Origin of the sequence: Marivirga arenosa, assembly GCF_030503895.2 — a bacterium.
Lineage (GTDB): Bacteria > Bacteroidota > Bacteroidia > Cytophagales > Cyclobacteriaceae > Marivirga > Marivirga arenosa.
Genome location: NZ_CP129970.2, coordinates 3,308,430 through 3,539,115, shown reverse-complemented (window position 1 = coordinate 3,539,115; position 230,686 = coordinate 3,308,430). Strand labels below are relative to the sequence as shown.

The window sequence follows — 230,686 nt, the reverse complement described above, 5'->3', positions numbered from 1 at the left end:
AAAACAGCCCTTAATATTCTACCAGAAAGGTCAATATCGTTTGGGAATCCTAGTTCTTCCGCAATCTCTTTAAGAATGCTATTGGCGGTTTGAGTATACTTTTCAAATTTCATCTCCGTAGCTTTTTATTATATACTAATATAAAAAGCTTACCCTCTAAAAACTCTAATATAGATTAGTAATATAGATGATATATGTCATGATATATAATTGAATTACAAAGCGTTAATTCTGTAAATCTGTATAGAAGATTTTCAAAATTCTAACTCAATATTTCTAACTTCTGACTTAAGACTTCTAAATCTCCCCTTCCATAAGAGCATTAACGAGTCGTTGAGCAGCTGTAGCTACTGCCTTTTCTTCCGCTTGTTGCGTGATTTTTAATCTATCTTCTTCTAGCTTTTTCTTTTCCTTTTCTAATACTTCGTTTAGCTCTTTGTTCTTCTCTTCAACCGCTAAACGTACTTTATAACTATTAAAGCCTGCTAATTCTTGAAGAAATGCCCAGTAATCAGCTCTTTCCTGACAAGATAAAATCCAAACATAGGGAACTGCAGCTTTGAATAATTCATGATTATCATCAGCCAAATATATAAATGGTATCTTCTCAAATCGGTCTTTCAAGTCCATTTCCAAAAATTCAGAAACAGGAATTAATTGGTCTGTTTCAAATTCAGCTGGAATTATCATTAATTCTTTTACTTTTTCAGGAAATATTGCTTTATAATCTGCATAAGTAAAGTTCATTTCAATATTTTGAACCTCATCATCCTCAGATCTGATGCTTATGCTATAAGAAGGCCATAAATTTGTCGGTTGGATATTAGATGTAATAGAAAACCTTCTGCCCCATTCGCTAAATTTTATAGGATCGTATTGAACCATCGGAAAGTATCTCCCTGCATTGGCTGCATTGGCTAAAAGTGTTCTGCTTAGGGTAGTCATTCTCACGTTAGAAGGAACACTGATATGGATTAAAGAAGGTGCATATGAACCTAAAGCTTTTTTAACCCCTTCGTATAGAAGTGCAGGTTCTGCTATTGTACTTTGGAATGTAAAAATATTTCTTTGGGCAATGGCTAAAGCGGCTATTTCTTGTCGAAATTTATAAGATGAATCTACCCATTTAAGCTGTGGGTTAGGTTCTGATACTAATTCTTGATTGATAATCACCACATTAACGGGGTGATTAACCGCCATCATTTTTCCGAATGATGTTAAATGGTTGTTAAGATATTTTTGATCAGTAATGCAAAGAATAGGAACAAATAATCTTAATTCATCCTCTTGTAAATGATGCCAATCAAAATGTTCGAAATAATCATCATGAAACTCTTCTTCGTATTCATCTTCAATTTCTAATTGAGCCATTTTAAAGGCCTTCATTAAAATTGTAAAGGACCTTATTTCATGCTTAAATAAATCTTCGGTTAACTCAAATGCATTTGTTTTAGCCTCAATTGTTCTGACACCTTTAAATAGTAAATTCTTTTCTATTACAGTCTTCAGCGCTTTTTCATAAACCACTATTCCATGTTGTTTTTCAATAAAGTTGTTAAACTTTTGTAAATCATTTAGAATGGATTTTAAGCGTTGAATTCTACTTTTTGATAAGTCAGATTTGGCCGATTTCGGTAACAAATCCACCATTTTTTCAAATGCTATCATCTCAGCGGCAAAACCATAATTTTCTTTTAATTTTAGTATCTGACTACTCTTGCTGTCAACATCTAAAATAGTTTTTAATACTTCTATTACTCTTTTTACATCTTCTTTAAATTTCTTTCTATTTTGTATTTGATAGCTAGACATAATAAAATCTAGCATAAACAAAGGCATGTTTTCTTCCTCTTCTAAAATGATCTCTTTGTGATTTTCAATGATCTTATAGGGATAAGCGGATTCTTTCTGTATAACATCCTGTAAAGCAGCATGATAAGTTTTAGAGTTCAGCTCTTCATCATTTTTTTCAGCTGTACGATAAAAATGCCTTAAATCCTTCCAAAAGTCTTTCATTTCCTGCTCAGGAGCAGTGCTAGTCTTTTTTAAATGGAAAGAATTTTCATGAACTGTATTTTCTATGTTTTCCATTTTAATTCATTTATATCGCATATTTATCCATCAATGTATTGATAGCTTCGGTTTTATCCTCGGCTGAAATTCCCATATTATGGGCACCGTATTCATCATATCTAGTGGCTTCTTTATTTTGATAAAATAACCCAATTGGTGTGGTATCTTTTGTTGTTTCTACTAATTCTCTTGCTTTAATTAAATTCGAAGGATCATGTTCTTTTAAATTATGAAACTTTTGAGTCGCTTTACTATCGATAACAATTCCATTTTCGTGTTGTAAAAGCGTTATGGCATTGGGATCTTTTACAACTGGTTCATAACTGTCCTTCATCCATATTGGGCAGCGTTGAACGATTCGTACAAATGCTAAACCTGGATGATCATATGCTTTTTTAAGGGTAGCATATAAGTGTGCAGGTTTCCAGTCTACTGTTTGGGCTACAAAAGAGACATTAGAGAAGCCCAAGGTAGATTGAATTGGATGAATAGGTGGCAACACTGATCCTCTCGGATGGGTATTGGTATGAATACCTAATGGACTTGTAGGAGATGTTTGTTTTTTAGTGAGACCATATATTGAATTATCAAAAAGCAAAACGACCATTTTCATATTGTATCGAATTGCATGCACCCAATGCCCTGCCCCTATTGAACAGCAATCTCCATCACCGGTGATAACAAAGACATTCAAATCTGGCCTTCTAAACTTTATTCCACCAGCAACAGGAAGAGCTCTACCGTGTAATCCATGGAAGCCATAGGTTTTCATATAATGTGGAAATCTACTACTACATCCTATTCCTGATACAAAAACAGTTTTTTCGGGTGGAAGCTGTTCATCTCTGCAAAGTTGTTGAACATTGTGTAAAATAGTATGAGCTCCGCAGCCGGAACACCATCTTGCCTTGCTGCTTTCATAATCTTCTATTCCCAGCAGTTCGTCATTGGCAAAACTTAAGTCACAGAAATCTGGTTTAATACTTATCATTTTCTAGTCCATTAAAGTTTGTCCGAGCTCTTGCTCTATTCTTTCCAATATGCGGATGGGACTCATCGGTTGACCATACACATTGCTGTAGCAATCCACATCAATAAGTGTTTGCGCTCTTAAATACCATGCTAATTGAGCATAGCGCCTGTTATCTTCAGTAATCAAAGGCTGTCCTACAGTGTCACTATAATTAATTTCTACTGTCATCACCTTTTTGAAATTCTTGAATATTTCTTTGATACCCGGTTCCATTGGGCTCAAAAACCGTAAATGGATACTGCTAACTTTTGCACCATTTTTTCTTGCCATGTCAACGGCTTCCTCAATTGCTCCTCTAGTTGAACCCCAACCTACTAATAGCAAATTACCTTTTTCATCACCATGAATTTCAGGTGGTTTTAAAGTATTGCCTAAGGCAGCAAGTTTTCTACTTCTACTTTCAGCTCCCCTTTGATTTACATCTGGCTGATAAGCCACATGACTTTCTTCATCATGAGCCAGTCCAGTTAGGGTATACATCCCTCCTTTTTGGCCTGGAATAGGTCTTTTACTAATACCTGTGTTAGGATCCCAATCATAGGCTCTAAGTCCTTCTTTCCATTTACTTTGATCTAATGGTCCAGGAAACCATTCAGGATTCACTTTTGGTCGAGGAAAGGGTTGAACACCAGTTGCTAAATTTGCATCAGTCAGCACAAATACCGGTGATCTGAAAGTTTCAGCTATTTTCCTAGCTAATATGATATAATGGAAGCATTCTTCAATAGTAGATGGAGCAAGTACTATTTTAGGGGCATCCCCTGCTGCCCCATACAATACGGCTAATAAATCTCCTTGCTCCACTTTTGTAGGCAAACCGGTAGAAGGTCCACCACGCTGAACATCAATAATGACTAATGGTATTTCAGCCATTACTGCCAGTCCAATGAATTCAGTTTTTAAGGCTATACCTGGCCCTGATGTAATCGTAACCGCTGTTTTACCCCCAAATGATGCTCCTACTGCAAAACCTATCGCTGCAATTTCATCCTCGGCTTGATGAATGATACCACCTGCATTTTCTAAGGCGGCTGCCATAGCATGAGTAGCTGATGTAGCCGGTGTAATAGGATACATTGAACAAACTTCAATTCCAGCTGACATAACTCCTAAACTCAAGGCTTCATTACCATTCATTACTACATAGTCTCCTTGTCGCTTTTTGGTCGGTATTGTGAAATGCATAGGTAGATTATCCTTCGCATATTCATAGCCAGCATGTAAAAGATCTAGGTTGTTTTGGATAATCTCATCTCCTTTTTTAGAAAATATAGCTTTGATTTGTTCTTCGGCAAGTTTTAAATCTCTATCATAAATATTACTCAATAGACCTAAAACCCACATGTTTTTACCTTTTCGTGCATCACTGACATGTTTTAGGCATTCCTTTTCCATAGGAATTTCAATGATATTATAGCCCAGCTCAGTAAATTCTTTAATAGATTGCTCGTATGCTTCTTTTGTTTCTTCGGTATGAGTAGCCCATTTATTTTCAATCAATAAATAAGTACCAGGTTTATAGGCTTGTTGCTTAATTCTTCCATATAATACTTGTTCATTTAGAGCCACTACCATATCAGCATGGCCTCCCATATTGGTGATTTTATCAGTGCCCATCCGCACTCTAATTCCAGAGGCTCCTTCTCTAGAACGGGCAGGTGGTCGAATTTCAGAAGGAATAATTTCAACTGTCCATACGCCATTTCCCATCTTAGCGGAGATAATACCTAAACTTTGACCGCACTTTTGAGCTCCTTCACCGGAATCGCTTACAATTTCAATGATGGCCTCTTTTATTTCCTTCCTTTCCATTCCGATGGTTTCAGAATGTATACTTTCTGAGGTAGTTTCCATGATAAACGCTTTGAATATGACTAATTAAGACAGATTTTATTTAAATTATACTGATAAAGATCAGCACTTTTAGCGATAGAAGTCAGCCATTTTATGAATAGCCCATTTCACGCTCTCCTTTTCGTATAATCTTTTTACTATTCTTTCCTTTTACAGCTCCTAGTTGATTATCTAACCATAATATGGCACCTGTTGGGCATCTTTGAATTGGATCCATATTTTGTTGATCAATAGAATAATCAATAACAGGTAAGTTATTTCTCATGGTAATTAAATCCAGAGGAGCATCCATGGCACATCGCCCACAAGCAGTGCAGGCAACTTGGCAATCCTCTAAGATTTCATCCCCCTTTTCCAGATTTTTACATGCGACCCATAGATGATGGCTAATAGGTTCAATTGAAAATAGATCTTTAGGGCAAGCAATTACACAATCGCCACATGCAGTACATTTAGCGGTATTAACTACCGGCAAACCATGTTCATCCATGTGAATTGCATCAAAATCACAAGCCTTTTCACAATCTCCTAATCCTAAACAGCCCCATGAACAAGCTTTTCCACCACCCGAAATTAAAGTGGCAGCTTGACAACTATCAATCCCTTCATACTGAGCCTTATTTCGAGCCACATTGGTTCCCCCAGCGCAAGCTAAACGAGCGACCTTTTTTTCTTCATCCCCAACTGAGATTCCTAAGTAATCACCTATCGCACTTCGACCTTCATCAGAACTTACTGTACATTTTCCTGGAAGAACATCACCTTTCACTAAAGCTTCAGCAAAAGGTCTGCAACCCGGATAACCACATGCACCACAATTGGCTTTAGGCAACATAGTTTCCACTTGGTCAATTCGAGGATCTTCATATACGTACAGTTTCTTATTGGCTATCACCAACATTACTGCAAGAAATAGAGTTAATCCTCCTATTGCGATTACGGCAATTATAACGCCCATTTTTAACTTCTTAATAAATTAACTCAATCCATTTCTTACCTGCTTTCAGTTCTGCTTTTCTAGCTTTCCATTTTTCTTCAGAACCCACTACCTTTGCAAATGCTTTATCTAATCCTTCTTTCACTTTTTTATGACCCGCTATATAGATGTAGGTATTCAAATGTGATAGCATTTCTATAATCTCCTCAGAACGTTCCTCAATAGATTGATCAATCACAACGGGATCGTGCCATAATGGTCTCGGGCTGTAGGCATGAATAGCTTTAAAAGTATCCTCATTGTAATAGTTAGTAAGATCATCATCCTCTTCATTCTGATAGAGTAGTTCCAATCCAGTTTTGGCACCGTAAAACAATAATATACGGCCGCGCCAATCTTTCACATTATGATAAATATGTTTAATAAAAGCTCTGAATGGCGCTATTCCAGTGCCCATTCCTATTAGAATTAGATTCGCATTTTTATCTTCAGGTATTTCAAATGGTAATTCATAAGGACCTGTAATGATAATTTTGTCACCTGCTTTTCTATCACATAAATAGTTCGAAACAATACCGTTATATAATTCACCACTGAAGGCATCAATATAATTGCACCTTTTCACCAATAAGGTGATAATTGTTTTATCAATATCCTTTTCAGGAATATCGGCAACGCTGTATAAACGGTGATTCAATGTATTCCCAAAATCATCATGCTTTTCAACTAATACACCAAAACTTTGATCTATTTTGCAGTCAAAACTTGGATCTTGAACTTCTAAAGTGAGTTCTCTAACTTCTTCTGCATCAGGAGGGCTTAACCTTCTTGTTTTTAATACCTTAGCATAGTATTGCTTCCTGATATCATAATCTGATAAATGTGCCATGTCTTTATCATTTTAATTTTTCACGCTCTTTTTCTTGAGCTTACAAACTGTACCGCATCCACAACTGCCGCAAGAAGATCTTCCAGCCAGGACATCGGCATCTTGATGCTCACCTTTGAATGTTTTACCCCATAAATATTGTATGAGAGCCCAAAGGATCATTAAACCCGCAATGGCGAGTACCGCTATCGAATATTTTAATATCATCTCTTCATTTTATTTTCCTCCTAAACCTGAGAAACCCATAAATACCAGTGATAATATACCTGCTACTATAAGGGTTAAAACAGTTCCTCTGATGACCTTAGGTACATCAGCTAAATCTAATTGCTCTCTTAGTCCTGAGATTAAAATAAGTGCGAGCGTAAAACCCGCACCAGCACCTAATGCATAGACTACACTTTGTAATAAGTCATAGCCTTTATTGGTTTGAAATAGTGCCAGCCCCAAAATGGCGCAATTGGTTGTAATCAAGGGTAGGAAAATACCTAATGCCTTGAAAAGGGCTGGGCTTAATTTTTTTACTAACATTTCTACAAGTTGTACCGTAGAAGCAATTACCACTATGTAGCTTATTAATTGTAAGAAAGGAGCATCAATAGCTATTAAAAAGGCATGAATTGCATATGCTGAAACTGAGCTAATTAACATCACAAAAGTAACGGCAGCTCCCATCTTGGTAGAGGTTTCAATTTTACCAGAAACTCCTAAGAAAGGGCAAATACCTAAGAAATAGGCCAACACAAAGTTATTAACTAAACTTGCGCTAATGAATATTTGGGAAAGGCTTTCTGAATTCATGACTCTGCTCTTTTTTGTTTATAGATATTGAATACTAAAAGCCATGCAGCTAAAGTGAAAAAGCCACCAGCCGGTAATACCATGATCACCCAATCTTGAAAACCTTCAGGAAAAAGAGTGATTCCGAAAAAGGAGCCATTTCCTAAGATTTCTCTTACTGCTCCCAAGCTGAATAATGCAATAGTAAATCCTATTCCCATGCCTAATGCATCCATAATAGATTTACCTACCGTGTTTTTAGAAGCAAAGGCTTCTGCTCTGCTCAATATCAAGCAGTTAACTACTATTAATGAAATAAATGCTCCCAAACTTTTGTGTAATTCTACGCTTATAGCCTGAATGCTATAGTCTACTATGGTTACAAAAGTGGCTATGATTAAAATATAGGAGGCTATCCTGACTTGCTTTGGAATAAAATTACGAAGTAAGGATACCAATACATTAGACATCAGTAATACAAAAGCAGTTGCTAGTCCCATTGCGACTGCATTAGCAGCAGTATTTGAAACTGCAAGAACAGGACACATTCCCAATACTTGAACAAAAACTGGGTTTTCCTTCCATAAGCCCTTTATAAACTCATCTGTAGAAGTGGGTACTTTCTTTAATAGCTCATTATTACTGTTGAGATTGCTCATTTCTATACTTTTTAAAAACAGATTGATTTTTATAAATGATTGGAATCCATTTTTGAGTACTTTTTCCAATTATATCCCCTATGGCTCTTGAGGAAATTGTTGCACCTGTAATACCATCAATCTCCCACTCGTTTACTTTCTCCCCTTTCTTTACTGTGACTATCTTATTTTGAATTGCTGATTTCGCTTCATTAAGGCTAGCATCCAATGCCTCAAAATTTGATAAGAAACTCGGATCTTTTTCTATTTTATCTCCTAGGCCAGGAGTCTCTTTACTTTCTAATACATAAAAACCTATTATCTTTTGATTATCAATACTATAACCATATAGAACTCTAATGACATCAGCATAACCTTGACCTGAGGCAACGATTGCAAGTCCTATCAATTCTCCATTTTCATCATATCCAGCGTAAACTAAATTTTGATCTCCTTTTGAAGCTATATCAAATGAGGACTTATTATAAGAAAAGGCCTGTGTTTGAGTACTTCCTGGAAGAACTTTAAAGATTGCTTCCTGTAAAGCTTTTTCCTTTAGGTCTGCTATTCTTGCCAGCGTACCCTCATAAGTTAATACAATTAAAAGACCACAAAGTATTCCAATCAAAGCCATTGCTTTAATCATTTTAAAACTATTAGTGGGTGCTATTTGAGTAGTTTCTTTCATGATTTTGCAGATGAAGTTCCATATACTCTATTTTGTATAAGTCGGTCAATATGAGGCGATAATGCATTCCCAAATAAAATGGCATACATAACACCCTCTGGTAAACCACCCCATATTCTTATAATTACAATCATACTTCCGATGATTACACCATATACGATTACACCTAGGGTAGTAATGGGTGAGGCCACCATATCAGAAGCCATAAATACCGCCCCTAACATTAAGCCGCCAGAAAATAACATAAAACCTGGTGATGGATATAGTTCTGGATTAATTGAGTAGAGAATTCCACTAAAAATAAATACCGTTAGCAGTATAGAAATCGGAATTTTCCAATTCATGAAGTTTCTGATTACTAAGTAGAGTCCACCTATAAGTATTAAAACAGCACTAGTTTCTCCTGCTGAACCGCTGACTAGCCCCATAGCTAAATCGCTTGTATCAGTAACTACACCATCAAATTTGAAGGCAGAAAGGGGCGTTGCTCCAGAAGTACCGTCCACAACGGGCATCATAAATGGTATAGCCCAGATTGAAGAATTAACGGATGTAAATCGATCAATTGAAAAAGCATCTTGCCAGGTGGTTATAGCAACAGGAAAGGCAGCTTGTAGTACTGCTCGCCCCACTAATGCAGGATTAAATACATTATATCCTAAACCACCAAAAAGAAACTTACCCATTGCAATAGCAATTACTCCTCCTAAAAAGGTCATCCATAATGGAAATATTGGGGGTAAAGTTAAACCAAGTAGTAAACCAGTAATTACTGCTGACCAGTCACTTATGGTACTTGCTTTATTTGAAAGCTTGCTGAGAACATGTTCGGTTAAAACAGCTGAAAATACAGCCGTTAGTATAACAAGAGCTGCATTCCAACCAAAAGCATATACTGAATAGAATGATAAAGGTAGCAAAGCATAGACTACATTTCTCATAATTACCTCAACACTAGTGCCTTGAGCAAGATGGGGTGAAGTGCTAATATGAAGACTTTGCTTTTTCATGATTTCACATTTTGTTTTCGAATGATCGATTTTGAAAGTCTGAAATATTGTACTAATGGGATATGGGAAGGACAAACATAAGAGCATGAACCACACTCAAAGCAATCCATCAAATGATATTCAGCTGCCATTTTATCGTAGGATTCAAATTTGGCTAATAATCCTAGTTTTGATGGATTAAGTGACAAAGGACAAGCATCTACACATGCTCCACATTTAATACATGGATAAACCTTATTATTTGAGTTTATTTCTTTGCTGGTAAAAACCACTACTGCTGAGGTTCCTTTAACAATGGAAATGTCGAGATTAGCGACAGCCATTCCCATCATGGGACCTCCCATATACACTTCACTCATATTTTCATCTACTCCTACTCGATCTAGCAAAAACCGTAATGGAGTTCCGATTGGCACAAGATAATTTCCCTTATTTTTTACACCAGGACCTGTAACTGTAATTACTCTTTCTTGAATTCCTCTACCATGTGGTAATAGCCTTCCGATTTCTGCTGTAGTGGCAACATTTACTACTACAGCATTAACCTCAATTGGTAAGCCGCCCGAAGGAACTTCTTTTCCAAGTAGTGCGGTGATCAACATTTTTTCAGCTCCTTGTGGGTATTTCACTGGTACAACTTTTACTGAAATAGGAATATCCTTTGGTAGCTTTGCTGATAGGTAATCCGCAGCATCTTGCTTGTTGGCTTCAATTCCAATGATACATTTTTTGGCTTGAGTTGCTTTCATTAAATACCTGATTCCCATAAAGATATCCTGATCTTGCTCAAGCATAACCCGATGATCTGTTGTGAGATAAGGTTCACATTCAATCCCATTGATAATTAGGGTATCGCAATGTTTTCCTTCAGGAATCTTGATTTTTGCATGAGTTGGAAATGCTGCGCCACCTAAGCCTACTATTCCAGCTTGTTGAATCCCTTTTATGATCTCATCTACGCTTGCACTTTCTAAATCAACAGCTTCACCTTCTATAATTTCTTGAGTTGATGAAGGAAAGCTTTCGAGATAGATGCCGGGTGTCATTTTTCCTGAAAGTGTAGGAACATTAGCGATTTTCTTAACAGTGCCACTTACAGGTGAATGTAAAGGCACTGAAAGAAAACCATCTGATTCAGCTAATAACTGACCTCTTACTACCTCTTGTCCTTCACGCACCACTATTTTCCCAGCTTTACCAATGTGTTGAGATAAAGGCAAGATTAATAAGGGTGCAAAGGAAAATTGTCTTCTTGGCAATCCTTTGGTTTCATCCTTATTTTCTGGTGGATGAATTCCATGCTTAAAGGTATTTTGAGTTAGTAGCATGATTATGATTAATTATACTTTTCACCTCTTGTAATCCATTTATCGATATCCTTAGCGTCCTTATTTTTTGGTAAGCCAGGATGAATCACCTGAGCCGTACATTTTTCAGCAGCAACCACTAAATCCGAATATGGGCCTCCATTAGGATCTTTGATGTAGGCTTTCTTATCTTCATTGTAGGCAAAAATCTTTGGATTTAAATTGATACATTCATCACAGGATGTACACTCATCGCTTTCAAGCCAAGGTTCCATGCTGGCGTCTTGCTGCGGAATTGACTCTTCTTCTTTTTGTGCAGTTTCAGTTTTAGGTTCTTCCTTTACTGCTACAGCAGTCTGTTGCTCATGAACATTAGATTGATTTAATTCAACTGATTCAGTAACTGCAATTGGTTTTATACTGGGATCAATTTTGACATCCCCATTACCTGAGGCTAGTTGCATCAATTTTTGAGTGATTTTCTGAACTACTTCAGATCTGATTTTACTTTCAAGATCAACTTCAGAAGTAGTATCCATTTTAGCTTCATAATCTGATAAATCACGTAGCATTATCCAGAAATCTCTTCTTTCCTCGCAAGATTCTACTATGGTTTTATCTACCAATACTCTGCTCAGCTGATTATTACGATCTACAGCCCATATGTATGGAAATTTATCTTCTCTGTCTGATTTTTCTAGATTTAAGAAATCAGAAAGCATAAGCATTTTATCATTCCAGCTATTTCTTGGAGCGTTTCTAAAATGCTTTCTAAAACGAGCTTCAGTAATTGCAAAATCTGCGAAAGTCATCGGTACTTCCATTGATTTCTGAATCCCATTTTCCTCATATTTCAATTCATATGAAGGCCAATCTTGATCAATAGCTGGGTTTCCTTTGAGATCTAGTGCTTCTTCTACTTTCACTCCCAAATCAGGATTATATTTGAAGAGTGGATAAGCTCTAGACTCAACAGCTAATTTAGCTTGATGTACGCCCATATCATCTGCCACACCATGTTCTGGCTGACAGGTAGTATAAAGATTGAACAGAGCTGGTCTTTTGGTGCTTAATCCATCTATAAAACCTTCAATCATATGACTTGTATTGGCAAGGCTAGATTGCATCACATAAGTATTTCTATGTGCCATTGCGATAAGTCCTATTTCTTTTCTAGGCTCTGGTTTACCTTTCCATACTTTACCGTATTGAGCCATGTCAGATACTTGACCAATAAAGCCTGATGTACATGCTTGACCACCAGTATTTGAATATACCTGAGTATCGACAGTGATGACTTTAATTGGTTTTCCTGATGCCATCATTCTAGAAAGGTTTTGAAAACCTATATCATACATGGCACCATCACCACCTAATGCTACAACTGGGGGGCAAAGCAGCCACTCTTCATCTGTAAATTGATGCCAATTAAAATAGGTGAAGAAGTCTTTATTATCCTCTGGATCATATTTTCCAGCTAATTCTAATTCAGCTTTTCTTATGGCTACAAATCCTTCTGCCATTTTTGCCATATGTCCTTCAAAAATACCCATTGCCATAGAGGTAGAATCCTGAAATAAATGATTAGCCCAAGGGAATGGATATGGATTATATGGATAGGTACTTCCCCAAACAGAAGTACATCCTGTAGCATTGGTCATCCCCATTGATGATCTTCCTTTACCGGTATTGCCTTCTGTATATTTCCATCTCAATCTTTTTAATTGCGATAACAAATGGGTGGTTTCAGCTAGCCAGTCCTGGTCGATTGGTATGCTTCCATTTTCGGCTTCTAATTTTGAAGCAATAACAGACATGCTAAGATCTGTATCATTAGAATCCTTTAAAATTCTTTCTATCGCTTCAGTATCATTAATATTTACCGTTTCAATTAGTTTAGCTTGAATGCGTTGTTCTAACTTTTCAATTAATTCATCAAGTTTTGCAATGTGTTTTTTGATGCGTGGCTGCATCAATGATTCTACTGTTGCTATAAATAAATGGACTACGGATTTCTCTGAACAACCTAAGCAGGCTCCATCTCCGCTTGAAAAACTTGAATAGGCTTCCTTATTAAGCAACAAGGTTTCTAAAGGACCAATTTTAGCCTCCAGGTCATCAATTCGATTGTATTTCTCTGGTGTATTGGGTAAATCATTCCATAGATCCCAATTCTTTCTTAAGTTAGCTACTGATTCCTCTGTTTGAGTTACTGCTTTCAAAGCATCATCATCACAAACCTGAATACACTCATTACAACCTTTACATGCATTTGGATTAATCGTGATACTGAATAATCCACCGCTATTAGGTGATTTCTTTTCGTTTAAATGATAATATGGTCGAGTAAGTGCAAATTGAAAATCACCCAATTCTTCTTTAAACCAACCTAATTCTTGCACAAGATCAGTTTCTTCTTTATGATCCTCTATCATTTGTGCTATCGCATCATGTAAATAATTATTTACAGTGGCACCATTTGATGCACTATTAAATCTGGCTCTAATCTTTCCTTCCATGCTGCGTACTGCTTTCTGAAGGTGTTTTACATTATCGTGCTCTTTCTTAACTCTCTTTACTACAGTATCTAGAACATCTTTTAAGTCACTCACTAAGCCTGGTATAGCAGTATCAGGACATGCAGTATAACATTTACCACAAGCAGTACAGTTGTTTGCATTCCACTCAGGGTGAGTAAAACGTATTCCTGTCATATCTCTGAAGTTTGAGGATGCAGCAGGCATCAAACTCAATCCAATAAATGGATCGGTAAGATTATCGCTACCCATACCTTGAGCATAGAAATTACCGGTTTGTTCCCAGAATCGATGGATATCACTTAGTTTAGATTTACTCTTTGGAGTGTCTTTTAACATAATCGGTAATGGTACACCAACTTCAGCTTTCGATTTATTGCCTGAACCATTTTGAACAACTTTTTCAGTGATTTCATGAACCTCTGTAAAGCCTCTTTTTACCACTCTCATATTATCATCCACCACTCTTTGTCCTTTGCTACCAAATTTGGATTGCAATTGATCTTCAATTGCTTTTAACAGCTGTTTATCATTAAGTCCTGCTGACTCCATTAGAGGAGAAGCTGCAAAGAATGCTCCCTGAAAGGCTATTCCTTGCATACGTAACTGTAGTTCAGGATCAGTAGCTTCTTCTCTTGCGATCTTAAATCCGTCTATATAGAAAATTCGAATATCATTCTTTACAATAAGTTTTTGATATTGCTTAGGAATAGAATTCCATACTTCTTCCGGATTGTTTTTATCACTTTGAATAATAAAACACCCCCCTTTTTTGAGTCCAGCTAGTGCATTTGTATGCTTGAATACATTTGGATCAGGAGACAACACTACATCTACAAAATAGAATTCACTATTCATTCTAATAGGTTCTGGTGCGGCTGCTAAATAGTAGGTTGTAGGTTGTCCTTTTTTCTCTGATCCATATTTAGGGTTTGCTTTAATATCATATCCTAAGAGGTCATACAAGGTCATCGCTAAGTTTTTACCAGTAGTAATGGCGCCCCAACCTCCTACCGAATGAAAACGGACTGTTGTAGCTCCTTTTGGCATAAGGTTAGGATTTTCAGAACCATGCACAGCTAATTCTTTTACTTTAGGATATGCAGCTTCTATGGTTTCTTGATATTCCCTTTGTTTTGGCGTGAAAGGATTTTCGTGTATAAAGTCTATTGATAGATAGAATTGCTTTTTATGCTTACCATCAGGTAACATATTCTCAACTGCTCCAATAATTCCTTCTGCTTGTAAATCACGGCTTCCCATACCAAATGAACCTGAATAAATTTTTGGAGCATCTTTAGGTTGATAGGATTCTAAATCTGGATAGGATTTATCATCCTTCGAAATTCCGTTCTCTAAACATTTTGAGATAACGGCTCTTAATTCACGTGCAATGGGAAGATCCTCAGCAAGAGGTTGATCTAGTCTTTCCAAGACCACCACTCCTTTTTTACCTTTAATGTATTTCGACAACAAATCAGCCGGGAACGGACGGAACATAACCAAATCTAATACACCTACTTTTAGTTTTCTCGTTTTTCTTAAGTAGTCAGCTACTACTTCAGCACTTGAAACTACACTCCCCTGACCTAATATTAAGTAGTCTGCATCCTCTACTTTATAAGTCATGACTCTTTGATATTGTCTGTGAGTTAGTTCTGCATATTCTTTAAATGCTCTATCACTTAGCTCTTTTATATGATCAAAAAAGAATGGCCTTTGAGCTGCCACACTCTGCATATAGGAGTCCTGGTTTTGAACAATTCCCGCCATAACTGGATTATCAACATCCCATAATTCAGGAATTCTTCGTCTTTGTTCTCCATAAATAATTCTTTGAGCTGGAGTTGGAGTGTCAATTATATCGTCTGGTCTTCCTAGATATTCTTTAATGAGCTCACGTTCAGGTACTTTTAGGCTTTCAATTAAGTGAGTAGTTAAGAACCCATCTTGAGCAATAATTCCGGGTGTAAGTGCTAATTCAGCAATGCGGTGAGCAATTACATTCAAATCCGCAACATGCTGGGCATTTTTAGCAAACATTTGAAAGAAGCCTGTATCATCAACAGCATGGTAATCGTCATGACCCGCATGCACATTTAATGTTGATTTAGTCATGGCTCTTGCACCAATGTTCAACACATAAGTAAGACGCTTGCCTACTGCTGCATATAAAGATTCATGCATATAGGCAATCCCTTGTCCGGAAGAGAAATTAGCTGCTCTTTGACCCGTCATAGAAAGACCAGCCGTTACAGCTGCTGCAGCATGCTCACCTTCTGGTTCTATAAAGATTAAGGGTTTATCAGATATATTTAAGTGACCTTTGGCTGCTTCTTCTGCCCAATATTCCCCCATTTGGGTTGAGGGTGTGATTGGATACGCCCCGGCAGCATCTGACGACTCACGCTCACAACTAATGGCAGCAGAGTTGCCATCCATAGCAGCAGGGATTCCAGGATATTTAGCTTTGATATTCTTACTCATGACTTTAAATTTTAGATATTAATGACTAGCCATAATCATGTTCTTGGTTCTTTTAGCCATGGCTACAAAGCTGTTAGCTGTATCCATATTCATCCACACATCCTCGCTTTGAATAGGGTGATACATAGGTGCTAAATGAAGTTCATTGAAATTAGGATCAATATTGCGGCAGGCAGTTAATAAATCTTTTATTGGAGTAGCTTCTTTAAATTCTTCACCATGCTTGGTTAAATAACTACCTAAATAATTTATAACTGCTCGATATGCATTCTGACAAACGCTGTAAGGCACAACATCCTCTTCTGGTTTGTATAATTCGTTCTCGGCTTTCGATAGTAATTCGTCCGCTTTTTCTAGTCTGGTTTTTAATAGCTCTTCCATGATTTTAGGTAGTTTTATTATGCTAATAAATCTACAAAAGGCTATTAAGGTAAATACTGACATAAGTCAGTAAATAGGTTGATCTTTGTCGGAAGGCTTGTTTATTTCAATTATTTAGGTTTTAGCTAAATAAGATTGGTTATCTATATTGATTAATCAGAGATGAAATTAAAAAGTCTGTATGCTTTGCTTCCCAAAAGCTTTACATACAGACTTGCTTATATATAGATTGATTGGCTTTTAAATTTATTTATACATCTGAGCTATCCGGTTCAAGGCTTTCATGTCTTTAATGATTATATAATGATCATGTAAATCTACCAGATTCTCCGATTTAAATTCAGAAAGTAAACGGATAGAAGTTTCTTTAGCCGTTCCAATTAATTTAGCCAAATCAGCCCTACTTAATGTAATTTCGGAGTTATTATCCTTAGCATAAATAGTATTAAGTTCTAATAGCATTGCTGCAAGTCTTCCTCTGACAGGTTCGTATGCTGAAGAAACTAGCTTGTCTTCAACTTTATTGAGACTATTACATAAATCTTGTACCAAAAAATTCATCAATGCAGGATCATTGTCAACTACTTTTTTAAAATCTTCTCCGCTAACATATAAGATGTCAGCATCCTTAAGAACTTCTGTATATTCATGAAATCTATGGTCATTTAGAAGGGCTTCATGACCTATGAAATCTCCTTTTGATAAGATTTTAATGATTTGTTCCTTACCGTCTACACCAAACTTACTTACTTTAATTTCACCAGAATCAATCATGTAAAATCCTCTCGCAATATTGCCAACATTAAACAAAATTTGTCCTTTGTTGAATTTTAATTCTTCCGCGTATTGAATAAGAGAGTTTAAAGGGGAATTAAAACTATTATGTGTAATCTTAAACAACTCATTATCAATAGATAAATGGGGTATTACATCATTTTTCATCTCTATGGTATTTTATTGGGATTATGATATAAAAATACCATATCTATTAATTAGATGATAGACGTAAAAAGCTGAATTCTATCTAGGTGAAAACACCTAGAGCATAAGAATTAAAGAGTATGCGTTAAAGCATACTTGACTAATCCTGCAGTATTTTTCGCATTAAGTTTCTGAAGTAGGTTTCTTCTATGACTATCCACCGTTCTAGGGCTCAAGAACAGTTTTTTTGCTATTTCAGTATTGGTAAATTCCGCGGCTATTAAGGTTAAAACCTCTTTTTCCCTTTTTGTTAAATGAATAAAAGACGTTGATTTGCTATTCTCTTTTGTATTATTTTTCGAGGTAAAATGATGGGCTAATTTCACAGAAGATTCCTTATCAAAATAACTTTTTCCTTTTGCAACACTGCAAACAGCTTGAATTAATTCTTTCTTTTCTGTTGTTTTTAGGATATAACCTAATGCTCCCGCCTCTAACATACTTACAATATAGGGTTCATCATCATGGATGGATAAAGCCAATACATTCAATTTCGGAAAATGTTTTTTAAGATATCTAGTCGTTTCTACTCCATCCATTTCAGGCATTGATATATCCATTATAACCACCTTTATTTTTGATGCATTTTCCTGCATGGAAGTAATAGCTTCTTTTCCATTAGCAGCTTCTCCTATTATGTTAATATTTTCATTATCACTTAATAATGCACGGATACCATTCCTAACAATTTGGTGGTCATCTACTAAAAATACATTAACTTGATTTTTATTAATCATCAGTGATAAGCCCTTATTTATAATCTAATACGACTTTTTCAAATTACGGTTTGTTCCATCAAAATCTTATCTGTTATAGGCAGAGATGCCATTATTATGACACCTTTTCCTTTGGATGATTCAATGGTAATATCTCCATTCATTGAATCAATTCTTGCTTTTATATTTTGAATTCCCATTCCTTCAGAGTTACCAAGATGAAGGTTAGTGTTAAAACCTATACCGTTATCTTGATAAATAATTTGAATGAATTCTTCAATTTTTTGGATTTGGATACTTATTGAATCAGCCTCGGCATGTTTGATGGTATTTTGAATTAGCTCTTGTAAAATACGATATATATTTAGCGCATACATTTGATCTAAACTTTTACTTAAACCGTCTGATTGATAATTGACCATAATATTATTGGTCTCAGTTGTTCTTTCAATTAAATCATTTAAAGCTTTCTCTAAGCCGTGATTAATAATAATCGATGGCATTAAATCATGTGAAATAGCTCGTATTTCTGAAATAGTATTGAGTACTAAATTTAGTCCCTCGTCAAATGCTTTTTGATTGCTTTCAGGAAGTGTATAGATGGCCTCTCTTATTGATTTTAAATTCATAGATACTGCAGAGAGTGTCTGAATCACGCCATCGTGTAATTCCATAGCCACTCTTTTTCTTTCTTTTTCGGTAGCTAATAAAACTATATTATTTTGTGACTTCTTCAATGCTTCTTGTTCTGTAATATCAATTCCAGAGCTTAAAGTACCTGTTATTTTATCTTTCTGATTTTTTATTACAGTATTGTGCCACTGAATTAGCCTTTTTTCACCTGATTTCGATTCAATAGAAGAGGTCACAATTTTAGTATCACTAATTCTACCATTTATTAATTCATTAAATAGTAGCTTTATTCTGGGTCTATCATGATCCGAAATGAAAGTATTAAACCAATTTAGGCCTACGGCTTCATCTTGAGAAACTCCTAAAATAAGGCATCCTTCATCATTTATTAATTGAATATTGCCTTTTTGATCAAGTTCAAGAAATATGGTTTTCGAGAGCTTTAGAAATAGTTTTGCTCTATCAGCATACTTTTGCATATTAATTTCAGCAAGCCTTTTATCTGTTACATTGGTAAGTTGAGCTATTGAATAAACTTCTCCATCATCTTCAAAACTATTTAGGCCAATTTTTAACCATATTGGTTTACCATCCTTTCTTATGCCTTCAAATTCTAAATTATGATGCCTAGGCCTGGGAATTGGATTTTTAATGTAGGATTTTCTTTTTTGGTCATGACTTCCTATAAAAGCTTTTGGAATGAGGATATCTAGTGGTTTATTTAATAATTCACCTGATTCATAACCGAAGATTTTCTCAAGACTTTCATTTACCCATAGAATTGTTCCCCCTTGACTCACAACAATTATACCTTCATCTATATATTGGTATATTAGTTTACAATAGGCAGTATTAGACAACATTTTTTACTTTCATTTGAATATTATTAAATTTCAGTAATATTCTTTACAAAAGTTATAAGGGCAATCATTTGACAATATGATATAAATCATTGTTTGTACACTATCCAGTCAATGCAAATTTTACTCTAAACCAACTGAAATTTAGATTTTTAACACTACAATGATTAAAGTCATTTTAGCCTTTGACTGCTATCATTTCAAATAAGCTCGGAAAGTTGTTCCTTTATTGTATCAAATAACTAAATGTTTAATGCAATGACACTTGTAATGAAAAAACCATCACTCATGTCCCGTACATCAACATTATTTAATGATTTATTTGATGATGTACGTCTTCCTTCTTTGGATTTGGATAATGGATTTAGTCGTTTGCCTTCGGCTAATGTAATCGAAAACGATAAGGCATTCACTGTGGAACTGGCTGCACCAGGTATGAAAAAAAGTGATTTTGATGTGAATGTAGACAATGGATATCTCACTATTAGTAGCGAAAAAGAAGATGAAGTAGAAGAAAAGAAAGAAAACTACACTCGTCATGAATTTAGCTACAATAGCTTTTCAAGATCATTTTTATTACCAGATACTATTGATGCTGAAAAGATAAAAGCAAAATATGAAGATGGTATCTTAAAACTTTCAGTACCTAAAAAACAAGAAGCAATCAAAAATCATAAAAAAACAATCGCTATAGATTGAAAATGATTGTTTTTAGTTTTCGATTAAACCCTACCTTCTAAGGCATGTAAATTCAAGGACATATTAAGCCAAAGAGGTAGGGTTTATTGTGTATACTTTTTAAAATTTTAATCTAATTCAGAAATGTATTGATTCAATAAATCCAGATATAGCTTTATTTCTTCTACAGCTTTATCCATTTTATCTGAATTTGCCTTTTGGGCTTCCATTGCACTTACCTTGGCCCTTACATTAGCATGATAGGCTTTATAATAAATGAATAATTGCGATTCCTGATTACTATGAATTATTTCTTCTAGCTTATTATAACAAACCATAAAGTATTGGCTTAATTCATGATGATTATAAGCTTCCAAATCCATACAGAAAAAAGCTAATTCGTTTAATATATCTAAATGTCGGAATGATGGATTGAATTCAATACAATCAAAAATAATAGGTTCGTCTAATAAGAAAATGTTTTTTGAATGTAAATCACCATGACAATCTTTAATTAACCCTAATTCGGAACGTAACTTAATTATGGCCTCATATTGCTTTAAGAACTGATCTGATTTATGAATACTATTTTTAATTATGTTTTTGTATTTGATACCTAAAGACTCTTTTACGAAGTTTGATATTTCATCTATATCATTGAATTTTGATTTTAAATCTAAGGGTTGAATATCATATATCGTTTCAGTTTTATCATGGAATTCTTTTAGTGTTTTGGCAATTTGATCTATTTGCTCCAAACTCACTTTATTAGACCGAAGTAATTTATCCATTCTTTTATCAGGATTCATTTTCTTCATCATTACTGCATAATCTATCGTATTTTCAGATTCTTGTAATGAGATTTCGAACTTTCCATTATTATCATGAATATATACCACACTTTGATAAATATCTTTTGCTAACCTTCTGTTTAGAACGACTTCTTTATGGCAATAAAATTCTCTTTTTTGAGGGGTTGAAAAGTCAAGAAAATCGAATTTGACAGGTTTTTTAATTTTATAAACAATTTCATCACAAAGAATTACCCATGAAATGTGCGTTTCCAATAACTCAACAAATTTGTATGCTGATGGAAATTTTCCATTTTTTACTAAATGTTCTATTTGAGAACGATTCATAACTGCTATTTATCATTTATAAAATCAATAGCCTTTTTTATCATATCATCCATATTAAAATTGGTCGATTTTAAACTTAAATACTCATGCGTATTGATGGGCTCAAAATCTTCTTTTATTTTTAGATAAACATTATAATCAGCTTCACTATGCTCTCTTTTTTCACTTAATCTACCTTTGACCACATCTTCATCTGCTGTTATTTCAATCCAATTCAATTTAATATTTAAGTCATTTGATAATTTCAAGAAGGCTTCTCTTATTCTTTTTTTGTAAAAAGTGCCGTCTAAAACTAAATCCTTTTTGCAATGGGCGTAATTATACATTTCATTGATCAAATGCTTATATACATCCGTTTTGTTATGTTCATTGTAATCGAAATGCTCATACTTTTCATTGCGAATGATATCTGTATTAAGATATTTCGCTTTTAGTTTTTGAGCTAAAGTTTTGGCGAAAAAGCTTTTTCCAACTCCCGGAAGTCCGAAAACAATAATAATCATATCTTTACATACTATTTAATTATATAGCCAATACCAAAAGAATAAAAAAATACATTATTTAACTCTTCCTCATAAACAGTCTCCCCGTCCGCTGTAACAGTTGAAGCATTTACAGGAATAAAGAATTTTGCTGTAGCATTTATCCGCCAGTTCTTCAATCTATAGGTTGCTGAATTACTAAATTCATAATCTAAAACTTGAAATTTAGAAGCTTCTTCCAAAGTAACTGATTCTTGAACATTATTTACATTATTAATATTCCCATTAGCTCCTTTTCCCTTTGTAAAACCACCCCCTAGCGTCATTTTTGAATTTCGTGTATTGTAGTATTCATTATAATAATTTTGAGTAGCGGCATTAGTGTAAAAAGAAGGGGTAATTAATAATTTAGAATCAAATAGATAAAATATTCTAAACACTTCAATTCCTGTAAAAACGTCCATATTGTCGCTCATACCTAAACTTAAATCAGTATTTATTTCAAACCAGTAGAAGTCATACCCTAAATAAGCATCTAAAAAACCAAATAATGAAGAGGGCACTGCATAACTTTCTTGATTGAAAAAGTAAGCACTCAAGCCTATACCACCATATAAATTTTTTGATGTAGCATCATAGCCTAATGACACTATAGAGAGATCTATTCTATTTTGATCGGCTGTAGTAAGATAAGATAAAGATCCTCTGGTATAGAATCCACTTTTATGGTAATAACTAATCGATGGGGATAAATAAGGAGCAGCTAAAGAATCTGTACGACCCATAAAAACATAATCGCTACTGTATTTTAAATTGATTTTGACATAAGACTTTTCTACTGAAGTTTCATTTTGTGAGATTAGTGGAAAGACCATTAATACAAAAAGCAATATGAGAAGGGTCTTTTTCATCTTTTTTAATTGAATTTATAGTTTTAAATCATTGCAGGCTTATAAAATAAATTTGAATTTGAAATACCTCCATTCCTCTATAATAAAATTTATATCAAGAGAAATGGAGGTGTTAGTTCATTTATGAATGGTATTAGGATAGTCTATTATTAAATGTTTTTACCATTGCCTTTTCCACCCCCTTTTCTTTCTTTGGTTCCCTTTTCTTGATTTTTATTTCTTTCTTTCACTCTCATATCTCTTTCTCTTTGTCGTTTAATTTGTTTTTCAAAATGTTCACGATTACGGTACTTTTTACCAAGCATATCAAGACATTCACCATCTCTTAGCTGTTTCATTTCCCTATTCTGTAATTGGTAAGTACCGTTAGGATTTATTACAGTACCGTTTTCAAGTCTTACTTGATTTTGAAGCATTAATTGCTCCCCATTCTTAAATTGATACATTTTACCATCTTTGAGGGTATAATGATCATGGACTCTATCTTGATTTCTATCACGATCTTGATCCTGTGCAAATGCGGTGCCTATCAAGAATAACATTGATATGAACACCAGAGCTAATTTTTTCATAACCTTTTTGTTTAAAATCTTAATTAAAATTAGTACTTAAATCACTAGTTTGAAATGATTCAAATGCAGCTTACAGATGATTTTGATCATCTTTAGAATGGGTCAAGAATAACGAAATATAAAATTAATACTGAAATGTTATTAATTATCTCGACCTCGCTTTGTTGATGTACTTCTGGAGCGTGAGCTTGGGATTGATGCCCCACTTCGAGAAGGAATTGATCTCTGCCATGTTCTCTGATGTATGTCTCTAGCTCGATTGAAAGTATTGGATCGAATTGCTGATGAACGTCTTATTGTAGTTTGTGTACGTATCGTTCTGATGGTTTCATTATCTTTTATGATTCTGGTTTGACCTGATAAATAGCGATAACGATTACTATTTTGGTTTAAGAACTGTTCTCTTGTTACTACTCTATTAGGTTTACGTTCTATTCTTCTCTGATAATCTTGCTCAAATCTTCCATATTCTCTAATCTTTTCGATTCTTATTCTATCATTGTCTTCTTCTAAAATAGAATTTGGAATTCTGCTCCTAGAGCTAGTTCTCCAGTGCTCAACGGATCGATCCAAACTATTGCTAGTTGAACTTCTTGAGATACGAGATCGATAATATCTAATGATGTAATTCGATAAATAAGGATAACGGTAATAATGAGTGGGAAAATTAAAATACCAGTAGAAATAGTAATATGAAGGCAAGCCTAGTATTACGATTGATTGCTCTGGTCCGTAATAATAACCCCAATGGTACCAATAGGGATATCTATACCAGTAAACATTTGGAAACCATATAGGATAACCATACCAATAAGGATATGGATAATAATTGTATTCTATATTCACATCTTCAGTTTTTTCAATCTCCTTATTCTGTTCTTCCTCTGGAGTTAAAGCGTTAGGATACAATGGATCATAATTTTCATATATTTCTTCTTCAGAACGAAAAGATTGAGAAGCTTCTTCAAATTCAACTAAAGCTTGAGGATCTTCTTCTAATCCTTTTTTCCAATCATCTATATCTTTTTGGTGCTTTTGTGCTACCTCTAATTTCATATCCTCTAGTTGGGAAAGCACTAATGCAGGATTTCTCTGATATTCATTCCCTACTAATACTGCGGCATCAAGATTATCTACTATAATATGTAGTACTTCAGGAAACATAAGTAATAGCTTAACCTTTTCTTCTGTATCATCATCATATTGTTTCAATAGTACCTCTAAGGTCTGGTTTACTTCTTGATCTATTTGATTTATGCTTACTAATTTATCATATTGCCCAACCCCTATTTCCATTGAAATATCATTGATTTCTTCAGGATAAGAGGCTGTTATATCTTTAAGTTCTATTTTACTTTTAGGGCCTCCTTCAACTAAATCTTCCACCAAACCAGGATACCTCAAGAGTTCCCATAAATTCTTTTGAACTTCTTCTGTTTCAGTAGAAATAATTTCCTGAAAAGCTTCTTGACTTTTTTCTTGAATTAAACCTAGTTTTACTATTAATTCAGGATGTGTGGATAATTCTAATATTGCCGCTCTTATATCATTTGGATATAAAGCAAGAGCTTCTAATTCTTCATTATTGTTAAAAACTTCGTTTAGATTGAATTCTGTTTTCTCATCTTGAGCGTATAGTTTAAGCTTATCAATTGTTATGAAGAAGACTATTAAAAAAGTGAGAAAGTAACGCATGGTTTTGAGTATTTAACATTATAAAAGTTATGTGAAAGTAGAGCTTTTATATTTTCTGCTTTTAAATCGATCTTTATCTAAAAATAAATTCGAAATTTTATTAGCCATTAACGTTTGTAAGTTTGCACCTTCATAATCAAAAACATCAGCTTTCAACAAACAAAGTGTATAGGCTAATTTGGAAAGTCGCCATGCTTTTGACAACACTCCATTCTTATCGACATAGTAAATTTTGATATGGAAATTTAGGTCCTCACCTGCTAAGTATAAAATCTGCTGTGTTTTTTCAATTGCTGAGTGTATTTGATCTTTATGCTTTAATCCTAAGGATTGTAATTCCTGAGAATCATAGTTGAGTTCATTTTCTCTAAGCACCTTAATGTATGCCTCAATTTTATCAATAACTGATTGATAATTATGATAAATAACTAATTCCATTGCAGCAGATTAATAACATTTAATGAACAGCGCTAATAAGTTTTTTGACCTTTTCATTCCCTAGAATTTTTTCAGTGATTTTAAACACATCTGTTTTGATATGTTTAAAAATATGAGAAAAGGCTTCAACTCTTCTTCCCAACTTCTCTTTTTCAGAATTAAGTCTTTTGTAAAACATTTGATCATCTTTAGTCAAATTGGTTTTTACACCATGCATAAAGTCCTCAACATCTTTGATTAAATCCTTGCCAATATTTTCTAATTTACTTAGTCGAAGGACTATATCTTGAGTTTCATCTAGATATTCTTCGCTAATTAAAAAAGTAAAGTATTTATTGATGAGCGTACTCATAAACTTGTGTTCTATTATATAAAACTCAATATCTGATTTCCAATTCTCGGCCTCAATGTAGTATTGTGAATAGACCTCTAAGCTTTCAGTGTTTCTAACAAAATCCATGACCTTAACATTTAATTTTAACTTTTTTTCCTACCAATGGTAATACCTTTGGTATATTCAAAAATCAAAATTTAAAGAGTTATTTCCTATGTCATGAATCAATGTGAAGGATGATGTAAATCATCAAGTTTTTACAGTTTTCATGATAATTGAAGTGATGGAAATAGCGAATAAGTATCCTATTATAGCTCCAGATAATATTATGCCCCATTCCTTTAAACCAATTGGGATTAAATAGAAAAAGCTATTTAGAGGGGAGTATATTAATGCTACATGAAGCACTAATGAAATGATTAATCCCATCACTAACCATTTATTGGCGAACCAACCTATTTTTTCTTGGTAACGAATAGCACCTATTCTTACAAACTCAAAAACTACAACACCTGTAATTAAAGTAGTTCGAGCCCTTTCTATTCCCATTGGTAAAACAAATATGAATACTATAATTAATAAAGCGGCCATTTTAATACCTATACTAACTATTAGCCATGCCGTTTTTTTATCGATTATAGGTTCATTAAGCTTTCTTGGTGCCTCTTTCATAACATCTTCTGCTGATGGATCCACCCCTAATGCTAAGGCTACTAAACCATCTGTTAAAAGGTTAATCCATAATAATTGAACTGGATATAAAAGAGGTTCGTCTAAGGAAAAAAAGACCGTGGCAGTAAAGATAATTCCAACTTCAGCTAAGTTGCAGGTTAATAAATAGTTAATAAACTTGCGAATATTATAGAAAATGGTTCTTCCTTGCTTTATGGCGTTTGTGATAGTACTAAAATTATCATCTAATAAAATAATATCACTTGCTTGTTTGGCTACCTCGGTTCCTTTTTTACCCATTGCAATACCTATAGCTGCTTTCTTTATTGCTAAAGCATCATTAACGCCATCACCCGTCATAGCAACTGTATTTTTTTCCTCTAATAATTCAAGTAATCTTAGTTTATGGAAAGGGGTTGTTCTGGCAAATATATTAGTTTGGTCATTAAGGGCTTTATTTAATTGCTCATCGGACATTTCATCAATGTCGGTTCCTTCTAATACATGATTTGAGTCTAAGCCTACTTCTTTCGCGATTGCTGCCGCTGTAATAGGATTATCACCCGTTATCATAATCACCCTGATACCTGCGGTCTTACAATCTGAAATAGCATCATAAACCTCTGGTCTTGGTGGATCTATCATGGCTTGTAATCCTAACCAAACCATATCTTTTTCTGCATCAGATGAATGTGTGATATTCTCTTTAAAAGCAAATCCTAATACTCTTAGTGCTTTTTTGGCAAAATCTTTATTTTGTTGATTTATTTCCTGCTTGATTGATTCAGTAAGCTTTTCAATTTTACCATTTAGCATGATAAAACTACATTTTTCTATTAATACTTCAGGTGCACCTTTTGAAAATGCGAAAGATTTTTGACTTTCATCTTCAACCACTACCGACATCATTTTACGCTTTGAGCTAAATGATATTTCCTGTGTTTTGGAAAAAGAGTTCTCGAAATTTTCATCTAAATGTTTAGCTGAATATTTCTTTAAAGCAATTTCCGTTTGGCTTCCAAAATATTTTTGTTGTCCGAATTCATCTTTGGATACACTTGCATTATTACAAGTATAAGCACATTTCATGAGCATTTTACCTTCCTCACTTTCCTGAGGTTTAAAACTATTTTTACTCACCTCATGTACTGTATTATTGAAATATAAATGAGTGATGGTCATCTCATTTTTTGTAAGGGTACCCGTTTTATCAGTACATATAATATTGACTGCCCCTATTGATTCTACTTTAGTTAATTTTCTAATAAGAGCATTTCTTTTCGCCATTATTTTAGAGCCAACTGCCAATGCAAGTACAACCACAGCAGGCAATCCCTCAGGAATTGCTGCAACCGCTAAAGAAATGGCTGTCAATAATGAATCATATAAACCAAATTTCTGAATACCAATTAAAGTAATTATTACAGTAATAATTAAGGCGGTTATTGATAGTTTTTTACTTAAAGAATTTAATTCAATTTGAAAAGATGATTTTTCACGTTTAAGACTTTCAAGCTTATCCGCTACTTTTCCAATTTGAGTTTTCATTCCTGTAGCTTTTACCAAAGCAGTGGCCTTTCCTCCTAAAACATAGGTATTCATGAAAGCTAAATCACCTTCCTTTTTCTTAACTGAATTTGATTCACCTGTCAATACAGATTCATCCACTTCTAATTGAAAAGCTTCAAGAATTTCAACATCAGCGGTTATCATATCACCTGATTCAATTACAAGAATATCCTCTGGCACAATTTCCGATGAATCGATTTCTTCTTCCTTTCCATTTCTTATTACCCTCGAATTTGGCGATGCAAGATTTTGAAGTGCTTCAATCGTTTTTTCAGCATTATAGTCCTGAACAAACCCCATTATTCCCGAAAGCAAAACAATGACTAAAATTAAAATTGTATCCACTAATTTTGATTCTTGATCAGGTAAAAACCCTACTGAAAAAGATATAATAGCAGCTACAATTAGAATAATGATTAATGGGGATTTAAACTGACTTAAAAAGATTTTAATGGGACTAATTTTGTGAGCCCTAGCCAACACATTTGGACCATATTCCTTTAACTTTTGATGAATTTGATGATCATTTAAGCCTTTGTGTTGCTGGTTCATTTAACTTTCAATTAACATTAGATTATTCTCTTTCTTAATTTAAGTATTTATTTCTGATTCAAACTCTTTCCTTTCTCAAAAGCATCTTGATCTAAATCCTTTTTAGTACCTAATAAAATAGAAATCGCTCTCAATTCTTTTACTTGATCGGCTATTAATTTTAAGATCGCTATTAATGGCAAAAACAATATCATTCCCATTGCGCCCCATATAATTCCTCCTGCTACAATAACAATAAGGGTTACCAAAGCATTTATTTTCAATTTTTGGCTTACCTCCAATGGAAAAATAACATTAGCCTCAAGAATTTGTACAATAGTAAAAACGACTATTACTCCTATCGGATAAAAGATAGAATTGAATTTAATCCACGAAATGGCCATAGGAAGTAAGGCTCCCACTGTGATTCCTACATAGGGTATAAAAGTGAGAATAGAGGCTATGAATCCAAAGAAAATTGGATTTGGGATACCAATTAGGAATAGGCCAAGACTATTTAAAACACCTACAATCAAATACACCACTATCATTCCTTTTATAAAATTATAATAAGTAACAATTACATCAGGTAGTATTTTTTCAATGTATTTTTTAGCGGCTACAGGAAAGATCTCATACAAAAATGCTACTAAAACTTCTCTGTACATTAATATAAGAGCCGAGAATATCGGGATTATGATAAAAAGAACTAATGAGATTGATGAATTATAAAGAGTGGAAGGAATCTCAGGAATCAAATGAACACTGATATAATCCGTTATACTTCCAATTAAGCCTAATTCAGGATCAATGAATTTCTGAAGCTTAGAACTACTGATATTCGTATCTAATTCGTTTAATAAAAGTACTAATTTTTCATTTATCTGCGGCCACTCTTCCATGAATTTTGAAAATTGATAAATCAACAATCCAATAAAAGACAGGCTAATGAGAAAGAATACGCTTAATCCAATTAGGATTGAGACTATTCTAGGTATTTTATGATTTTCGAGCCAACGACAAAATGGATAGAGTATGAAGCTAATAAGTAATCCTGTAGTTAAAGGAATGAATAATGAGCGACCTAAATAGAGAATTATAGATATAAAAAACACGTATTGAAAGAAATTCAACCATTGTACTTTCCTATTCTGTGCTAAGGTTTTCATTTTTATCCTAATTTAAAGTATCAAAATTTCACCTAACCATTTAAACCTTTAGATTAATTAATATAAATGAATTGGTTATTTTGACATCATTAAAAGTAGGCTTATAAAAATTGAAAAACACTGACTTACATCAGAATTAAAAATGAATATTATCAATTTGTAATGTCGCTATCAAACAAACCATGAGATTTAAATAATAGAAAATATAGCTGGCTATTTAAGATACTTTCAGATTTGTTTCTTCTTGAAAATGCCATGCTTATACTGTCTACATCTTTCAATATTTGAAATTTTAATTCATCATTGAATTCTTCCGGATGATTTAGAAAATACCGTTTAAAATCAAAAAAAGCTGATTCCTTGTCATAATTCCCTGTAAATAATTGATTTAGTTTATTAAATATGATCTCTTCGCTATTTTTAATTTTATTATCATTTGACCAATGTTCATCTACCAATGCCTTAATGCGCAATTTTTCATTTTTATTCACATTATTATCCACTACAACCATCGAATAAAAAATGGACGCCAATGATTCATAAAATTCTTTAGTATGTGTAATAACCTCTGCCATCTTATTGATTTTAATATAAAAATAATGACTTATGATTACTCAAACCATGATGGCGGTCAGTGGAAAATGAAATATTTATCACTCTAATAAATGAATGATTTAGTTACAATCTAAATCAATCCAATACTTAATCTTTATCATAAGCTATTAAGCACACAATCATGATGACAAATGATCTCTATCATTGATAAAAAGGCCATACTGAGCCAATTTTGATTCAAATAATGGGGGAGAAATGAAAACGATAACACTCATATTATTTAACCTTTTGATTATAAGCACTCTAAATGCTCAGGGTGATAGCTTATTAATTCAAAAATTAAAAGCAGCAGTTCTATTAAAACAAGACACCCCTAAAAATGTGGAAGAAATTGATCAATTAGAAATTGAAATCAATGAATTAATAGTGAATGAAACCATGACCAAAGCCGGTAATGATTTTCATGAACTGTTTTATAGTAAATGGGTATGGCCAGATCAATCAAACCAAGCATTTATCATTGTAATTAAAGAAAAACCTCTCAGAGGTAATATGACACAAATCAGTATTAAAGTAAATGATATGCTGATTTTTGAAATGCCCCTTCAAGCAAGATATGATTATTTAGAATCAATTGCTGAAATAGCCAGAGAAAGAACGCAAGGTTTTATAAATAACTATAGAGAGATCCTTAAATCATTAGAAGGAGAAGACATTAAAGGAAGTGGAATATTTTAAAATCAATGATCATGAAAAAGCTAATTGCAATACTATTTATTTTATTCGGAGCAATGAACATGGGTCTATCACAAGATTTTGTTTATAAACCAATAAATCCGGCTTTTGGTGGTGATACATTTAATTATCAATGGCTGCTAAGCTCTGCATCAGAACAGAATGATTTTAAGGAGGAATCAGACATACCTTCATTTCAACAAGATCCTTTATCTGACTTCGAAAACAGCATAAATCGTCAAATTCTTTCTCAACTATCTAGAGAACTTGTTAGTAATCTTTTTGGTGAGGAAGGTATACAGGATGGAACATTTGAAATAGGAAGCTTTCAAATTGAGATTTTATCAAGCATTGAAGGTATTAATATTACAATTTTTGATACTACAGATGGAGCAGAAACACAGATTATAGTACCCTACTATTAAATTATAGATAATGAAAACTATACATCTCACATATTATTTATTAATAACATCGATGCTTATATTTTCTGCATGTACGAATTATTTGTATGAGCCAATGCGAGTAAAAGAAGCTAGACTTGGTGCTGAAACTCAACATTATAAAGAATTAACTAAGCTTCCAGAACCTAAAGAAAAAATTGTAGCTGCGGTATATAAATTTAGAGATCAGACTGGCCAATATAAAGAATCTCAAACTGGTGCAAGTTGGTCCACTGCGGTAACCCAAGGTGCTACTTCTATCCTACTGAGAGCAATGGAGGAATCCGGATGGTTTATTCCAATAGAAAGAGAGGGTTTGTCCAATCTATTAAACGAAAGAAAGATTATTCGCTCAAGTAGGGCAAACTATACTGATCAAAAAGACCAGCTATTACCCCCACTGATTTTTGCAGGTATTATCATTGAAGGGGGAATAGTATCTTATGATAGCAATATCAAAACCGGTGGTGCAGGGGTCAGATATTTTGGTACTGGCAGTTCAGGTGAGTATAGAGAAGATAGAGTTACCATATATTTAAGAGCAGTTTCTACAAGCACCGGTAGAATATTAAAAACTATCTATACTTCGAAAACTATCCTTTCTCAACAAATAGATGTAGGGGTATTTAGATTCGTAAGTTTAAGAAGATTGTTAGAAGCTGAGATGGGTTATACCTATAATGAACCAGGCGAGATGGCTGTAAAAGAAGCAATTGAAAAAGCAGTTATAGGATTAATAATTGAAGGTATAGAGGAAAGTTTATGGCAGCTTTTGGATGAATCTGAACTTCAGTCAGCTGTTATAACTGAATATAAAAATGAACGAAATGAAAACACTAATATCGATGCTTTCGGTATTAATACACAAAATAGAAGAGCAACATTTGGAGTAGGACTAAATGCAACTGCTCGCTCCTACCAAGGTGATTATGTTAAAGCTAAACCTTTTGCTGGTGGGGAACTGAATTTAGAATACTCTTCTAATTCCCGATTTACTTTGATGTCAAGTATTGGAGCGCATGAAATAGGTGCTAAAGATGCATTCACTACTACTGTTGGATATGCAGACATTGGATTAAAATATAAACTTCTGAACTACCATATTACAACACCCTACTTATACGTAGGTGCCGGTACGGTAAAAGAGCTTAAAAATGATTTCGATAATGATATTAAGTATTGGGAATACTTCTATCCCCATGCCAAAATAGAATTAGGTATAGAGCATTTAATCACTAATAAATTAGGGATACAAGCTTCTGTAAATTACAAACATATACTTACTGATAATTTGGATGGCTTAGAAGTTGGAAAGTTTGATGACTTTATATGGGGTGTAAATGTAGGGATTACTAAATATTTTTCCATCAATAAAAAGCCTAAAGAAGTAAAGCAAAAAATGGGTGAATTGAGGGAAGACAACAATAATAACTTATGGAGTAGAATAATTAATGAAAAAAGTACTAAGAGTAATAAGCAAAAATAAAAGTATTGAAATTCCCCAAAATATTTGAAAAAGGGATTTGTAATTGCTGGTATTGCAAGTCTGTTTCATCAGGTATTTTAATAATAGATGTTTAATTTTTAAAAAAAGAACGATGAAAAAGTTAATCAGTATAATAGCCGTATTTATGTTTATCGGCTTTTATTCAATCGCACAGAATACCAGTGATGTGTATCAATCTGGTGAAGCAAACGGGGCAGTTGTGATGCAAGCAGGTGCATTAAACTATAACTTCTCAGATCAACAAGGAGAAGGAAATAATGTTTTTGTTGGTCAAATGGGTGAAGCAAATCAAGCATTTAAAACCCAAAGAGGAACTCTAAACATGGGAATGTCTGAACAAGGTGGTATTGGTAATTTGGGAACACAAGACCAACACGGCAATGGAAATTCAGCTTTATCAATTCAATTTATGAATGACAATGTTTCTGAACAAATTCAACGTGGAAAGTTGGGTCAAGCAACAGTCAATCAAATGGGATTCGAAAACTATGCTTATCAATATCAACAAGGAAACAGCAATAATGCAAGCATTATGCAAATGAGAGAAGGCAATGAAGCTTTTCAAGAACAACTTCATAGAGAAAATGTAGCAAACGCATTCCAATCAGGCGTTGGCAATCTTTCTGAACAATTCCAATCAGGAATTATGAATGTTGCTGATGTGGAACAATGGGGAGATGAAAATTATGCTTCACAAACCCAAGGTAATGATGATGGTGAAGGCTTAGGTGAAGGTGAAAACGATCACCCACACTCAGCTGAATATAATTATGCAAACGTTCTTCAAAATGGTAGTGGAAACAGTTCTATTCAGTACCAATTAGGAGAATCTAATGAAGCTTGGAGTGTTCAAGATGGTAGATCAAACAGTTCTTGGCAAGAACAAAATGGTTTTGAAAACTATTCAATGACTATCCAAGAAGGTACTATGAACAGATCTGAAGTTTTCCAATTTAATGCAGGACACAATTCATTTGTAAACCAAGCAGGAAATGGTAACTCAGCATTCGTAACTCAATTCTAAACTTGAAAAAATACTTTCGCTCCAAGGGCGAAAGTATTTTTAATAACAGTTAAAAAAAAGGAAATGAAAAATCTATTTGTCATAGCAACTATAGCATTATTGCTTTATAACCCAATCTCTATGGTTAAAGCTCAAAATAATGATAATGCTATCGACATAGAACAAATTAATATTGAAAATGAACAACAAAATGCTCTAAATAATGAAGTGTCATTACTTCAATTAGGGGACGAAAATAATGCTTACATCAAGCAAGTCGGACTTCATACAACCACTGTTAATCAGCAAGGATTAAATAACTCAATGTATGTTTTACAAAATGGTTTAAATGGACAATTTGCGCTAAGCCAAACAGGGAGTATGAATAATTACTATGGAGAACTTAATGGTGATTTTATAGAAGTCTATATTACTCAAGATGGGAATTATAATACAGTACAACAACAGATCTCTAGCAATTTTGCGAAAAGTAATATTGTGCAAGATGGTCAATATAATAGTGTTATACACACTTCTACTGCTACAGATTCCCCTGAATTGAATATTCAGCAAAGAGGAAATAATATGCAATTGATCATTAGATCATATTAACTAAAAAGCCGGAATATAATTTCGGCTTTTTTATCTACTATCGTCATGGAACGAATTTCAATAAGATATCTAGCAATAGTTTTGATTCTTATTCTTAACCTAAGTTCTTGTACTGAAGATGTGGTCACTCCTATTTTAACTGGTACAATAAGTGGAGTATCCATTAATAAAACTACAAATGCGCCTGTTGAGAATGTAGAAATAAACACTCTTCCTGCTACCAATGAAGTTTACACAAATGATTTAGGAGAATTTATCATAGAAAATATACCGATCGGTGAATATACGGTATATGCTAATGCCTTTGGTTTTGAGAATGAAAACATTAAAATAAATGTTACTAATAATGAAGTTACCGATGTAACTCTTAAATTAAACATTGCAAATCGAATTGCCTCAATCCCCATAAACCCTATTCCTCAAAATAATGCTATTGATCAAGCCCTTACGTTAAATCTTATTTGGTCAATATCAGATCAAGGAGAACAAGAAAATCTAAAATACCAGATTCTATTATATGAAGATGATGACAATCATATATTTCAACAAGTAGATGATTATACAGATACTACACTAACGGTAGAAGACTTAAATTATAATTCGAATTACTTTTGGCAAGTCAACGTGATTAGCTCAACAGGCAATATTACAAAAGGTGATATTTGGAGTTTTTCTACTGTAGTATTCCCTGATAATCGTTTTCTATTCACTTCTAACCGTGAAGGAGATTATAATATTTATTCATCAGACTTAGAGGGTGGGAAATTGACCCAAATAACTGAAAACAATGATTTTGAACTAAAACCATTGTATTCAAATAATAGAGATTTAATTGCTTATTCATCTAATGCAGAAGTCGACTATCATATTTATTTGATGAATAAGGATGGCAGCAACTCAAAAAAAGTAACTAACATTCCGATAGCAGGATTCCACAATCAAGGTATAGCTTTTTGTTGGTCACCTGATAATGGAAAATTGCTGTATAGTCATTACGAAAAATTATACACAATCAACCGAAATGGAACGGGTTTAAATCAAATAGCCACAGCTCCTAATGGCAAGCATTTTAGAAGTTCAGACTGGACCTCAGTAAACGATAAAATTGTAGTTGAAACTATTGGTTCTACCATCTATGAATCTGAAATATACTTAATGAATAGCGATGGTTCTGACACTATCCGCTTAGTAGATGATTTACCTGGAATTATCCAAAACCCAAGCTTCTCAATAGATGGCAAGGAAGTATTGTATACACAGGATATTTCAGGCTATGAATCCGCTAATGGAAGACAATTAAACGCCCATATCTTTAAAATAAATATTGAAACTAAGGAAATTACAGATCTATCAAATAATAAACCCAATGGAACCAATGATTTGCAAGCAAGATTTTCACCTGATGGTGCCAGTATAATATTCATGAATACATCAAATGATGGTTCAGGATTAAAATCTATTTGGAAGATGGATACCAATGGCACTAATAGAACTTTATTATTTGAAGATGCTGAAATGCCTAATTGGCAATAGAAATCAACTTTAAACCATTATTTATAACAATAAACAATAGAATTATGAAAACTATAGCGGCACTTAAAGACTTATTTATCGAACAGGGAAAAGAATTGTATAATTCTCAAGAACAGGAAATCAATATTCTGACAAAATTTAGAAAATCCATTAATTCAGAGGATTTACGAGAAATAATTCGTCAGTATATCAAACAGGTTTGGAGACAGCAAGGTCGATTGGAAAATGCATTTGATGATTATGGAATCGAACTGGAAAGTGAACACAGCGAACCATTCGGTGCATTAATTAACAAAAGAAACCAATGGATTAATAAAATAGCTGATACACGATTGAAGGATATAGAAATTGTGAATGCTATACAGCATTTTAACCATTTCAAAATAGCGGGTTATATTGCTATGGTTAGTTATGCAAATGAATTGGAAGATTCTAGTGCTAACAGATTGTTTAGTATTTCTCTGGAAGAAGAACGAAAAATGGATCGTAAAATGACTAAACTTACAAAGCAGTTAAATCATGAAATTCTCTCCCCTTCTTCAACCTAATCACTCGAATTGTAAGAGATTAAAAGGATTGGTTTAATACTAAAAATTTTAATCTCTTTTTTTGATGATTTAGATATAACTCATTTTTTAGTAACCTCTTTTTTCAAAATGATGCGAGCATCTGCTACAATGGCGTCATTCTCAAGAGCAAATACCGGGTTTAAATCTAAGGATTCAATCTCTGGAAAATCATTAACTATATTGGAGACTTTTAAAAGTAGATTAACAAGCGCTTCTTTATTAATAGGTTTAATACCACGATAGCCTTCCATTATTTCCTTAGCTCTTATTGATTCTATTAACTCGTAAGCTTTAACTTTTGTGAGTGGTGACATTGCTAATTTAATATCCTTTAATATTTCAACATAGGTTCCACCTAAACCAAACATTATAAAATGGCCAAAACCTTCATGAAATTTACTACCAATAATAAATTCAATTCCTTTTTTAATTTGTGATTGTATCAGTACCCCTTCCACCCTTTTAGAATTAAAGCTCTCATGTAAGCGATTATAGGCTTCAATCAATTCAGTTTTAGTATTAATATTAAGGATTACACCTCCTTGATCAAATTTGTGGAGAACACCTTTGACTATGATTTTAGCAACCACTGGATACCCGATTTTATCCGCTAAAGAAATGGCTTCACCAATATGCTTGGTCACATAATGAGGGGCCAAGGTAACCCCATATTCTTTGAGTATACTATAACTTTCAACTTCATTCAAGTATTCTTGATTATGGTGCTTAGCTTTATCGAATAATTTTTTTAGATGATTATATTTTCTGTTAATTAACTTTGTGTTTTGAACTAGTGCGTCCTCGAACTTATAATTAGCAAATCTTACATAATTAGAAAAGGCATTTATGGCTTGTTCTGGAAATTCATAGTTGGGTAAATCATAGGCATCAAAAATAGTGAACAATTCCTCATTGATAGAAGGAAACACAGCGGCAAGTGTAATTTGATTTTTTCTAGCTTTAGCTACCAAATCTAGTATTGAATTCAAAATTTGGGCTCTATTCGTCATAAATTGAGGAGTACAAATCATCAACAACAAATCAAAGCTATTTATATCAAGAAGGGTCTTTAATGTATGACTATACCGTTCTGCCCCTGCATCTCCTAATATATCTACGGGATTAGCAGTTGAGGCTGCATTAGGTAACTCTTTTTGAAGAATGTCTTGCTCAGGTTTCATTAATTTTATAGCCACTAAGCTTGTATCCTTAGTGGCATCCATTGCCATAATTCCTAATCCACCTGCATTAGTCAATACTAATAATTTATTACCTTTTGGCTTGGGTTGATTCGCAATAAGCAAAGCAGTTGTAAATAATTCTTCAATGGAATCTACTCTAAGTACACCACAATCATCAAGAAACTGACTAACAATATTATCTTCGCCAGTTAATGCGCCTGTATGGGAAAGTGCTGCTTTAATACCACTTTCAGTTCTTCCTGATTTTAATATAATAATGGGTTTTAACTGCTGTTGATTTTTTGATTGAATTATCTCCTTAAATCTAATACCATCTGAAAAACTTTCTAGATATAACAATATCACTTTAGTTTCTTCATCATCAATTAAATAATTCAATAGATCATTTTCATTTATAGCTGTTTTATTACCAATTGTTACAAATTTACTGAATCCAATATCTTGCCTCGCTGCATATTCCAAAGCATGTATACCGATGGCACCACTTTGTGAAACAAAAGCTATGTTGCCTTTCTTAGGAGCAACACGAGCAAAGGTTGCATTCATATTAATAGTTGGTTGAGTATTGATAACTCCCAAGCAATTCGGACCAATTACAAATAATTCGTAAGCGTAAACTACTTCAACTAATTTTTCTTCTAATACTTTAGCTCCAATTGATGTGCTTTCCTTAAAGCCAGCAGTAATGATTATAAAGGTTTTGATTCCTTTTTTGTAAGCTTGATTTAGTATATCTGGAACCCTTACGGCATCAACTGCAATAATAGCTAAATCAACATTATTATTTATTTGCTCTACACTTGAATAAGCTTTCAACCCTAAAATTGAGTTTGTATTTGGGTTTACAGGATAAATTTTCCCAGTAAACCCTCCATCAAGTAAATTTTTTAGTAAAGCATAGCCTACTTTATCGGTATGAGTTGATGCCCCAATAACTGCAATAGATTTTGGATTGAATAATTGATCAAAATATTTATTATCAAATCGCATCTATTTGTTGGTTAATCATAGATTCAGCATGATTAATACTTTTTATCCCTTTAATCAAAGCATCGGGGTTAAAGGATATGCTGTCGATCCCATTTTTAACTAAAAAATAAGTGAAATCTGAAGAATCACTAGCAGCCTGACCACATAATCCAATTTTAGTGCCTGTATTTTTTGCACTAGTAATAGCTTCCTTAATAAGTTTTTTAACTGCTTCATTTTCAGCATCAAACATAGATTGCAACGCTTCAGAATCTCTATCTATTCCTAATGTTAATTGTGTTAAATCATTTGATCCAATGGAAAATCCATCAAAATATTCAGCAAATTTTTCCGCAAGTATAACATTACTAGGTATTTCTACCATCATATATAATTCCAATCCATTAACCCCTCTTTTAAGACCATATTTGGCCATAATATCCACTACTTTTTTAGCTTCATCTAAGGTTCTACAAAAAGGGATCATCAATTTAACATTTGTAAATCCCATCTCTTCTCTTACAATTCTCATGGATTCACATTCTAATTTGAATCCGTCTTTGTAACCCTCACTATAATATCTTGAAGCGCCTCTCCAGCCTATCATCGGGTTTTGCTCCTCTGTTTCAAATTCCTTACCGCCTAATAAATTTGCATATTCATTCGTTTTGAAATCGCTCATTCTTACGATTACATCTTTAGGGTAAAAGGCAGCCGCAATAGTTCCTACAGCTTGAGATAATTTCTCTGTGAAATAATCCTCTTTGTTAGGATAGGCAAAGGTTAATTCTTCTATTTCAGCTTTGGCTTTCTTATCCTTTAAGTTTTTAAAATGTGCTAATGCCATAGGATGAACCTTTATGCTATTATTTATTACAAACTCTAATCTCATTAGTCCTACTCCATTATTGGGTAGAAATGATAGTTTGAAGGCTTGATCAGGATCAGCCAGAATAAACATGACTTCTGTTTGGGGTAGTTTTATTTCTCTGGTATCAATTTCTGTGCTTTCCCAGTCTAATTTCCCTTCATAAATAGTTCCTTTTTTTCCATCTGCACAGCTTACGGTAATCTCTTGTCCATCTTTTATTAATTTTGTAGCTCCATGAGCGCCAACTACAGCTACAGCTCCAGTTTCACGAGCTACTATAGCTGCATGACTTGTCCGACCTCCTGTATTGGTAACAATAGCCGCTGCCCTTTTAAGAATAGGGTCCCAATCTGGATTGGTTAAATTTGTTACCAGTATTTCCCCTTCATTCAATTTGTCAATTTCAGCCGGACTTTGTAGAATTTTTGCTTTCCCAGCTGCAATTTTCCCTCCTACATTCCGGCCTTCTACAATAATTTTGCTTTTTGACTTTAGTTTATAATCAAAGAATTGAAACTTCGATCGTAAAGAATGAACTGTTTCAGCTCTTGCCTGAACAATATATAATTGTTGGTTTATTCCATCCTTTGCCCATTCAATATCCATAGGCTTTTGATAATGTTCTTCAATTTGAATGGTCCATTTTGCGAGTTTTTCTAGTTCGGTATCAGTTAATACATATTGTTTTTGTTTTTCTTTAGCTGTCTTGAGGTTGATAGTTTTTGTTTTATATGTGAATTTCTTATTCTCATCTTTAGCAGCATAGGTCATGGTTTTTTCTTTTTGCCCTAAATGCTTAAAAAGAATAGCTTTCTTACCTGCTTTGATAGCTGGTTTATAAAGACAAAAATCATCTGGAGAAACTGTGCCTTTTACTACATTTTCACCTAAGCCCCATGCTCCAGTTATATTCACAACTTTATCAAAACCCGTTTCTGTATCTAAACTGAAACAAACCCCTGCAGAACCAAGATCTGATCGTACCATTTTTTGTACACCAATTGAAAGGGCTACATCCATATGATTAAATCCATTATCCTCTCTGTATTTAATAGCTCTATTTGTAAATAAAGAAGCATAACACGCATTACAAGCAGCTAACAATTCTTGCTCTGATTCAATATTTAAATAGCTTTCTTGTTGCCCGGCAAAACTAGCTTCTGGTAAATCTTCAGCTGTTGCACTGCTTCTTACTGCTAATTGTAGTGAATCGGGATAATTTGATTTTAAAGATTGATAAGCTTCAATGATTTGATTTATTAAATCAGTTGGTAATTTAGCTTTACCTAATAATTTCCTACACTTCTCTCCAATTTCAGCAAGGTTTTTAAATCCTTTAGTATCTAATTCACTTAGGGTAGATTTTAATTTATCTCTTATATTATTAGAATCTAATACATCCCAATAGGCTTCAGCCGATATCGCAAAACCATCAGGAACATTTATTCCTTTTGACACTAATTCCTTATACAACTCACCTAGGGAAGCATTCTTACCGCCTACTCTTCCTAAATCGGAAAGAGAAAGCTCTTTAAAGGGATATATGAACTGATTCATGATTTAAAATTATGATTCAAAGAATGTATTCTTGCTCTAGCTATCTGGTAATTCTAGGCTAGAAAAATTACCATTTTACTGGAACGTTAATTAATAATCTCTTCAGATTAATTTGCTACATAAAGCTAGGAAATAGCATTTTGATAATTGATGACTGGGGTTTTCTGAAAGGATGATTTATATCATATAACTGATGCTAAAATTTACTCCTCAATTAAAACAAAGAGTGGGAAATTATTCCTGGTCGAAACAACTTCCCACTCATTTTGCAGTTGCAAAATATCAAGTTACCGTTATTTTGGCTACTTCTTTTCATTTCTAATAAAAATTGAAATCAAAAGAATTTATCAAAACAGAAGATATCTTATCCCAAACTCATTACTGAAATGATTTCAAAGAATATTTCAATTTTGATAAGGCCTATCGCCTGCCTTTTATCTCTTACTTGATATTATAAAGATACTAAGCCTATAAAAATTTACCAATGAGGAAAATTATAAGCATTGATGATATTGGTCATTGATATGTTAAACCAAAACCAAATTCGTATAATGGGTTTTCACTATCATAAGGAACATCCGTCAGCTGATTTTCAACAGTCTCCATTGAAGAAGGTAATTCAAAAGGTAGCTTTCCTTGAGGCTTAGCTTTCCCGAAAATCACTTTACAAACATTTTCGTCACTAGCACCATAATCAGCAATAAGTGCTTTTGATTTCTCTGATAATTCAGGAATTACAGCTGGTCTATCAAGATATAGATCTACCACTGTAGGTACTGTTTCCATTAACTCTATCAATCTAGCCTTTTCTTCTCCTTTAAAATTTAGGTCCCCGTGGTGAAAAGATTGAGCAAAAGGATTTTTAGTATCAACCGGATACCAAGGAGTATTTAATCTTACTATAGCGAAATCTGCTTCATTGGGCTCAGTCACTACTTTTGCATATTTTGAAACAATTGCGCTATCCATTCCCTCCAAATATACCTTCAATTCATTTTCTTTTAATGGCAATACATCCTCATCATTCTTAAGAAGAGTCATCGCCATTTGTTGTGTAGCATCCCCTAATTCAACATATTCTTTTTTCATCAATCGCTCCCCTACTTTCGCTTCGTCCACAAAAGGATTATCAAATAGGCCTAATTGGAATTTTTGTTTTAGTAAACGTTTTATTGAGATATCTAATCTCTCTTCCGATAATTGTCCTGATTTCACTAACTTAACCACAACTTCTGGTCTATTTTCACCACCGAATTGATCACAACCTACTTCAATAACCTTTAAAACTTTATCTGTTACAGCTAAATCTTCCACACCCCATGCTCTGGCTGACCATATTACATCTGGTCCCATTGGTGTATCAGTTAACAATCCCCAATCTGTACAAACAACTCCATCATAGTTGTATTTATTCCTCAATAAATCAGTGATGATAGCTTTATTAAACGCCATAGCAACATTTTCATCTGTTTGATCTATAGGAACGCCATAATACGGCATAATGGAAGCAGTATTAGCTTCGAAAGCTGCTTCAAATGGAATTAAATGATAGTCAAAATTATCACCAGGATATATTTGACCTTTTTGGAAAGAAAAATGAGGATCTAATCCTTCCTTTTGGGGACCACCACCAGGAAAGTGTTTTGTCATACAAGCCACACTATTTTCCGATAAGGTCTCTCCTTGCATACCCTTAATGTACGCTTTCACCATTTTAGCCGTCAATTCTGCATCTTCTCCAAATGTCCCGCTTATTCTAGCCCATCTAGGTTCAGTTGCTAAATCGATTTGAGGATGTAAAGCTAATCTTAAACCAACAGCGTTATATTCTTTCCTGACTATCTCTGCAAACTCCTTTACAATAGAGTCATTCCCAATTGCCGCCAAACCTAATGTTTCACAAAACTGTGTAAACCCACTTGCTTCCATTGAGAAAATAGAATTACTAAAATGGTGTCTAGGATCAGAAGCAATCGTAACAGGAATACCTAGTCTTGAATTTTCGGCATACTGCTGCAAATTATTATACCAGATTGCCATAATTTGGGGATCAGATGGAATACTCCATACATTAAAATGGTTCAGTTTACCTTTATCAATATTATTTTTAGCCGTTGGGTATCTTGCTCCAGGTCCTGTAGCATCCGGGTCTTTATCCAAGCTACCATCTTCATTAACAGCAACTCCAGGTATAAATAGCATTCCAGCCTTTTCTTCAACTGTCATTTGAGCGATTAAATCCTCTATCCTTTTCTCTATCGGAGCATTAACATCCTCATATACATCAAGCTTGTTGTTTTTATTAAGATCACGGAAAATAACTCCATTTACTTCTGCTTTTAGAGCAGTTTTCTTTAGAACGACTTCATCAAGTTGATTTTCCTGATTTGAGCTGTCCTGATTTGTTTGGCAATTAATTAGGAAAATTGATCCTAAGATGAGGATAATGTAATTAAGAATTTTCATTAAGATAAATATATGTTTTATGTATTAAGTTATTAATTTAAAGTTCATTTATTGCATATAAAATCCTTTTTTGGTGCAATTTCTGTTCTTATGGTCGAATTGATAATTCAAACAATGATAAATATTTATTTTGATTGATATTTTATTAAATAAATCATCACCAAATCAAGACAAATCATCGTATATAGTATTAATTACATTATTTGTTGATAGAATGATAAAGATCGATATAAAATATAAAAACGTACTTTTGGAAGTACTAGAAGATAAAATGTACAAATTGTCTCTCGAATTAGATGAGCTAAAAGGTGGTCCTTTGGATTCGAAGAGAAAAGAACTTGATAATAAGCAGAAAGAAATTGAAGAGCTCCAACATATTATTTCCAGTGCATAAGGGTAATAAAATAGGTATGAATTAACCTACCCTACTCTCTGAATATAAATCATAAGCCGCTACCAGAGATTCTCTTCCTGTTGAATTCTCATAACGTTCAAATCGATTGATATTTTCTCTTTCTTCTACATAAACCGGATTATATGCATCATCATAATTATCCCAGATAATGAGCATATACTTATAACCAATTTTACTTTCACGACCATTTTCAAGCCATTGTTCAAATATCTCTTCTTCTAAGGGTTTAGGAAAAGCTGCTCCGTCAAACATTAGGTTTTTCTAATTAATTATATCCAAAATTAGCAGCTATAATCGAACAATCTATGTTAGCGACCAAAAAGATTTCTAGATCTAATTATGATTAAGACTTCCCAGATATTCAAGCGTATTGCTTCCTTTACCATCTGTGGGTAAAATAACTGTAAAAGTGGTTAAACCATCCTGGGTATTTTCATAATAAACTTTGCCGTTTAGCAATTCAGCTGATTTTTGTACAATATATAATCCTAATCCATTTCCATCAGAATATTCACTTCCCACATGGAACATTTCGAAAAGTTTAGGTTCAATATTTTTATCCACACCTACTCCATTATCAGAGACTTTTATTTTTAAAGCGTTATCCTCTAATTGAATATTTAATTCAACTCTTGGCTGTTGATTATTATCTACCCATGAAAAATATAATGCGTTTTCTATCAAATGGTAAATACTTACTTCAACTAATTTTGAAATACTCAATACATTTTTAGGAACATCGATCTGAAGATTAAAATCAATATTCCTCTCCTTAATTATTTCCTGAAAGGAATCCATAATTCTTTTAACGATATCAGAGATAATAATTTCTTCAAATTGACCCGGTTGATGGATTTCACTTACTGTACTTAGTTTTTTAAGTAGTTTATCCATTCTATTATTGGTTTTGAATAATAGATTAGTCAATTCGACATTATTTGTTTCCCTGTTAATCAGATTACTTATGCCAGCGATGGAACTTAAAGGGGCTCTTAAATCGTGAGATGCTTTATACAATACTGTATCAAGTTCTTTAAAGGTTTTGTTCAGAAGATATGTACGTTCTGAAACTATATTTTCTAAATTTTCATTAGTCAATTTAACTACTTTATTAGCTTCTATTAGAGCCTGTTTCTGCTTTTTAAGACGAGCTCTGAAATAGAAAAGTAATATGATGAGCAACGAAAAAATAAAGACGACACCAAAGGTGATTAATAGACGCTCTTGGTATAGTTTCTTTTCTTTTAACCTTTCTTTTTCACTTTCGGTTAGTTTTGATTCTAATTCTTGAAGATCAAAAAACCTTCTTTTTAATTCGGTTATAACGGTTAAGTAGGAATTTAAATTTTCATTAAACTCATCTTTATTTTCTTTCAGCAAAATTTCTAAAGCTTCGATCTCCGATAACAAGGATTCTTTTGATTCCTCTGTCATATTTTCAAATCCAACATTAAGTTTATCCCTTACAATTTGAATCTTATCCTCTAAAATGATTCTCTTCCGAGACATTTCTTTATTATCACTTCTAGCTTGCTCCAATAGTATATCGATATCTTCCTGCACAATGGTCGAATCAGAGATTTCATTAAGCAGCTCATTAGTAGTGTTTGAAGAACCATTATTCATTCTACTCAATAACTCATTGAATTTGCTATCAAGCCGTGCTTGTGTACGAGTATCAATCTCAGACTTTCTTATTGTATTTAATAAATTATAAAATGATATTAAGTTTGATAAGGTATCTATACTTTGACTTGAAATCTGTTCCGAAGCTTGAGAAATTCTAACATTATTTTCCGGTATCGGAGAATCATCCTTACTATTTGCTATCTCTACCTTTTTTATGGTAAGTATTGGAGTTTCTAAATTTCTAAAGCTAATGATATCAAAATTTTTAATAACGAATTGATTTTTAGATGCAATTCGTTCATTTAATCCTAAGGGAATGGTTACATATCCATCCTGATCAGTTTGCTTAGTTATGGACTTTTTACCGTTATATGTAATATTTAGATCTACTAAAATATTATCATTTACATCAATTACCTTAATTTTTTTATCTATGTAGCTTTTTTTCCTGATTATTACTTCAAGTGTACCTTTGCTAAGATTCCATGAAGCTACTTCTAATAATTCATCTTTCAGTTTAATTGATTTAATCGGGATTTCATCTGAAGGTAAATTGATAAAAATAACAGCTTTCTCATTAAGGTCGGTAAAATCCCTATTATTAATGGAAATGCTTAAATTCGGATACGGCTGAAGGCTTTCTGTGAATGTTTTTACTTGTATTACCTGAGTATTTTGAGCCAGAAGACTATAAGAATTTGAAAAGAGAATTACTAAAAATAAAATTAGAAAAGCTTTGGGGAGGATATAGATTTTATGGTCATCAATTAATTTATTCTGCATTTCTTGGAATTGTATTTTTGAAATCATCATTCACCACAACTATTTCGTAACTTAAATCCTGTTTCGCAAACTTTGGTACTTCAAAACTTACCAGACCATCTAAATCATTACCAATTATTCTGATCTTGAACCTACTGTAGAAAGGTACTCTCAATTTAAAATTACCTTTTGAATCAGTACTTGTAGTTGCAACTACCACATTTTTGGTTAAATCGATTAACTCCATTTTTACATTAGGTAATGTCTCTAATTCGGTTGAGTCCATCCAATTATGCTCAATAAATTTAACATTACCTTCTACTGACATAGGGTAGCTTTGTAAATCGAGTGCAAATTCATATATATCATAATCAAATCCTTTATTTTTTCTGTTTGAACTTAGAAATCCCTCCTGTCCCAAGCTGTCAATTGTAAAGGATATTTCATCAAAATTTGAATTGATAGGATAACCTAGGTTTTCAATTTCTTTCATTCCGTTTTGATTTGTTTTATACCTATATATATCAAAGCCACCTAAGCCGGAATGCCCATTTGATGAAAAATATAAAGTTGAGCCCTGAAGATACGGGAAACGCTCGTCACGCTCAGTATTAACCTCATTTCCAATATTAACAGGCTTAGTCCAGCCCTTTTCATTTTTTTCAGATTGATAAAGGTCTTTTCCCCCAAAGCTATCTTTAAAATTAGCACTAAATATCAATTTCTTTCCATCTTCACTGATCCACACCTCTGAAATATCAAAGTTTGAGTTATTGAATTGGAAAGCATTTGTCATTTTCCATTTACCTTTAATTTTATCAGCAAAATATAATTGAAGAGGAAAATTTCCCGCATTATTTTTTTGATTTGCGGAAGCAGTATAAGCCATTGAATTCCCATTATTGTATAGACTTATGGAGCTAATATGAAATGGAGTATTTAAATGGCCACCGATTGTTTTTTGGTCTTCGTAATTAAGAGCAACAATTGAAAATGGATCTGCATAGGTTCTATTCTGCTTTAAGGTATAGAACCCGGCATTTTCTTTTACATCAATTTTCTTAAAAAGACTTACCGAAGGACTGTTTGAAATATACATTACCTCATTAGTTGCAGATTTTAGCATTTGTAATTCACTATAATTAGTATTGATATTAGAGAAATGCGTAATATTCTTTGAGGAATCCTCATACAAATACGACAAATTATTAAGTCTCCATATCCTTTCACTATATAATTCATTATTAGGTCTATTTTCCAAACATAATTTATAATACTCAAGAGCATTTACAATATCCCCTGTTATCATTAATGCTTCAGCATAATAGTAATAATCATCTATAGGGAATTCCTGTTTCTTTTTTTCAAAGGACTTATAAAACTGGACAGCTTTCTGGTATTGATAAGTAAAATAATAGCTTCTAGCTAATCGTAATTCTATATTTTCAGGAGCACCTTTCTGTTTATTAATTACTTCATATATCTCTAATGCCTTTTGATAATTACCTGCTATAAAAGCTTTATCCGCATCTTGAACAGAATATTTAAATGCTGAAAATACCGATTCTTGTGCATGAATAGTAGTAATGCATAAAAGAGAAAATAGGATACCCAATAAAGAAATATATAGTTTCGTATTGGTAATAAAAGTTTTTCTTTTAGCCTTCATCATTGAGGAGAATTGACATTATCATAGCTGAACTTAAAAATATATCGCAACATTATTTCATTTGAAGCCTGAGATAAATTACTAACCGTTCCAATAGGCATATCATAAGCATAGGCAAGTTGAAATTGAGGCGATACATTAAACTTTAATAAAAAATCAACTGATTCTTCCTTTCGATAGGAAACCCCAGCAGATAGCACCTCTTTGTAGGAAGTTAAAAAGTTAATATCATAACTTAGGGATGTGCCTGAAAAGCATTTGATCAAAAAACCAGGGCTTAATTTAAAGTTATTCCCTAAAGGAATATGTACTTGACTAAAAATTAAATGGTTTAGATTGATGGGATCTAATGTTATGGAATCATTAATGTTAATGCTGCGATTAATTATAGAAGGAATTGAATAACCCGTTTCAAGGTATTTACTTCGATAATAAAAGCCAAAACCTGCGTTAAAGTCTGTACCAGAAAAACTATCATCATTTACCGAGGGGTCTGGATTACTATTTTGTATTGACTGATAATTAGAATTCACATTCAGCATTCCCGCTTTTAATCCAAATGAAAGTATTTTGTCTTTTCCAACCTTTAAATGGTAAGCGAAATTACTCGCTATTGTAACATTTGAATGAACTCCAATACTTTCTCTGTGGATCATTAATCCAGTTCCTAAATGAGGATTTTTGAAAAGTGTGTGAGCTGACAAGGTTTGAGACTGTGGTGCTCCTTCCAATCCTGTCCATTGGTCTCTATGCAATAAGGAAATGCTCAAGGCTTCGCTTGCCCCCGCATAAGCAGGATTTATAAGAGATCCATCATACATATATTGAGTATACTGTACGCCCTGTTGTGCATTAGCATACATACTAGCCCAAATGCTTATTATGATCATAATAAGTATTGATCTATTATATACTACATTGTTATTTAAATTCATAATAAATTTCTTAGAATGAAACTTTAGATAATGATCATAAACACATCACCTTAAAATTTCAATAAAGCCTTTTTCATTTAAAACATTTTCATTGTTTCGAACTGTGATAAAAAAATAATAAGTACCTCTAGCTACAAGATCACCATTTCTATTTCGTCCATCCCATACGGTTTCATGATTATTATAACCCCTCACTGAATATATCTCAGTCCCCCATCTATCCACAATGACCACTTGATTATCAGGAAATTTTTCTATGCCTTCTATAATCCATGTGTCATTTTGATTATCGCCATTTGGGCTAATGATCTGACTAATTTCAATTTGTAATTCTGCTGGCTCAACTGTTACGTTAAATGAGCAATTTATAGGTTCACTATCTTCTCTTTCAAAGGAATAAACTACTTCAGTGGTTCCTAATTCAAATAGATCACCAGGTTTAAAATTTGATTCAATAGAAATTTCAGAGCATTCAGAAGCTTGAATAGAAGGCTCGGTCCAATCCACATTGGCAGTTCCTTGATCATTATCAGCCTGAATAATAATATCATCTGGACAGTTTTCTATTATCAACTCAGAATCATCTATTACATTGATTGAAAAACTACAAATACTACTATTACCATTTGTATCTGTAAACGTATATTCAACAGTGGTTACACCCAATGGAAAAGTCGCTCCTGGTTCATAATTAGAATCAAAGGTGATACTAGAGCAATAGTCCGATGCAGTGGGTTCAGTCCATTCCACTGTAGCATCACAAGTACTTGCAGCACTAATCACTATATCTTCAGGACAGTCTTCAATTACAGGCGGATTCTGATCGACAACTTCAACCGTAAAAGAACATAAAGCTGTTGCACCATTTACATCAGTTGCCGTATATTCAATTAAGTTGGTTCCCAATGGTAATACATCTCCTACATTAAAATTACTGCTGATAGTCAGATTAGTACAATCATTAAAGATTGGAGTTTCCCAATTGGCTATTCCATTACAATTCTCATTAATATTTATAACTCTATTGGCAGGGCAAAAGGCAACAGTAGGGTTAGAATTGTCTTCTACTATAACATTAAAACTACAACTACTAGTGTTTCCTGCTTGATCCGTTGCTGAGTAAATAACTTCAGTTGTTCCTACAAGAAATAAATCACCAGAATTATAATTACTTCCAATATTAAATTCAGTGCTACAATTATCAGATAAAGTAGGTTCAGTCCATTCTACAATTGCTCCACAATTCTGATTTGCTGTAATTATAATGTCATTTACACAAGCAGCAAAAACTGGTGCAGACCTATCTTCTACTATCACATTAAAACTACAACTAATTGAGTTCCCTGCTTTATCAATTGCAGAATATGTAACTAATGTAGTTCCTAATGGAAAAACATCTCCAGACTGATGAGAAGAACTTATGGTTAGATTTGCATCACAGTTATCAGTAAATACTGGTGAAGACCATGTTGCTGTTGCTGTACAATTGGCATTGCTACTGATTACTATATCCTGAGGACAATTATTAACTACCGCTGCAGTATTATCTTCGACAAATACTGAAAAATTTGAGGTACTTTGATTACCTGCTTCATCTGTTGCCGTAACGGTTACAACGGTTTCTCCTAAAGAAAATATATCACCTGAACTAGGAGAAGTATCCGCTGTAATTGAGCTGCTGCAATTATCCGAAATAATGATGGGATCCCAGCTTACAATCGCTTGACATCCATCACCAGAAGTAGAAACTGTTATATCATTGAGTGGCTCAATGCTTGGAGCAGTATCATCAATAACTGTTACTTGAAAACTACAATCAATACTATTTCCTGCATCATCTTCAGCAGTATAGGTAACTGTAGTTGAACCTAACAAAAAGGCCTCACCAGGATTATGATTTGATGTAATGCTAAGATCATTATCACAGTTATCATCGAAAGTGGGTAAACTCCATCTTGCAACCGCAGAGCAATCGCCATCAGCAGATACTGTTATATCTCCAGGACAACTTAAAACTGTGGGTGAAGTATTGTCTTCCACTATAACATTAAAACTCGCATTTGCGACATTTCCTGCATCATCTATAGCCGTATAATTTATGGCAGTAGTTCCCAATATAAAAGAAGTTCCAGAATTGATATTACTTGAAATATCGACATTTGAATCACAATTATCAGAAGCCGTTACGCCAGGCCAAGTTGCAATAGCAGTACAATTTCCCTCTGCCACAACACGGATTTCAGTGGGTAAATTGTTAAAAGTTGGTGGACTATTATCTTCTACTGTAACATTAAAGGAACACTGAGCAGTATTACCCCCCTCATCAGTAGCAGTATAAGTAACAGTTGTAGTTCCCAAAGGAAATACATCACCAGGATTAAAATTAGAAGTTAAATTAGGAGAAGAATCACAATTATCACTAGCAACAGGTAAGCTCCAATTCCCTGTAGCTTCACAATTTTGATTTGCATCAATTGTTATATCGTTAGGGCAGCTAGTAAATGAAGGGTCTACATTATCATTGACCGTCACAGTAAAGGATGCTTCATCATCAGGAAAAAAGCCAGCCCGAGTAGCAGTATAAGTTACAGTAGTAGTCCCAATAGGAAAAGAAACTCCAGAGGGTATATTGGAAGAAACACTGATCCCACAATTTGATGGTTCGCCCCAAAATACTTGAGTATTACAACCACTGGAAATATCTATGGTCTGATTGTTTGGCAGATCAAAGAATTTATATTTAACAGTAACATCAAAGCTACAACTGGATTGCACGTCATTATTATTAGTAAAGGTATAGGTAACTGTGGTGATGCCTACTTGGAAATCATCACCAGGGTTATGGGATTTGGTAACTGATTTAATCCCACTAGGGTCGGTTGCGGTTGGTTCAGTCCAGCTTACTGGGACAGAACATGAATTAACTATTTGTGTTTCCTTATCTGGAGGACAATCAGAAATCGTGGGAGCAACTTTACTAAATGAGATATTCGCGTCAAATATTGGATATAACGTTTTTTCATTTCCTCCATAAATATCAACACTATGAAGACTAAAATAAATTAAGAAAAATATGGGTATTTTTATATTTACACGCACTATGAGAGCAATTAAAATATTTTCATGTTCAAATTATTATAAAAAGTAATTTATGTAAAAGTGATTTAATAAAAAACAAAATTAGATTTTATTTAAACCTAAGGTAGACAAAGGATATAGAAGCCAAAGTGATAAGACTAGACTATTATTTTAAGCTTCCAAATAATAGTTGTACATAGAATCTAGGTTTTATTAGTTCTTTCTTTAAATCCACATTATCGAGCATTGAAGTTAATAAGGTCCTGACGGATGAATTAGAGTTAGCTTTTTTTACTACAAAATTGAACAATTTAGGATATTTTAAAAGTTTCTGCATTGATCTGCTTATACGTAGTTCATTACGCATTTTATGTTCAATGATCTGATCATATTTATGGAGGTATTTAGAATCAAAACGATTTTTGTAAAAAGCTTCCTCAACTACTTCAGCAGCTATTCTCCCACTTCTGATAGCATTTCCAATGCCTTCTCCAGTAAATGGGTCTATCAAACTAGCTGCATCGCCTAATAATAAAAATTGTCTGCCCGAAATAGCTCTTTTCTTAGATCCTATTGGTAATCCAAATCCTTTTATGTCTTCAATTGGCTCAGCATTTTTAAAACGATCCTTTAGATTGGGATGATTATGAATCAAGTCGTATAAAATACTTTTTAAATTTAGCTGTCTTTTACTAACCTCACTTGATAACATACCTAAACCAACATTTGCTTGTCCATTTGGCAATGGAAACACCCAAAAATAACCTGGTAATAATTCTTTATAGAAATGTAATTCAATGTGATTTTGATCATTAAAACCATTCACATTTTTATAGTATTGCCTTAAACCTGCACAATAATGCTCTTTTTCAACTTTAATATTTCCTAAATATTTATTTACTACTGAATACGCTCCATCAGCTCCAATAATCAGCTTAGATGTAAAAGTGTGTAGCTTACTTTCTAACTTTACCAAATCTGATTCATATTCAATCTTTTCTATTTTTTCATTTACGAATAGTTCTACATTAGCTTGGTCTTTAATCTGATCAAACATAAATTGATCAAAATCAACGCGTTTTGAAATATATCCTGCTGCTTCATCAAAATTAGGATTAGTGAAGGGAATATCTAGTTTTTGTCCGTTGGGTGCAAAAAAACTAACGCCTTGTGATGGAAGTTTTTGATTGAATTTTTTAAATGAATCAACTAAAGTTGGATCCATCCGATCTAGCTGATTTACTACATCAGCACTCAATGCGTCACCGCATATTTTATCCCTAGGAAATGTGGCTTTATCAATTACTGCAATACGTAATTTTGTATGTCTTAACTGATAAGCGCAGGTACAGCCAGCTGGACCTGCGCCTACTATAATTAAATCAAAGTGATGATTCGCCATATATGGCTAAATATAACTAGAATCGGTATTTTAATCCAAAGTTTGGACTTATATATGTCCCTTGATGACGAATATTAGCTTTTTTAACGGGTTCATTCATATACTGATATTCAATATCTACTTTTTCCAAGTCCTTAAAACCACGATTGTATGAAATAGTGGTGTACAAACTAAACTTTTTACTAAGGTTAAATTGTAAGCCTAAATCAGATGAAACAGTGAAGAAAATACTATTATAAGAAGTATAAGAAGACCTTCTGGAGTATAGCGGCTCCCCATTTCTAGTTCCGCCTCCTTCTCCATAACCTCCAGTTGAAGTTGTGCCAATTCTAGTAGGATCAGTAACACTTAACTGAACACCGACACTAGCTGTACCTGACAACCAATTTCCGATTAAAGGGACCACTGCCCGAGTTCTCAAAGGTATATGATAATAAGCATTAGAACTTTCTGACATTGTTCTTACATCATCAAAATTTAAACCATAACCTATTTTTACAGGGCGAGTTGCTATTCCAGTTTCAAGACTAAAAACTGGGTTAAATTGATAACCTAAAAGAAATGTTGTACCTGGGATATCAATTGCATGCATGTTAGGGGTACTAACTGCGGTACCTTCATCCTTTATCAGATACTGATCTTGAATAAAATTCGCCTCTACTCCAATATAAAACTTGGATTGCGAAAAAACATTAGTAGAAAAAATAAGTAATGCTAGGGTAATAAATCAGCTTGATAATTTCATAAATAAAATAGTTTTTTAACACTAACTATTTAGTTTACTATTTATTTCAAATTAGGCGATAAAATATAGTTGGAAGGTAAAATTAATCAATAATTGGAATAGAAGCTTTAAATTCAGTTTCTCTCTCAAGCTCTGAATAATTAAGGTTTATATCTCCATTTAATTTATTGGTAATGATTTTACAAATATAAAGACCTAAACCTGGTCCTTTAGGCAATTCTGAGCCTACATAGAATAAATCAAAAATATTTTGGATTTGATCTTTTTTAATTCCAATACCGTTATCCTTTACACTTATTATTAAATTATGATCGACCATATCAAATTTAACCTTAACCCACTTTTGTAGCTTTAACGGATCTTGAAATCTAACTGCATTACCTATTAAGTTCTTTAATATTAAATGCAATAAAGATGGGTCGATTTTTACAGGCTTTGCTAAATTATTCTCAATATCAATATCAATTATATCTAAGTTTTCTTCACCTGATAATCTGTCAAAAACAGTATCTAGAATTAATTGAATATCAATAGGTTGTGGGCTAATAGGCCGAGCACTTATTTCATATACATTACTCAATCTTCTTAGCATATTATCCATATGGTTAGCAGAATGATTTAAATGATCTAAGTGAGTAGATATGTCATTATTCTGCTCATATTCCATTTGAATTAATTGACTTAAGCCTTTAAAGCGTGCTATAGGGCCCCTTAAGTCATGCGCTGATTTATAAATAAATTCATCTAATTCTTTATTCTTTTCAATCAATAACTGATTTGATTTAGATAATTCAATTGTTCTTTCCTGAACTTGCTGATCTAAATTTCTTGCTATTGATAATAATTTCTTATTCTGGGTTTGAATAATTCTTTTTGCCTGTTCTAATTTTGTTCTTTCACGATCAATTACCTCGTTCTGTGATTGTATTTCCTCTAGAGCTTCAGTAAGATCTTTATTTTTAGTTACTAAATCTTGTTGGGCTGTTTCTATTTCTTCCTTTTGCTCAGAAATAAGTGCTAAAGCTTCTTTATAATCGGTGTTTTGAGCTACTAATTGATTATGCTTTTCTTCTAAGGTTCTGGTTCTTTCTTTTACTAATACCTCTAAATAATCATTATGTCTTCTAATCCTTTTAGAACCTGCATCCATAAAGCTAAAAGCAATACCCACAATGCCTAAACTTAGTAAGCCGAAAGATAAAGCTCTAACTATATTACTTAACTCATCAGGATTCAACTCAAAAAAGTATGTAAGAATCCCTAACTCTTCTGAGCTTATATTATTAGTACCGGATGCCTCTATAGGTTGAGCAACAACCAAAAGCAAAAAGCTAATAAGGGTTAATACAATTGAATAGTTGAAATAATTTCTCACAAACACCTGTCTTGATATAATACTATTAAAGATAAAAAGTTTAATAGTTTTTAATTATTTATAAAACACTTTAATTATCAGTGATTTACGTTTCTAATATTGAAGTTTCAATTTAATCAAAAATAATAATCAAAAACAAGAAATTATTATATAAAAAAATAAATATGCTTTACATAAAGGAGGGAAAATTATGCCATAGCACACTTAAGTAATAGCGTATTGCATTGAAAATAAGAAAGTTACGACCGTATATAAATTAAAAAGCCTGCAAATAAATTATTTACAGGCCTTTAAATATTTCATGTAAGAAATGACTTATATATTAATAATTATTTTCCAAACGGATTAAAACCGGCTAAACCTCTTTTACTACCACTCATTTTATTCATGGTCTTCATCATCTTTCTCATATCCTTGAATTGCTTCAATAGGTTATTAATCTCTTGTACTGATGTACCACTACCCGATGCAATTCTTTTCTTTCTACTCGCATTCATTAATTCAGGATTTGTTCTTTCCTCTTTCGTCATTGAGCGAATAATGGCTTCGACTGGCTTGAACGCATCATCATCTATGTCAAGATCTTTGATTTGTTTACCCATTCCAGGTAACATCCCTAAAAGATCTTTAACATTACCCATCTTCTTAATTTGTTGTAGCTGAGATAAGAAGTCCTCAAAGTCAAATTGATTCTTACGGATCTTTTTGGATAATCGATTAGTCTCTTCCTGATCAAAAGTTTCTTGTGCTTTCTCAACTAATGAAACCACATCCCCCATGCCCAATATTCTTTGGGCCATCCTGTCAGGATAGAATAGGTCAATGGCATCCATTTTTTCTCCACTACTTACAAATTTGATTGGCTTTTCAACTACGTTACGAATGGATAGAGCAGCACCACCTCTTGTATCACCATCTAATTTGGTTAAAACAACGCCATCAAAATCTAATTGCTCATTAAAGGTCTTAGCCGTATTAACAGCATCTTGACCAGTCATGGAGTCAACTACAAATAATGTTTCTGAAGGATTAAGCTCTTTCTTTAAGCTTGAAATCTCTTTCATCATTTGCTCATCGACAGCTAATCGACCAGCAGTATCGACTACGACTATACTTTTACCATTTTCTTTGGCATATTTAATTGCATTATTAGCAATTTTAACTGCGTCCTTATTTTCAGGCTCAGCATAAACTTCTACTCCAATTTGCTCTCCTAACACCTTTAACTGGTCAATAGCGGCAGGTCTGTATATATCACAAGCAGCTAAAAGCACTTGCTTTCCTTGTTTCTTTAATCTATTAGCTAATTTTCCTGAGAAGGTTGTTTTACCTGATCCTTGAAGACCTGAGATTAAAATAGTGGCAGGAGAACCTTCTACATTAATATCCTCCTGTTTCTCCCCCATCATTTTGGCTAACTCTTCTTGAGTAATTTTAACCAATAACTGACCTGGAGATACTGAAATAAGTACATCACGACCTAATGCTTCTTCCTTAATTTTATCCGTAACTTCTTTTGCTACTTTGAAGTTAACATCGGCATCTACCAATGCTCTTCTGATTTCTTTTACGGTAGTAGCAACGTTAACTTCCGTAATTTGCCCCTGACCTTTCAGGGTTTTAAAAGCGCGATCTAACTTATAACTGAGATTATCAAACATATCTTATAGGATGAAATTTTGGGCAAAAGTAATGAATTTATCGTACTAATCCGAAGAAATTCTATTTTTGAATTATAGTGAATTACAGTATTGTTCTATTGCTGCAATTGCTTCTTTGTCTTTATTTTTGGCTGCTTTTTGATAAGCTGCACAAGCCTTATCTACTTGATCATTAAGCCTAAGTGCTTCTCCATAGTAAAAATTGGTAGAAGGTAAGTCATTATTTTTATTTAAAGCATTTTCAAACTGGCGTATTGCATCTTCTATTTCTCCCTTTTTTAAAGCCAAAATCCCAAGATTCCTGTAGACATACGGATTTTTCTCATCGATCACAATACTCCTTCTCAAATCAGTATACGCTTTATCATAATTGTCCAAAAAGGTATAAATATATCCCCTATTATTAAGGAAATAAGGTTGACCTGCTTCTATTTCCAAAGCTTTATTCACTGACACTAAAGCTTGATCAAATTGTTTGTTTTCAGATTGAATTAAGGCAAGTAAGTTCCAGGCGTTTGCTTCTTTCGGATTTATCTCTAATGCTTTATTAATTGCAGTAATAGCAGATTCATAATCCTTTTTGTAATAATGAACTGCCGCTTTATTAGTGTATATTTCTGAATTTGAAGAATCTAATTCCAAAGCCTTATTAAAAGATAATTCTGCTTCATCATACTTTTTTAAGCCTACTAATGCTAATCCTTTAGCTAGATGAGCAAATGCAGAATCTTGATATGAGTCCAAAACTGGTTCTAAGTCATCAAGAGCTCTATAAAATTCTCCTGTCTGATAGAAGGCATTACTCCGATTAAAATAGGCTCTTGTGTAATCAGGTTTATATTGTAATGCTTTTCCATAAGCCTGAATGGCTTCATAAGGATGACCGTCCTGATAATGCGCAATTCCTTTAGCATTCCAGGCAGCAGCATTTTCATCGTTTAATTCTATAGCACTTTCAAAATAACCCAGGGCTTGTTTAGTTTGACCCTTATCAAGTGATTGATAGCCTTTTTGAATAAGGGTTTGCTGTCTTTGTTCCTTAGTAGAACATGAGATAGCTATTCCTGAAACAATAAATACAAGAGTTAGATATTTAATAAGATGTATTTTCATAATTAATGAATCTGTCTTTGCTAAAACTTTATCCAAAAGGAACCTGTTTCATTTTTATTCCTAACTCTTTTTGAATGTTTTTGATTTGGACCATTTCATTTTTGGTACAAAGCGCCATACTTATACCCGTTTTTCCCGCTCTTGCAGTTCTACCACTTCTATGTATATAATAATCTAATTGCTTCGGAATCTCATAATGTACTACGTAAGCAAGATTAGCAACATCAATACCTCTTGCCGCAACATCGGTAGCAATTAATAAATCAAGCTTTTTACTTTTGAATGATCGCAATTCCTTATCACGATCTTTTTGATGCATATCTCCTTCAAGAATACCAACCGCTAATTTTCTAGATTTGAGTTTTTCAAATAAGGATCTAGCTGAATTTTTAGTATTACAGAAAATTATACCTCTCTCCTTTTTCTGAGTTTTCAGGAAATAGTCTAACACCATAAACTTTTCATCTGTGTCACAAGGCACATATTGGTGTAATATTTTTTCATTAACCAATTCATTACCCGATGCTTTTAATTGCTTAGCATTAGGATCAAGGTATTGTTTGATGATATATTTAATATCGGTAGGAATAGTAGCAGAAAACAGCCAAATATCTTTTTGGTGTTTCATAGTATTTAAAATGAATTCCAAATCCTTTTTAAAACCCATGCTTAACATTTCATCTGCTTCATCTAATACCATCAGCTTAGCTTGACGAATATCAACCGCTTTTCTTCTAATTAAATCTGCTAATCTACCGGGAGTTGCGACTAAGATATGCGTAGGCCTTCTTAAGTTTTGAATTTGCTTTTCAATCTTCTCTCCACCAAATACAACCTCAGTAAAAACCTTCTCTGAATATTTTGTGAACTTGAAGATTTGCTGCTTGATTTGCTGAGCTAATTCTCTTGTGGGTGAAAGAATTACAGCTTGTATTTTATTATCTTTGGTATTAATTCTTTCTAATATTGGTAATCCGAAAGCTGCTGTTTTACCCGTTCCAGTCTGTGCCTGAGCAATTAAATCACCTGAATTCTGCATTAGATGACCAATAACTAGCTCTTGAATTTTAGTCGGTTGATTAATATTAAGCTCTGTTAATCCTTTTATTAGATCTTTAGAGATTCCTAATTCCTTAAATGTCATAATGAATTGTAATATTATTTATTACGCTTTTTAAATGATTTTCTTTTGTTAAAACCACCAGGTTTTCTCTTTCTGGCATTTTCTTGATATTCCGGCCCTTGCCCAATTTGATTAGGCAAGCTATTTGTTTTCAAAACAGATTTTTCTATTAAGGATTCAATTCTATTGAATTTTTCCATATCCGCTTCGTTAATGAAAGTTATAGCCTCCCCTTTCGTAGCAGCTCTAGCAGTTCTTCCAATTCTATGAACGTAATCTTCTGGATCACCCGGAACATCATAGTTGATCACTAAGCTTATATTTTCTACATCAATACCTCTTGAAATGATGTCTGTTCCAATTAATACTTGCACCTTTTTTGAACGAAAATCACGCATGATAACTTCTCGTTCTGATTGATCCAGATCACTTGAAAAGGCTTTCATTTTCATTCCTATATCTTTCAATTCTCTTTCTAAAGCTTTTACCTTATCCTTTTTGCTAGCAAAAATAATTGCTGTTTCATATAATCCTGAGCCCAACAGAAACTTTGAAAGTGGGATTTTCTGATCATCATATGTCAAAAATGCTTTTTGAGAAATACCTGCTGCCGGCTTAGAAATCGATAATGTGATTTCTTCTGGATTATTCAAAATTGCACCCGCAAGTTTTTTGATTTTAGGAGGCATGGTAGCCGAGAATAATAAGGTTTGCCTTTCTGTAGGTAATTGCTTGATAATTCTCATGATATCATCATAAAACCCCATATCCAACATTCTGTCCGCTTCATCAAGAATTAAATGTTGTACATTATCAAGTTGGGTTTTATTTGAATTTAATAAGGCAATCAATCTACCTGGGGTTGCAACCAGTATATCTACTCCCGCTCGAATAGCTTTTTTCTGTTGCTCCCATGCAGCACCATCACCACCTCCATAAATAGCAATACTGCTTGCGTGTGTAAAGTATGAAAAGCCCTCAATTTGCTGATCTATTTGCTGTACAAGTTCTCTGGTAGGGGCAATTATAACCGTATTTACTCCTTTTGTTTCAATTCCTGAAGCGATTTTATGTAGTATGGGCAAAACAAAAGCTGCAGTTTTACCAGTTCCTGTTTGAGCACAAGCAATTAAATCTTTACCTTCTAAAATTTTAGGAATTGCTTCTGTTTGAATAGGTGTTGCTTTTTTGAAGCCCATCATCTCAAGGCCTTCACTTAAAGTAGGGTGAAAATTTAATTGATTAAATTCCAATTTAATTGCTTTTATAGATTTGAAATTACAGAAACTGTATCAAAGGTAATGAATAGCAGTGACATATAAAGAAAGAATGTTTTATATTGGCTTATGAAGTACTACTTTCTGCTTCCTCAGATTTCTTTACTAAATCTCTTATTATCAAATCTAGATCAAGAGAACTCTTACGTAAAGAACTAATAATATGATTGTTATCTGCTTTTGTTCCCTCATCATACTTTTCAAGATAATCCAATAATCCTAAAATTCTAGCTAAAGGTGCTCGTACTTCATGACTTTGTATCCATGCAATTTCCTTTAGCTTTTCATTTTGTAATTGAATTGATTGTATATACTTTTTTCTTGCGGAAACATCTCTGATAATCCCTTGTATTTGTTTTGAAGCTGTTATTTTACAATTTATTTCAACAGGAATTTCAGTGCCATCTGATTTTTTTAAACTACCTTCTTGTAATGTATTTCCTTTTTCATGAATCAATTCTGTGATCTTGGAATGTTTTTCATTTGAAAGAATTATAATATCATTAAGGTTATATTCTTTAATCTGCTTTTCATTTAAACCAGTCATTTCAATTCCTTTGTTATTCAATTCAATTAAATTTCCATTTTCATCAGAAAGGAAAATAGTATCTGAAGCTTGTGAAACTAGTCCTCGATACTTTTGCTCGCTTTTTTCTAGTCTTTGGGCTGATAATACCCTTTCTGTTACTTCCCGAATTACTGCTAACACTTTTTCAGAATTAATTGAGATATACCTTCCTTCAAAGAATTTTCTATCTTCCTTAAAATCTAAATAATATGAATGTTCAATTACTTCACTTGTCTTTAAAGCTTTTAATATACAAGCATGGGTTTCCTTTGCAAACCCTTTATCAAATAATTCATATGCAGTTTTGCCTATGAAATCTTTAGGTTTGTATAATAGAAACTCAGTTTTATAGGCATGGAAATCTAAATAAGTGGCTTGTTCATCATAAATAAAAATAATGTCTGGTATAGCCTGAACCATTGATTGGAGATAAGCATTATTCTCTTCAATTTCTTTCGTTTTCTCATTCAATAAAGCCTCCAGTTTTTCAGGCCTTTTAAGTATTTGATAAGCATGTTGTGAACTACCTGCCGTTGAAAAAATGCCCAAAATGATTAAAATAGAAAGTATAATATATACTATAGATTCACTTTGATAATTTGCAGTTATTTTCCATCCTGACTCTGCAAAAGTATAATCTAGACTTAAATCGCTAGCCCCACTCCTATTTGTAAAATATTCTTCTTTACCAGTGTTTGGATTTATTTTAGATAATTCGAAAATAAAATTATCGAATTCAGACTTTCGTATTCCAGATGCTTCTAGAAAATCATCCATACGGATTAAAACAGCAGAAAATCCCCAAAATTTCTGATTATGAAAAATTGGTAATCTAGCAATAATTCCTTGCCCTCCTTGTTTAAAGCTTAACGGACCAGCATAATAAATCTCTTTTTCGTCAATAGCCCTTTGAGCTTCTATTTGAGTACTTTGATTTTCAAGAATATCATACCCCAGAACAGACTTATGTCTTTCAAAAGGATAAACATATTGAATTTCGCCTTTTCTAAGAATTTGAACACCAAAAATATACGGGTGTTGTTGCATTATTTCTTTAGCAACAAAGTCAAAATTCTTAACTGTATCTTGAACAGGATCAATTGTTAAGCCTACTGAAAATGCCGCCAAATTACTGTTCGTCATAATTTTACGGATATTTTCTTTTACAAAATTCAATTCTAACTGCAGCTGTTGAATTTTCTGTTTTTGATAATACTGATAGCTTAAAATAATAGTAATAGAAAACACTATTGCTGTAGCCAACCCCACTGAAAATGCAAAAAAGAAAGGTTTATTTAGTCTACTATTCATTTATTATTGATTGGTTCAGTTTTTATTACCCCCCTTTATATACAATATATCTAAATATATTAACATAAAAAAAGAGCTTTAAGAATAATCCTAAAGCTCTTCTCTATACTTTTAGATAATTACTTATACAGCATCAGATAAACTTGTAAAAGTAAAGTCTCTGATCTTCATAACCGGAATTAAACTTCCGTTTATTCTTTGTTGTTGTCCTAATTCTTCAAGATTGTTTAACATAATAATAGGGCTCTCATTAAATCTCATGTTTTTAATAGGATGTTTAATTTTGCCATTTTCGATATAGAAGGTTCCATCACGAGTTAAACCTGTATAAAGTAAAGTTTGCGGATCAACGGTACGAATATACCATAAACGAGTAACTAAAATACCTCGTTTAGTACTTTTAATTAAATCCTCTGTAGAAGCATCACCCCCTACCATTATACCATTTGCTGGACCTGGCACTGGCTTAACTCCTTTTTTATCAGCCCAGTAACGGCTGTATGACATATTCTTTACTACACCATTTTCTATCCAGCTGGTTCTTTCTCTTGGTAATCCATCACCATTCCATGCATTAGCGGGTACTCTTTCATTGAAAGGATCAGAATAAATATTCACTCTTTCATCCACAAGCTTCTCTCCTAATTTAGTTCCTCCCCCTTGCTTTGAAAGAAAACTTCTTCCTTCATCTGCTTGTCTGGCTCCCATGTTAAACAACATATTGCCAAGTAATTGAACAGATGCAGCAGGTTCTAAAATCACAGTATATTTACCAGGCTCAATTGCCTTAGCATTTCTACTCATGATAGACTTTTCTAGTGCAACAGCTGAAGCTTCTTCGCCATTGAATTGGTTAACATCATTAAAATCACGAGTAACCCAACCTGAACCGGTACCATCATTAGTACGCATAGTAACAGTGAACTCAAGTTCAGATTCTTGCGAATAAGCAAATAAACCTTTAGAATTCATAATACTCGAAAAACCAGAAGTATCTTCTAAATAACCAGCAGCTGTTACATCTTTAGCTTTGGCTGGTTCAATACTTTTCTTTGCTAATTCAGCTCGGTACTCTGGAGTGATGTCTGCAGTACTTTTATAAAAAGTTTTTGACTCTTTATAATCTTGTGGACCTAAAGGTTCCATAAACTCAGGATTCTCCGGAGCTAATTTCGCTAACTCTTCCGCTCTCTTCACTACTTTTCTTAATGATTCATCATCAAATTCATTAATAGTGGAAGATGCAGATTTTTTACCAAAGTTTGCCGTAACTCCTAAACTTACGTCATCATTATAACCACTTGTTGTAACTGTATTCCTTGCATATCTAATATTACCTCTTCCACTTCCAGAGAGGCTTGCTTCTAAGCTATCAGCAGTAGAAAAGCTCATTACTTTTTCTAAAATCTGCTTTGCTTCTTGTTTTGATAATATTGCCATTTTTTAATGTTTTTAAATTTTAGCAAATAGCTAATTGAGACTATGCTCATTAACCAAACATAGAATTAAATATTTCTTGCAGTATTAATTACATTAACACCATTGAATCGGGTAGTCGCACTTCCGTGAGAGACCGAACTGATCTGAGAAGGCTGCCCTTTTCCATCAAAGAATGATCCGAAAGTTTTATAATCACTTTCATCACATATTTTTGTACAAGAATTCCAGAATTCCTGAGTATTAGATTGGTAAGCCACATCATTTACTGGCCCTTTTATTTTTCCATCTTCAATTTCGAAAAATAATGTGCCGCCAAACTGGAAGTTATAGCGCTGCTGGTCAATTGAATACGATCCTCTACCTACTATATAAATTCCTTTTTCAACATCCTTAATCATATCATCAGGACTATACTTTTCTTTTCCTGGAGATAAAGACACATTCGGCATTCTTTGGAACTGAACATCATTCCAGCTTTGAGAATAGCAACAACCATGAGACTCATCTTCATTTATAATATGAGCTTGATCTCTGATCGCTTGGTAATTCACTAAAACTCCATCCTTAATAAGATCCCACTTTTTAGTTTTTACTCCTTCATCATCATATCCAACAGCACCTAAGGAACCTTGTTGAGTTTTATCAGCAAAAACATTTACGATATCGCTACCATATTTAAAATCTTTACTTCTCCATTTGTCAAGAGTTGCGAAACTTGTACCAGCATAGTTTGCTTCATAACCTAATACCCTATCTAGTTCAGTGGCATGACCAATACTTTCATGAATGGTTAAGCCTAAATGATTTGGATCTAATACTAGATCATATTTCCCAGCTTTAATTGAATCTGCTTTAAGCATTTCTTTAGCTTGCTTACCTGCCAAACCAGCATCTTTGATCATATCATAGCGATCATAGAAATGTAGCGTTCCACCAGGTCCTTCTTTCATACTCTCTGGTCTAGGATCCATATACTCAAAACCCATTCCCATAGGAGAACTTAATGCTTGGCGAGATTTATATTTTCCAGTATCTGGGTCAATAGCAGTTACATTAAAATTAGGCCATATTCGGTGTACATCTTGATCAATATATGAACCTTCAGTACTAGCGAAATATTTTTGTTCATTTATTAAAAATAAGGCGCTATTTACATAATTAGCCCCATTATTTATTGCTTCTGCATTAGCCGATAATAGTAAATCTACTTTTTCTTGTAGTGGAACTGCTACCGCATTTTTTTCAAGCGGTGTTTTCCAGCTTACCTCACCATGAGATTGGACAGGTGCTAATTTGACAGGCTCAGTCTGAATTTTGGCATTTGCTTTAGCGATGGCTGTTGCTTGCTCTGCTGCTTTTTTAATTCCTTCATCACTAACATCAGAGGTTGAGGCAAATCCCCAAGTCCCATTAGCGATAACTCTAATACCAACACCAAAAGATTCCGTATTTACGGCATTTTGCAATTTGTCTTCTCTGGTGAATATGTACTGGTTCAGGTACCTTCCGATTCGAACATCAGCATAAGAAGCACCGTTCGCTTTTGCTGAATTAAGTCCAATATCTGCTAATCTTTTCTTTTGTAATACATCTAATGGGCTTTCCAGAAGTCGATCAACATCAACAGCATTACCAATTAATGGTACAGTTAACATTGCCCCTCCTATACCCATTCCAGCTAGTTGTAAAAACTCTCTTCTCTTCATTTGGTTATTATTAAAAATGAATTGATTTATTTTGTAATAATAATATCCTTTTTATTTCATTATTTCACTACTACAAAAGGATAAACGGTAATACAAAAACATAAGCGGATAAGCTTTGGAAAAAGAGATAGAACGCAAAATTATACATGTTGATATGGATGCTTTTTATGCATCTGTTGAACAAATGGACAACCCTAAATTGAAGTGTAAACCAATTGCTGTGGGCGGAAACAGCCAACGGGGTGTTGTAGCAGCTGCTAGCTATGAGGCTCGTAAATATGGAGTACATTCCGCAATGCCGTCTAAAATTGCAGCTTCAAAATGTAGATCCTTAATATTTGTAAAAGCTAGATTTGATCGATATAAGCAATTAAGTCAACAAATTAGGGAGATATTTTACAGGTACACTGATTTAGTAGAGCCACTTTCACTAGATGAAGCATATTTAGATGTAACTGAAAATAAAAAAGGAATTTCAACTGCCACTGATATTGCTATTGAAATAAAAGAAGCGATAAAGAAAGAAATAGGTTTGACAGCTTCAGCTGGAGTATCAATTAATAAATTCTTAGCTAAAATTGCTTCAGATTATAGAAAACCTGATGGATTGTTTGTTATAAAGCCACATCAGGTAGTACCTTTTATCGAAGAATTACCTATCGAGAAGTTTTTTGGGGTAGGTAAAAAGACTGCTGAAAAAATGCATGAACTTCAAATTAAAACAGGTGCTGATTTAAAAGCTAAGTCCTTAAAAGAACTTATTAAGCATTTTGGTAAGCAAGGACGCTATTTTTATTCCGTAAGTCGTGGAGAAGATTACAGGAGGGTAAATCCTAATCGGATAAGAAAATCTGTTGGGGCTGAAAATACCTTTTCTGAAAGTTTGCAATCAAAAGAAGAGATAATAGAAGCTTTGCAAACTATAGCTGAAAAATGCTGGAATCGTTATAAACAGACCAAAGCACAAGCACATACAGTCACTTTAAAGGTAAAGTTTGATGATTTTAAACAGATTACAAGAAGTAAAACCTTAGAAGAAATCATTGAGTCTGCTGTAGTATTTGATAAAGCATTAGCCGAACTGGTAGACTCATTTAATATGGAAAACAAAGTTAGATTAGTAGGATGCTCTCTTTCTAATTTTGAAGTAGAAAACCCAATTGATTCACATGGTCAGTTAACGCTAAGATTTTAAAGAAAAGGAGATTATATAAATATTATCACTTTAATTTATCAGTAAATAATCTTTTTATTTTATCGAGTTTAGGCTTTATAACAAAAGTACAATACGGCATTTCAACATTTCTATTATAAAAATCTTGGTGTGCAGTTTCTGCTGGGTAAAAAGCTTCAAAGGCTTTGATTTCCGTAACTATGGGATCATCAAAAATCCCAGATTGGTCTAATTGCAATTTCATTTCTTGAGCTATTTCGGCCTGTTTTGAATTATGCGTCAGAATTATCGAACGATAATGTTCTCCCACATCAGCTCCTTGTCTATTTAAGGTTGTGGGATCATGTACTTGCCAAAACACCTCTAATATTTCCTGATAACTAATAATGCTTGGATCAAAAGTAATATTTGCTACTTCGGCATGACCAGTTCTTCCTTGTACCACTTCTCTGTAGGGTGGATTTTTAATATGCCCTCCGGAAAAACCCGACTCAACTTTTTGAACCCCCTTAAGTTTTCTTAAAACTGCGTCAATACACCAAAAACATCCAGCTCCAAGCGTTGCTTTTTCTAAATCTTGAGAGGAATGACTCATAAATTAAATATTTCTAGTTTTTGTAGAGATAAAAAAAAGGCTATCCACTAGGATAACCTTAATTATATGATTTTGTTATACTAATTAGTTTTGACCTTCTGAATTTTCAGCTTTAATAGCATCAGCCTTATCCATCATCTCTTCTGCCTTTGCATTCTCACCCAACTGAGTGTAAACAGTTTGCAATGTTTCAATTACTGCTAATTCTTTAGGAGAAATTTCTAATGCTTTCTCAAAATATGGCTTAGACTTTTTCAAATATTCTTTCGCTTTATTCTCAAGCTTTTTACCTTCTTTTTTATAAGTCTGTAAATCCATGTCTCTAGCTTCAGCTAATAAGTCTGCAGCTTTATTGTAGTAATAAACTGCATAGTTATAGTTGGCATCTAAATAATCTGGATTTATTTCGATTGCTTTTAAATATGCCGCTTCAGCTTTTTCTGGTTGCTCTAATTGCTCATATAAATAACCTAAATTAAAATATAAATTAGCATTATTTGGTTCTTTTTCGATAGCATCATTTATTCTATCTTTAGCAATGTCAACTTGACCAGATTCAATTAATAAATTAATTTCTTGTTTCTGAAATTGATCATTTTCAGGAAAAACCTCTTTAGCCATTCTAGTTACTTCTAAAGCTTTTTCAATATCTTCATTAGCATATCTCTCAATTGAAATGATACTGCCATAGATATCTTCAGATTTGTAATCCAAATCTAAAAGTCTGTAATAATACTTAAGAGCTGTTTTGTTATCTTTCATTTGTTGTGCAGAGATACCAGCATAAAGTGTAGCGGTAGTATCCTCTGGTAATACTAATAAAGCTCTTTTAAAGGCATCAACAGCACCTTCAAAGTTTTGAGCTGAATAAGCATTTGATCCTTCATTAATGAATCCTCCCCAAAGCTCTTGAACTTTAAGATCCGTTAAAGTAAAGTACTTATCACCTTCACTTACCATATCGAAAACTTTATTGTAGCTCTTTGTAGCCTCTTTTACCAAATTTTCATCATAACCTTCTTTATTCAATTTCGCCTGATATATTGTCCCTCTTACATACCATGTCTTAGGATCATCCATTGTTTTCTCATGTTCTGAGGCTTCATTAATTAATTCTATTGCTTCCTGAAACTCTCCATTTTCTAAAGCATTTTCTGCTTTACGAACATTCGAATTCTGCGCAAACGCCTGACCTATCACTAAAAAAAAGGCGAAAAATAATGCGAGTTTTTTCATTTCTATACTTTTTATTTTACAATTAATACTTACTTATACTTGTTTATTCTATTTATGATTCACTTTGATCCGACTGATTTGTATTTTCTCCTTCTTCAGTTGCCTCTGTCTCTTCTTCTATATCATCAATCTTTTCAACTTTTTCTACGGATGAAATACTGTCAGTTTCACTAACCTTTATAAGCTTAACACCTTGTGTGGCTCTTCCCATAACTCTTAAGCTTTCTACCGCTAATCGTATTGTTATACCTGATTTATTAATAATCATTAAATCATCAGTGTCAATTACTTCTTTAATAGCAACAAGCTCACCAGTTTTTTCGGTAACATTTAGTGTTTTCACACCTTTACCACCACGCTTGGTAATTCTGTAATCATCAATATCTGACCGCTTACCATAACCTTTTTCAGAAACAACCAATAAATTAGCATTTTCTCGGGTTATAGCAACCATTTCTACAACTATATCAGAATCATCTTTTAAGGTAATTCCTCGAACTCCGGCTGCGGTTCTACCCATTGGTCTAACATTACTTTCGTGGAAGCGAATTGCCCTTCCAGAACGAGCCGCAATTATAATATCATTATCGCCATTTGTCAATTTAACATTGAGTAATCTATCACCTTCTTTAATAGAGATGGCATTAATACCATTAGCTCTAGGTCTTGAATACGCTTCTAAAGTAGTTTTCTTGATGGTACCTTGCTGAGTACACATCACCAAATAATTATTGTTGATGTAATCTTCATCATCAAGGTTTTCAACGTTTATTACAGCCCTAACAGAATCATCTGATTCTATATTAATTAAGTTCTGTATTGCTCTTCCTTTAGAAGTTTTAGAACCTTCAGGTAATCTGTATACTTTTATCCAGAATACTTTTCCCAATTCTGTGAATATAAGCAGGTAATTATGTGTTTTAGCGACAAATAATAGTTCAGTAAAATCATCATCTTTACTTCCTGCTCCTTTTGAACCTACACCACCTCTACCTTGAGTTTTATATTCATTTAATAAGGTTCTCTTTATATATCCTTGATGTGATAAGGTGATAACCACATCTTCATTAGGGATCATATCCTCATCAGTGAATTCCTCAGCACTATGGATGATTTCAGTCCTTCTTTCATCACCATATTTGTCCTGCATTTCTTGCATTTCATCTTTGATGATGTTCATTCTTAAACCTTCATCAGCAAGCACCGATTCCAAGTATTCTATTAATTTCTTGATCTCTTCATATTCCTTAACAATTTTTTCTCTTTCAAGACCTGTTAGTCTTTGGAGTCTCATGTCAAGTATAGCTTTCGCTTGAATTTCAGATAATTCAAACTTCTCCATTAATCCTGTTCTAGCTATTTCAGGATCTCTAGATTCACGGATTAATTTTATGACCTCGTCAAGATTATCAAGGGCAATTAAGTATCCTTCTAAAATATGCGCTCTTTTTTGAGCCTCATCTAATTCGTATTGTGTTCTTCTAACGATTACCTCATGTCTATGATCAACATAATGCTTAATCATATCCTTCAGGTTAAGCGTTTCAGGACGACCTTTAACTAAGGCTACATTGTTAACGCTAAATGAAGTTTGAAGCTGAGTATATTTATATAAATTATTTAAAACAACGTTAGGAATAGCATCTTTACGTATCTCATATACGATTCTCAATCCATTTCTATCAGATTCGTCTCTTATATCGGAAATACCTTCAATTTTCTTTTCATTCACTAAGCCAGCAGTTTTTTCAATCATGCTAGCTTTGTTTACCAAATAAGGAATTTCAGTAACGATGATTCGCTCACGTCCATTTTTAAGCACTTCTATCTCAGCTTTAGCACGCATTACGATACGTCCTCTACCTGTTTCAAATGCAGCCTTAACTCCTTGATAACCATATATTGCAGCGCCTGTTGGGAAATCAGGAGCTGAAATATGTTCCATTAATTCGGGTATCGTAATATCGTTATTATCGATGTAAGCATGAATTCCATTTACTACCTCAGTTAAGTTATGAGGAGCCATATTGGTTGCCATACCCACTGCAATACCTGAAGCACCATTTAATAGAAGATTAGGAACCTTAGCTGGTAATACGGTAGGCTCTTTTAAAGAATCATCGAAGTTGAATTGATAGTCAACAGTATTTTTATTAATATCTGTTAACATTTCTTCCGCTATCCGTTGAAGCCTAGCCTCTGTATAACGCATTGCTGCAGGAGAATCACCATCAATGGATCCAAAATTTCCTTGACCATCCACCATTTGATAGCGAAGTGACCATGGTTGAGCCATACGAACCATGGTATCATAAACAGCAGAATCACCATGCGGGTGATACTTACCTAAAACCTCTCCTACGATTCTGGCTGACTTTTTATAGGGTCTATTATGAGCAAGCCCCAACTCTTGCATTCCGAAAAGAATTCTTCTGTGTACGGGTTTTAATCCGTCTCTAACATCAGGTAAAGCCCTTGAAATAATTACCGACATTGAATAATCAATGTAGGCACCTCTCATTTCATCCTCTATATTAATTGGGATGATTTTTTCATTTTCTCCTTCAGCCATAGATTTGTTTACTGTCTAAAAATAAATAAAGTGCAATTTAAGGATTTTTATTAAGCGGTGACAAAAATAATCATTTCATTTGCGTTTTAAAAAGGGAAATGCCTCTCTTTTTTCATTCAAATTATACGGATAATTCTCACCTACTTTTGGATTCTGCCATTTGTAAATTGGCTGTCCTCTGAATTTTTTAGAACCATGACGGTGTTCTTTTTGTGCTTCGCAATTTCCTATTGGACAATCTTTGAATAGCGGAAAACTGATTCTTACACCCAATTGAAACTGTAAATTCCACATTTTTGTATTAATGGATTCACCTGAAGGCATAAAGGTGTTAATAGATTTAAAATCAACAGAAGGTCTCATAACCAATCGGAAATATTCAGAAAAATTCTTTTCAATTGGTAAACTAACATTCCAATAATTACTTAAGCTTACAAGGCCAGCAGGAAACACATTATTTGATAATCTGAAGATACCATACTCAATATCAGCAAAATAGGAAAAATCCCAAAAGTCGTAGTATCGAACACCGGCAGTCAAATAATACTTTTTAGTGTAGAATCTGGAATAATCCGATTCATAGTTAGATATGTAATCAGGAAATCCTTTCAGCGCTAAATTAGCTTTTGAATTTATTTCAAATGTAGCACCCGCACCTACTCTAAACCTATTGTAATTAAAGTGGATTTTAAGATGTATAGGAATTGCATTTCCTCCCCCGACTAGTCTTTGTTCTAAACTATCGATTATATAAGTTCCATTAGAATCAGACTCCAATTCGGTAGTTTGAAAACGAATAGCTGATGATGTATCTAATGAATCAACAATTTGTGGTTGGTTAATCCAATTTGATAATCCAATTTGATTTCCTGAGGAATCTTGACCTAGCAAATATAAACCATTATTATTACTAAAAAGTCTGTAAGTATCGAGATTTTGTCGGTATCGAGTTGAACCATAGCCCACGGCTACTTCCGCAGAAAAGTGATTAAGAACTTTTCTTAAAAAGTTCGCATCAATATTCTTATCATTAGGAGGTGGCCCCCAGGGATTAAAAACCTGCCCTAAAGTTGGCTTAATGCTAATAAAAGCCAATAATAGAATAAAGAATGTGAAATATTTTATATTAAATCGGTTTCTCCCCAACGATTGATAATTTTAGTTGTACAAAAGTACAAAAATTATGCTAAAGCAAGTAATACATCTATTTTACCTCAAACGAGTCAACAAAATTATTAAATAATTCAACTTCCTCTAAGCCTGTTTGAGCCCCAATATTTTTTATTTTATCCCATTCAATTTTTCGGATTTTCCCTGGATTTAAAATATCCTCATCTCTTTCAAGAAATAATGATGATATAAAACGAATTAAGATGTAAGGCGCACGCATTACTCTTATCTTATAAGGAGTCTCTACCTCATTTGCTTTTTGCAAAGTTTTTTCCTCAAATAATATATTAAATATGTTTTTAATAGCAGTATAAAATGAAGCTTCCCAGTCTTTAAAATTTTTAATTAAAAACTTCATGCAATCTGCAACAGGGTCTTTTGATAGAAAAAAGCCCCCTTTAGATAATTTTCTAGCCTTTTTTTGCAGTGACATCTCTTCTTTGAAACTTATATTATCATTAGCCATTGCTATCCCAACAGCTGGACTTAATAATATTAATGAAAGAAAATCATGATTGCTGATCTCAAAGTATGGCGCGACTTTTTCAATGAAATCTTTTTTCAAGTCTTCCACAATCTTGTCAATGGATTTATCTTCTATAATAACTGCTATTTCTGCTTCAGTAAACATACTTATTTTGGTTTATAAAAGTTAAAATACATTAAATAATTGCAGAATACAATATTTATAGATAAAGCATAAAAATTATTAGATAGATATTATAAAAATGATTCTTGACTATTTTTTAACAGCGCTTCATGATCATTTTGAAGACTTTTATATAATTCAGGAGTCAAATAATCAAAAACCCATTTTCTGCTATAGGAATCTTTAGAATTTACATTATACACATATTCTAATTCAGTTAATTTTTTGTCCTTTTTACTCCAAATTAAAATCAAATGATCAGGTTTATTTTTTAATTCAAACACCCATTTTTGCAGATCATTGTTCAACTCTTGGAAGCTTATATTAGAAGAATTGTCTTTTATGTTAAATAATACTTCTGGGTTTATAAGCAATGGACTATGCAAACTGTCAGTTAAAATATCCGAATCAGAGTACTTAAATTGAAAACTTGATAAATTATATAACCAGTTCTTACCAGTATAAATAGTTTGCAAAAAATTATTTATTTCAGATTCAGATTTGCCGAAATAAGCATTGGAAATACCACTATAAGAATTACGATTTAAATCAACTATACCAAATAGTTTTTCAGCATACTGATCCTGAATTTTATACTGACTATATTCTACTTGATAGTAAAACTGCTTTTGGTTAACGAGTGAATCGTATATTTTAACCAAACCCTTATCATCAGGCTCAGAACATGAAATTCCAAAAATCAAAAGGCCAATAAATAAAATCCCTCTATGCATAAGTTATTAAGATTGGAAAATAATACAAACGCTTAATCTTTCATTGTATTACTAATCGCCAACAATACAATATTCTCAATTTACAAATAATTAAAAATATCGAAAAATATAAAAACTCTAATATGATTGGGGCGTTTACTTTTTGAAATAAAAATTTAGTTATGAACTCATTTGAATTTAAAAATCCTACTAAGATAATTTTTGGAGAAGGTGAAATAAAAAAGCTTTCTGATAATATACCTGCGAATAGCCATATTTTACTAGCATATGGAGGTGGAAGCATTAAGAAAAATGGCATTTATGATCAGGTAATTGAAGCTACTAAAGATTTTAAGGTTACTGAATTTTCTGGTATAGAGCCTAACCCACATTTTGAAACCTTAATGAAGGCAGTTGAAATCATACGTAATGAAAAAATTGATTTCATTTTAGCTGTTGGTGGTGGATCCGTGATCGATGGATGTAAATTCTTATCTGCAGCAACTTTTTATGATGGAGATGAATGGGATTTAGTGGCAAAAGGTCTCGCACGAAAACAAGAAAAAGTTTTACCGTTTGGTACAGTTTTAACTTTACCTGCTACAGGATCTGAAATGAATTCCGGATCAGTGGTGACGAAAGCTTCTACACAGGAGAAAAGAACTTTTGGAGGGCCACAATATTTCCCGGTTTTCTCAATTTGTGATCCTACCGTGATAAAATCTTTACCAAAACGACAAATAGCAAACGGAGTAGTAGATGCTTTCACTCATACTTTAGAGCAATATCTTACTTACAAACATGATGCTATTTTGCAGGACAGAATAGCGGAAGGTATTTTACAAACATTAATTGAGATTGGTCCTAAGGTTATGGAGGATCCAGCGGATTATAAAGCAGCATCTAATTTCATGTGGTCAGCCACAATGGCATTAAATGGAATACTTAGATTAGGAGTTCCTACAGACTGGGCTACTCATATGATAGCTCATGAGTTAACTGCTCTGCATGGAATTGATCACGCTAGAACATTAGCCATTATTGCTCCAAATCTTTACAAGAAATTGTTTGACGATAAAAAGGAGAAATTAGTGCAATATGGTAAAAGAGTATGGGGGTTAAGTGGTGAATCTGAAATTGAAATAGCCGAAAAAGCTATTGAAATGACCGTCTCTTTTTTCCAATCTCTTGGAATAGATACCAAACTTTCTGATTACACATCACAGTATGAAGCAACTCCTCAAACTGTGTATGATAGATTTAAGGAAAGAAAATGGTTAGGTTTGGGTGAGAGACAAAAAGTAGGTCCAGAAATAGCGAAAGAAATAGTTGAAATGAGTATTTAAGCAGCTTATCCTGAGCATTTCCTTAGGCCACAGAGTCTTTGAATTTTTCAAAATGGGAATGCTCAGTTTCTACTTTTTTCACTTTATCTACAATTACTTGATCAGTTTCCAGCTTTAACCTGATTTCTTTAATAGTGATATCTAAAAGCTTAACTTCATTAGTTAACTTATTTATTAACAATTCTTTTTCCTCAACTTCTTTACTGTATTCCATTAAATTACATAAACCAAGCATTGTGGCTACAGGAGCTCTTAATTGATGTCCATTTATAAAAGTGTATTCGGCCAACTTTTCATTTTTTCTCTCTAATTCCTTAGTCCTTTCATGCACCTTTTCTTCCAAGTGATTATTAAGCGATTGTAAAGTATCATTTAAGGATTTTAATTCTTCTGATTGCGCTAATATTTCCTTCTGTTGTATGGTTACCTTTTTATTAATTAGCTGCATAGTTTTAGAAAATGTATAACTAATATAAGCAGTAGAAAGAAAATGAATAATAGCATAACTCAATGCCAGATGAATCATAATATCTGGTGTATTTTCCTGAAAACTAAAACCTACGAAAGGCATTGTGAAGAGATAACCAGTTGGAATCAACAGTATTCTATGAAGTTTATGGAATCCTCTTGCAGCAACATAATTACAGATAATCCCTAAACTAAAAATTACAGTTGGAATGTAGGGTAAATGGATAAGACCTATAATCCATCCAATAAAAAAGAAATCAAATAAATTTTGACGAATTCCAATTCCCTTATCATTATTATTTTTAACATAATAATGAAATAATAAATAAGGTAATACAACAGCAACTACAGCTGTAAAAATATGCAATGAATTAAAACTATTGTTGGATATATGTAAGTATAGGAATAAATAAATAGCTAAAAATATATATCCTGCATATCGAAAAAGCAAAGAAGCTCTCCCGAAATAATCACAATCATTCCAAATATTTTTTAAAATAAGCATTATAACATCTTAATTTATGTAGTGGGATAGTATCAACCAATTGAAAATTGTATTATTTCATAAAAAATTCACTTATTCAACATTGAATACATTAATATATTATTATTTTAATATTCATAAAAAATATAAACTGTGTTAATATTTCAAACATAATAATGAAATGACTAGTTTATGAGTTTTAATTCACTCTAGCTCCCGAAATAATACGGTGGTTATACGTAAATACTGAATGCCAAAAATCCATAAAGATCACAAGTTTTTTGATTTTTCCGACTATGGAAGAATGCCTGCAATTTTCATGGCAACTGTAATAAAAAACACTAATATAACTCCTATTCATGTTACTATTGGGTTCGGAATTATTGGAGTGTTATCTGCTTACGCCATATATTTAGAAACCTTTGCTATAGCTGCTGTTGGTTTAATTCTAAAGTCTATTGTTGATGCAATGGATGGGGAGTTAGCAAGGATAAAGATGACCCCCTCTTACTCAGGAAGATATCTAGATTCTATATTTGACAGTTTGCTGAATCTATTATTTATATTTGTAATAGCTATTGTAACAAATCAAGCTTTTTCAATCGCTGTTTTATCCTATGTATGTATTCAGTTTCAAGGAACACTTTATAATTATTATTATGTAATACTAAGACATAATTCTGTAGGCGGTGATACTACAAGTCAGATATTTGAAATGGAACCACCAAAAGCATTTCCAATTGAAAGTCAAAAGTCAGTGAATATTTTATTTAAAACTTTTAAAATTCTTTATCTCCCTTTTGACAGCTTGATGTATGCACTAGATTCGAAAGCTTCAAAAAGCAAAAGGTTTCCTAATTGGTTTATGACTATGATTTCCCTTTATGGTTTAGGATTTCAATTAATGCTAATGGCTATTTTATTAGTATTAGGTATGATCAACTTAATTTTACCATTCTTTATATATTATACTGCACTTACAATTCCATTTTTATTATTGAGAAAATTGGCTCTAAAATAAAAAAGCCTCTTTGCGTTAGCAAAGAGGCTTGAATTATATCAGTTAAAAAGTATTATTTAACTGAATCAACTACGCTTTTGAAAGCTTCTGGATGATTCATAGCTAAATCAGCTAATACTTTTCTATTTAATTCTATTCCTTTTTTGTTTGCAGCTCCCATAAACTGAGAGTAAGACATACCGTGCTGTCTAGCACCAGCATTAATTCTTTGAATCCATAATTTTCTGAATTCTCTTTTCTTTTGTTTCCTATCTCTGTAGGCATACAACCAACCTTTTTCAACAGCATTTTTTGCTACTGTCCAAACGTTTTTCTTTCTACCCCAGTAGCCTTTAGCATACTTAAGGATTTTCTTTCTTCTAGCTCTTGAAGCTACGTGATTTACTGATCTTGGCATAAATTTTAATTTTTTGGAAATTGGTGATCAACTTGTATTGACTCTTGATAAAACCAAATATCCCGGTTTAACATTGAACCTTCGTTCTTTTTGTAATTTTGCGAAATATTAAAGGTTAAGCATATCTTTTACTCTTCCTTCATCAGACTTATGTACAAGTCCCATGTCAGTTAAGCGTCTTTTCTGCTTAGTTTCCTTTTTGGTTAAAATGTGACTTTTGAAAGCGTGTTTTCTTTTAATTTTACCGCTTCCAGTCAATTTAAACCTTTTTTTCGCGCCTGATTTTGTTTTTACTTTAGGCATTTATCTATTTATTTAAATTGGTTACTTATTTAGCTTGCTTAGCAGCAATGAAAAGAGTCATTCTTTTACCCTCTAACTTAGGCATTTGTTCCACTTTTCCGTACTCTTCTAATTCAGAAGCAAAACGCAATAATAAAAGCTCACCTCTATCTTTAAATACAATGGTTCTTCCTACGAAGTGTACATAAGCTTTAACTTTTGCACCATCTTTAAGGAATTTTTTAGCATGATTTAACTTAAATTCAAAATCATGATCGTCAGTGTTAGGCCCAAACCGTATCTCTTTGATCACCGTTTTTTGGGCTTTAGCTTTTATCTCTTTTTGCTTTTTCTTCTGTTCGTATTTAAACTTTGAATAGTCTATAATTTTACAAACAGGAGGGTCAGCTTTAGGAGATATTTCTACTAAGTCTAGCCCTTGCTCTTCAGCCATTCTTAGTGCTTCACCAATTGTATAGACGTCAACTTTTACATTATCACCAACTACACGAACCTCTCTAGCTCTAATTTTACTATTTACCTTGTAAGGTTCTTCCTCCCTACCTCTAGGTCTGTAGCTGCCTTTTTTTCGCATTTTACTAATATTAACCTCCTTTTTTTAATTTACAATGTGCAAATATCGTGATAAAAATTGGATTACAAAATTACAATCCAATTTCTAACCTTTAATTATTATTTATTTTCTATACTATCTGTAATCTTTTGATTAAAAAAAGATTTAAAATCTTCTAAACTCATAGATCCTTGATCTCCTTCACCATGTTTCCTAATCGACACTTTCCCTTCATTAGCTTCTTGTTCACCTACTATTAACATGTATGGAATCTTTTTGACTTCTGCATCTCTAATCTTTCTTCCGATTTTCTCATCTCTATGATCAATAAAACCAGTGATGTCATTCGCCTCTAATTCAGAATATACTTTATTGGCGTACTCAGCATATTTCTCAGAAATAGGGAGTATTGCAACTTGCTCAGGTGATAACCATAATGGGAAATTACCCGCACAGTGTTCTATCAATACGGCTACAAACCTTTCCATACTACCAAATGGTGCTCTATGGATCATTACCGGTCTGTGTTTACTATTATCTGCACCAACGTATTCTAATTCGAATCGTTCAGGCAAATTATAATCTACCTGTATAGTTCCTAATTGCCAACTTCTTCCCAAGGCATCTTTCACCATGAAATCAAGCTTAGGGCCATAGAATGCAGCCTCTCCTGTTTCAACTACTGTTTTCAACCCTTTTTCTTCTGCTGCTTCAATAATTGCTTTTTCAGCTTTATCCCAAACTTCATCTCCCCCTATATATTTCTCCTTATTATCAGGGTCCCTTAATGAAACCTGAGTAACGAAATCTTCAAAGCCTAAAGAATTGAATACGAATAGCACTAAATCAATTACTTTAATGAACTCCTCTTTAACCTGATCTGGTCTACAGAATATATGTGCGTCATCTTGAGTAAAACTTCTTACTCTTGTTAACCCATGAAGCTCACCACTTTGCTCATATCTATAAACAGTCCCAAACTCAGCCAACCGAACAGGAAGTTCTTTATAACTTCTTGGTTTTGTTTTATAGATTTCACAATGATGCGGACAGTTCATTGGTTTTAATAAATATTCCTCATCGCTTTCATGGTCATCGTCAGATGGAGCAGCTATCGGCTGGAAAGAATCTTTTCCATATTTTTCATAATGACCAGAAGTGATGTATAATTTTTTATTACCAATGTGAGGAGTGATTACAGCTTGGTAACCTGCTTTGATCTGAGCTTTCTTTAAGAAATTTTCTAATCGATCCCTCAACATAGTACCTTTAGGAAGCCACAATGGCAACCCCATCCCTACTTTTTCAGAAAAGGCAAACAATTCCATTTCTTTACCAAGCTTTCTATGGTCACGCTTTTTAGCTTCTTCTAAAAGTGTTAAATATTCTTTAAGCTCTTTTTGCTTAGGAAATGTGATACCATAGATTCTAGTAAGCTGTTTCCTCTTTTCATCTCCTCTCCAGTATGCACCTGCTATATTTAATAACTTAACTGCTTTGATATAGCCAGTATGAGGTATATGAGGCCCTCTACATAAATCAGTGAAATTACCTTGTTGATAGAACGTAATTTCGCCATCATTTAAGCCATCAATTAGTTCTAGTTTATACTCATCACCTTTTTCTTGATAGTATTCAACCGCATCTTTCTTAGAAATCTCAGAACGTTTAAATTCATTTTTTTGACGAGCCAACTCAAGCATTTTCTGCTCAATTTTTTCAAGCTCCTCTCCTTCTAAGACTTTATCACCAAAATCCACATCATAATAAAAACCATTTGCTATGGGTGGTCCAATACCAAATTTGATTCCAGGATAAAGTTCTTCCAGTGCCTCCGCTAATAAGTGAGCAGAAGAGTGCCAAAATGTATTTTGTCCCTCAGGGTCATTCCATGTCAATAATTGGACATGTGAATCTTCATTAATCTCACGTGAAGAATCCCAAACCTGACCATTAACTTTAGTTGACAATACATTTCGCGCTAAGCCTTCACTTATGCTTAAAGCAATCTCATGTCCTGTAATTCCTTTATCAAATTCTTTTACTGTGCCATCAGGCAAAGTGATATTTATTTTTTGACTCATTATATCTTAATTCTTGAAATACCTAAGGCAATACTTACCTAGAAATATAAAATACAAATATGCAATTTTTGATTTAATAAGCGCAAAATGATCGGAGGTAAAATTATATTAATTACCTATTATCTCCCCTTGTGAGTTTAATGTTTGTATAACCTCTCCTTTTTCACTGTAAATAAAAAATATTCCCGCTTCAACTTTAGCGTCTGCTAAAACTAATTCACTCTCATATTCAATGCTCCATAATTCTTCTAAATCTGTAGTATAATAATGTAATACTTGAACTCGCTGATCATCTTTGCTAGACTCTAAATTTATAAGTATGTTATCATTCAATAATATCATCTTATTTAAAGTAAATGTACTATCATGTAATAATACCAATGAACCGATATTCATATCAAAGGCTGCTGATGCTATGAAAGGATTATCTGCAATTGATCCATTTAATATCAATGTAGAATCTAATTCAATAGTGTTTAATACATATTTATTACTTTCATAAGTAGCCGCTACCTCATAAGAAGAAAAAATTGAATCTGATTCATAGGAGAAAAATTGAATTTGTTTTGCCATTTCATCACTCCTTTTTGTCGCCAATTCTAATATTTGCTTTACAATTGTTTTCTCCGTTTCTAAATATGCTTCAAATGAAGGCTCAAATTCCTCAAAGAAAGAATTAAAATCATTAAATATCCTTTCAGATATTAAATCTTCTATCTGCTCAATTAAAGCTAATTGCTTACTTAATTCTACTTGATATAATTCAACCAAATTAGCCCTTTGATAAATATTAGTTGAGTCAGCTAATACGGGGTATAGATTAGCATTATTGAATAGGTTCGTCTCATTTTTTTGAATTTTATAAGCTAAGATATTGAATATAGTATTTGTTTTGTCTAATTCTTTTAATCCTAAGCTTAAGTTTTCAGGAATTTCTAAATCCCTCAAGTCAGTGGGATCTTGAGCCTCTGTATTATTACTTAAATCTGAATTAAAATCATTAACTGTTTTAAGTAACAGTGCTTTAAATGGGATTACTTCTTTCTCAATTCTTTCTTGAAGCTTGCTTAAGTATGCTTCATAATCATAGATTTCTAAGTTGAAATTTTCTTGATCGAATTTTAGTTTATTTAGATCATTCCAATTCTCTATTTTACTTATATTCAAATCAGCTTGATGCTTAGGATGATTCATTGCATTAAGCTTTTCCGAGAAGGAAGTATATTCTACAATTAACTTATTGTAGGAAGTAACTATATCTGTTAATTTATCAATATCTTCTTGCTTAGCCCTTAATAAAAAGGCTAGTTCATCAGGAAATTTATTTTGGAATTTTAAGATCTTTTCTGAAAAATTTTCATAAGAAGATAATGTACTGATTTTAAGCTGGTAGATATCCTCTAACAATCCTAGCTTTTCTCTTATTGCCTCAATCTTATTTTCATAATCTAAATGAATATCAGAAATCTTAATACCAAACTTACCAGTTCTTAAATCCCGTCTATTATAAGCAGCATAATAATCATCATTTTTTCTGACCTCTCTATCGTCTACTAGTTCAATTGATTTTTTGTAAGCCTCAATAGCTTTATTAGCCATTGAATCAAATTGATTATGCGTAGGGAAAATGGGAATGGTATCTAATTTAGAAACTATGATTTCACCCAAATAAAAATAAGCATTGGCCTCGTCATCATTTTCAGATAAGAATGCTAGTAATTGTGGTTCCGCTGTTTTATAGTCTTTACTTTGAAGAAGCGGAAATAGATTTTTATATCTAATCCTCTGTGATTCAGCATTAAAACTAATAATATTAATTAAAAACAGAATGATTAGATATCTGCGCATGGTTCGTATTTAGGTTTTAAGTACTTATTGAATACAAAAGTAAATTATTCCAAGTAAACACCAAAACCATCATCTGACCAGTTAAAAGTAATATGTTCTTGAATGGTAGTCGCTATTTCTATACCCGTATAATTGGCAGCAATTGGAAATGATCTGTGTGCCCTATTCACAAGAAATGCAGTTTCGATCTTTTTAAGATCTAGATCTAAAATGGCTCTTTGAGCGTAAAATACAGTCTTTCCTGAATTTAATACATCATCTACCAATAAGACTACTGCTTCTGAAGAGTTATTTATTTCTTCACTTAATGAAACTGCTGAAGTTGCAGAAGATTTTTTATCAATATCAAGTTTGATAAAATGAGGATTTAAGTCACTTATTTCTCTTAATTCCTCACTTATTTTTTGAGCTAAAATAGAGCCCCCACCCTTAATTCCAATGATGTAAAGGTGCTCTTCTTTAAAATTATTCTCTAAAATTTGAAAAGCTATCCTTTTGATTTTACTCTGGATAGCTTCTCTATCTAATATCATATTGCTCTTTTGAAGCATAATATTAATTATTTTCAGGTATTGGCATTCTTTTACTGTCTTTAAAAGTAGATAAAATCACCATAGATTGCATACTATCAACTACTTCGATTTCACTTACCTTTTCCAACATTAGTTTTTGATATGAAGGAATATCTTTAGCAATGACTTTTAAAATAAAATCACTTGAACCTGTAACATGGTTACATTCGATAATCTCATCTACATCATCAATAGCTTCAATAAACTTATCAATATTTGATTTATTGTGTCCCTTTAAGGATACCATTACATAGGTACTTACACCTAAATTAATTTTTTCAGTATCAAGTTTAGCATGATAACTTTTGATAATACCCGCGTTTTCAAGCTTTTTTACACGCTCTAAAGTAGGCGCTGGAGATAACCCAATATCTTTAGATAACTGCGCATTTGTTATTCTTCCATCAACCTGAAGTATATCTAAAATCTTTTTGTCGATTTGATCTAATTTGAACGATAACATTTTATTTTATGGAGTTTAATAATTAATTACAAAATTAGTATTTATTATTGATTTCACCTGAAGAGAACGTCATTTTTACCAAATTTATTTTTGCGAATTCAATTTTTAATTGATGATAATATTGAAGTTTAAACATTCAACTAATTATATTACAATTCAGACTAAATTAAATATTAATTTTAAAAGCTTTTAATTTATTAACTAGATGTCTATTAATCCCTTACAAAATATTACGATTCAGCTTCATGAACAAAAATTCAATCTCGATCAATTTTTAAATATTAAAACATTTCAGGAAGATCATATTTTGAGTTCTATCAACTTTATTAATGATTTGTTAAGTGATAAACCAACTATCGTGCAAAAAACATCTGGCTCGACAGGCGCACCAAAAGCAATTAATATTTACAAAAGTCAGATTGAAGCCAGCGCTAAGTCAACCTTAAAAACACTATCAGTTCATAGTGGAGATAATGCATTATTATGTATTAATCCAGATTTTATAGGTGGTAAAATGATGATTGCACGAGCTTTAATTGGTGGGTTAAACTTAATTATAGCTCCAGTTAAAGGAAATCCTTTAAAGGATTTTAATAAAGATATTAAAATTGACTTCTTTTCTTTTGTCCCTTATCAGCTTGATAAAATTATTGACGAGACAGCTGAAAACATAAAGTTTTTAGATCAATCAAAAGCAATTATACTTGGAGGCGCCCCTGTTTCAGAATCTTTGAGTGAAAAAATCAAGAATAAATTTAAAAACACGAACGTATATAGCACTTACGGGATGACAGAAACTGTGTCTCACGTGGCACTTAAAAAAATTAATTCCTTTGAAAAAGAGGTATTCCAAGCTCTTGAAGGAGTATCGTTTTCAACTGATGAAAAAAGCCGGTTAATTATTCATGCCAAGAATATTAGTGGAATAGACGCGTTAAAAACAAATGATGTGGTGAAGCTCCACTCTACTACTTCATTTGAATGGTTAGGTAGACATGACTTCGTTATAAATTCAGGGGGTATAAAAATCCATCCAGAGCAACTTGAGCAAAAAATCTTAAAGATATTTAGTGATTATAACATTAGCAACAACTTTTTCATTTATGGAAAAGAAGATGAAATGCTTGGTGAAACTGTCAATTTATTGTTAGAAGGAGAAATAGATATAACTAAAATAAGGCAACTTTTAATTGATAATATAGAAAAATACCATCAGCCGAAATCAATACAATCTATTCCTAAATTTATCGAAACCCCTAGTGGGAAATTGAATAGAAATGAAAGTATTAAATTAGCTTTAGATTATAATCTTTAATCAACTGATATGCAGAAAACACTTAAAATAATCAGCTATATAATTATAGTAACTATAGCATTAATAATTGTAGTATTCGCTTTTTTCTACAAATCAGATATTCCAACCACTGTAAATGAAGAGAAATATTTTACTGAAGAATCTCGCTATATTACAGTTGATCAAAATAAGCTTCATATTAGAATTACTGGTCAGGGTCCAGCTTTACTTTTAATTCATGGAAGTTTCTCATCCCTTCATACTTGGGAAGTATGGCAAATGAATTTAGAAAATGATTTTACTACTATTTCTGTTGATTTACCAGGACATGGTTTAACTGGAGTAAATCCTCAAAATCTATATACCACTGATTATTATTCGGATTTACTTTGGAAGCTAGTTGATCAATTAAATTATGAAAGTATTTCTATAGCAGGTAATTCTATGGGAGGACAAGTAGCCTACAAAATGGCTTTGATGAATCCTAATAAGGTGAAGCAATTGATCCTTTTAAACTCATCAGGAGTAAGAAATCAAAAAAGGGTGATTAAAACTAATGATGGCTTTTCAGTTTTTGATTTAATTAATAACCCTATAAGTGCTCAACTTATGAAAAAAGTAACACCAAAATTTTTAGTAAAGATGAGCTTAAAACAAGTCTATTATGATCATTCCAAATTTAATGAATCCAAATTAGAGAGATATTATGATTTACTTTTAAATGAAGGCAATAGAGAAGCAACTATGGTGCGGTTTCAACAAAAATCTGATAGTCGTTTTGAGGAATTATCGAATTTAGAAATTCCTACACTGATTATTTGGGGAGAGCATGATAACTGGATTCCTGTTGAGAATGCTTATAAATTCAATAAAATTATTCCTAACAGCACATTAAAAATATATGAAAATACAGGCCATGTTCCAATGGAAGAAATGCCATTGGAAACCTCACAGCTTGCAAAAGAATTTATATTAAATCATTAGTTACGAAATCCCTGTCCTTTTAAGTCATCATATATAGCTTGTGCAGCAAATCTTCCTGAAGCCATTGCAGCATTAATGGAGCCATTTAAAAGATAATCTCCAGCTAAATATACGCCTTCCTGTACTTTTGATTGAGAAGGTTTCAATTGGTTTTGAAAATCATCTACTTGAGGCAAAGCATGAGGAATATTAAATGTTTTCAAATGCTCAATGGTGGCCTCCTTTAGTTTAGGGAAAAGCTCTATCAATTCATTTAAAACTTTAGTTTTTAGTTGTGCTTCATTTTCATTGTAATCCTTGGTGACAGATACAGAAATCAAATTACTTCCTTCTGGTGCATATTTTGAAGATGTATCACTCATGACCGTAACATTATTTGTCAGGTATTTTTCTTCTGGAACTAATGCTATTAAGGGCTTTCCAATAGGATCAATATCTGAACTAAAATATAGGTTTGTTACTTTCTGATCTTTTGAGAATTGACCTGACAGTTGCGGTAGCAATTTTTCAGGTTTTGTAGCAATGATGATAGCATCCGCTTCTAGTTCTTCACCTGAATCCAAAACAACTTTTCGCAATCCAACTTTTGAAACCTTATGACCTAATTTTATCTCGGTTTGAGAAAGCTGATCTGCTAGCATTTCTGGTATCTTTTGCATTCCATCTTCAGGTATAGCAGCAAATCCTTCTCCAAACATTTTGAATACAAACTCTAACATTCTTGAAGAAGTATTGAGCTCATTTTCTAAAAATATGCCTCCAAAAAAAGGTTTGAAAAACTGTTGGATAATCTGCTCACTAAAACCTTTATCTTGAAGAAAGGCTAATGCTGTTGTTTCTTTTTTTTCGAAAATTTGCCCTATGGAGGTGTTTTTTAAATTTCTATTCCATTGGAATATTTTAAGCTTATCTCCTAAGGTACCAACAGGAGAAAAGAGCATACTGAATATTGAATTGGGTTGTCTTAACGGATCTGATATTTTATAACTACCATTTTTAGAATCAATAATTTGAGCGCCTGGATTAAACCTTTTTAAATTTAATTTATCATAATCTAAATAGCGCTTAGCTTCAGGGTAAGCAGTTAAAAGTACTTGAAAGCCATGATCTAATAAATAGCCATCCACTTTATCAGTTTTAACTCTCCCTCCTATGCTTTCACTTCCTTCTAATATCGTTGGCTTAAAACCTGCTTTTTCTAATTCAATAGCAGCAGTTAACCCAGATAAACCTGCTCCTATAATTACAATTTTTTCGTTTTGCATAAATTCAATTAGTATTCTTTTTTTGCTTTTCGCATTCAATTATTGAAAACAAACTATTGTGTGTTGATATGGTTATCGGATAAAGAAAATTTTCTATTTATAACCATCTATTATTTTCTTCAAAGCTTCAGGCTCAATGGGTTTACTAATAAACCCACTAACAAAGGGATTTCCTTCCGCTTTCTTAAGATCTGCAGGATCAATAGAAGATGAAGTAATGTAGATTTTCATTTTATCATCTTTTCTAATTTTTTCTAATTCATCCATGAATTCCCATCCATCCATCATAGGCATATTGATATCAACTAAAAGAATTTCTGGTAATTCTGAGGGCTGGGTAGCTATTAAATGTTCTATGGCCTCTCTTCCATCGTAATAATGATATATATTTTCGGCAAAATTCTCATCCTTCATAATGAATTTGCTCACCCTTATAAACATATCATCATCATCAACTATGCAGATATTTTTAAATGTTGCCATCTTTTAAATATACTTTGAATTTTGAACCTACTCCCACCTTACTTTCAACTTCTATTTTTCCTCCCATTGATTCAATTTGATTTTTGGTTAAAAATAATCCTAAACCTCTTGAATGTTTTTGCGCATGAAATGTCTTAAACATTCCGAAGAGCTTGTTACCATACTTATCGAGGTCGATTCCTAAGCCGTTATCTTCTACCGTTATGATAACGATACCGTTAAAATTACGACTTTTAACTTTAACATAAGAATTCGGCTTATTTTTATCTTTATATTTTAAAGCATTTGTTAATAAATTACTAATTATGCTTTCTAAAAATGCGGGGACTGCATATACATTTATATTTTTAGGTACATCATTTATTATTGTCACATTTGATTTTTGGATAAAATTCTGAAAGGTATCCTGAAATGATTTTATAGATTCTGCCAGATTAATCACCTTCATATCATCAGTAGAAGAAACTACTGAAACTACATTATTTAAGTGATGTAAAGTCTCATCTAATTTGGTTGAAGCTATATTAAGCATTCTTAAATATTCATTTTCAGACAATTCAGGGAACTTCTTGTTAATCAAATACATTAAACCCTGAATATTGGCAGAGTGAGATCTCAAATTATGAGAAACTATATAGGTGAAGTTTTTCAATCTATTATTTTGGTCTTCAGCAATTTTCAAATATCGTTCTATTTCATTTTCACTTTCCTTTCTTTTACTAATATCTGAAATTATACCATCCATTCTGACAGCTTCTCCATTAACGTAAATGAATTTTCCTTTATTAAGTATCCATTTAAGATCTCCTTCCTTTGTTTTGATACGATATTCTGCTTCATAAAAGCCTTTCTCTTTTAACTCTTTCAATCCTTTTTCATATTCAGCTAAATCAGATTTAACTATGTTAGCTTTCCACTTATCTTCAGAAAATCCGTCTAAATAATATTCAGTATTGTAACCGGTTAGCTTCTTGATTGAAGGCGTGATATAATTCATATTTTCATCTGATAAATCAACTGACCAGATAACATCAGAAATATCTTTCAGAATATTTTCCATTCTGAATTGTGTATCAAAAAGCTTCTTCTCGGCATAGATTCTTTCTGTAATATCTGAAACAGAAAAAATTACATCCTGTATTTCTCCATTGTCAATTGTAAAAGGTGCTCCAGACACGGAGATGTACTTTATTTTACCATTACTCCAAGTTAAACCATGTTGTATATCTTTTACTGGCTTTTTTGTTCTCATCACCCTTACGAAGGGTAATTCCTCTTCAGGGTAAGGTTTTCCATCAAGTGTAATAGAATTCCAATCTGGGTCATTATATGCTTTCTCTAGAATCTTTGTTTTCTCTAATCCCAATATGTTTTCTGCACCAGAATTAGCAAAAGTAATTTCTCCGTACTTATTAATAATAATTAATGAAAGGGCCTTAGCATTGATTACATGGTTCAAAAACTCTCTTTCTTCTTCAAGTTCATTTTCAAGCTTTTTTCTCATGCTAATTTCCAAATGCATTCCAGAAACTCTTTTTGGAGACCCATCTTTTTTTCGTTCAACTACTGCACCTCTATTTAATATCCACACATAATGTCCAAACCTGTGTTTTGCCCTTAATTCAACTGAAAATTCACCCTTAGTTGGATCAGGAAAAATAGTTTCAATTATTTTATCTAGCTTTATTAAATCATCTTTATGAACTAATGAATGCCAATTTTCAATGGTAGGATCAAAATCAGAAGAGGAATAGCCCAGCATTTCAAACCATTTTTCATTTACCGTAAGCTTATTTGTTTCTAGATTCCAATCCCAATAACCAATTTCACTTGCCTCAAGAACAAACTTCAATCTTTCTTCACTTTCGGTCAGCCTTTCTTCTTGGATTTTTCGCTCTGTAATATCAGACTCTATTGCTATAAACTTGATTAATTTTCCATCTTTATCATATACAGGATTAAAGGTGATGGATACCCAATAGGTATCACCACTCTTTGTATAATTTAGAATTTCTTGAGTGAAAGGCTCTCTTTTTTTAATACCTATCCGATTAGCTTTTATATCACTTGGGTTGGTTTTAGGGCCATGTAAAAAACTTCCTGGTTTTTTACCAATAACTTCATTTAAAGTGTATTTCGTTTTTTTCTCAAAAGCAGCATTAACATATTCGATATAGCCATTTTCATCTGTTATTATCACAAGATTAGTAGTTTTCTCAGCTACAAGTGAAAGCTCCTCTAACATTTTTTGTCGTTCAAGTTCTTCTGAAATATCATGAACTATAGCAACAAACTGACTTTTAAAATTTTCGCGTCTTATTAATTGTAAAAAAACTTCAACTGGAATAACTTCACCGCTTTTAATTCTATGAAATGTCCTAAATCTTTTGTTTGCTAATTCACCTGATTTTAGAGGTTTAATTAGATCTTGAAATTTTTCATAGGGATATTCAGGTTTAATATCATAAGGGTGTAACTCATATAATTCTTCTTCCGAATATCCCATCATTTTAACAGCTCCTTGATTTACGTAGCTAAATTGTAAATCATCTTCATTAAATATAAAAATGCAATCATCCGTTTGATCTAAGGTAGTTTTAAAGGTGCTTAGAAATTCATGATTTTTAATATTTTCAGTTATATCAGTTTGAATGGCTATATATTTAATAACATCCCCTTTATCATTAAATACAGGGCTCACATCACAGGATACTATATATTCTAAACCTGATTTTGAATAATTAAGAATAGTTTGATTAAAAGGCTTGCCTGCTAATAATTTTTCTCTAAATGCTTGAATATCTTTTAAATCGGTATTTTCTCCTTGCAAAAAATGCCCTGGTTTCTTACCAATGACCTCTTCTAATTCATATCCCGTTAAACGTTCGAATGATTTATTTACAAATATGATACATCCATTATCATCAGTTATTACAATTGAATTGGTTGAATTTAATGGAACTAAAGATAATATGTCAGCTTCTTGTTCTTGTAGCTTTCTTTCTGTTATATCTAAATGAGAACCAATGAACCATTCCACCTCACCTGACTTCGTTCTAGAAACTACCTTACCTTTTGTAAGCACCCATCGCCACGTTCCGTTTTTATGGCGCATCCGGATTTCAGTAAAATACTCATTTGTAATTCCACTGAAATAATTACGTGCCTTATTTAAGGCATATTCACCATCATCGGGATGGGTAATATTTAAGAATTTTTCTACTGTTACTGGTTCAAGCTCTTTGAGTGAATATCCTATAATGTTAGCCCACTTTTCATTTACGATTAATTCGTTTGTTTGTATATTCCATTGCCAAATAGCTAAATCTAACTTATTTGAAATCTTATCAATGGATTCATTGATTTCATTTTGATATTGCAGAGCAGCAAGAAAATAAGTTTGATTTTTAAAATCTGTACAACAATAAAAATGAATGGAAATTTTCCCCGAAGAATGAAAAAGTGTTAATTCATTAATGTTTTTATCCGAAGGTTTCTCCTTATTTTTTTTTATTACTTCCTTCGTCAGAACATCTAAAAAATGTCCTTTAACTGTTTCAACTTCATCTAAATTATTTTTTAAAGAAGAGACCAGATGAATAGTTTTAGCTAATTTACTATCTATCAATACCTTATCAGAATCTCCTTGCTCCCAAAAGCAATATCCATCAGTTGCCAAATCATTGATTAAATCAAATACAATTGGATTCTGATTGAGACACTCATAAAGCTTATGTTTCAGCTTCTTCATTAAACCATAATTTATATTAAATATATTAAATTATGAGTAGATAGTACATTTTTATTTTTCTTTTTATTGTCTTAAATTAAGAAAGACTAATTGTTAAAATCATGAAAAATTCACTCAAAATCCCTACTCTTATTTTATTGACTTTTATTTTCAGTGTGCATTTAATAGCACAAGACAAAGTAGAAAATAGACTTGAAGTATCACCCCTTCATCACGAATGGGTAGAATTAGCTGCTGGTGATAAAACTTTGAAATCGTTTATTGTATATCCACAAGTTTCAGAACCAGTTAAAGCAGTCATTATCATACATGAAAACAGAGGTTTAACGGACTGGGTAAGGAATTTTGCTGACCAATTGGCAGCGGAAGGTTATATTGCCTTCGCTCCAGATATGTTATCAGATTTTAATGAGGAGTTTAGTCAGACTTCTGATTTCCCTTCTTCTGACGAGGCAAGAAATGCCATATATGAACTAGATCCAAAATGTGTAAGCTCTTATTTAAACGTTGCATTTAAATATTTAAAAAACTTGCCTGCTGCAAATGGAAGAGTTTCAGTTATTGGTTTTTGCTGGGGTGGTTCCCAATCTTTCCGATATGCTACCAACAATCCTGATTTGAAAGAAGCTTTAGTTTTTTATGGGACAGGGCCTAAAGAAAGTATTAAGTATATGGATATTCAAGCCCCGGTTTATGGTTTTTATGGTGAGAATGATCAAAGAGTTAATTCTACTATAGATGCCTCAAAAAAAGCTATGGACAATTATCAACATATTTTTGACTATGAAATTTATGAAGGTGCTGGACATGCGTATATGCGATCTGGTGATGATCCTGATGGACCCGAAGCAAATATTATGGCTAGAAATAAATCTTGGGAAAGAATGTTAATGATTTTAGGTCAATAAATAAAAAAGGCTGATCTATTTAAAGTAGATCAGCCTTTCTAAATTTATATCAAATCGAATTACATCGCTTCAATTACATTATCTACCTGATTACCGTCTTCATCCACTCTTACAACTTCTTTCAAATTCAACTGCTTTACTCCTTCTAATTGAGTTTCCGCATCACCAACAATGATATAATCCATTTCATCAACATTCATGTATTTATCCATAATGGCTATTATATCTTCTACAGTATATGATTTAAGTTTCTCCTGATTTCTTTTAATAAAATCTTTAGGCAGATCATAAGAAGAGATTTCCTGAAGTACACTTAACTTTTGATTTAAAGTCTCATATTCTCTTGCCTCTTGTCTGATTAAAGCTGTTCTAGCTTTTTCTAATTCAGTTTCATCATAATTGGCCTTATAGTTTTCAATAACTTCAGCAAAAGTCGCAACAGATTGAGGTGTTGTATTCGTTTTTACACTCGCAAAAGCTCCAAATGGGGCTTTTTCATTGCTTGACTGTAAGCTTGAATATGCGCCATAAGTATAGCCTTTTTCTTCCCTTAGTACTTGAAATAATTTACCACCTGAATTTCCGCCTAAACCATAATTCGCAACTGTTAATGGATAATAATCAGGATCTTTTCTAGAAACTGCAAGTCTTTGAACTCTAATAACAGATTGCTTAGCATTAGGGAAATTAGCAAAGTATATTTTCCCTTCACCAGGAACTTCTTTCATTTCATAAGTAGGCATTTCTACTTCTTTTGAAGCCCATTTTTCATTCAATCCATTCAATGCATTTTTAACATCTTCTTGAGAAACACTTCCTGCTACTTGGAAACCTGTTACATTTGGTGCAAAATTATCCGCATAAAAGGCTTTAAGGTCATCTATAGTTATACCTTCTACTGACTCAATAGTACCACTTAATGGTTGAGCAAAAATATGATTTTCCCCATATGTAATCTTATTAGCTACAGAAGAAGCTATTGCATTTGGATTAGCATTTCTTTGCTTAATATTATTAATTTGAGCTGTTTTGATACGAGCGAATTCATCAGCATCCCATCTAGGCTCTAATAACATCTCTTCAACAATTGCCATAGTTTCATCAAAATATCTGGCTAGGCAGTTACCATAAACAACTATCTCTTCATTAGAGGTATACATCCCAATATTAGCTCCCAATTGTCCAATTGCATCTTCCAACTCTTCAGGAGTTTTATTCTTAGTTCCCTCCTGCATAATATCAGTTATAAGATTTGCAACGCCTGGTTTCTCAGGATCATCTAATAAACCACCACCTTTAATTCTAAAGCTAAAGTTTACTAATGGTAATTCATTATTTTGAATACCTAATATCTTTAATCCATTTGCTAATTCAGCCTCATAAATATCTGGCGGAGTGATTAATGGCATTTCTCCTAATTCAGGTTCTTTTGAACGATCAATCTCACTAGGAGTCTTAGTATATTCAGCATCTTGATCTAAATCAGCCATAGTATTTTCTTCCATTGGCTTAACCTCTTCAATTTTAACGGTTGCCTTTTCAGAACCCTCTACGATTAATTCCAATTGTCCTTTAGGAACGAAACTGGTTATAATTGCAGGCTTATCTTTAATATATTTCTCATAAACACGCATTACATCTTCCTTCTCAACTGCTAAAATCTTATTGATGTCCTCAGTGATGTAACCAGGATTACCTGCAAACTCATTATAGTTACTTAACTGGAAAGCTTTTCCTAAAACACTTGAAATTCCGTTGTAGAAATTAGTTTCTTGTTCAGCTTTAATTCTTTGAAGATCTTTTTCCGAAAAGCCATTTGTTTCAAATTCACTTAATGCTTCTTCAATTGCAGCATAAACTGAGTCTAAGTCAATTCCATCTTTAGCTCTAACGCCAATGTTAAATTCACCCGCTAATTCACTTGATCGATTGTAAGCAAAAACCTGTGGAGCATATTCTGTTTCTTCTACTAACTTTTTATATAAAACCGCTCTTTTACCTTGGCTTAATATTTCACCTAAAGCAGTTAAAGCCCAAGAATCAGGATGATATTGTTCCACTGTAGGAAAAACCAATCTTAAGTCAGGCACCTTAGCATAATCATCTTCATGGTAAAGTTTTTTTGATTCCGTGAGTTTAACTGGCATAGCCTCCATTTTATTTTCTTCCCCACGAGATTGAATTTCACCGAAATACTTCTCAATCCACGCTTTTACTTGCTCTTTATCATAATCTCCAGCAATTACTAAAGTAGCGTTATTAGGACCATACCATTCGTTATAAAAATCTTTTACATCTTCTAATGTTGCAGCTTGTAAATCTTCAAGTTCACCTATTACCTCCCAATTGTAAGGGTGGTCTTTTGGGTATAAAGCTTTTTTAATCACATAACTACGATGTCCATAAGGCTGATTATCCACTCTTTGGCGTTTTTCATTTTGCACCACTGGCTTTTCATCCTCCAAATCTTTCTTGGTTACAGCATTAATAAAGAAGCCCATTCTGTCCGCTTCCATCCATAAAATTCTTTCTAATGCATCTTTTGGGACTACCTCATAATAAACCGTTCCATCGGTCCAAGTACCTCCATTAAAAGTACCTCCTAAATCATTAATGTTTTTGAAGAAAGCTCCCTCTTCCACATTTTCTGATTTTTGGAAAAGCATGTGCTCAAAGAAATGCGCAAATCCAGTTCTACCAGGCTTTTCACGGCTAGAACCTACATGCATTTGAATTGCTACGGCTGCGATTGGATCAGATTTATCTTCATGTAAAACTACCTCAAGTCCGTTTGGCAGTGTATATTTTTCATACTTAATAGATAAATCTGCCTTCTCCTCAGCTTTTTCACTAGGTTGACAGGCGGCCATGATGCCAATAAAAAGCATTAATGACCATGTTGATAATTTTCTCATAAATTATTGTTTAATTTTTATTCCCGAAGTTAAGAAGAATAAATTTTGCTTGAAAAGCGAATCAATAATATATCAGCGGAAAACTAATGAGTTAAGTGGTAGGAATTTTTAATTTATACCGTCTTAAAATTTTGCTTTAATGGATGATCTTCATCCAATTTTGAGAATGCTACTTTAACACTTTCATAACCTATATCATAAATCTCCTGAGCTTTAGATAATGAAAAAACCTTATAGTCAGACAATTTGTATGGCTCAATAAACAGATCGCATAATTGAGCTTGCTCTTTGGTTTGATAATTAATAGCCATCATTAAACTACGCTCCAACATCTCTTTCATATTATGATTAATATTTGCTGGGCCTACTGGGTTACAGTTTACACCAATAATGAAATCAGCTTTAGTATGTAATAAATTTGCAGGCATATTGTTAGTAATCCCTCCATCAACATAACTATCTTCACCCATCATAATTGGTTTAAAGATAACTGGTATACTTGCTGAAGCTAATAAAGGTTTAATTAATTCACCCGAATCAAAGTTCACGTTTTCACCTTTTGAATAATTAGTAGTTGAAATGATAAGAGGTATTTTTAAACTATTGAATGAATTATCAGGAAAATATTCTAGTAATAAACCTGAAATTTTCTCAAGGCTAACCAAACCAGACCAAGACATAGCAGGTCTAAAGAATTTCAAGAAATTAATGTCTGAAATAATTTCCAGAGTACGTTTTGGTAAGTATCCTGCTGCCAAAAATGCACCTGCAATTGCTCCAGCACTTGTACCAGAAATAATATCGGGTTTAATATTTTGCTCATAAAGGAATTGAGCAATACCTAAATGAGCAAAACCTCTTGCTCCACCACCAGAAAGTGCCAAACCAATTTTCATATTACTAACTCTGTTTTACGAATTTATAACACCTCAGATAATTTGAATGTTTGATCTAAACGAACACCTTTATCAGTGTTTTTGACTGTACAGCATTCATTTTGAGCATCATGTTCTAAAAATATGATATATTGATTATCAGCTGCTTCTTTCAAAAACTTCTCTTTTTCTGTTAAGGTTAAAAGAGGACGTGTATCATATCCCATTACATAAGGTAAGGGAATATGACCAACGGATGGCAATAAGTCAGCAGCAAATACAATGGTTTTATCTTTATACTTAATTTTAGGAATCATCTGTTTATCCGTATGGCCGTCCGCATACAAAATATCAAATTGTGAGAAGGGAGATGGTTTTCCTTTATCAGCAAAATGTAAATGACCACTTTCATGCATTGGCAAAATATTCTCTTTCAAGAAGCTAGCTTTTTCTCTAGCATTAGGTTCTGTAGCCCATTTCCAATGATCTTGGTTTGACCAATATTTGGCCTTTTTAAATTCAATATCTAATTTAGTATGATCGTCATCTTGCCATTTCACACCACCACCACAATGGTCAAAATGAAGATGCGTTAAAAACATATCGCTAACATCATTCTTTGAAAAACCTGCTTTTTTGAGTGATCCCTCTAGACTTGCTTCACCATGCAAATAAAAATGACTGAAGAACTTTTCACTTTGCTTATCTCCTATCCCATTATCAATCAAAATTAATTGATCACCATCTTCAATCGCCAAACATCGCATAGCCCATGTGCACATATTATTTTCATCAGCGGGAGTTGTGCGAGACCATAAAGATTTAGGAACCACACCAAACATGGCACCACCATCTAACTTAAAAAATCCTGTTTCTATAATATGTAAATTCATAATATGTTCTTTGTTTAAAAATCAAGTTATAAAAAAAATGGCTTTTAAAAATGAGAAAATCTACATTCTTAAAAGCCATTTTATAAATGGTGAATTTTTGTTATTTCACAACCCCCATATCACCGAATTTATTAATTCTTTCTTCTATACGCTTTTCTGCTGATTTCTTGTCTAAAGCCTTGAAATTCTTTAAAATTGTTTTCTTTACCTCTTCTGCAACTGCTTTTAAGTCAGTATGTGCACCACCTAAAGGCTCAGGAATGATAGCATCAATAAGTTTGTGTTTTAACATATCGGGTGCAGTTAACTTTAAGGCCTCTGCGGCTTGTTCTTTATAATCCCAGCTTCTCCACAAAATGGATGAACAGGATTCTGGAGAAATAACAGAATACCAAGTGTTTTCAAGCATCATCACCTTATCCCCTATTGCAATTCCTAAAGCACCTCCTGAAGCACCTTCACCTATAATAATACAGATAACTGGTACTTTAAGCATAAACATCTCTTTCAAGTTACGAGCGATCGCTTCTCCTTGACCTCTTTCTTCAGCTTCTAAACCTGGAAATGCGCCAGGAGTATCAATGAAAGTAACGATAGGTTTATTAAACTTTTCAGCCATTTTCATTAATCTTAAAGCTTTTCGATAGCCTTCAGGATTTGCCATCCCGAAATTTCGCATTTGGCGTTGCTTGGTATTTCTACCTTTTTGTTGACCAATAAACATAAATGTTTGTCCATCAACACTTCCAAAACCACCCACCATAGCTTTATCATCCTTTACCGTTCTATCACCATGGATTTCTACAAAATCTTCAGTGATTTCATAAATATAATCCAATGTGTAGGGCCTGTCTGGATGACGAGACAGCTGTACTCTTTGCCATCGGGTTAGATTTTGAAAAGTCTCTTTCTTTAGGGACACAATTTTATCTTCAAGTTTTTTTATGGCATCAGAAATATCTACATCACTTTCTTGTGCTAAAGACTTCATCCCAGCCAATTTATTTTCTAATTCTACTATAGGTTGTTCGAATTCCAAAAGCATGATTACAATTTGTTTGAAAGGGTAAAATTAATATTTAAATCTGAAGACTCACACAAAAATGAAGAAATGAAAAAAAATTGAAAAATTTTCTCATCAAGTTTTGCATTTAATAAATATGCGCCTACATTTGCATCTCCTTAAACGAAAGGATGCACAGAAAAGCTTTAAATAAATGATTTGAGGCAAAAAATAATTAAAAAAAATCAGCAAATAAATTTTGAATATTAAAAATAAAATTCAGTTATTTGCATCCCGATTTCAAAGAGAGAAACAGAAATAAAATATAAAAATTGGTCTGGTAGTTCAGTTGGTTAGAATGCCTGCCTGTCACGCAGGAGGTCGCGAGTTCGAGTCTCGTCCAGACCGCTTTAAAGCATCCTCAAAAGGGATGCTTTTTTTGTTTCTGCCATAAAATTCATTACCATTTCTCTCTACATCTTCTTCTTTCCATATATTTGAAGTCTAAATCTATAACCTTATGAAAAAAGCCATTATTGTGGTTAGCATTCTGCTTTGCATCCTTGCTTCATCATTAATTTATTTTTTCTATTTAAAGCCAGTAGCTAAAAATAAACCATTAATGGCAGTACCACCTTCTGCCAGTATTATTTTTGAAATTGAAAATCCGTTTGAACAATGGACTAATCTAACTGAAAACAGCATTTGGAATTATTTGAAATCGGATCCCTACTTTAAAGAAATTGGAGAGGATATGGATGAGCTTACGAGAGATATGAAATCCAATGAAAACATATGGGAATTGGTAATGAATCGTCCCATGGTAATGTCCATTCATAAAACTCGCACAGAGGATTATGACTTTCTATATGTAATTGATCTACAGCGCGCAACCTCTTTAAACTTTGCAAAAAACTACATTAAAGACTTTAGCGATGATATTGAAAAGGTATATACTAGAGATTTTCAACAACAAGAAATTATCGAAATACAATTTAAAGACACTCCCACACGCTATTATTTATACCTCTATGAAAACTTATTAAGCATCTCTTCTACTCATGCTTTGATAGAAGAATCAATTGCACAATTAAAACGTCCTATCATTATTCGTGATTTTGATTTTATTGATATAAGTGAAGAATTGAAATCACATGATCTTAATATGTATATTAACTATAAAGAACTACCAAAATATCTCTCGATTTGGATTGAAAACGATGAACTGAATCATGATCTATTCAAAATGTTAAAATATAGTGGTTTGTCATTAAAAGCGAATGATCAAAAGCTTTCAGCAAGTGGATATGCAAGTATTGAAAAGAATCAAAAGAACTTATTAACTGCATTAATGAAAGCGGGCCAAGGCGAAAGTCGAATAGGTACTATTGTTCCTGACAATGCATCCTACTATATGAGCCTCACTTTTGAAGATACAAAAAGCTTCTATAAGGAAATGGAAGCTTTATTAGAAAATGAAGAAGAAGGCGCTTCATACCTAGAGAGTAAACAGAAAATTGAAAACTATCTTAACATCTCAATTGAAGACAATTTTTTGAATTGGATTGAAGAAGAAATAGTCTTAATACAGCTGAACTCTAATAGTGATAAAAATAAAGTAGAACTTGCAATAGCAATACGTCATGAAGATTTTGAAGAAGCACAAAATCAATTAAACTATATTGAAGAACAAATACGAAAGAAAACACCAGTAAAATTTAAACGAATACAATATAAAAATCACGAGATCCAGTTTTTGTCTATAAAAGGCTTCTTTAAACTTCTTTTAGGAAAAGCATTTTCAGCTATAGATAAACCTTATTATACTGTTATGGAAGATTATGTAGTCTTTAGCAATTCTCCCAGAACATTAGGTAAAATAATTACAGCTGTTCAGGAGAAACGAACATTAGACCATACTAAAGAATATGCAGTTTTCATGGAAAACTTTCAATATGAAGCAAATTTATTTATCTATTTAAGTTCAAATGAATTATTAAGTGATGCTATAAGAATTCTCGATGATAAATCATGGAAAGAGTTGAAAATTCATGAAGACTACTTCCGAAGTTTTCCTATGATAGGTTTACAGTTAGGCGCTGAAGGGGATTTATTAAGGCATCAAATTCAAATGAATTACCTAAATCATGAGCAAATCACAAATTGGCATGCTCTAGTTAATGAAAGTATTCAATATACAGAAATCGCTGAAGGGAAAGACAAAACTGATGATGAAGATTTAATATCGGTTGAAAATATTTTACCTGAAGACTTTAATAGTAAGAGTTTTATAGAATATTTTGAGAATGGAGAAGTCAAATTTGAAGTATCCTTGAAAGACGGAAAAAAGCAAGGCCGGTATTTTCAATTTGATAGTCTAGGTAATATGATTATTAAAGGCCGTTACAGAAATGATGAAAAGTCAGGCATTTGGCGCTTTTATGATGAAAATGGAGAATTAATACGAAAAGAACGATTCTAATTATCGATATTTTTTCATAATAAGTATTAGTCATCTTTACAATCTCATAAATACTAATTAATTTAGCATTTACTAATATATTTAGCTTTATGAGAAGTTTAGGAAGTTTATTAAGAGCCGGTTATGTACCCCATAAAGGACAAGAATTCTATCAAGCCTACAGTGAAATACCAAGTCTGCGTTTTGTAGATATAGAAAAAAGGAAAAGAAGAGACACTGAATATTTATTTGAGCCAGGGAGTCATGATAATTTAGATCATTACTTTTTATGGCCTTATTTTCCTGGCAATCCTATACAATCTGTTCAATTAATAAAGCCTATTCCCTTTTTTGCTACACGCAAAAAGTACCCTCTAAAAGAAGGGGCTCTGCGCTACAAGGATATTATTTGTTATACTGAAGAAACCATCTATCTATTCCCTACATTTTTCAGGCCCTTTTATTAAAGAATGTGACCACCTTATTCTTTATATGTAATACCGTTTTTCATCACAAAATCAACCTGACGCATATTTTTTATATCCTCTAAAGGATTACCTTCAACAGCAATTATATCAGCTAGGAAGCCTGCTTTTATATGACCTAACTGATTGAGATGAAATATACTTGCATTGCCACTGGTAGCAGATTTTAACACAGATTTTGTATCCATTCCATATTCAACCATCAACTCCATCTCTCTGTAATTCTCTCCATGTGTAAAAACACCTACATCTCCACCAAATGCAATTTTAACTCCTGATTTTAATGCTAATTGAAATGACTCCTTTTTCTGTTTTATTCTAACAGGCATAGTAGCATCACTCCCATCCCAACCTCTATAACGAGAGATCGCATCCCCAGCAGCAATAGTCGGACATAATGCAACTCCCTTTTCTTTCATTAAGGCAAATACTTCAGCTGTACCACCATCACCATGCTCTATAGTTTCTACCCCTGCTAGTGTTGCATTACGCATTCCTTCGGGTGTAGAAGCATGTGCCACTACATAAGTTCCAGCAGTTTTAGCGGTTTTTACCATAATAACTAATTCATCCAACATGAAAGTAGTTTGACTTGAAGCTCCTGCTTGCCATCTATAATCTGCATACACTTTTATAAAGTCAGCACCATTTCCAAATTGTCTGCGAACTGCTGCAATGCATTCAGATTCTCCACTAACCATTTCTGCACCAAGCGGCACATCCACACCTTCATGAAATCCTTTTGGGCCATAAGCTCCAGTGGCCACTATAGCAGGACCTGCCACTAATAATCTGGGACCTGAAATTATTCCTTTTTCTATACTTTGTTTAACTGCTACATCGGCATAACCAGCCCCTTCACTTCCTAAATCCCGCATAGTAGTGACTCCAGCCATTAAGGAATTTTGAACATGGACGGCTGCTCGAATAGCTCTTTCCTCATGCGATTCTTTTAAAACCTGATCATTCCAGTCCGTTTCATTGTAAGGATGTAATAATATGTGAGAATGACCCTCAATTATACCAGGCATCAATGTTTTGCCTTCTAACATTATTGTTTTTGTCCCTTCTGGAGTTTGTATTTTATTTACTGATCCAACGGCAGTAATTAAGTTATCTTCAACTAAAACCACCCAGCTATCATGAAGATTTTCACCATCAAATACAAATTGCGGTTTTAATAAATATTGAGCTTGAATATTAATTCCAATCAGTAAAAATATAACCAGCGCAAATACTTTGTTTTTAATAATTCTTTTCGAAGTCATCTTTAAAGATAATAAAGAATCCTAAAATTTATTCTGAATAATAAGATGCCATTAAAATAATGGTAAAAAAAAGAGCTCAAATGAGCTCCTTTTACACCAATTATACTCTATATTTAATATAAGTAATCTAATGCGGTTTTATCATCATTATTAAATGGCCTATTACTTCCATCAGTACATGCTAGCATCCAAGAAGCGTCAGCTGCTGAAGCGCCTGTTGGAGTGCCAGGAATATGATTAGCACCTACTCCACCATCTCCTTCATTTGCAGTTGATCCACCACAGCTTATACTTCTGTCAAAATAATCAGTATGACGGAAACCAATACAGTGTCCCATTTCATGAGCAATAATTGTAGCAATTCCATCTGTACTTAAACCGTAAGTTGACTCAAGTATACCACTCATTTTGATTTCATTATAAGGTTCGCAAGATGAAGTTGGGAAACCTGCAGAACCTAATACACCTCTTCTCTCATCTCTTCTACTCAATCTAGTCATGACAATATCTGCCTGATTCTGATTAGTAATTCTTTGAAATGAAATAGTTAAGTTCTCAGCATTAAATCTACTGATAGCCTCATCTAAACCTGCAATCATTGCAGGACTATATCCTCTTCTACCTTCATCAGCATACATTGTAATCACTCTCGGACCACATACTAAATTATCAGTACTATATTGTTCTGATTCAGGTAAGAAGCTAGGTCTTTCCATTTTAGCAATAGTTTCATCTGTAAGATAAATATCACCTTCAACTAAATAACCCTCTTCAAATAGCATTGGAGCTTGGTCATTTACATTGAAACCTAAGTCTTCTAATTTTTGGATAACTGATGGATCAACAGCGAACTCATCAACTTGTAAAGCTTCTTCTTCTTGACATGAGAAAAAGAACATTGCGCATGCAAAAAGCGCAGTTGTCAGTAGTCTTGACTTTGTTAACATAAATTTTAGATTTTGGTTAATTAATAGTGCAAGCCTATTGAAATATTTTTATTTCCCCAATATTATTCTGTAAAAACATCATAATAAAGATTATATTATTATAATTCTACAACGATAGATTAGAATAATTTAATTGTTTCAACAATTATTAATTGTTTAGCTAATTTTGTAATCTTTCAAACAAAAAAAGCCACTACTAATAGCGGCTCTTCATTCAACTTAATTTATAATCTATTAATATAAGTAGTTTAATGCAGTTTTGTCATCATTATTGAATGGTCTATCGCTTCCATCAGTACATGCTAACATCCATGATTTAGCAGCAGCAGAAGCGCCAGTTGGGGTACCAGGAATATGATTTGCTCCTACTCCACCATCACCTTCATTTGCAGTAGATCCACCACAGCTGATGCTTCTGTCAAAATAATCTGTATGACGGAAACCGATGCAATGGCCCATTTCATGAGCTATAATAGTTGCGATACCGTTAGTGCTTAAACCATAAGATGACTCTAACACCCCACTCATTTTGATTTCACCATATGGATCACAAGATGAAGTTGGGAATCCTGCAGAACCTAAAACGCCTCTTCTCTCATCTCTTTTGCTTAATCTTGTCATTACAATATCTGCTTGGCTCTGATTTGAGATTCTTTGGAAAGTAATGGTTAAATTTTCAGCATTAAATCTTCTGATTGCCTCATCTAATCCAGCTATCATTGCTGAGCTATAACCGTTTCTTCCACCTTCTGGAGCATACATCGTAATCACTCTCGGACCACACACTAAATTATCAGTACTGTATTGTTCTGCATCCGGAATAAAACTTGGTCTTTCCATTTTAGCGATAGTTTCATCCGTAAGGTAAATATCACCTTCTACTAAATACCCACCTTCAAAAACCATAGGTGCTTGATCATTTACATTGAATCCTAAATCTTCTAATTTCTGGATAACTGATGGATCAACAGCAAATTCATTTATTTGCAATGATTCTTCTTCCTGACATGAAACGAAGAAGGCTGCGCCAACCATTAATGCAATTGCGAGTAATTTCGACTTTTTAAACATATTATTTTGATTTAGTTAGTTAATACCAACAATCCTATTGATATAAATTAATAAAAGCAATATTATTTTGTTTAAAAATTAATTTTTAGATAAAATTATCATAAAAGTAATATTTGGTATAAGGAATAATTATATGTTTGAACTACTAAATCTCAAATCACCTATAAAACTTACATAAAATACAGTCATATCCATATATACTACCAGTCATAAAATAAAAAAGCCGCTCATGTTTTCATGAGCGGCTTCCTTACGAACTTTGTTCTAATTAAGCATCTTCATAAGTTGGAGCCATTCTGCTCACAATCTCTTGATATTTAGCTTTTAAATCAGGATCAACCGATAAAGTTGATTTGATAGTTTTATAAGTTTTAACGCCTACCATACTTTTAGCTAAAATATTTAAAGCTTCTTTGATAGCATCAGTTCTTTTTTCTTTCTCTTTAATGATTAAGCCCATGAATTGAACCTCAAAATCATTAGCTCCTAATTCTCTTAATTTAGCCTCATCGTCCCCAGCACTCTCTAATTCACTGTATCTCTTCGTGTCAAAACCTTCTTGCTGCTCAATTAAACTTTGGATAGCCGGACTAACCTCCGCTTTCATTTGTTCAATAACCTGCATCATTAATGCGAAATTATATAAATCTTTGTCCGAAATTTCTGAATCTTGCGCCATAACAGCAGTAGAGTTTAAAAATACTAAAGCCGCTAAAGCCAACATCCCTTGTCTCACTATTCTTTTCATAATTGTTTTGATAATTGGTTTTTAGATTAGATTACAAACTTAAAAACCCGAATTAAAGCTTTTTGTTGCCATAAGGCAAATATTTTAATTATTTTTAGTCAAAAAGTAACATAAATGAGAAAAGTAGTTTATTATTTAAGTACTTGCGACACATGCAAAAAGATTATGTCTCAATTGGATTTAACTGATTTTGAGAAGATTGATATTAAAAATAATCCACTATCAGAACCTCAATTATTAGAATTATATGCGAATACTGAATCTTATGAAGCCTTATTTAACAAAAGAGCGATAAAGTATCGTCAGCAAGGTTTGAATGAAAAAGATTTATCTGAAAACGATTTTAAAAAGTTGCTTTTAGAAGAGTATACTTTCTTAAAAAGACCAGTATTTTTAATAAATGGAGAATTGTTTGTTGGAAATGCTAAAAAAACTGTTGAAAATCTAAAAGAGAAAATAGGCAAATAGCTATTCTTTAATATACTTCTTGATAGAAGAGTTATCTTCCCAGCTTTTAACATTATTAAAATCTAATAATTTAAGTTGAATATTATATTCTATGTAAGGATTGCCTCTGTTATCATATTCCGTTGCTTCTATACTTCCTGAAATATAAAAATTCGAAGCAATTCTTAATTTGGGATCAGTATATTCAATTAATTCAGAAGCTTTAGCATACTTTATAAAGTATTGAGCTAAATTCTCACCCCCATTTTTGAAATTGCTATCAAATTTTCTAACGCTAATCCTAGGTTTTAAAGATTGACCTTTACTATAATCTTGAATTACTCTCGAATCAATTAAATTATTAAATAACTCATTAGTAACAATTTCAGCATCAGTTTTATTCCATCTTCCACTCAAATCAATATCATTAGAAGTATCAGTTTTTAATACCTGCTTAGGACTACAAGCATAAATAATGATAAGGAATAGTAAAGAAAGGTATTTCATAGTTCTAAAATTTTACGATTCCTTTTACGTTCAAAAATCTTGCCGAAAGTGAATTAGGAACAGCAAAAGTATTTGAACTAACATCTTCGATCCAAGTATATGAAATCGTATTGGTAACGCCTAAAACATTTAAGACATCCACACCAAACCAAATAGACTCAATATAATCATTTGATTGAATTCTTTCTCCCCTAAACTGCTTCGAAAATCCAACATCCATTCTTCTATACCATTCACCTGTAAAAATATTCCGATTATTTAAGCTGTTTGGTGGACCAAAAGGTAAACCAGAACCTATTTGTAATTTTAAATTTACTCTTAGTGTGGGATCATTAATAAAATTATCTTGAAAGAATATTGAGGCTGTTACTCTTTGATCAGTTGGCCTTCTAATATAATCTTTATCATCTTCTTGAATATCTTCTTCGGTTGATAATAAACCTAAACTAAACCACGACTCAGTTCCTGGAATGAATTCACCACTAAATCTAAAATCCGTACCATAGGCATAGCCATTGGCAGTCAACTCTGGTCTGTACCTCAACCTGATATTATCTACATCAAAAGGAATTATATTGAATAAGTATTTATAATAGATAGAAGAATTAAGCTGGAATGGTCTTTCCCATATTTGTAAATTTTTAGTGTATGCCCCTACTAAATGAAAAGCAGATTGAGCGCGAACTTCCGGTAGAATATTACCTGAAAAATCTCTTAATTCTCGATAAAATGGATATTGCCTATATAGTCCGGTAGATATATTTAATTGGCCACTTTTGTCTGGATGTAAAAGTAATTGATATTGAACCCTTGGACTAAACAGTAATTCGTCCGTATTTGAACCATAATTTATGCGAAATCCGGTATTTAAGGATTGTCGACTATCGAGTTGCCATTCGTGCTGAATATAAAGATTAGTAAAAAATGCCCTCAATTCATTTTCCTGCTCTATTACCCTATCCACCTGAACAAAATTTGCTGAATCTCTAAAATCGAATTCATCTAAATAATCATCCACAAATTGATTTTTATGTTCTATTCCAAAAGCTAATAAATGCTGACCATTGATTTGCCAATCATTTCGAATTATAGCTTGAGCAACCTGAGCATATAGGAAGTTTCGTGCATAATTATAATTAGCACCTATTCCTCTTAAGCTTATACATTGATCAAAAGTATCTGATGAAAGATCACTGTCCACATCACAGAGCTGATAAAAGCCTTCTGTATTATTGTATTCAAATTCTGCAGTAGAGAAGGCTGAAAGAATAACGGATGTTCTAAAATTATCAGTAAATAAATGTCTTAATCGAGCACCACCTTGAAAACTTTTATAAGTTAGTGCTTCAGCCCCTTCATAGCGTACAAAAAACCGTAGTTTTTGTTGAAAGGGTCCAAAATCAGTATTACGCGAAGCTGGCTCAAAACGATAATCATTTTGGGCAAATACCGCCAAAATATCAAGTGACGTTTGATCTGATATTTGATAATTATAAAAGGCCTGAAAATCTAAGAAGCGAGGAAGATATTCGCCTGAAGTTTCAAATGTATTAAATAGATATTTAGCATTTTTATATCTTAACCCAAGTAACAAATTGTCTTTTTCATTAAATTGGGTAGATAAATAACCAGAAGCGCCTAATAGGCCAAGATTAATATTTCCTTCTGTTTCAGCAGTAGTTTTATAATCTATTAACAGGTTACTTGATAATTTATCACCGTATTTTGCCTCCCAGCCGCCAGGGGAAAAATTAATGCTCTGAACTAAATCCGGATTGATAAAACTTAAGCCTTCTTGCTGACCTGCCCGAACTAAAAAAGGACGATAAATTTCAATACCATTAACATAAACCAAATTTTCATCAAAATTACCACCTCTTACTGCATAAGAGCTGCTTAACTCATTATTTGAAACCACGCCAGGTAATGTAGCAATCACTTGGTTAAACTCATTAAATGGAGTTGCCATTTCATTAACTGATAAGGGCTTAACTCTCTTAAAACCGTTATTGGGTAGCAGGTCAGTTGTACTATTTACATCAACTTGATTTAGTAAAAGGTTGTCTACTTTTAACTGAATGAATAGGGAATCAGAAGGCTTTAATTCCTTTTCAATATTAATGTAGCTGACATGAGTAAACCTTAATCTGTAGCTTTCAGCATTGGGCAAGGATAAATTAAAAAAACCCAAACTGTCAGTCTGGGTATAATATTGTGTACCAATAAGCTGAATGCTTACTGAAGAAATACCTTCATTTGTTCTATCATCCACCACTCTCCCTTTCAAATTTTGACTCTGAGCCAAGAATGAAATTAGAGTAAAGAATAGAATTGCTAATAAACGCATTAATGCACGGAATTTATGCAACAGAAACGTTCTTTAACTCCTTTATAGTATTTATTGGATCGTCTGATTTGAAAACAAAACTACCCGCAACTAAAACATCTGCTCCAGCTTCCAACAATTTTGGAGCATTATCCAAATTAACACCTCCATCTATTTCAATTAAGGTTGTAGCATTTTGATCTGCTATCAATTCTTTTAATTGTCTTACCTTAGTATAAGTTTGCTCAATAAACTTTTGTCCTCCAAAACCAGGATTTACAGACATCATACAAACTAAATCCGTATCTTGAATTACATTCTCTAATAAAGACACATTTGTATGAGGATTTATTGCTACGCCTGCTCTCAACCCTAAATCTCTAATAGCTTGCAATGTTCTATGTAGATGTGGGCTTGCCTCATAATGAACTGAAATTGTAGCAGCACCTGCATCATGAAAAGCTTGAATATAATTTTCAGGTTTTTCAATCATTAGGTGAACATCCAATGGTTTTTGAGCGTGCTTATAAATGGCTTCGCACACTGGTAAACCAAAAGAGATATTAGGTACAAAAACACCGTCCATAATATCAACATGGATATAATCGGCTTGACTTTCGTTTAACATTTCCACATCTCTTTGCAAATTTGCAAAGTCAGCGGCTAGTACTGATGGGGCTATTAAATGACTCATGCCGCAAATATAGGAAAATTGATTTTACCGACCATCTATGCACTCAAAAATGCCGCACCAAATACTCCAGCACTATCTCCTAATTTTGGTTTTACGATAGGAGTTTTCATTTCAGGATTGAAAGTAAATTCTTTTACAGATTCTACACCTTCATCATATAGAGCGGGTATATTCCCTACTCCACCTCCAATTATAATGACATCAGGGTCAATAACATTTACAATTACAGATAATCCTTTACCAAAAAAATGAATTAATCTATCATAGGTTTGTTTTGCATAGTTATCCTCAGCTACATCTTGAATAATATTTTTCAGTTTTTTACCCTTTCCAGAAATACTTTTATAATATCTTTCTAATGCCTTCCCCGCTAATAATGTTTCTACACAACCATGTTTACCACAATAACAATCCTCTCCGGCCTCATCTAAGAAAATATGCCCCCACTCACCCGCAATGCCATGTTTACCATTCCAAACTTTTCCATTTATCACCAATCCTCCGCCTACACCAGAACCCATAATCACTCCAAAAACTACTTCTGCTTTAGGGAATTCATCTTTCACGACACCCATTCTAGTTTCAGCTATAGCAAAACAGTTCGCATCATTCGCCATATGAACAGGAATCGATAATACTTTTTCTAAATCTTTATGTAGGGGTTTATGATTTAGATTAGTTGAATTACTATTTTTTAATAATCCTGTTTCTGGATCGGTAGAACCCGGTGTTCCAATTCCTATTGATGTGGGTCTGTAGCCAATCTTTTCAGCCATTTGATCTACAAGTAATTTGATTCTACTCACTACATGATCATAACCCTGTTCAGCCTGTGTATCTATACGTTCGCGAATAAGCACTTCTGGATCTTCTTTAGATTTTAAAACAACCCCTTCAATTTTTGTTCCTCCCAAGTCAATGCCCCAAAGCGTATTTTGATTTTCCATGCTTATGAATTTGATACTTAGCTAATATGATTGATAAATTATTTTAATGGAAACAATTTTAAGGAAAATAATAAAATATGAAGATTAGAAATAAAAAAGGCACTCAGAAACTGAGTGCCAAAACATGAAAACTAATTTATAACAAGCTAAACTAGTAGTCTTCACCACCGCCATCATAGTCACCACGATCACGGCCGCCTTTTCTCTTGTTGGAATTAAGTCTATAATCAAATGATAAAGTTATTGTCCTAGTCCTCCATTGAAATTCTGAATCATAAAAGAAATCTTCTCCAACTGTTGTTGTTCTCCATTTACGTGTATTGAATAAATCTCTTACGTTTAAGGCCAAAGTAGCTTTTTCATTCAATAACTCTTTACTAAAACCTAAATCCACCATGTAGAACGCTTTTCTAGTTCCCTGAGTAGTTTGTTGAGGGGCTCTGTAAAATGCACTTAATTGAAAATTGAAATCATTGCTAAATGACATTTGTGAGGTTGCTCTACCCGACATAGTAAAGGTTTCAGCTTCAAATACTTGTTCATTTACCACTCCATAAGTTTCCGAATAGAAAACATTTAGATTTCCATTTAATCTCCACCAATCATTTAGATCATGAGAATAATTATTTTCAATTCCGATAGAATTACGTTCCGCTAAATTTTGTGGTTGACTGTAGGTAATACCATCAATTACAGTATTAATTCGTTCTGTAACGCCTGTAGTTCTTCTGTAATATAGACCTGAATATAAGGTTGCGTCACTAAAATTGTTAACCAGTCCTACTTCATATGAATCCGTGAATTCTGGATTTAAATTGGGATTACCAATTCTGATATTTCTATCATCATTGAAATTTGAAAATGGATTCAATGATCTAAACCGAGGTCTATCGAATCTTCTACTGTAGCTTGCTTGTAAAGTATGAAGCTTAGTGAATTCGTAAGTCATGAATACAGATGGGAATAGATTTATATAATCTCTTCTATTTACTGTATCAACGGGTGATTTTAATTGAGTGGTGATATCAGTTAACTCAGTTCTTAAACCAATTTGATAAGTGAATTTATCATATTCAGAATTATATATGGCGTATATTGCATGGATATTTTCGTTGTAAACAAAGTCATTTGTGAAATCACTCAATACACTATCTTGTTCCTGACCTTCAACTTCTTGCGTTACTTCGTATTGATTAGTAATGGTTCTTAAAGTACTTCGCCATCCCGCTTCAAATGATTTATTTTCACCTAATGGTTTTACATAATTTGCTTGCATTAAAATATTTTCAGCAAATTCATTGATGATAGATCTTTGTTGAATACTATCTACATATTCATCTCTATCAATGATATACCTTTCATTTCTTAAATCTGAATCTTCTGTTTCTGAATTGTTTCTGTATTGAAAATCAGCTGTTAATTTATGCTCACTATCATTTCCAAATGATTTAGTAAAATTAAGATCATATTCTAACACTTCTTCATCTTCCAATTCATCCTGAATACGTACAGACCTTCTTAATAATTCACGGCTTGATCTATCGATACCATCGTAATCATCGTAATAATTATAGCTTAGATTATTCTCATCCGAAATTCTATACAGGAATGAACCTGTTAAGGTTGTATTTTTATTAAAACTATAGTCAAGTCCAAACCTTGAATTTTGTGAAATACCGCTTCTTTGTCTATCACGATCCACATAAGTTGAATAAGTGGTATCTTCTGGAGTAAACTCCTGATCTATATATCCCCCACCAAAATTCTCTCTATATTGAATTCCGTAACTACCAAATAAATTTATATTACCTCTTCTGTAATTCAAATTTCCATTAACTCCCGAGATTAAAGGATAACCAAGATTGGCGCTAAAACTTCCATTTAGACCTCCTTTTTTCTCTTTCTTCATAATGATGTTAATGATTCCTGCATTCCCTTCTGCTTCATATCTTGCTGATGGATTGGTAATAACCTCTACTCTTTCTATTTGATCAGCTTGAATTTGTCTCAAAGCAGAAGCACCACTTATTCCTACTAATCCTGATGGTCTGCCATCAATTAAAATACGAACGTTTCCGCTTCCTCTTAAAGAAACATTCCCTTCAATATCTACCGTAACGCTGGGTAAATTATCTAATAAAGACTCTGCGTTACTTCCAATATTACTTAAATCCTCTCCAACATTAAAAACTCTTTTATCAAGTTTCATTTCCATTTGAGGTCTTTTTGCTACCACCTCAACTTCTGAAAGTTGGTTTACATCTTCACTTAGTTCAATAGTTCCTAAATTGATAGTAGGCTGATTTGCAACTATCTTTCTATTAATTGTTTGATATGAAATAAACTGAATTCTTAAGTTATATTCTCCTGATTGTATTTGTAAGCTAAACTCGCCAGATTCAGGAGTTACAGTTCCCGTGATTAATTCTTCATTTTGATCAAAAATACTAATATTAGCATAACCTAATGGAGCTTTAGTATTTGCATCGATTAACTTACCTGTGATTTTAGTTTGAGCATTTAGGTTGAAGCCCGTAAACACCACTAGAATTATAACTAGTACTCTTAAAAGATATTTCTTTTTCAACTGCATAACGATCATTAAATCTTCTTTGCTACAAATTTAGTATCCAATTCTGAAGAAAATTTGAATTTTCAAGTTTCAACAAAAAATTAATGTCGCTACAAGTATTTTTTTAATTAAATTGTTTAAGAAATATCAATAATCGTAATCAAGTCAAATAAAACTTATTCCGATATTGTAATTTGATGGAGTTGCTCCCTATTAATATATTTTATATCTAAACCACTCACCTTGCATATTTTATGAATTATGGCTAATCCTAATCCTAATGAAGAACTACTTTGATTACCTTTTTTAAATCTTGCAAAAAGTAGTTCGGTAGCATGATTGATTGCTTTCCCTGAATTCTCTATGATAAGTTTTTTATCTTCTAAATAGATTTTAATAAAACCATCCTCTTTCAAATTATGCTTAATAGCATTATTAATTAGGTTGGTAATAAGAATCTCAAGTAAAACTGGATGAATGTTCCAATTCACCTCTTCATTAAGCTTTTTGGTTAATTGAATACCCTTTAATAAAATAAGTTCCTCATATTCTTCTAAAAAATTTTCAAGCACTTCATTAACATTTGTATTTTCAGTTTGCTCGAATTCTTGATTATCAATTTTAGCCAATAAAGTGAGTGTATTCCCTATTTTCGACAGATTGGTAAGACTTTTTGTTGCATCTGAAACTAATTTTTTCTGTTCCTCCGTTAAAACTCCTTCTTGTAGTAATTCTAATTTGCCTTTAGCAATACTAATCGGGGTTTGAATTTCATGACTGGCATTTTCAGTAAATTCCTTTAATGATTGATAATCAGCCGTAATCTTTTTCGCCATTTGACTTATAAACTGATTTAAGCGCTTAAATTCTTTGGTTCTTGTATCGCTTAAATGGATCGCCTCATTCTGTTTAATATCAAAATTCTTAATGGCTGAAAGCGTTGCTTCGAAAGGGCTTAATAATTCTTTAGAAATAAACCAACTGCCAATTATTACGACTACAAACAAGAGTATATAGATTTTAACCATCGATTCAATAACCCCATCTACTATATCATCCTGCTCAATTATGATATCATATAGAATTATCTTATAGAAATTACCTTCAATCTTTTTACCTACTTCTAATTTATTATGTTTTTCAGGTCTTTCTAAAGTGCTGTGATACACTATGGTATCAGAAAAAATTATATTATTTATTTCGATAGAATCCTTTTGAGGCTTTATGATTACCTTATCTCTTATTATATCTTTCTCTGGTTGTCTTCTTTTAATGTAGCGTTCGGTAGAGCTTAATCTTTCTTCTAGGAACCATCTCTCTTCCTTTTTCACTTCATTAGAAATAATTTTTATTGTAACAATTCCACCAATTATAAAGACTATTAAAGAAAGTATAAGGTATAGAAAAACTATCTTAGTGATTAATCTCATAATTATTGAGCTTTTAATTTATAACCAACGCCATAAACTGTTTCTATAATATCTGAACCAGAAATTTTCTGTATTTTTTTTCTTAGGTTTTTGATGTGTTGATAAACGAAATCAAAATTATCACTCTGATCAATAAAATCTCCCCAAAGATGTTCTGCTATATTCTGCTTTGTTAGTACTCTTTTAGCATTATTCGCAAAAAACAAGAGCATTTCATATTCTTTTTTCGTTAAATCTAATAATTCACTATTAACAGAAACTTCCTTCTTATCCGTGTCTATTGTAATATTATTTAATTCAATTGTATTACTGCTTTCTTGTTTCCTGGTTCTATAAATTGCTTTTAATCTAGAGGTTAATTCAAGCAAGTGAAAAGGCTTACCTAAATAATCATCCGCACCTGCATCTAAACCTCTAACCTTGTCATCAATCGAGTTTTTGGCTGATAATATTAGTGTACCTATATTTTTTCTATTAGCACGTAGGGAATACAACAAATCCATTCCATTCCCATCAGGCAACATTAGATCTATTATAACAATATCATATTCGTAAGCAGCCAATTTATCAGTAGCAGTAAAGAAATCAGGAGCAATGCTTGATTGAAATCCCTCTTTTTTGAGAAATTCAAATATATTATTGGCCAATTCTTCCTGATCTTCAACGATTAGAACTTTCATATCATCATTACTAAAATGGTTTGATAACAAATAATAGTATTCAAACCTTAAAATCTAAAATACGACATAAATCTGAAGTAATTTTGAAGAAATTATATTATGCCGAAATTGATATAAATAAAACACTCAAACAGTTGAAAAAATAAAATTAAAATCAGAATTTAAAGTAAATTATCATTAATGAGTTCTGATCATCAAAATATTTCAAAAGAATTAGAAGAGCTAAACTATAAATTATTAGAGGCTCAGAAATTAGCTAAAATAGGAAATTGGGAAGCAAATGTAGATACAGGTATTATTCACTGGTCCCCAACAGTGTTTGAAATATTTGATTGTGATCCTCAAAGCTACAATCCTACAATCGATTCATTTAAACAAATGGTTCATCCAGAGGATGAAAAAAAAGTTTTTGAAGAAGACGTTAATGCTTTTGAAACCGGTCATTTTAATCTTACACATCGAATCATTACTCAGAAAGGAAACACTAAATATGTAACTCAACTTGCCACTAAGATTAACAATACTGACGAATTAATCTTTAGAGGTACCATACAAGATGTTACGCAATTAAAAGAAATTGAAAAGGAATTAAAACGTGAAAAAGAAAGGCATGATTTAATTATAGATGGTGCTAATCTGGGTACTTATCAATGGAATCTAGAAGAAAACGTACTCCATATCAATGAAAATTACGCTCAAATGCTTGGCTATAAGCTGGATGAATTAAAGCCATTTTATATGGAGGATTGGTTAGAAAAATTACATCCTGATGATGTAGAAATGATTACGAATGTGTTTGCCGATAACTACAAATTAAAAAAGGATAGTTATGACTTCGAATTAAGAGCAAAGCATAAAAAAGGTCATTGGGTATGGATTCAAGATATTGGAAAAGTAGGCGTATGGTCAGATGATGGCCAGCCAATTGAAGTATTTGGAACCCATATTGAAATCTCAGAAAGAAAAAAAGCTGAAATTGAATTAGATAGAACTAAGTCATTATTACTTCAAACAAACATTATCACTAAAACTGGAGGTTGGGGTTGGAATTTGGAAACTGGTGATATATCGTGGACTGAAAATACAAAACATATTTATGAAGTTGATGATAATTATAAACCCCATTTTGACACCATATTTGACTTTTTATCAGATCCAAAGGAAGAACCACGAATCAGAAAAATCATTGAAAATAGTATCAAAAAACAAAAAAGCTTTGACATTGAATTACAATTAGTCTCTGCAAAAGGTAAACAGTTTTGGGTAAGAACAATTGGAATCCCTGAAGTAAAAAACGGTAAAATAACCAGTATATATGGCACAGTCCAAAATATTGACAGTATTAAAAACAATCAACTACAACTTGAAGAAAAAACAAAACAATATAATGAATTAGTAGAATATATACCGGTTGGAGTTTATAAACTCAGTAGAGATGGACAATTAAACTATATGAGTCCTCAATTTCTGAAAATTATAGGGCGAGAAGGAAAAATGATTGATACAGCAGAATTTGCTCATAAAATTGTTCACCCAGAAGATTTAATGATGTTTAACAATGCTAATAGTCAAGCATTAGAAAATTATGAATCCTTTAGCTTAGAATTTAGAATAATAGTTAATGGTGAAACTAAGTGGGTTAAAGCTTCCTCTCAACCCACGCAAGATAGCAATGGAAATTGGTATTGGTTTGGTTCAATATCCGATATAACCTACAGAAAAAAAACTGAGCTAAAAATTAAGAATAGTGAACAACAGCTTCAGAATATTATAAGCTCAATGCAGGAAGCATTATTGTTTTATGATTCTAAAGGGATCATAAGATCAATGAATGAAAGTGCAGCTAATATTTTAGACCTTGATAAATCAGAAATCATTGGTAATAGATATATGCAAACCATCATTAAATTATTGGATAATGATGGAAATGAATTAAAAGATGAAGAGCATCCGGTTGGAAAAGCATTAAGAAGTAAAAAGTCTGCCAAAAATATCCGCGTTCATCTACTTAATTCAAAAACCAAAAAGAGTTTATGGATAGAAGCAAATATTAAAATAATTGAAGAAGAAAATTCATATTGGGCTTTAGTAACATTCACAGATGTTACTGAAAGAATTAAGTCTGAAAAACAATTAATAGAAGCTAAAATGGCGGCTGAATCTGCCAACCTAGCAAAATCAAGTTTCCTGGCCAATATGAGTCATGAAATTAGAACTCCATTAAATGGTGTAATTGGATTTTCAGACCTATTAAGAAAGACGGATTTAAACGTTTTACAATCAGATTATACTCAACACATTTATAATTCTGCTCATTCTCTTTTAGGAATTATTAATGACATTCTTGATTTCTCTAAAATTGAAGCAGGAAAAATGAAACTGCAAATGGAGGAATTAAATGGGCTTGAGCTAGTTGAATCTGCTATTAGTTTCATTACGTTTCAAGCTTCACAAAAAGATCTTGAACTTATTATAAACTATGATCCTAACACTCCTATTTACTTCATATCAGATGAATTAAGAGTAAGACAAATTTTAATAAACTTGCTAGGAAATGCAGTAAAATTTACTGAAAAAGGTTCTATTAAAGTAAACGTAAAAAAGATTGGCAATAAACTAAGGTTTGAAGTTGTTGATTCAGGAATAGGTATATCTAAAAATCAACAAAAGAATATATTTAGCGCTTTTGAACAAGCGGATGTTTCCACCACTAGAAAATTCGGAGGATCAGGATTAGGGCTTACTATTTCTAATAAACTACTGAAAATTATGAACAGTAAGCTTGAATTGGAAAGTAAAGAAAATATTGGAAGTAATTTTTCTTTTAGTATTGACCTACAGGACCCAAAAGAAAGTCTTAAATCATTAATTAAAAAGCATAAGTTCAAGAGCGTAAAAAATATATTGATTTTAGATGATAATAAGGATCAAATAGAGGCTTTAAAAAGTATTTTTGATAATATTGAATGTTCCACTTTATATTTCAACTCGCCAGTTGACGCTCAAAAATCCATCACAAAAGATGATAATCATGATTTAATCATTATAGATGAAGAAATGCCAAATATTAATGGAACTGAGTTTTTAAAGATTTTATCCGAAAGATCATTATTGAAAAGCCAAAGAATTATCTTTTTACATAAACATATTGAAAGTGAATTCTTTTATTCTGATTTCACAGAGAATAAAAATATATATAAAACTCCTAAGCCAATTTTACCGAGTAAGTTAATTAATTTGATAGTGAAAATTGACTCTAATGAATCGGATTTAATTAACCATCATCATTCAAAAAATGAGAGTGAAATACAATTTATTGAAATTAATAAGATCTTGATAGCTGAGGATAATGAAATCAATAAATTTTTGATTTTTAATATACTTGAAAATACGATTCCTAATGCTGAAATTATTCATGCTGATAATGGTGAAATTGCAGTTGAAAAATTTAAAAAGCATCAACCTGACTTAATTTTAATGGATATTCAAATGCCAGTTTTAAGTGGAATTGAAGCAACTGAACTGATTAGAACGATTGAAAACCCAAATCAGAGAACTCCAATAATAGCCTTATCGGCAGGTGTACTCAAAGAAGAAAAGCAAAAAGCTTTGGATGCTGGCATTGATGATTTTCTTGAGAAACCTCTGATACAACAAGATTTCATAAATACTATTAAAAAGCTTCAAAACAACGGTCTCATTAAAAAGCAAAAGTCTAATCAATATAATAAGCAACAAAAATTTAAAACTTTTAATAAAGCTGAATTAATGAAGCGATTAAATGATAATCAATCTCACTATGAAAGCTTCATTTCTTTAGCCAAAGAAAACATGCTTACATTTGAGCGACAAATAAAAGATTGTATTGAAAATGAAAATCTCCAAATATTAAGAGCTATTCTTCATAAATTGAAAGGAACCGCTTTAGCTGCTTGCTTTGAAAATTTAGGATTGCTTATTGACCAATTTGAGCGACCTAGTTATTATAATAAATCAGTTACTAAATACATGAAATCTCTAATAATACCTGAATTACAGAAAATTCATAAATTATTATTACAAGAGGAAATTTAAGATGTACAAGATTACTTTTGTTTAATCTTTTATAAAACTATTTCCACAAAAATAATACATCAATAGGAATTGTTTTAAAAGGTAAAACTGCTACTAATCTAAAGTTTAGTTTTATAAAAATATAAATATTAAAACCATATCTTTAAAAAATATCATAATCAATAAATTTCTTTAAAGAATGATAAATAATACCTTACATCTAGTGTTATTTATCCCTTTCAAATTGCGAAACATTCTTTAATAATTATGGTAATTACTTAAAATTTAAAACGTAATTCCATTATGATAGAGCAAGTAACAGACGATAATTTAGAGCAGGAGTTAAAAAGTAATGAAAGAGTAGTTGTTAAATTTTATGCTGATTGGTGTGGAGTTTGTAAAGCATTCAACCCACAATTTGAAAGAATGGTTGCAGACTCACCTAGTAACATCAAATTCTTAGAAATCAATGCACCTGATAACCCAAAAGCAAGATTATCAGCTGGTGTATATAGTTTACCATTTTTTGCAAGTTATGAAAATGGAGAATTAAAGGATAAAATATCAAGTGCTGATAAAAGCAAAGTTCAAGACCTTATTGATAATTTACTTCCTGAAAAGGAATTAAATTAAAAAAACCGGCCAAAAGGCCGGTTTTTTTGTTTTTTCCACTAAAATGAACACCATTATTCATTTTCATATTTCTCTTTAAACTTTTTATACAGTCTTTGTTGGTGAGCCTCCAACGTAACTTGTCGGCCTTCAATAAAAACATATTCAAGTTTATTTCCTTCCATATCTAATATATCTCCTTTTGAAATTACCAATGAAGCTATTTTATCTTTTTCAAGACTTCCAATTTTATCTGAAACACCCATTATTTCAGCCGGATTTAAACTTACCATTTGTAAAGCTTCTTCTTTTGAAAGTCCGTAAGCAGCGGCTGTTCCTGCACTAAAAGGTAAATTCCTAACTTGCATTACTGAACCCCATTGACCAATTGCCACTTTTAACCCAGCCTTATGTAGTAAATAAGGAGTTTTATAAGGCATGTCTACTGCATCAGAATTCCTACTTGGTAGTCTTAATGTCTCTTCAACTATAATTGGAATTTCATTTTCCAATAAAAAGTCTTTAACATAATAAGCTTGGTCACCTCCTACCAGTACCATCTTCTGAACTCCCACAGATTGAGCAAATTGAATAGATTCTAATATCTCTTTTGCTCTGTCAGTATGAATATAAAGAGTTTTACTTCCATCAAATAAGCCTTTCATGGCTTCAAGCTTAAGATTAGTAACTTCAGTAGAACTTAATTCACTATAAGATACTGCGTCATTAAAGAATACCTTAAGCTCTTCATATTGCTTATCATATTCTTTATTTTCTCTCCACTCTGTTTCTCCTAACCACCATCTTGGATATTGTAATTTTGAAGGCCAATTCAGATGAATTCCTTCATCATTCTTTAATACCGCATCTTCCCAGTTCCATGCATCTAAATCCATTACGGAACTACTTCCTGATATCCTTCCCCCTCTTGGTGTGGTCTGTGCATAAAGCACTCCGTTAAATCGGGTGGTAGGTATAATTTCAGAATCTGTATTATAAGCGATTAATGCTCTAACATTAGGATTAAACTCACCTGTTTCATCCTGATCACGAGTAGCTCTAACTGCTGAGATTTCTTCTAATCCCATAATGGTATTACTGGCTATTAATCCAGGATATACATGCATACCTTCAGCATCAATTACTTTATACGAGGATAGATCTAATCTGACTTTTGATGCATCTGCAACATTTGTGATTACTCCATTCTCAAAAGTGATAACTGAATTCTCAATTACTTCACCATTTCCAATGTGAGCGGTTGCATTCATAATAGCTATCGGCTCTTTTTGCGGTTCACCTGGTGCAGGAACTTGAGCATGAGCTAATATGCTGCAAAAACTCAATATTACTATTCCTATTATTTTAAATATCTTCATGTCCACTTACTTTAAAGATGAATAATTTTGAATTTCAGTCTCACACTCATATATAATTTGAGATTTAGGCATTACTTTTTGAGTAGGTTTACCATTAGACTTAGCACCTCTCATTTTATTAACCAATCTTGCTCTTTCAGCTTGGATAGCGTCTAATTTTGCTTCTTGTTCTTCTCTATCAAAGAATACTGTACCCTCAATTATCGTTTTATCTGCTTTAGCATAAATTGAAAGAGGTTCATCTGTCCACAAAACAACATCCGCATCTTTTCCTTCTTTAATGCTTCCCATCCTATCATCTAAATGAAGTAATTTGGCAGGATTTAAGGTTACCATTTTTAGAGCTTCCTCAACTGGAACATCACCATATTTCATAGTTTTACCGGCTTCTTGATTTAGTCTTCTACCCATCTCTGCATCATCTGAATTGATCGCGGTAACAACCCCCTCACCACTCATTAAAGCTGCATTATAAGGTATCGCATCATTCACTTCAAATTTGTAAGCCCACCAATCTGAAAATGTTGAGCCTCCAACTCCGTGTTCTTTCATTTTGTCAGCTAATTTATAGCCTTCTAAAATATGTGTAAATGTATTAATTCTAAAGCCATGTCTTTCAGCTACCTTCATGAGCATATTAATCTCTGACTGCACATAAGAGTGGCAAGTAATAAATCGATCACTGTTAAGAATTTCAACTAAGGTTTCTAATTCCATATCCTTTCTTGGAGCCGCAGTATTCGCTTGATCTCTTTTTGATAATTGATTGTAGGATTTCCATTCTGCTTCATACTCTCTTGCTCTTGTAAAAGCATCCTCAAACACTTGCTCTGCTCCCATTCTAGTTTGAGGGAATCTTACAGTGTTTCTTTCTCCCCAGTTAGACTGCTTCACATTTTCTCCCAATGCAAATTTTATGAATTTATCAGACCATGATATTTTCATTTCTTCAGGACTATATCCCCACTTTAATTTTACAATGGCCGATCTACCTCCGATTGGGTTAGCAGAGCCATGTAATAATTGAGAAGCCACAACTCCCCCTGATAATTGACGATAAATATTGATATCTTCTGAATCAACTACGTCCTCAATATTAACTTCAGCAGTAACAGATTCAGATCCTTCATTTACTCCTCTGCTAATTGCAATATGAGAGTGCTCATCAATAATTCCAGGTGTTAAATGCTTTCCTGTTCCATCAATCTCTCTAGCATTTGAAGCACTTAAATTTTTACCGATTTTAGATATTTTACCATTTTCTAATAAAACATCAGTATTTTCTAATACTCCATCTTCTTCGTTGGTCCAAACGGTTGCATTTTTAATAAGAATAGTTTCGGATTTCGGCTTCGTTTCATTCCCATGGGCAACAAATGGGTATATAAGATTTCCGATGCTTTCAGATTCTTCATCATCAGGAGATTTTTCTTTAACTTCTTCAGACTCTTCGTTATCAGCATTTTTTCTAGCCGACCATTCAACCCAACTACCATCTGCTATTCTTGCTTTACCAGCTAGTCCATCTTTAGTTAACCACCCAGACATACGAACTGCACCTATTGATTCGTTTTCCTCATCCGTGAATGAAAGTGAAATTAGCTGCTTCTTTATATCTGATTTTAATTTGTATGATGTGCTATCATTTATAACAATCTTGAAATCTTCACTTCCAGATTTTCCACTAACCATTAAATTATATTCTTGCTCTCCTACTGAAAGATCATATTTACCCGCCAAATCGGGAGAGGCAATATCATGATATTTGTATCCATTACCTTGTACCCAGTTCTCATAAATTTTGGTTCCCTTTTGAACAGGACTTCCATCAGTTATTATAAAATTGGCAATTTTTCCTTTTGATAAACTTCCTAACCTATCATCCATTTTAATTAATCTTGCAGGAGTGATCGTTAGAGCTTTTAAAGCTTCCTCTTCTGAAAAACCTACTTCGATAGATTTTGAAAGCATTTCTTGAAGCTTGCTAACGTCTTTTAATCCATCAGCAGTAATAGAAAAATTAATACCTTTATCCTTAAGCATTTTTAAATTATAAGGAGCCATTTCCCAATGCTTCATTTCAGCTAAACTTACATTTAATGCATCAAATGGATCTTCTACATCATACGCTTCAGGATAGTTTACAGGAATGATTAGAGAAGCATTTGTAGCACCAATCTCATCTAATCGCTGATACTCATCTCCATTTCCTTTAATGATATATTGAACACCAAATTCATCACCTAAATGATCAGCTCTTAATACATATAATTTATCACCTCCAACTTCAAATATTTGAGGATGAGCTTTATTCTTATTAAATGCGGCTAATGAAATATCAACCATCTCATTCTGTGATGCATACCATTTAGCATCTAAATAATTTTGCCTGATCAATGCAATTGCCCCCATTAATGAAGACGGATTATCTTGGGTAGAACTTCCTTTATCAAATGAAAAATGTTGGGAAGCTTTCTCTTTTAAGATGATTTCATTTTCAGGACCATCATGTAGCGCTACAACTGCTCCAGTTCCTCTAATTAAACCATCCTTATTATGAGTAAGTACCGTTCCAAAACCAGCCTTTCTTAATTTTTCAGCTTCAGAATCTTTAGCTGTGAAGGCTTCGTAAGCATTAAAATATGCTCTTATGGCATCATTTGTATTGTAAGCGCCTTCTTTTTTAGGTCCTAATTGTGGTCCATTACTTCTTTGACTTTTCACTTCAGGTAGCCCATAATTATTGGATAATTCAATAAAAGAAGGATAAATATGTTTACCTCCTAAATCATGAATTATAGCACCCTCAGGAATACTAACATTGGTTCCCGCTGCTATGACCTCTCCTTTTTTAATAATTAAGGTAGCTGATTCAAGAGTAGTCTTATAATCAACATGTAGTGTCGCATTTGTAAAAGCATGCAGGCCCGGTCTTTCATCTTTCACACCATTAACATAATAGGTTTCCTGTGCATAAGAAGAAAAGAACCATAAGCTAAAACAAGCTATGAGTAGTTTTTTCATCATATATATTTTTAAAATTAAGTAATCGAAAATAGTATTTTTTTAATAATAAAAGAATCAATACATAACCTATTATTTTATTGGTGCTTTATAGGTTTTAATGGAATGCTTTATTGCTCACATTAAAACAACTTTTTTAACAATTAACAAAAAAGGAGAGTTAGTTACTATGGGATATAAATCTTTGTTTTACGCCAACAAACCATTATTTTAGAAAACAAACGACCATAACTCTCCAAAAAGAATGAAGAAATTTTTAAATAAACATTTAATATCCATAGCGATAATAACAGTTTCAACCCTGATATTATTAAGTGTTATTCTTTCCTTTTATAACAAAAAAGTGATGAGCGAGGCCTTAGAAACACAAGAGCAAGCTGATCTTGTGTTCCGTACCGCTGAAAACACATTATTGAATATTCGGCAAATGGATATTAGTGGTAGAGGATATGCTCTTATTCGAGAAGAAGGATTTTTATTTTGGAGTGTTGAACAAGCCAAAAAACAAAATAGAGAAAATTTCAAAACCCTTGATAGTTTATTTGCCATTCAAGGTTATTCTGATCCTGTAAATTATCCTAGAGTAAAAGCTGGATATAGAAAATATGTGGACTTGTATGAGGAAATGGTGAATCATTTGAAGAATGATGATCTTGAGGCTTATAAAGATTTATTAAGAGAAGATTTCGGTAAAACATTTTGGCCAATAAATGATGCCTTTACTACAGAATTATATGAATTTGAAGAAAATTTAGTAGAAGAAGCACAAGCAGCATATGAAAGTGCAATTCTACAAAATACAATAGTTCAATTGCTACTTCTACTCATTGGGCTACCTACCTTAATATTTATATTTATTAAATTAAGAAGGGATGAAAAGAAACGGATTGAACTGCTGATTAACCTTAGAGAGAATAATAAAAAATACCTTTTTAATGATGGCGATACAAGGTTTAGAGGTGCTGCTAAAATCTTAAACGGTTCCATTGAGAATTTGAAAAAAGCGGCAAATTATGTAAAAAATGTAGCATCAGGTAATTTTGATATCAGTTGGGATGGGATAACGGAGGAAAATAAGGTGCTTAATCAAGATAATTTAGCTGGTCAGCTGATTGAAATGAAAAAGCAAATGGAAAATGCTGACATTGAAAACAAAAAAAGAATTTGGTCAACTGAAGGGCTTTCTAATTTGAGTGAAATCATCAGAAACAGTGAACAAAATACAGAGGAATTAACTTTTGAAGCCACAAAATACTTAACAGAGTATTTAGGTGCTCAACAAGGTAGTTTATTTATTTTGATGGAAGATGAGGAGAATGAAAAAGATATGTACCTAGAATTATCGGCAGCATATGCATTTGATAGAAGAAAATATATAAATAAAAGAATAGAAATTGGACAAGGTTTAGTGGGTCAAACTTACAGAGAAAAGGAAACCTTAGTGCTCACTGAAATACCGCAAGATTATACTTTTATCACATCAGGATTGGGAGATTCAACACCTTCCTGCCTCACCATAGTTCCTATGAAGTATAATGAAGAAATTCAATCATTAATTGAATTAGCATCATTCAAAGTATTTAAAAAGCATGAGATTGAATTCCTTGAGAAAGCAGGTGAATATATAGCTTCAGCAATTGCTACCACACAAAATAACGACAAAACCAGAATACTTTTAGAACAAATGCAACAACAAGCTGAAGAAATGAGAGCCCAGGAAGAGGAGTTAAGACAAAATATGGAAGAATTAGAAGCTACTCAAGAAGAAATGAGAAGGAAAGAAAGAATGATGGAACAAAAGATGAAAAATAGTGAAAACTAGTTGTTTTCACTATTATAATTTAAATTCGAAGGAATTCTTACCATTAACAATAATCCCATACCAATAGCAAAGAACAATCCCAATGCAATGGTGCTATTTCTCATGCTACCTGTCCATTGTTCAATAAATCCATACGAAAAGGTACCAATTACAACTGCAATCTTTTCAGTTACATCGTAAAAACTAAAGTAAGAGGCTTCGTCATGTGAATTTTGAGGCATTATTTTAGAATATGTACTTCTGGATAGTGATTGAATTCCTCCCATAACCAAGCCAACAATAAAAGCCAATAAATAGAATTGGTAATCAGTATAAACAAAATAGGCATAAATACATATGCCTACCCATATCACTAACATATTCAACAATGAAAACTTATTTGTTTTCTTTTTTGATATATAAGCAAAACCATAGGAGCCAATTATGGCTACCGCATTAATTATGATAATAGTGATAATTAATTTATTACCAGGTAGGTTTAATTCTTTGCTCCCAAATGAAGCCGCCATATACATTACGGTCTGAACTCCCATACTATAAAAGAAAAAAGAACTCAAGAAATATTTTAATATAGGTTGGCTGTTAAGTTCCTTAAATACTTTTATAATCTCTTTATAACCGCTTACAATTATAGATCTGGAATAATTAATTTCTTTCTTAACTTCCTTTAATGCCCTAAAAGTAATTTGAGCAAAACCAATCCACCATAAGCCTACAGTTAAAAAAGAAAACCTAGCTATAATTCCAGTCTTTTCAAGTCCAAACCAGTCGGGATTTGAAATACATACTAGATTGATAACCAATAAAATTATGCTACCAATATAACCAAGGGAATAGCCCTTAGCACTGATCATATCATGCTTATCTGGAGTAGCAATTATAGGTAAAAAGGCATTATAGAAAACTAAACTCCCTGTAAACCCTATACTAGCTAATACAGAACATATTATGGCCCATTCAACATTTTCACCTGTAAAAAAGAATAGACCTATACATGATAAGCCTCCTAGGTATGTGAAAAACTGCATAAAAGATTTCTTATTAGAAGTATAATCCGCAATACCAGATAGTAAGGGCGATATAATTGCCACAATCAAAAAGCTAAATGATATTGCAAAAGAATAAAGCGCAGTATTTACTAGTTTAAAGCCAAAAAAATCAACCACATCTCCATTAAAAGCATTTTGTGTGGCTGTATTATAGAAAACGGGAAAAATAGAAGATTTAATTACTATTGCATAGACTGAATTGGCCCAGTCGTACATACACCATGCATTGATAGTTTTTGAATTATTTATCTGCACAATTATCTAATTATGGTTCAGGAGACAAAAAAAAACCTCATTTCGTTTTAGAAATGAGGTTTTCTATATTAACAATGAAAATTATAATAAAGAATTAGATTTATCTTTATTAGTTAATTTCAAAGTATTATACATTAACTTTCTAGCATTTGCTTTTCTTAATTTCTGCTGAACGTCCGTAACAATACCCATTTTTGCTTCACTATCAATTTTTAAAGCAATGGTAATTTTATCACGTTCTGCCTCCGATAACTTATCTTTCTCTTTAGAAACCCAAAGAAGAACATCTCTTGGTTCAATAAATACATCGTTAGCTTGAATCTTAGCTTCACCACCAAACTTTTCAGTTTGCTTTGGCTTACCAATGTATAAATAACTAACCAATGATTTTCTTTCGATCTTTTTCAATTGAGTTGCCTTAGGTATTTTTTGTTCAACTTTTATTTCAGTCTCTCTCAATACCGTAGTCACCATAAAAAAGAACAGGAGCATGAAGATAATATCAGGAAGTGCAGAAGTAGGTATTTCCTGACTTGCACTGGTTTTTTTCTTAAACTTTGACATAACTTATCCTCCTATGTTTGTTGGTTCCGCAATTGAAATCGCCATTGGAATATCACCTTTACCTTTTTCGTAAAGAGCCTTTTCCTTAGGATTCTTTAAATCTAATGATCTATATTCATCAGCCGTAATACCTGCTCTATCAGCATAAATCTGATAGTATGCACCTTGCAGCTGATCTAATACATTAATATAAATCTCATAACTTGTCCCTCTATCTGTTTTAAAGGAAACAATTGCATCTTGTGGGCTTTCCGCTAGATCATCACTATTGTTAGGATTTAAAACATGCTCAATAAGCATCTCTTTAATCTTAGTATAATCATCAAGCCTCTCTCCTTCAACCAACAATCTGTCAGCTGAGTTGATAGCTACTTTAAAAAGGTTTCTATCTTTAATTTTAACATCAATCTGCTCAGCATCATCCGGCTCAGGAGGCAATGTTAAAGTTAAACCCTTATCTGATGCAATGGTAGTAGTTACAAGAAAGAATATTAACAATAAGAATGCAATATCGGCCATTGAACCGGCATTCACCTCTGCTGTTGCTCTTCCTTTACTTCTAGCCATTATCTTATTAGTTTACTGATTTCAGAATAAACAATAGATATTACTGCAATCCCCATTAATAGATAAGTAGTGATTAAAACACCACCAATTACTTGAGAAGATGTGCTTGTAATATCGAATTTTATGTATTTAGCAGTTACTTCGTCACCTGAAATACTCCAACTGACAACGTAAATTACACCGATTGCCACAACCCCAATCAAAGATTTTAAAAGACTTTTGGGTTGACTAAGCGCACTGATTAAAGGTAATACAATAGCTCCTAATGCAGCTACAATTACCAATAAATATGCGCCATATAATAATATATCAACAAATTCCATTTAGTTAAACTTTAAAGGTTAAACTTATTTAGTAAGATTATGCTTTACTAAAATATCCACTAAAGCAATAGAAGCATCTTCCATCTGGTTTACTAAAGAATCTACTTTAGAAACGCAATAGTTATAGAATAATTGTAAGATAACCGCAACAATCAAACCTGCAACAGTTGTTAATAAGGCTACTTTAATACCTCCAGCAACCAAAGATGGAGAAATATCACCCGCAGCTTCAATAGCATCAAATGCACCAATCATACCGATTACAGTACCCATGAAACCTAACATTGGAGCAAGAGAGATAAATAATGAAATCCATACTAAACCTCTTTCTAAACGTCCCATTTCAACAGAACCGTAAGAAATTACAGATTTCTCAACCATTTCAACACCTTCTGACATTCTCATCAAACCTTGAGTAAAGATAGATGCAACTGGACCTCTTGTATTTTTAGTTACTTCTTTAGCTGCTTCAACACCACCTTGATTTAAAGCGTCTTCTACATTAGCTAATAATTTATTAGTATTTGTAGTAGCTAAGTTTAAAGTAATGATTCTTTCAATAGCAATTGCTAATCCTAAGATTAAACAAATTAATACTACTGACATGAATTCCCATCCACCTTCGATAAACTTCTCTTTTACAATTTGGTGAAAGCCTTGCTCTTCAACAACTTCTTCCTCTTCAACAACTGCAGTTGCAGTAGTGTCTACTTCAGACTCATCCATTGCAGCAGAATCAGCTTCTGCAGCAGCAGAATCACTTTCCATAGCTGTTGTGTCATTTTCCATTTCAGAAGTCGCTGCTTCCTCATCTTGAGCAATTGCATTGCCATTAAAACCGAATACTAGTGCTCCGGTCATCATCATTAAAACAAATAGCTTTTTCATAGTTAAGTTGTTTGTAATTTTCCTTTTTTAGTTATTGTATGTTAGTTAAATGAAAACTAAGTCCAATTTTACACAAATATCAACAAACAGAAAATTATTTTAGCAATTCTTTAAGCCCAATCTCTATTATTTAATCAAATAACATCAAAAAGATTTAATTTATTACTTAAAAATGCGGAGAAGGAGGGATTCGAACCCTCGGTACCCGTGAAGGTACACTCGCTTTCCAGGCGAGCCCGATCGACCACTCTGGCACCTCTCCCTCTATCTGTAAATATTTAGTTCTCGATTGAACTCTTTTCAAACGTGCACAAATAAATTAATAATTTATTCTTCATGCAAGTGCATTTTGTCAAATGGTAAATTTAAATACGCAATTGAGTTGCGAATTGAAGAATAGTATTTAATAATATAATTATTTAATGTGAATACACTTATAACTATTCCATTTCACCTCTTAATGGCTTAATTAAATAGTTATGTTGTAGTTCTTTTGTTTTAGCATGACTAATAACGTACATCATTTTTGTAATCGCAGCCTCTGTTGTAATATCACTTCCACTAAATACACCAATAGATTGTAAATCCTTACTCGTTTGATATCTACCTTGAATAACCTTCCCTCCCATGCATTGCGATACATTCATTATTAGAACGCCTTTATTTATTGCTTTTTGTAGTGCATTAATGAACCATTTTTCAGTTGGAGCATTTCCTGAACCAAAAGTTTCAATAACTAATCCCTTTAATCCATCAATTGATAACACCCCCTCTACGAGCGCTTTCGATATACCTGGAAACACTTTAAGAATAGCCACTTCCTGTTGAATATTTTTTCGGACCTTTAATTCAGCATCTTGTTGATAAGGTCTGAGTGCAGCGAAATTATATTCTATTATTATTCCCGCTTCCGCCAATACTGGATAATTTTCACTTTGAAAGGCATCAAATTGAACACTTTCAACTTTCTTAGCCCTATTTGCTCTGAGAAGTAGATTATCAAAATATATACAGACTTCAGAAACGATAGGACGTTGGTTTAATTTCTGACTTGCAATCTCAATAGCCGTTATTAAATTCTCCCTCGCATCAGATCTTGCAGCACCAATAGGAAGTTGAGCGCCTGTAAAAATCACCGGTTTATTCAATCCTTCCAACATAAAGCTTATTGCTGAAGCAGTATAAGCCATAGTATCAGTACCGTGGATTACTATAAATCCGTCATAAGCATCATAATACTCTTCAACTAAGCTAGCAATATCATCCCAGTGTGAAGGGTTTACGTCCGAAGAATCAATTAAATTATTGAATGAGGCTACCGATATTTTGAGATTAAAGTTTTTAAGAGAAGGAACCTCATCTAATATATTTTGAAAATCAAAAGGCACCAGGGCTTGTTGTTCATTGAATACCATGCCTAATGTACCTCCAGTATAGATTATCATGATCGCACAATCAGGAGCTTTAGGTGTGGCGGTATCAATGTGTATTAGTTTATAGTACTGCTTCATTAGGAAAACAATTCAGTAGCATTTTTGCTAGTAATTTCGATCAAATCGGACTTAGACATTTCTTTAAGATCAGCTAACTTTTGAGCAATTAGGTCCAAAAAAGCTGGCTCATTTCTTTTACCTCTTTTAGGCGTTGGGGCTAAATAAGGTGCATCTGTCTCCAAAACTATTCTATTAAGATCAATATCAGGAATATGTTCTGCAAGGCCGCCATTTTTAAAGGTTACCACCCCTCCTATTCCTATAAAAAACCCTAAATCAATCACTTTTTGAGCTTCTTCGGCAGTACCAGTGAAACAATGGAAAACACCTTTTAGCTTATCATCATTCATTTTTTTGATAATATCATAAGTATCATCAAAAGAATCTCTGCAATGAAGAATTACAGGTATTTGATGATCCTTGGCAAATTGCACTTGTATTCTAAGTGCTTCTTTTTGTTGTTCTATTAAACTTTTATCCCAATAATAATCTAAACCTATTTCACCAACAGCAGCAAACTTTCTCTTATTCAGCCAATCTTCAACTTCGTAAAGCTGTTTTTCAAAATGCTTTTCAACAGAGCAGGGATGAACACCCATAGTAGCGATAGCGTTAGAAAACTTTTCTTCCACTTCTAACATGGGCTCAATTGACTCATGATCGATATTGGGCATATAGAAGCGTTTTACTCCAGCCTCTTCTGCCCTTTCCATCATTTCCTGTCTATCTTCATCAAATTTATCTACATATAAATGTGCGTGTGTTTCAATCATCCTTTAGCAAATTTTCTTCCTTTCCATTTCACGGGCAAAGGTAAGATATAATAGAAAAGAAGTGCAATAGAAATGAAACCACTGTAGAATTCAAATATAAAAAGATTGCTTAAAGGCACATATTGATTTAGCCTTTCTAATATTTTATTGATAAAAAGACTCTGTAAAGTAATTTTTAAACCAAATAATGGAATAGCAACAAATGGATTAACAAAAATTAGAGCAAGCATTGCTGGATAATAGAATGCTTGAAAAATTAATAGAGTCAACATAAAGGGCGGTAGTTTCATAGCTCCAGCCATCCATCTTTTTCGTTGATTCATTAAATTCCAAAATCCTCTAGTTGCAAATGTTCTAACCAGACTATCCTCATTTGCTAATTGTTGGTAGCGGTAACCTTGTTTTGCTACTGCCTGAAATAAAGCAAAGTCTTCAGTAACTGAAAACGGAATATTTTTATAGCCTCCCACTTTATCATAGGCTTCCCTACTTACCATCATATTATTTCCCACTCCAGTAACAGGAATTTTCCAACCGCTTACAATTTTCACCATACCTAAAGCTAAACTCCAATCAATCATCTGCATACTTGAAAAGAAGTCTTTTGCTTTTATTATCGTAAATCCACTTTGTATTCCAGCCCCATCTTTCCAACATGCTAATTGTTTCATTAACCAACTACTTGGCACTTCAACATCACCATCTGTAATCATCATATACTCACCTTTTGACTTTTCAGCCAGTTGCTCTAAAACATTAGCTTTAGCATCAAGATGAGCAATTTTTTTATCAATTGGGATGTAGAAAAAATTATTGGTCTCTTTATCCCACTCTTTTAATATTTTAGTAGTTCCGTCAGTTGAACCGTCATCTCCCATCAAAACTTCATATTTATCATCAGGATAATCGAGTTTTTCTAAGGAATTTAACGCATAATTTACGGTATGAACTTCATTTCTTACGGCTAATAAAATGGATATGAAAGGCAATTCACCTTCATAAGGTTTTGGGTTTTCAGCTTTTGGTTTCCAAGCCATCCATAATATTAAGTCCATGAAGATTACCATAAGAATAATCGACAAAAGGCTTAAGTACAGATAGGTCATAGTTTTTCAAATTTGTATCCAATATCGGAAAAATGTTTGAGATACAAAGGTAGAAATTGCAATATTTTATCTTTAGATTTAAGATTATCATGAAATACTATAATACTACCGTTAGAAGAATTTTGAATACTTTTTTTAAGAATAGTATTTGCCGAAATATTTCGGTTATAATCTTTTGACAAAACATCCCACATGATAAAGTTGTAATACTTTTGTTTTAATTTCTGGACAGATTTGAAAGTGAATTGACCATATGGTGGTCGAAATAGTTTTACTTCAGGTTTAATATGCTTTTCAATTTCTTTTTGACATAGCTCTACATTTTCTAAGTATACATTCAAGTCGCTTTTCCATGCTTTTAAATGATTAAAAGTGTGATTTCCAACTTGATGATTTGCTTGAATTAATTGTTCAAAAATTTGGGGATGCTTTCTGATATTATCTCCCACACAAAAGAAAGTTGCCTTCGCATTAAAATCCTTTAGAATGGCTAGAATTTCATTTGTTAGATTAGGAATAGGCCCATCATCAAAAGTAGGAAAAATAATTTTATGATCTGTATTTACTTTCCATTGAAATGATGGAAAGATATTTTGAATGATTTTAGGAGTTTTATAAAAAGCAAAATCAGACATGATATTTACATGCTAATAATGTGATATCATCTGAAAGTGGTCTTTTTCCAATGAAATCATCAATCTTATCTAATATAGCCGAAATAATTCTTTCAGGGGTTGCAGAAATATATTGACTCAAAATTTCCATTACCCGCTCAGGCCCAAATTCTTCTTCAGCTTCATTGAAGGCCTCTGTTAATCCATCAGTATAAAGTAATAAGGTTTGGGGTGAATCAATAGAAGCTGTTCCGATCTCTAAAAATGGAATTTCATTTAACGCACCTAATACTAGGGTTCCTTTTTCCAGTTTTTCAATGCTATGGTCTGATGAAACTAAAAATGGTGGATTATGTCCAGCATTAACATATTTCAAAGTTTTCTCTTTCAAATCTATAATTGCTATAAAAAAAGTAATGAAATTCTCTCCTTTAGCACTTTCGAAAACCTGATAATTTAAATCATGGATAATCTCTTCTAAATCTGTTGTCTTACGTAGAAGCGTTCTTAGAGAAGCTTGAAAATTTGACATTAACAAAGCGGCAGGTACTCCTTTACCGGAAACATCGGCAATGCAAACCATTTTTTGATGTTCATTGATGGATTTCCAATCATAATAATCTCCTCCAACTGTATGATGAGGAGAATAATGAGCGTCTATACTGAAATTATCATTCTCAGGTAAAGATTTGGGAAATAGTAGTTGCTGAACTTTTTTAGCAATTTCCATTTCCTTGGCAATAACTTCCTGTTTCAGTCTTTCCCTAGCCATTTTTTTATTCTCAATGGCCACCATTATAATATTGGAAAGTGCTTGAATGAAGTTTAAATGATTTTCAATGTATTCTCTTTCCTCTGCATTTGCCACACCACCTAAAAAAACAACTGCTAGTAAATCATTTTTGTGATATACAGGAATTGCCACATCAAATTCATCAAATGGAGAATCTACTAAATCAGATGGAAACAAAATCTTACCTTTTTCTACAATTTGATATGCGTTTGAATCTATGGAATTATAATCTTTTTTAGTACCGAATGATAGTTTAGGAATCCATTGTTTATCATCTTGAACCACCAACATCAATTTCGATAACTTTAGGTTTGCCCTTAAAGTGAAATTATAAATTTTGTATAAAGATTCTTCTGGAAGATTTTCATTGATTGCCTGAGTAATTTCAAGTAAGGCATCAAGTTCTAACTCCTTCAGTTCATATCGGTTCGCTATGTTCAAGGCTGTACTCATTTCTAAACGTGAAGTTAATCAATACTATTGAGAATATTAATAATGTAAAAGGAAATGAAAATAATGAGGTTCAATTCTCAGAAATTAGGATAAACAAGAGATAATAAATCCGCTTGTAATGAAATTTATCACGATTATTAACCACCCACTTAAAACTCTTTATGAATCTGTTGATTATTATATATATTAGATCAAAATCTTAACTATGAAAAAATACTTACTTTTTATTCTAGCCATTGCTATTTATTCATGTAGTGCTTTAAAAACAAATCAAAGTGATAGTCCTGAAATATCAGAATTTGATAAACTCACTTCTGGAAAAGAAAAATTTAGTGGTTTTTTCAATTACTATTGGGATTCTGATGAAGGTAAAATCTATTTAGAAATAGATAAGCTGAACCAAGAGTTTATATATGTCAGTTATCTTTCTGCAGGTATTGGATCTAATGATATTGGACTTGACAGAGGACAAATTGGGAACAGTAAAATTCTTAAATTTGAAAAGATTGGAAACAAAATAATGGTATTTGAGCCTAATTATAAATTTAGAGCTCAAACTGAAAACCCTGCCGAAAAGAAAGCAGTACAAGATGCATTTGCTCATTCTGTTATTCATTCATTTGAGATTAAAGCCTCAAATGATTGGTCTTATATTGTTGATGCTACTGATTTTTTTATTAGAGACGCCCACGGTGTGGTGAAAAGACTAAAAAGTGCTAAAGAAGGCAATTACAGTTTAGATAAAAGTCGATCAGCTTTCAATATGGATGGCTCCGGAAATTTTCCGAAAAATACCGAATTAGATTTTTGGATTTCATATAAAGGACAAGCTTCAGGAAGAGAAATTTACAGTGTTAGTCCGGATGCTGATAATATTACCGTAAGGCAACATCATTCCTTTGTGCAATTACCAGAAAAAGGATTTGAGGCTAGGAAATTTGATCCAAGAGCTGGTTATTTTACGACCGCATACAAAGATTATGCAGTTCCAATTTCAGAAGACATCAACCAAAGATTAATAAACAAGCACAGATTAGAAAAGAAAGATCCCAGTGCTGAATTAAGTGAAGCAGTTGAACCCATCATTTATTATTTAGACCCGGGTACACCTGAACCTGTTCGATCAGCCTTGATGGATGGTGCTAAATGGTGGAATCAAGCTTTTGAAGCCGCTGGTTATAAAGACGCTTTTCAAGTAAAAATACTTCCAGAAGGCGCAGATCCGCTTGATATTCGATATAATGTTATTCAATGGGTACACCGCTCATCAAGAGGCTGGAGCTATGGCGCTAGTGTTGTGGACCCAAGAACTGGAGAAATTATTAAAGGCCATGTAAGCTTGGGGTCTTTAAGAGTGAGACAAGATTTTTTAATTGCAGAAGGTTTATTGGCCCCATATAAAGAAAATGAAGATAATCCAGCTATGCTAGAGATGGCATTGGCTAGATTAAGACAACTTGCAGCCCATGAAGTAGGTCACACATTAGGACTAGCTCATTCCTATGCTTCTAGTACAGAAAATGATGCCTCCGTAATGGATTATCCACACCCTAATATTGAATTAGACGAAAAAGGAAATATAACTCTAAAAAATGCATATGATACTAATATAGGCGAATGGGATAAATACGCTATTCGATATGGATATGAGAATATTCCAGATGATTCAGATGAAAAAGAATATTTAAATGGGATTATTCAAGAAGCAAATGAGAATGGCTTAAGTTTTATTTCTGATAGGGATGCAAGGGCTCAAGGCGGTGCTCATCCGCTAGCCCATTTATGGGATAATGGAAAAGATCCTGCTGTACAGCTAAATCATCTGTTAAAAGTGAGAAATAAAGCGCTGGAGAAATTCGGAGAAAATGTTATTCAATTTGATCAACCCATGGCTCAAATTCAAGAAGCTTTAATTCCAATTTACTTTTTACATCGCTATCAAGTTGAGGCAGCAGTAAAACTTGTCGGAGGTTTAGATTATTCCTATAAAATAAGAGACGATAAATTAAAAGAAATGAAGATTTTAGCTTCTGAATGGCAGCTAGAAGCGGCTAACAGCCTAGCTAATGCAGTATTAGCCGAAAACTTAGCAATTCCCGAAAAACTTTTACAACAGTTATATCCTCGACCATTAGGCTATTATGATAATAGGGAATTATTAAATGGTAAAACAGGTGTCAGTTTTGATGCCTTAGGAGCAGCAGAGCAAGCTTCTACTTTAGTTTTTGATTTATTATTTCATCCACAAAGGTTAAATAGAATGGTTGAATTCCACTCTAGAGATCGGAATAATCCAGGAATTGAGAAAGTGACTGAAATATTCAACAATACTTTATTTAATCAAAAAGTTAGTAATGATTATCATCAGGCTGTTAAACTAACTAGCCAAAATGTTTATATCAATCACATTATGAAAAGTATTAAAGATGGAAATGTATCTTCTTTAGCTAGAGCACAATTAATGTCTGAACTAAAAAATATTGATCAACAATATTTAAAAACAAACTACAGAAAAAGTGCTTTGGAAAACGCTAATATTGGCATGTTGAAGCAACAAATAAAGCTATTTTTGGAGCATCCTCAGGAATATAATCTTGCTCCAATTCCAAGTTTGCCACCTGGAAGTCCAATTGGAAGCTGTGATTTTTAATTCATCAAACATAATACTTCCTTGTAGCAAACCGTTATAAGGAAGTATTTTAAACTATCAACCAATATTATGAAGTCATTTATTATCACCCTACTGTTTTTAACAGTTTCAGTTTACTCCTATTCTCAATCTATTGTAAGTTACCACCAATCACCAAATGGAGGACAAGCAGCTTACGCTTATGAATTTAATGAAAGGTTTAGACCAGAAATCCGCCTATATCCCAATACAGCTATAGAAGACTTCCTTGTAAAGCTCATGTTCAACTACGACTTGATTGACAAAGAAAACCATGAATTTTATAGTGGAATATCCTTACTTGGGTCTACTGTTGGAGGTGCAACTGTCGGCTTAGCTGTTGGAATAAATATTTACCCATTTGAAAATAAAAATTTTGGATTTTTGATGGAATTCTCACCAAACATTCCATTAGATGAAGCTGGAACACCCTATTTTTCAGGTAGCTGGGGAATAAGGTATAGATTACAAAAAAGTAAAGACTAAACTTTAAAATCCATTATGTTCCAAAAGTCCCTTTTTAGTGGCTAAAAAATATAACCCCTCCCAATCCATTTCATGAGGATTATATGTATTAGCTCGATATTCTTCATCATGGTTTACCAATATTTTAATGAATTCTTTTTGATGGAGTGAAAGCAAATTTTCCTGTAAAACCGAATCTCCCCATTTTAATTCATTCTTAATATCCTTATAAGATTGAACAAAATAAAGCTCATCCATTAAATCAATTTCCTGCTCGTTCATTTGTATTATATTGTCTTTCTTTCCATTGATAACTTCCAAAGTTAGCAATCATTCCAAACACTACCACATAAAGGCTGTATATCAACTGTAATATGCCGAAAGATGTTATACTAAATTTCGACTTCTGAGATTTTAAAACCTGATATATGAATAGGCTTTCAGCCATAATTTTAAGTAAAATAACTGGCCCTAAAACCAAATAACTATCATACAAAACTGAATAGATTAAACTACAGATATAAATTAAATGAAAAGACCATACCATTAACGCAGGAATAGCATCTTTTAAATCTGCACTTGCTCTCCATTTAGCAGCCCATCTTTTTTTCTGATTATAAAACTGTCGTAAATTCTTAGGAGAACTCGTTTTAACCAAGGCCTCTTTTTGAAAATAAAAACTATTTGGAAAAGCTTTTTTCAGCTTCTGTAACAGAAAAATATCATCACCCGATGGGACATTTAAATTTGTGGAATAAGGATCAAGTTCCTTAAAAATGCTTTTCCTAAATGCTAAGTTTGCACCATTTGCCATGTTAGGATTTCCTAATTCTATGGATACTGCCCCCACTCCTATTAAAGGCGCAAATTCCATTTGGAATAAATTTGTAACTAACGAATTTGAAATAAAACTAACATTTCCTGATACTAAATTTATATGTTCCAATTCAAATGGTGCCTGCATTTTCGAAATCAAATCAGAAGGCAAAGTACAATCTGCATCAGTAGTTAATATGATTTCATGTTTAGCTTCATTAACAGCAAAGTTTAAAGCCGCTTTTTTACCCATCTCCAAACCAGAGAGTTTTAATAGTTTCATTTGAAAAGGAATTGAATCTCTAGATCTTTCGATTATAGAAGCACCATCATCTTCAGAATGATCATCAATAAATAGGATTTCAAGTAATTCTTTAGGATAATCAATAGCCTTAATACTTTTGATCAAGACACTTAAATTTTCCTTCTCATTTCGAAAAGGGATGATCAGTGAAACTGATTTTAATTTACCGCTTTCGGTTATTTCTGGCATTCGTTTGTAAACATTAGTCGCGTAAAGCAGGCCAAAAGAATAAATCAAAATAACCAATGAAAAAAAAGTGATCATTTTTTATAGATTAACTTAAGCTTAGGTATATAAAAAAGCCCAATAGCAGCGGGCACTGCAATATTTATAAGCCATAATATTAAACCTGCTGCTATAATAGGAGCAACAGAAACCTCTAATTTTTCAAAGAAAAAAGCAATACTTACTTCTCTTATTCCCAAATCATTCAAAAAATTAAATGTAGGTAGAATTGATTTTATTAAAAACATGAAAGCAATCCCCATAAATTGATGAAACAAATTGATTTGTAATTCTAATACAGATAAAAGAATTAAAAACTGTAGACTAAAGATTAAATACCTAACTATACTAAGCGCTGAAAGCAGTACAAACAATTTTAATCCTAATTTTTTTATAGGCCATAAATAGTCTTTAACCCTAGGATGATTTCTATTAAAATAAAGTAACAGAAAGAATCCAAAAATCACGAATCCAATTATACTACTTAAAGCAAAGGAGGAAGAATATGAAAAGTCAAATTCAGATAAGCTAAAATCTGATATAAAGTAAACTGCTATTAATCCAAAAAGCAAAGTTGGGAGCATTTGAAGCATTCTTGAAATCAGAATTAATCCTAAAGCACTTTTTCGATTTTCATGAGAAATAGAAAATACCTTAGCAAAATAATCTCCAATAGCATGTGGGGTTATGAAACCTAATGCAATTCCTGAAAAAACCCCAACTGATGCTTCTGAAATAGAAATCTTTGTAATTGGCTTCAATGAATATTTCCATTTCAATACTTCCATTAACCAATTGATGGGCATTAATATTGAAACCAATAGGATTATAAAAATATTTTGTGTGTATATGTTAAATGCTGATATAAAACCTTGAAAATCATTACTAATTCTTTCATACAGAAACACTATCACTACAATTGATACCGCTATTTTGACTAGAATAAGTAATTTTTTTCTCAATGCTTTCTAAAATAAAAAACCACCTTACAATGATGGTCATTAGAAGGTGGTTTTCAAAATTGAAAATCTAAATTTATTTATCTTTTGTATTCTTCAAGTTTATTGAGAGCAGTTTGTAGCTCTCTTTTAATTTTCACTTGTTTATCATGTGATCTTTTTCTTAAGTCTTCTATTTCTTGATCCACCAACTCTTTATCTTTTTTAGCCTGACGGGTAAGTCTAAAACTATTTAAGAACATAATATATACAATTACTAAACCAGCTAAAAGTATGATTACAATGGACCACATGATTACATTGTAGGTCACTTTAGTCATTGACATACCAAAAAACGGCATCTCATCTACAGCATTTTGTGCTTCTTCTAACTTATTATTTAAATCATTCATCTGAGACTTAGCTTCATCTCTTTCTCTCTCAGCTTTTGATTTAGCATTTTGCGATGAGGTAACTTTTTGATTTAAGCTATTAATAGAATCACTTAATATATCACCAAAAGCATTAACCTTAGTAATTGGAATCACCTTATATTTTTCAAAGGTTTCGCTGCTTTCAATCATATTTTGATATTGCTCAGACAATGTAGCCTCGTCCTGTGCAGAAGTGTTAAAATGAACACCTAAAACAATAATTGAAAAAATAACTAAAAGCTTAAATTTCATAGTACTCTGTTTATCGTAAAAATATCCGCATTAATTCGTTGTAAATATAGTTTGAACGAATGGAATTAAAAAAACTTATATAGATTAGCGTTATAAAAATGCATAAAAATCTTAACATTTCACCTTTACATAGGTTTTGTGTGCATGAATAATAAATTTCACAATTATACATTAAAAATTGCAGCTGTTTACAATGTTTTATGGGGTGCATGGGTAGTTTTATTCCCTCAGCAGTTTTTTGAATTAGTGGGCATGGAAAAAATAAATCATCCTATGGTGTGGCAAGGCATGGGAATGGTGATTGGTGTTTATGGCTTAGGATATTGGTGGGCCTCTTACAATGCATTAAGACATTGGCCTATTGTGATGGTAGGTTTTTTAGGTAAAATATTCGGTCCTTTAGGTTTTATATTCAATTATTTACAAGGTATAGTTCCTTTTGAGTTTATTTACACCTTGTTTACCAATGACTTCATTTGGTGGATTCCGTTCTTCTTAATTTTAAAAGATGTTCATGTTAAAACAAATTGGAAACTTACTTGAATCTAAAGGGTCGGTTTACCTTATATTCATTTTCTATTTTATTGCCGGTTTAAATCATTTCATAAATCCTGAATTTTATATACCCTTAATTCCTGATTATTTAACACTAAAAAAAGAAGTTAATTTAATTAGTGGATTGATAGAAATTGCTTTAGCAATAGGATTACTTCTTAACCCGACTCGTAAAATAGCATCTTTTCTGACCATCTTAATGCTATTAGCATTTATACCTTCACATATTTATTTTATTCAAATAGGCTCTTGTATTGAAGGTGGTTTATGTGTACCTGAATGGATAGGCTGGACTAGATTAATAGCGATTCACCCCGCTTTACTTCTTTGGGCTTGGAAATCAGGGCGAGTATCTTCAATCTGATATTTATGCTCATGAATGAAATATAAGGCCAATTCATTGAAAATATCATATTGATCGATATTGCATATATGCCCTGCTCCTTTCACCTCTGTAATTATTACATTTTTATGTTTTTTGGCAAATTTTTGGGCTGATTTAAGAAACACATAATCTTGTTTGCCCATAATAGCTAAGGCTGGAAAGTTGATTTTTTGGTTGTAAAATCGATTAAGTAAGCGAAAGAACTCATTATACAGTCCTACCCACTTCATATATTCTTTTGAGCTTAACTTATTTGCTTGTTTTTGATAGATTTTCCTCGATTTTTGGTGTTTACGGTAGGGCATTAGTAAATAAGAAAACACACTATACATTACGAAATAAGGAAGAAACAAATTGAAAAAACGAGCGAGTTGCACAAATGATTTTATAAGTAAATTTGCTTTAAAAATTCCTCCAGCAAATATTGCGCTAGCCACCATATTTGGGTACTTTATGCTAATATCCTGCATAATAACACTACCGAAACTTAGAGTTACAAAATGCGCCTTTTCAATACCATTAATATCTAATACCTTTTTGATATCATCTGTTATGATATCAAATGTGTAATTATCCTTTTCAGGCATAATGTTTTTAGATCGACCATGATCTCTTAAGTCAATTATTAAAAGATTATAAAGTGGTTTAAAAGATTCAACTTGATACTTCCAAGTTGATGTATTTCCCCCAGCACCATGAATAAAAACTACCCATTCATGGGCAGAATGATTCAAATGCACCTCGTAATGTAAGGATGAATTTATCATGATGAAAAAACCTTAACCTATCATTTTTGTTTAATATTTATATATCAAAAGTACAACATAATATTTCCGATATTCAATCGGTTAATTAAAATAATATATGCAAAATATTAACTTTAAAACATTTACATGAGGTTTTTAGTCTTCATGCATTCAATCTTTAATTTATGACATCTTATATAAAAGAACTTTCAGATTTTGGTTTATTCGTCTTAATATGGATAGTACAATTGATTGTCTATCCTTCCTTTACTATGATGGAAAAATCTAATTTATTAGCATGGCATCCAAAATATACTCAAATGATCACCATAATTGTGATGCCTTTAATGTTAGTTCAAATAATCCTTACTCTATACTTAACCTACAGCAATAGTAACTGGATCCTAATTACTCAATCTGTCTTGGTAGTTTTGCTCTGGGCCAGTACTTTTTTTCAAGCTGTGCCTTTACATAACCTTATAGAATCTAATCAGGAAGTAGCTGAATCAGCAAAAAAACTTGTGCAAGTAAATTGGAACAGAACTGCAATGTGGACTATAATTGTATTATTAAATTTAGTACAAAGATTCACAACCTTTAACAATTAATGTAGTTACATCTTTTGCATAGAAGCTTTATATGACTACATCTGATGAATTTGGTACTAAGCCAATCAATTACTTATTAAGAAAACAAGCAATACCATCTGCTATAGGAATTCTTACCTTATCGATTTACGGTATAGTGGATACTATATTCGTTGGGAATTATGTAGGATCGGTAGGTATAGCTGCAATTACTGTAGTGATTCCTATTACTTTCCTTATTTCATCAATTGGAATGGGAATTGGTATTGGTGGGTCTTCCATCATCTCTCGAGCGTTAGGAGCAGGAAAACCAGAAAAAGCTAATAAAACCTTTGGGAACCAGCTAACCTTAACTTTTATACTAGGTATATTTTTTAGCATAAGTTGTTGGCTTTTTATTGAACCTATTCTAATGGTCTTTGGCGCTAAAGGTGATATTCTTCAACCTACCATTGATTACTTTACCATTTTACTACTAGGAATTCCTGTTCTTGCATTTGCTATGATGTCAAATAGCATATTTCGTGCAGTTGGATATCCAAAAGTTGCGATGGTAGTCATGATTGTACCTGCAATAGTAAACGTTATATTAGACCCTATCTTTATAGCCGTTTTGGATTGGGGAATAAAAGGTGCTGCTTGGGCAACTACCTTTTCATATCTATTTAGTGCTTCCTATGCTGCTTATTACTTCTTAAAAGGAAGTACAGGGTTTAAATTATCCAAAACGGATTTTCTACTAGATTTCAAATTAACAGGCGAAATATTTTCTATTGGTGCCGTTACAATTGCCAGACAAGGAGTAGTTAGTTTGTTATTCCTAGTGTTAAATAATTCTTTATTTAAATATGGCGGAGAAAATGCAATTGCAGTTTATGGTATAATTAATAGAATGATGATGCTAGTAAATGTCCCTGCAATTGGTATTACGCAAGGTTCTATGCCTATTATTGGTTATAACTATGGGGCTGAATATTTTAAACGGGTCAGCTTAACATTGCGAAACGCTATTATTTCAGCAACATTATTGTCTTCTGTTATCTATGCTGGTATTCTAATTTTTACTCCTCAAATAGTATCCATATTTACAGATAATACTGAATTGATTGAAAAAACTGTACCTGCCTTAAGGATTACATTTTTAATGACACCTTTAATTGCTTTTCAACTGATTAGTGCGGCTTACTTTCAAGCCCTAGGGAAAGCTTTACCAGCATTGTTACTCACTTTAACGAAGCAAGGTTTCTTTCTTATTCCTTTGTTATTATTTTTGCCAAATTTTTACCAATTAAACGGAATTTGGATTGCTTTTCCAATTGCTGATTTAATGACTGCAATTGTGTGTATGAGTTATTTAATTACGCATAGTAAAAAGATTGTATTGAATCCATCAGCAATGTAAATGTGTTGATATTCCTTTCATCATTTTAAAGCGAGAGTAAAGACAGAAGTTTTACCATCAGTGTATAATAAAAAACAATAAAGGTTAAAAACTGTCTAATTTTGTATCAATTAAGAAAATTATGAAATATAGAATACTATTATTTTTATTACTTTTTAGCAGCCTGTCATGGGCTCAGCAGAGAGGAAACTGGGGAGGCGGAAGTAATTCTCAGATTACAGGTAAAATTACAGGAACAATCAAAGATGCCAAAACATCAGAAGCCGTATCTTACGCTACAGTAGTTGTAAAATCACCTCAAAATGGAGAAACAATAAATGGAGTTGTGACAGGCGATGATGGTACATTTAAAATCGTTGGTTTAAAACTGGGGAAATATATAGTTGAAGTTTCCTTCGTAGGTTATCAAAAATTTTCTCAGGAAGTAGAACTAACTCCCAAAGAACCTGACTTTGAGTTTAATGACATCAACCTTCAAACTGATACAGATCAATTAGAAGAAGTAGTGGTTTCAGGACAAAGAGAAACCATTGAAAATAAAATAGATAGAATTGTTTATAATGCTGACCAAGATGTTGCCAATATGGGTGGAGATGCATCTGATGTGTTAAGAAGAGCTCCTCTCTTAACTGTAGATCAAGACGGAAATGTTTCTTTAAGAGGAAATTCAAATGTTCAAATATTGATCAATGGAAAGCCTAGCAGTATGTTTGGTGCCAATACAGGAGATGCTCTGAGAATGATTCCTTCAGATCAAATCAAAAGCGTTGAAGTAATCACTTCCCCTTCTGCAAAATATGATGGTGAAGGTACAGCTGGTATTATTAACATTATCACTAAAAAACAAACCCCACAAGGATTTGCTGGAAATGTAGATTTAACAGCTGGAACGCGAATTAATAGAGGTGTTGTAGGAATTAATGCTGGAAAAGGTAGATTGGGCTTTAATGCAAATGGAAGTTCATTTTACTCATGGCCACAATATGCTACTACTGACTTTTACCAAAAAACAGTCGTAAATGGAGTAACCAATATAAGAGAGCAGAACGGTAGAAACTTAAGTAACCGATTAGGATATTTCGGTAATATGGGTGCTTTTTATGATTTCAATGCCTATCATAGTTTATCAACTAGCTTAAGATTGAGAGGCTTTAATAGTAATTCTTCTGGTGTAAACACCGTTTCTCAAAATTTAGGAGGTAATGAATCTTCTTTTGATAGATTCCAAAAAAATAACTCACAAAACTGGGGTTACGAGTGGTCTTTTGATTATGTTATGAAATTCCCTAATCAGGAAGGAAGAGAACTTTCTGCTTCTTACAAAATTGATGGTAACATAAGAGATCAGATATTTGAAATTGACCAAAATACTCCGTTGAATTACGAAGTAGCAAACAACATCAATGATGGAAACAATCGAGAAAACACGATTCAAATCGATTATACTCATCCTTTCGGAGAAGAATTTAAATTAGAAACAGGATTCAAATCAATACTAAGAGATATTGACAGTGATTTCACTTATGAATTCAAGCCAGAAGGCTCTTCTGAATATCAAGTAGTTGATAACAGAACAGATATATTCTATTATAATCAGGATGTATTAGCAGGCTATGTTTCTACCCAAAGTAATATCACCAAGAAATTAGGTTTAATAGCCGGAGTAAGATATGAATACACGGGTTTACAAGGTAGTTTCGAAGAAGCTACAGAAAGAAATTTTGAAGAAATATCTTACGAAAACTGGCTGCCAAGTGTAATTGTAAGTCAAAAGTTCGGAAAATTCAGTTCTTTAAAACTCTCCTACAATAGAAGGATTCAAAGACCAAGTTTAAGAAATGTAAACCCTTACGAAGAAATAGGAAATATTAGAAATATAAGCTTTGGTAATCCTACCCTAAATCCAGAATTATCAGACAATTATGAGTTAGGATTTAGTTCATTTATAAAAGGAACTTCAATCAATATTTCAGCTTTCTATAATGACATTAGTGAAGTAATTCAATCTGTTATTTTTGAAGATCCAGCAAGAGATGCTACAGTAACTACTTTCGAAAACGTAGGGACACAACAGAATGTGGGATCAAATCTCTTTATTTCAACTAAATTATTCAAAATCTGGACCATAAGGGGAGGCTTAAATGCCAATTACTTTATGGCGGATGGTATCATACAAGGCGAAGAAGTGAGTAATAATGCATGGTTATTCAGTGGTAACTTAAGCTCAAATATCGACCTACCAAAAGATTGGATAATAGATGCATTTGGCTTTGCCAGGCCAAGAAGACAAACCCTTCAAGGATATAACCCTGCCTTTTCGATATTTGGAATGGGTATTAAAAAGAAAATCTGGGATGAAAGAGGAAGTATAGGTTTATCTATTGTTGAGCCTTTTAAAGCAAGAAAACCTTTTAAAAGTGAATTAGGCGACCCAAATAGTGATTTTTATCAAAGAAATGTTTTTGCGATTCCTTTTAGATCGTTTGGAATAAATTTCAGCTATCGTTTCGGTCAGCTGGATTATAAAGCAAGACAAAAAAGAAGTAGAATTTCCAATGATGATCAAAAATCAGGAGGAAACGATGGACAAACCTTTTAATTAATCAAAGCCTGCTCTTTTAATAAGAGCAGGCTTTTTTATCATACCAATTCTCGCCCCACTATTTTTTAGATAATTAAGGTATAATCCGTTCTAGCCATTTAACTTTGCACAATGCATAAGTTCAATTTGAATTCTATAGACCTACCCATAAAGGAAATCATTCCTGAGTTACTAAATAAAGTAGAAAATTCTCAAAACCTTATAGTAAATGCTGAAGCAGGAGCTGGAAAGAGTACCATTATTCCTCTCGCGCTTCTTAATCACATAACTACAAAAGGTCAAAAAATTATTATGCTTGAGCCACGCAGATTAGCTGCAAAATCCATAGCTCATCGGATGGCTCAAATATTAGGCGAAGAGGTAGGTAATACCGTTGGATATAGGATAAGATTTGAAACCCGCATTTCTCAAAATACTCAGATTGAAGTTGTGACGGAAGGAATCCTAAATAAAATGATGGATTCTGATCCTCATTTGAAAGAAACCGCCATTCTAATATTTGATGAGTTTCATGAAAGAAGTATCCATGCTGACGTAGCCTTAGCATTAGCTAGATTTACCCAACAACAATTTAGAAAAGACTTAAAGCTTATCATAATGTCAGCAACCTTGGACTATGAAATGCTTTCTGAAGCTTTAAAGGCTGAAGTAATTATTAGTAAAGGAAGGCAGTATCCAGTTGATATAGAGTATTTAGGAGATTCTGATTCAAGCTTATTAGCTGAGTTAACAGCTAAATACATTGAGTATGCAATCAAGCAAGATGAAGGAGATATTTTAGTCTTTCTTCCAGGACAAGGTGAAATATTAGCTACGCAGGATATACTTAAAAGAGCAAGAATTAAAGCCAGTATATTTCCATTATATGGTCAATTAGCATGGAATAAACAGTGGGCTGCTATTCAGCCACATCCGGAGGGTAAAAGAAAAGTTGTATTAGCTACTTCCATCGCTGAGACAAGTTTAACCATTGAGGGTATTAAAATAGTAATTGACTCAGGTTTAAAAAAGAATTCAGTATTTGACCCTAATACAGCTTTAAATAGTTTGAAGACTCAGGAAATTTCTAAAGATGAAGCCACACAAAGAGCTGGAAGAGCTGGTAGAGTTGCCCCAGGAAAGTGTTATAGAATGTGGTCTGAGGCATCTCAAAATAGTAAGAAAAAGCATAGAGTTGCAGAGATCCTTCATGCTGATTTAGCAAATCTTAGACTTGATTTAGCCTCAAGAAATATAAAAAATAGTGAACAATTATTTTGGATAACCCCACCCCCTATTGATAAATTGATTCAGGCTGAATATTTATTAATGGATTTGGAAGCACTAAATGCTGATAAAAATATTAGTGAATTAGGTAAAAAAATGCATCAGCTTCCATGCCATCCTCGCTTAGGGCATATGCTTTTAAAAGCTGAAGACAATTTAGACTTAGCGATAGATATAGCCTCTATTCTAGAAGAAAAAGATCCATTGTATAAAAAAACAGGCACCGATTTAACTGAAAGAATAGATACAATAAGGCTATTAAGAAAGGAAAATAGACTAGGTAGAAATTTTAAAAAGATTGAAAAGATAGCTCAATCCTACAGAGCACTTTTTGAGAGAGAAGCTAATAATGATAAAGCGGATTCTTATGCTACAGGTTATTTATTAGCAATGGCATTTCCAGATAGAATAGCTTCTGCCAAAAGAGGTAATAATGCCCAATTTATGTTATCAAATGGAAGCATTGCCGTTATTGGTCATAAAGATGAGTTGGCCGATGAAAGTTGGTTGACTGTGGCTAATATGGATGCTAGAAGTGGTTTAGGTAAAATATTCCTGGCTGCTCCTTTAAACCCAAAAGATCTTAAACCCCTCATTAAAAATCAAAAAACTGTCATTTGGGAATATGAGGATGATGAATTCATAGTTTACCAACAATTAAATATAGGAAATATCAATCTTCAAAGAATAGAATTAGAGGAAGAAGCTGATGAGTATGGTAAAAGATTAGCTATCATTAAAGCCCTTCAAGTAAATTTTGATGATATTTTAGTAACAACGGATGCTTTTGAATATTTTGCTCAAACCTATAATTCTAAACCTCAAAATGAATTCAATCCTATTAATTTAGAATTTATAGGTCATACTGCAGAAAAATGGTTACCTGCGGAAATTGAGCAAGCAGATAATATTTTGGAAATTATACAGAATTTAGATTTAGTAGAAATTGCTAAAAAACTAACTAAACTTAACTAAGAATTAACTTTGGAATTTAGCTTCTATAATATGTGGAATTTCCTTTTTAATGAAATCCAAATAAGCCTGAGCTACTGGTGAAAATCTCTTTTCCTTAAGCCATATTAAATGCCAGGTGGAATGAATTGGGAAATTCTTAACCGGAATAATTTTTAAATCTCTATTTTTCAATTCATTCTTAATTCCAATAAGTGGAAGAATCGAATATCCTAAGCCAGCAATTACTGCTTGTTTTACTGCTTCATTAGTAGCTAATTTTAAATTCATTCGAGCTGGAATCTTATTCTTTTTAATAAATGATTCCATGGTATATCGAGTACCTGATCCTTCCTCTCTGTATATCAAAGGAAGTTCTCTAAAAATATCTACATCATATTTCTTTTTGTTTAGTTCAGAATTTGCAGGCCCCACTAAATAGAGCTCATTTTTCATTAATTCCATATGATTAATAGCCATATCTGGCAGTACTGATACCATTGAAAAATCAACTTTATTATTTTCTAATGACTCAATTACCGATTGCTTATTAGTAACTTCCATACTTAATTGAATTTCCGGATACTTTTTAATAAAATCAGTTAAAAAGTGAGGCATGATGTATTCAGCTGTGGAAACAATCGATAATTTTAATTTACCACTTAATTTATCAGCACTAGAAAATCTTTTCTTCTCTATCTGATCCAATTCAGCAACTATAGATTCTATATTATTTGCAATTTCATTTCCAAAATCAGTTATATATACTTTACGTCCAATAATTTCTAAAAGTGGTTTATCAAATTGTGATTGAAGATTTTTAAGTTGTATTGAAACAGCAGGCTGAGTTAAATGCAATGCCTCAGAAGCTTTCGTAATACTACCTAATTCCACTATTTTATGAAAAATCTGTAATTGATGGAGTGTATAATTCATAAAAAACAATTATGAAATGAAACATAAACATTAATGCAATTTAATGATAAAGCTTGATATAGTTCCGATTCACTCCACTATATTTGAAAATTGTTTTAATTAAAAAACAGCTTTCATAAATTGGAATTATATATTTATATAAATGAATGATTTGAGATGAACGTAGACTTACTTTTAGAAAATTTAACCAATCCTGCATTATTATTTTTCCTGTTAGGAATTTTAGCTGTTCTATTAAAAAGCGATTTAGAAATCCCCGGAACATCTTCTCAATTTATCTCATTATATTTACTATTTTCTATTGGTTTCAAAGGCGGCCATGAATTGGCTCATGCACAATTCGAAATGTCTATTTTATGGTCAATAGTTCTTGCAATTGGAACATCCATATTAATTCCCCTTTATACATTCTTTATAATAAAACCTAGACTTGGCACATCAAATGCTGCTGCAATTGCTGCCTCCTATGGATCCATTAGTGCGGTAACTTTCATTACCGCAATAAGCTTTTTGGAGTTGCAAGATATATCTTTTGGTGGCCATATGGTGGCCATAATGGCTATGTTAGAAGCACCAGCCATTATGGTAGGTGTATTATTATTAAACTTTTTTAAAGAAGATCAGCAAAATAGATTAACACCTAAAGAAATTTTTCAACATGCATTTACAAATGGAAGTGTATTACTGATTCTTGGAAGTTTGGTAGCGGGTTGGATAGCATCTGATGCACAAGCAAAAGGGATTGAACCTTTTACAACTGATATTTTTAAAGGTTTCTTAGCTATCTTTTTATTAGATATGGGAATTAGCAGTGGTAGAAAAATAGGTAAACTATTTAAACACGGACCTTTTGTTTTAGCCTTTTCGATTATAATCCCTATCATCAACGGTTGCCTAATTGCCTGGATAAGTGGATTTATTACTACAGAAGTGGGCGATCGATTCTTATTGTCAATTCTTGCTGCTAGTGCATCTTATATTGCAGTTCCAGCAGCTATGAAGATAGCTGCACCGGAAGCAAATCCAAGTTTGTATTTACCCATGGCATTAGCCATTACCTTTCCATTTAATATTACGCTTGGTTTCCCAATTTATATGCAAGTAATTAATTGGTAAGGAATATATATAAAACTATTGATCTGAATTTTCTTCTTCATCTTGAGTAAGAGGAAAATGTATAAAGTTTTCGTATAAACTATCTTCTTTAAAGAAAGAGCTTATTTCAAATTCTTCTGGATTAATAGAATTTAATTTAAAATATCCAGTATCAATCTCATTCCAAACAAAAACTACTGTATCAGTAGGAGTTTCAGCCTTTAAAGTAGCAGGAACATACCAATAACCTTTTAAAGTATCATTAGTTGAGGTACATTCATTTGAAGGATTAATATAAAGTAGAGAATCTTTATCATTTCCAGAGGATGTATATCTAAAAATTAATTGTCGGGGCGTTTCACAATTAGTTAGATTCAACTGTTCATTATTTGTACTTCTGGAGTTTAACACCCATCTTTTGCTATCATAATTAGATAATAATCTTTCCACTTCAACTTTTCTAAAACTCTCAAAATTGGGTTCTTCAGGAAGGCAAGACACTGCAGTTATAGATAGTAATATTAAAACTAAAATGTTTCTCATGCGGCAAATATAATATTTATAAAATAGTCTAAATTAATTTCAATGAATTGTTTAATCATCTTATCAGGTTTTATTGAATCATTTAAAATTCAATCTTAGTTTGATTAATGTTACTTTCAATAACGATACCACTTGTAAGTTTATATTCAATTAGAATTACTTTTCGACACTTATTTTAGCGAAAGCCCTTGTTATTTATTATTAATCAAATATTTAGTATTAATATTTACATACTTATTTCGACATTTACTATGTATTGTTCGATAAAAATAAATTTTTTACAGACTAACTTAATTCGTTAAGTTTGTATAATGGTTAGAATGGCTTGTACATACAAATTTTTAAGAATTGGATTATTTTCCTTAGTTCTTATTTTTTGTGGAACCCATGAAGTTTTCTCACAATGCGGAGCCACCAGTGGAGTTGGAGGATTTGATCCCATTGAAAATAAATTTTGTGGTGGAGAAAAAGAGGTATGGATAGGGAAAAGATACTCTTCTGTAGATCTACCACCTGCTACAGATGTATATATTTTGGTTAATTGGGGAGATGGAACTGAAAATTACTATCCTACAATATTAGAATTTGGTGACTATTATATTGATAATACTCCTCCTGTAGCACCAGCAGGAGCTCCATTGTTTGCTAATGATCGATATGCTTATTATCAATATCCAGCAGGACTAACAAATTGTGATTTTGAAATTACTGTTCAATTAGTTTTTGTTGATACAGGGGAAAATCCACAAACTCATCCCAGTGCATTAATATGTCCTGGTACAGATAATAGTGCTAGTACAGTTTATTGGGAAAGAGATAATATTGCTCCTGGGAATTTAAATATTGAAGAAGCTCCTCTTTTAACTATATGCGAAGGACAAGATGTAGTGATAAATCCACTAGAAAATCAAAGTATTTACAATTGCCCTTTATCTAATAACAATGGAACAAGATGGTTTCAATGGGTATATAATACTGACGGTGCTAATCCTATACCTGATGTAAATATTTCAGGTATCAATATTCCAAATGAAGATTTTAATGTTTTCCCAGGTGGTTATACAAATCCGGATTTTGGGGAAATTGTACAAGTAGATCCTGGAATAAACGAAGTTGCTGCTGATCTTGACATGGATCCTACTGGTACTATCACAATAGATGGAACAAATACATTGGTTGGTCAAACATTTGAGATCACTCTAAGAGCGTGGAATGTATGTAATCCATTTGATGATCCAGATATTCCAGGCACACCTGATTTCACTGATGCAACTACAGCCGAAAATCCACCAGAAGAAACTACGTTAACTATTGAAGTTGTTCCAGCGCCAAATCCTACTCCGGAAGTGGAAGACCCATCAACTGCAGGAGTTTGGCTTCCGGAAGATGGGACAGCTACTCCAACTGCTAGCTTTTGTGCGAATGAAACGGTTAATTTCCGTAATAATAGTGCAACTATTGGAGATGATTTAATTGAATGGGATTTCACATATGATGGGATAACATTTAACACTGATGATACGGGAAATAATGTGAATACTTCTTATGATAACTCATTTGTAGGAAGTCCAATAACAGTAGCCTTAAGAATAACACGAGGAAATATTGGAGTTCCTTGTGTATTCTTGGAGACTATTGATTTAGAAATATCAGATGGTCCTATTGCTGATTTCACAATATCAAACACATCTGCTTGTGAAACTTTAAATACAACAGTTACAGATATTTCCACAAATGCGGATGGATTTTCATGGACTGTAGATCAGATTTCTGGTCCAGGAGCTGCGACTGATGCCGGAGTAATTTCGCCTCCTTTAGCTAGTTTTCCTATTACGAGTTCTGTTAGTGGAAATACAGTAGATTTTGAATTTGGAAATCCTGGAGAATACGAAATTACTTTAACTGCGACCTCTACTGTTGCCCCTACTTGTCCTAGTAATTTAACAGAGTCAGTTTTTGTATATGACAATCCAATTGCTAATTTTAGTGCTACGGAAATCTGTGAAGGTGATATGACCATTTTTACAGATCTCTCTAATATCCCAACAGTTGTAAATGGTGATGCAATCGATACTTGGGAATTTGTATTTGATTTTGATAATACTGATTACACTACCGATCCCGAAGGCACGTTTGATACACAAACCATCACTAGCTTAAATGCAGGCGATTTTACAGCAGGTGAATATGCTTTTACTTATCCTGCCGCAGGTACTTATAATGTAGCTTTAAGAGTATCCACCGCTAATGGTTGTGTATCACCAGTGGATACGATGTCAGTTGTGGTTAAAAACAACCCTATATCAAATTTTGAATTTGCTGAAAACGGTATCGATTATACTCAGCCTCTTTGTCCGGGTACTCCCATTGAAATTGTCAACACCTCCCCTGCTGGTCAAACTGATCCTGCAGTTGATCGATATTATGTAGAAATTGTTTCAGAAGATAATGCTAATGATGGAATATTTCCTGCTTTCCCAGCTTCTTTTCCTGCACCAATTGATTCAGCAGTAATTAATCCAAATGTTGGTGATCTACCCAATCCAAATTCGGGATCACCTTACACTTATGATTTATACTTTATAGCCGTTGGAGACAATAATTGTGAAACGAGAGAAGGACCACTTACTGTAACTTTACTACCTGCCCAAGCCGCAGGATTTGATATATTTGAAGGAGATCCTGGCCCATCACCGGGATCAACAGCAGATTCTTATGATAACCTGACTGTATATTGTTCACCTTATGAATTTTATTTTCGTACGGACGCAAACACTCAGACTTTCAATGCTGATCAATATATCTGGACAATTACAGACGGTATAGGTGATACCTTAACTGAAACTACAATAGAGGTAGCCACTGATCCTGAACCTGAAAGATTTAATTTCAACTTTGAAAATGTGTATCCCTCAGTTAGTCAAGAAGTATTCACCATTAATCTTCAGGTGATAACAGACGACTTTTGTGTAACTGACCGAAATGAAACAGTAAGATTATTCCCAAAACCTACAGCTGAATTTAATGTGATAGACTCTTTAATTACATGCGATTCAGTTTCATACACTTACAAGGCAGTACAAGAAAACATAGATTACTTTTGGTCTGTAAATTCAACTGATAACTCAAAATTAAGATCTGCCATACAAGATGATGCAAATGCTGAATTTACTGTAGTTTATGACCGTCCTCTAAATACTGAGCCTGATTTAGATTTTACAGTTGAATTATATACAGAAAATCTAGTTTTATGTCAAAGTGACCTTGAATCTACGACTTCTAGCATTCCAAATGCTGATGTTATTACAGTTGATATTGACTTTACACCAAGTAATTCTCAAGATTGTTTACCCTCTACCTATGATTTACAAAATACCACTACTTCAACTATTCCAGCAGGAACCGAATGGGAATTTGAAATCTATAAGTATAATACAGTAACTACAGATTACGATTTAATAGAAACAATCGAAGGTGTAGATCAAACAGGAAATGAGGAATTTAGTACAGCTATACCATACGAATTTACTTCCGATGGTCAATATAGAATTGACTTAATTGCAAACTTGCTCAGCAATTGTAGAATTGGATTATCAACTCCAGTTGATATAGAAATATTTGAGTCTCCTACTCCAAATTTCAGGACGAATATTAGTGAGGGCTGTTCCCCATTAACCGTTGATTTAATAGAGAATTCCACCCTCCCTTCAGGGAACAATTTTGATCTAAGCCTAGAAGTCTTCAATCCAGTCAGCGGCTTGATTACACAAACTATTGCTCCTTCAAACGGTCCTGGAGGCCATTTAGATGGAATTACATTAGATCCATTAATAAATACAGCTACAGATCCCTTTATTGATTATGAAATCACATTAACCGCAACAGCCTCAAATGCATTAAATTGTTCAAATGACAGTACCTTTATCGTTAGAGTATATCAAGAACCACAAATAGATTTTGATATTACCTCAAACAATCCAGCTTGTGAAGAGGATTATACTTTTGACTTTGAATTCACTACAAGCGTATTTCCGGCAGGAACACAATTTATCTGGAATTGGAATGATGGGCAAACATTACTAACTGACCAAGATACAGCAGTCAGTCATACCTTTGTGAATAGAGCTGCCTTTTTTGGAACAGATACTTATAATGTAAGCTTAACAGCTGAAACTCCTAATAATTGCTCTGTTACGATTAGTAAAATAGTAACACTAAATCCTAGAGTAGACGCTAGCTTTTTTAAGTTACTTGATCAAGGATGTTCACCCTTGGATGTTAGCTTTACAAGTACCGCACTAGGTACAGGTTTAACAGGAAATCATGTCTATCAAAAAAGAATCAAAGATTCAGGAAATCCTTGGGTTGATTTCACTACTAGCCCAATGCCAAATGGTGCTGTTACAGAAACTTTTACCAATACTACTGCTGGTGATATAATATATGAGGTAAGGTATATTGTTTCTTCTGCAGTTGGCGGATGTTCCGATACATCAAATATTCAAGAAATTACAATTTTTCCTGAGTTTACAAGTCCACCAATAACAGGCACAAATACAGTTTGTGCATCTGAACAATTAGTACCCTATTCAGTGCCTTTTACTTCAGGATCAACTTATTTATGGGAATTACCTTTAGGTGCATTTATTTCGAATCAAAATGCTAATGGAAATGAAATAGAAGTTAATTTTAGTGTTTTTTCTGGAAACATCAGAGTTACAGAAATAAATGCTAATGGATGTTTTGGTACACCTAGTGAGTTAGCTGTAAATGTTTTGACTGGCCCGAGTGCAACGCTAAGCTTGAACGGACCAAATGTAATTTGTCCTGGTGATGAAACTAGTTTAAGATTTGATTTAACAGGACCTCCAGGCTCTACAAATTTTGATGTGATTTATAACAATGGACAGGAAAATGATACATTAAAAAACATTCAAAATGGACATATAGAAACCATAAATCCTAACAACTCAACGAATTACTTCTTAGTAGGAGTTGTGGATTTGGCAAACCCTAATTGTAATCCTTCCGGATTATCTGGAAATGCTTTTGTAAATGTAAATACACCTCCAACCGCAAGTATTTCTGGAACTACTACTATATGTGAAGGAAATGACACAAATTTAATCTTCAACTTAACAGGAGTTGGTCCATGGGAAGTGGTGTATACCGATGGTAGCTCAAATTATACATTGAACACTTCTAATCCCGTAACCATTGAAGCAGTAAGTCCAATTCAAGATACTAACTATGAGTTAATATCAGTAACAGATGGAAACAGTCCTATTTGTAATGGTACGGTAAATGGAATAGCGGAAATAACAGTAAACCAAAAGCCTACAGCTGAAATATTCGGAAATGTAGATAATGTTTGTCAAAATGATTTTACTGAAATTGGGGTTAACTTAACTGGTACAGCTCCATGGACCGTAAGGTATACAGATGGAACTGTGACCTACACTTTATCTAACATTCAACCAGATAGCGGCTACGACCCAGCAACAGATTCTTACACCTATTATTTTGATGTAAATCCACAAAGTGGCACAACTTCTTACACTTTAACTGAAGTGCTAGATTCCAGTAATCCATTTCGTTGTAGCGGAGATATTTCCGGTACTGCTACTGTTGTTGCCTATGATAGACCTGAGGTTTCTTTATCCGGTGATACAACAATATGCTTTGGTGTAAATACTGCCTTAAACTTTGATTTTGAAGGGGATGGTCCATTTGAAGGAACTTATACTGCAAATGGAGATTCAATTGAGTTCAACAATTTCCAAAATACAGAATCAATTAATGTCAGCCCTGAAACTAGTACTGTTTATAGAATAGTAGAATTATTCGATAGCAGAGGATGTCCAGGGCAAAATTTAGGAGGTCCTGTTAGTATTAATGTTAACCCATTACCAACTTCGGTTATATCGGGTAATGATACGACCTGTTATGGTACAGAAACTAATTTAATATTTGATCAAACTGGTCTTGGACCATGGACCATAACCTATACGGATGGAAACCAAAATTACAGCTTTTCAACCGCCTTCAACAGACATTTTGAACCCGTAAGTCCTACTGCTACCACCACATATTCCTTAGTTTCAGTCACTGATAGTAATAACCCTAATTCTTGTGCTGGAACAGTGTCAGGAAGTGCACTTAAATTTGTTTATCCTAGACTGGAAGCAAGTTTTGAAGTTAGCCCACAGGATATGGTATTGCCTGAGAGCACGATAAATATTACAAATAATACAACAAACAAAAATGAATGGGAGTATTTGTGGGAATTTGGTGATGGAACCACTTCAACAGATGTAGATCCCGCCCCTCATGATTATGGCACATTTGGAGAATTTACAATTAAAATGACTGCTACTAATGGACTTTGTACCTCTAGCTTTCAAACTCTTGTCACAATTGGAGCAATCCCTCCTATTATAGATTTTGATGCTGATCCAAAAGAAGGCTGCTTACCTTTAGTTGTTAAATTTGAGAATCTCTCGGAATACGCAGACCCATCTACCTATCAATGGAGTTTTGGAGATGGTCAGAGGGCATCTGCGGTTATAGACCCGATTCATGTCTATACCAATCCGGGAACCTATACAGTTACCCTTTCTGCTACCAATATCACGGGACAAAGAACGGAATTGATAAAGGAAGAATTTATAACTGTAAATGCAACACCACAGGCCTCATTTACCATTCCTGATGAATACAGAAGAGTTTTCACTACTGAGGAGGTACGTTTTGTAAACCTAAGTGAAGGTGCAGATGAATTCATTTGGAAATTTGGGGACGGAAATGAATCTTTCGAATTTGAACCTATTCATGCATATGCCGATACAGGATTTTATGATATTACACTCATTGCAATAAATTCAGAAACTGGATGTTCTGATTCAATCTTTCTAACTTCACAAGTGCAGACCATATTAGGCGGTGAATCAAGAGTACCTAATGCCTTTACTCCAAGTAGAGCCGGACCTGGGACAGGAAGTGATAACCCATTACAGAATGATTATTTCTTACCTTATGTGGAAGGAGTATCTGATTTTAATATGAAGATTTACAACAGATGGGGAGAATTATTATTCGAATCCAATGATGAAAACGTAGGTTGGGATGGTTATTATCAGGGAACTTTGATGCCTCAAGGAGTCTATGTATATCGTTTAGAATTGGTTTATGAAAATGGAAGAAGAGAAACAACAGTGGGGGACATTACACTCATTAGGTAGATTTATCTTTTAAAAAGCGTAATGAAATATTGAATGCTTAAAACTAGAAATTTACATATCATACAATATACTGCAATTGTTTTAATGGTTGCGATATTGCTTAATCCTTATCAGGTTAAAGCGCAGGATTTTCAATTTTCGCAATATCATGAATCACCCTTATACTTAAATCCTGCATTTACAGGTTTGGGTAAAATGCACAGAATCACATTAAACTCCCGTGTTCAATGGCCTAGTTTACCAAAAGCATACGTTACCAATGCTTTAGCCTACGATTACAATATGGACTATCTAAGCAGTGGATTTGGCTTAATGCTAACACGAGATGTTGCAGGATCTGGAAACTTAGGTAATACAAATGCAAGCTTTTTATATTCCTATAGAATTGGCATTGCTGATAAGTTAGTTTTAAGTACTGGCCTACAATTTGCTTATAACTTCACAGGGTTAAATCAAAATGGCTTAACTTTAGGAGATCAATTATTGGATAATAGAGGCATATCATTTGATTCCGAATTGTCTAATATTCAAAACATTCAATATTTTGATTTTGCTGGTGGAGTGCTTTTGTATGGCAAATCCTTATGGGCTGGTTTGGCGCTACATCATTTAACGCAACCTGAAATCTCCTTAATAGGAGATTCAAATCCATTAAGAATGAAAATTAGTGCCCATGGAGGAATTAGAATCCCTTTATATAGAGGATCAACAAAGTTAGAGTACCTGTCGAGTATTGCTCCTTCATTTGTTTATAAAAGGCAAGGCATAAATGATCAGCTTGATCTGGGAATAAATTGGCATTACGATCCTATTTCAGCAGGGCTTTGGTACAGAGGAGTACCACTTGGTAAAACTACTCCTAATGAAAGTTTATACGATAGAGATGCTCTTATATTTAAATTTGGATTGCTTTTCCCTGATTTTCAAGTGGGATATAGTTATGATTTCACCATATCAGATTTAGGAGGTGCTTCAGGTGGGGCGCATGAGATTTCTATAATTTTTGATTTCGAAGCTAAGTTGGCAAAGAAAAGGAAAAAACAGTTTTTACCTTGCCCAACCTTTTAAATATTATTTCTCTGCTTTAATGCTCTCCTCATCATATAGCGTTCAACAATTACATCAATTGGCTTTAATAGAACAGCAATTCCCAATTTAAATAGAAAACCTATTTGGGGATTACCTACCTTTTGCTCCACAATTGGTTCTAAAAACCCTTCAGATAAAACAAATAATAGAATTGCAATTAAAAGTACTATGGATGATGCTTTTCTACCTACCTTGGCTTTAACTAACTGATCTATTGTATCCTGCAACAATTGATTATTTACTTTAAGGTCATCATTAATCTTGTTGATCTCATCAGACTGCTTTTTAAGCTTCTCATTAGCTTCATTAAGCTTAGAATGTAATCGGTCGCTAACCGATGTTAAAAGTTTTGCCTCTCCTATTAAGCGATCATACTTTTCACATAGAAGCTTATAGTTTTCCTTTACCTTCTCAGTAGGAATATTATCATCCTCTGCTAAAGCACGAACCTCATTCAGAAAATCAACTTCTGTCTGAAATACATCTGATTGGGTAAAGTTTTTTGACATATATTAAGCTTTAATCTCGACCATTTTAAAGGGCACCTTAATTATCTGTTTAAAGTCCTCTCCAGATTCTTCCATATCCTCATCTTCTTCTTCGTAATACCAATCAATGGCTATATCTTTTCCAGCTTCTTTAATTTTTTCTAATTTTCTAAAGATCTCTACTAAGCACTTAGATGAACTTGTATTGAAGTATTCCAATTTAACTTCAAAATTAGTAGAATCAAGCGGATTTTGAACATAATTATCTAACCAATCGAGCAACGGTCTATAAAACTCGATAGAATTCTCAGGAATAGATCTTCCCGATATTAAAAATGTATCCGCATCGGGATTAAAGTCAAGTTTTGGGGTTTTGGGTGTAGCCTCTAAAAAATATGCATCCATAGTTTTTTCCTTAATGTTTAATGTTTACTTGTAAACTAAAATAAGAATAATCATTATTGATGGATTGAAAACCATATTCTAAGGGTTGACCAGATTTTCTCACCATATCCATTATACCAAGGCCAGCCCTTCCTTTATCAGAAAAGACTCCTTCATCCAATCTATTACGATATTTTTCCCTCAATTCATCGTTCGAGAGCTGATTAATTTCCTGAATACGTTTTTTAAGGGGATCTGAAATAGATTGCTTGATGTAATTTCCAGATGTAATTTCATAAGTGGTAGGTCCTTTTACTACCATAATTAATATCTCATGGAATTTTTCATCCGCATTTTTTAATTCTCCCTCATTATGATAAATGTTTTGAAGTACCTCTACTAAAATATTAAAAACCTTCTTTTTAGTGCGTGAATTATACTCAACCATTGCCAATTTATTTTCAGCCAAGGTTAATAAGTTATTAGTTAGGCTATCAGTAATATTCCCCTGATAGGCTAACAATAACTCCTCACTCTCTTTAAGATTTTTAAATTTATTTAAGGTATCTAACATTTTTTACCGACAGGGCAATAAAGAATCAAAAAATCATTCATCGGTCAAATTACAATTATTTTCTTAAAAAATATAATGATTATATGATTTGCTTACATAATATCAATGTACGTTTCCTGTTAATTTTCTAATTAAAGGAGTTAAGATTAAAGCGACTATTCCTGCCCCTACAATAAAGATAGTAATAAACTGGAATATGTCTGGTAATAAGCTTGGGTTCTCAGCAATTGCATTTTGGTCAAATTCACCTGCTACTAATCCTGCAATCAAATTACCAAATGCTACGGACATAAACCAAGCCCCCATCATTTGACCAACCAATCTTTTCGGAGCCAATTTAGTTACAGCACTTAAACCTACAGGACTTAAGAATAACTCCCCAGTAGTATGTAAGAAATAAGTAATTAATAACCATGTTGGTAATACAGTATCAGAAGAAATTACCAAAGTGGCAGCTAAAATCATTACTCCGAATCCTAGCCCAAGAAATATTAATCCAAAAGCAAATTTCAAAGGAATACTTGGGTTTAAATTTCTTTTTGCTAATTGGATCCAGAACCAACCAAAAACCGGAGAAAGAATGATGATAAACATTGGATTTACACTTTGCAAGAATGAAGCTGGCATCTCCCAACCACCAATCATTCTATCCGTGTAACGCTCCGCAAATAAATTTAATGAGGATCCTGCCTGTTCAAAACCTGACCAGAATACTGCAGAAAACAATAATAAAAGGGCAATAGCTCCAATTTTCTTCTTCTCATCTTGGTTAAGACCGCTAAAAAGAAATATAGCCACAAAGAACAATACTAATGCAGCCGCCACTACAAAAGAGGATATATTTGCGACACTAACAACATCAATATTAATTATTCCAAAAGTAGTAGCTAAAACCAATGCGATTAAGCCAATTAAAAATGTCCAAATTCCTAATTTTACTTTTCTTCTAAAACCAATCTGTTTTGTATCGGCCGGATCATATCCTTCTGGTTGAGCTCCAATATCACCTAAATATTTCGAAGAAGCCCTATACTGAATTACACCTAATAACATTCCAACACCTGCAGCTCCAAAACCAAGATGCCAGTTAATGCTTTCACCTAAGTAACCAGTGATCAAAGGAGCAATAACAGCACCTAAATTAATACCCATGTAAAATATAGAAAAACCAGCATCTCTTCTGGCTGGTTCATTGTCTTTATATAATCCTCCTACAATACTACTTATATTAGGTTTTAGTAATCCTGTTCCGATAACGATTAAAATCAAACCTATAAAAAAGAACTCATCTGTTGGAACTGCCATCGCAAAGTGTCCACATGCGATGATGATTCCCCCATACCAAACTGCTTTTTGAAGTCCGAAAAATCTATCTGCTAACCAACCACCTGGTAAGGCTAATAAGTAAACGAACATGGTATATAAACCATAAATAGCAGTTGCAGATTTATCATCTAGTCCGAGTCCTCCCGTTTCAATTGAGGCAACCATAAATAAAACCAAAAGGGCACGCATACCATAATAACTGAAGCGTTCCCAAAACTCAGTAAAGAATAAGGTTGCCAATCCTCTAGGGTGGCCGAAAAATGTTTTTTCAGAATTCATATTACCTATAGATTATCTTTATTTTAAAAATTCGAATGCTAAATCTAACACGGCATCTTCATTAAAACAAATTGGCAGCCAAAATCGGCTTTAAAATTACTAGAAAGTGTATTTTTTACACTATCTAAACATTTGTAAATGATTAAAAAATTACTTTTTATGCTTATTAAAATCTTTAACTTTGCCAGCCAAACCATGTTATATCTAGCAAAAACATAAAAATAATGAAGGAATTTGGATTAAAATCCTCTAAATCCGGCTTAGAGGATTTGGGTTTAAAAAATGTTGCTGAAGCGTATTGGAATCTTAGCCCTGCAGAATTAACAGAGCATGCTTTGGCTAATGGCGAAGGTGTACTAACAGATACTGGTGCTTTAATGTGTGATACCGGTAAATTTACGGGGCGATCTCCAAAGGATAAATTCATCGTGAAAGATGATAAAACAAAGGATAAAGTTTGGTGGGGAGACATCAACATTCCATTTGATGAAGATAAATTTGATGCACTTCATGAGAAAATGCTCAAGTTCCTTGAAGACAAAAAAGTGTATGTGAGAGACGCTTATGCAGGAGCGGATAAAACTTACAGACTTAACTTAAGAGTTGTAAATACTCAAGCATGGCATAATTTATTTTGCTACAATATGTTCTTAAGACCAGAAAAATACAAACTGGAAACTTTCGAGCCTACATTTACAATCATTAATGCACCAGAATTTGAAGCTGATCCAGAGGTTGATGGAACTCGTCAGAAAAACTTTGCAATCGTTAACTTTAGTAAAAACATCATATTAATTGGTGGGACTGGTTACGCTGGTGAAATGAAAAAAGGTATTTTCTCTGTGCTTAACTTCACTTTACCAACTGAACACAATGTATTATCTATGCATTGCTCAGCTAATATGAGTGAAAAAGCTGATGGCGATACTGCTATTTTCTTCGGACTATCTGGAACAGGTAAAACTACATTATCAGCTGATGAAAACAGAGGTTTAATCGGTGATGATGAGCACGGTTGGACTGATAATGGTGTCTTCAACTTTGAAGGAGGTTGTTATGCTAAAACCATCGATTTAACCGAAGAAAAAGAGCCTCAGATTTACAAGGCTATAAAATTCGGTGCCATTGTTGAGAATACTCGTTTCTTTCCAGGAACAAGAACTGTTGATTACGAAAATACAGAAGTAACTCAAAATACAAGAACTGCATATCCTATTCACCATATTGAAAATGCAGTTAATCCATCAATCGGAGGTAAACCAAATAATATTTTCTTCCTTACTTGTGATGCATATGGTGTTTTACCTCCAATTTCTAAATTGACCAAAGGCCAGGCGATGTATCACTTCATTTCAGGTTATACTGCTAAAGTAGCAGGAACTGAAGCAGGTGTGACTGAGCCACAAACAGTTTTTAGTGCGTGTTTTGGTGCTCCTTTCTTACCACTTCACCCAACTCAGTATGCTGAGATGTTAGGAAAGAAAATGGATGAGCAGGACGTAACCGTGTGGTTAGTAAACACTGGTTGGTCTGGAGGTCCTTACGGAGTAGGTTCTAGAATGAAATTAAAATACACTAGAGCAATGATTACTGCTGCATTAAACGGTGGGTTAGATGAAGTTGGTTACAGAAATCATTCTGTATTTGGATGCGCTATCCCTGCTACTTGTCCTGATGTTCCTTCTGAGGTATTAAGCCCTAGGGAAACTTGGAAAAATGACAAAGGCTATTACCAAATGGCTAATAAACTAGCAGAAGAATTTAATGCTAATTTCAAAAAATTTGAAGAATTCGCTAATGATGAAATCATGGCGGGTGCTCCAAAGCCAAATTTATCTAAAGTATAAAATAAACTTTTTCAGTTAAGTTAAGTACACTGCCGTAAGATTAAGTTCTTGCGGCAGTTTTGTTTATAACAAATACTGATAACGCTACTTTTAAAATTACTTTAAAATCAATTGAACTCTTATTTTAAGTATGAATATTAATCAAGAAGATGTATCCCCGATTATGGGTAAGTGGCTAAATAAAAGCAACAGTGAATTATTAGATTTCTCTGATCGTAATAAAGACCTTCTTCGATTTGATTTAAAATCAACCAAAGATTTTGATCAATATGTATTTGATTATTTAAAAATGAAAGAAAAGCAATATGGACATGGTGGTTTTTTAGAAAATAGAACCATTTACCAAAGAAGTGCTCATTTTCAAAAAGGAGAATCAAGATGCATGCATTTAGGAGTTGACGTTTGGTGTGAAGCTCATCATCCACTATATGCGCCTACCGAAGCTATAATTCATAGCTTTGCCAATAATAACAACTTTGGTGACTATGGACCTACAATTATATTAGAACATAATATCAATCACGTTCAATTCTATACATTATATGGACATCTAAGTTTAAAAAGTATAGAAAATATTAAAGAAGGGCAGCTTATAAAGAAAGGCGAAAAATTTTGCGAAGTAGGGCCTTATCCTGAAAATGGCGACTGGCCACCCCATTTGCATTTTCAATTAATTACTGACATGAAAGACAAATTAGGAGACTTCCCAGGTGTTTGTGCCCCTTCTGAATTAAACGAGTTTAAAAGAATTTGCCTAGATCCAAATTTTATGATTTTAAAAGAATAGAGATATCAATCTGATGACTGAATCCAAATATGATAATCAGTATCCCATATAACATTAGCCGAAGCATTTTCAGCTTTCATTACACATATTGCTGGGTTTTTAGCGGGAACTGATTTTGAACCCGCTATATCACCATTGCTACTAGTATACAATTGGTCCAGTTGAGCATTTCTATTCACCTTTCAAATATCCATCCAATCATAATCAGCTCCTCCATTTCCAAACTCTATTCCAGCTCCTAACACATACTGTTTATCTTTAGTTGATTGCAAATGAGCAATTGATGTAGTTAGAAAGAATAAATAAAGTATAAGGAACCGAGATATATCATCAATAATATTTTGTTTTGATCTATTTTTTATCGCTGAAACAATACTTTTCTAGTTTTTTATAAGAATATTTGATTTATTATTTTGATAAATATAACAGCAATAAATCTATATATTATCTTAATGTTAATAACCATATAAGATATTCAACTTTTGAATATGAATATTATCAAATAATGAAAAAATATTCGAGAAGAAGATTAATAGCCTAAACAATCCATTTTATCAAAATATTATTCTGTCAATATTTACTTAAAGCATTTGAAAACAAACATATTTTGGTTAAAATCTTAGACATTACCTTACATTACAATTAAAACTCTTAATATTTATATCACACTACAAGTGATTGTATTTTAAAAATTTGCTCACACCTTTGCATCGTCAAACACAAACAAACAACACGACAATGAAAAAATTATTAGTATCTGCCTTAATCTTATGTGCATCAGTTGTTGCAACTGCAAACAACAAAGTTGTTCCTACTAAAAAATTAAAGGTTACAAGTAATGTAGAAGTGAAAAAAGCAACTTTAACATACTTACCAACTTCTAATGAAAAAGTATTAGTAAAAATTATTAACGAAAGAGGCGAGGTAGTTTACAAAGAAACTATCAATGAAACTAAAACATTTGTAAGACCTTACGACTTCAGTCAATTAAGCAGTGATAAATTTATCATTCTAGTAAAAGAAGGTAAAGAAGTTTATAAAGAAGTAATTGATTTAAATGATGAATTGACATCCAATTTTGACTTAGTGGCTTCGACTAAAGAAATTAACGAAAATACTTTTGAAGTAAAAGTATTACAAAGCCAAAAGCAGGATGTAAACATTGTGATAAGAGATCAAAACGGTAGAGTTTTATATTCATCTAATATAGAAGATAGAGCTAGCTTTATTCAACAATTTGAGTTAACTCAAAAATATGGAGAAGTTACTTTAGAAGTATCAAACAAAAGAAATTCAAAGACAATAGTACTTTAAATTCATAGAGTATATTTAGTTTAGGTTAGGGAAAAGCTTGCAAATGCAAGCTTTTTTTATTTGTTCACCATACCGCTCATTTGCTTAACAATGAATTTTACTGCACCGGCTGGGCTTAATCTGTAAAATAGATCAAGAAAACGAGCATCACTCCCAACCATTACTCTAAATTTTTTCTTCTCAATTGCTTTTAACATTATTGAAGCTGCTTTTTCAAAAGACAACATTTTCGGTGCTTTCCCCTGCCCTGCTTGATCAGTATTCTTCATTTCAACACCTGAATTCTTAGTAATATTTGTGTTGATAGCTCCTGGGTGAATTACGGTTACTCCCACATTAGTTTCCTTTAATTCAGCATACAAACCCTCAGTTAATAATTTAACTGCTGCTTTAGAAGCTCCATAAAAAGTTTGGCCTGGAAATGGAATAAAGCCTCCCATACTTGAAACATTAGCTATATGAGCCTCAGGTCGTTTAAGCAAATGAGGTAGAAAGGCTTTTGTCATATAAAGCGTACCATAAAAATTAATATTCATGATATGCTCAATCCTATCGTAATCTAATTCATTTACATCAATAAAAGGCTGAATAATTCCTGCGTTATTAATTACGCCATCAACATTACCAAAATGCTTGATAACTTCATCAGGAAAACTTTCAACTTGTTCTCGATCGGATATGTTAAGGTTACGAGTATAGAGATTACTGGCTTTTTCTTTTGCCAATTCTTTGGTTTCTGCTAACGCTTCATCATGAATATCTACAGTGGCTACCTTAGCTCCTTTATTCAGTAACTGTAAGACTAATTCTCGACCCATACCACTGCCGCCACCTGTTACTACGATTACTTTATTCTCGAACTTCATAATCTTTAATTATCATTAAACGCATATTAATATATACGCTATAATTAATTAAAAGACTGTGAGATTACAGAATTTAATGGTAAAAAGAAGAAATGATATTCAATGATGAAATTATTCAACTAATGCTCCTGCAATAGTAGCAGTCATCATACATGCAATCGTGGCTGCTAACAATGCTCTCATACCCAACTTAGATAAATTACCCTGTTGATTTGGGGCCATCCCCCCTATTCCACCTACCTGAATAGCGATAGAGCTAAAGTTTGAAAATCCACAAAGCGCATAGGTTGCTATGATAATAGATTTATTACTTAAAATGTTTTGAGTCTTCATGTCTGCTAAACCAAGATAAGCTACAAACTCATTAATAGCTGTCTTTTGACCTAATAAACTACCTACAGCCAGCGTATCATTCCATTCTACCCCCATAGCAAAAGCAAATAATCTAAAAATTTGACCTAAGATATATTCTAAACTAAAACTATCGAAAGTTCCATCAGTAGAGCTTGCCACTAATGCATTTAAACTTGTCCACTCTCCTATTAAATTACCTAGGAAATAATTGATAGCAGCAATAACCGCTATAAAGGCTAATAACATTCCACCAATGTTTAAGGCAAGCTTTAAGCCTTCCGCAGCCCCATTAGATAAGGCATCAATTAAATTTACACCCAATTTATCTTGACTGACATGCAAGGTATCATCAATATCATCTGGATTTGTTTCAGGTATAAGTATTTTAGAAATCACAATTGCAGCGGGAGCATTCATTATGGAAGCACTTAATAAGTAAGAAGCAAAACGTGCTTTCTCTACCGGATCATCACCTCCTAAAAAGGCAACATATCCAGCTAAAACTCCACCTGCGATAGTCGCCATTCCCCCAGTCATTAAACACATTAATTCAGAGCGAGTCATATTGGGAACAAAAGGTCTAACTAATAATGGGGCTTCAGTCTGACCTAAAAATATATTCCCGGCAGCTGACAAACTCTCAGCACCAGACAATCGCATGGTTCGAGACATTACCCAAGCAATACCATAAACCAATTTTTGAAGAATTCCTAAATAATAAAGACCAGCCGTAACAGTGGAGAAGAAAATAACCGTTGGAAGCACTTGGAATGCAAAAATAAAACCCAAAGAATCACCTGCTAAGTCACCAAACAGGAATCTGGCACCATCCCCAGAGAAGCTTAAAAATACCACAAAGGCCTCAGAAACCTTTTTGAACATTAATTCAACAAATTCAACCTTAGTAATTAATAAACCGAAGATGATTTGAAGTAATAAGCCAGTACCCACTAAACGCCAATCAATTTTCTTCTTGTTTACTGAAAATAGCCAAGCAAAACCAACTAAAACCAATAAACCAATAAGACCTCTGAGATAATCCATATAAATTTTTAAAGCAGCGACAAAATTAAAGGAATGTCTCTAATTAAAAAATCTGAATCATATCAATTAGACAAAATAATGAGTAGAATAAATAAATGGTAGTTCATACAAAATAATTAATTTTGGGTATGCAGTTATTCTACCAGCCTCATTTACCAGAAATTCAGCATTTAGATCTTGATGAATCTAAGCATTGTATAAAAGTTCTACGAATGAAGTCAGGCGATGAAATTAATCTCATTGATGGAAAAGGCACATTTTACAAAGCTAAAATTACAAATGAGAATCATAAACAGTGTGAGTTTGAAATAATTAGCACTGAAAAGGAGGCTGATTTTAATTTTCATAGGCACATTGCTATCGCTCCTACTAAAAATATTGATCGCATTGAATGGTTAGTTGAAAAAGCCACTGAATTTGGCATTGATGAAATCAGCTTTTTTCAAAGCTTTCATTCAGAGAGAAAAGTAATTAAAATTGATCGCTTAGAAAAGAAAGTTATAAGTGCCATGAAGCAATCAATAAAAGCGAAAAAGCCGATTATAAATGAGATTGATTCCTTACAGAATATTATTTCAAATGCTAAAGAAGCTAATAAATTTATAGCCTATGTAGATTTTCAAAATACTACATATTTAAAGAATGAATTAAAAAATAATCGAGATTCAATTATTCTAATTGGCCCTGAAGGTGATTTTACTGAAGAAGAAGTAGAGTTATCTGAAAAAAAAGGCTTTAAAAAAGTTAGCTTAGGCAAAAGCAGATTAAGAACTGAAACTGCTGCCTTAGCTGCGGTCCACTTAATGAATCTAATTGCAGAATGATTAAAAATTAGATTCAGAAGAAAGCATATTTGGTAATTTTAATGTAATAGTGGTTCCTTTATCAATCTGTGATTTAATTTCAAATTCACCATCAAGCTTTGTAAGCATATTTTTAACAATGTAAAGACCTAATCCCGAGCCTTCTTTGCTATCTTCACCTCTATAAAACATGTCAAATACTTTTTCCAATTGATTGTTGGGGATCCCAATTCCATTATCGATTATTTCAATCTTAAAATATTTATTCTCATAGCTAACTTTTATTTTAACAGTTGATTTACTTTTGTTAGGGTCAGAATATTTAATTGCATTTGATATCAGATTATTTAGGATAACTTCTAGTCTCGCTTTATCCGAGAATACAATTGAACCAGCTTTTATATCTTTTGTAAAGTCAATTTTTTCCATCCCCTCTATGTAATTATTATTTTCAATAATATCATCCACAAAATCCTCTATTTCTATTGACTCTACTTTAATTTCAGTTCTTGCATTTCTTGAAATCTCAATTACCTCTTTTATGAAATTTGTTAAACGTTCTATTCGATTTTCTATCCTAATAAAATAGTCCATTACGTGCTCATCCTTTACTTCATATTTTGCCAGGTTTATTAAACCTAAAATTGATGACAAAGGAGCTTTTAAATCATGTGAAGCACTATATACAAAATGATCTAATTCATTATTAGCTAATTCCAATTCAGTATTTTTCTGTTTTAATTCTAGTAATGTTTCTTGTCTCTTTTTATCAATTAGCGTATTGATTACATCAATATTGTACATACTAAACACCATTCCAAAAACTGAGATGAACATATTTACATAAAAAGAACTCGGTTCTGATTTGCCTTCAGTCCAGTTTAATTCACCAAATGGCTGATAGGCGGTTAATTCTAAAATTAACAAAAGGGATACCACGTAAATCATGGAATAGTATTTATACCGTCTTTCCTCATTTTTAAAGATGAGGAAAATTACAGCTATTATGGGGAAGAAAATAAGATAAAGACCAATAGTCTTGGGAATTACGGAAGCATAACAAAAAATAAACGCAGGCCCTAAAACTATAAAGATGAATTTTGCTAGCAGATTTCTTCCACTTTCATTTATCAAAAAAGTAGCTATGAAAATAAATACAATTATTAAATCTAGCCCTACAGCAACAAAATTTAAAAACCAAATATCATTAATTATTTGAATTGCAGCTGCAATAATTGCTATAATAGAAAACTGAGAAAGCAAAATATTAGGTTTTTGCTCAAGCTCTTTTTCAATTCGCGACCACTTATTCGGATTTAAAAATCTAAACACCAATTTTAAATTTCAGTTAACAATTTAAAATATTAAAATAATATGGTTTTTCATCTACAATTAAAGATTTACAAAGAATCAATTCGATGAAACAAACCTTTTACCAATTAAATAAAAGGATTTCTACTTTTGAAAATGTTGAGATAACTTTAATCAATGAAATTATTTTCAATTGAAAAAGAGTTACAGTATCAATTAAAACTAACTATTAAACTATACTTTTAACATATGAAGCAATTACTATTTGTACTTAGCATCAGCATGCTATTTTCCTACCAAACTGCAAATGCACAGCTTTTTGGTAAGAAGAAAAAAGCATCTGAAACAAAAAAAACTGAAAAGCCAAAAGGTGAATTCAAAAATTATGCTGATATCATCAAAGCAGGGGTTAAATCTGATGATGGACTTTTTACCGTTCACCAAAAAGATGGTAAATTATATTATGAAATACCATTTGATAAATTAGAAAAGGATTTATTGTTAGTGAGTAGAATCGTAAAACTTCCAGATAATTTTGGTGGTGGTTATATTAATGCGGGATCAAAAGTAAATGAGCAAGTCGTTAGGTGGTACAAGCGTGATAAAAATATTGACTTAAAAGTGATCAGTTTTACCAATGAAAGCGATGAAGAAAGCCCAATATCAAAGTCTGTAGAAGCCAATAATTTCTTTCCTATTTTGTTTAGTACTGAGATTGAAGCTGTAAATCCCGACTCTACTGCTTATTTGGTGGATGTTAGTAAATTATACACAGAAGAAGTTAGTGCTATTAATGCAATGTCTGATGGCTTAAGAAAAAGATATAAAGTTAAGCGCTTAGATAAAAATCGCTCTTACATAGAATCAGCTAATGCTTACCCTCAGAATATTGAAGTAAAACACTTAATGACCTATGATGCGGGGAATCCACCAGAAAGAGATCAGGCAGGAACTATAAGTATGTTGCTAAATCAGTCTATGATTTTACTTCCTGAAGATAAAATGAAACCTCGTTTAGCTGATGACAGAGTAGGTTGGTTTACCTTAGAAAAATATGATTACAATTCTGATGAATTAAAGTCAGACCGCTATGAATTAATAAGAAGATGGAGGTTAGTTCCTAAGGATATAGAAGCCTATAAAAAAGGTGAGTTGGTTGAACCGGTTAAGCCGATAGTATATTATTTAGATCCAGCTACTCCAGAAAAATGGAGACCTTACTTTATTCAAGGAATTGAAGATTGGAATGTAGCTTTTGAAGCGGCAGGATTTAAAAATGCAATCATTGCTAAAGAGGCTCCAAGTCCGGAAGAAGATCCAGATTTTAGTCCTGAAGATGTTAGATATTCAGTAGTACGTTATGTTGCCAGTACAACACGTAATGCAGTTGGGCCATCAGTTACAGATCCTAGAACAGGTGAAATTATTGAAAGTGATATTATATGGTATCATAACCATTTAAGATCATATAGAAACAGGTTTATGATCGAAGCAGGAGCACAAACTGAAGCAGCCAGAACACTACAGACTCCTGAAGAAGAAATTGGAGAAATGATGCGTATGGTAATCGCCCATGAAGTAGGACATGCTATCGGTTTACCACACAATATGAAAGCAAGTTCAGCCTACCCTACCGACTCTTTAAGATCAGCAACTTTCACTCATAAATATGGCCTCACTCCTTCTATTATGGATTATGCCCGAGTGAATTATGTAGCTCAGCCTGAAGATGAAGGCGTAAGATACATCAGAATGATGGGACCTTATGATAAGTATGCTATTAATTGGGGTTATCGCTATTTAGCAGATGCTGAAACCAAAGAAGATGAAAAGGCTACACTTGATGAATGGATTCTTGAAAAGGCTGGAAATCCATGGTATGAGTTTGGAAGCGGATATGGAGTAGCTGACCCAAGAGCTAATAGAGAGAGTTTGGGTGATAATCATGTTAAAGCCAGTGAATATGGCTTAGCCAATTTAAAGAAGGTAGTTCCAAACTTAGTTGAATGGACTTCTGAAGATGGAAAAGGATATGAAGAGCTTGCAGAAGTCTACAGAGAATTAGGTTATATGTGGTGGGGTTATAATCGCCATGTAATTGCTAATGTTGGTGGGATTTATGAAACCAGAAAAACTTCTAATCAAGAAGGCGTAGTTTATGAGCATGTTCCTGCTGATATTCAACGTAATGCCGTTGCTTTCTTGAATGAACATACTTTCACCAATCATGAGTGGTTATTAAATAAAGATATACTCCAAAGAATAGAAGATGATGGAGCGATTGAGAGAGTAAAAGCCTTGCAAGTAAGAGCATTAAGCAGTCTTTTAGATGAAGATAGAATCCTTAGAATGATTGAAAATGAAAGCTTAAATGGTAATGATGCTTATACTGCCCTTGCCATGTTAGAAGATGTACGCAGAGGAATTTTCTCTGAGCTTTATAGAGGACAATCAGTAGACGCCTACAGAAGAAATATCCAAAGAACTTATATTGATTTAGCGGCTGAAAAAATTGCTGAATTAGACGCAGAAAAGAATCAAGATAGTGATATCATAATTTCTGATATTATTCCATTAATGCGTGCTGAACTAAATCAACTAAAAACGGATATTAGCAGCAGAAGATATAGAACATCAGATCGAATGAGCCTAATTCATTATGATGATTTATTAGCAAGAATTGACAAAACATTTGCGGAGTAATTTATTTAAGCTTTTCCAAAACTCAAACTTTGGAAAAGCTTACTTCCTTTCCCTTTTAAGCCACTTAAAAATTCCTTTAATTTGCATCAAAATTTTACAAAATGGCTTTAAAAACATTCGTTAAAATATCTGAAGTAAATAATTTAAGTGATGCACGTTATTGTGCTGGAATGACGGTGAACTTGATGGGCTTTGACTTGCAAAAAGATAATCCGTCTTATGTGAGCCCGGAAAATTTCATGGAACTTACCGGTTGGGTATCAGGACTTGAATTTGTAGGTGAATACGGTGATGCTTCAGAAGATGAGATTAAAGACAGTATTAAAGACTATGATCTTCATTATTTGCAAACGGATAATCCTGCCATCATTCCCCTTTTTAAGGATTACAAAAGAATTCTTCGTTTTGATATGGACAAAGTGACCGATGCTGAAGCCGTTAAAAACACCATGCAAGAAGTAGAGAATAAAGTAGAATTCTTCCTTTTTGAATCAGGTAATGGAAACCATTATAAAGAAAATGTGGTACAGCAAGTATTAGATTTAGCCAAAGATTATCCTGTTATTTTAGGCTTCAATATTGATGACAAAAATGTTATGGATTTGGTTGAAAAAACCTCCATTAAAGGCATATCGCTAAAAGGTGGTGAAGAAATCAGACCGGGCTATAAAGACTTTGATGAACTAGCGGATATTCTAGAAACGCTAGAGATTGATGATACAGTAGAATAGTTGGAAGATGGAAGTTGGGTGTTTGAAGTTGGAAGATAGATCAGACTTATTATATATTAAATTTTAGTTTTTTTTTAAAGATGTAACTAGCAATTGCTAAAATAGAAATGTGATAAATTGTGAGATTATTTCAGGATTGTACACCACCATACTATAGTATTAAAAGATCTTAAATATCATATATTACTTTGCAGATTAAAAATAAAAAGGGCTTTATAAGCCCTTTTTATTTTTTGGTTTATGTTTTTTATTCAATTACAATATTGTAAAATGTATTACTAAAAGCAGAGCTTCCATCACCATTGTATCTCTGAACATAGATCATGTATGTTTCAACAGGAAGATCAGAAGGAATAACAATTTCCACTACGGAATCAGATATTCTGTTTCCAGTTCTCGCTTTCGTGGCAGTCCAGCCATCCATAAATCCAACAGTTACAGAACCTGTTCCTTCACCAAAGTTCTTACCGTTAATAATTAATTTATCACCTCTTTTAACTGTTAAGCTTTCTACACTGGCAATTATTGGATCGGTTGTTGTGTTTTCTTCAACATTTATTGTTTCACTTGCTGTTACTTCTGCACCATTTGTTTCTACTACTATAGTATATTCACCACTTTCAAGTAAAGGAGGTTGTACAACATATATTCTACCGTTGTCTTCTTCACGTATGTAAGCTTCGGTTCTCACATCATTTTTAACAAAGTATACTTTGTTTTCTCCCTCAATAAAGTTTCTTCCATTGATCCTTACGATAATATTATCATCATCTGTTGAGCTAACAAAATCAGAAATAGTTGGAGCTGGAGGCAGAATTTGCACATCACCCAGAACATATTTTTCATTTCTTATATATACAATCAATGAATAAGTACCTGTCTCAAAAGATACATTATTGGGTACATTAAATGAAAAACTTGTTTCTCCTTCGGACTCTAAAGAGGGGCCGGAACTGAAACCTTCTCTAGAAAATGAAACACTTATATCACTAAAATTCTTACCAGTTATTGTTACTAGTTCACCTTTTCTGAAAGATGTAGAAATCAAATCGTCAAATTCTGGCGTTGGTGCTGCCTCTAATTCAACTGTAACTTCATAGTCCTGAGTAGAACCATCTTCAGCCGTTACGGTATAATCTACTGAACCAAAAGAAAAATCTTCTGCAGTACTATTTTCAGGAGAAATAGTTGCTCCTTCTGAAATTTCTATAGTTGGTACCAAAGCAGTTAAGTCACTGGTATTCCAAGGTAATGTAAGTGTAATAGCCTTTGAATCTTCATTGATTACGCCATTAATAGTTGGAGTAAATGCTTCAAAAGCAAAAATTAAAATTGCTTTCTCTGTGCGTGGCTCATATCCTATAGAAGCAGTATACTCTACTTCCGTACCATCTTCAGCCACAACTGTAAAGATTACATCTTTCGAAAAATCTATTTCAGTTTCAGAAGCTGGAGTCACGGTTGCAAATTCTGAAATTTCAATTGTTGGAATTAATTTAGTTAGGTCATATTTTCTAGGTATAAGAGCAGTTATAGTTTTATTCTCTTCATCTATTGTTGCTGCTAATTCTGTCTCAAATCCTTTGAAAATAAAGGTGTCAATTATAGCTTCTGTGTTTTCTAACACATTTACAGTAACTGTATATTCAGCAACAGTACCATTCTCTGCTGTTACTGTATAGACTACCGGACTAGTAAAGTCTTGTGCAGTACCTGAAGCGGGTACAACAGTTGCTTTATCCGAAATAGAAATTTCAGGACTTAAATCGGTAATATCTGTGCCACTGGGTACATCTAATGAAATTGAAAATGCTTCTTCATTTATGACACCTGAAACAGGTGGATTCATGGATGTAATAGAGAATTCCTCAATTTTGTTCAATGGACTTTTTGCTTCTTCTTCCTCCGTACATTGGAAAAATGTTAAAGCAATTGCAGAGAATAAGCATATTCTCCATAAAAGGGATTTAATCATAATTGTATATTCTTATAGTTTATAAAATAGTGCGCGAAATTAACCGAATATCTGAAAATAAAAGCTTGAATTTTAATATAAATTAATTCAAAATCGAAAATTTATATAATCCTTAGAATAGTCAAAATTTTAAGCCTATGAGTTTAAAATTAGGTGGTATTTTCATTTTAGATAGAAAAATTTATCTTAATATTTAATGCATAAAAATATAATGAGAAAACCGTTTAAAAGTTTAGGAATGAAAAAGCACACCACTATTTGCATATGGTGTGCTTTCAGTATTTTTACCTATTAAAAATGGTAATTAATATTTCTGCACTTTTATATCAACCAATACTCTAGTTGAATTAATGGCTTTTAACTTTATCGCTCCTTTTTTACCCTCTTCAGTTTCAAATGTGACAATTGCAGGGAAGTCCAAAGTCCCTATAGCATTATCATCATTAATCACTGTCAAGTCATCTAATACAGCATCATCTTCCATTTCATCAAATGAAGCTACTTCAAATCCATTTTCATAATTATGGACTTTAGTTTCTTTTGCATTTGGCACTACAATGTCGTCAAAGTTGTCTTTTGGTCCTTCAAAAAAGATAAAAGGTGAATTAGATCCTTTATAAAAAAGATCAATATTTGGTCCATTTTCTTCATCTATCTCAGTGTCTAAATACATTTCGTTTTCAGAAATGGAGTAAAATCTGCCTAATTCACTACTGCCCTCTTCCTGAGAAAATTCTAAATCTTTTATTTCTAATATGGCACTGTTTCCTTCTATAGTAATAGTTTCTTCACTACTACTTTCTTCAGTACCGGAGACTGCTTTAAGTGTTATGGTGAAGTCCCCTGCTTTGTCAACCGTAATGCCATTCGGTATTTCCTCAATTGAAGTTGAATCGCTACTGCCTTCACTAAAGCTCCATTCATAAGAGCTTGCTCCGGTAGACTCATTAGTTAGATTTAATACTGCATTTGGCGCTTCTCCCTCTATCTCAACACTAAATTTTGCTTCTAAGGGTTCCCCCTCTTTATCAGCTGTTTCACTTGAATCACAAGAATAGAGAGTAATTGCTAAAACAATTAATGCGTACTTAATTTTACTTATCATATAATTTAAATTAAAAGATTAATTGCAAACGTAACTATATGTTTAGGTTTGACAAAATATGTTGAAAAAGATTATTGACATGCAGCGGTAGTATATACTAAAACTCATATTTAGATATAAAACCGTAAAGTTACTTTAGGACGATACAAGTACTTTTATAGCAGATAGCATGCTTATTGCTTCGCTATGTGCGCTATGTGGTGGTGAAGAAATCAGACCGGGCTATAAAGACTTTGATGAACTAGCGGATATACTAGAAACGCTAGAGATTGATGATACGGTTGAATAATTGGAAGTTGGGTGTTTGAAGTTAGAAGATGGAAGTCGGATGTTGGAAGATGGAAGAACAGTTCCGTATCATGCTTGTGACACAAACGGAAACGATTGCGTCAGCGCGGGAGAATTGAATTTATAAAAACATATCCAATTTTACAATTCTTGTTTTTTTTAGAAAAAGTGTGTACTAAACAGCAAATAGCATTCGTTTAGCTGCGCAACGCGCGCTAGTGGGCCGAATACATGTCTCTTAGTCTCTAAACCATCTAAGTTTTATTATAATTAAAATCAAAAAACAAATTAGTATTACATATATACTATAATTCATTTGTTCGCCATTAAATAAAGCTAATGTAATGGCGGAAACACCTATAATCGAAATAAATAAAAGATTATTAACAAGTATTTTAAAATACTTCATTGAAAATAGTATTACATTTTTTTTAAAAAAAATAACTCCTCTGGCCTTTGAGCATCACTATAGCTGATCTGTCCTATGTTTATCCTTTTACAAATCTCATAAATTGCACTTTCGCTGTATTTTATTCCCATGATTAGCTTTATTTGTGTAAAGCTATTTCAGGACAAGACAGTTGTGGCAAATAGCACGCGTTTTGCTTCGCTAAGCTCTATTAGGCAAGATATGATCCACTCTACCTTATGTAAGGATGCCTACTGGCATCTACTTTAATTCCGTTCTTTCTCAAATCATTTACAAACATTTGAAAATCACTTCCCATATTTAATTTGAAGGTCTTCTTTCTTCCTCGCTTTAAATGAATTTTCATTACCTCCTCGTTTCCCTTACCCCCTTGATAAATTATCTGAATCTCAGCTATCTCATCAAACAAAAACTTATAAGGTATAAATGGTAAGAAAGTATATTTTATAATAATACTATCGCCAAAAATATAAAGTTTTTTATCAATAAGAAGAACTATTGCCGCAATTGTGCCTAAAATTGCAATTACAACCAAATCAACTCCAACGTATGCAAATGCCCCAATTAGAGCAAGAGAAAAGAATAGCATAGATAGATTTCCTCGCCAATTTCTCTTACTATAATTTTTCATTTCTTAGTTTTATTAACAATATAAATTATTAATTTGATTCTTGGTTGCTGTCTGCTTTTTCGCTGTTATTAATATACTTTTTATCAATATTCAGGATCAAATCAATCTCAGCTTGTACAGCCTTGGTCGTTTTGTCTAGTGCTTCAGACCATGATTTAATGGTTAATACATTCTTAAACGACATTAAAAATGCCCCCACTAGTCCTCGTTTGTAACGAGGATTAGCAAAATATGAGTTTTTAACTCAATATCTATATACTTTTTAAAGAATCAACTAAAATTGAATTTGCGATGAGATTAAATCTTACCATCCAAAGTCTTAATTAGCTTATTCAATGTATCGCGAAAATTCACTATTTCATCTTCGGAAACGCTTTCATCTTGAAAAGAACCTATGATTTTCTCGGGGATTTTGACGGCTTTTTCTTTGAGCTTCTCTCCTGCTTTGGTTAAGGATACAATAACTGTCCTTTCATCTTCCTTCGAGCGAGTACGCTTAATGAATTCTTTAGCTTCTAAGCGTTTTAATAATGGGGTTAAAGTGTTGGTCTCAAGCATCAAGCGCTCCCCTATTTTATTTACGGTTTGAGCGTTATGCTGCCACAACACCAACAACACTAAATATTGCGGATAAGTGATATCCAGCTCTTTTAAATAAGGAGTATATAATTTAGTAGTTAGCCTTGAGGCAGCATAAAGTGGAAAACAAATCTGGTTCTCCAAATATAATGATGCAAATTGATCATCCATAGATTATAATAACTTCTTAATGGTAGCTTCCATTTTTTCGGGCTTAGTAGTAGGCGAAAATCTTTTAACTGGATTTCCATTTTTATCAATAACGAATTTAGTAAAATTCCATTTTATAGCGCTTCCTAATAAGCCTCCTTTTAATTTTGATTTCAAATATTTATAAATGGGATGTGCATTATTTCCATTTACCTCGATTTTTTCAAACATAGGGAAACTCACGCCATAATTAAGCTGACAGAATTCCTGTATTTGTTCAGAATCCCCTGATTCCTGATTTGCAAATTGATTACAAGGAAAACCCAAAATTACTAAGCCATCATCCTTATATTTCTTATAAAGATTTTCTAATCCTTCATACTGCGGTGTTAAGCCACATTTACTAGCAGTATTCACTACTACAACAGTCTTATTTTCATAATCCTTCATTGACTGATTTTCACCATTCAGTCTTTTGGCTTCGTAATTATAAAAGCTCATAATTTAGTATTTAGTTTTAGTTTTAGTTTTAAATAATTCCATCCTGCTGTAGACCATAAAGCCCAAATTACCAATATGGGTTGAAAAAATAATCTGATCAATCTTTTTTGATCCGTATCTAATCCAAAAGCATCTATACCATTTGTGTATTGCGAGATGTTACCAGGAAATATCAGTATATAAAATACAGCTAATGCTATTCCTACTTTTGCTTTATGTTTTGCTAAAAATATCATTAACACTCCTAAAGTAATCTCCACAACTCCTGATGATAACACCACAAAATCCATAAAAGCAGGATCTGTAGGTAGCCATCTAGGTACTTGAGCAAGAAACTCATCTCTTTGAAATGTTAAGTGACCAATTCCTGCAAACGTCATGAATGCCCCTAGTATAATTCTAAAAACATTTTGAATCGTATTTGTTTTCATAAGCGAAAATTATTTATAATTATTGCACGTTTATATCGTGTACGATACAAATATAAAAATAGTTGAAATCATTTTGCAAAATCTTTAAAATTATAAGTCAAAATAAATTATTGTTGGCTGATTTCCTGCTCCACATTATGGTACGAATTCAGGAAATAAATATCTAATAAAGCTTTAGGGCGAGCAAAAAACTCTCTAATGGTCACTTTAGCGGATGAATAAACGGGAACCTCAGCAGCTGAATATGCAATGGCATCTAGCTCATAATGTTGACTAATATACAAGGCTCTAAAAGCATGAAATTGCTGGGTAATGATGGTGACATTATTTTGATTAAATACTTCCTTACAGCGATAAACACTTTCTAGGGTTCTTAATCCAGCCGTATCGATTGAAATAACACTATCGGGAACACCTTTTTGCATTAAAGCATTCTTCATGTCATTAGGTTCATTATAATAACGTGTTCTATTATCTCCGCTTAATAATAAACCTTTAACCTTCCCACTATGATACAAATTAGCTGCGGCTTCAATTCTATTATCAAAAAAGCTGTTGGCTTCTCCTTTCATGTTGCGTTTACTAGTACCTAATACTAGGGCAATATCTCTCTGAGGAATAGTAGCTACATCATCGTAAATGAAATCTCTAGTTTTAGAAATAATAAAAACATTAGAGAGGATTGCAAATACAATTGCTGAAACAAATAATAATAAGCCTAGCTTGATAGAAAACTTAATCATGATTAATGCTGAGATTCAAATTCCTTAACGAAATAATTTTCATAATCGTCAGGTCGTGCCATGCACTTTTTATACCACCTCAAACGATAATCATCTTTTAATTGTGCATTAAATTGCCATTTTTCTACAGAAGCTCTCATTTTGCTGACCAAACTATATAAAGTTAATCCAGCAGCTACCGAAACATTATAGCTTTCTGTAAACCCATGCATAGGTAATCTGATAAAATCATCCGCTAAATCTTTTGCTTCCTCACTTATTCCATCCCTTTCATTCCCCATTACAACGGCTATAGGTTGATCTAAAGATAAGGATTCTGGTGCACTAGCTTTTTCATTGGGGCTTGTTACTACTATTCTGTAACCTTTTGATTTGAGATCATTGAATACATCGGCCGTGGGAGTTGCACTTTCAGGGTATTGATGCACATCCACCCATTTAATAGCTCCCCTACTTACGCCTCTACCTAATTTAAATGCATTTTCGTTTTCAATTACATGAAAATGTTGAATCCCTAAACATTCACCCGAACGAATAATAGCATTCGCATTATGAGGATCTCGTATGTCTTCCAGCACAACACGAATGTAATCCGTTCTATTATCCAATACATTTTCTATAAATTCCTTTCTTTCGTCAGATAAGAATTCAGAGAATTTATTAATTAGAAAATGCTTTAATTCTTTATTCATGATTTTAGAATAGACCTAACTGTTCTTTGTCCTCATCTATATTAAGATCAACTGAATCACCGCTCTTATATTCTTTCTCTTCTTTCTTACTCTCAATTAGTTTAACCTTTGTAACCTCATATTGCGACAGCTTATTTCCAATTGCTTTCCAGCCTTTCACATCAATCAACATATCGAAATCGTAAATTGCAGTCTCTTTTTCACGACCCTTTCCTTTACGGAATTCTATCTCTACTTGAGGCTCTTTATCAGTGCTAACTATCGTTAAACTAGACTTTTTATGCTCTGATATAAATACGAAAGGCTTATTAAGCGTTCTAGTTTCAATTTGGAAGCGCTTTACATAGTAATTTTTAGAAGCGCCATCATAATAAACTGAAGAGATTACTCCATTAGGATCAAATTTTTCGATCAGTTGGACTTTTTCACCATCATAGCGATTTGTCAATTCATAATTAGTCAATTCATAAGAGCCATCTTTATACACCACCAATATATTATCATCGCCATGGAAAGAACCTATAAGCTGGCCTCTTTCGTCCGTATTTAACTTTCCAACAGATTCATCATAATATACTTTCAAGCCACCAAAGCTACTTTCACCCAGTAATTTGAATTCAATTTTCTTTACCGGATATTTAGTGAGGATATTTCCTCCTGCACTTCTTCCTTTAATTTCTAGTTCAGCGAAATCGAAATCGAATACTTTAACTCTTGCTCTACACGCATTTGAAAGTTTCACATTGATAACTTCTGATTCACCATTAGGCCTTGCTTCTAAATACAATACTTTAGAACCTTTCGCTTTTTTAGTGAGGTCATATTCTCTATCTCGTGTAACGGATAAAACCTGGAATCTTTTCACCATAGTTCTACCTGTTTTTCCGTCTAAATAAGCCGCATTATACACTCTACGCTCATCATTTTTACGGAAAATATCTACATGAATAATATCCTTACCTACAAATACCTTTTCATCAATTTTCACTACTTTGTAGGTTCCATCCCTTTTAAAGGCTATAACATCATCTAAGTCTGAACAGTCCGTAACAAACTCATCTTTTTTCATTCCATACCCAATAAAGCCTTCGCTTCTATTGACGTAAAGCTTTTGGTTATTAGCTGCAACAGTATGCGCCTCAATATTATCAAAACTCTTGATTTCTGTTTTGCGCTCCCTACCTTTACCATATTTATCTAATAACCTTTGGTAATACTCAATAGCATATTCAGTTAAGTTGGCTAAGTGGTGCTCCACTTGTTCTAATTCTTCTTGAAGCTTACGCATCAATTCATCAGCCTTAAACTTATCAAATTTGGAGATTCGTTTGATTTTGATCTCTGTTAAGCGGATGATATCATCTTGAGTAATATCTCTGTAAAACTCTGGCTTAAAAGGATCTAAGCCTTTATCGATTGTTTCAAGAACAGCTTCCCATGTTTCACATTCCTCAATATCTCTGTAGATTCTATTTTCAATGAAGATTTTCTCTAATGAAGAAAACAGCAATTTCTCCATTAACTCTCCTTTCCTGATCTCTAGCTCCCGCTCCAATAGTTGAAGCGTATCTTCTACATTCTTTTTTAAGATTTCAGTTACTGGAAGGAAATGAGGTTTATCGTCTATAATGACGCAGGCATTGGGTGAAATTGAAACTTCACAATCCGTGAAAGCATACAACGCATCAATTGTAATATCAGGAGATTGATTAGCGGCTAATTGCACCTCAATTTCAACATCTTTAGCTGTATTATCGATTACCTTTTTAATCTTAATTTTACCCTTATCATTGGCTTTAATGATGGATTCAATTAGACCAGTAGTGGTAGTTCCGAATGGAATATTCTTAATTAATAAAGTTCGTTTTTCTCCTTCCTCTATTTTAGCTCTAACACGGATTTTACCCCCTCTTAATCCTTGGTTATAATCGGTAAAATCAGCCATACCACCTGTTGGGAAATCAGGATAGATTTCAACTTTCTTATTTTTAAGAACTTTTATACAGGCTTCAATTAGCTCTATAAAGTTATGTGGCAAAATCTTGGTCGATAAACCTACCGCAATACCTTCTACACCTTGCGCTAATAATAATGGGAATTTAACGGGTAAAGTAACCGGTTCTTTCTTACGTCCATCGTATGAAAGCTGCCATTCCGTTGTTTGCGGATTGAAAACTACATCTAAAGCAAATTTAGATAAACGAGCCTCAATATAACGAGGTGCTGCCGAGCTATCTCCAGTACGAATATCACCCCAGTTCCCTTGGGTTTCAATCAAGATATCCTTCTGCCCCATGTTCACAATGGCATCTCCAATGGAAGCATCACCATGTGGGTGATACTGCATGGTCTGTCCAATAATGTTCGCTACTTTATTGAACCTTCCATCATCCATCTCCTTCATGGCATGCATGATACGCCTCTGAACTGGCTTAAAGCCATCTTCATTAGCTGGAACTGCACGCTCCAAAATCACATAAGATGCATAATCCAGAAACCAGTTTTCATACATTCCTGAAACCGGAATCACATCATGAAGCTTATCTTTATCTTCTCCGTTTTGATTGTTTAGCTCGTTATTTTCGTTATTCTCTTCCATTTGATTGAACCAAAAACGATATTACTTTAATTTTTTTTAAATCTTTAATCTTAGAATTAAGCGTCTGCCAATTCCTCTTCTAAGTCTTTCTCTACTCTTAATTTATCAATGATAAACTGCTGACGCTCCATGGTATTAGTACCCATATAGAAAGTTAGAAGGTCTTTGATTTTGGTTTGGTTGTTTAAAATGATCGGATCAAGCTTGATGTTATCACCAATAAATTCTCCAAATTCCTCAGGAGAAATCTCTCCAAGTCCTTTAAATCGAGTGATCTCTGCAGATTTACCTATCTTTTCAATTGCTTTTCTTCTTTCTTCATCCGAATAGCAATAAATCGTTTCTTTTTTATTTCTAACCCTGAATAATGGAGTATCTAAAATATATAAATGACCTTCTCTTACTAAGTCTGGAAAGAATTGAAGAAAGAAAGTCATCAGCAGCAAACGAATATGCATACCGTCTACATCGGCATCAGTTGCAATAATTACTTTCCTGTAACGTAATCCTTCTAATCCTTCTTCAATATTCAAAGCATGTTGTAGAAGGTTAAATTCTTCATTCTCATACACCAATTTCTTGGTTTTGCCATAGCAATTTAAAGGCTTACCTCTCAAACTAAACACGGCCTGAGTTTGCACATCACGTGACTTAGTTATAGAACCTGAAGCAGAGTCACCCTCTGTAATGAAAATCATGGTATCATCCTTCTTATCATGCTTATCATTATCATAATGCACTCTACAATCCCTTAATTTTTTGTTATGCAGATTAGCCTTTTTCGCTCTTTCATTGGCAAGTTTCTTAATGCCTGCCATGTCCTTACGTTCCCTTTCAGATTGCATGATACGCTTTTGAAGGGCTTCAGCAGTTTGAGGATTTTTATGAAGGAAATCGTCTAATGCTTTCTTTACAAAATCATTGATGAAAGTACGCATAGTTGGACCATCAGGTGCTACATTTTGCGAACCTAACTTTGTTTTAGTTTGAGATTCAAACACAGGCTCTTGAACACGAACTGCAATTGCACCTACAATCGCTTGTCTGATGTCGGAAGGATCATAATTTTTACCATAAAAATCACGAATTGTTCTTACAATCGCTTCTTTGAAAGCCACTAAATGTGTTCCACCTTGCGTAGTATTTTGACCATTAACAAATGAATAATACTCTTCACCGTATTGATTGGCATGGGTCATCGCCATTTCAATATCATCTCCTCTTAAATGAATAATTGGATAACGATTGGTTTCATCATCTGTCTTTCTATCCAATAAATCCTTTAGTCCATTAGCAGAGTGGAATTTTTCACCATTGAAATTAATCGTTAAGCCTGCATTAAGGAATGCATAATTCCACATTTGCTCTTCAAGGAAACCTGGAATAAAATGATAATTCTTAAAAACCGTATCATCTGGCTCAAATGCGATTAAAGTACCATTTCTTTTATTGGATGAATCTACGTCAGCATCATTTTTAATGATCCCTTTCTCAAACTCTGCAACTTTAGTTTGCCCTTCTCTGAATGCCTGAACTTTAAAATAATTAGACAAAGCGTTCACTGCTTTAGTACCTACGCCATTAAGTCCTACAGATTTCTGAAAGGCTCCACTGTCGTATTTACCTCCAGTATTTATTTTAGATACACAATCCACAACTTTACCTAGAGGAATACCTCTACCATAATCACGAACCTCTACTCTTTGATCCGTAATTTTAACTTCAATGGTTTTCCCATATCCCATCATGTGTTCATCAATGGAATTATCAATCACCTCTTTGACCAGAACATAAATACCGTCATCAGGAGATGAACCATCTCCCAATTTTCCTATATACATCCCTGGGCGCATTCTAATATGTTCGCGCCAATCAAGTGATTTTATACTATCCTCATCATATTGTATATCTGCCATCGCAATTATCGGATTGAAAGTTAAAGCTTACTCAAATTTTAAAATTACAAAGCTTTTTTAAATTGTAAAGCTTTTTCCAAGATGCCAAAAGGCAAAAGCTGTATGATTAATTACCAATATAGATAAAGTCATACATCAAGAACCTCAAAGAAAAGATTTGAATATGAGTAGATTAAAGCTAATGAATTATCAGCTTACTACTGTTGAAAAATATTAGAAAAAATTTATTTATTTCTTCTGATTATGAAGGGTAACCATAAAACCCAGAAGAAAACTAAAAACATACTAAAAATCACTAAAGGAAGGTAGCCACTTTGGGTTAAGCCTTCTTCATTATTGACGAATATGAATACTGTAAGTATGCTAGCAAAAAACAAATTAAAAGTACCCGCTAAGCTTCTTGCCCATGAGGCTAGAGTATTTCTAGTCCTTTCGTTTTTAAAATAATATTGAGAACCTACCGCCTGACTTTTAATTAAAAATGCTAATGCAACACAGATAAGTACAATTATTAGAGGTATTATTAGTCCTGAATAGAAAAGTGTATTATTACTGAACTGAATTTGATTATCTAACAGCTTGATATTCACGTATGATAGTTCCGCAAAATAGGCATATGTGTAAAATAAAACGGCAGTATAGCCAATACTAGTTACAATTAAAAAAGCTCTTGAAATCCTCTCCATAATTTTAATTTATAAGGCAAAATTAATCGGATTCATGAGTATTTCAGCATTTTTTCAAGGAAGTTTTTATTCAAAATGTTATATTTCGAAATAAAGATGACTTATAGAATATCATTTAACTAGGATCAAATGGATTTTAACCCAATTATATTATCAATTCCTATCTATTTTGCTTTAATAGGGATTGAATTACTCATTCAAGCTATAAAAAGATATAGAATATACAGATTGAATGATGCCATTACAAATATCAGTTGTGGAATTACTCAGCAAGTATCTGGTATTTTTTTCAAGGTGTTGAGCGTGGCTGCTTACCAGTGGGTTTATGAAAACTTCTCATTGTTTGAAATTGCCCCTACCTGGTATAACTTAATCTTATTATTCATTTTAGTCGATTTCTTTTATTATTGGGCTCACAGAAAAAGTCATGAAATCAATCTGTTTTGGGGTGGTCATGTAGTGCATCATCAAAGCGAAGATTATAATTTCTCAGTGGCTTTACGACAAGGATCATTTCAAATCGTATGGACTTTCTTTTTCTACTTCCCATTAGCAATATTAGGATTTGACACAATCAATTTTGTTTTAATGTCAGGCTTGGTAACCGTTTACCAATTCTGGATTCATACTGAAACCATTGGTAAATTAGGCCCTGTAGAATGGATTTTCAATACGCCTTCCCACCATAGAGTACACCATGGGCGAAACCCAAAATATATTGATAAAAATCATGCTGGCGTATTTATTATTTGGGATAAAATGTTTGGTACTTTCCAGGAAGAAGAAGAAAGACCCACTTACGGTATTACAAAACAAACTGCAAGCTGGAATCCTGTTTGGGTAAACTTGCAGCATTATATTGAAATGGCAAAAGGCTTAAAACAAATAAAAGGTTTTAAAAACAAGATGAAGTATGTCTTTTATCCACCGGGTTGGTTACCAAAAGAGATGGGTGGACAGCTACCTATTCCAGAGGTAGATCCTGAACACGATAGGAAATATGATAAAAAAACTTCTGCTTCCTTTAGTTTATATGTATTACTACAATATATCATTGTACTTGGTGGGACTGCGGCCTTCCTTTTTACAGCTAATACATTTGATTTATGGGAACAAATTATCGCTGTATCCTTAATTATATTAGGCGTAACGGGAGCTGGTGTCATATTGGAAGAAAAGAAATATTCATTTGCCTTAGAAGTGATAAGAGTATTGATAACACCAGTTGTTGTGGTATTCGTTTTATTACCTTCCGTTAGCCCACTTATCCAATACTTAATTATGGGATATGGACTAATTTCATTTGCAGCACTAATTTTTATTAAAAAATCAAATCAAACCATAAAACAAGCTACAACTTAAATCAATGAAAATATTATCTAAACTGTTTTTAGGATTATTTATCATGTCAATTTTATCTTGTGAATCGCTGCCACAACTTGAAGGCATTGATTTGGATGCTTGGAAGCAAGATCAAGACGGATGCAATGAGAACAGAATAAAACAAATTGACTTACTATTAAGCCAGAAAGATAAATTAAAGGGATTGTCACAAAATGAAATGATTGAGCTATTAGGTGTAGCCGATAAGCATCAACTTTACGAGCGTAGTCAAAAATTCTTTATTTATTATTTAGAACCCAATGAAAATTGCTCTAACTACTCAGAGGGTTACCTAAAAGCTTTATATATACGTTTTAATTCACTTGATCAAGCAGTGGATTTTAACATTCAAAAAGTGAAATAATTTCAATCAATTTATCAGGATTCAGTTTTATACAACATGGCCAACTTAAAAAAGAAATTTTACGACTGGAAAATAAGAAATCTAGCCTATTCAATTGGTATTGGTACATTTTTATTAATAGTCGCGATCTATTTAGTATTCACTCAGACTGGCATAGATCAGCAGAGCTTATTAAGGACTAAAACTCTACGGAATTTAGACAATATAAGCATCGGTATTTCTCCACAATATATTCAAGAGAATCAAGAAGCTATCAATACCACAGTTAAAAGGGTTGAAAGAATCCTATTTGCTTATACTAGTGGTGGTGAATTAGGAGAGGAAAAGCTTGATGTAGAAATCAACGATCGATTAAAAAATGAGGTGCAAGAGTTGATTAAATATTGGGCTCCCCTTAAAGAAGATTTATATGCTATTCAAGATGGAACCGCAACCATTGAATCAAGTAAAGAAAGTTTAGAGAAAAAATATACTGCTTTCATAAAAAAACATATAGATGTTAAAGAATTAATAGATGAAATCAACCTTGCAGAAGAGGAAAGTGAGACATTTAATGTAATCTTACTTTTCATATACATCTTCCTACTTGCAGGTTTTCTTTACTGGGTTTTAAAATACTTAATACTAGGCCCTATTTACGAAATTTCCCTTTCGGCAAGAGAGCTGGCTAAAGGAAACTTAAGTGAAAAAATCAATTACCAAAGCAGAAACGAATTGGGATATATTGCTCAAAACATCAACTCAATGGCGGATGTTTTACAAAATGCTACTGAATTCACAACGAAAATTGGTGAGGGTAATTTAGATGCTGAATACAAAGGGCTTAAGGATGATCACGATAACTCTTTGGCTACTTCCCTACTACAAATGAGGTCTAAAATGCAAGAATCTGCTAAGGCGGACAAAGAGCGTAGTTGGGTAAATGAAGGCTTAGCAAAATTTGCTGATATTCTTCGAAATAATAATGACAATATCCAGGAATTGTCTTACCAGATTATTTCTAATCTTGTAAAGTTCATGGAGGTGAATCAAGGAGCACTTTTTGTTCTGACAGAACCTCAGGATGAAAACGAAAAACCTAAAATCAATCTTGAATCCGCTTATGCTTACGAAAGAAGGAAAAGAATTAAAAAGGAAATTGCAATAGGTGAAGGATTAGTCGGCCAATCAGTCCAAGAAGGTGATAAGATTTATCTAACCGAAGTACCCAAGGATTATATAGAAATTAAATCGGGTTTAGGGGAAACCTTGCCAAGATGTGTATTAATTGTACCCTTAAAAATCAATGAAGAAATAAAAGGAGTAGTTGAAATAGCGTCAATTCAACCTATTCCTCAATACAGAATAGACTTTGTAGAGAAGCTAGGAGAAAACATTGCCTCAACATTAGCGAATGCAAGAACCAATGAAAGGACTAAAAAGCTTTTAATTGAATCTCAGGAAATGACAGAGCAGATGCGTTCTCAAGAAGAGGAAATGCGTCAAAATATGGAAGAAATGGAAGCCACTCAAGAAGAAATGGGTAGAGCTCAGTCCGAAATGGCAGCGAAAGAAACAAATCTTAATGCTTTGATCAATAATACTTCTGATTCTATCATTTTAATTGATACACAATATAAAATTTTATTGATGAATGACGTAATCAAAAATAGATACAAAGGAACTCAATATGAAAAGATGAAGGAAGGGAGTAACGCCCTAGACATGTTGGGAGAAGTTCGTGAGGAATGGAAATCATATTATGATAGAGTATTTAACGGGGTAGATTTATCGTTTACAATCAAGAGTAGTGTTAAAGGAGAGGATTCATATCGCCATTATGATATTCATCCTATCAAACAAAAAGATGGTTCAATAACTGGTGCTTCTGTATTCTCACGGGATATTACGAAAGAGAAAGAGCTAGAAATTCAAAGGGAAGAAAATGCTAAAAAATTAGCTCAAAGAGAGTATGTATTAGATGGTATGATCAATAATACAGATGACACCTATTTTGCTATCAACACTAATTATGAAATATTGGTGGTGAATGATGTATTGAAAAATAGGTTTAATGATTCTGGAATTGAATTAAAGCCAGGATTAAGCATTTTAAGTATTTTACCGAAAGATCAGTTAGAAAAATGGAAAGCAAGATATGATAAAGCTTTAGAAGGTGAGAAATTAAGAATTGAAGAAATAAGAGAACTTTCCTCTGGAAATTTAACTATTGAAACAAGATGCGAGCCTATTTATAATGATAACAAAGAAGTGATTGGAGTTTCTACTGTTTCCAGAGATATCACAGAATTGAAAAAAGCGCAGGAAGAAAAAGCAAAACTTGAAAAGGAATTAGAGAAAATAAAAGGAAAGTAATAATTCATCCTTAAAGAACTAATATGATTAAAATTAAACACTTAGTATTTGTCATTTCAGCATTGATATTAGCCTGTCAATCTTCTGAAAAGAATTCAAGTGAAGTATCAAAAACTGAAAATAAAGTAGTCACTAAAGTTGATATAGCAGATATTGAAAAGGGTATTAAGGCCTATATTAAAAATAAAACTAAGGAGGCAGACGGTTATTTTCATGTGAAAGATGAAAACAAGGAACTGCGATTAAAACTAGTAAGAGTCCATACTGAGTACCTTTCTAATTTAGGTCCAAATAGACATTTTGCTTGTGTTGATTTAGCCGATGAAAATGGAGATGTTTATGATGTTGATTTCTTTATGGAAGGTAAACCAGGCGCAATGGATGTGACGGAAACAACAGTTCACAAATTGAATGGTAAGCCATTCTACAGCTGGAAGCAAAAAGAGGATAAAACATGGCATAGAGTACCTATTGAATCCGCCTCAAATGAACTATTAGGAGTAATAGAAGGGGAAGATGAGTTTGAATTCTATTATGAGACTACTCTTCCTAAAATTGAAAATTCAGCCAAGGTATGGATTCCTATTGCGCAATCTGACAAATTTCAAGATATAGAAATTAAAAGCATGCAAATATATGGTGAAGATCAGATATTGGAAGAGGAAAAATATGGAAATAAAGTTCTGTTTCTTAAACTAGATAAAGTGGATAGTGAAAAGAAAGTAAGAATAAGTTACCACGTGAAGAGAAAAGAAAAAAGTGCTTATGAGGAAAAAGGTACAGATATAAACCAATATCTAAATGAAAACATATTGATGCCAGTAGGAACAGCAAGATTTAAGGAAATTGTAAATGAAGCTACAGCTGGAATGGAAAATGATAATCAATTGATTCAAGCAAGGGCTATCTATGATTATATTATTGATAATATGCGCTATGCTAAAAATATTAAATATGGAACCGGAGATGCTGTTTATGCTTGTGACTCAAAAACTGGTAACTGCACTGAATTTCATTCACTTTTTATTTCTTTGGCTCGAACAGCAAATATTCCCGCTCGATTTGCAATCGGAGCTGGCATTCCATCTGATAGAAATGAAGGTGGAATAAATGGGTACCATTGCTGGGCTGAATTTTATGCTGAAGGAAAATGGTGGCCAGTAGATATTAGTGAAGGAAATAAATACACCGCCTTAGCTACCTATTATTTCGGTAGACATCCAGCAAATAGAATTGAATTTACAAAAGGAAGAGATTTAATTTTTGAACCATCTCCAAAGTCTAGTCCTGTTAAATTTATGGCATATCCTATATTTGAAGTTGATGGGGAAAGTATAGTAAGCAATGCAAAGTTTAGCTTCCAGCGAATTACAGATAATTCAGAAAAACTTTGAATGTAGGGACATAAAAAAAGCTCGAATCATAATTCGAGCTTTTCTATTTTAACCTTTTAAAAATTATTTTCCAGGGTGCTCACCGCCTCCTGATGGATGTTCTTCCTCTTCACCCTCGCTTGGATGTTCACTCTTAGCTGAATCTTCTTCCATCATTTCTTCTTCTACAACTTCCTCTACTTCTTCAACAGCTTCTTCTGTTTCCTCCATTAGTTCTTCAGTAGCTGCATCGTCAGATGCTTCTTCTTTTTTCTCACCACCACATGAGATTAATGTAGCAGATAAAAAGAAAATAGCAGCAAGAGCTGTTAAGCTTAGGGATTTAAATGTTTCTTTAGTTTTCATATTAAATAGTTGGTTTTAATTTAAAGCAAGTTAATAATTATTGCGTTTAAAGCAACTGAATACATATTTAAACTCAATGATTCGTTGAATCGTCAACTAAAATCTTATTTAATTCCATTAATTCTTTAACCTGCATTCTATTCCAATATTTAATTCGATTAATTTCATCTATTTGTGTTTCCAGAATTTTATTAATCATTAATAAGTCATCTTGAATCAATTGATGAAATTGATCCATATCAAGGTTTCGTTGATTTATTTCTTCCGAAAGCAAATTCTGCACTTCGATTTGCTTGCTTAATTTATTCTCAATCAATTCAAGTTGATTTGTCCGTATTTGAGTATCTCGATAAGACTGATAACCTATGGCAGCTAAAAACAGAAAAAGTAATGCTAAAATAATGTTCGGAATTAATCTATTCGTAGATACTGCTTTTTTAATCTGCTCTTCATCATATTCAACTGGAGATATCACATACTTCTTTGTAGCAAATTGAAAAATCTGTAAAAGTAAGTCACCGTCAGCAATAGTTTGCTGCTGATAATCCTTATAATTTAAATTGCCGATATCTTGTGCATTATCTTCTAAAGGAGTATAGGGTATGGAATAACAAATCCTTTCGTCTTCCAATTTCTTGATAAAAACTATGAGCTGAAAATATTCAGAAAGTGATTTTTGCATGTTATCACCCAATTTAATGTAGGCAGTCTGCAAATAAGTAGAAATATTCAAACAGCTTTTAGTAATGAAAAAAGGTGCGATATCAGAAAGATATAGGACATCTCCTGCCCTTTTCCCTAATTCATTAATAACGCTATTTTCATAATCCGTAAACCTCATTATTTAACGATGGTTCTTGGTATTGCAGCAGGTAACCTACTTAACATTTCATTATTGAGTAATTGAGTACTATTGGTAAAGCTACTTACATTAATCACATTATTTTTTTGTCTGCCGATTAAAACTACCTCATCCCCTACATTAGCATCAGGAATATGGGTGATATCAACCATAAAAAGATTCATATTAATTAAACCTACAATGGGTGCCTTTTTCCCACTAATTAAAACATATCCTCTATTAGATAACGCTCTCGGATACCCATTTGAATACCCTAAAGGAATAACTGCAATATTCATTTTATGGCTAGCTTGGAAGGCAGTACCGTATCCTATAAAATCTCCTTCAGGTACTTCACGGATATCCATTATGTCTGTTTTCCACGAAAATATGCGTTTCAAGGAAGCATCTGACTTTTTACCATTCTCATTCAAATATTGATAATAGATTTCTGGGCTTGGCCAAAAACCATATTGAGCAACTCCTACTCTTATCAGATCATAAACTGTATCAGGCATTGCTAAAGCCGCTGCTGAACATGCAATATGTCTAATATTAGGTTCAGTCTTTTTGTCTTTACATATCTTTAAAAATTCTTTATAACGTTTCTTTTGTTTATCGATTTTAAATTGATTGCTTTGGCTTTCTGCTCCCCCTAAGTGTGTACAAAGACCTTGAAAAAATAAATGATCTTCATTTTTCTTCAGAAACGATAGTGCTTTGGGGAATTCATTTTTGTGCATTCCCGTTCTGTTCGATCCGGTCTCAACTTCAATGTGCACCTTAGCTTTCTTTCCCACTTTTTTGGCTGCTTCTAAAGCTCTAGGCAGCCTTTCAAAATTATAAACAAAAAATTCTATATCATGCTCTATAGCCCAAGAAAGATCTTCTTCATAGATAATACCCATTATCATAATGGTACTTTTACCATCTGTTGCTTCTAATACTTCCTCTGCCTCAAAAGATGAAGCAACTGAAAAATGTCGAACCCCACATTTTTCAGCCATTTTAACAAATTGATGAATACCATGTCCATAGGCATTAGCTTTCACTACCGATGAAAATATAACATCATTACCTACTATCTTTTTAATGAAATTAATATTGGCTTTTAAAGACGATTGTTTTAATTCTATTCTTGAAGAGTGTTTTACCATTGTTTTGGAGTTTCTAGCCAAGTATATGATTTTCCCCAGCTTTCTTTAGCTAATCTTTTTACTTTTAAAACTTCATTTTCGGGTACATTACCCACTTTAGCCCCTACTTCTAAAGTGTTATAATGAAAAGCATAAGTTCGTGCAGCAAACTCATGAATAGGAAGTGAAGATTCACCATGTTCCTCTCCATTTCCATATACGGAAGGCCTAATATTCTGCCCCCAGTTTTGACGGCCTTCATTATTTGGATTTAAAAAATAAGCTCTCATTTCTCCTTCAGGATCTTCATCCACCCTTAGTAGGGATACAGCATGAAAACCTAACATTTCTCCTTTAGATGATGTTATGAAGATTCCCACCGGATTTGGATATATTAGTTTATGCCCTCCATTGTATTCGGGATGACACATGGCATAAAATACCTTTGTAAAACCATTAAAATCTAATATTGAATTACTTAGGTAATCATATGCTGATGCAAAACCAATTTGGATCCATTGACCATATAAAGCTGGATTTACCCATTTATGAGGGTCTTCTCCTCTACCTGATGCTCTTACCATCATTTCATTATAGATTCTGTCTAGCATAGGTACAATGGTTACTGAAACAGCATCCAAATTATGATCCAATTTTTGCACTAAGCCTTGAGCTGTGGTAGAAGCTTTTATCTCTTTATCTTCAAAGCGAAAGCTTAAATCATTATGAGTAGCTGCAATTTGAATCATATTGATCAACTTGGCTGGTGAGTGCTGGCTCCACATACTAATTCCTCTAGCACTTTGGCAAGTTGGGTTATTTCCCTGCCCCACACCCAATGGCTGTCCTAAAATTCTAAATAATGCTCCAATTAAATATTGCCTTGCTGAAACATCATGATGCGGATTATTGGTTGATTTTAAAATTCTTTCTTCTACTTTAGGATGAATTTTGATGGTCCGCATATTATCTATACTAGAGCGTACTGCCTGTCTTGAAAAAATTCCTTTTTCTAACATTTTTGCCAATCCATAAATACATTGTGCATTGTATCGGTGAATTATTTCAAGGATAAGTGTTGAAATAAAATCTTGATATTCATTCCATTTTACTTCTCCTGTGGGATTGAGACCCAGGCAAACGGGCACTATAGAAAAATGCTCATTATTGATAAGATGTAATAATAAAACTGCATGATATTGGCTCACTAAGCCATACAATAACATAGCATTACTCATATCCTGTGATTCAGAATATAATTCTGAATTTGACATTTCGCTTAATGAATTTTCATATTCATCTGCAGTCTTGTTTTCAGTGTTTTTAGTAGGTCTATAGATACATCTCTGAAATTGCAAAAGCTTCTGGTCTTCCTTTCTATTAGGATTGAGCTCAATTTTTTCTTTCACTAAGGCAATAATTCGCCTTTGATTTTCAGTAACCACTGGTCTTTGTTCGCATATTAAAGTGAGTTCTTCCGTTAATTTCTCTTTGATACTATCCAGATTAGTTTTGGAAGAAAGGAATACGAAGAGTTCATGGACTTTGGTAAGTTCTACTTCATCCATATTCAACCTTGTTTCTTCTTTTGGTTCTTTAAAAACGAACTCCAGATTGCCTACAAAAACCTCTTGAATATAATTTTCTGCCTCATCGGTTTTAACTGATTTGTGATCATATTTACCTTCCGCAATAGCCAACATTCTAAGTTCACTTAATATTTCAATAGTGGAATTAGGATGGCCGCTTTTCAAGGTTCCGTTTACTAAAGTGGGGACCAATTTTGAAGGATCTTCCCAGCTGCTTTTAGCAAATATTCCAGCTTTTGAAAGATCGGTAATATTATCATACAGAAAAGAAATGCCATTCTGATCAGCCGCAAGTAAATCTACTTGTGACATAAGCTTTTGCGCTTTATCCGCTTTGGTTAAAGAAGTAGCAGAAATAAGCTCCTTAAAAAGCTCGTTGAACCTCTGATGGCTTTGTTCAATACTTAAAGTATTTGACATGTATTCGTTTATTTTTAAATAAAAAGAAAGGTGAAATAACACCTTTCTTTAATAACGGATGAATCTTTAATAGTTTAACCCTAACCGAATTAATGATAAAAATCTACATCTTCATAATGTAATAATAGTTCGGTCATTCTATCAGGATCTTCACCTTTGAAATTTACTGTACCAAAATGATTCCCAAAACCATTTCGATCGTTTATTTTTTGAGTTGTCATTGGAGGAACTAAATTATGATCTAAGAAATACGGTTCCTCTTTCAATTCTTCCGGTATTTCCAATTTCGAAATTTGATTTTTATGAGGATAAATCATCACATTTCCATAGAAATTTTTCGGCCTTGCATCTGGTGCAGGTAAAATCTCATGTAGCTCTTCCTCGGATAAATTAGGATCATGACATAACACAAAAGCTGCTAATGCATCAAAGTCATAAGCTTTTCCTGCTAATTCTAATATATGGCCTCCAGGGATTCTACAAGCTACCTCTCCAAAACTAAGGGTATCATCTTCAGTCAAGAACCATTCAGGGTGAATCATGCCGTATTCAATTCCGAAAATATCTACCAATTTTTGCATTTCCTGCATGATTCGATCACGCTTTGTATGCAGATAATTTCCTTCAGGAATAAAATTTGAATACCCTAATTTCACGTATTCAGTAATATTTAGAAATCTAATTTTACCCTTATGGACAAAAGCCTCACATGAAAACTCTCTGCCGGGCAAATGTGATTCTGCAAGGCATGGGAAATCATCGTCCTCACATTTATCTTCAATATCCTGCATGCTCCTTAACAAACGGTGCCCAACAGTACCAGCAGAAGCAAAAGGTTTAATATGAACCCAGCTATCTTCCTCTCCATCGATTTGAAGGTTAGCCTGATTCAACCTTTTCATAAAGTCTTTTACCCCTTCTTTATTATAAACCTCTTCAAATAAGCCTACCCTAAGTCCGCCAATTAACGCCTTACGTTTCATCATAGCCTTATTTCTGAATAGAAAAGCTCTATTTAATACTCTTGGATCCTCTCTAAAAATAGAATTTAAAGCACCTGCCCATTCAACTGTCTCTTCAAAAAGAGGAACAGCAACATCTACATCATAGGGTTTTAATTTTTCTAATAAATCTAAGGAGTTTGAGGTATCACTCCACTCATCTAATTGATAAGGGACGAAGGGTATATTATTTTCTTTGGCATAATCTTCAAAATCTGGAAATGATACCACTACATAAGGTTTATTGAGTTTTTGCATACTCTCGATTACGGGTAAACTCCAACCCATTAGTGCAAAACATTTAGCCATTTTCTTCTTATTTTAGTTTGATTTTTCTTTCCCTTATGTTAACAAAATAGCGAAGAAAAACAAGCTGTATTGCACTTTATTCAGGATTAATAAGAATCCTACAAGATTATAACGTTATATGTCAAATTTTAAATTTTTGCAAAAAAAATCTGAGTTGACTATAGTCAACTCAGATTAATTAAATAATTTAATTTAATCTTGATCTTATGGACAAATTACAAAACTGCGTCCGGGCCCACCAAAGTAATTACCATTGTATTTTATTGATAATTTCAACATATTGTCTTTGTAGCCGTTAACAATTCCTCTATAGTATTCAGATTTTGCACTGTTCCTGTTATTACAATAATTTCTCTCTGAATTTAGAATGTATCCTTGCCAGAAGTTGACAAACCCTGATTCATTAGGACAAACCCAACAAGTTTCATAGCTAATTTGACTACCAGTCCCATTCCAGTCACTATCAAATTCGGAGACACAATTCCTCTGTTCAAAGAACAAATCATAAGTTTCCTGTGCGTCAGTTTCTCCAAAACTATATCCGTCAGAATAGGAGAGAATTTGGGAATGGACTAATTGTGTAGAAAAGCAAATAAATACCAGTAATAATGTTTTTTTCATCTTTGTAAAATTTTGGTTTTTGTAAACATAAATGTTATTCGCCCTTGATACAAATCTTTTTTAACTTTTTAATTATATTTTATTTTTACTGGCCATCAGAGTCAACATTCACAGTTTTATCTTTAATTAATTTTAATAATATTTCTAATAGATTATTATTAAAATTAAATTTCCTTTCAAATTTTAAATAAAGGTAGACATTGAATCTAAACCTGTCTTTAGAAGATTCTTAAATCTTACTATATTATGGGTTATATTGATAGGAAAAATTGATATCTTTCAATCAATTATTTTTTTAATTGATGAATGATATATTGAATAAAAGTTTAGATATAATCGCTATAGGGTATGCATGGAAATATCTCTCAATTCAACAACCGTAGTTTGATTAACCATCAAACATTATGGCTTAATTAAGCAAAAATAAATAAAGTGAGAGTTTATCTGACGTGATATTATTTTATATAATTTAATTCCGAAAATATATAGTTATTTTTTTGGAATAACATAAATAAATTTTGCTTCAGCTACTCTAAATCTGCAGCTGAAGCAAAAAGATTTACTAAGGATAAAACTTAATTACAGCTGATTAGCCCTGCACCTCCTCCATAATAGTTTGTTCCATATTGCATTGACATTAACGTCATTTTAGTCTTATATCCATCAACTACACCTTTGGCATATTGTTCTGAGCTTGTTCCTCTTTGACTACAGTAGTTATTTTCTACATTTGCAATGTAACCTTGCCAAAAATTAACAAAGCCTTGCTCATTATAAGTATACCAACAATTCCTATTATTTATAGGACTACCAAGTGGACCAGGATCGCCTGAGGAGGTACAAGTACTTCTTTGTTCATAAAATAAATAAAATGTTTCTTCAGCGTCACCTTCTCCTAGGATATAACCTTGACTATAACTTTGTGCTTGAGTAAAAGCAGAACTGGAAAGAATAAATACAAATAATAATAACTTTTTCATAAAATAAGGATTTGATTGAGTGGTGAAAATATAAACTAATCCTTAGAATTCAAAATTCGTTTTATTCTTTTAAAGAAACCATCCTTTTTCTTTCCTGCTTCATCAAACTTTTCAGTTTTTTCTTTATCCGGATTATTAAAAAGTTTCTTGATAAAACCGTCTTCTTTAATAGGTGGGCAATCCATTTTTCTTTTAGCATTATCACTAAGTTCATCAAATCGACTTCTAGTATATTTATTTAATGCTTTATCCTGATTGAGTTTTTCAAGCCAAAGACCAAAAATAGGTAAAGCCGAATTTGCACCTTGCCCTATAGCTGTACTTTTAAAACCAATACTTCCATTATCAGACCCAGTCCAGCTAACGGTTACTAAATTAGACAATAGCCCCACAAACCAACCATCTTTATTATTTTGAGTTGTTCCAGTTTTACCCGCTATATCATTTTTGAGTTTATACTTCCATCTTAATCGAGATGCTGTTCCGGAATTAACCACTTCTTGCATCATCTTAAGCATCATTTCTTGATGTAAAGCTGAAAAAGCAATTTCTGCCTGATTTGAACCTTTATGCTCATATAGAACATCTCCAGAAGCACTTTCAATTCTGTTAATGAAGTAGGGTTCTACTGATTTACCACTATTTAAAAATGAGGTATAGGCAGTAGCCAATTCCAACATACTAAGTTCAGCTGTTCCTAAAGCTAATGAAGCCACCTCCGGTAATTCTGAATTTATACCCAAATCCTCTGCAAAATCAATAACTCTAGAAATGCCCACTTCCTCCATAATTTTTACAGAAACTGTATTCATTGATTTCCTGAGTGCCTCTTGCATAGTCACATTGATGTGGGTATAATCCTCATTATCACTATTTGTGGGTTTCCAACCTTCCAGATTTTCATAAGCTACTGCTTGAGCAGGGAAATAATCACAGGGATCAACTCCGTTTTCAAGGGCTGCCATATAAACAATGGGTTTAAAAGTAGAACCCACCTGTCTTCTACTTTGAGCAACATGATCATATTTAAAATACTCATAATCTATTCCCCCTATCCAAGTTTTGACAGCTCCTGAACCAGGCTCCATAGCGACAAAGCCAGATTGAAGTGTTTTCAAGGCCAACTGAATACTGTCAATAACACTCATGGTTTTTACTTCACTACCTGACCAGTCAAAGAACTGCATTTTCTTTTTTTCATTCAGAATCTTTTCAATCTCAGCTTCCGATTTACCTTGAATTTTCAATGCTCTATAATGATGAGTTCTTTTTATGATCTCTTCATAGATTGCCTTTTTCTTCCATGGAGCTTGATTTCCCCAATTCGTTTCAAAGGACTTTTGCAAAGCTTTCATATGAGATTTCATGGCAGCCTCAGCATAAATCTGCATATCCTTATTGAGAGTCGTAAATATCTTTAATCCATCTCCGTAAATATCAATCTCTTCGCCCGTTTCAGATTCATATTCATCTGCCCATTTTATTAACTTTTTTCTAATTTGTTCACGAAAATACGGAGCAACGCCTTGATCAGCTTTCATAGGAGTATAATTCAATTCTATCGCTTTTGACTTTGCAGATTTATATTCTTCTTCGCTTATTTTCTTATATTTTCTCATCTGAGAAAGCACAATATCTCTTCTGTCAATACTATTTTCTGGAAATATTCTGGGATTATAGGTATAAGTAGCTTTTAAGCTACCCACCAAAATAGCGGCTTCGTCTAAGTCAAGTTTATTGACAGGTTTATTGAAGAAAGTTCTGGCTGCTGCTTCAATCCCAAAAGTATTATCAGGAAAGCTTACAGTGTTAAGGTATAATGTTAATAATTCCTCTTTTGAATAGATGGACTCTAGTTTTTGAGCAATTAAAGCTTCCTTAATTTTGATAATTAGTAATTCAAACTTATTGGAATATTCTCTAGGAAACAGATTTTTTACCAGTTGCTGAGAAAGAGTGCTACCGCCCCCACCTGATCGATCCTGAAGTATTACTGTCTTAACCAGTACACGGACTAAACTTCTGTAATCGATACCAGAATGCTCAAAAAACCGAACATCTTCAGTGGCTACTAAAGCATCTACTAAATGCTTTGGGAGATCCTCATATGCAACATTCGATCGATAAGTTCTGTATAAGAACCCTATATTTTCGCCTGAATCAGATAATAATGCCGTTGCTTGGGAGTTTTCAATATTAGAAAGCGTTTTTTCGGTAGGTAATTCTCCAAAAAGTCCTGCTTTAATACTATAGAAAAAACCTATCAGAAAAATTATTCCAACAATAGATACTTTTAGGAAAAAGCTGATTAATTTCTTCTTAAAGGACTTCTTTCTCTTCTTTTTAGGCATTAGCTGTAATTTTCCTGCGAAGAACGGAAAATCTTAGTAAAAAGTGTAATAATTCATATCAAAGCTATAAATATTAAACAAAAGCAAAGCAAAACCATTAATCAAAAGGATAAAGATTGTATGTTTGTACACCCAAAAAAGTGATATAATAGTGAGTAAGAAAATAAGAATTGGTGGAGTACCGGAACACTATAACACCCCTATTCATTTAGCAATTGAATCAGGAGCTATTGAAAATGAAGGGATCGATATTGAATGGAAAACATTTGAAGGAGGTACTGGAGAAATGCGAGAGGCCTTAATCAATAACGAGATTGACATTTGCGCTATCCTTACCGAAGGTATTGTAAGTGGTATATTATCAGGAGTTCCTGCTAAAATAATTAGTGGATATGTTAAAAGCCCTTTAATTTGGGGGATACACAGCGGAATAGATAACCCTATTAAAGATCATAAGGAAATTTACGATAAGCAATATGCGATTAGTAGAATTGGTTCAGGTTCTCACCTTATGGCAATAGTAGATGCTCTAAATAATGATAAAGAAATTGATCCCTCTCAATTTCACATTATCAATAATCTTAAAGGAGCTTTACAATCACTAAATGATTTAGAGACTGATGTTTTCTATTGGGAAAAGTATACTACCAAACCTTATGTTGAAAGTGGAGAAATCAAAAGGATTGGCGAATATGTAACACCATGGCCATGTTTTGTATTAGCAGCACATACTAACATCATTAATACAAGACCAAAAGATATTTCTCGCGTATTAAGACAAATTCAAAAAAGCTCCGCTCAATTCATGGAAAATGAAGAAGCAGTGGACATAGTCAGTAAAAGATTTAACATCAAAAAAGAAGATGCTGCTAAATGGTATCATGCTACTGAATGGGCTACCGATGGCTGGGTAAGTAATAAAATGCTTAAAAATGTAGTCTATACTTTAAAAGAGGCTAATATTATTGAAGAAATGGCGGATACTCAGCAACTTGTTTGGCAAAGAAATAGTATTTAAAATAGTTCTAAGTATTAGATATTAAGTAATTGGATTTTTAGAATCATCAAATATTGAGGCTGAAATAACTTATTACCAATAACTAAAAACATATAACAAAATAAATAAGATGAGTAAAGGAGAAATCGTAACCAACAAAGGCACATTAAAAATTGAATTTTATGATGATGCTACCCCAAACACCGTGAAAAACTTTCACAAATTAGCGAAAGAAGGTTTTTATGATGGCTTAACTTTCCATAGAGTGATTCCTGACTTTGTAGTACAAGGTGGATGCCCTGATGGAACGGGTGCTGGCGGACCAGGATATAGCATTGACTGTGAAACGGATGGTGATAAGCAATTTCATGAGAAAGGCGTTTTATCAATGGCTCATGCTGGAAAAAACACGGGTGGATCTCAATTCTTCATTTGTCACAATAGACAAAACACTCAACATTTAGATGGTAGACATACCGCTTTTGGTAAAGTGTATGAAGGTTTAGATATTATCGATGATATCCGTCAAGGAGATGTAATGGAGAAAGTGACTATTACTGAAGAGTAAAATCTCAAAAAGCGATCAAAAAAGCCTCTGAATTAAAATTCAGAGGCTTTTTTGTTTATGTGTCTCATTTTACTTTAATTCTTAATAATCTTTTTAATTATTAAGTCATTACTCGCTGTTTCTACATATAATAAATAAATTCCTGGTCTTTGATCAGTTATATCTAAAGTATAGTGTTCTTTTTTGTCTATGCTATTCTGATTATTAATTCCGTAATCTTTTGACACTATCAATCTGCCTGATAAGTCTATCACTTTAATATTTTTTATGCGATATTCAGAACTTAAAGCTAACTCAAAATTTCCTTTTGAAGGATTAGGGAATATCTTAAAACTTCTCATAAGTTCTGCAGCAGTATTAGAAGTAACTTCAAATGGCACTAAAGCCACATTAGAATATTCCGAACTTCCTATAGAATTAACAGCCATAACTTTATAAGAAATATCCTCTCCTTCAGATATAAGCTCATCAGAATAAGTAGTTTGATTTGCATCTAAAGTTGCAATAACTTCAAATTCATTTTGACCTAATTTTCGTTCAATTACATATTCATCTTCATTATCTGCATTATCTATCCAATCTAAAACAATTTGATTATTCGAATACTCTGCAGTTAGATCAGACGGTGCAGCTGGCAAAACATCTAAAGTGGTAACAACAATTGTGTTTGAGTAATCAGATAATCCAGCATCATTATACGATCTAACTCTGTACTGATAATTAGTAGCAGGGTCTAGTCCATTCACTGTTATATTGTTTTCATCAAACTGAATACTGGCATAGTTATCCAAAAGATTCTGAAAATTATCACTAGATACTTCCAATTCATAACTAACATTTTCTCCAACATCATTCCAAGAAGCAACAAAAGATGTTGAAGAAATATTCTGACCTTGAATTGCGGTCGGAACTTCAGCTTTTGTTAAAATAGTAATTTCATTAGATAAATCGGATACTGAAGTAATATTGATAGCTATTACATGGTAGTAATAAGTAGTATTGTTTTCAATTTCGATATCTTCGTATGAGTTCACATCGGCTGCCAAAGTATCTACCGAAATAAAATCTGTATCTCCCATTAACTTTCTTCTAATTACAAAGCTTGTTTCGTTATCAGAGTTATCACTCCAAGTTAATAGTATATGATTTGACTCTAAGGTTGCGATTAAATTATCTGGAGCTTCAGGAACAGCAGGTATGACTACAATTTGCTCAACATTAGAATATTCTGAATTACCAAAGACATTTTTAGCATATATTCGATAGCTATGTGTTACATTAATAGCCACATCTTCATCGGTGAAGGTGGTGGCATCAGTTGATAAGGTCTCTAATAATGAAAAATCAGATTCATCTCCAACCTTTCTTTCAATTATAAACTCATCTTCATCATCGGAATTATCTGTCCAATTCAATTGAACATCGCCATTATCTTCAGTTAAAGTTAAGTTAGATGGACTTTCTGGAGCTAAACTTTCTGTGGTAACCAAAATAACATTTGATACCCCAGTTTCTTGTGCTCCTAAATCAGCAGTTAATCTATATTTATACACAGTACTAGCTTCTAAACCAGTAATATCAAAAGAGGTGCTAGTTACACTTACTTGATCATAACTGGCTAGATTAGTTGCAAAGTCATCTTCTGAGACTTCAAGATTATAAGATACAGCACCTGAAAAAACATCCCAATTTGCTGTAAAACTATTGGTTGTAATATTGGTAGCTGAGGTCGCGATTGGCGTTCCCAACAAAGTTGTAACCCCTCCACTTAATTCAACAGTCTCAGAAACATAATTATCAGTAAGTTTAGATTTTAATCTTACTTGATAGGTAGTGGTTCTAGTTAACCCTATCACTTGAAAGCTATTACCAGAAATGGTAATCTCATCGTAATTTGCTAAGTTTGAAACAAAATTATCGTTTGACACTTCAAGAATATATTCATCTACCAGATCCGCAGAGTTCCAAGTAAGAAGGAAGCCCGAATCGGAAATATCTGAAGCAGTTAAACTTTGGGGAGGAACTAAGTCTAGGATTCTCAAATCATCGAAAGCAAAGCCCTCTCGAGTTACTGAACCATCAGTAGCAAATTTAAACCGAAATCCTACTTCTGATTCACCCATAACCTCAGACATTAGTCTGCTAGCAGTTACCCAGCCTGAATTATTGTTGTCCCATGCAGCAGTATTGTTGTGGGCACTCACTGTTGCTTCATTATACCAATTATCAGGATCTCCAAAATCACCTAACTTATTCCATGTAGTGCCTCTATCCAGCGTATATTCTAAAATAGTTCCATCGTAATTACTCTCTGATGCTGCAATTAAATCAAACTGAATCGCTGGATTTGTTAAGGATGATAAATCAAAATATGGAGAATAAACATATGACTCCTCATTATTTAAATAAGTTCCTGTCAAATTAGTAACCCATGCAGTTTCACCATCGCTTGCTGATTCAATAATTGTATTGTCAGGAGCACCTAGTTCCCAGCTATTTATTGCTCCCTGCGAATACCATTCAGCTGCTCCGTTTTCAAAACTTTCTGAATATGGTAAGCTAGTGATTAGCTCTGCTTTTCTAAAATTTTCTAATGTAGTGTCATTATCTGCAATCAAATCACCTGATAATGAAGTGTAGGCTTGAATTGAGAAATCAATAGCCTCCGATAAATCAAGAGTAGTTGAAAAGCTATAATAAAGCGTATCTCCCGAAGCAATGCTTGAGGTAAAGCTCTCTGTTACTGGAGTCTCTCCATTGAAAACATAAGATACATCAAAACTAGATTGCGTATCTGATCCGTTATTGACCACTGCTACAGTAACGGCTTCATCACTGCCGAAGAAAGGATCATTTGAAATTTCGATATCAACTATCCCCACATCTCTTGATGGTTGTTCATCAATACTAATATCATCAATTGCAATATCACTCGTAAAGCTGCTGCCTCTTACTGCTATGAACTTCACTTCTATCACTGAGCCAGTGAAAGAAGATAAATCTAGACCCACCCCAGAAGGAGGCAGAAAAGGATCATTTTGATTCATTTGTTGCTGACCAGAAATACTAAAAATCTCAGTTGTAGATGCATTCGTTAGATCTTCTACTTCAACTTTTAATGTTCCCATAGCATTTCCATGCATATGGTAGAAAAACTGCAACCTAGGACTTGACAATGCAGAAACATCTATTTTTCTTGTTGTAAGAATTGCTTCATCACCTTGAATTATTGGACTAGAAGATTCACTAAATAAATAGGTTCCGGAACTAGTACCAAGAGTATTATCAACTTGTGGACCAGTACCTGATGATGGAGTTTCTCCATTTCCAAATACCCAAGACATCGTTCCACTAGTATTCCATCCTGCTGGCAATGTAGTTTCAAAGTCATAGGTGTAAGGAAAACTTGTAATTGGTGGCGGAATTACTGTTACTGTGAAAGAAGAGTAAGCAAATTCACCATTTTCGTCAGTCCCTTTTAAGGTAATTAACGCATCTCCGAATTGATCAGCAAGAAGAGATAAAGTTAAATCATCTCCAGATATACTAGCAGACAGTAAATCTGTATTATCATTACTGTCAACGCTTACTGTAATACTTTGAATAGGATCAGTATTTGATGCAAAAACAGTGCTGATATCAATAATTTCATCTGCCGAATTAGCATCTAACACAATATCAGCTATCGGATTTTGCAAGATCACATCTGGCTCACTAACTTCAAATGTAGCAGAGTACAGACCGTTGCCATGCGTTCCTGCTACTACAAGACCATCCGAATTTCTTACCCTTATTTGCTCTACGATGGCATTATTAATTCCGCCTAAATTCTCCTGAGTCCAAACAGTTGAAGTACCATCTAATGTGGTAGTTGAATATAAACCAGTGGAAGTACCTACGAAATATCTATCGCTATTCCCCACACGAGTAGCCCACCGGACCGAAGGACCATTTCCTGTACCATCAGCATTTTCTTCAAGATTACCGCTTATGTTCGACCAAGTTGAACCACCATCTAATGTTTGGAAGATACTTTTTACGTTATAGTTTGAAAAAGTTACGACCACATCATCTGCATTGTACGGATTAACATCTATACTAGAAACATTTGCGGAGGGTAAATCGGCCGAAGAGTAGATATCAACAGCAGTAGGGTTTCCCGTGTTGGCATTATCTATTCTGTATATTTCGCCAGAAGTAGTACCAAAATAAACAATGTTTGCAGGCTCTGTTGATATTCCCATTATGGAAACATTATTGATAGCAGCCGCATTGGTTAATTGTGTCCAACCAATGGACGCAGTGGCATTTGTCAAATCATCATTTCTCCATAGGTAATTAGCGGCCGCATAGTACATGATCTGATCATTGTTAGGATCTAACTCAAATGGAGCTACAAATAAACCAGTAGCTGGAGAGATTGACTGAAATGAAGTTGCTACAGCAGTATTAGCATCCGAATAAGTAACTCTGTAAACATTTCCTCTTTGTGAAGACACATAACGAACTGTTCCATCATTATTGAAGGCGTTATACGAACCGTCACCACTAAAGACATCAACCCAGCTATCTGTTGGATTAGTATTATTTGTGAACCAAGTACTATTATCTTGAAATCCAGCCATTAGTTGATCTCCTGGACCTATAGAAAGGGCATATACCTGAGTAGTTAAATATCCATTATTCATCCATATCCAATCTACAGGTTCTATGGTACCATTATCTCCCAAAATATTATTTGTAATACTAATACCACCATCATGTCCAGTTATTACTTTATCAGGATCAGATGGAAAAAATTCAAAACTATGCTGATCAGGGTGATGATTTGTATATAAGCTCACATCATTGTTTGTGGAATAACCCGCTACCCATTCACCAGATGCTGTAGCGAAGCCATCATCTGATCTATAAATATTAGTTCCCCCAATAAATACCCGATTTGGATCAGTTGGGTGAACTCTTACATACATATCATATCCACCTTGAGAATTATAACTACCCACAGGACCACCTATATTAGGTAAATTTGCAGATCTATCATCCCAGCTTCCTCCAGTATCTGTTCCATCACCTGAAATGTAAGTGTACTTCCAAAAGTCATGACCCACTGGCGCGGTGGAAGTATTTGCTGCTAATACATATAAAATATCTTCATTAGAAGGTGCAGTATATAACACAGTTCTGCCATATGCAGCAGGAAAATCTGTAGCTGTAATATTTGTCCAAGTTCCTATAGCTCCATCCGTAGTTCTATATACTCCACCATTGGTACCATTACCTCCATCACTATCTAAAGCAGCATAAATGACCCCTGAACTAGTAATATGGATGTCGGAGAAATTATCGAATTCAGCTGGTAATACTTCAGTGAATGATGTTCCGCCATCAGTGGAGCGGTAGATTCCCTGAGAGGTAGCAACATAAAGGTCACCATTTACTGGATTCACTTCTACATTAAAAATCAAATCAAAAGCGTTATCAAAAGACTGCGGAGTACTGTTGGCAGTTGCTGAAAGCACCGACCAACTTAATCCATTATCAGTAGATTTATAAACTCCATTTCCTTGTAAAAAAGCAGCTCCATTCCGAGCACTTTGACTGGCACCTATTCTTTCTCCTGAACTATAATACCAAGTATCTCTAAAGCCCAACCGAGGGTCTTGCTCTACATCTGTTACAGTTGGATGTTGATCGGCTGTAGAAACTCTGGTCCATGTAGTACCCTGATCAGTTGATCTCCACATACCCCCTGAAACTCCACCCGCCAGAATAATATTTTCATCATTCAAATCTATCGCCAAAGCTCGGGTTCGTCCTCCAACATTATAAGGACCTCTATTGACCCATGCACTTATGATATCACCATTTGCCGTTTGAATATTGACATCACTTTGCATTCTTTTAAGCTCTTCATCACTTTTCTGAAGTCTACTACTAGGAGATAAAACATATTCCAATTCAAGAGCCCGAATATTATTTGGAATCTTTCCTGTAGCCGGGTCTTTCAATCTACTAAAGTTGAAATTGTATCTTTCCACTACATTATCTTTGACCCTCTTAATATTTTTATTATAAAATTCGCTATTAGGATCCGTGGTAAGCCTTTTATAATTTACTCTAGTAGGTTGTTCATCATTTTTAATAGGGCTTTGAGCATCTGCTACAAACACAGTGATCATCCCAAATAAAAAAACAAACATTGATAGTTTTGTAAATATTCTCATTTGGTTATTATTAGTTTATAAATTGAATAGTCATTTTGAATAATAGGATTTCCTTGCATTTCAACGATAATGGAAGTTCCTTTTTTAAGGGAACTAATGGCATTTTTTTCAATGCTATCTTCTCCAAAATTTAAAGAAGAAAATATTGTGTCATTTATCATGATAGGCTTACCAAAAGAAGATCCGTAGCCGAATATTTCGACTACTTTAATTTTAATTTTTACTCCGGTAATATTTTTATTTTGTTCTTGGGGATTTTCTAAAATTATAGCTTTTAAACGTACAAACTCTGGTGGTATGTTAGGACCAAAATACTCTTCAACAGAATGTTGCTGAGATTCAGACTGAACTACAGTTTTCGAATTGGATTTATTACTACATGAATAGAATAAAATAGTAATCACTAAATAATAAATGAATTTCAATAGATTGATAGTTTATTTTAATGGTTCAATGCGTTTAGCTAATATAAATAATTATATAAATAAAGAATGTATGAACATTTTACCTATTCATGATTTTGAATTGTTTTATAAAACACCTATCTCTTTATCAGCTTTTTAGTTGTTTCGCCATGATTGGTCCTAAATCTTACAAAGTATAAACCAGGTGGAAGATTAGAAAGGTCAACCCTATCATTAGACTTTACAGTTTTCACAAACTTACCATTAACATTTAGAACCTGAATTTGCTTTGAAATTATATTTTCTCCTAAGCTGAAATTCACGAATTCATTAGCCGGATTTGGATAAATACTGATTTCAGCATCCAAATAAGGATTAACAGCTAAACAGGAGTGTTGATTTGTCCTTCTCTAAAAACAGGATAAAAGCTAATTTCATTTGATGAAACTGCTTGTACTCCTTTGTATGCCGCTACTTTTACATAATGTTTAGTATTGATATCAACCTCAGAATTTGGGATATAAAAATAAGTTTGACTGTACCAAACTGTATCAATTGGTCTATAATTAGTATTATCACCATTTGAAAGGTATATAATATTACCATCAAAATTACCTGACTCATTATTAGTCCAACTAATATAAGTATACTCACCATCTGTAGTATTTTTACCCCATGAATAATTATCATTTAAAGAAGGTGCAATTGGTGGTTCAATTGTAACCAGCTTTTGAAAAGTTCCTTGATATTCAATATCAAATACAAATCCAGTATAGCCTAAACCTGAAATAATCTCATCATTTATTTTCAGAACGATTGGACTACTTCTTTCATCTGTAAAATATGAAGCTTCTGAGGTTGTTGAATTATCAGAAAGATCTATAATTACCTCTTCACCACCGGTTTTTAAAATATGTACAAAACCGTTTTCATCTTGGTAAACTGAATTTTTCGATAAGCTACTCAAATTATAAGTTGCAAATATTTCTTCATTCCAAGTATCACTATTAGGATCGTAAGATCTTAAATCTGAAAAAGTGAAGGATCCATCATTTCCAGACGTTATAAAGCCTTTACCATTTGACGAGAACCCAATGGCGTTCATTCTTTTGTTATCTGTACCAATTCCAGCAATTGGGTCCCACTGATCTAAAGTGGAATCATATTTGTAAAAATTACTTAACTGTTCGCTTGCTCCACTACCTAATCCAACATATCCAATGTTATTTATCACAAAACTTGAAGCACTGCTTCTTTCGGTTGGAATACTAGCTATACTTTGCCAATTACTTGTGGCAGGATCATACTCATAAAAATCAGCAAAGCTGTTATCAGCATCATATCCAGTACCTACATAAGCTTTTCCATTTGATACAAATGCTACAGCAGATGAACGGGCAGCTCCAGGGAAATCATTTATTGGAGTCCAAACATCATTTTCAACATCATATTTATAGAAATCATCGTAATAAGTTCCATTGGCATGACCCAAGCCAACATAAGCAGTATCTCCTATCACAAAGGATGACACACTACCTCTAGCCGTTCCGGGGAAATTAGAAATGGATTGCCATTCAGTGATTTGCGCTTGAACATGATTAAATAAGGTAAAGGTTGACAGTAATAGAGTAAGTAAAGTTATCTTCATTTGTAATTAATTTCAAACGGCAATGATAGTTATTAATTATTAGAAGAAAAATAGATTGAAGAAGAAAATTTAGAGTATATAAAGTTTTAGAAATCAGTACTTAATATATAATCTTACAGTAACAACTTTCCTATGATTAAGCACTCCTTAACTCCAGAATAGTAATCTCTGGTGGGATACCAATTCGTCCAGGATAGCCTAAATAGCCATAGCCTCTGTTAACGTAGAGTTTTTGATTGTCTTGCTCGTATAATCCTGCCCATTGCTTATAAACATATTGGGATGGACTCCATTTAAAACCAGGAATCTCAACACCAAACTGGAAACCATGAGTATGCCCCGCTAACATTAAATCAATGTCTGAATAGTCTTTTCTAATTTGAGCGTCCCAATGACTAGGGTCATGTGATAATAGAATTTTTGCGGGCAAGCCCTCTGTACCTTGATGCGCTTTCGCTATATCACCGTATTTAGCAAATCTTCCTGCTCCCCAATTCTCAACTCCTAAAATAGCAAGTGGTTCCTTATCAACTTTTAAAATTCTATTCTCATTAGTTAATAAATCCCAACCCATTATCCCATGAGCTTCTTTAAGATTTGCTAAATTTTGGGCTTTTGCTCTTTCACTACTCCAGCTTTTATAATCCCCATAATCATGATTTCCTAAAGTAGAATATACGCCTAAATCCGCTTTTAATTTAGAAAAGATGGGGACATAATTTTTTACTTCATCCGCTTCATTATTGACTAGGTCACCCGTAAAAAATACAATATCAGGCTTTTCTGCTAAAAGCATATCTACCCCACCTTCTACTGCAATTTTATTCCAAAAACTTCCACTATGAATATCAGATAGTTGGGCAACTTTCACACCATGCCAGGCTTTTGGCAGACCAGGTATCACAATAGATTTTCTACGGATTCGGTAATCATGAGCGCCTGAGATAATTCCAAATGTCATAGCTGCCAAAGGTAAACTACCTGCAACCAATGCACTTTTGGCAAAAAACTCTGACCGGCTAATTTTCTCTCCTTCTACGCTTTCATTGGAACTATTAATAAAATCCGAAATTTTATAAAAACTCCATTGTCCAAACCTTACAACATCTCCTATCAATAATATGAGTAGCGCAACTGTTTTCGAGATATAATTCATAAAAACGACCACCAACATGAATTGGCGTGCTATTCTTGAGAATAAATCAGGATTGGTAAAATGATAAAGAAAAAAACCTGATAAGGTAATGGCTGTGAACCCCCAATAAATACCAAAAGCAATATTCTTCCCTATTGGAGAAAAGCTTTGAACCGCAATTTTTACGGCTTGAAAGACGTATAGGTCGATCAAGATAAAAACTAAGGCTACTAATGGTATGAGGATGATTTTATACATGAATAAACGTTTGATGTTAGAAGTTAGAAGATGGGAGAAGTAAGCAATATCTGACTTCCAACTCCCATCTTCCAACTTACCTACCTATTCCAAATTTAGCATTTAACTGATTTGCAATCAGGTACATAACCGGAACGATAACTAATGTTAAGAAGGTTGCAAATGTTAAACCAAATATGATAGTCCAACAAATTGGCTCCCAGAACATTACAGAATCACCACCCAAATAGAAATCTGGATTATAGCTCGTAAATAACTGAATGAAATCAAAGTTGAAACCAATGGCTAGCGGTATAAGACCTAAAATAGTAGTGATTGCCGTTAATAATACTGGTCTTAGACGAGTTTTACCTGCTAACATAACGGCATCTTTAACCATTTGGTAAGTCATTGTTTCATCTTCTTTAAGATTCAGCTTTTGATTTGCCTTACTTATTTCAATAAAGTCAATTAATACTATGGCATTATTCACTACAATACCAGCTAGTGATATAATACCAATCATCGTCATCACAATCACGAAATCAAGCTGGAATATTACTAAGCCTAAGAACACCCCTATGGTACTGAAAATTACAGAACTCATAATAATAAAAGGAGCCGTTAGCTTATTAAACTGAGCCACTATGATTAAGAAAATTAAAAATACGGCTAGTAATAAAGCAATACTTAAGAATTCTAATTCCTCTGCTTGCTCTTGCTGCTCTCCCGTAAACTTGATTTCATACCCAGCTGGCACATCAAAATCTTTCATTGCAGCTTTTAGCTGATTATTAACATTAGTAGCATTATATCCATCCAATATGTTAGAATAAACCGTCACTACCCTATCTAAATCCTTACGATTGATAGACCCATAAGTACTAGTGTATTCTACGTCAGCAACTGCACTAATTGGTACTTGGTTGATTCGACCAGAAGATTGATCTCTATAAGTGATCTTCTTGTTGATCATGGCATCCACATCATAACGATACTCATCATCGTATCTTAATTGGATTTCATAATCATCTTCCCCTTCTTTATACTTAGAGATTTCCTTACCAAAAAGGCCGGTTCTGATTTCGTTTGCAATTGTATAAGTACTTAAACCAAATCTTCTAGCACTTTCTCTATCAATATTAACAGTTAATTCAGGTTTACCTGTCTCTAAATCATTCTTTAGATCTTCAATACCTCCAATATTTTGATTATTGATGAATACAGTCAAATCCTCTGTGATTTCAGCTAATTTTGCATAATTCTCTCCTGAAATCTCTATGTTTAGAGGCTTACCTGTAGGCGGACCTGCCTGATCTTTATCAACTGTAATTGAAACTCCTGCATATTTATCAGAAACTGCATCACGTATTTTATTCATTACTTCTGTAGTTGAAACACCATCGCGATATTTAAATTCTACAAAGTTTACCGTAATGCGAGCTTTATTTGGAGTATCCGACTGACCCATAGCAGTTGGGTCTCCAGGATCACTTGCACCTCTTCCAACATTGGCTACTACTGATTCCACGATGTTAGTATAAGGCTGAATAACCTCTTTAACTTCCTGTTCGATTTTGGTAGAGAATTCGTTAGTATACTCGACATCTGTACCTACAGGAAATTCGATGAATACATTCACATATTTAGGTTCATTTTCTGGAAAAAATAAAATGTTAGGTGTAAAATTCGCTAATAATATAACTGACCCAACTAAAGCCACGATAGTTCCTAATAAGAAATAATAAGGATTTCTTCCTCTGATAGCAAATTTTAATGTTCTCGTGTACAAGAATTCTAAAGCCGGTAGAAAGCCTTTCTGGAATCTTCTTGATAATGGCGTTAAAATGTAAGTATTAATCAAGCCTAAAGCTCCGAACAAAATAGCCAAGTTACCTATAGCGTATACTTTTAGTAGTATAAAAACTGCTCCAATTGCAAATGAAATTAAAGCAATTCTCCAAACTCTTTTATAATTAAGCTTACCACCGTCATCAATTCTCATGAATGAAGCAATGAAAACAGGGTTAATCACTAGCGCCACGAATAAAGATGAACCTAAAGTGATAATTAAGGTAATTGGTAAGTATTTCATAAACTCACCAATGATTCCTGGCCAGAATGCCAAAGGTAAGAATGCAGCTAAAGTAGTTGCTGTTGAAGATATAATCGGTAAGGCTACTTCTCCAACACCAATTTTGGTGGCTTTGATAGGGTTATAACCTTCCTCCATTAATCGATATACATTTTCAACAACCACTATACCATTGTCCACCAACATTCCCAGAGCCATGATTAGCGAGAATAATACTATCATGTTAATCGTTATCCCCAGCGCACCTAAAATCATAAATGCCATGAACATAGACATCGGAATCGCAATACCTACAAATAGTGCATTCCTTGTCCCTAGGAAGAATAACAATACTATTACTACCAGAATAACACCTGAAATAATATTGTTCTCCAAACTGCTTACCTGATCCCTAGTTTGCTGAGATTGATCATTTGTAATGGTAACAACTAATTCTTCTGGAAAAATATCCTTCTTAGCTTTTTCAACAACCTCATAGATTTTATCAGTAAGAATAAGCAAGTTTTCACCACTTCTCTTAACAGCATCAACCATCACTACCGCTTCATTATTTAATCTTGCGTAGCTTTGTTTTTCCTTATAATCAAATTCAATCTCAGCTATATCTTTTAGATAAACGATATTAGCATTTTCATTTTTAATAATAAGGTTTTCAAGCTGTTGAGGATTTTTATATTCTCCTGAAATTGCAACCGTTCTTCTGACTTTTCCAGTTTTAATATTACCACCAGACATGGTCATATTCTCAGCCTGAATAGCATTTTCAATGTCAGCAAAACTAATTTTTCTGGCCTCCATGGCTAATGGGTCCACTAAAATTCTTACTTCTTTTTCATCCACACCCCTAATTTCAGCCTTCGACATTTCAGGGAATTTCTCCATCTCTTCTTCCAAATATTCAGCATAAGAATTAAGAGTTTCTAAGCTGTAATTTCCGGAAAGGTTAATATTCATGATAGGAAACTCCGATACATTCAATTCGAATACATTGGGATCATCCATTAAATCCGATGGAAGTTCTGACTTCGCTTGATCAACTGCATCTTTTACCTCTTGAAGTGCGTCCTCTACATTAGTTTCAGTTGTAAACTCGACAATTATAGTAGAGTAATCCTGAACTGAAGTCGATTTAATATTATCAACCGAAGATATTGTATTAATCTCTTTCTCTAATGGTCTTGTAATCAGCTTTTCCATATCAGCTGGTGAGTTACCAGGATGTGGTGTCCCTACATATATGGTAGGCTGTGATATTTCCGGGAAGTTTTCTTTAGGTAAATTTATATAAGAGAATATTCCTAAAGCTACTATCAGAAATGCAAGCACATAAACTGTAGTTCGGTTATTTACAGAGAGAGTGGTTAAACCAAACTCCTTTTCTACTTTCTTTTTATCTATATCGCTCATAAATATATCTTTTCGAGTGATTTAATTATTTTGCTAAACGGACATCAATGCCATTCACTGCTTCTCTGTATCCGTCTGTAATAACTACATCACCTTCATTAATACCTTTTAAAATTTCAGTATTTCCGTTATAAGTTTTACCTCTTTCAATTCTTACCTTCTTTGCTTTTTTGTGATTATCTTTTGATTCAATGATGAATACAAAATCTCCAATATTATCTTGCTGAACTACATCAGAAGGTACCACAATAGCACTTTCATTTTCATAATCCACCAAAGTAAGTCTAGCAAATTGATTAGGTTTTAATCTATCTATGAATTCATTTACTTTCACTTCTAATTGGAAAGTTCTGTTTGCTGGATTTATCACATAGCTAACTGAGCTGACTACTGTTGAAAATGATTTTTTAATAGAAGGCAAGTAAACTTCTACTGAGTCCCCTTTATCGAAATCATTGATATATTCTTCTGAAACTGCAGCTTTTAAATACATTTCCTCTTGGCTTACCATACTTATAATCGGAAGTCCTGGCTGCACTAATTCACCAATATTGATATTTACATCATTTATTCTACCGTTAAATGGAGCTCTTACATAAGCCATATCCAATTGAGATTGAGCAGTTGCTAGCTGTCTCTCAAGCGTTTCTTTTCTATTTTTAGCTTCCAGATATTGAACTTCTGTACCAATTTCTTGCTCCCATAAATTCTTTTGCTTGTTGAAAATGGTTTTGGCTAAATCTAAAGCTGTTTTCAACTCTTGAATTCTATTTAAGGTAGTAGATGCATCTATTTTAACTAACAACTGATTACGTTTCACCATATCGCCAGGAGTAACATTAATTTGCTCTACACTTCCCATAGTTTCTGCAGCCAAAGTGATGTTTTTTCTTGATGCTACCTCTCCTTGAACTTGAATTTTATGTCTGAAGTCTGATTTATTAATTGCTTCAGCATTTACTAAAACGGATTGGTCTTTTGCTTTAGAGAATTCAGGATCAAGTTCTCTGATCTGTTCTTTCAACTCAGCAGCTTCAATGGTTTTTGATTGAATATCTTTCTCTATTCTTTCAAGCTTTGCTTTTAGTTTATCGGTATCGGTTGTTTTACCACAAGATCCAAGCAAAGCGGCAATGGCTAATATTAAAATTGAATTTCTCATTTTTATAGTTCTTCTCATTTTATTCTAATCAATACAATATCCCTAAAGATTTTTCTAATTCTATTTTTGCAATAATGGCATCATATAAAGAGCCGTAGTAATTGGTTTCTGCTTCTTTTTTAGAAGTCTCAGCATCTAATAATTCACGACTACTCGCCATGCCGTTATTATATTTCGTTTCAACTTGTTCATAAACAGAAGCCGCTAGTTCCATATTTTGCTTCTGAACGTCTAAGCTTTCTTTTGCTGATTTTAAATCGTTTTGGGCTCTAGTAATTTCCATGTCGATTGAGCTTTTGAGTTGTTCTTTCTGAATCTCAAGTTGCTCTATTTGGATTCTATTTTTTTGCATTTTACTAGATCTATAGAGTCCTCTAAATAAATCCCACTGCAAACTTACTCCTACAGCTCCAAAACTTAACCAGTTGTTGCTGAAGTCAAATAAATCTTCGGAACTATTGACACCAGAGTTCCAACCATAATTGAAATTGGCATACAGTTTAGGAAGGTGAGTTGCTTTATTATTTTTTAAATCAAGTGAAGCTAAGTTTTGATTCGTTTGAATAATTGAAAATTCTGTTCTTTCTCTATAATCAAACTCTTCCGTTTTAGCTAAATACTCTTCAGCTTCAAGCGTTAAATCTTCGATTTTTCCAGATAAGCTCAGGTCAGTGTTTAATGCCATGCCCATTTGAAACTTTAACATATCCATTGATAACTTATAACTTCTTTGAGCTTTAGTATTTTCAGTTTGTAAATTGTTATAGTTAACACTAATTCTGTCAACGTCTATTTTCTCAACAAATCCATTTTCATACAAAGCTTTAGTTTCTTCCAACACCCTTTCTAATTGGCTTTGATTTGCATCCAACAACTGTAATCTTTCTTCTGTAATTAAGGCTAAGTAATATGCTTTAGTGATAGCCTCTACTGTTTCAATTTCAGATTGATTAGATTCTTTTTGCCTTAATTCTCTAAGTGTTTTAGCAGCTTGTAGGCCTACAAAATAGGAACCATCGAATAATAATTGGTTTACAGAAAGAGCTGCATTGCCATCATATTCAGGACTAAACTGAACAGGAGTAAAACCTTCTGAAGTTGGGTCTCCAGTTATGAAGGAAGTGGGCAAGAATGCTTTTCTTATTTCATAATTATAATTTGCTGATGTGCTAAAACTGACTTGGGGCAAGCCCATTGACCTAGTCTCTCCTACTTGCGTTTCAGCAATAGCCTCTTCCATTCTGGTAGTTTTTAAATTACGATTATTTTCCAAAGCGTAATTCACACACTCCTCTAAACTCATCGATTGCTGAGTGTTATTCTCCTGGCCCATTAAACCAACTGGAAGTAAAATGGCCATCAAACCTAAAATACTAATTTTTCTAAGCTTCATGCTCTTCATTTAAATATTGATTATATTTCTCTTTTCCTTTTATTGTTAAAATTCCATGGATAAAATGATCAAACAGCTGCTCATGAACCTTTTTGAAATCAAATCGATCCCTTGGATAAATATCATTATCAAAAGCCATTTGAACTTGTTCAATTCTTTGAATTACTAAAATTTCAGTATCCAATTCTTTTCTGAAATAACCCGCATTTATCCCATCATCTAAAATTTGCTGTAAGCTTTCTTTCATGAAAGTATTTTTAAACTCTAAAAAGCGCTTATAGGCTTTTGGAAAGTATCTTTGCAAATCATAAAACACTGTGGGATTGATTGCTTCAACTTGCATTTGCATATGCTTTGAAATTCTATAAATAGTCTCTATTGGATCTTTACTATTATTTAAAACCTCTTCTATTTCTATTCTATGCTCTGAAAAGTGCTTATGAACCGATTTAAAAACAATACTATTTTTATCATTGAAGAATTGATAGATAGTTTTCTTACTCACACCAACTTTTTTAGCTATATCATCCATAGTTATAGATTTTAAGCCAAACTGCATGAACAAGTTTTTTGCACCCTCTAATATGTTTTTCTCTGTACTCAAATTATTATCTTGCGGTTGAAAACTACGGAAACCCTAATTAGTTTTAAAGTTTCCTGGGTTTCCAACGGGCAAAGGTAGCTTTTGTTTGCATAATTTTATAAATATTGAAAATTATTTTTTTAAACTATGATAATCAACGAGTTAGCTTAATTTTGATTAAATTCAGAATATGTTTTTTAATTTGGCTAACTCTCAGTTATTTTGATCATAATTTCAACTAAATGAACAAAAACCATATAATATTTGGTGGAAATATTTTACACTACTCCATTCAAGGAACTGGAAAAACTCCTCTTTTAGCCTTTCATGGCTTTGGTCAGTCCAAAGAAGTCTATGAAGCATATTGGAAACTTCACGGAAACCAATACACAGTATTTTCCTTTGATATTTTCTATCATGGAAACAGCATATGGAAGGACAGAAATAAAGCACTTGAAAAGGAAGACTGGGAACACATTTTAAAGATATTTCTAGAAAAACATGAAATACAGGATTTTGCATTAGCAGGATATAGCATGGGCGGCAAATTTGCTTTAGCAAGTCTTGAACTATTTCCTAGAAGAGTAAAAGAGCTATTTCTGATAGCGCCTGATGGAATTAAAACTCAATTTTGGTACAGTTTGGCTACTTATCCTAATTCCTTTAGAAGATTCTTCAGAGCAATGATAGTAAAGCCAAAATACTTCTATGATGTGTTGAAATTCACTAAAAAAATGGGCTTGGTTGACAAAAGCATATTAAAATTTGCAAACAGTCAAATGAATACTCGTGAGAAAAGAAGAAGAGTATATCTGACGTGGGTAGTATTCAGACATTTAAAATTTGATTTAAAATTAATAGCACATCTCATCAACACAAATAATATTAAATTACTGATGTTTACAGGGAAGTATGACAAAATAATAACTGCTAAAAACATGATGGATTTACTGCAGTATGTAAAAGAATATGAACATTTCATATTAGAAGCAGGTCATAATACCCTTATCAAGGATTCAGCAGAACATTTAGCATCAAATCAATAAGTCATAATTCCGGTAACTTATTTAAATAATCATTATCCTAAATATTGGATAATTTCTAACTTTGCCACTTTAAAATTTCCATCTTCATAAAATTAATTATGCTAAGCTTTTTTCAAGGTAAAAACCACCTCATTTACGCATTAGGTCATCAAGAATTCTTCACTGAAACTGAAATTGAAAAACTCCTTTGGTTATTAGATGCAGAAAAAATTATTTCTGCTTCCGAATTAGACGATGTTTATGTTGGTCCAAGAAAGGAAATGGTAAGCCCATGGAGTACTAATGCTGTTGAAATTACTCAAACCATGGGGATTAAAGGCATTTTCCGAATGGAAGTTTTTGAAGCTATAAGTGAGCTTAATGAAAAAATTGACCCCATGCTTCAAGCAAAATATAAGGGCTTAAATGAAGATATTTTTATAATTAACAAGCAACCAGACCCTATTGATTATATAGAAGATATTGCTGCATACAATGAGAAAGAAGGTTTAGCATTAAGTGAAGAGGAAATTAAATACTTAGAGAAGGTTAGTAAAGACCTTGGTCGAAAATTAACTGACAGTGAAGTATTTGGGTTTTCACAGGTGAATTCAGAGCACTGTAGACATAAAATATTCAATGGAACTTTTGTGATTGATGGAAAAGAAATGCCATCTACCCTATTTCAATTGATTAAAAGAACCTCTAAAGAAAATCCTAATAGAATTGTTTCCGCCTATAAAGATAATGTAGCCTATATAGAAGGGCCAGAAGTAGAACAATTTGCGACATCAAATCCTGAGAAAGCTGATTATTTCAAAAAGAAAAAATTTAACTCAGTTATTTCATTAAAAGCTGAAACGCACAACTTCCCTACTACAGTGGAGCCGTTTTATGGTGCTGCAACAGGTTCGGGTGGTGAAATTAGAGATAGAATGGCTGGCGGAAAAGCAGGGATACCATTAGCTGGTACAGCTGTTTACATGACTTCTTATTCTCGCTTGAAAGATAACAGGCCATGGGAAAATCAAATGGAAGAAAGACCATGGTTATACCAAAGTCCAGTTGATATTTTAATAAAAGCATCAAATGGAGCTTCAGATTTTGGAAATAAATTTGGACAACCACTCATCTCAGGATCGGTTTTAACATTTGAACATGAGCATGCAGGTAAAAAGTATGGTTATGATAAAGTTATTATGCAAGCGGGTGGTATTGGTTATGGTGTAAAAGAGCAAAGCAAAAAAGACACTCCTAAAAAAGGTGATAAGATTGTAGTGATGGGTGGTGACAATTACCGTATCGGAATGGGCGGAAGCGCAGTCTCTTCTGTTGATACTGGTTCATTTGACAACCAAATAGAGCTGAATGCAGTACAGCGTGCCAATCCTGAAATGCAAAAAAGAGTAGCTAATGCTATTCGAGCTATGGCTGAGTCATCAGAAAACCCTATCATTTCAATACATGACCATGGGGCTGGTGGGCATTTAAATTGTTTATCCGAATTAGTAGAAGAAACAGGTGGTGAAATCGATCTTAAAAAACTTCCAGTTGGTGACAGCACCTTATCCGCTAAAGAATTAATTGGAAATGAGTCTCAAGAGAGAATGGGACTTGTTATCAAAGAAGAGGATATCGCTAAATTACAGAAAGTATCTGAGCGTGAAAGAGCTCCTTTTTATATAGTAGGAGAAATTACTGGCGATCATCACTTTAGTTTTGTAGATAAAGAAACCGGTAAAAATCCTGTAGATTGGCCATTAGCCTCTATGTTTGGCAGTGCTCCTAAAACAGTTTTAGCGGATGAAAAACATCAAACTCATTTCACTTCTCTTCAGTATGATTCAAAAGATATTGAGAGGTACATTAAGGAGGTATTAAAATTAGAATCCGTTGCTTGTAAAGATTGGTTAACGAACAAAGTAGATAGATGTGTAACGGGAAAAGTAGCCAAACAACAAACAACAGGACCTATCCAATTACCGCTTAATAATGTGGCCGTTATGGCTTTAGATTATAATGGTAAAAAGGGAATTGCTACCTCTATTGGACATGCGCCTGTAAGTGCATTAATTGATCCAAAAGCAGGTTCTGAATTAGCAATCGCTGAGTCCTTAACGAATATCATCTTTGCCCCTATTCAGGATGGCTTAAAAGGAATTTCGCTAAGTGCAAACTGGATGTGGCCTGCAAAAAATGAAGGTGAAAATGCACGACTGTACGAAGCAGTTGAAGCTATTAGCGATTTTGCTATTCAATTAGGCATCAATATCCCTACAGGAAAGGATTCATTATCAATGGTGCAAAAATATCCTTCTGGAGAAAAAGTATATGCACCAGGAACTGTAATTATATCTGCAGCAGGAGAAGTTTCTGACATTCGTAAAACAGTTGAAACAGCCTTAGTACCTGATGAAGATACTTATCTTGCTTACATCAATATGGGTAAAGGCGATTTCGAAATTGGTGGGTCAGCTTTTTCTCAAACTAGAACTTCATTAGGCGAAAAAACAGTAAATATTAAGTCTGTTGATCACTTTAAAAATGCCTTTGAAAAAGTTCAAGAATTAATTCTTGATGATAAGGTATTGGCTGGTCATGACGTTGGATCTGGTGGATTAATCACTTCCTTATTAGAAACATTATTCCCTCATAATAATCTTGGAGCTTCAATAAATTTAAAAGACTTTTCAGAAAAAGACATTACAAAAATACTCTTCAGTGAACAAGCAGGTGTCATTTTACAATTAAAAGATGTTAACCTTATTGAAGAACTTAAATCTGCTGGAATTGATATTGTAAATTTAGGAAGTGTTAACAATTCCGGTAAACTTAAAATAACACATGATTCAGGTGAACTGAATTTAGGTGTTTATGATCTTAGAGATGAATGGTATGAAACTTCTTTCCTATTAGAAGAAAAACAAACTCCAAAGGATTTAGCAAAAGCTAGATTTGATAATTATAAAAACCAGGCTTTAAAATTCGAATTCCCACCACATTTTAAAGGCACTTTTGAATCTTTAGGACTAGATCCTAACAGAAATTCAGAAAGTGGAATTAAAGCAGCAATCATCCGAGAAAAAGGTGTGAATAGTGAGCGTGAGATGGCTTACATGATGTATATGGCTGGTTTTGATGTGAAAGACATTCATATGACTGATCTTATGAGTGGAGAAGAAGATCTTTCAGATGTTAACTTCATAGTATTCACTGGTGGCTTCTCCAATTCAGATGTTTTAGGTTCAGCCAAGGGATGGGCTGGCGCTTTTAAATACAATGAAAATGCTCAGAAGGCCCTTAAAAACTTCTATGAAAGAGAGGATACCTTAAGCATGGGAGTATGCAACGGTTGTCAGCTTATGGTGGCATTAGATTTGATTTACCCTGAGCATGAGCAAAAAATTAAAATGGGGCATAACGACTCTCATAAATTTGAATGCGGATTTGTTAATGTAGATGTTCCAGAAAATAATTCTGTAATGCTGAAAAGCCTTGAAAATAGCAAATTAGGTATCTGGATAGCGCATGGTGAAGGAAAGTTTGAAATGCCGTTGGAAGAAAAGGAATACAATATTGCTGCAAAATATAGCTATAAGCAATATCCAGCTAATCCAAACGGATCAGACTATAATACTGCAGCAATCTGTTCTAAAGATGGAAGACATTTGGCTATTATGCCTCATCTAGAGAGAAGTATCTTCCCTTGGAACTGGGCTAATTATCCAAATGAAAGGAAAGCTGACGAAATCTCTCCTTGGGTAGAAGCTTTGGTAAATGCTAGAAAATGGGTTGAAAAAGTGTCGCAAAAACGATAATTCCCAAAATCTTCTAAAGATTAAAAACAGAATAGAAATATTATTGTTAAATTAGACATTATGGAAAAAGTCTATATACCGCTGCTATTTTTATTCCTATTTATCAGTGGATGTTTTGTATCAAAAGAATATCCTGTTGAGTATGATTATAATTTTCTGGGAGATTTTGATGATTATAAATCATTTGATTTTTTCATGTTTGAAACATACTTGCCCGAGGCACCTAAAAAATTGGTTAAATCAACCATAAAGAGTCATTTGGAACTTTTGGGTTATAAGTATGATCCGGAAAACCCTAGCTTTTATGTAAGCTATTTCTACATTAATGATTCATTAAAATATAAAGGGTATGATCAGCCTCGAATGGAAAGCTTTGTAAAGTATAGAAGCGATACACAAAAAGAGAAAGAAAAATATTTAGAAAAAAAATTAAATATTGACAAAGGGACTTTGGTAATAAATTTTACTGAAACTGATGACTATTCAATGATATGGCAGGGATATACAACTGACTTATACTCAGAGAATATATTTGACGATCCACGTAAGATTAGAGTAGCTGTATTGAGTATATTGAATAATTATTCATATGTTCCACAACGAAAAAATAATTAATTTTTTTCACCTCTTTATTTGCAAATAAAAAATCCATTTTTACCTTTGTACTCCCTTTGCAAGAGGGATAAAAAATTGCCCGATGGTGTAACTGGCAACACGTTTGGTTTTGGTCCAAAAGAGTCTAGGTTCGAGCCCTAGTCGGGCAACAAAATCCCGTCCATAACTGATTAGGACGGGATATTTTATTTTAAGCGCAAAAAATAAAAAGATGTCCTCTGTAAAACTTTTCTCCGGTTCAGCCACAAAATACTTATCCGAAAGAATAGCAGCTAGCTATGGAAAACCTTTAGGAGATGTTGAACTTCAAAAATTTAGTGATGGTGAACTTTCACCTTATTTCACTGAGTCGATCAGAGGCCACCATGTATTTCTAATTCAATCTACCTTCCCTCCTGCTGACAACATCATGGAATTACTGTTAATGATTGATGCAGCAAAAAGAGCAAGTGCTTACAAAGTGAATTTAGTTGTTCCATATTTTGGCTATGCTCGTCAGGACAGAAAGGATAAACCAAGAGTAGCAATTGGAGCAAAAATGCTAGCTAACATTTTTGAGGCAGCAGGTGCTGATAGAATTTTAACTTGCGATTTACATGCTGGACAAATACAGGGGTTCTTTAACATACCTGTAGATCACATGGATGCTTCAGCTATATTTGTTCCTTATCTTCAAGAAAGTATTACACCTGATACTATTTTCGCTTCACCAGATGTTGGAGGATCAGCAAGAGCTAGAAGATATGCTAAGCATTTCCAACTTGACATGGTAATATGTGATAAGCAAAGAAAGAAAGCTAATGAGGTTCATGCTATGCAGGTTATTGGAGATGTTCAGGACAAAGACGTTATCATTTTTGATGATTTAGTAGATACCGCAGGAACTCTATGCAAAGCTGCAGATATGTTAAAAGATAAAGGAGCTAAATCAGTAAGAGCAATCATTACTCATCCTGTTTTATCTGGTAATGCATATGAAAATATTGCCAATTCAACTTTAGATGAATTAATAACTACCGACACACTTCCATTAAAACAGAAGTCAGATAAGATTAAAGTACTTTCGGTGGCAGATATGTTTGCCAAAGCAATAAGAAAAATTCACGATAATGAATCTATAAGTTCATTATTCATTTAATACGTAAATATTCACTTTTAACAAATAATAATTATGAAAACTGTTGAGATTATAGGGTATAAAAGAGCAAATCTTGGCAAAAAAGAGGCGAAAAAATTAAGAGCAGAAGCTATGGTTCCTGCCGTATTATACGGTGGTGACGAGCAGATTCACTTTTATGCGCCAATGATTCTTTTTCGCCCATTAGTATTCACTGCTGAAGCACATTTCGTTAACTTAAACATAGAAGGCGAAGAGTACCAAGCAATATTACAAGATGTTACTTTCCACCCAGTAAGTGAAATCATCATGCATGCTGATTTCTTGCAATTACATAAAGGAAAGACTATCAAAATGAATATCCCTGTTCACTTAGAAGGTACTGCACCTGGTGTGACTAAAGGGGGTACTTTAATTCACAAAAGAAGAAATCTTTTAGTGAAAGCTTTACCGAAAGATATGCCTGAGCACATCAACTTAGATATTAGCGCATTAGATTTCGGTAAATCAATCAAGGTTGAATCCGTATCTGTTGAGAATTGTGAAATCTTAGATACACCTCAAGCATCTATCGCAGTAGTTGAAATTCCAAGAGCACTTAGAGGTAAAGCTACAGAAGATGCAGAAGGAGAAGAGGAAGAAGGAGAAGAAGCAGCAGCAGAAGGATCAGAAAATTAATTCATTCGAATTATCAAAATATTTAAATCCTGTTCATTTTTATGGACAGGATTTTTTGTTTTAATATAACAGCTTATCCTCTCCTATTTTGATAACTTTGTGTAATACATGTCATCAATTCCAAAACGTTTAAACTTTGGATAATAAAGAAGTAAGAATAAATAAATTTTTAAGTGAAGCTGGCTTTTGTTCAAGAAGAGAAGCTGATAAACTTCTTGAAGAGGGTGTGATTACCATAAATGGTAAACAGCCTGAAATGGGAACTAAAGTAAAACCTACTGATGAGGTGAGGGTAAAAGGCGAACTTATAAAAAATTCAAATAATAATTTAGTTTATTTAGCCTTTAATAAACCAAGAGGTATAGTATGTACTACGGATACCAGACGAGAAAAAGATAATATCATTGACTTTATCAATTATCCAGAACGCATATTTCCAATTGGCAGGCTAGATAAATACAGTGAGGGTTTGATATTATTAACCAATGATGGGGATATCGTAAATAAGATTCTACGAGCTAGAAACAATCATGAAAAGGAATATATTGTTAGGCTTAACAAACCAATTAAAGGCAATTTTATTAAAGAAATGGGAAGCGGAGTTCCGATTTTGGGTACGATTACAAAGGAATGTTATCTTGAACAATTAGGAACTCATAGTTTCAAAATTATACTTACTCAAGGCTTAAATCGACAGATTAGAAGAATGTGTGAACACTTTGGATATAAAGTTGCAAGTTTGAAAAGGGTGAGAATAATGAATGTTAAATTAGATTTACCAATAGGAAAATGGAGATATTTAACCACTGATGAACTAAAAAACATTAATGAATTGGTGAAAACTTCACACAAAACTTTTGATAGCAATTCAAAAGGCTAAAACATAAATAATTAATAGAATATAAGATATACCAGTATGAAATACCTAATTATTGGTTTAGGAAATATAGGAGCAGAATATGAGTTAACTCGCCATAATATTGGCTTTTTAACTCTAGATAGATTAGCAGATAAACATGACGCTAAATTTGAGACACTCAAATTGGCTATGAAATCTGAAATAAAATATAAAGGCAGACAAATCCATCTCATTAAGCCAACTACCTATATGAATTTATCAGGTAAAGCGGTTAATTACTGGATGCAAGAATTAAAAATCCCTAAGGAAAATATTTTGGTGATCACTGATGACATTGCCTTGCCATTTGGAAAACTAAGACTAAGAGCTAAAGGATCTTCAGCTGGGCATAATGGATTAAAAAATATTGAGCAGTTAACAGGTGGTCAAAATTATGCGCGACTAAAATTCGGGGTGGGTGATAACTTTCACAAAGGACAACAAGTTGACTACGTATTGAGTCCTTTTACTCAACAGGAATTTGATGAACTACCATTTATAATGGATAAAGCTTGTGATATGGTTTATGGTTTTTCCACTATAGGTATCAACAGGACCATGAGTGAATATAACGATTAAACTATATTCTTTATTCAAAATAAAAAAGGCTGTTTCAATTGATTTGAAACAGCCTTATACATTTAATTCTATTCTTACAATTATTCAGCAGAACTCGCTTGAGCTTCTGGTAATAGAATTGCTTCTACAAATTGATCTTCATTCAAATACTCATTAGCAGCCTTTTTAAGATCTTCAGCACTTAAACTATTGATCTTATCTTCAGATACTATAAAGTTATTCAAATCATCACCGTAGTAGTAGAAATCAAATAATCGATTTAACCAATAATCATTCTTCTTCAGGTTCTCTTTTAATCCTTTTAATTGAGCCTCTTTAACTTTGGCTAAATCTTCCTCTTCTACCCCATTGGCTTTAATATCTTTCAATATTTCATGGGTATTACTTACCAAGTCATCAACATTTTCAGGTCCACAAGGGAATGCTATTCTAAATGAATAACGATTTTCTGGAAGCCTTTGCATATTGGCTGAGGCTCCTACTCCATATACACCACTCTTCTCTTCTCTTAATATATCAATCAATTCATTTGTAACTAACTCACCTAATGAATTTAAATAATATGCCTGCTGCTTATTATATTCGGTTTCACCATGATAGTAAATAGTAGCAAAACTTTTTTGATCTGTACCTTTTACGATCTCCTCTTTAACAATACCTTTTGGAGGTCTTATTCCTAAATCAACCCAATCATCTTTTCTTTCTAAAGTTGGTAAACTTCCTAAATAGGTTTCTAATAAAGGCGTGATTTTATCAACTTTAAAATTACCTACCACTACAAAAGTAAAATCACTGGCATCTGCAAAACGCTCTTTGTAAATTTCAAATGCTCTTTTAAAATCAATTTTAGCTAAATCTTCAGCAGTAGGAAAACCACCACCTCTTGGATCATCCTGTGCAAGTATCTTACTTACTTTATCGCTATAATAAAATTGAGGGTTAGACATTAAATTGCCCAATAACATTTTATTTTTACTCACATAAGAGCCAAAAGCGGCTTCATCCATACGAGGAGCTGTGAAGTATAAATGTGTTAGTTGGAACATTTCATTTAAATCCTTTGGACTAGCCTCAGCTCTAATCCCTTCTGATAATGAAGAAATGTAAGGACTTACTCTTACTGTTTTTCCAGAAAGCATTTTCTGAATATCAGTTTTGGTAAAATCAGCTACCCCAGCTTCAGAAATTAAGGAAGAAGCATTTGAAGCAGAGTAGTAATCTTCCATATTATACTGACTATGACCACCAAAACTATAGGCTCTCATTTTAACCTCATCATTTTTAAAATCAGTTGGTTTTAATACCACTTTAACACCATTGCTCAATTGTAATTCAGTTACTCCAAGTTCATCAAATGTTTTAGTGCTTTCTACCTTTCC

184 protein-coding genes, 3 tRNA genes and 1 pseudogene (2 of these 188 only partly in view) are annotated in these 230,686 nt (G+C 33.2%); 54 read left to right on the top strand and 134 right to left on the bottom strand.

What is annotated here, in order from left to right:
* From QYS48_RS15315 to QYS48_RS15240, 16 genes are all read right to left on the bottom strand, one after another.
* Window positions 1-113: the beginning of a DUF2267 domain-containing protein gene (locus QYS48_RS15315; RefSeq protein WP_308356684.1), read on the bottom strand. It extends 346 nt beyond the left edge of the window; the window shows 113 of its 459 coding nt (coding positions 1-113); it begins with the start codon at window positions 111-113; its stop codon lies beyond the left edge, outside the window.
* A gap of 184 nt (window positions 114-297) precedes the next feature.
* The gene (locus QYS48_RS15310) at window positions 298-2,091 is read right to left on the bottom strand and encodes a hypothetical protein (protein WP_308356683.1); all 1,794 of its coding nucleotides are present in this window, start codon (window positions 2,089-2,091) and stop codon (window positions 298-300) included.
* 10 nt (window positions 2,092-2,101) lie between these two features.
* Complete coding sequence (locus QYS48_RS15305) at window positions 2,102-3,064, bottom strand: thiamine pyrophosphate-dependent enzyme (RefSeq protein WP_308356682.1); 963 nt, start codon at window positions 3,062-3,064, stop codon at window positions 2,102-2,104.
* Between the two features lie 3 nt (window positions 3,065-3,067).
* Window positions 3,068-4,960 carry a 2-oxoacid:acceptor oxidoreductase subunit alpha gene (locus QYS48_RS15300; protein WP_308356681.1) on the bottom strand — a complete coding sequence of 631 codons (1,893 nt, stop codon included), beginning with the start codon at window positions 4,958-4,960 and terminating at the stop codon, window positions 3,068-3,070.
* Window positions 4,961-5,051: 91 nt separating this feature from the next.
* Window positions 5,052-5,918, bottom strand: coding sequence for an RnfABCDGE type electron transport complex subunit B (locus tag QYS48_RS15295; RefSeq protein WP_308356680.1), 867 nt, complete (start codon window positions 5,916-5,918; stop codon window positions 5,052-5,054).
* Between the two features lie 10 nt (window positions 5,919-5,928).
* Entirely contained in the window at window positions 5,929-6,786 is an 858-nt protein-coding gene (locus QYS48_RS15290) for a ferredoxin-NADP reductase (protein WP_308356679.1), read from the bottom strand.
* A 216-nt stretch (window positions 6,787-7,002) separates the two neighbouring features.
* Complete coding sequence (locus QYS48_RS15285) at window positions 7,003-7,587, bottom strand: electron transport complex protein RnfA (protein WP_302100706.1); 585 nt, start codon at window positions 7,585-7,587, stop codon at window positions 7,003-7,005.
* Window positions 7,584-8,225 (bottom strand): electron transport complex subunit RsxE, encoded by a 642-nt coding sequence (gene rsxE, locus QYS48_RS15280; RefSeq protein WP_302100708.1) that lies wholly within the window; start codon window positions 8,223-8,225, stop codon window positions 7,584-7,586. Before rsxE ends, QYS48_RS15285 begins: the two co-directional genes overlap by 4 nt.
* Window positions 8,206-8,892 carry an FMN-binding protein gene (locus QYS48_RS15275; RefSeq protein ID WP_308356678.1) on the bottom strand — a complete coding sequence of 229 codons (687 nt, stop codon included), beginning with the start codon at window positions 8,890-8,892 and terminating at the stop codon, window positions 8,206-8,208. The genes rsxE and QYS48_RS15275 overlap by 20 nt, the downstream gene beginning before the upstream one ends.
* The gene (locus QYS48_RS15270) at window positions 8,889-9,902 is read right to left on the bottom strand and encodes an RnfABCDGE type electron transport complex subunit D (RefSeq protein ID WP_302100711.1); all 1,014 of its coding nucleotides are present in this window, start codon (window positions 9,900-9,902) and stop codon (window positions 8,889-8,891) included. Before QYS48_RS15270 ends, QYS48_RS15275 begins: the two co-directional genes overlap by 4 nt.
* Window positions 9,899-11,230 (bottom strand): electron transport complex subunit RsxC, encoded by a 1,332-nt coding sequence (gene rsxC, locus QYS48_RS15265; RefSeq protein WP_308356677.1) that lies wholly within the window; start codon window positions 11,228-11,230, stop codon window positions 9,899-9,901. The genes QYS48_RS15270 and rsxC overlap by 4 nt, the downstream gene beginning before the upstream one ends.
* An 8-nt stretch (window positions 11,231-11,238) precedes the next feature.
* Complete coding sequence (locus tag QYS48_RS15260) at window positions 11,239-16,233, bottom strand: 2-oxoacid:acceptor oxidoreductase family protein (protein ID WP_308356676.1); 4,995 nt, start codon at window positions 16,231-16,233, stop codon at window positions 11,239-11,241.
* Between the two features lie 18 nt (window positions 16,234-16,251).
* The gene (locus tag QYS48_RS15255) at window positions 16,252-16,614 is read right to left on the bottom strand and encodes a hypothetical protein (RefSeq protein ID WP_302100719.1); all 363 of its coding nucleotides are present in this window, start codon (window positions 16,612-16,614) and stop codon (window positions 16,252-16,254) included.
* Between the two features lie 246 nt (window positions 16,615-16,860).
* The gene (locus tag QYS48_RS15250) at window positions 16,861-17,556 is read right to left on the bottom strand and encodes a Crp/Fnr family transcriptional regulator (protein WP_308356675.1); all 696 of its coding nucleotides are present in this window, start codon (window positions 17,554-17,556) and stop codon (window positions 16,861-16,863) included.
* A 110-nt stretch (window positions 17,557-17,666) separates the two neighbouring features.
* A complete protein-coding gene (locus QYS48_RS15245; RefSeq protein WP_308356674.1) occupies window positions 17,667-18,332 on the bottom strand; it encodes a response regulator transcription factor in 666 nt (221 codons plus the stop codon).
* Window positions 18,333-18,370: 38 nt separating this feature from the next.
* Window positions 18,371-19,807: a PAS domain S-box protein gene (locus QYS48_RS15240; RefSeq protein WP_308356673.1), complete on the bottom strand. Its 1,437-nt coding sequence runs from the start codon at window positions 19,805-19,807 to the stop codon at window positions 18,371-18,373.
* Between the two features lie 285 nt (window positions 19,808-20,092).
* Here QYS48_RS15240 and QYS48_RS15235 point away from each other — a divergent pair, with 285 nt between their 5' ends.
* The gene (locus tag QYS48_RS15235) at window positions 20,093-20,503 is read left to right on the top strand and encodes an Hsp20/alpha crystallin family protein (RefSeq protein WP_302100723.1); all 411 of its coding nucleotides are present in this window, start codon (window positions 20,093-20,095) and stop codon (window positions 20,501-20,503) included.
* A 107-nt stretch (window positions 20,504-20,610) separates the two neighbouring features.
* On the opposite strand, the gene QYS48_RS15230 is transcribed toward QYS48_RS15235, so the two are convergent.
* The 10 genes from QYS48_RS15230 to QYS48_RS15185 form a co-directional block, all read right to left on the bottom strand.
* The gene (locus QYS48_RS15230; protein WP_308356672.1) at window positions 20,611-21,621 is read right to left on the bottom strand and encodes a hypothetical protein; all 1,011 of its coding nucleotides are present in this window, start codon (window positions 21,619-21,621) and stop codon (window positions 20,611-20,613) included.
* Window positions 21,622-21,626: 5 nt separating this feature from the next.
* On the bottom strand, window positions 21,627-22,124 hold the full coding sequence (locus tag QYS48_RS15225; RefSeq protein WP_308356671.1) for an AAA family ATPase: 498 nt from the start codon (window positions 22,122-22,124) through the stop codon (window positions 21,627-21,629).
* Window positions 22,125-22,135: 11 nt separating this feature from the next.
* A complete protein-coding gene (locus QYS48_RS15220; RefSeq protein ID WP_308356670.1) occupies window positions 22,136-23,014 on the bottom strand; it encodes a hypothetical protein in 879 nt (292 codons plus the stop codon).
* 149 nt (window positions 23,015-23,163) lie between these two features.
* Window positions 23,164-23,586: a DUF6799 domain-containing protein gene (locus tag QYS48_RS15215; RefSeq protein WP_308356669.1), complete on the bottom strand. Its 423-nt coding sequence runs from the start codon at window positions 23,584-23,586 to the stop codon at window positions 23,164-23,166.
* A 141-nt stretch (window positions 23,587-23,727) separates the two neighbouring features.
* Window positions 23,728-25,281: a hypothetical protein gene (locus QYS48_RS15210; protein ID WP_308356668.1), complete on the bottom strand. Its 1,554-nt coding sequence runs from the start codon at window positions 25,279-25,281 to the stop codon at window positions 23,728-23,730.
* 27 nt (window positions 25,282-25,308) lie between these two features.
* A complete protein-coding gene (locus QYS48_RS15205; RefSeq protein WP_308356667.1) occupies window positions 25,309-25,719 on the bottom strand; it encodes a hypothetical protein in 411 nt (136 codons plus the stop codon).
* 19 nt (window positions 25,720-25,738) lie between these two features.
* Window positions 25,739-26,179, bottom strand: a complete 441-nt coding sequence (locus QYS48_RS15200) for a hypothetical protein (protein WP_308356666.1) — start codon at window positions 26,177-26,179, stop codon at window positions 25,739-25,741.
* Between the two features lie 123 nt (window positions 26,180-26,302).
* Window positions 26,303-28,846, bottom strand: a complete 2,544-nt coding sequence (locus QYS48_RS15195; protein ID WP_308356665.1) for a cation-translocating P-type ATPase — start codon at window positions 28,844-28,846, stop codon at window positions 26,303-26,305.
* Between the two features lie 47 nt (window positions 28,847-28,893).
* Window positions 28,894-29,994 (bottom strand): AI-2E family transporter, encoded by a 1,101-nt coding sequence (locus QYS48_RS15190; RefSeq protein WP_308356664.1) that lies wholly within the window; start codon window positions 29,992-29,994, stop codon window positions 28,894-28,896.
* 152 nt (window positions 29,995-30,146) lie between these two features.
* A complete protein-coding gene (locus QYS48_RS15185) occupies window positions 30,147-30,569 on the bottom strand; it encodes a hypothetical protein (RefSeq protein ID WP_302100739.1) in 423 nt (140 codons plus the stop codon).
* A 235-nt stretch (window positions 30,570-30,804) separates the two neighbouring features.
* Here QYS48_RS15185 and QYS48_RS15180 point away from each other — a divergent pair, with 235 nt between their 5' ends.
* The 7 genes from QYS48_RS15180 to QYS48_RS15150 all read left to right on the top strand — a co-directional run bounded on the left by QYS48_RS15180 (window position 30,805) and on the right by QYS48_RS15150 (window position 36,930).
* A complete protein-coding gene (locus QYS48_RS15180; protein WP_308356663.1) occupies window positions 30,805-31,287 on the top strand; it encodes a CsgE family curli-type amyloid fiber assembly protein in 483 nt (160 codons plus the stop codon).
* An 11-nt stretch (window positions 31,288-31,298) separates the two neighbouring features.
* Window positions 31,299-31,709 carry a curli production assembly/transport component CsgF gene (locus QYS48_RS15175; RefSeq protein WP_302100742.1) on the top strand — a complete coding sequence of 137 codons (411 nt, stop codon included), beginning with the start codon at window positions 31,299-31,301 and terminating at the stop codon, window positions 31,707-31,709.
* Between the two features lie 10 nt (window positions 31,710-31,719).
* Window positions 31,720-33,213, top strand: a complete 1,494-nt coding sequence (locus QYS48_RS15170; RefSeq protein ID WP_308356662.1) for a CsgG/HfaB family protein — start codon at window positions 31,720-31,722, stop codon at window positions 33,211-33,213.
* Between the two features lie 112 nt (window positions 33,214-33,325).
* Window positions 33,326-34,258: a hypothetical protein gene (locus tag QYS48_RS15165; protein WP_308356661.1), complete on the top strand. Its 933-nt coding sequence runs from the start codon at window positions 33,326-33,328 to the stop codon at window positions 34,256-34,258.
* Window positions 34,259-34,321: 63 nt separating this feature from the next.
* Window positions 34,322-34,849 (top strand): hypothetical protein, encoded by a 528-nt coding sequence (locus tag QYS48_RS15160; protein WP_302100745.1) that lies wholly within the window; start codon window positions 34,322-34,324, stop codon window positions 34,847-34,849.
* A gap of 45 nt (window positions 34,850-34,894) precedes the next feature.
* On the top strand, window positions 34,895-36,382 hold the full coding sequence (locus QYS48_RS15155) for a carboxypeptidase-like regulatory domain-containing protein (RefSeq protein WP_308356660.1): 1,488 nt from the start codon (window positions 34,895-34,897) through the stop codon (window positions 36,380-36,382).
* A gap of 44 nt (window positions 36,383-36,426) precedes the next feature.
* Complete coding sequence (locus QYS48_RS15150; protein WP_308356659.1) at window positions 36,427-36,930, top strand: DUF892 family protein; 504 nt, start codon at window positions 36,427-36,429, stop codon at window positions 36,928-36,930.
* An 80-nt stretch (window positions 36,931-37,010) separates the two neighbouring features.
* Here QYS48_RS15150 and QYS48_RS15145 read toward each other — a convergent pair whose 3' ends face one another.
* From QYS48_RS15145 to QYS48_RS15135, 3 genes are all read right to left on the bottom strand, one after another.
* A complete protein-coding gene (locus QYS48_RS15145) occupies window positions 37,011-39,143 on the bottom strand; it encodes an acetate--CoA ligase family protein (RefSeq protein ID WP_308356658.1) in 2,133 nt (710 codons plus the stop codon).
* Window positions 39,133-41,550 (bottom strand): phosphoenolpyruvate synthase, encoded by a 2,418-nt coding sequence (gene ppsA / locus QYS48_RS15140; protein ID WP_308356657.1) that lies wholly within the window; start codon window positions 41,548-41,550, stop codon window positions 39,133-39,135. The genes QYS48_RS15145 and ppsA overlap by 11 nt, the downstream gene beginning before the upstream one ends.
* Before the next feature lie 516 nt (window positions 41,551-42,066).
* Window positions 42,067-44,016 (bottom strand): glycoside hydrolase family 3 N-terminal domain-containing protein, encoded by a 1,950-nt coding sequence (locus QYS48_RS15135; RefSeq protein WP_308356656.1) that lies wholly within the window; start codon window positions 44,014-44,016, stop codon window positions 42,067-42,069.
* Window positions 44,017-44,230: 214 nt separating this feature from the next.
* On the opposite strand from QYS48_RS15135, the gene QYS48_RS15130 reads away from it, so the two are divergent.
* Window positions 44,231-44,410, top strand: a complete 180-nt coding sequence (locus QYS48_RS15130) for a hypothetical protein (protein ID WP_308356654.1) — start codon at window positions 44,231-44,233, stop codon at window positions 44,408-44,410.
* A 21-nt stretch (window positions 44,411-44,431) separates the two neighbouring features.
* Here QYS48_RS15130 and QYS48_RS15125 read toward each other — a convergent pair whose 3' ends face one another.
* The 15 genes from QYS48_RS15125 to QYS48_RS15055 all read right to left on the bottom strand — a co-directional run bounded on the left by QYS48_RS15125 (window position 44,432) and on the right by QYS48_RS15055 (window position 66,225).
* Entirely contained in the window at window positions 44,432-44,683 is a 252-nt protein-coding gene (locus tag QYS48_RS15125) for a hypothetical protein (protein WP_308356652.1), read from the bottom strand.
* A gap of 81 nt (window positions 44,684-44,764) precedes the next feature.
* Window positions 44,765-46,843 carry an ATP-binding protein gene (locus QYS48_RS15120; RefSeq protein ID WP_308356651.1) on the bottom strand — a complete coding sequence of 693 codons (2,079 nt, stop codon included), beginning with the start codon at window positions 46,841-46,843 and terminating at the stop codon, window positions 44,765-44,767.
* Window positions 46,833-48,494, bottom strand: a complete 1,662-nt coding sequence (locus tag QYS48_RS15115) for a tetratricopeptide repeat protein (protein ID WP_308356649.1) — start codon at window positions 48,492-48,494, stop codon at window positions 46,833-46,835. Before QYS48_RS15115 ends, QYS48_RS15120 begins: the two co-directional genes overlap by 11 nt.
* A complete protein-coding gene (locus QYS48_RS15110) occupies window positions 48,491-49,426 on the bottom strand; it encodes a type IX secretion system membrane protein PorP/SprF (RefSeq protein WP_308356648.1) in 936 nt (311 codons plus the stop codon). Before QYS48_RS15110 ends, QYS48_RS15115 begins: the two co-directional genes overlap by 4 nt.
* Before the next feature lie 45 nt (window positions 49,427-49,471).
* A complete protein-coding gene (locus tag QYS48_RS15105) occupies window positions 49,472-52,525 on the bottom strand; it encodes an HYR domain-containing protein (protein WP_308356646.1) in 3,054 nt (1,017 codons plus the stop codon).
* A gap of 145 nt (window positions 52,526-52,670) precedes the next feature.
* Window positions 52,671-53,906, bottom strand: coding sequence for a geranylgeranyl reductase family protein (locus QYS48_RS15100; protein ID WP_302100765.1), 1,236 nt, complete (start codon window positions 53,904-53,906; stop codon window positions 52,671-52,673).
* Window positions 53,907-53,922: 16 nt separating this feature from the next.
* A complete protein-coding gene (locus QYS48_RS15095) occupies window positions 53,923-54,630 on the bottom strand; it encodes an outer membrane beta-barrel protein (protein WP_308358438.1) in 708 nt (235 codons plus the stop codon).
* 103 nt (window positions 54,631-54,733) lie between these two features.
* A complete protein-coding gene (locus tag QYS48_RS15090; protein WP_302100767.1) occupies window positions 54,734-56,026 on the bottom strand; it encodes a HAMP domain-containing sensor histidine kinase in 1,293 nt (430 codons plus the stop codon).
* A gap of 329 nt (window positions 56,027-56,355) precedes the next feature.
* Window positions 56,356-57,687 (bottom strand): signal recognition particle protein, encoded by a 1,332-nt coding sequence (gene ffh / locus QYS48_RS15085; protein ID WP_308356645.1) that lies wholly within the window; start codon window positions 57,685-57,687, stop codon window positions 56,356-56,358.
* A gap of 72 nt (window positions 57,688-57,759) precedes the next feature.
* Window positions 57,760-58,800, bottom strand: a complete 1,041-nt coding sequence (locus QYS48_RS15080; protein ID WP_308356644.1) for a tetratricopeptide repeat protein — start codon at window positions 58,798-58,800, stop codon at window positions 57,760-57,762.
* 28 nt (window positions 58,801-58,828) lie between these two features.
* Window positions 58,829-59,944 carry a DEAD/DEAH box helicase gene (locus QYS48_RS15075; protein WP_308356643.1) on the bottom strand — a complete coding sequence of 372 codons (1,116 nt, stop codon included), beginning with the start codon at window positions 59,942-59,944 and terminating at the stop codon, window positions 58,829-58,831.
* A 14-nt stretch (window positions 59,945-59,958) separates the two neighbouring features.
* A complete protein-coding gene (locus tag QYS48_RS15070; RefSeq protein WP_308356642.1) occupies window positions 59,959-61,176 on the bottom strand; it encodes a DEAD/DEAH box helicase in 1,218 nt (405 codons plus the stop codon).
* A gap of 91 nt (window positions 61,177-61,267) precedes the next feature.
* Window positions 61,268-63,079 (bottom strand): PAS domain S-box protein, encoded by a 1,812-nt coding sequence (locus QYS48_RS15065; protein WP_308356641.1) that lies wholly within the window; start codon window positions 63,077-63,079, stop codon window positions 61,268-61,270.
* Between the two features lie 123 nt (window positions 63,080-63,202).
* Entirely contained in the window at window positions 63,203-64,519 is a 1,317-nt protein-coding gene (locus tag QYS48_RS15060; protein WP_308356640.1) for a TldD/PmbA family protein, read from the bottom strand.
* Between the two features lie 65 nt (window positions 64,520-64,584).
* A complete protein-coding gene (locus QYS48_RS15055; RefSeq protein WP_308356639.1) occupies window positions 64,585-66,225 on the bottom strand; it encodes a TldD/PmbA family protein in 1,641 nt (546 codons plus the stop codon).
* Between the two features lie 115 nt (window positions 66,226-66,340).
* Here QYS48_RS15055 and dinB point away from each other — a divergent pair, with 115 nt between their 5' ends.
* On the top strand, window positions 66,341-67,420 hold the full coding sequence (dinB, locus tag QYS48_RS15050) for a DNA polymerase IV (protein ID WP_308356638.1): 1,080 nt from the start codon (window positions 66,341-66,343) through the stop codon (window positions 67,418-67,420).
* Between the two features lie 25 nt (window positions 67,421-67,445).
* On the opposite strand, the gene msrA is transcribed toward dinB, so the two are convergent.
* The 6 genes from msrA to QYS48_RS15020 form a co-directional block, all read right to left on the bottom strand.
* Complete coding sequence (msrA, locus tag QYS48_RS15045) at window positions 67,446-67,994, bottom strand: peptide-methionine (S)-S-oxide reductase MsrA (RefSeq protein ID WP_302100774.1); 549 nt, start codon at window positions 67,992-67,994, stop codon at window positions 67,446-67,448.
* Window positions 67,995-68,078: 84 nt separating this feature from the next.
* Window positions 68,079-69,230, bottom strand: coding sequence for a tetratricopeptide repeat protein (locus QYS48_RS15040; protein WP_308356637.1), 1,152 nt, complete (start codon window positions 69,228-69,230; stop codon window positions 68,079-68,081).
* A 52-nt stretch (window positions 69,231-69,282) separates the two neighbouring features.
* Entirely contained in the window at window positions 69,283-71,802 is a 2,520-nt protein-coding gene (gyrA, locus tag QYS48_RS15035; RefSeq protein WP_308356636.1) for a DNA gyrase subunit A, read from the bottom strand.
* A 75-nt stretch (window positions 71,803-71,877) separates the two neighbouring features.
* Window positions 71,878-72,948 carry a hypothetical protein gene (locus tag QYS48_RS15030; protein WP_302125111.1) on the bottom strand — a complete coding sequence of 357 codons (1,071 nt, stop codon included), beginning with the start codon at window positions 72,946-72,948 and terminating at the stop codon, window positions 71,878-71,880.
* A 58-nt stretch (window positions 72,949-73,006) separates the two neighbouring features.
* Window positions 73,007-73,603 (bottom strand): hypothetical protein, encoded by a 597-nt coding sequence (locus QYS48_RS15025; protein WP_308356635.1) that lies wholly within the window; start codon window positions 73,601-73,603, stop codon window positions 73,007-73,009.
* Between the two features lie 89 nt (window positions 73,604-73,692).
* On the bottom strand, window positions 73,693-74,355 hold the full coding sequence (locus QYS48_RS15020; protein WP_308356634.1) for a hypothetical protein: 663 nt from the start codon (window positions 74,353-74,355) through the stop codon (window positions 73,693-73,695).
* A 161-nt stretch (window positions 74,356-74,516) separates the two neighbouring features.
* On the opposite strand from QYS48_RS15020, the gene QYS48_RS15015 reads away from it, so the two are divergent.
* Window positions 74,517-75,680 carry an iron-containing alcohol dehydrogenase gene (locus tag QYS48_RS15015; protein ID WP_308356633.1) on the top strand — a complete coding sequence of 388 codons (1,164 nt, stop codon included), beginning with the start codon at window positions 74,517-74,519 and terminating at the stop codon, window positions 75,678-75,680.
* A 22-nt stretch (window positions 75,681-75,702) separates the two neighbouring features.
* Here QYS48_RS15015 and QYS48_RS15010 read toward each other — a convergent pair whose 3' ends face one another.
* Window positions 75,703-76,653, bottom strand: coding sequence for an MASE2 domain-containing protein (locus tag QYS48_RS15010; protein ID WP_308356632.1), 951 nt, complete (start codon window positions 76,651-76,653; stop codon window positions 75,703-75,705).
* 229 nt (window positions 76,654-76,882) lie between these two features.
* Here QYS48_RS15010 and QYS48_RS15005 point away from each other — a divergent pair, with 229 nt between their 5' ends.
* On the top strand, window positions 76,883-77,653 hold the full coding sequence (locus tag QYS48_RS15005) for a CDP-alcohol phosphatidyltransferase family protein (protein WP_308356631.1): 771 nt from the start codon (window positions 76,883-76,885) through the stop codon (window positions 77,651-77,653).
* Window positions 77,654-77,705: 52 nt separating this feature from the next.
* Here QYS48_RS15005 and rplT read toward each other — a convergent pair whose 3' ends face one another.
* From rplT to QYS48_RS14970, 7 genes are all read right to left on the bottom strand, one after another.
* The gene (gene rplT, locus QYS48_RS15000; RefSeq protein ID WP_302125099.1) at window positions 77,706-78,050 is read right to left on the bottom strand and encodes a 50S ribosomal protein L20; all 345 of its coding nucleotides are present in this window, start codon (window positions 78,048-78,050) and stop codon (window positions 77,706-77,708) included.
* 108 nt (window positions 78,051-78,158) lie between these two features.
* Entirely contained in the window at window positions 78,159-78,353 is a 195-nt protein-coding gene (gene rpmI / locus QYS48_RS14995) for a 50S ribosomal protein L35 (protein WP_302125097.1), read from the bottom strand.
* A 25-nt stretch (window positions 78,354-78,378) separates the two neighbouring features.
* Entirely contained in the window at window positions 78,379-78,927 is a 549-nt protein-coding gene (infC, locus tag QYS48_RS14990) for a translation initiation factor IF-3 (RefSeq protein ID WP_302125096.1), read from the bottom strand.
* 98 nt (window positions 78,928-79,025) lie between these two features.
* On the bottom strand, window positions 79,026-80,990 hold the full coding sequence (thrS, locus tag QYS48_RS14985) for a threonine--tRNA ligase (RefSeq protein ID WP_308356630.1): 1,965 nt from the start codon (window positions 80,988-80,990) through the stop codon (window positions 79,026-79,028).
* 108 nt (window positions 80,991-81,098) lie between these two features.
* Window positions 81,099-82,838 (bottom strand): hypothetical protein, encoded by a 1,740-nt coding sequence (locus QYS48_RS14980; protein WP_308356629.1) that lies wholly within the window; start codon window positions 82,836-82,838, stop codon window positions 81,099-81,101.
* Window positions 82,839-82,882: 44 nt separating this feature from the next.
* A complete protein-coding gene (locus QYS48_RS14975) occupies window positions 82,883-83,371 on the bottom strand; it encodes a phosphoribosyltransferase family protein (protein ID WP_308356628.1) in 489 nt (162 codons plus the stop codon).
* A gap of 22 nt (window positions 83,372-83,393) precedes the next feature.
* Window positions 83,394-83,873 carry an Lrp/AsnC family transcriptional regulator gene (locus tag QYS48_RS14970; RefSeq protein ID WP_308356627.1) on the bottom strand — a complete coding sequence of 160 codons (480 nt, stop codon included), beginning with the start codon at window positions 83,871-83,873 and terminating at the stop codon, window positions 83,394-83,396.
* Window positions 83,874-84,078: 205 nt separating this feature from the next.
* Between QYS48_RS14970 and QYS48_RS14965 the strand changes: the two genes are divergently transcribed.
* Both QYS48_RS14965 and QYS48_RS14960 read left to right on the top strand, forming a co-directional pair.
* Entirely contained in the window at window positions 84,079-85,188 is a 1,110-nt protein-coding gene (locus QYS48_RS14965; RefSeq protein WP_308356626.1) for an AMP-binding protein, read from the top strand.
* Between the two features lie 9 nt (window positions 85,189-85,197).
* Complete coding sequence (locus QYS48_RS14960; protein ID WP_308356625.1) at window positions 85,198-86,151, top strand: alpha/beta hydrolase; 954 nt, start codon at window positions 85,198-85,200, stop codon at window positions 86,149-86,151.
* Here the strand turns inward: QYS48_RS14960 and QYS48_RS14955 are convergent.
* From QYS48_RS14955 to QYS48_RS14945, 3 genes are all read right to left on the bottom strand, one after another.
* Complete coding sequence (locus QYS48_RS14955; protein ID WP_308356624.1) at window positions 86,148-87,416, bottom strand: NAD(P)/FAD-dependent oxidoreductase; 1,269 nt, start codon at window positions 87,414-87,416, stop codon at window positions 86,148-86,150. The genes QYS48_RS14960 and QYS48_RS14955 overlap by 4 nt on opposite strands.
* Before the next feature lie 93 nt (window positions 87,417-87,509).
* On the bottom strand, window positions 87,510-87,899 hold the full coding sequence (locus tag QYS48_RS14950) for a response regulator (protein WP_302100791.1): 390 nt from the start codon (window positions 87,897-87,899) through the stop codon (window positions 87,510-87,512).
* Window positions 87,886-91,650, bottom strand: a complete 3,765-nt coding sequence (locus QYS48_RS14945; protein WP_308356623.1) for a PAS domain S-box protein — start codon at window positions 91,648-91,650, stop codon at window positions 87,886-87,888. Before QYS48_RS14945 ends, QYS48_RS14950 begins: the two co-directional genes overlap by 14 nt.
* Window positions 91,651-91,751: 101 nt before the next feature.
* On the opposite strand from QYS48_RS14945, the gene QYS48_RS14940 reads away from it, so the two are divergent.
* Window positions 91,752-92,558 (top strand): dienelactone hydrolase family protein, encoded by an 807-nt coding sequence (locus tag QYS48_RS14940; protein WP_308356622.1) that lies wholly within the window; start codon window positions 91,752-91,754, stop codon window positions 92,556-92,558.
* A gap of 59 nt (window positions 92,559-92,617) precedes the next feature.
* On the opposite strand, the gene QYS48_RS14935 is transcribed toward QYS48_RS14940, so the two are convergent.
* From QYS48_RS14935 to QYS48_RS14920, 4 genes are all read right to left on the bottom strand, one after another.
* Window positions 92,618-95,473, bottom strand: coding sequence for a pitrilysin family protein (locus QYS48_RS14935; protein WP_308356621.1), 2,856 nt, complete (start codon window positions 95,471-95,473; stop codon window positions 92,618-92,620).
* A gap of 113 nt (window positions 95,474-95,586) precedes the next feature.
* Window positions 95,587-96,369: a patatin-like phospholipase family protein gene (locus QYS48_RS14930; RefSeq protein ID WP_308356620.1), complete on the bottom strand. Its 783-nt coding sequence runs from the start codon at window positions 96,367-96,369 to the stop codon at window positions 95,587-95,589.
* A gap of 23 nt (window positions 96,370-96,392) precedes the next feature.
* Window positions 96,393-97,241 carry an MBL fold metallo-hydrolase gene (locus QYS48_RS14925; RefSeq protein WP_308356619.1) on the bottom strand — a complete coding sequence of 283 codons (849 nt, stop codon included), beginning with the start codon at window positions 97,239-97,241 and terminating at the stop codon, window positions 96,393-96,395.
* A 100-nt stretch (window positions 97,242-97,341) separates the two neighbouring features.
* Entirely contained in the window at window positions 97,342-98,286 is a 945-nt protein-coding gene (locus QYS48_RS14920) for an acetyl-CoA carboxylase carboxyltransferase subunit alpha (protein WP_302100803.1), read from the bottom strand.
* A gap of 292 nt (window positions 98,287-98,578) precedes the next feature.
* Between QYS48_RS14920 and QYS48_RS14915 the strand changes: the two genes are divergently transcribed.
* The 3 genes from QYS48_RS14915 (at window position 98,579) to QYS48_RS14905 (ending at window position 101,172) form a co-directional block, all read left to right on the top strand.
* Window positions 98,579-98,652: transfer RNA gene (locus QYS48_RS14915), tRNA-Asp, on the top strand.
* Between the two features lie 112 nt (window positions 98,653-98,764).
* The gene (locus QYS48_RS14910; protein ID WP_308356618.1) at window positions 98,765-100,726 is read left to right on the top strand and encodes a DUF3352 domain-containing protein; all 1,962 of its coding nucleotides are present in this window, start codon (window positions 98,765-98,767) and stop codon (window positions 100,724-100,726) included.
* 89 nt (window positions 100,727-100,815) lie between these two features.
* A complete protein-coding gene (locus QYS48_RS14905; protein ID WP_302100807.1) occupies window positions 100,816-101,172 on the top strand; it encodes a hypothetical protein in 357 nt (118 codons plus the stop codon).
* Window positions 101,173-101,186: 14 nt separating this feature from the next.
* Here QYS48_RS14905 and QYS48_RS14900 read toward each other — a convergent pair whose 3' ends face one another.
* The 4 genes from QYS48_RS14900 to QYS48_RS14885 all read right to left on the bottom strand — a co-directional run bounded on the left by QYS48_RS14900 (window position 101,187) and on the right by QYS48_RS14885 (window position 105,224).
* Window positions 101,187-102,458: an amidohydrolase family protein gene (locus tag QYS48_RS14900; protein ID WP_308356617.1), complete on the bottom strand. Its 1,272-nt coding sequence runs from the start codon at window positions 102,456-102,458 to the stop codon at window positions 101,187-101,189.
* A 113-nt stretch (window positions 102,459-102,571) separates the two neighbouring features.
* A complete protein-coding gene (locus QYS48_RS14895; protein ID WP_308356616.1) occupies window positions 102,572-103,405 on the bottom strand; it encodes a M57 family metalloprotease in 834 nt (277 codons plus the stop codon).
* Between the two features lie 234 nt (window positions 103,406-103,639).
* Window positions 103,640-104,476, bottom strand: coding sequence for a M57 family metalloprotease (locus QYS48_RS14890; RefSeq protein ID WP_308356615.1), 837 nt, complete (start codon window positions 104,474-104,476; stop codon window positions 103,640-103,642).
* A 268-nt stretch (window positions 104,477-104,744) separates the two neighbouring features.
* Window positions 104,745-105,224: a hypothetical protein gene (locus QYS48_RS14885; protein ID WP_302100813.1), complete on the bottom strand. Its 480-nt coding sequence runs from the start codon at window positions 105,222-105,224 to the stop codon at window positions 104,745-104,747.
* A 114-nt stretch (window positions 105,225-105,338) separates the two neighbouring features.
* On the opposite strand from QYS48_RS14885, the gene QYS48_RS14880 reads away from it, so the two are divergent.
* Window positions 105,339-105,692 (top strand): arsenate reductase family protein, encoded by a 354-nt coding sequence (locus QYS48_RS14880; RefSeq protein WP_302125049.1) that lies wholly within the window; start codon window positions 105,339-105,341, stop codon window positions 105,690-105,692.
* Here the strand turns inward: QYS48_RS14880 and QYS48_RS14875 are convergent, their stop codons facing one another.
* From QYS48_RS14875 to QYS48_RS14845, 7 genes are all read right to left on the bottom strand, one after another.
* Window positions 105,693-106,178 (bottom strand): hypothetical protein, encoded by a 486-nt coding sequence (locus QYS48_RS14875; protein WP_308356614.1) that lies wholly within the window; start codon window positions 106,176-106,178, stop codon window positions 105,693-105,695.
* A gap of 4 nt (window positions 106,179-106,182) precedes the next feature.
* Window positions 106,183-108,525, bottom strand: coding sequence for a TonB-dependent receptor (locus QYS48_RS14870; RefSeq protein WP_308356613.1), 2,343 nt, complete (start codon window positions 108,523-108,525; stop codon window positions 106,183-106,185).
* Between the two features lie 13 nt (window positions 108,526-108,538).
* Window positions 108,539-109,198, bottom strand: a complete 660-nt coding sequence (gene rpe / locus QYS48_RS14865) for a ribulose-phosphate 3-epimerase (RefSeq protein WP_302100821.1) — start codon at window positions 109,196-109,198, stop codon at window positions 108,539-108,541.
* 35 nt (window positions 109,199-109,233) lie between these two features.
* Window positions 109,234-110,145 (bottom strand): ROK family protein, encoded by a 912-nt coding sequence (locus QYS48_RS14860; protein ID WP_308356612.1) that lies wholly within the window; start codon window positions 110,143-110,145, stop codon window positions 109,234-109,236.
* A 151-nt stretch (window positions 110,146-110,296) separates the two neighbouring features.
* Complete coding sequence (locus QYS48_RS14855; protein WP_308356611.1) at window positions 110,297-112,738, bottom strand: TonB-dependent receptor; 2,442 nt, start codon at window positions 112,736-112,738, stop codon at window positions 110,297-110,299.
* A 155-nt stretch (window positions 112,739-112,893) separates the two neighbouring features.
* On the bottom strand, window positions 112,894-114,147 hold the full coding sequence (locus QYS48_RS14850) for a HAMP domain-containing sensor histidine kinase (RefSeq protein WP_308356610.1): 1,254 nt from the start codon (window positions 114,145-114,147) through the stop codon (window positions 112,894-112,896).
* A 2-nt stretch (window positions 114,148-114,149) separates the two neighbouring features.
* Window positions 114,150-114,827, bottom strand: coding sequence for a response regulator transcription factor (locus tag QYS48_RS14845; protein WP_308356609.1), 678 nt, complete (start codon window positions 114,825-114,827; stop codon window positions 114,150-114,152).
* Window positions 114,828-115,007: 180 nt separating this feature from the next.
* Here QYS48_RS14845 and QYS48_RS14840 point away from each other — a divergent pair, with 180 nt between their 5' ends.
* Together QYS48_RS14840 and QYS48_RS14835 are read left to right on the top strand one after the other, a co-directional pair.
* Window positions 115,008-118,901 (top strand): PAS domain-containing protein, encoded by a 3,894-nt coding sequence (locus QYS48_RS14840; RefSeq protein WP_308356607.1) that lies wholly within the window; start codon window positions 115,008-115,010, stop codon window positions 118,899-118,901.
* A gap of 282 nt (window positions 118,902-119,183) precedes the next feature.
* Window positions 119,184-119,513 (top strand): thioredoxin family protein, encoded by a 330-nt coding sequence (locus tag QYS48_RS14835; protein WP_308356606.1) that lies wholly within the window; start codon window positions 119,184-119,186, stop codon window positions 119,511-119,513.
* A gap of 53 nt (window positions 119,514-119,566) precedes the next feature.
* Here the strand turns inward: QYS48_RS14835 and QYS48_RS14830 are convergent, their stop codons facing one another.
* Window positions 119,567-120,871, bottom strand: coding sequence for an amidohydrolase family protein (locus QYS48_RS14830; protein WP_308356604.1), 1,305 nt, complete (start codon window positions 120,869-120,871; stop codon window positions 119,567-119,569).
* Window positions 120,872-120,877: 6 nt separating this feature from the next.
* Window positions 120,878-123,898 (bottom strand): amidohydrolase family protein, encoded by a 3,021-nt coding sequence (locus QYS48_RS14825; protein ID WP_308356603.1) that lies wholly within the window; start codon window positions 123,896-123,898, stop codon window positions 120,878-120,880.
* A 241-nt stretch (window positions 123,899-124,139) separates the two neighbouring features.
* Here QYS48_RS14825 and QYS48_RS14820 point away from each other — a divergent pair, with 241 nt between their 5' ends.
* The gene (locus QYS48_RS14820) at window positions 124,140-125,717 is read left to right on the top strand and encodes a GAF domain-containing protein (RefSeq protein ID WP_308356602.1); all 1,578 of its coding nucleotides are present in this window, start codon (window positions 124,140-124,142) and stop codon (window positions 125,715-125,717) included.
* Here the strand turns inward: QYS48_RS14820 and QYS48_RS14815 are convergent.
* The 11 genes from QYS48_RS14815 to QYS48_RS14765 all read right to left on the bottom strand — a co-directional run bounded on the left by QYS48_RS14815 (window position 125,714) and on the right by QYS48_RS14765 (window position 134,595).
* Window positions 125,714-127,021 carry an MFS transporter gene (locus QYS48_RS14815; protein ID WP_308356601.1) on the bottom strand — a complete coding sequence of 436 codons (1,308 nt, stop codon included), beginning with the start codon at window positions 127,019-127,021 and terminating at the stop codon, window positions 125,714-125,716. The genes QYS48_RS14820 and QYS48_RS14815 overlap by 4 nt on opposite strands.
* 81 nt (window positions 127,022-127,102) lie before the next feature.
* Window positions 127,103-127,585, bottom strand: coding sequence for a biopolymer transporter ExbD (locus QYS48_RS14810; RefSeq protein ID WP_308356600.1), 483 nt, complete (start codon window positions 127,583-127,585; stop codon window positions 127,103-127,105).
* Window positions 127,586-127,588: 3 nt separating this feature from the next.
* On the bottom strand, window positions 127,589-128,152 hold the full coding sequence (locus tag QYS48_RS14805) for a biopolymer transporter ExbD (protein WP_302124999.1): 564 nt from the start codon (window positions 128,150-128,152) through the stop codon (window positions 127,589-127,591).
* Window positions 128,152-128,475: a hypothetical protein gene (locus tag QYS48_RS14800; protein WP_308356599.1), complete on the bottom strand. Its 324-nt coding sequence runs from the start codon at window positions 128,473-128,475 to the stop codon at window positions 128,152-128,154. The genes QYS48_RS14805 and QYS48_RS14800 overlap by 1 nt, the downstream gene beginning before the upstream one ends.
* Window positions 128,476-128,499: 24 nt before the next feature.
* The gene (locus tag QYS48_RS14795) at window positions 128,500-129,363 is read right to left on the bottom strand and encodes a MotA/TolQ/ExbB proton channel family protein (RefSeq protein WP_308356598.1); all 864 of its coding nucleotides are present in this window, start codon (window positions 129,361-129,363) and stop codon (window positions 128,500-128,502) included.
* Between the two features lie 175 nt (window positions 129,364-129,538).
* Window positions 129,539-129,625 (bottom strand) — tRNA-Ser (locus QYS48_RS14790).
* A 178-nt stretch (window positions 129,626-129,803) separates the two neighbouring features.
* Complete coding sequence (locus QYS48_RS14785; protein ID WP_308356597.1) at window positions 129,804-130,874, bottom strand: asparaginase; 1,071 nt, start codon at window positions 130,872-130,874, stop codon at window positions 129,804-129,806.
* Window positions 130,874-131,629 carry a TatD family hydrolase gene (locus QYS48_RS14780; RefSeq protein ID WP_308356596.1) on the bottom strand — a complete coding sequence of 252 codons (756 nt, stop codon included), beginning with the start codon at window positions 131,627-131,629 and terminating at the stop codon, window positions 130,874-130,876. Before QYS48_RS14780 ends, QYS48_RS14785 begins: the two co-directional genes overlap by 1 nt.
* Window positions 131,626-132,684 (bottom strand): glycosyltransferase family 2 protein, encoded by a 1,059-nt coding sequence (locus QYS48_RS14775; RefSeq protein ID WP_308356595.1) that lies wholly within the window; start codon window positions 132,682-132,684, stop codon window positions 131,626-131,628. The genes QYS48_RS14780 and QYS48_RS14775 overlap by 4 nt, the downstream gene beginning before the upstream one ends.
* 47 nt (window positions 132,685-132,731) lie before the next feature.
* Window positions 132,732-133,370 carry a polysaccharide deacetylase family protein gene (locus tag QYS48_RS14770; RefSeq protein ID WP_308356594.1) on the bottom strand — a complete coding sequence of 213 codons (639 nt, stop codon included), beginning with the start codon at window positions 133,368-133,370 and terminating at the stop codon, window positions 132,732-132,734.
* Complete coding sequence (locus QYS48_RS14765; RefSeq protein ID WP_308356593.1) at window positions 133,363-134,595, bottom strand: PP2C family protein-serine/threonine phosphatase; 1,233 nt, start codon at window positions 134,593-134,595, stop codon at window positions 133,363-133,365. The genes QYS48_RS14770 and QYS48_RS14765 overlap by 8 nt, the downstream gene beginning before the upstream one ends.
* 205 nt (window positions 134,596-134,800) lie before the next feature.
* Here QYS48_RS14765 and QYS48_RS14760 point away from each other — a divergent pair, with 205 nt between their 5' ends.
* Window positions 134,801-137,245 carry a zinc-dependent metalloprotease gene (locus tag QYS48_RS14760; RefSeq protein WP_308356592.1) on the top strand — a complete coding sequence of 815 codons (2,445 nt, stop codon included), beginning with the start codon at window positions 134,801-134,803 and terminating at the stop codon, window positions 137,243-137,245.
* 69 nt (window positions 137,246-137,314) lie between these two features.
* A complete protein-coding gene (locus tag QYS48_RS14755) occupies window positions 137,315-137,749 on the top strand; it encodes a hypothetical protein (protein WP_308356591.1) in 435 nt (144 codons plus the stop codon).
* Between the two features lie 3 nt (window positions 137,750-137,752).
* Here QYS48_RS14755 and QYS48_RS14750 read toward each other — a convergent pair whose 3' ends face one another.
* The 4 genes from QYS48_RS14750 to QYS48_RS14735 form a co-directional block, all read right to left on the bottom strand.
* A complete protein-coding gene (locus QYS48_RS14750) occupies window positions 137,753-138,010 on the bottom strand; it encodes a hypothetical protein (RefSeq protein WP_308356590.1) in 258 nt (85 codons plus the stop codon).
* Window positions 137,991-139,112 carry a glycosyltransferase gene (locus tag QYS48_RS14745; RefSeq protein ID WP_308356589.1) on the bottom strand — a complete coding sequence of 374 codons (1,122 nt, stop codon included), beginning with the start codon at window positions 139,110-139,112 and terminating at the stop codon, window positions 137,991-137,993. Before QYS48_RS14745 ends, QYS48_RS14750 begins: the two co-directional genes overlap by 20 nt.
* The gene (locus QYS48_RS14740) at window positions 139,109-140,035 is read right to left on the bottom strand and encodes a lysylphosphatidylglycerol synthase domain-containing protein (protein WP_308356588.1); all 927 of its coding nucleotides are present in this window, start codon (window positions 140,033-140,035) and stop codon (window positions 139,109-139,111) included. Before QYS48_RS14740 ends, QYS48_RS14745 begins: the two co-directional genes overlap by 4 nt.
* A gap of 77 nt (window positions 140,036-140,112) precedes the next feature.
* Window positions 140,113-140,697 carry a hypothetical protein gene (locus QYS48_RS14735; RefSeq protein ID WP_308356587.1) on the bottom strand — a complete coding sequence of 195 codons (585 nt, stop codon included), beginning with the start codon at window positions 140,695-140,697 and terminating at the stop codon, window positions 140,113-140,115.
* 144 nt (window positions 140,698-140,841) lie between these two features.
* Between QYS48_RS14735 and QYS48_RS14730 the strand changes: the two genes are divergently transcribed.
* Together QYS48_RS14730 and QYS48_RS14725 are read left to right on the top strand one after the other, a co-directional pair.
* Window positions 140,842-141,240, top strand: coding sequence for an alkyl hydroperoxide reductase (locus QYS48_RS14730; protein WP_308356586.1), 399 nt, complete (start codon window positions 140,842-140,844; stop codon window positions 141,238-141,240).
* Window positions 141,212-141,616 carry a hypothetical protein gene (locus QYS48_RS14725; RefSeq protein WP_302100874.1) on the top strand — a complete coding sequence of 135 codons (405 nt, stop codon included), beginning with the start codon at window positions 141,212-141,214 and terminating at the stop codon, window positions 141,614-141,616. Before QYS48_RS14730 ends, QYS48_RS14725 begins: the two co-directional genes overlap by 29 nt.
* On the opposite strand, the gene QYS48_RS14720 is transcribed toward QYS48_RS14725, so the two are convergent.
* Entirely contained in the window at window positions 141,562-142,404 is an 843-nt protein-coding gene (locus QYS48_RS14720) for an alpha/beta hydrolase (protein ID WP_308356584.1), read from the bottom strand. The genes QYS48_RS14725 and QYS48_RS14720 overlap by 55 nt on opposite strands.
* A gap of 164 nt (window positions 142,405-142,568) precedes the next feature.
* On the opposite strand from QYS48_RS14720, the gene QYS48_RS14715 reads away from it, so the two are divergent.
* From QYS48_RS14715 to hrpB, 4 genes are all read left to right on the top strand, one after another.
* The gene (locus QYS48_RS14715; RefSeq protein ID WP_308356583.1) at window positions 142,569-142,991 is read left to right on the top strand and encodes a hypothetical protein; all 423 of its coding nucleotides are present in this window, start codon (window positions 142,569-142,571) and stop codon (window positions 142,989-142,991) included.
* 31 nt (window positions 142,992-143,022) lie between these two features.
* The gene (locus QYS48_RS14710) at window positions 143,023-144,372 is read left to right on the top strand and encodes an MATE family efflux transporter (RefSeq protein WP_308356582.1); all 1,350 of its coding nucleotides are present in this window, start codon (window positions 143,023-143,025) and stop codon (window positions 144,370-144,372) included.
* A 121-nt stretch (window positions 144,373-144,493) separates the two neighbouring features.
* Entirely contained in the window at window positions 144,494-146,971 is a 2,478-nt protein-coding gene (locus QYS48_RS14705) for a TonB-dependent receptor (RefSeq protein WP_308356581.1), read from the top strand.
* 114 nt (window positions 146,972-147,085) lie between these two features.
* Complete coding sequence (hrpB, locus tag QYS48_RS14700) at window positions 147,086-149,215, top strand: ATP-dependent helicase HrpB (RefSeq protein WP_308356580.1); 2,130 nt, start codon at window positions 147,086-147,088, stop codon at window positions 149,213-149,215.
* Window positions 149,216-149,218: 3 nt separating this feature from the next.
* Here the strand turns inward: hrpB and QYS48_RS14695 are convergent, their stop codons facing one another.
* Entirely contained in the window at window positions 149,219-150,127 is a 909-nt protein-coding gene (locus QYS48_RS14695) for a LysR family transcriptional regulator (RefSeq protein WP_308356579.1), read from the bottom strand.
* Window positions 150,128-150,283: 156 nt separating this feature from the next.
* Here QYS48_RS14695 and QYS48_RS14690 point away from each other — a divergent pair, with 156 nt between their 5' ends.
* On the top strand, window positions 150,284-151,243 hold the full coding sequence (locus tag QYS48_RS14690; protein ID WP_302100883.1) for a sodium-dependent bicarbonate transport family permease: 960 nt from the start codon (window positions 150,284-150,286) through the stop codon (window positions 151,241-151,243).
* A gap of 15 nt (window positions 151,244-151,258) precedes the next feature.
* On the opposite strand, the gene QYS48_RS14685 is transcribed toward QYS48_RS14690, so the two are convergent.
* A complete protein-coding gene (locus tag QYS48_RS14685) occupies window positions 151,259-151,765 on the bottom strand; it encodes a hypothetical protein (RefSeq protein ID WP_308356578.1) in 507 nt (168 codons plus the stop codon).
* Between the two features lie 320 nt (window positions 151,766-152,085).
* Here QYS48_RS14685 and QYS48_RS14680 point away from each other — a divergent pair, with 320 nt between their 5' ends.
* Both QYS48_RS14680 and QYS48_RS14675 read left to right on the top strand, forming a co-directional pair.
* Entirely contained in the window at window positions 152,086-159,006 is a 6,921-nt protein-coding gene (locus QYS48_RS14680; RefSeq protein ID WP_308356577.1) for a PKD domain-containing protein, read from the top strand.
* A gap of 33 nt (window positions 159,007-159,039) precedes the next feature.
* On the top strand, window positions 159,040-160,074 hold the full coding sequence (locus QYS48_RS14675) for a type IX secretion system membrane protein PorP/SprF (protein ID WP_308356576.1): 1,035 nt from the start codon (window positions 159,040-159,042) through the stop codon (window positions 160,072-160,074).
* On the opposite strand, the gene QYS48_RS14670 is transcribed toward QYS48_RS14675, so the two are convergent.
* The 4 genes from QYS48_RS14670 to QYS48_RS14655 form a co-directional block, all read right to left on the bottom strand.
* On the bottom strand, window positions 160,071-160,604 hold the full coding sequence (locus tag QYS48_RS14670; RefSeq protein WP_308356575.1) for a hypothetical protein: 534 nt from the start codon (window positions 160,602-160,604) through the stop codon (window positions 160,071-160,073). The genes QYS48_RS14675 and QYS48_RS14670 overlap by 4 nt on opposite strands.
* Before the next feature lie 3 nt (window positions 160,605-160,607).
* Window positions 160,608-160,988, bottom strand: coding sequence for a DUF1987 domain-containing protein (locus QYS48_RS14665; protein WP_302124951.1), 381 nt, complete (start codon window positions 160,986-160,988; stop codon window positions 160,608-160,610).
* A gap of 10 nt (window positions 160,989-160,998) precedes the next feature.
* Window positions 160,999-161,541, bottom strand: a complete 543-nt coding sequence (locus tag QYS48_RS14660) for a SiaB family protein kinase (protein ID WP_308356574.1) — start codon at window positions 161,539-161,541, stop codon at window positions 160,999-161,001.
* 102 nt (window positions 161,542-161,643) lie between these two features.
* Window positions 161,644-163,146: a peptide MFS transporter gene (locus QYS48_RS14655; protein WP_308356573.1), complete on the bottom strand. Its 1,503-nt coding sequence runs from the start codon at window positions 163,144-163,146 to the stop codon at window positions 161,644-161,646.
* Between the two features lie 224 nt (window positions 163,147-163,370).
* Here QYS48_RS14655 and pckA point away from each other — a divergent pair, with 224 nt between their 5' ends.
* Window positions 163,371-164,993: a phosphoenolpyruvate carboxykinase (ATP) gene (pckA, locus tag QYS48_RS14650; RefSeq protein WP_308356572.1), complete on the top strand. Its 1,623-nt coding sequence runs from the start codon at window positions 163,371-163,373 to the stop codon at window positions 164,991-164,993.
* Between the two features lie 130 nt (window positions 164,994-165,123).
* On the top strand, window positions 165,124-165,780 hold the full coding sequence (locus tag QYS48_RS14645) for a peptidoglycan DD-metalloendopeptidase family protein (protein WP_308356571.1): 657 nt from the start codon (window positions 165,124-165,126) through the stop codon (window positions 165,778-165,780).
* Between the two features lie 5 nt (window positions 165,781-165,785).
* Here the strand turns inward: QYS48_RS14645 and QYS48_RS14640 are convergent, their stop codons facing one another.
* Window positions 165,786-165,932: a hypothetical protein gene (locus QYS48_RS14640; protein WP_308356570.1), complete on the bottom strand. Its 147-nt coding sequence runs from the start codon at window positions 165,930-165,932 to the stop codon at window positions 165,786-165,788.
* A gap of 586 nt (window positions 165,933-166,518) precedes the next feature.
* Between QYS48_RS14640 and QYS48_RS14635 the strand changes: the two genes are divergently transcribed.
* Window positions 166,519-167,094 carry a hypothetical protein gene (locus QYS48_RS14635; RefSeq protein ID WP_302124946.1) on the top strand — a complete coding sequence of 192 codons (576 nt, stop codon included), beginning with the start codon at window positions 166,519-166,521 and terminating at the stop codon, window positions 167,092-167,094.
* Window positions 167,095-167,150: 56 nt separating this feature from the next.
* On the opposite strand, the gene QYS48_RS14630 is transcribed toward QYS48_RS14635, so the two are convergent.
* Both QYS48_RS14630 and QYS48_RS14625 read right to left on the bottom strand, forming a co-directional pair.
* Window positions 167,151-167,960: an SDR family oxidoreductase gene (locus QYS48_RS14630; protein ID WP_308356569.1), complete on the bottom strand. Its 810-nt coding sequence runs from the start codon at window positions 167,958-167,960 to the stop codon at window positions 167,151-167,153.
* Window positions 167,961-168,071: 111 nt separating this feature from the next.
* Window positions 168,072-169,358, bottom strand: a complete 1,287-nt coding sequence (locus QYS48_RS14625) for a nucleoside transporter C-terminal domain-containing protein (RefSeq protein WP_308356568.1) — start codon at window positions 169,356-169,358, stop codon at window positions 168,072-168,074.
* 128 nt (window positions 169,359-169,486) lie between these two features.
* Between QYS48_RS14625 and QYS48_RS14620 the strand changes: the two genes are divergently transcribed.
* Entirely contained in the window at window positions 169,487-170,182 is a 696-nt protein-coding gene (locus tag QYS48_RS14620; RefSeq protein WP_302104235.1) for a 16S rRNA (uracil(1498)-N(3))-methyltransferase, read from the top strand.
* Here QYS48_RS14620 and QYS48_RS14615 read toward each other — a convergent pair whose 3' ends face one another.
* Window positions 170,183-171,493, bottom strand: a complete 1,311-nt coding sequence (locus tag QYS48_RS14615; protein ID WP_308356567.1) for a HAMP domain-containing sensor histidine kinase — start codon at window positions 171,491-171,493, stop codon at window positions 170,183-170,185.
* Between the two features lie 228 nt (window positions 171,494-171,721).
* On the opposite strand from QYS48_RS14615, the gene QYS48_RS14610 reads away from it, so the two are divergent.
* Both QYS48_RS14610 and QYS48_RS14605 read left to right on the top strand, forming a co-directional pair.
* On the top strand, window positions 171,722-174,175 hold the full coding sequence (locus QYS48_RS14610) for a zinc-dependent metalloprotease (RefSeq protein WP_308356566.1): 2,454 nt from the start codon (window positions 171,722-171,724) through the stop codon (window positions 174,173-174,175).
* 101 nt (window positions 174,176-174,276) lie between these two features.
* The gene (locus QYS48_RS14605) at window positions 174,277-174,906 is read left to right on the top strand and encodes a phosphoribosylanthranilate isomerase (protein ID WP_308356565.1); all 630 of its coding nucleotides are present in this window, start codon (window positions 174,277-174,279) and stop codon (window positions 174,904-174,906) included.
* A 247-nt stretch (window positions 174,907-175,153) separates the two neighbouring features.
* On the opposite strand, the gene QYS48_RS14600 is transcribed toward QYS48_RS14605, so the two are convergent.
* Window positions 175,154-176,881 (bottom strand): DUF5018 domain-containing protein, encoded by a 1,728-nt coding sequence (locus tag QYS48_RS14600; RefSeq protein ID WP_308356564.1) that lies wholly within the window; start codon window positions 176,879-176,881, stop codon window positions 175,154-175,156.
* A 304-nt stretch (window positions 176,882-177,185) separates the two neighbouring features.
* Entirely contained in the window at window positions 177,186-177,986 is an 801-nt protein-coding gene (locus QYS48_RS14595) for a hypothetical protein (protein WP_308356563.1), read from the bottom strand.
* Window positions 177,987-178,176: 190 nt separating this feature from the next.
* Here QYS48_RS14595 and QYS48_RS14590 point away from each other — a divergent pair.
* Window positions 178,177-178,275: pseudogene (locus QYS48_RS14590) on the top strand (phosphoribosylanthranilate isomerase); the annotation flags it as partial.
* Window positions 178,276-178,915: 640 nt separating this feature from the next.
* Here QYS48_RS14590 and QYS48_RS14585 read toward each other — a convergent pair.
* The 10 genes from QYS48_RS14585 to QYS48_RS14540 form a co-directional block, all read right to left on the bottom strand.
* Complete coding sequence (locus tag QYS48_RS14585) at window positions 178,916-179,335, bottom strand: hypothetical protein (protein ID WP_308356562.1); 420 nt, start codon at window positions 179,333-179,335, stop codon at window positions 178,916-178,918.
* A 28-nt stretch (window positions 179,336-179,363) separates the two neighbouring features.
* Window positions 179,364-179,519 carry a hypothetical protein gene (locus QYS48_RS14580; protein ID WP_308356561.1) on the bottom strand — a complete coding sequence of 52 codons (156 nt, stop codon included), beginning with the start codon at window positions 179,517-179,519 and terminating at the stop codon, window positions 179,364-179,366.
* Window positions 179,520-179,632: 113 nt separating this feature from the next.
* On the bottom strand, window positions 179,633-180,085 hold the full coding sequence (locus tag QYS48_RS14575; protein ID WP_308356560.1) for a MarR family transcriptional regulator: 453 nt from the start codon (window positions 180,083-180,085) through the stop codon (window positions 179,633-179,635).
* 3 nt (window positions 180,086-180,088) lie between these two features.
* The gene (locus QYS48_RS14570) at window positions 180,089-180,565 is read right to left on the bottom strand and encodes a glutathione peroxidase (protein ID WP_308356558.1); all 477 of its coding nucleotides are present in this window, start codon (window positions 180,563-180,565) and stop codon (window positions 180,089-180,091) included.
* Window positions 180,562-180,996 (bottom strand): hypothetical protein, encoded by a 435-nt coding sequence (locus QYS48_RS14565; RefSeq protein WP_308356557.1) that lies wholly within the window; start codon window positions 180,994-180,996, stop codon window positions 180,562-180,564. The genes QYS48_RS14570 and QYS48_RS14565 overlap by 4 nt, the downstream gene beginning before the upstream one ends.
* Window positions 180,997-181,103: 107 nt before the next feature.
* Window positions 181,104-181,739, bottom strand: coding sequence for an ElyC/SanA/YdcF family protein (locus QYS48_RS14560; protein ID WP_308356556.1), 636 nt, complete (start codon window positions 181,737-181,739; stop codon window positions 181,104-181,106).
* A 2-nt stretch (window positions 181,740-181,741) separates the two neighbouring features.
* Complete coding sequence (locus QYS48_RS14555; RefSeq protein ID WP_308356555.1) at window positions 181,742-182,431, bottom strand: RNA methyltransferase; 690 nt, start codon at window positions 182,429-182,431, stop codon at window positions 181,742-181,744.
* Between the two features lie 4 nt (window positions 182,432-182,435).
* Window positions 182,436-185,030, bottom strand: coding sequence for a DNA gyrase/topoisomerase IV subunit A (locus QYS48_RS14550; RefSeq protein WP_308356554.1), 2,595 nt, complete (start codon window positions 185,028-185,030; stop codon window positions 182,436-182,438).
* 56 nt (window positions 185,031-185,086) lie between these two features.
* On the bottom strand, window positions 185,087-186,946 hold the full coding sequence (locus QYS48_RS14545; RefSeq protein WP_308356553.1) for a DNA topoisomerase IV subunit B: 1,860 nt from the start codon (window positions 186,944-186,946) through the stop codon (window positions 185,087-185,089).
* A gap of 224 nt (window positions 186,947-187,170) precedes the next feature.
* The gene (locus QYS48_RS14540) at window positions 187,171-187,632 is read right to left on the bottom strand and encodes a hypothetical protein (protein WP_308356552.1); all 462 of its coding nucleotides are present in this window, start codon (window positions 187,630-187,632) and stop codon (window positions 187,171-187,173) included.
* A 129-nt stretch (window positions 187,633-187,761) separates the two neighbouring features.
* Here QYS48_RS14540 and QYS48_RS14535 point away from each other — a divergent pair, with 129 nt between their 5' ends.
* From QYS48_RS14535 to QYS48_RS14520, 4 genes are read left to right on the top strand one after another with little or no spacing between them, the layout of a single operon-like run.
* Entirely contained in the window at window positions 187,762-188,994 is a 1,233-nt protein-coding gene (locus QYS48_RS14535; protein ID WP_308356551.1) for a sterol desaturase family protein, read from the top strand.
* Between the two features lie 4 nt (window positions 188,995-188,998).
* On the top strand, window positions 188,999-189,379 hold the full coding sequence (locus QYS48_RS14530) for a hypothetical protein (protein ID WP_302124916.1): 381 nt from the start codon (window positions 188,999-189,001) through the stop codon (window positions 189,377-189,379).
* Window positions 189,380-189,415: 36 nt separating this feature from the next.
* Window positions 189,416-191,734 carry a PAS domain S-box protein gene (locus QYS48_RS14525; RefSeq protein ID WP_308356550.1) on the top strand — a complete coding sequence of 773 codons (2,319 nt, stop codon included), beginning with the start codon at window positions 189,416-189,418 and terminating at the stop codon, window positions 191,732-191,734.
* A 23-nt stretch (window positions 191,735-191,757) separates the two neighbouring features.
* A complete protein-coding gene (locus tag QYS48_RS14520) occupies window positions 191,758-193,128 on the top strand; it encodes a transglutaminase domain-containing protein (protein ID WP_308356549.1) in 1,371 nt (456 codons plus the stop codon).
* 63 nt (window positions 193,129-193,191) lie between these two features.
* Here the strand turns inward: QYS48_RS14520 and QYS48_RS14515 are convergent, their stop codons facing one another.
* From QYS48_RS14515 to QYS48_RS14480, 8 genes are all read right to left on the bottom strand, one after another.
* Entirely contained in the window at window positions 193,192-193,473 is a 282-nt protein-coding gene (locus QYS48_RS14515) for a hypothetical protein (RefSeq protein WP_302100935.1), read from the bottom strand.
* Window positions 193,474-193,546: 73 nt separating this feature from the next.
* Window positions 193,547-194,314, bottom strand: coding sequence for a hypothetical protein (locus tag QYS48_RS14510; RefSeq protein WP_302100936.1), 768 nt, complete (start codon window positions 194,312-194,314; stop codon window positions 193,547-193,549).
* Entirely contained in the window at window positions 194,314-195,471 is a 1,158-nt protein-coding gene (alr, locus tag QYS48_RS14505) for an alanine racemase (RefSeq protein ID WP_302100937.1), read from the bottom strand. Before alr ends, QYS48_RS14510 begins: the two co-directional genes overlap by 1 nt.
* Window positions 195,465-197,459, bottom strand: coding sequence for a hypothetical protein (locus QYS48_RS14500; RefSeq protein ID WP_308356548.1), 1,995 nt, complete (start codon window positions 197,457-197,459; stop codon window positions 195,465-195,467). Before QYS48_RS14500 ends, alr begins: the two co-directional genes overlap by 7 nt.
* Window positions 197,460-197,548: 89 nt before the next feature.
* A complete protein-coding gene (locus QYS48_RS14495) occupies window positions 197,549-198,769 on the bottom strand; it encodes a carboxylate--amine ligase (protein ID WP_308356547.1) in 1,221 nt (406 codons plus the stop codon).
* 204 nt (window positions 198,770-198,973) lie between these two features.
* A complete protein-coding gene (locus QYS48_RS14490) occupies window positions 198,974-199,390 on the bottom strand; it encodes a hypothetical protein (RefSeq protein WP_302100945.1) in 417 nt (138 codons plus the stop codon).
* Between the two features lie 575 nt (window positions 199,391-199,965).
* A complete protein-coding gene (locus QYS48_RS14485) occupies window positions 199,966-200,370 on the bottom strand; it encodes a hypothetical protein (RefSeq protein WP_308356546.1) in 405 nt (134 codons plus the stop codon).
* Window positions 200,371-200,405: 35 nt separating this feature from the next.
* Window positions 200,406-202,721 carry a transglycosylase domain-containing protein gene (locus QYS48_RS14480; protein WP_308356545.1) on the bottom strand — a complete coding sequence of 772 codons (2,316 nt, stop codon included), beginning with the start codon at window positions 202,719-202,721 and terminating at the stop codon, window positions 200,406-200,408.
* Between the two features lie 151 nt (window positions 202,722-202,872).
* Here QYS48_RS14480 and QYS48_RS14475 point away from each other — a divergent pair, with 151 nt between their 5' ends.
* Both QYS48_RS14475 and QYS48_RS14470 read left to right on the top strand, forming a co-directional pair.
* Complete coding sequence (locus QYS48_RS14475) at window positions 202,873-203,739, top strand: substrate-binding domain-containing protein (protein ID WP_308356544.1); 867 nt, start codon at window positions 202,873-202,875, stop codon at window positions 203,737-203,739.
* A 109-nt stretch (window positions 203,740-203,848) separates the two neighbouring features.
* Entirely contained in the window at window positions 203,849-204,286 is a 438-nt protein-coding gene (locus QYS48_RS14470) for a peptidylprolyl isomerase (RefSeq protein WP_302100951.1), read from the top strand.
* Window positions 204,287-204,360: 74 nt separating this feature from the next.
* Here the strand turns inward: QYS48_RS14470 and QYS48_RS14465 are convergent, their stop codons facing one another.
* The 9 genes from QYS48_RS14465 to QYS48_RS14430 form a co-directional block, all read right to left on the bottom strand.
* Complete coding sequence (locus tag QYS48_RS14465) at window positions 204,361-210,513, bottom strand: fibronectin type III domain-containing protein (RefSeq protein ID WP_308356543.1); 6,153 nt, start codon at window positions 210,511-210,513, stop codon at window positions 204,361-204,363.
* Window positions 210,510-210,938: a hypothetical protein gene (locus QYS48_RS14460; protein WP_308356542.1), complete on the bottom strand. Its 429-nt coding sequence runs from the start codon at window positions 210,936-210,938 to the stop codon at window positions 210,510-210,512. The genes QYS48_RS14465 and QYS48_RS14460 overlap by 4 nt, the downstream gene beginning before the upstream one ends.
* A gap of 116 nt (window positions 210,939-211,054) precedes the next feature.
* Window positions 211,055-211,285 carry a T9SS type A sorting domain-containing protein gene (locus QYS48_RS17110; protein WP_369592735.1) on the bottom strand — a complete coding sequence of 77 codons (231 nt, stop codon included), beginning with the start codon at window positions 211,283-211,285 and terminating at the stop codon, window positions 211,055-211,057.
* A gap of 14 nt (window positions 211,286-211,299) precedes the next feature.
* Complete coding sequence (locus QYS48_RS14455; protein WP_308356541.1) at window positions 211,300-212,565, bottom strand: kelch repeat-containing protein; 1,266 nt, start codon at window positions 212,563-212,565, stop codon at window positions 211,300-211,302.
* A gap of 136 nt (window positions 212,566-212,701) precedes the next feature.
* Window positions 212,702-213,958, bottom strand: a complete 1,257-nt coding sequence (locus tag QYS48_RS14450; protein ID WP_308356540.1) for a metallophosphoesterase — start codon at window positions 213,956-213,958, stop codon at window positions 212,702-212,704.
* Between the two features lie 76 nt (window positions 213,959-214,034).
* A complete protein-coding gene (locus tag QYS48_RS14445) occupies window positions 214,035-217,439 on the bottom strand; it encodes an efflux RND transporter permease subunit (RefSeq protein ID WP_308356539.1) in 3,405 nt (1,134 codons plus the stop codon).
* Between the two features lie 25 nt (window positions 217,440-217,464).
* Complete coding sequence (locus QYS48_RS14440; RefSeq protein WP_308356538.1) at window positions 217,465-218,619, bottom strand: efflux RND transporter periplasmic adaptor subunit; 1,155 nt, start codon at window positions 218,617-218,619, stop codon at window positions 217,465-217,467.
* A gap of 10 nt (window positions 218,620-218,629) precedes the next feature.
* The gene (locus QYS48_RS14435) at window positions 218,630-219,994 is read right to left on the bottom strand and encodes a TolC family protein (RefSeq protein ID WP_308356537.1); all 1,365 of its coding nucleotides are present in this window, start codon (window positions 219,992-219,994) and stop codon (window positions 218,630-218,632) included.
* On the bottom strand, window positions 219,984-220,598 hold the full coding sequence (locus tag QYS48_RS14430) for a TetR/AcrR family transcriptional regulator (protein WP_308356536.1): 615 nt from the start codon (window positions 220,596-220,598) through the stop codon (window positions 219,984-219,986). Before QYS48_RS14430 ends, QYS48_RS14435 begins: the two co-directional genes overlap by 11 nt.
* Before the next feature lie 221 nt (window positions 220,599-220,819).
* Here QYS48_RS14430 and QYS48_RS14425 point away from each other — a divergent pair, with 221 nt between their 5' ends.
* From QYS48_RS14425 to pth, 8 genes are all read left to right on the top strand, one after another.
* Window positions 220,820-221,623, top strand: a complete 804-nt coding sequence (locus QYS48_RS14425) for an alpha/beta hydrolase (RefSeq protein ID WP_308356535.1) — start codon at window positions 220,820-220,822, stop codon at window positions 221,621-221,623.
* Between the two features lie 98 nt (window positions 221,624-221,721).
* Window positions 221,722-225,420, top strand: a complete 3,699-nt coding sequence (gene purL, locus QYS48_RS14420) for a phosphoribosylformylglycinamidine synthase (protein WP_308356534.1) — start codon at window positions 221,722-221,724, stop codon at window positions 225,418-225,420.
* A gap of 60 nt (window positions 225,421-225,480) precedes the next feature.
* A complete protein-coding gene (locus tag QYS48_RS14415) occupies window positions 225,481-226,035 on the top strand; it encodes a DUF4136 domain-containing protein (protein WP_308356533.1) in 555 nt (184 codons plus the stop codon).
* Between the two features lie 76 nt (window positions 226,036-226,111).
* Window positions 226,112-226,184, top strand: a tRNA-Gln gene (locus tag QYS48_RS14410).
* 62 nt (window positions 226,185-226,246) lie between these two features.
* Window positions 226,247-227,173: a ribose-phosphate pyrophosphokinase gene (locus QYS48_RS14405; RefSeq protein WP_308356532.1), complete on the top strand. Its 927-nt coding sequence runs from the start codon at window positions 226,247-226,249 to the stop codon at window positions 227,171-227,173.
* Window positions 227,174-227,206: 33 nt separating this feature from the next.
* Window positions 227,207-227,830, top strand: coding sequence for a 50S ribosomal protein L25/general stress protein Ctc (locus QYS48_RS14400; RefSeq protein ID WP_308356531.1), 624 nt, complete (start codon window positions 227,207-227,209; stop codon window positions 227,828-227,830).
* Window positions 227,831-227,966: 136 nt separating this feature from the next.
* A complete protein-coding gene (rluF, locus tag QYS48_RS14395; protein WP_302100972.1) occupies window positions 227,967-228,710 on the top strand; it encodes a 23S rRNA pseudouridine(2604) synthase RluF in 744 nt (247 codons plus the stop codon).
* A gap of 36 nt (window positions 228,711-228,746) precedes the next feature.
* On the top strand, window positions 228,747-229,307 hold the full coding sequence (gene pth / locus QYS48_RS14390) for an aminoacyl-tRNA hydrolase (protein ID WP_302124723.1): 561 nt from the start codon (window positions 228,747-228,749) through the stop codon (window positions 229,305-229,307).
* Window positions 229,308-229,387: 80 nt separating this feature from the next.
* Here pth and QYS48_RS14385 read toward each other — a convergent pair whose 3' ends face one another.
* Window positions 229,388-230,686, bottom strand: partial view of an insulinase family protein gene (locus QYS48_RS14385; protein WP_308356530.1) — the 3' portion only. The gene runs 1,533 nt beyond the window's last position; only the last 1,299 of its 2,832 coding nucleotides appear in the window; the start codon falls outside the window, past its right edge; its stop codon occupies window positions 229,388-229,390.

Excerpts from the sequence above, each read along its gene's own strand:
- QYS48_RS15310 (WP_308356683.1), bottom strand. The coding sequence starts at position 2,091 with ATGGAAAACATAGAAAATACAGTTCATGAAAATTCTTTCCATTTAAAA.
- QYS48_RS15305 (WP_308356682.1), bottom strand. The coding sequence starts at position 3,064 with ATGATAAGTATTAAACCAGATTTCTGTGACTTAAGTTTTGCCAATGAC.
- QYS48_RS15300 (WP_308356681.1), bottom strand. The coding sequence starts at position 4,960 with ATGGAAACTACCTCAGAAAGTATACATTCTGAAACCATCGGAATGGAA.
- QYS48_RS15295 (WP_308356680.1), bottom strand. The coding sequence starts at position 5,918 with ATGGGCGTTATAATTGCCGTAATCGCAATAGGAGGATTAACTCTATTT.
- QYS48_RS15290 (WP_308356679.1), bottom strand. The coding sequence starts at position 6,786 with ATGGCACATTTATCAGATTATGATATCAGGAAGCAATACTATGCTAAG.
- QYS48_RS15285 (WP_302100706.1), bottom strand. The coding sequence starts at position 7,587 with ATGAATTCAGAAAGCCTTTCCCAAATATTCATTAGCGCAAGTTTAGTT.
- rsxE (WP_302100708.1), bottom strand. The coding sequence starts at position 8,225 with ATGAGCAATCTCAACAGTAATAATGAGCTATTAAAGAAAGTACCCACT.
- QYS48_RS15275 (WP_308356678.1), bottom strand. The coding sequence starts at position 8,892 with ATGAAAGAAACTACTCAAATAGCACCCACTAATAGTTTTAAAATGATT.
- QYS48_RS15270 (WP_302100711.1), bottom strand. The coding sequence starts at position 9,902 with ATGAAAAAGCAAAGTCTTCATATTAGCACTTCACCCCATCTTGCTCAA.
- rsxC (WP_308356677.1), bottom strand. The coding sequence starts at position 11,230 with ATGCTACTAACTCAAAATACCTTTAAGCATGGAATTCATCCACCAGAA.
- QYS48_RS15260 (WP_308356676.1), bottom strand. The coding sequence starts at position 16,233 with ATGAGTAAGAATATCAAAGCTAAATATCCTGGAATCCCTGCTGCTATG.
- QYS48_RS15255 (WP_302100719.1), bottom strand. The coding sequence starts at position 16,614 with ATGGAAGAGCTATTAAAAACCAGACTAGAAAAAGCGGACGAATTACTA.
- QYS48_RS15250 (WP_308356675.1), bottom strand. The coding sequence starts at position 17,556 with ATGAAAAATGATGTAATACCCCATTTATCTATTGATAATGAGTTGTTT.
- QYS48_RS15245 (WP_308356674.1), bottom strand. The coding sequence starts at position 18,332 with ATGATTAATAAAAATCAAGTTAATGTATTTTTAGTAGATGACCACCAA.
- QYS48_RS15240 (WP_308356673.1), bottom strand. The coding sequence starts at position 19,807 with ATGTTGTCTAATACTGCCTATTGTAAACTAATATACCAATATATAGAT.
- QYS48_RS15235 (WP_302100723.1), top strand. The coding sequence starts at position 20,093 with ATGTCCCGTACATCAACATTATTTAATGATTTATTTGATGATGTACGT.
- QYS48_RS15230 (WP_308356672.1), bottom strand. The coding sequence starts at position 21,621 with ATGAATCGTTCTCAAATAGAACATTTAGTAAAAAATGGAAAATTTCCA.
- QYS48_RS15225 (WP_308356671.1), bottom strand. The coding sequence starts at position 22,124 with ATGATTATTATTGTTTTCGGACTTCCGGGAGTTGGAAAAAGCTTTTTC.
- QYS48_RS15220 (WP_308356670.1), bottom strand. The coding sequence starts at position 23,014 with ATGAAAAAGACCCTTCTCATATTGCTTTTTGTATTAATGGTCTTTCCA.
- QYS48_RS15215 (WP_308356669.1), bottom strand. The coding sequence starts at position 23,586 with ATGAAAAAATTAGCTCTGGTGTTCATATCAATGTTATTCTTGATAGGC.
- QYS48_RS15210 (WP_308356668.1), bottom strand. The coding sequence starts at position 25,281 with ATGCGTTACTTTCTCACTTTTTTAATAGTCTTCTTCATAACAATTGAT.
- QYS48_RS15205 (WP_308356667.1), bottom strand. The coding sequence starts at position 25,719 with ATGGAATTAGTTATTTATCATAATTATCAATCAGTTATTGATAAAATT.
- QYS48_RS15200 (WP_308356666.1), bottom strand. The coding sequence starts at position 26,179 with ATGGATTTTGTTAGAAACACTGAAAGCTTAGAGGTCTATTCACAATAC.
- QYS48_RS15195 (WP_308356665.1), bottom strand. The coding sequence starts at position 28,846 with ATGAACCAGCAACACAAAGGCTTAAATGATCATCAAATTCATCAAAAG.
- QYS48_RS15190 (WP_308356664.1), bottom strand. The coding sequence starts at position 29,994 with ATGAAAACCTTAGCACAGAATAGGAAAGTACAATGGTTGAATTTCTTT.
- QYS48_RS15185 (WP_302100739.1), bottom strand. The coding sequence starts at position 30,569 with ATGGCAGAGGTTATTACACATACTAAAGAATTTTATGAATCATTGGCG.
- QYS48_RS15180 (WP_308356663.1), top strand. The coding sequence starts at position 30,805 with ATGAAAACGATAACACTCATATTATTTAACCTTTTGATTATAAGCACT.
- QYS48_RS15175 (WP_302100742.1), top strand. The coding sequence starts at position 31,299 with ATGAAAAAGCTAATTGCAATACTATTTATTTTATTCGGAGCAATGAAC.
- QYS48_RS15170 (WP_308356662.1), top strand. The coding sequence starts at position 31,720 with ATGAAAACTATACATCTCACATATTATTTATTAATAACATCGATGCTT.
- QYS48_RS15165 (WP_308356661.1), top strand. The coding sequence starts at position 33,326 with ATGAAAAAGTTAATCAGTATAATAGCCGTATTTATGTTTATCGGCTTT.
- QYS48_RS15160 (WP_302100745.1), top strand. The coding sequence starts at position 34,322 with ATGAAAAATCTATTTGTCATAGCAACTATAGCATTATTGCTTTATAAC.
- QYS48_RS15155 (WP_308356660.1), top strand. The coding sequence starts at position 34,895 with ATGGAACGAATTTCAATAAGATATCTAGCAATAGTTTTGATTCTTATT.
- QYS48_RS15150 (WP_308356659.1), top strand. The coding sequence starts at position 36,427 with ATGAAAACTATAGCGGCACTTAAAGACTTATTTATCGAACAGGGAAAA.
- QYS48_RS15145 (WP_308356658.1), bottom strand. The coding sequence starts at position 39,143 with ATGCGATTTGATAATAAATATTTTGATCAATTATTCAATCCAAAATCT.
- ppsA (WP_308356657.1), bottom strand. The coding sequence starts at position 41,550 with ATGAATCAGTTCATATATCCCTTTAAAGAGCTTTCTCTTTCCGATTTA.
- QYS48_RS15135 (WP_308356656.1), bottom strand. The coding sequence starts at position 44,016 with ATGAAAATTCTTAATTACATTATCCTCATCTTAGGATCAATTTTCCTA.
- QYS48_RS15130 (WP_308356654.1), top strand. The coding sequence starts at position 44,231 with ATGATAAAGATCGATATAAAATATAAAAACGTACTTTTGGAAGTACTA.
- QYS48_RS15125 (WP_308356652.1), bottom strand. The coding sequence starts at position 44,683 with ATGTTTGACGGAGCAGCTTTTCCTAAACCCTTAGAAGAAGAGATATTT.
- QYS48_RS15120 (WP_308356651.1), bottom strand. The coding sequence starts at position 46,843 with ATGCAGAATAAATTAATTGATGACCATAAAATCTATATCCTCCCCAAA.
- QYS48_RS15115 (WP_308356649.1), bottom strand. The coding sequence starts at position 48,494 with ATGATGAAGGCTAAAAGAAAAACTTTTATTACCAATACGAAACTATAT.
- QYS48_RS15110 (WP_308356648.1), bottom strand. The coding sequence starts at position 49,426 with ATGAATTTAAATAACAATGTAGTATATAATAGATCAATACTTATTATG.
- QYS48_RS15100 (WP_302100765.1), bottom strand. The coding sequence starts at position 53,906 with ATGGCGAATCATCACTTTGATTTAATTATAGTAGGCGCAGGTCCAGCT.
- ffh (WP_308356645.1), bottom strand. The coding sequence starts at position 57,687 with ATGTTTGATAATCTCAGTTATAAGTTAGATCGCGCTTTTAAAACCCTG.
- QYS48_RS15080 (WP_308356644.1), bottom strand. The coding sequence starts at position 58,800 with ATGAAAATACATCTTATTAAATATCTAACTCTTGTATTTATTGTTTCA.
- QYS48_RS15075 (WP_308356643.1), bottom strand. The coding sequence starts at position 59,944 with ATGACATTTAAGGAATTAGGAATCTCTAAAGATCTAATAAAAGGATTA.
- QYS48_RS15065 (WP_308356641.1), bottom strand. The coding sequence starts at position 63,079 with ATGAATAGTAGACTAAATAAACCTTTCTTTTTTGCATTTTCAGTGGGG.
- QYS48_RS15060 (WP_308356640.1), bottom strand. The coding sequence starts at position 64,519 with ATGGCAATATTATCAAAACAAGAAGCAAAGCAGATTTTAGAAAAAGTA.
- QYS48_RS15055 (WP_308356639.1), bottom strand. The coding sequence starts at position 66,225 with ATGAAGAGAAGAGAGTTTTTACAACTAGCTGGAATGGGTATAGGAGGG.
- msrA (WP_302100774.1), bottom strand. The coding sequence starts at position 67,994 with ATGAGTCATTCCTCTCAAGATTTAGAAAAAGCAACGCTTGGAGCTGGA.
- QYS48_RS15040 (WP_308356637.1), bottom strand. The coding sequence starts at position 69,230 with ATGAAAAAACTCGCATTATTTTTCGCCTTTTTTTTAGTGATAGGTCAG.
- gyrA (WP_308356636.1), bottom strand. The coding sequence starts at position 71,802 with ATGGCTGAAGGAGAAAATGAAAAAATCATCCCAATTAATATAGAGGAT.
- QYS48_RS15025 (WP_308356635.1), bottom strand. The coding sequence starts at position 73,603 with ATGTTTACTGAAGCAGAAATAGCAGTTATTATAGAAGATAAATCCATT.
- QYS48_RS15020 (WP_308356634.1), bottom strand. The coding sequence starts at position 74,355 with ATGCATAGAGGGATTTTATTTATTGGCCTTTTGATTTTTGGAATTTCA.
- QYS48_RS15015 (WP_308356633.1), top strand. The coding sequence starts at position 74,517 with ATGAACTCATTTGAATTTAAAAATCCTACTAAGATAATTTTTGGAGAA.
- QYS48_RS15010 (WP_308356632.1), bottom strand. The coding sequence starts at position 76,653 with ATGCTTATTTTAAAAAATATTTGGAATGATTGTGATTATTTCGGGAGA.
- QYS48_RS15005 (WP_308356631.1), top strand. The coding sequence starts at position 76,883 with ATGCCAAAAATCCATAAAGATCACAAGTTTTTTGATTTTTCCGACTAT.
- rplT (WP_302125099.1), bottom strand. The coding sequence starts at position 78,050 with ATGCCAAGATCAGTAAATCACGTAGCTTCAAGAGCTAGAAGAAAGAAA.
- rpmI (WP_302125097.1), bottom strand. The coding sequence starts at position 78,353 with ATGCCTAAAGTAAAAACAAAATCAGGCGCGAAAAAAAGGTTTAAATTG.
- infC (WP_302125096.1), bottom strand. The coding sequence starts at position 78,927 with ATGCGAAAAAAAGGCAGCTACAGACCTAGAGGTAGGGAGGAAGAACCT.
- thrS (WP_308356630.1), bottom strand. The coding sequence starts at position 80,990 with ATGAGTCAAAAAATAAATATCACTTTGCCTGATGGCACAGTAAAAGAA.
- QYS48_RS14980 (WP_308356629.1), bottom strand. The coding sequence starts at position 82,838 with ATGCGCAGATATCTAATCATTCTGTTTTTAATTAATATTATTAGTTTT.
- QYS48_RS14975 (WP_308356628.1), bottom strand. The coding sequence starts at position 83,371 with ATGATATTAGATAGAGAAGCTATCCAGAGTAAAATCAAAAGGATAGCT.
- QYS48_RS14970 (WP_308356627.1), bottom strand. The coding sequence starts at position 83,873 with ATGTTATCGTTCAAATTAGATCAAATCGACAAAAAGATTTTAGATATA.
- QYS48_RS14965 (WP_308356626.1), top strand. The coding sequence starts at position 84,079 with ATGTCTATTAATCCCTTACAAAATATTACGATTCAGCTTCATGAACAA.
- QYS48_RS14960 (WP_308356625.1), top strand. The coding sequence starts at position 85,198 with ATGCAGAAAACACTTAAAATAATCAGCTATATAATTATAGTAACTATA.
- QYS48_RS14955 (WP_308356624.1), bottom strand. The coding sequence starts at position 87,416 with ATGCAAAACGAAAAAATTGTAATTATAGGAGCAGGTTTATCTGGGTTA.
- QYS48_RS14950 (WP_302100791.1), bottom strand. The coding sequence starts at position 87,899 with ATGGCAACATTTAAAAATATCTGCATAGTTGATGATGATGATATGTTT.
- QYS48_RS14945 (WP_308356623.1), bottom strand. The coding sequence starts at position 91,650 with ATGAAGAAGCTGAAACATAAGCTTTATGAGTGTCTCAATCAGAATCCA.
- QYS48_RS14940 (WP_308356622.1), top strand. The coding sequence starts at position 91,752 with ATGAAAAATTCACTCAAAATCCCTACTCTTATTTTATTGACTTTTATT.
- QYS48_RS14935 (WP_308356621.1), bottom strand. The coding sequence starts at position 95,473 with ATGAGAAAATTATCAACATGGTCATTAATGCTTTTTATTGGCATCATG.
- QYS48_RS14930 (WP_308356620.1), bottom strand. The coding sequence starts at position 96,369 with ATGAAAATTGGTTTGGCACTTTCTGGTGGTGGAGCAAGAGGTTTTGCT.
- QYS48_RS14925 (WP_308356619.1), bottom strand. The coding sequence starts at position 97,241 with ATGAATTTACATATTATAGAAACAGGATTTTTTAAGTTAGATGGTGGT.
- QYS48_RS14920 (WP_302100803.1), bottom strand. The coding sequence starts at position 98,286 with ATGCTTTTGGAATTCGAACAACCTATAGTAGAATTAGAAAATAAATTG.
- QYS48_RS14910 (WP_308356618.1), top strand. The coding sequence starts at position 98,765 with ATGAAAAAAGCCATTATTGTGGTTAGCATTCTGCTTTGCATCCTTGCT.
- QYS48_RS14905 (WP_302100807.1), top strand. The coding sequence starts at position 100,816 with ATGAGAAGTTTAGGAAGTTTATTAAGAGCCGGTTATGTACCCCATAAA.
- QYS48_RS14900 (WP_308356617.1), bottom strand. The coding sequence starts at position 102,458 with ATGACTTCGAAAAGAATTATTAAAAACAAAGTATTTGCGCTGGTTATA.
- QYS48_RS14895 (WP_308356616.1), bottom strand. The coding sequence starts at position 103,405 with ATGTTAACAAAGTCAAGACTACTGACAACTGCGCTTTTTGCATGCGCA.
- QYS48_RS14890 (WP_308356615.1), bottom strand. The coding sequence starts at position 104,476 with ATGTTTAAAAAGTCGAAATTACTCGCAATTGCATTAATGGTTGGCGCA.
- QYS48_RS14885 (WP_302100813.1), bottom strand. The coding sequence starts at position 105,224 with ATGAAAAGAATAGTGAGACAAGGGATGTTGGCTTTAGCGGCTTTAGTA.
- QYS48_RS14880 (WP_302125049.1), top strand. The coding sequence starts at position 105,339 with ATGAGAAAAGTAGTTTATTATTTAAGTACTTGCGACACATGCAAAAAG.
- QYS48_RS14875 (WP_308356614.1), bottom strand. The coding sequence starts at position 106,178 with ATGAAATACCTTTCTTTACTATTCCTTATCATTATTTATGCTTGTAGT.
- QYS48_RS14870 (WP_308356613.1), bottom strand. The coding sequence starts at position 108,525 with ATGCGTTTATTAGCAATTCTATTCTTTACTCTAATTTCATTCTTGGCT.
- rpe (WP_302100821.1), bottom strand. The coding sequence starts at position 109,198 with ATGAGTCATTTAATAGCCCCATCAGTACTAGCCGCTGACTTTGCAAAT.
- QYS48_RS14860 (WP_308356612.1), bottom strand. The coding sequence starts at position 110,145 with ATGGAAAATCAAAATACGCTTTGGGGCATTGACTTGGGAGGAACAAAA.
- QYS48_RS14855 (WP_308356611.1), bottom strand. The coding sequence starts at position 112,738 with ATGCAGTTGAAAAAGAAATATCTTTTAAGAGTACTAGTTATAATTCTA.
- QYS48_RS14850 (WP_308356610.1), bottom strand. The coding sequence starts at position 114,147 with ATGAGATTAATCACTAAGATAGTTTTTCTATACCTTATACTTTCTTTA.
- QYS48_RS14845 (WP_308356609.1), bottom strand. The coding sequence starts at position 114,827 with ATGAAAGTTCTAATCGTTGAAGATCAGGAAGAATTGGCCAATAATATA.
- QYS48_RS14840 (WP_308356607.1), top strand. The coding sequence starts at position 115,008 with ATGAGTTCTGATCATCAAAATATTTCAAAAGAATTAGAAGAGCTAAAC.
- QYS48_RS14835 (WP_308356606.1), top strand. The coding sequence starts at position 119,184 with ATGATAGAGCAAGTAACAGACGATAATTTAGAGCAGGAGTTAAAAAGT.
- QYS48_RS14830 (WP_308356604.1), bottom strand. The coding sequence starts at position 120,871 with ATGAAGATATTTAAAATAATAGGAATAGTAATATTGAGTTTTTGCAGC.
- QYS48_RS14825 (WP_308356603.1), bottom strand. The coding sequence starts at position 123,898 with ATGATGAAAAAACTACTCATAGCTTGTTTTAGCTTATGGTTCTTTTCT.
- QYS48_RS14820 (WP_308356602.1), top strand. The coding sequence starts at position 124,140 with ATGAAGAAATTTTTAAATAAACATTTAATATCCATAGCGATAATAACA.
- QYS48_RS14810 (WP_308356600.1), bottom strand. The coding sequence starts at position 127,585 with ATGTCAAAGTTTAAGAAAAAAACCAGTGCAAGTCAGGAAATACCTACT.
- QYS48_RS14805 (WP_302124999.1), bottom strand. The coding sequence starts at position 128,152 with ATGGCTAGAAGTAAAGGAAGAGCAACAGCAGAGGTGAATGCCGGTTCA.
- QYS48_RS14800 (WP_308356599.1), bottom strand. The coding sequence starts at position 128,475 with ATGGAATTTGTTGATATATTATTATATGGCGCATATTTATTGGTAATT.
- QYS48_RS14795 (WP_308356598.1), bottom strand. The coding sequence starts at position 129,363 with ATGAAAAAGCTATTTGTTTTAATGATGATGACCGGAGCACTAGTATTC.
- QYS48_RS14785 (WP_308356597.1), bottom strand. The coding sequence starts at position 130,874 with ATGAAGCAGTACTATAAACTAATACACATTGATACCGCCACACCTAAA.
- QYS48_RS14780 (WP_308356596.1), bottom strand. The coding sequence starts at position 131,629 with ATGATTGAAACACACGCACATTTATATGTAGATAAATTTGATGAAGAT.
- QYS48_RS14775 (WP_308356595.1), bottom strand. The coding sequence starts at position 132,684 with ATGGACTTAATATTATGGATGGCTTGGAAACCAAAAGCTGAAAACCCA.
- QYS48_RS14770 (WP_308356594.1), bottom strand. The coding sequence starts at position 133,370 with ATGTCTGATTTTGCTTTTTATAAAACTCCTAAAATCATTCAAAATATC.
- QYS48_RS14765 (WP_308356593.1), bottom strand. The coding sequence starts at position 134,595 with ATGAGTACAGCCTTGAACATAGCGAACCGATATGAACTGAAGGAGTTA.
- QYS48_RS14760 (WP_308356592.1), top strand. The coding sequence starts at position 134,801 with ATGAAAAAATACTTACTTTTTATTCTAGCCATTGCTATTTATTCATGT.
- QYS48_RS14755 (WP_308356591.1), top strand. The coding sequence starts at position 137,315 with ATGAAGTCATTTATTATCACCCTACTGTTTTTAACAGTTTCAGTTTAC.
- QYS48_RS14750 (WP_308356590.1), bottom strand. The coding sequence starts at position 138,010 with ATGAACGAGCAGGAAATTGATTTAATGGATGAGCTTTATTTTGTTCAA.
- QYS48_RS14745 (WP_308356589.1), bottom strand. The coding sequence starts at position 139,112 with ATGATCACTTTTTTTTCATTGGTTATTTTGATTTATTCTTTTGGCCTG.
- QYS48_RS14735 (WP_308356587.1), bottom strand. The coding sequence starts at position 140,697 with ATGAAATTTAAGCTTTTAGTTATTTTTTCAATTATTGTTTTAGGTGTT.
- QYS48_RS14730 (WP_308356586.1), top strand. The coding sequence starts at position 140,842 with ATGAATAATAAATTTCACAATTATACATTAAAAATTGCAGCTGTTTAC.
- QYS48_RS14725 (WP_302100874.1), top strand. The coding sequence starts at position 141,212 with ATGTTAAAACAAATTGGAAACTTACTTGAATCTAAAGGGTCGGTTTAC.
- QYS48_RS14720 (WP_308356584.1), bottom strand. The coding sequence starts at position 142,404 with ATGATAAATTCATCCTTACATTACGAGGTGCATTTGAATCATTCTGCC.
- QYS48_RS14715 (WP_308356583.1), top strand. The coding sequence starts at position 142,569 with ATGACATCTTATATAAAAGAACTTTCAGATTTTGGTTTATTCGTCTTA.
- QYS48_RS14710 (WP_308356582.1), top strand. The coding sequence starts at position 143,023 with ATGACTACATCTGATGAATTTGGTACTAAGCCAATCAATTACTTATTA.
- QYS48_RS14705 (WP_308356581.1), top strand. The coding sequence starts at position 144,494 with ATGAAATATAGAATACTATTATTTTTATTACTTTTTAGCAGCCTGTCA.
- hrpB (WP_308356580.1), top strand. The coding sequence starts at position 147,086 with ATGCATAAGTTCAATTTGAATTCTATAGACCTACCCATAAAGGAAATC.
- QYS48_RS14695 (WP_308356579.1), bottom strand. The coding sequence starts at position 150,127 with ATGAATTATACACTCCATCAATTACAGATTTTTCATAAAATAGTGGAA.
- QYS48_RS14690 (WP_302100883.1), top strand. The coding sequence starts at position 150,284 with ATGAACGTAGACTTACTTTTAGAAAATTTAACCAATCCTGCATTATTA.
- QYS48_RS14685 (WP_308356578.1), bottom strand. The coding sequence starts at position 151,765 with ATGAGAAACATTTTAGTTTTAATATTACTATCTATAACTGCAGTGTCT.
- QYS48_RS14680 (WP_308356577.1), top strand. The coding sequence starts at position 152,086 with ATGGCTTGTACATACAAATTTTTAAGAATTGGATTATTTTCCTTAGTT.
- QYS48_RS14675 (WP_308356576.1), top strand. The coding sequence starts at position 159,040 with ATGCTTAAAACTAGAAATTTACATATCATACAATATACTGCAATTGTT.
- QYS48_RS14670 (WP_308356575.1), bottom strand. The coding sequence starts at position 160,604 with ATGTCAAAAAACTTTACCCAATCAGATGTATTTCAGACAGAAGTTGAT.
- QYS48_RS14665 (WP_302124951.1), bottom strand. The coding sequence starts at position 160,988 with ATGGATGCATATTTTTTAGAGGCTACACCCAAAACCCCAAAACTTGAC.
- QYS48_RS14660 (WP_308356574.1), bottom strand. The coding sequence starts at position 161,541 with ATGTTAGATACCTTAAATAAATTTAAAAATCTTAAAGAGAGTGAGGAG.
- QYS48_RS14655 (WP_308356573.1), bottom strand. The coding sequence starts at position 163,146 with ATGAATTCTGAAAAAACATTTTTCGGCCACCCTAGAGGATTGGCAACC.
- pckA (WP_308356572.1), top strand. The coding sequence starts at position 163,371 with ATGAAGGAATTTGGATTAAAATCCTCTAAATCCGGCTTAGAGGATTTG.
- QYS48_RS14645 (WP_308356571.1), top strand. The coding sequence starts at position 165,124 with ATGAATATTAATCAAGAAGATGTATCCCCGATTATGGGTAAGTGGCTA.
- QYS48_RS14635 (WP_302124946.1), top strand. The coding sequence starts at position 166,519 with ATGAAAAAATTATTAGTATCTGCCTTAATCTTATGTGCATCAGTTGTT.
- QYS48_RS14630 (WP_308356569.1), bottom strand. The coding sequence starts at position 167,960 with ATGAAGTTCGAGAATAAAGTAATCGTAGTAACAGGTGGCGGCAGTGGT.
- QYS48_RS14625 (WP_308356568.1), bottom strand. The coding sequence starts at position 169,358 with ATGGATTATCTCAGAGGTCTTATTGGTTTATTGGTTTTAGTTGGTTTT.
- QYS48_RS14620 (WP_302104235.1), top strand. The coding sequence starts at position 169,487 with ATGCAGTTATTCTACCAGCCTCATTTACCAGAAATTCAGCATTTAGAT.
- QYS48_RS14610 (WP_308356566.1), top strand. The coding sequence starts at position 171,722 with ATGAAGCAATTACTATTTGTACTTAGCATCAGCATGCTATTTTCCTAC.
- QYS48_RS14605 (WP_308356565.1), top strand. The coding sequence starts at position 174,277 with ATGGCTTTAAAAACATTCGTTAAAATATCTGAAGTAAATAATTTAAGT.
- QYS48_RS14600 (WP_308356564.1), bottom strand. The coding sequence starts at position 176,881 with ATGATTAAATCCCTTTTATGGAGAATATGCTTATTCTCTGCAATTGCT.
- QYS48_RS14595 (WP_308356563.1), bottom strand. The coding sequence starts at position 177,986 with ATGATAAGTAAAATTAAGTACGCATTAATTGTTTTAGCAATTACTCTC.
- QYS48_RS14585 (WP_308356562.1), bottom strand. The coding sequence starts at position 179,335 with ATGAAAAATTATAGTAAGAGAAATTGGCGAGGAAATCTATCTATGCTA.
- QYS48_RS14580 (WP_308356561.1), bottom strand. The coding sequence starts at position 179,519 with ATGTCGTTTAAGAATGTATTAACCATTAAATCATGGTCTGAAGCACTA.
- QYS48_RS14575 (WP_308356560.1), bottom strand. The coding sequence starts at position 180,085 with ATGGATGATCAATTTGCATCATTATATTTGGAGAACCAGATTTGTTTT.
- QYS48_RS14570 (WP_308356558.1), bottom strand. The coding sequence starts at position 180,565 with ATGAGCTTTTATAATTACGAAGCCAAAAGACTGAATGGTGAAAATCAG.
- QYS48_RS14565 (WP_308356557.1), bottom strand. The coding sequence starts at position 180,996 with ATGAAAACAAATACGATTCAAAATGTTTTTAGAATTATACTAGGGGCA.
- QYS48_RS14560 (WP_308356556.1), bottom strand. The coding sequence starts at position 181,739 with ATGATTAAGTTTTCTATCAAGCTAGGCTTATTATTATTTGTTTCAGCA.
- QYS48_RS14555 (WP_308356555.1), bottom strand. The coding sequence starts at position 182,431 with ATGAATAAAGAATTAAAGCATTTTCTAATTAATAAATTCTCTGAATTC.
- QYS48_RS14550 (WP_308356554.1), bottom strand. The coding sequence starts at position 185,030 with ATGGAAGAGAATAACGAAAATAACGAGCTAAACAATCAAAACGGAGAA.
- QYS48_RS14545 (WP_308356553.1), bottom strand. The coding sequence starts at position 186,946 with ATGGCAGATATACAATATGATGAGGATAGTATAAAATCACTTGATTGG.
- QYS48_RS14540 (WP_308356552.1), bottom strand. The coding sequence starts at position 187,632 with ATGGAGAGGATTTCAAGAGCTTTTTTAATTGTAACTAGTATTGGCTAT.
- QYS48_RS14535 (WP_308356551.1), top strand. The coding sequence starts at position 187,762 with ATGGATTTTAACCCAATTATATTATCAATTCCTATCTATTTTGCTTTA.
- QYS48_RS14530 (WP_302124916.1), top strand. The coding sequence starts at position 188,999 with ATGAAAATATTATCTAAACTGTTTTTAGGATTATTTATCATGTCAATT.
- QYS48_RS14525 (WP_308356550.1), top strand. The coding sequence starts at position 189,416 with ATGGCCAACTTAAAAAAGAAATTTTACGACTGGAAAATAAGAAATCTA.
- QYS48_RS14520 (WP_308356549.1), top strand. The coding sequence starts at position 191,758 with ATGATTAAAATTAAACACTTAGTATTTGTCATTTCAGCATTGATATTA.
- QYS48_RS14515 (WP_302100935.1), bottom strand. The coding sequence starts at position 193,473 with ATGAAAACTAAAGAAACATTTAAATCCCTAAGCTTAACAGCTCTTGCT.
- QYS48_RS14510 (WP_302100936.1), bottom strand. The coding sequence starts at position 194,314 with ATGAGGTTTACGGATTATGAAAATAGCGTTATTAATGAATTAGGGAAA.
- alr (WP_302100937.1), bottom strand. The coding sequence starts at position 195,471 with ATGGTAAAACACTCTTCAAGAATAGAATTAAAACAATCGTCTTTAAAA.
- QYS48_RS14500 (WP_308356548.1), bottom strand. The coding sequence starts at position 197,459 with ATGTCAAATACTTTAAGTATTGAACAAAGCCATCAGAGGTTCAACGAG.
- QYS48_RS14495 (WP_308356547.1), bottom strand. The coding sequence starts at position 198,769 with ATGGCTAAATGTTTTGCACTAATGGGTTGGAGTTTACCCGTAATCGAG.
- QYS48_RS14490 (WP_302100945.1), bottom strand. The coding sequence starts at position 199,390 with ATGAAAAAAACATTATTACTGGTATTTATTTGCTTTTCTACACAATTA.
- QYS48_RS14485 (WP_308356546.1), bottom strand. The coding sequence starts at position 200,370 with ATGAAAAAGTTATTATTATTTGTATTTATTCTTTCCAGTTCTGCTTTT.
- QYS48_RS14480 (WP_308356545.1), bottom strand. The coding sequence starts at position 202,721 with ATGCCTAAAAAGAAGAGAAAGAAGTCCTTTAAGAAGAAATTAATCAGC.
- QYS48_RS14470 (WP_302100951.1), top strand. The coding sequence starts at position 203,849 with ATGAGTAAAGGAGAAATCGTAACCAACAAAGGCACATTAAAAATTGAA.
- QYS48_RS14465 (WP_308356543.1), bottom strand. The coding sequence starts at position 210,513 with ATGAGAATATTTACAAAACTATCAATGTTTGTTTTTTTATTTGGGATG.
- QYS48_RS14455 (WP_308356541.1), bottom strand. The coding sequence starts at position 212,565 with ATGAAGATAACTTTACTTACTCTATTACTGTCAACCTTTACCTTATTT.
- QYS48_RS14450 (WP_308356540.1), bottom strand. The coding sequence starts at position 213,958 with ATGTATAAAATCATCCTCATACCATTAGTAGCCTTAGTTTTTATCTTG.
- QYS48_RS14445 (WP_308356539.1), bottom strand. The coding sequence starts at position 217,439 with ATGAGCGATATAGATAAAAAGAAAGTAGAAAAGGAGTTTGGTTTAACC.
- QYS48_RS14440 (WP_308356538.1), bottom strand. The coding sequence starts at position 218,619 with ATGAGAAGAACTATAAAAATGAGAAATTCAATTTTAATATTAGCCATT.
- QYS48_RS14435 (WP_308356537.1), bottom strand. The coding sequence starts at position 219,994 with ATGAAGCTTAGAAAAATTAGTATTTTAGGTTTGATGGCCATTTTACTT.
- QYS48_RS14425 (WP_308356535.1), top strand. The coding sequence starts at position 220,820 with ATGAACAAAAACCATATAATATTTGGTGGAAATATTTTACACTACTCC.
- purL (WP_308356534.1), top strand. The coding sequence starts at position 221,722 with ATGCTAAGCTTTTTTCAAGGTAAAAACCACCTCATTTACGCATTAGGT.
- QYS48_RS14415 (WP_308356533.1), top strand. The coding sequence starts at position 225,481 with ATGGAAAAAGTCTATATACCGCTGCTATTTTTATTCCTATTTATCAGT.
- QYS48_RS14405 (WP_308356532.1), top strand. The coding sequence starts at position 226,247 with ATGTCCTCTGTAAAACTTTTCTCCGGTTCAGCCACAAAATACTTATCC.
- QYS48_RS14400 (WP_308356531.1), top strand. The coding sequence starts at position 227,207 with ATGAAAACTGTTGAGATTATAGGGTATAAAAGAGCAAATCTTGGCAAA.
- pth (WP_302124723.1), top strand. The coding sequence starts at position 228,747 with ATGAAATACCTAATTATTGGTTTAGGAAATATAGGAGCAGAATATGAG.